This window comes from Curtobacterium sp. DN_7.5, assembly GCF_022655355.1.
GTDB classification, from domain to species: domain Bacteria; phylum Actinomycetota; class Actinomycetes; order Actinomycetales; family Microbacteriaceae; genus Curtobacterium; species Curtobacterium luteum.
On record NZ_CP093378.1, the window covers coordinates 2576302 to 2803364 of the forward strand.

Here is a 227063-nt window from a genome sequence, read left to right on the forward strand (position 1 = left end):
GCGCGATGCCCTTCACGGCCGTGTTCGCCCCTTCCGTCCCGCCGGTGGTGAACACGACCTCCGCCGGGCGGCACCCGAGCACCCGGGCGGCCGCGGCGCGGGCGTCGGCGAGACCCCGCGCAGCGGCGTCGCCGACCCCGTGCGTCGACGAGGGGTTCCCGAACGTCCCCGTCAGGTACGGCCACATCGCTTCGAGGACCTCGCGGCGGACGGGCGTCGTGGCGGCGCGGTCGAGGTAGAACACGTCAGGCCGAGACGGCGACGTCGAGCCCGAGGTCGAGGGCCCGCGCCGAGTGCGTGAGGGCGCCGACGGAGATGACGTCGACCCCGGTGGCGGCGATCGCGGCGACCGTGTCGAGGTTCACGCCGCCCGATGCCTCGACCAGCGCGCGCCCGCCGACGACCGCGATGCCCTCCCGGAGCGCGTCCGGCCCGAAGTTGTCGAGCATGATCGTGTCGACGCCGGCCGCGACGACGGGCTCGATCTGGTCGACCCGGTCCACCTCGACCTCGAGGTGCACCGTGTGACCGAGCCGCTGGCGGGCGGACCGGACGGCGTCGCCGATGTCGATGCCGTCGGCGAGGAGCACCGCGAGGTGGTTGTCCTTCGCCATCACCGCATCGGACAGCGACGTGCGGTGGTTCCGCCCGCCGCCGCAGCGCACCGCGTAGCGCTCGAGTGCGCGGAGGCCCGGCGTCGTCTTGCGGGTGTCGACGATCCGCGCCTGCGTCCCCGCGACGGCCGCGACGTAGGCCGCGGTGAGGGTCGCGACGCCGGACATCCGCTGCACGAGGTTGAGGGCCACGCGCTCGGCCCGGAGCACGGACCGCGCCGGGCCGGACACCGTCACGAGGGTGTCCCCAGCGTCGAACCGGGACCCGTCCGACACGTGCACCTCGGCCGTGATCAACGGGTCGACGGCGTGCATCACGCTGACGAACACGCCGCCGCCGCTCAGCACGCCGGGCTCGCGGGCGGCCAGGGTCGCGGTGGCCGTCGCCGTCGCGGGGATGAGCGTCTCGCTCGTGACGTCGCCCCAGGGTGCGTCCTCCTCGAGCGCGGTCTCGACCACCCGGCGGAGCGCGTGCGACGGGATCGTGCCCGGATCGGTGACGGCGAGGCGGTCGGTCGTCGGTGCGGTCACGTCGGTCATGCGGGTACCTCCTGCGGGACGGCGGCAGGTCGGGAGACCCAGCCGTGCGACCGCGTGGCTCGGGGATCGGTGTCGGGGTGGTCGGTCCGGGCGTGCGCGCCGCGGGACTCGGTGCGGGCCTCGGCGGCGAGCGCGGTCAGGCGGGCGAGGTCGAGCAGGCCGCGGTCCTCGTGCTCGCGGACGCCGGCGGGCGCCGGCACGCGCAGGTGGTCGAGGTCGCGACGGGCGCTCGCGAGTCCGGTCGCGTCGCGGAGGAGCCCCACGCGGTCCGTCATGACGGACTGCACCGCCCGGCGGACGTCCGCCACGTCGGTGCGGTGGTCCGGGCCTCCCGTCCGGTCCTGCCGGGAGGTACGGCGCGCGTCCGCCGCGTCGCCGACGGTCACGACGTCCAGCGCCGCGTCGCCGCGCAGGCGGAGTCGGCCGGGTCGCGGCGCGCCGAGCGCGTCCGCTGCGCGGACGGCGAAGACGAGGCCCTCGAGGAGCGAGTTCGACGCGAGCCGGTTGGCGCCGTGGACGCCCGTGCAGGCGACCTCCCCGATCGCGAGGAGCCCGGGCAGGCTGGTGCGGCCCTCGGCGTCGGTGGCGATGCCGCCCATCGCGTAGTGGGCGGCGGGTGCGACGGGCACGCCCTCGCGCGTCCAGTCGAACCCGGCGGCACGGGTCGCCCGGGTGAGTCCGGGGAACCGACGGACGAGGAACGCGGGGTCGAGCGCCGTGGCGTCGAGGAGCACGGGCTCACCGCCCTGGTCGCGGACGGCGGCGGCGATCCCCCGTGCCACGACGTCCCGCGGGGCGAGCTCGGCGTCGGGGTGGACGTCGGTCATGAACCGGCGTCCGTGCACGTCCCGGAGGACCGCGCCCTCGCCGCGCACGGCCTCGGAGACCAGGCCGCCGTCCGGCACGGCGAGGCGTGTCGGGTGGAACTGGACGAACTCGAGGTCGGCGAGGACCGCACCGGCGCGCCACGCAGCCGCCTGCCCGTCGCCCGTCGCGACGAGCGGGTTCGTCGTCTCGCGGTAGAGGTGCCCGGCACCGCCGGAGGCGAGCACGACGGCGTCGGCGTCGATCCGGCGCGGCTCGCCGAGGAGGTCGAGGACGTCCAACCCGACGACGGCGCCCTCCCGGACCACCAGGTCGACGAGGCAGGTGCGCTCGAGGATGGTGACGTGGCGGCGGTGCAGCGCGTCGACGAGGGTCCGCTCGATCGCGGCCCCCGTCGCGTCGCCGTCGGCGTGGACGACACGCCAGCGGCCGTGCGCTGCCTCGCGCCCGCGGGCGAGGTCGTCGCCGTACCGGTCGAGACTGGCGGGGTCGGTGGTGCGGTCGAACGGCACACCGAGGGCGAGCAGGTCGCGGACGCGGGCCGGCCCGTCGGTGCAGAGGACCTCGACCGCGCGGACGTCGGCGCTGCCCGCCGCCGCGACGTGCGTGTCCGCCTGGTGCAGTGCGGCGGAGTCGTCCGCGCCGAGCGCCACGGCGACCCCGCCCTGGGCGTACGCGGTCGCGCCGTCGGTCAGCGACCCCTTCGTCACCAGGGTGACGTCGTGGCGGCTGCTCGCGCGGATCGCTGCGGTGAGCCCGGCGATCCCGGACCCGACGATGACGACGTGCACGGTGTGTTCCTCCCGTCCCGGCGGCTCGGGCGTCAGCCGCGGGGCTTGGCCGCGAGCATGCGCTCGAGGGCGACCTTGGCGTCGGCCTGCACGTCGGCGGGCACGACGATCTCGTTGAGGACCTCGCCGCGGACGAGCGCCTCGAGCACCCAGGCCAGGTAGCCCGGGTGGATCCGGTACATCGTCGAGCACGGGCAGACCACCGGGTCGAGGCAGAAGATCGTGTGCTGCGGGTACTCCGCGGCGAGCCGGTTCACCATGTTGATCTCGGTGCCGATCGCGAAGGTCGTCGGCTCGGTCGCCGCGGCCACGGTCTTCCGGATGAGGTCGGTGCTGCCCGCGTGGTCCGCCGCGTCGACCACGGCCATCGGGCACTCCGGGTGGACGATGACCTGCACGCCGGGGTGGTCGCGCCGAGCCTGCTCGATCTGGTCGACGGTGAACCGGCGGTGCACCGAGCAGAAGCCGTGCCAGAGGACCACCCGGGCGTCGAGCAGGGTCTGCTCGTCGTTGCCCCCGAGCGCCTTCCGCGGGTTCCACATCGGCATGAGGTCGGTGCTGATGCCCATCGCCTTGGCGGTGTTGCGGCCGAGGTGCTGGTCGGGGAAGAACAGGACCCGCTGCCCGCGCTCGAACGCCCACTCGAGGACGGTGGCTGCGTTCGAGCTCGTGCAGACGATGCCGCCGTGCCGACCGCAGAACGCCTTGAGGTCCGCCGCGGAGTTCATGTAGGTGACGGGGATGACCGGGACGCGGCCGTCGGCGTCCGGCTCCGTGCCGTAGACCTGCTCGAGCTCGGCCCAGGCCTGCTCGACGCTGTCGATGTCGGCCATGTCGGCCATCGAGCACCCCGCGGCGAGGTTCGGCAGGATGACCCGCTGGTCGTCCCGGGCGAGGATGTCGGCGGTCTCGGCCATGAAGTGCACACCGCAGAACACGATCGCCTCGGCGTCGGGCTTGGTCAGCGCGGCGTTGGCGAGCTGGAACGAGTCGCCGAGGAAGTCCGCGTGCCGGACGACCTCGTCGCGCTGGTAGAAGTGCCCGAGGACGACCACCCGGTCGCCGAGGGTGGCCTTCGCCCGCTCGATGCGCTCGTGCAGCTCCTCGTCGCTCGCGGTCTTGTACTCGTCCGGGATGCCGCCCTGCCGCGGGGCACCGGTCGGGATGACGTCGGACATCGACGAACCCGGACCGTACCCGGGCCGGGAGTCGAAGGTCCAGGTCGGCATCGCGAGGTCCGGCGTGCACGTGGCGCCGTCGGCCTTGCCGTTGGAGATGCGTTCGATGGTGGTGGCGATGGACACGTCGGTTCCTATCGGTGCTTCGGTGTGGTGGCCGGCTGCAACGGACCGTTGTCCGCGTACGCCAGGTCGGGGTTCGAGCGGTAGAGCCGGGCGGGTCGGTGCCGCCCTCCGCTCGTGGTCTCGTCCGTCGGCAGGACTGCGTCGGTCTTCTCGACCTGCCGCCGGAAGTTCGCGGGGTCGAGCGCTCGCCCGAGCACCGCCTCGTAGACGCCGCGGAGCTCGGCGAGCGTGAACCGGTCGCCGAGGAACGCCTGCGCGATGCGGGAGTACGACATCTTGTTCCGCAGGCGCCAGAGGGCGTACGCCACGATGCGGTCGTGGTCGAACGCGAGCGGCGGGTGCTCGTCGGCGAGGAACCACCGGACGTTCCAGTCGTCGGGCACGACGTTCGCCTCGTCCGGGTGCACCAGGGCCCAGTACACGATGGACACCACCCGGTTCGGCGAGCGGTCCACGTCGCCGAACGCGTACAGCTGCTCGAGGTACCGCGGCTGCACGTTGGTGGTCTCGCGCAGGCGTGCGGCCGCCGAGTCCTCGAGGCCCTCGTCCGGCTGCACCCAGCCGCCCGGGAGCGCCCACGACCCCTCGAACGGTTCGGCGACGCGGCGCACGAGCGGCATCCACAGCGCCGGTGCGCCGGTGTCGGGGTGCGGGCGCAGCGCGACGATCACGGTGGACACCGCGACGCGGATGTGGGCTTCAGGGGATAGTGTCATTGTGACTCGAAGTGTTCGGGTTGCGATGACTCTATCACCGGGTTTCACGAGTCGGTAACACCGCCGAAAACTCGTCCGGAGAGCGCACGCCTACGGTGAGGGCATGACGACGGTGACGAGGATGCACGCGGTGGTTTCGGGCACGGTGCAGGGGGTCGGTTTCCGGTACTGGACGGCACGGAAGGCCGACGGGCTCGAGCTCGTCGGGTACGCCCGGAACCTGTTCGACGGGACGGTCGAGGTCGAGGCGGAGGGGCCGTCGCCGGCCGTCGACCGTCTCATGGAGCTGCTGCAGAGCGGACCCCCCTCCGCCGAGGTGACCGAGGTCGCGCTGCGCCCGGTCGTCCCGCACGGCGACACCGAGGGGTTCTCGATCCTCCACTGAACGCGGTGCACGGCGGAACGGCGGGGTCGCGTCCGTGCGGACCTGCCGCGTGTCGGGCGGAAGCGGAATAATCGAATCCGTTCAGGCGGTTGCCCTGTCTGCGCTCCGGCGCCCCCTCGTCCCGCACGTCGCGATCCTCCCAGGAGCCCCGCATGACCCAGGCCGTCGATTCCGCACCCCGGACCGGGAGCGTGACGCAGCCGTCGCCCGGCGAGACCCGACTCGTGATCGGACTCCTGCTCGTCTCGGCCTTCGTGGTCATCCTCAACGAGACGATCATGGGCGTGGCGCTGCCCCGGCTCATGGACGACCTCGGGATCAGCGCCGCCACCGGGCAGTGGCTCACGACCGGCTTCCTGCTCACCATGGCCGTCGTGATCCCGGTCACCGGCTTCCTGCTGCAGCGCTTCGACACGCGTCCGGTGTTCGTGTGGGCGATGAGCCTGTTCTCCGCCGGGACCCTGATCGCACTCCTCGCACCCGGGTTCTCGATGCTGCTCGTCGGACGCATCGTCCAGGCCAGCGGGACGGCGATCATGATGCCGCTCCTGATGACCACCGTGCTCACCCTGGTCGAGCCCGCGCACCGCGGTCGCGTCATGGGCAACATCTCGATCGTCATCTCCGTCGCACCGGCCGTCGGCCCGACGATCTCCGGGCTGATCCTCAACGCGTTCTCGTGGCGGTGGCTCTTCGGCTTCGTGCTGCCGATCGCGATCGCCGCGCTCGTCCTCGGCATGGTGAAGGTCCGGAACGTCTCGACGCCGCGGAAGGCCCCGATCGACGTCCTGTCGGTGGTCGTCTCCGCCGTCGCGTTCGGCGGCATCGTCTACGGCCTGTCGAGCATCGGCGAAGCGGGATCGACCGGGCCGCTGGTGCCGGTCCTGTCGCTCGTGGTCGGGTTCGTGGCGCTCGCGCTCTTCGTGTTCCGCCAGACCCGTCTCCAGCGCACCGACTCCGCCCTGCTCGACCTGCGCACCTTCCGGACGCGCGGGTTCACGGTCCCGATCGTCGCGATGGTGATCAGCTTCATGGCGATGTTCGGCACGCTCATCCTGCTGCCGATCTACCTCGAGCGCGTCCTCGGGCTCGAGGTCCTGCAGGTCGGGCTCCTCCTGCTCCCCGGCGGCCTCATCATGGGCCTGCTCTCCCCGGTCGTCGGTCGCGTCTACGACCGCCGTGGCCCGCGGGTGCTCCTCGTCCCGGGGGCGATCATCGTCAGTGCCGTCCTCTGGGCGCTCTCGACCGTCGGTGTCGAGACCAGCGTGTGGTTCGTGCTCGGCGCACACGTCGTGCTGAGCATCGGACTCGCCCTGACCTTCACGCCGCTGTTCACCGCGGCGCTCGGCGGACTCCCGCCGACGCTGTACTCGCACGGCAGCGCGGTCCTCGGCACCGCCCAGCAGCTCGCCGGTGCTGCCGGCACCGCGCTCTTCGTGACGCTGCTGACGATCGGGGCGGCCGGCGCGGCGAGCTCGGGCGCGGACGACGTCGCGGCGGCCACCGCGGTGGGCGTCCGGACGGCGTTCCTCGTCGGGGCGGTCATCTCGCTGGTGGGCATCGCGACCGCCTCGATGGTCCGCCGCCCGGCGACCCCGGAAGGCGCGCCCGCTCCCGCGGTGCACTGAGCCCGGGCACGTCGGCGCGCCGCCGCGTCGCCGGGGCCCGCTGCGGCCGTCGTTCCCTCGGGGCAGGTCGGCACGCACCCGACCCCGGCTGTCGGCGGCGCGTGGCATCGTGGGCGCCATGCGGTCGACAGCGAGCGAGCTCAACTGGTCCGGCACGGTCACCTACACAGCCGAGCGCATCCTCCGCCCGACCTCCGTCGCCGAGGCCGCGGAGATCGTCGCCCGCTCCCCGCGGGTGCACGGCCTCGGCACCCGGCACTCCTTCAACGACGTCGCCGACTCCCCCGGCGTGCTGCTCGACCTCACCGACATCCCGACCGACCTCCAGGTCGACGCCGAGCGGCGGACCGCGACGATGGGCGCCGGCACGCGCTACGGCCTCGTCGCCCCGGACCTCGACCGCGCCGGGTTCGCCCTGCACAACACGGGGTCGCTGCCGCACATCTCGATCGGCGGCGCGATCGCCACCGGCACGCACGGCTCCGGCACGACCCTCGGATCGCTGAGCACCGCGGTCCGTTCCCTCGAGCTGATCGGTCCGGACGGGGGTCTCCGTACCGTCCACCGCGGCGACCCCGGCTTCGACGGCACCGTCCTGCACCTCGGCCTGTTCGGCATCGTCACCCGCGTGACCCTCGACGTCGAACCCTCGTACCGCATGCGGCAGGACGCCTACGGTCCGGTCCCGTGGGACGTCTTCACCGCGAACGTGGCAGGCATCCACACCGCCGGCTACTCGGTCTGCTCGTACACGGTCTTCGGCGACGAGATCAGCGAGGTCCTGGTGAAGTCGCGCGTGCCCGACGGGGCGAACGACGTCACCGTCACGGACAGCCTCCTCGGCGCCCCGAAGCGCCCGGGGACCCCCGGCGACGGCCACCACACGGCCCGCGACGGCTCGGTCGGCCCGTGGTGGGACCGCCTCCCGCACTTCCCCATCGAGTCGGTGCCGAGCGTCGGGTCCGAGGTGCAGAGCGAGCACTTCGTGCCCCTCCAGCACGCGGCGGCCGCGCTCGACGCCGTTCGCACGATGGCCGACCGGATCCACCCGCACCTGCACGTCTGCGAACTCCGCACGATGGCCGCGGACCCGTTCTGGCTGAGCCCGACCCAGGGCGAGGACGTCCTCTGCATCGCGTTCACCTGGCGGAAGCACCCCGCCGAGGTGGCAGCGCTGCTGCCGGACCTCGAGGCGCTGCTCGCCCCGTACGACGGGCGCCCGCACTGGGGGAAGATGAGTTCCCTGGACGGCGAGGCGATCGCCGGGCTGTACCCGCGCCTCCCGGCCGTCCGCGACCTCGTCCGCGCAGCGGACCCGGACCGGGTCTTCGGCTCCGCCTTCGCGGAGCGTGTGCTCGGAGTCTGACGACGGGCGTCGGATCGCGCGCAGCGTCGCCCGCGCGGTCGACGACCGGCCAGGAGGCCCGTCCCGTGTCCGCCCCATCGCTCACCCGAGCGGCGTCACCGTCTTCGTGTCCCCGTCCCAGAACCGGACGCCGCCCACCTCGAGCACGTCGGGCAACGGCGCCCGGCGGAGCGCGGCGACCGCGCGCGGCAGGTCGACGTCGCGCACGCGGCGTGCGAGCGTGAGGTGCGGCGACCACGCTCCCGGCAGCACGGTGTCGACCCCGCCGGGTGCGGCTCGGTGCACCGCGGCGTGGAACGCGGTGAGCGCCTGTTCCACCACCACGGCCCGGACGAGCACCGACCGCTCGGTCCCGGCCGGGAAGAGCAGCACGCCGCCGACCCGGAGCTCCGTCGGCACCGGTGCGTCGAACCCGGCCGGGACGGCGAGGTCCGGGCCGGCCGTCAGCGTCACGTGCGGAGCGTTCGACGCGGACACGTGCCGGCCGAGGCTCGGCAGGTCGTCGGCGATCAGCGCGTCCCACACCGCTCGCACGGCAGCGTCCGCCGCGGGGGTCAGGACGAGTTCGATGCTCCGCACGCGTCCGAGTGAACCGGACGGCGCTGTCACACGGCTGTAACACGGCGGAACGCAACTCGCGGCACCCACCGGTCACCGGTCACACTCGTCGGACGCCGCGGACCGCCGATGCTCCGTGTGCCGTCGAAGACCCCGCACAGCCCAGCCCACGAGGAGCACCATGTCCGCACCTGCACTGCCCCAGAAGCCGAAGGGCAAGCGTCCGATCGGCTGGATCGTCGCCGCGGCCGTCGTCGTCGTCGCGATCGTCGTCGCCCTGATCGTCGGTGCCGTCCGCTCCGGTGGGGACGGCGGCGCCGGGGCTGCCGGCGACAGCGCGGCGAAGACCGTGAAGATCGGTGTCGCCGACAAGGCGCTGCCGTACTGGAAGACGTACACGAAGCTCGCGAAGGACAAGCTGAACGTCACCGTGCAGCTGGTCAACTTCTCCGACTACTCGCTGCCGAACCCGGCGTTGAAGGACCAGCAGGTCGACATCAACCAGTTCCAGCACATCCAGTACCTCGCGGACTACAACGTCACCTCGAAGGACGACATCCAGCCGATCGGCTCGACCGCCGTCTACCCGCTGCCCCTGTACGCGACGAAGTACGACAGCGCCTCGGCCCTGCCGGCGAACGCGAAGGTCGCGATCCCGAACGATGCGATCAACCAGGCGCGTGCGCTCCTCGTGCTGCAGGACGCGAAGCTCCTGACGCTGAAGGACGGTGGCACCGCGTTCTCGACGACCGCGGACATCGAGACCCACAAGGTCGACGTGCAGACGCTCGACGCCTCGCAGACCGCGAACGCACTCCAGCAGGGCTCCGTCGCGGCCGCCGTCGTGAACAACAACTTCGCGACCGCCGCCGGCCTGCCGGTGAAGGACGTCATCTCGAAGGACGACCCGTCGAGCGCCAGCGCTGCTCCGTACGTCAACGTGTTCGCCGTCCGTGACGCCGACAAGGACAACTCGACCTACCTGGCGCTCGCCAAGCTGTTCCAGGACAGCTCCGTGCAGCAGGCGTTCAAGGAGGACTACCCGCAGGCCGTCGCGCGCAACGTGAGCGCGGCCGACCTGCAGAGCGAGCTCGCGACCGTCGAGCAGGACGCGAAGGCGGCCAAGCAGTAGTGCCCGCGCTCGTCGAACTCCGCGGCGTCTCGAAGCACTACCGCCGCGCCGACACCGGCGAGTCCGTCACCGCGGTCGACGACGTCGACCTGGACGTGCACCAGGGCGAGGTCCTCGGGGTGATCGGGTACTCCGGTGCCGGCAAGTCGACGCTCGTCCGGCTCGTCAACGCCCTGGAGCTGCCGAGCTCCGGGTCGGTGACGGTCGCCGGACAGGAGCTGACGGCGATCCCCGAGCGGGATCGCCGTCAGGCGCGTCGGCGGATCGGGATGATCTTCCAGCAGTTCAACCTGTTCCGCTCGCGGACGATCGCGGGCAACGTCGCGTACCCGCTCAAGGTCGCCGGCGTCGCGAAGCCGGAACGCGACCGCCGGGTGGCGGAGCTGCTCGACTTCGTCGGGTTGCTCGACCGTGCGTACGCCTACCCCGAGCAGCTCTCCGGCGGGCAGAAGCAGCGCGTCGGCATCGCCCGGGCGCTCGCGTCGAACCCCGAGCTGCTCCTCGCCGACGAGGCCACCAGTGCCCTCGACCCGGACACCACGTCGGAGGTGCTCGGGCTGCTCCGCCGGGTGAACCGGGAGCTCGGCGTCACCATCATCGTCATCACGCACGAGATGGACGCCGTGCGGCAGATCGCCGACCGCGTCGCCGTCATGGAGCACGGCCGCGTGGTCGAGGTCGGCGACGTGTACGACGTGTTCTCGGCGCCGAAGACCCCGGCGGCCCAGCGCTTCGTCCGGACCGCCCTGCACGACCGGCCCTCGGCCGAGCAACTCGCACGGCTCCGCACGCACCATCCGGGACGGCTGGTCACGGTGCAGATCTCGGACGAGGTCGGCCTGCAGAACCGCATCGACGCGGCCTGGCGGTCGCACGGTGTCACGGCCGAGCTCGTGTTCGGCGGCGTCGGTGAGATCCGTGAGCGCCGCATCGGTTCGCTCACCTACGAGCTGACGAGCGACGATCCGTCCGCCGTCGACGAGGCCGTCGCCGCGCTCCGTGCGACCGGTACCACCGTGGACGAGGAGGCGGCAGCGTGAACAACACCTTCCAGAGCGTGATCGACTCGTTCGACGTCCTCGTCGGGGCGGTGCGCGACACGATCGTCATGTCGATCATCTCGCTCGTCATCGCGGGCGTCATCGGCCTGGCGCTCGGCCTCGCGTTGTACGCGACGCGGCCCGGCAACCTGCTCGGCAGCCGGACGGCGTACACGATCCTCAACGTGGTCGTGAACCTCGTCCGACCGATCCCGTTCGTGATCTTCCTCGCCGCGATCGCCCCGCTGTCCCGCGTCGTCGTCCAGACCACGATCGGGGTGCCGGCCGTGACGTTCGCCATCTCGCTCGCAGCGTCGTTCGCGGTGTCCCGGATCGTCGAGCAGAACCTGCTCGCGGTGGACCCGGGCGTCGTCGAGGCGGCTCGGGCCTCGGGCGCGCACCCGCTGTCGATCCTGCTGACCGTGCTCATCCCGGAGGGCCTCGGCCCGCTCATCCTCGGCTACACGTTCATCTACATCGGCATCGTCGACATGACGGCGCAGGGGGCGCTCGTCGGCGGGGGCGGCCTCGGCGAGTACGCGATCCAGTACGGGTCGCAGCGCTACGACTGGTGGGTCGTCTACGTGTCGGTGGCGCTGATCGTCGTCATCGTCCAGCTCGGCCAGTTCCTCGGGAACCGCCTGGCCCGCGCGACGCTGCGACGCTGACGCAGCGCGGGTCGCGGACGCGACCACGTCACGGACGGGAGGCACGGTGCTGGTGACGCACCGTGCCTCCCGTCCGTCGTATGGTCACGACGCCCCGCTCACGCTCCCCGCGCGGTCACGAAGCGTCGCCACGGACGCAGGATGACGACACTTCGTGACCACCCGCCGCACGACAGACGGAGAGTCCCGACCAGCGCCGGCGGAGGCCGCGGGCGCGGCGACGATCGGCACCGCGCGGGTCGCGCGCACGGCGCGGTCGGGACGGGAGGCACGGTGCGGGTCGGCACCGTGCCTCCCGTCCGTCGTGTGGTCACGACGCCCCGCACACACTCCCCGCGCGGTCACGAAGCGTCACTCCAGCCGCCCGGAACCGACGATTCGTGACCACCCGCCGCACGACAGACGACACGTCGCGACCGGCGGCGGAGGCGTCAGGCCACGGAGGCGTCAGGCGACGGAGGCGTTGACCGTCGGGTAGCCCGCCGTGTCACCCGGGTGCTCGTAGTGCGCCCGGACGAGGATCGGCCGGTGGTCGGACACGCCGGCCGGCAGCGTCTCGACGCCCGCGATGTGCAGGCCGACACTCGTGGCGAAGTCGAAGTGTCCGGTGAACTTGCGGTAGCGCAGGTACGTCGGCTGGTCGGAGAGCGACAGGGCGAAGCCGTGCTCCTCGATCTTGCGGCGGAGGTTCGTCTGGAACCACGGGTAGTTGAAGTCGCCGACCATGATCGCGGGGGCCTCGCTCGAGAGATCGCGGACGAACTGGTGCGCCGCCTCGATCTGCTTCCGGCGAAGCGAGTTCGTGGCCGTCAGCGGCGACGCGTGGAAGGACGCCACGATGACCTCGGTGTCGGCCTCCCGGTCGCGGAGGTGCATGGCGATGAGCCGCTCGTGGGCGGGTGCGAGGACCCGGTCGTGCAGCGACTTCTGCAGCGAGTGGATGCTGAAGTCCTGCAGGTCGAAGCGGTCGTCGCGCTTGTAGATCGCGAGGCCGAGCCGGTTCGCCTTGGTCGACGCCGCGAGCGTGAGGCCGCCGACGGACCGGGCGAGGTCGTTCGAGTCGCACTCCTGCACGCACAGGACGTCGGCCTGCGAGGCCTCGGCCAGGGACGCGAGTTCGCCGTTCGCGGTGTGCTCACGGAGGTTGTAGCTGACGACACGCAGTGCGGTCGGCTGCACGTCGGCGTCGGGGTCGATCGTCCCGTGCTGCTGTGGAGCGGCCATGCTGCCTTCCTGTTCCGGGTGGCGTCGTGTCCGGGGTACCGGGTCACCCTGCCGGAGCGAAACTACTCGGCCTCCGCGGCAGGTTGCTGAGACTGTAGCGCGGGACGGGTTTCCGGCGTGTGACCGTGTCGCGAACGGACAGCGGCGGCACGCCGGCGGCGCGTCAGACCCGCACGCGGCGCGCCGGCGGCGCGTGTGAGCCCCGCGCGCAGCGCGCTGGTGGCGCGTCAGACCCGCACGCGGCGCGCCGGCCGCACGGTCTCCCCCGCCGTCCGGCTCATCAGGACGCCCTCGACGCAGGCCACGACGAGCAGCAGGGCGATCACCCAGAACGCGACGACGTAGGGCCCCGACCCGCCGAGCCCCGCAGCCGCCCGGATCACGACGGCGGCCACCGCGACCCCGAACCCCGCCGCGGTCTGCTGGAGCGTCGACGACAGGGTGTTCGCCGGTGTCATGTCCGCCTGCTCGACGTCGGCGAACGCGATCGTGTTGTACGCGGTGAAGCCGACCGACCGCGCGGCACCGCTCACCACGAGGAGCACGGCGAGCAGCCAGAACGGCGTCTGCGGAGTCGTGAAGGCCATCGCGACGACGCTCAGCGCGGCGACCGCGGAGGACACGATGATGACCGGCCGGTACCCGAACCAGCGGAGCAACGGCGTCGTCATCGGCTTGATGCCGAGGTTGCCGACGAAGACCCAGAGCACGGCGGACCCGGCGAGCACCGCGCTCCACCCCCAGGCGTCCTGGAACAGCAGGGGGAGCACGAAGGGCACCGCCGAGACGGCGAGCCGGAAGAGGCTGCCTCCGGCGTGCGACACCCGGAAGGTCTCGAGCCGGAACGACCCGAGCCCCATGATCGGGTGCGGCGCCCGTCGGAAGTGCCGGACCGCGAGCCAGCAGCCGGCCGCTCCGACGACGCCGGACACCACGACGGCCACCACGGGGACCTCGTCGAGGGCGAGCAACGACGCCATGACGACGAGCGCACCGAGCCCGAAGCACGCCAACACCGACCCGAGCCAGTCGAACGGCACCCGCTCGGGCGCACGCTCCTGCGGCACGAGCACGAGCGCCGCGACGAACGCGACGATCCCGAGCGGGATGTTGATGAGGAAGATCCAGTGCCAGGTCAGGGTGTCCACGAGCACCCCGCCGACGAACGGGGCGATGATCGGGGCCGCGAGCGCCGGCCAGGTCAGGATCGCGATCGCGGTGACGAGGTGGTCACGGCCGGCGCTCCGCAGCACGACGAGCCGACCGACGGGCACCATCATCGCGCCGCCGAGGCCCTGCAGGATCCGCCACAGCGTCAGGTCGACCAGGCCGGTGGACATCGCGCACAGAGCCGAGGCGACCGTGAAGAGCGCGATCGCCGCCGCGAAGACGGTGCGGGAGCCGACGCGGTCGGTCACCCAGCCGCTCACCGGGATGAACACCGCCAGCGTGACGAGGTAGGCGGTGATCGCGACGCCGACCGCGGCCGAGTCGACGCCGAGGTCGCGCCCCATCGCGGGAGCAGCCGTCGCGAGGATCGTGCCGTCGAGCAGCTCCATGAAGAACGTGCCCGCGACCAGGACGGCGACCGCCGTGCTGCCTGCCCGCCGGGCGCTCGGTGTCGGTGTCGTCGTCGTCATCTCGAACGGAATGCTATGCCCGCTCGGGTTCCGGACCCGGGCCGAGCCGCCCCGCTGCGACCCACCGTTCTGCTGTGCACAATGGTCGGAGCGACGGTGTTGTCCGGACCGCGCCCAGCGGACGAGCCTGGCAGCGCGTGACGCCGTGTCACCACTCGACGAGGAGGTCCGATTGCCGAAGCACGTGCTCGACGACGTCCTGCTGCCCGTCATGACGCTCCGCGAGTCGGCCCTGGAGTCGAACGCCGCGGTGATGCAGGCCTACGTCGAGCGGCACGGGCTCCTGTTCGCGCCGCACATGAAGACGCACATGGCACCGGCGCTCGCCCGCCGTCAGACCGACCTCGGCGCGTGGGGCGTGACCGTCGCCTCGGTCCAGCAGGCCGTCGCGGCGTGGGACCACGGGTTCCACCGGATCCTCGTCGCGAACGAGGTCCTCGACCCTGCGGGACTCGCGTGGATCGCCCGCCGACGCGAGCTGGACGCCGGTGCGGACGTGCTCTTCCAGGTCGACTCCGCCGCCGGCGTCGCGGCCGCCGCCGACCACGGACCGCTCCCGGTGCTCGTCGAGATCGGCTTCCCGGGCGGCCGGACCGGGGTCCGCTCCCCCGCCGACGGGGTCGCGCTCGCGCGTGCTGCGCGGAGCGCCGGGCTCGAGGTCCGCGGCGTGACCGGGTACGAGGGCGGCCTGCCCGGCCCGGACGAGGCCCGGGAGTACGTCCGAGGGGTGCTCGCCGCCACGGCGGCGGTCCGTCCGCTCGTCACGGCGACGCGCACCCTGCTCAGCATGGGCGGCAGCGCCTGGTTCGACGCGGTCGTCGACGCGGTCGCGGACCGCCCGGACGACGTCGACGTCCTCCTCCGGTCCGGGGCGTCGCTGACGCACGACGACGGCTTCTACGCCGAGCGGACGCCCTTCGCGCGGCACCCCGAGGAGGGCCGCCTCGAAGCCGCGATCCGCGTCTGGGGCCGCGTGACGTCGGCGCCGGAACCGGGGCTCGCCCTCGTCGCCGTCGGCAAGCGGGACATCAGCTTCGACGAGGGCCTCCCGGTCGTGCGCGAGGTCCGGCCTGGAGGCACGGCTCGGGCCCGCCCCGTCACCCCGGTCCCCGGGTCGGTCACCGTCACCCGCCTCGACGACCAGCACTGCTACCTGCGGACCACCCCGGACGCGCCGGCGGTCGCTCCGGGGGACGTCGTCGTGTTCGGTGTCTCCCACCCGTGCACGGTGTTCGACAAGTGGCGGGAGGTCCTCGTGCTCGCCGACGACGACACCGTCCTCGACACGATCGAGACGGTGTTCCGGTGACCGCTCCGCACGACGTCCCCGCCCGCAACGCCGCCCTGTCGCTCCGGCGGGGCCTGCGTCTGCTCGACATCGTCGCTGACCGCACCCGGACCGGCGAGACCTCGGTCAGCCTCGGCACGCTCGCCGCCGAACTCGGCACGTCCAAGTCGACGGTGCTCCGGCTGACGGCGCCGATGGTGGAGACCGACCTCCTCCGCCGGACGGCCGACGCCGGCTTCACGCTCGGGCTCGGAGCGCTGCTCCTCGGGCAGAGCTACCTCGAGGGCATCGACCTCCGTGCCGCCGCTGCACCGTTCCTCCGCCGCACCGCCGAGCAGACCGGGCTGACGTGCCACCTCGTCGTCCCCGACGGCACCGACATCGTCTACGTCGACAAGGTGGAGACCCGCGGGACGGTCCGGATGGGCTCCCGCATCGGCAACCGGCTGCCGATGCGCAACACCGCGTCCGGCAAGGCGATCGTCGCGTTCGGCGACCCGGACCTCCTCGGCCGGGTGCTCGCACAGCCGGTGCACGCCCTGACGGCGCACACCATCACCGACGACGTCCGCTGGCGCCACGAGGTCGACCGCACCCGCGGGCGCGGCTACGGCATCGACGACCGGGAGAACGAGCCGGACATCCGGTGCGTGGCGGCGCCGGTGCTCGACCACACCAACCAGGTCGTCGGCGCGATGAGCATCTCGGGCCTGGCCTCCCGGTTCCCCGCGGCCGCCGTGCGCGAGCTCGGAGCGGGTGTGGTGCGCACCGCACAGGAGATCTCCGTCGCGCTCGGCTCGTCGTCCGCGCAGCTCGCGTTGCACCGGACCGCGCCGTCCCGGAGCGCGCGGTGAGCGGGCACGTCGTCACCATGGGCGAGACCATGCTCCTCCTGAGCGGGCGGTCGGTCGGCTCGGTGCGCGACCTCGACGCCGTGGACCTGGACACCGGCGGGGCCGAGAGCAACGTCGCGATCGGGCTCGTCCGTGCCGGCGTGCCGACGACCTGGGTGGGTCGTGTCGGGACGGACCCGGCGGGCGAGCGGGTGCTCGCGGACGTCCGCCGCACCGGCGTGGACGTCGTCGCGGTCCTCGACCCGGACCGCTCGACCGGCCTCATGATGAAGGAGCGGCTCCCCGACGGCCGGACCCGGGTGACCTACCACCGTGCGGGGTCGGCCGGGTCCGCGGTCCGGCCGGAGGACGTCCCCGACGGGCTCGTCGAACGGGCCGGACTCGTGCACCTCACCGGCATCACGACCGCGCTCTCGGACAGCGCCCGAGCCGCCGTGGACGCCGTGCTCGCCCGTGCCGACACGGCGCGCGTGCCGGTCTCCTTCGACGTCAACCACCGGCCGAAGCTCGTCGACCCCGACACCGCCCGGCAGCGCTACCGGGCCGTCGCGGAGCGGTCGAGCGTGGTGTTCGCGAGCGACGACGAGGCCCGACTCGTCCTCGGACGCCAGGAGCAGCCGGACGACGAGGAGTCCCTCGCGCACGACCTCGCGGCGATGGCCGACGGCACCGCGGTGGTGAAGCTCGGCTCCCGCGGCGCGGTGGCCTCGGTCGACGGCGTCCTGCTCCGACGGCCCGCGACACCCGTCCGCGTGGTCGACCCGGTCGGCGCCGGCGACGCGTTCGTGGCGGGGTGGCTCGCCGCGGTGCTCACCGGCGCCGGCCCGGCCGAGGCACTCGACCGGGCCGCCGACGCGGGGGCGCTCGCCTGCACGGTGCCGGGCGACTGGCAGCTCCCCGACCCCGACGCCGCGGCCCGCCCGGTCGACGGCCCGGAGGTCGACCACACCGTGCACGACCGGGTCGACCGATGACGGCCGCGCCCACGACAGGAGGACCACGATGACCGACACCGCGACCACCGGCACGGGGACGCGCCACCGCCACGAGGCCGGTCCCGCCGTCGCGATCCTCCGGGGCGGGACCGGCGAGCACGTCGAGGACGTCGTCCGCGTACTCGTCGAGTCCGGCGTGCGTGCGATCGAGCTCACCACGAACACACCACGCTGGCAGGAGGGCATGGCGTGGGCCGTCGAACGGTACGGCCGGGCCGCCGCGATCGGCGTCGGGACGGTGCTCGAACCGCGGCAGGTCGACGAGGCGGCGGCGCTCGGCGCGACCTTCGCGGTCAGCCCCCACACCGACCCCGCGATCGGCGAACGGGCGCACGAGCGCGGGCTCGGCTGGTACCCGGGAGCGGCGACGCCGACCGAGATCGTCACCGCCTGGCGGCACGGGGCCCGGGCGGTCAAGGTGTTCCCGGCCGCCCAGCTCGGCGGACCCGCCTTCCTGAAGCAGGTCCTCGCCCCGCTCGACTTCGTCGACGTGGTCCCGACCGGGGGCATCGGCATCGACGACGCGGCCGACTACCTCGCGGCCGGGGCGGTCGCGGTCGGGCTCGGCTCCCCCCTCGTGGGCGACGCGCTCCGGGACGGCGACCTCGATGCCCTCCGGCTCCGGGCCGAGCGGCTCGTCGCGGCACTGGGCCGGTGACGGCGGTGCCCGAGCCGGTGCTCCTCGCCGGTGGATCGGTCGTCGGGGCCGATGCACGCTTCCACCCGCGGGACGTCCTCGTCGTGGACGGGCGGGTCGCGGATATCGGCCGTCGGCTCAGGACCCCGTTCGACGCCGTGGTCGTGGACTGCACGGACCGGGTCGTCATGCCGGGCTTCGTCGACGCACACTCCCACGCGGGCTCGCTCGTGTTCGACGAGCGCGTGCAGCTCGCGCTCCTCCGCCAGGGCGTCACGTCGATCGTGACCGGGCAGGACGGCGTCGGGCCGGCACCGGGCGACGGCTCCTGGGCAGCGCGGTACTTCGCCGCGATCGACGGCCCCCACCCGACGTACCGCGGCGACGGGATCGCCGGCCTGCTGGCCACCTACGACGGCACGACACCGCTCAACGTCGCGACGCTCGTCCCGGCCGGCACCGTCCGGCACGAGGTGATGGGCGACGACGACGGGCCCGCGGACGCCGCGCAGCTCGACGCGATGCGGGCCCTGGTCCGCCAGGGGATGGCTGACGGAGCGGTCGGCCTCGCGACCGGGCTGGACTACGTCCCGGGCCTCCACGCTTCGACAGAGGAGATCGCCGCGCTGGCGACCGAGTCCGCCGCGGTGCGCGGCCGCTACGTCACGCACATGCGCGGCGGGTACGAGACGAACGTGGGCGCGGGCATCGACGAGATCGTCCGCATCTGCCGCGCCGGCGGCGGGTCGGCGCACGTGTCGCACCTGCACGCCCCCGTCGGCCTCGCGCTCGCGGAGCTCGAACGGGCCGCGGCACGGTGGGCGCCGCTGTCCTTCGACGCGTACCCGTACTCGCGCGGCTGCACGATCCTGTCGATGCTGCTCCTGCCGGCCGGGCTCGCCCGCCCCGGCACCGACGACCTGGCCCGCGCGCTCGACGTCGAGGGCGGCCGCGAACGGCTCCGGCGCGTGGTGCTCGAGCGAGTGCTCGGTCGGGCGGACCTCGGCGCCGGCTGGGCGGAGCAGATCACGCTCTCGCACGTCCCCGCCGCCGAGTTCCACGCGCTGCAGGGGCGGACGCTCGCCGAGGCAGCGGACGCGACCGGCACCGATCCCGTCGACCTCGCGCTCGACCTGCTCGTCGACTCGGACCTGCAGGTGACCGTCGTCATGCGCGTCCCCCATCCGCGGACCCCGCTCGAACTCGCGGAGCTGTACCGGTACGGCGGGCACACCGGCGGCTCGGACGGCATCTTCGTCGGGACGCACCCGCACCCGCGCGCGTACGGCACCTTCGCGCGGTACCTCGGGGACTACGCCCGCACGGGGTTGCTGACGTGGCGGGAGGCCCAGGAACACCTGTCGGCCCTCCCGGCGAGCCTGTTCCAGCTCGACCACCGCGGTGCCGTCGCGCCCGGCTGGACGGCGGACCTGATCGTCGTCGACCCCGAGCGGGTCGCTGCGCGGTCGACCTACGCGGACCCGATGCGGCTGGCCGAGGGCATCGACGACGTCCTCGTCGCGGGCGTGCCTGTGCTCCGGGACGGCGCACGCACCGGTGCGACCCCGGGGGCCGGACTCCGTCGCACAGCGTTCCGCCACCGGGCGCGTTCCGCGGGCTGACCTGCCCGGCGGGCCGGACCCGTCGGCGCCGGACCACCGAGCGTGAGGACCCGTTCAGGCGGCCGGCAGCACGGCGACGACGTCGATCTCGACGAGGATGCCCGCGAGGTGCGACTGGACCGTCGTCCGGACCGGGTACGGCTGCGAGAAGTGCTTGGCGTACTCCTCGTTGAACGCTGCGAAGTCCCGGTCCGAGTGCTCGAGGTGCACGGTCGACTTCACGACGTCGTCGAGCGTCGCGCCGTGCTCGGCGAGGACCGCTGCCACGTTCGCCAGGACCTGTGCGGTCTGCCCGGCGACGTCGTCGGCCATCGCCCCCGTCACGGGGTCCTGCGGGCCGAAGCCGGCGGTGTAGAGGAAGCCGTTCGCGACGATGCCCTGGCTGTAGGGTCCGGCGGGCTTCGGTGCGTGGTCGGTGACGACGGCGGTCTTCGGCATGGTTGCTCCTGTCGATCGGCTCTCCCGGTCCACCGTAGGGGGCACCGCAGTGCGCCCACCGGCCACCTGACGGCCCGTTTCCGTCCTGCAGAACGCGAACCGCGCCTCCAGGCAGGGTCTTCCCGGAACGGGCGACTACCCTCGAGCCGTGCCGCCCGAATCGACGCTCCCCGGATCGCTCGCGACCGGCCGACGGCGGCTCCTCGACCTGGCGACCAGCCTGCCGGCCTGGTCCGCCGTGCTCCTCGTCTGGGCGGGCGGGCGCGCGCTGTCGACGTTCTGGTTGGCGCTCGCGTACCCGCTGACCGGACGGGCGCTCCCGGCGAACGCGATCTGGGGCAACGACCACGGGTTCCTGTCGTTCCTGACCGCGTGGGACGGGCAGTACTACCAGCAGATCTCGCTGCAGGGCTACCCGACCACGCTGCCGACCGACGCCGCCGGCCACGTCACGCAGAACGCGTGGGCGTTCCTCCCGGCGTTCCCCTTCCTCATCCGGATGCTGACGGCGTCCACCGGGATCACGTTCGAGGTCGGCGCACCGGCCATCGCGATCATCGCCGGCCTCGTGGCCACGTACCTGCTCTACCGGCTCGTCAGCGACCACACCGGGCACCGGGCGGGCATGTGGGCGGTCTTCTTCTTCACGTGCGGCCCGCTCTCGTTCCTCCTGCAGGTCGGCTACGCGGAGAGCACGTTCCTCGCGCTGACGTTCGGCGCACTCCTCGCCCTCGAACGGCGGCGGTACGCCCTGCTCACCCTGCTCGGCGTCGCAGCGGCGTTCACCCGGCCGGGCGCGCTCGCGATCCCGCTCGTGCTCGGCGTCGTCGTCCTCGTGCGGTGGCTGCGTGCGCGCCGTGACGGTGGCCGGACCCTCGACCGGTTCCCCGTGCGGGAGCGGGTCGCCGCGGTGCTGTCCGGTCTCGCGATGGCCGCGGCCGGCGTGGCGTGGCCGGTCATCGCGACGCACGTGACCGGGACGCCGAACGCCTACCTCGAGACCGAGATGTCGTGGTGGGTCAACTTCATCGGGCGGGTCGACTTCGCACCCCTGACGCCGTGGTTCCTGATCGCGTCACGCTGGCTCGGTGTCGGCGGGGTCCTCATCGTGGTGTTCCTGCTCGTCGCGTACCCAGTGTGGCTGCTGCGCCGCTCGACACGGAAGCTCGGCACGACGACCGTGCTGTACTCCGCCGCGTACGCGCTCTACGTCTTCGCGGTGTCGCTGCCGATGGCGTCGACGCCCCGGCTGCTCATGCCGTTGGCGCCGCTGTTCGGGTCGCCGGAGCTCGTGGCCAAGCCGTGGATGCGGTGGACGTTCGTCACGTGCGCGCTGCTCGGGCAGCCGGTGCTCGTCGCGGTGCTCTGGCTGCTCGGCCCGCCGTAGGGGGCTGTGCCGCGGCTGGTCGCTGGGCCGCGATCGCGCACCGCTGTGGAACGACGAAGCCGCTGTCGGGCGACAGCGGCTTCGTCGTTCCGGGTCGGAGCCTCAGAGCTCGACCGTGCCGTGGTCGCCGGTGTCCGGCTGGCTCTGCTTGCCGAGCGCGGCCTTGAGCGTCTGTACGAGGCTGCCGACCGGGCCGGTGTCCTGGGTCCAGTACTCGACGGAGTCGCCCTCGACCGTGAGGAGCCGGATCGACGGGTCCTGCCGGCCCTGGGGGAACCAGGCCTCCGCGAACGGCGACCAGAGCTCGTCGATGACCGTCTCGTCTGTCGTCACCGTGGCGGTGCCGGCGATCGACAGGTAACCGCCCTGCGACTCGATCGCGACGTTCACGTGCGGGTTCCGGGCGATGTCCTCGACCTTCTCGCTCCCGTCCTGCACGAGGAACCGCAGGGTCCCGTTGAACGCCTTGTCCTGCACCGCGAGGGGGCGTGCGTGGAGTCCGCCGTCCTCGCTCACGGTCGTCAGCAGTGCCGTACGGGCTCCGTGGACGATGTCCGAGATGGCTGCGCGCTGGTCTGCCTCTGTGTCGGTCATGGTGCTCCTCTCGCGTCGTGCGCCCCGTTGTGCTCGACGTTCGGCCGGCCCTCGGGCGCTGTCCGTTCCGACCAGTCTGCCCGCCGACGCTGAGCGCGTCCGGCGGACAGGGCTGCGGAGCCGTGCGGAGGCGGTCGCGTGCGGGAGTGTGCGACAACACCGATGTCGTACGACCTCGACGATGTCGCCGCCGCGCGCGCGCAACTGTCGCTCCCGCAAGGAGCGACTTCGCGGACGTCGTACGACAGCGACGATGTCGTTCCGGGTCGCCCCGCCCGCCCGGAGCCCCTCAGGCAGCGGGCTCGCGGATCGTCGTCTCGACGTCGACGACCTGCGGGATGCGCGGCATCGACGCGAAGCCGAACGCGACGGGCGGGTCCAGCGGCGCGATCGACCCGAGGGACTCCCCCGCCCAGGTGCCCCGGACCCCCGTGACGTCGTGCGCCCCGGTCACGCCGTAGTACTCGCGGCGGCCGTTCCCGGCGGACCCGGCGGTTCCGGCCCCGGGTGCGACGAGCCGTGCGACCGGGTCGATCGCGGTCAGCCACCGCCAGTCGCGGGCGATCGGCTTCGGGACGATGCGGAGCACCCGGCCGAGCGGCGAGATGCCGCCGACGTCGATCGAGGCCTGCAGGGGTCCGGCGTCGAGATCGAGCCCGCGGGCGGTGCGTCTGGCACGCAGGTCGACGACGGAGACGGTGTCGAAGCGGTAGGTCCCGGAGACGTACGCCGCGACGAGCTCGTCGGGCGCGAGGAGCACCGAGCTGCCGTCGGCCTGCTCGAGGAACACGTCCGTGAACGGTCCGAAGGGCGATCGCTCCCACATGCCGACGACGATCCGGACGCCGGAGGTGGTGCCGACGCCGAGGATCTTGCCGCGGAAGCGTCGTTCGGTGGACTCGGGGTTCCGGGACATGTGCCGGACGCTACCCGTGCACGCCGAGAGCGGCGTGACGGTGGCGGACCGCGCCTCCAGGCCGGGCCCGGTCGCGACGCGCCGGACGAGCCCGGACCCGACGCGCCGGACGAGCCCGACCCGGGCCACCCCGGTCAGGGAACCGGTACCGGCTCCGCGAGGAGCTCGCGCACCCGCGGCGCGACCTGCGTGCCGTAGAGCTCGATCGACCGCATCATGTCCTCGTGCGGCAGGCGACCGGTCGCGTACCGCATGTCGAAGCGCGAGGCCCCGAGGATCCGCATGTTGCGCGCGATCTTCCGCGCCACGGTCTCGGGCGACCCGACGTAGAGCGAGCCTCCGGCCGAGAGCCCGGCCCGGTAACCGGCGACGTCGAGGGGCGGCCACCCGCGCTCGCGTCCGAGCTGATCGGTGACGGCCTTGTGGTACGGCCAGTAGCGCTCGGCGGCCTCCTCGTCGGTGGCGGCGACGAACCCGGGCGAGTGCATGGCGATCGGCTGCTGCGGCAGCTCGAGCTGGGTGAGCGCTTGGCGGTAGAGCCGCGAGAACGGCGCGAACTGTGCGGGCTGCCCGCCGATGATCGCGAGGAAGAGCGGCATGCCGTAGGAGGCGGCGCGGATGACGGACTGCGGCGAGCCACCGACACCGATCCAGGTCGGGATGGGGCCGTGCTCGAGCTTCGGGAAGACGTCCTGGTCGACGAGCGGGGCGCGCTTGGTGCCCGACCAGGTGACCTTGTCGCCGCCGCGCAGGGCGGACCAGAGCTGCAGCTTCTCCTCGAAGAGCACCTCGTAGTCGGAGAGCTCGTAGCCGAAGAGCGGGAACGACTCGGTGAAGGAGCCGCGGCCGAGGATGACCTCGGCGCGACCGTCCGAGATGGCGTCGACGGTGGCGAAGCGCTCGTACACCCGCACCGGGTCGTCGGAGGACAGCACGGTCACCGCGGAGCCGAGCCGGATCGTCGACGTCGAGGCGGCGATCGCAGCGAGGACGACCTCGGGTGCGCTGACGATGAAGTCGGCACGGTGGTGCTCGCCGACGCCGATGAAGTCGATGCCGAGCTGGTCGGCGAGGACGGCCTGCTCGACGACGTCGCGGATGCTCTGCGCGTCGGACTTGACGCTGCCGTCGGGCAGCTCGGTGACGTCGCCGAAGGTGTCGAGGCCGAGCTGCACCGGACCGACGCGGTCGGGTGCGGGCGGCGGCACGTCCGAGGGACGGTCGGTGCCGAATGCGTTGCTCATGGTGTCCTCCTGCGCGGAACGCTGGTGTTCGATGCGTTTGCATGAATCTACCACGGATCGCGGCCGCGCGCAGCCCCGTGCAGCGCCCGGCACGCAGCCAGCCCGCACACCCGCCGAGTACCGTCGCACCCATGCCGAAGATCCCCGACCAGACCGGCCGCCGCATCGTCGTCACGGGCGCGAACAGCGGAACCGGCAAGGAGACCGCCACCCGGCTCGCCGCCGCCGGCGCGTCCGTCGTCCTCGCCGTCCGCACCCTGTCGAAGGGCGAGGACGCCGCCTCCGGTATCCGCGCGGCACACCCCGCCGCCGACGTCGAGGTCCGCGAGCTCGACCTGGCGGACCTCGCCAGCGTCCGCCGGTTCGCCGACGGGATCGCCCAGGACGACCGCCCCCTCGACGTCCTGGTGAACAACGCCGGGGTGATGGCGCCGCCGGAGCGGTTCGAGACCGTCGACGGCTTCGAGCTCCAGTTCGGCACGAACTTCCTCGGGCCGTTCGCACTGACGAACCTGCTGCTCCCCCAGCTGCTCCGGACGGACGCGGCGCGGACCCGGCCGGCCCGGGTGGCGACGATGTCGAGTCTGGCGGCCGTCTTCGGCAGCATCCGCTTCGCCGACCTGCAGTGGGAGCGCGGCTACAACGGCTGGCGTGCCTACGGCCAGTCGAAGCTCGCCGATCTGCTCCTCGCACTGCACCTGCACCGGCTCACCGTGGAGCGGGACTGGCCGCTCGTCAGCACCGCCGCGCACCCCGGCTACACGCGCACCAACCTGCAGTCCGCGGGGCGCTCGCTCGGACGGTCGAAGCCGGTGCGGTCGAGTGATCGTGCACTGCCGTTCACACAGGACGTCGAGCACGGCTCGGAGCCGCTGCTCTACGCGGCCGTCGGCCCCGACGCGGTCGGCGGCGCCTACTACGGCCCCGCCGGGTTCGCCGGCCTCACCGGCCCGACCACGACGGCGTCGGTCCCGCGGTCCGCCAGGAGCGCGGACCTCGCCCGCTCGCTGTGGGCGGTCGCCGAGGACCTCACGGGCACCACGCCGCCCGCCTGAGCGACGGACCGGCCGGCCCCGCCCGTCTGAACGACGGCCAGGACGCACGGCCGGCCCCCGCAGCGCCGGTCCGTTCCGCACACTCCCGTTCCGCAGCGTCGGCCTGGAGGCACGACTCGCCCCCGCAGCCCTGCCTCACCACCGCAGGTGGTCGCGTCGCAGCGCCCCGGTCACCGCCGCGAGCAGCGCACGCTGGCCGCGGGCCGTCGGGTGCACGTCGTCGGACTGCATCCAGGCGGGGTGTCCTCGGAGCGGCTGGCCGAGGTCGAGCCAGGCACCGCCGATCCCCGTCACGGCGGTCCGCAGCACCGTGGAGATCGTGCCGAGCTGGGCGGGCGGGGCGTCCTGGTCCCAGACGGCGCTGATGCCGACGATCCGGGCGCGGGGCAGGAGCCGGTGGACCTCCGCGACGAGCTGCTCGGACGCCCCGGCGAGCTCGTCGTCGTCCTGTCCGAGGTCGTTCGAGCTGGCCTGGAGCACCACGACGTCCGGGTGCAGCGCCGCCGCCTGCTCCGCGAGTTCCTCGTCGGTCGCGGAGCACTCGTCGCTGCCCTCGGCGAGGACCCCGGCCCCGTCGCAGCCGAGGTCGGTGAGCCGGAGCCGGTCCGCCGCCGCGAGGAGCTCCGGCCACGCCTGGTCGCGCCGGAGCCCGTGCCCGATCGTGATCGAGTCGCCGATGACGACGACCCGGGGCCCGGCGACGCGGGCTGCACCGGCTCGTGTCCCCGGCGGGAGCACCGCCCCGACGTCGGACGAGCACCCGGTCACCCCACTCGCGAGCGCGGCGAGCACGAGTCCGACGAGCACGATGCGGACCGGTCGTGGCACGGGGCGCCCGTCAGAACTGCACGTCGTCGCGGCGGAACGCAGCGGTGACCGCCGCCGCGATCGCCCGTTGTCCACGGGCCGTCGGGTGCACGTCGTCGCCCTGCATCCAGTCGGCGTGCCCGCGGAGTGGTTCGCCGATGTCGACGTAGGTGCCGCCCTCGCGTGCAAGGGCCTTCCGCATCGCCTTCGAGATCGCCGCGAGCTGGGCGGGCGGGGCGTCCTGGTTCCAGATCGCGCTGAGCCCGATCACCCGCGCGCGGGGCATCCGGCGGTGCACGTCGTCGACCACCTGGTACGTGGCGCTCCGGATCTCCGCGGTGTCGAGCCCGAGGTCGTTCGAGCTGGCCTGCAGGACGACGACCTGTGGACGCAGTGCGACGGCGCGCTTGACGAGGGTGGCGTACGCGCTCGCGCAGTCGTCGTCGTCCCCGAGCGCGGCCACGCCGGCGCCGTCGCAGGACAGGTTCGTGAGCGACCAGCCGTTCGCGTCGGCCATGAGCGCCGGCCACGCCTGCGCCGTGGTGAGTCCGTGCCCGGCGGTGATCGAGTCGCCGACCGTCACGACGGCCACGTCGTCCGCGCGGTCCCACGGCACGGCGGGGTCCGGCGTCGGGGTGGGTCGGGTCGTCGTCCGCGGGGTCGACTCCGAGCCGACGGCTGCCGACGGCTGCTCGCTGCAGGCGCCGAGTGCGGCCACGGCGAGCGCCGCGACGACGACGGCGAGCACGCTCCGGGTCCGGGTGGTCACGAGGCGCGAAGCTACGCCGGCACGCCATGGCCGGCCCGTGCGTCGCGCTGCGGGTGCACTCAGGCGGCCAGGGGCGGCGGGACCGCTCAGGCGTGGTGGAGTTCGACCGACCCGTCGAGTCGTCCGGGCTCGGTCAACCGCGCGTGCTGGAGCACCGTCCGCTCACGGCCGACCGCGGCGGCGACGATCGAGAGCGTCGTCATGTGTCCCTCGGCTTCGTGCACGTCGCGGAGGATCGCGTCCGGGTGGTCGGTGGGCAGGCTCGCGGACCCGGCGAGCACCCCGAACCAGCCGCTCCAGCCGTCCCCGGCGTCGGCGCCGGCGTCCGCGGCGCGCAGCTCGTCGAACGGTCCGAGCACGGGAGGCCCGGCCGGGGCGTCCACCGAGCGGAAGGCGTCGAGCCACCGCCCGACCCGGGGTGCGGCGGGGTCGTCCGGCTCGCCGTGGGTGACCATGTGCACGCCGGGGCCGAGCGCGGTCGTCCGGACCTCGGTGCCGTCCCACGTGACGACCTCGGCGCCGTCGGCCGTGGCGCGGACGAGGTTGAACGCGCGCGCGGTCGGGACGGTCCCGTCGTGCCCGGGCAGCACGCCCCCGACCGCGTCGAGCGGCACCACGCCGCGGGTGGTCCAGGTGCCGTCCGCGCTCGCGACCGGTTCGCCGCGGTTGAGCACGACCGCGAGGCCGGCCTCGTCCGAGGCGGCGAGCCAGGCGCCGCCCGCCGAACGGTCGCGGACACCGCGCACCCCCGGGTCACGGTCCGGCCACCAGGCGGCCGGCGGGTCCCACGGACGCTCGGGCGACTCGTCGCGGAGGGCGAGCATCGTCACCGGCCACTCGGAGCCGGGCGCGACGCGGACGACGACGGTGCACATGGCGTCGATCCTCGCACGCTGCGCCGGGTACCGTGACCGGTGTGAGCGCAGCAGCAGGACACCGCCGCACGGTCGTCGTCGGCATCACCGGGGGCATCGCCGCGTACAAGGCCGTGGGGGTCGTCCGCGACCTCGTCAAGCGTGGCCACGAGGTGCACGTCGTCCCGACCGAGGGCGCCCTGCGCTTCGTCGGGCTGCCGACGCTCGAGGCCCTGAGCCGCAACCCGGTGACCACGAGCGTCTGGGACGACGTCGCCGAGGTCCGGCACGTCGCGCTCGGCCGTCGGGCGGACCTCGTGGTCGTCGCCCCGGCCACGGCCGACGCCCTGGCGCGGATGGCCGCGGGCCTCGCGGGCGACCTCCTCGGCACCACCCTCCTCGCGACCGAGGCGCCCGTCGTCGTCGCGCCCGCGATGCACCCGCAGATGTGGGAGCACCCCGCGACCCGCGCGAACCTCGACACGCTCCGCGCCCGCGGAGTGCACGTCGTCGGACCCGTCGTCGGTGCGCTCACCGGGGACGACGCCGGCATCGGTCGGATGTCCGAACCCGAGGACATCGTCGCGGCGGCACTCGCGGTGCTGGACCACGAGGGTCGGCCGGACCGGACCGCCGGACCGGCACCGTCCCTCCCGTCCGGCGACCTGCGCGGGGTCCGCGTCCTGGTGACGGCGGGCGGGACCCGGGAGCCGTTCGACCCGGTCCGCTTCGTCGGCAACCGTTCGAGCGGACGGCAGGGCATCGCGATCGCGGCGGACGCCGCCGCTCGCGGCGCGGCCGTCACCCTGGTGACGGCCAACGTCGACGCCGGGCTGACCGAGGGCCTCGACGTCGACGTGCGCCCGGTGGGGTCCGCCCTCGAACTCGCCGACGAGGTCCGGGCGGCAGCGGCCGAGGCGGACGTCGTGGTGATGACCGCCGCGGTCGCCGACTACCGACCGGCCGAGGTGCACGCGGAGAAGCTCAAGAAGGACGCGCAGGGCGACACCCTGACCCTCGAGCTCGTCCGCAACCCCGACGTGCTCGCCGAACTCGTGGCGAACCGTCGGACCGGACAGATCATCGTGGGCTTCGCGGCCGAGACGGAGCCGGACCGTGCGGCGCGGATCGAGCTGGGGCGGGCGAAGATCGCGCGGAAGCCCGCAGACCTCCTCGTGGTGAACCACGTCGGGTGGTCGTCGGGCTTCGAGCGGGAGGAGAACGCCATCGAGGTGCTGACGCCAGGCGGCGAGGTCGTCCGTGAGACGTCGGGCACCAAGGCCGAGGTCGCGGCGGCGGTCCTCGACCTGGTGGCGACCGCCCTCGCCTGACGGGACCGGGGGCACAGCTCGCTGCCCGGTGCCCGCTGCTCGCTGCCCGCTGCTCGCTGCTCGCTGCTCGCTGCTCGCTCCGAGCAACCGCGTGCACGATGGGGGCATGCGACGACGTGAGCGCACGAAGCGCGCCAACCGCACTGCCGCCGTCCTCGCCGTCGTGCTCGGCGGCGCGGGCGTCACCCACCTCCTCCGTCCCCGGACCTACGACCGGATCGTGCCGGAGGCCCTGCCGCCGCGCCTGACGACCCTCGTGTCCGGGGTCGCCGAGCTCGGCATCGCGGCCGCGCTCGCCCTCCCGGGGACGCGTCGTGCCGCCGGTTGGGCGGCGGCGGCGCTGTTCCTGGCGGTGTTCCCCGCGAACGTCAAGATGGCACGCGACCTCCTCGACTCGCCGCGGTCGACCCGGACGATGCGCCTCGCCTCCGTGCTCCGACTGCCGCTGCAGGCACCGCTGGTGGTGTGGGCGGCCCGCGTGGGTCGGCACGGCGGATGAGCGACACGGCGGACGCCCGGGCGGCCGTCCCGCTCCTGCACCGCCCGGTGACGGTGCACGCGTGGGAGGACATCGTCTTCGCGCACTGGCGGCGCGACCCGCAGGCCCTCGCCCGGATGGTCCCGCGCGGCACGCGGCCGGACGTGGTCGACGGCAGTGCGTGGGTGGGGTTGTCGGCGTACGTCTTCCGTGAGACCCGGGTGCCGCCCTTCCCGCCGTCCGGCCGTCTCGGCACGATGACGGAGGTCACGCTCGAGGTCCTGACGGTCGACGACCACGGCCGCCACGGCGTCGCGTACCGCACGATCGACACCGCCAACGTGCCGGCGATCGTGGCGGCGCACGCGCTGCTCGGCGTCCCGTACACGTTCGCGCACGCCGGGTCGCGTCGCCGCGGCGACACCATCGCCCACCGGTCCGTCCGGCACCCGAACCGCGCGCTCCACCCGCTCCGCGCCGCGCGTGCGATCCGGCTGACGCCGACGAGCGGGCCGGGAGGCACGCCACGCCCCCGGCACGCGGCGGCCGTCCGCGTCGTGGCCGGCCCGGTCACGACCGCACCGCTCGCGGCCGAGCTCACCACCCGTGCGGGGATCCACGCCCGGCACCTGGCGCAGACGGTGTTCTGGCAGCGGCAGCACCCGCCGCTCGAGGTCCGCACCGCCCGCATCGAGCAGCTGCGGGGTGACCTGCCCTCGGCCGTCGGGCTGCCCGGACTGTTCGACCGCGAGCCCGACTCGGTGCTCGCCGTGGACGCGACGACCGTCCGCTACGCCTGGGGGGACGTCCTCCGGTGACCGACCAGGACCTCGAACGCTTCGTCAGCGCCCAGGAGGGCGTGCACGAGCGGGCGCTGGGCGAGCTGCGGGCCGGCCGGAAGGACACCCACTGGATGTGGTTCGTGTTCCCGCAGGTCGCCGGACTCGGGCGCAGTCCGACGGCGCAGCACTACGCGCTCTCGGGGCTGGAGCACGCCCGGCGCTACCTCGCCGACCCGGTGCTCGGACCCCGCCTGCTCGACGCGGTCGCCGTCGTGACCGAGGCCCCGGCGCGCTCTGCCGAGGTCCTGCTCGGTGCCACGGACGCGCTGAAGCTGCGGTCCTCGCTGACCCTGTTCGCGCACGCCGCCGACGACCCGGCACCGTTCCGCCGTGCGCTGGACCGCTGGTACGACGGGCACGAGGACCCGGCGACGCTGCGGCTGCTCGGCGTCGACGGCTGACCCGCTCCGCGGGCACTCGCGCACCGTATATCAGGTACGGTGATCCGTACGGCCGCACCCGGAGTGCCGGTCGGTCAGCACGACCTCCAGGAGGCACCCATGCCGGTCCCCACCAGCGCACCGACGGAGCACCAGCTGCTCCGCGACACCGTCCGGACGAAGATCCACGACGCGATCATGGACGGCACCCTGGAGCCCGGGGAGCGGCTGAACGACGACGAGCTGATCGCCTGGCTCGGCGTCTCCCGGACCCCGATCCGCGAGGCCCTGAGCCAGCTCGCCCGCGCCGGGCTCATCGAGATGGCGCCGAACCGCTACACCCGGGTGACGACCCCGAGGCCCGATGAGGTGGTCGAGGCGCTCCAGACCCTCGGCGTGCTCTTCGGCGGCGTGGTCCGGCTCGCCGTGCCGCGGCTCGGTGCGGGCGCGCGGAAGCGGATCCTCGCGGCGCTCGACGCGACCATCGCCGACTTCGAGACGCACGACGTCGCCGCGGTGAACCACGACGCGCTCGACGTGTTCGCGCTCTACGTCGCCGAGTGCGGCAACGCGGACCTCCAGCGCGTGTGCCGCGACACCACGGACGGCCTCGGCTTCCGACTGCGTCTGCCGAACCTCGACGAACTCGTCGACTGGGAGCGCATGACCGAGGACTTCCGGCGTCTCCGCACCGCGACCGAAGCCGGCGACAACATCGGCGCGGAGCTCGCGACCGAGGCGATCCACCAACTCCCCGGCGAGAAACGCTGAGCACACCTGTACGGTCGGACAGGAAGCGCCCGTACCGGTGCCGCCACGATCGGGCGGTAGCATCACGCACGACCCCTGATCACCGAACCGGAGGCCACCCATGAGCGCTCGCGAGACCGACCGTACGGCCATCGCCGCGCGGCTCGCCGCGGCCGTCGGACGCATCAACCGACGCGCACGGACCGACTCCGCCTCGCTGGGCTACGGCATCGTCTCGGCGCTCGCCACGATCGAGCGCGAGGGTCCCCTGCGTCCGGGTGACCTCTCCCGCCTCGAAGTGGTGACGAAGCCCACCATGACGCGGATCCTGACCGAACTCGAGCAGCGCGGGTTCATTGAGCGGGAGGCCGACCCGAGGGACGGCCGGGCGTTCATGGTGAGCGCCACCGAGGCCGGGGTCGCCGCGGTCGAGGCTGCACGGTCGCAACGCACCGGCATCGTGGCCGAACTCATCCACGACCTCCCCGAGGACGACGTCGCGGCGATCGCCGGGGCCCTCGACGCGCTCGAACGGATCGCACAGGGCGACCGCGCCCAGGAACCTCACACCTCCTGACCCCGACGCGGGTCGTTACCGAACCGTTACCGAAGGGTGGACGGACGGTTCTGCCAGTGTTCCTGGACGCTGCGCCCAGCGTGACGCGTCATCGTGACCGCTCCGCCTCGACGTGACCACCCCACGGTCACCGGACGGCGGACGGACGGGCCCCACACCACCGTCCGGGCCTCCCCCGGCTCGCGGACCGCACGACGGCCACGCCGCACCCCGATCGACACGCCTCCCCCACCCCGGCGTGCCCGGGCGCGGTCCGCACACGAGCCGGCCGACCACCGGAACCGATGACTCGACGCACCACTGCTCTGCCCAGCACCACCGCTCCGACCACCGCCTCGACCCGACGCGAGGCCCTCGACTCCCCCGCCCGCCGCGTCCGCCGGGCCCTGCGCAACCGGACGACCGTCGTCGCCTCCGGCGCAGCCGTCCTGGCCATCGCCGTCGGCGGCATCGCGGTCGGCTCCCAGCCGGCCCTCGGCGAGGCACTCGGCGTCCCGAGCGCCACCCCCACGAGCGCCCCCGCGCTCGACGGCACCGCGCTCGACCGCGCGCAGGCGCAGGCGACCCTGTCGAGTGCCCGGACCGTGCTCGACGACGCCAACCGCAAGACCGACACGACGGCGCTCCGCCAGCGGGTCGAGGCACTCGACGACTACTCGAAGCTGTCCGGGGCCGCCCTGACGAACCGCATCGCCACCACGGTCGCCGCCAGCCAGGCGGTCGCCGAGGCGAGCGCCGAACAGGACCGGTCGGACGCCGACGCGAAGCGCGCTGCCGCTGCGAAGGCCGCGGCCGCGAAGGCAGCGGCCGCCAAGGCAGCGGCCGAGGCCGCCGAGCAGGCACGGAAGCTCGCCGAGGGCAACACCGTCGCGGGCGCGAAGGCCACGGCGTCGGCGCTGGCGTCGTCCCGCTACGGCTGGGGCTCGGACCAGTTCCAGTGCCTCGACAACCTCTGGACCAAGGAGTCCGGCTGGGACTACCGCGCCGTGAACAGCAACGGCGGCGCGACCGGCATCCCGCAGGCGCTCCCGGGCTCGAAGATGGCGACGGCCGGCTCCGACTGGCAGACCAACGCGACCACGCAGATCACCTGGGGCCTGCAGTACATCTCCGCCGCCTACGGCACCCCGTGCGCGGCGTGGGCGCACTCACAGGCGTCGAACTTCTACTGATCCGCGCGAGACGGAGGCCGGGAGGACCTTCCCGGTGTCCGCCGGCGTGCGGTAGGCATGCTCCGTGAGCACCACCGGACTGCGCCGCATGGCTCCACGCGACCCCGCCGAGGCGCACCGTGCGGCCAGCCCGCTCGAGCTCCTGTTCGACCTCGTCTTCGTCGTCGCGGTCGGGTTCGCGGCGACGAACCTCCACGAGATCGAGACCGAGGGGCGCGTCAGCTCGGCGATCGTCTCCTACGCCTTCGTCTTCTTCGCGATCTGGTGGGCGTGGATCAACTTCACCTGGTTCGCCACGTCGTTCGACACCGACGACTGGCTCTACCGCGTCACCACGTTCGTGCAGATGGGCGGTGTGCTCGTCCTCGCCGCCGGGGTCCGACCGCTCATGGTCGACGGCGACCCCGCGATCGTCGTCGTCGGGTACGTCGTGATGCGCCTGGCCCTGGTCGGGCAGTGGCTGCGCGCGGCCGCGTCGGCGCCGGGGTACCGCCGCACCGCGCTCCGCTACGCCGTCGGGATCGTCGTCGTCCAGGCGCTCTGGGTGCTCGCACTCGTACTCCCCGAGGCCGCGCTGCGCGGAGCGATCCCGGTACTGATCCTGCTCGAGGTGCTCGTGCCGCCCGTCGCCGAGCGGGGGTCGCGCACGACGCCGTGGCACACGCGGCACATCGCCGAGCGGTACTCCCTGTTCACGCTCATCGTCCTCGGCGAGGGGCTCGTGGCATCCGCGAGCGCGGTCATCGACGGCCTCGAGCACACCGACCACCTCGGCTCGCTCCTCGTGCTCGCGGCGGCCGGGCTCGTGATCGTCGCCGGGCTCTGGTGGATCTACTTCGCACGCGAGCAGCACGCCCGCATCCGGTCCCTGCCGAGCGCCCTGGTGTTCGGCAACGGCCACTACGTCGTGTTCGCGGCTGCCGGAGCGCTGCCGGCGGGCATCGAGGTCGCGGTGAGCGCCGACGCTGGCGAGGCCGACCTGTCGCACGTGACGGTGGCCGCGACGATCGCGGTGCCGGTGGCGCTCTTCGTCCTCGCGGTCTGGGCCCTCGCACTCCGTCCGTCGCTGTCGCTCGGCTGGAACGCCGTCGTCGTGGTGCTGGCCGCCGCCGTCGCCGCCTCGGTGGTCGTCCCCGCGGTGTCGCTCGTCGCCACGGCGGTGCTCGTGGCCGCGATCGTCGTCGTGCTCGAGGTCGCCGACCGCCGGTGACGGCTCCGGACCCGTGCTGGGTCCGGCCGGGCGGTCAGCCGACGCGCGCGACCCGGACGTCGACCCGGCTGAGCACGAGTCCGTGCTCCGTCGCCACGGCGAGCGCGGCGACGTGGGCCTCGTGTGCGGTGGTGGGAGCCGGGCGGGAACCGTCGGTGCCGATGACGACGCGAAGGACGTCACCGTCCAGGACGACCCGGCTCGGTGCGGTCCGGGCGGCCAGGCTCTTGACGGCGGACACGGTGCTGCCGAGGGTCGGCCGTGCGCGGTAGAGCTCGGCGACCCCGGGGACGGCGAGCACCGCGGTCTCGACGGCGGTCAGGGTCTCGTCCGGGGTGCTCATGCGCCTGCCTCCTCGTCGTCGCTGCCGTGGCTGGTTCCGTCATCAGCGGGACGGTCGTCCGCGGGCTCGTCGTCGGTGCGCGGCACGAGGTCGCGCACGACGACGTCGACCGAGTCGACCACGAGGTCGGTCTGGTCAGCGAGCACCGCTGCCACGGTCTCCCGGACCTCCGACGCCACGGTCCGGATCGTCGCTCCGGCGCGGACGGCGATCTCGACGACGACCCGCACGGGCGCCCCGAGCTCGGTGACGTCGCCCTCGAGCGTGCACCGGGCGATGAGGGCGTCGGACACGCCGTCGCCGGCACTCCGGACGAGCGACCGGATCGCACCCTCGGTCATCACCGGTCGTTCGGTCGGCGCGGCCGGACGCAGGGGGACGTCCCGCCCCGCCCGCGCCTCGAGCGAGATGTTGGCGAGCACACCGCTCACCCACGACTCGTCCGCCGGGGCCTCCTGCTCGGCTGCGGCCTCGAGCGAGCCGAGGGACGACTGCCGGAGCCGGACGATCGCCGCGAGCGCGTTCTGGCACGCCGGTGAGTCGTCGATGGACGGGTCCGCGGGCTGCATGCCCGCGTCGAGGTAGTCGGCCAGCTCGTCGATCGAGTGGCCGTCGAGGTCGTCGGGTTCGAGGGAGTCGAGCCGGACGTGCTCGGGATCGGTCATCGCCATCCCTCCATGAGACGGATCATGTTCTTGCGGGCGCGCGAGAGGAGCCCGCGGACGGTCGAGACGGGGAGGTCGAGCTCCTCGGCGATCTGGTCGTAGGAGTACTCGAGCACCTCCTTCATCACCCAGCACCGGCGCTGCGCCTCGGGGAGTTCGCCGAGCGCGGTCTCGACGGCTTCCTCGCGCGAGCGGGCCTCGGCGACACGCTCCGGAGCATCGTCGGACGGGGCCTCGACCTCGATCTCGGTGACGTCGTCGTGGAAGCGACGGGCCCGGATGCGGTCGATGCACTTCCGACTGAGGATGCGCATGAGCCACGACTTGACCTTGCTCTGGTCCTCGAGCCGGTCGAGCCGGTCCCAGGCGGTGATGAAGGTCTCCTGCACGACGTCGTCGAGCTCGTCGGTCGAGCCGAGCGTCCGGCGCGCGTAGGCGCGCAGCAGCGGGGTGTACCGGCGGATGAGGACCTCGAACGCCCGGACGTCGCCGTCCGACGACCGGCCGGCGAGGACGGCGTCGTCGAGGTCGGTGAGGAGCTGGTGGGGCACGTGTTCCTTCTACCGGGACCGGGTGGGGTCTTCCTGAGCACGGGAGCGACGACCGGTCACCGTGCACCCGCGCGGCGTGCGTGGGCAGTGGTCACCCGGAACGGTCCGACGGGTCGTGCGGCGAGCGCGCGGACCCGGGCCTGCGCGAGCAGGTGCTGCCGGACCGGGTGGCGCTGCGAGCCGGGTCGGTCGTTCGTGGTGTCGGTCATGGTCGTTCCTCCTCGGCCGCGGTGACGGCCTCCACCGATGGGACGGGCCGGGACGCCGGTTCGTCACACCCGGATCCGGACTCCGCACGGAGGGCATCCGTGCGGCATGCTGGTGCGGTGCCCCTCGTGACCGCCGTCTGCCGCGTGGCGCGGCTCCTGCCCGACTCCGGCACGATCGGGGTCACCGCCATCGACAAGCGTCCGGTCGACGGCCCGGTGCGGGTCCGGCCCCTCGGACTCCGCGCCGACGTGCAGGCCGACCGGAAGCACCACGGCGGCGAGGACCAGGCCGTGTACGCCTACGCCGACGAGGACGCCACGCACTTCGCCGGGCTGCTGGACCGCGAGGTGCCGCCGGGGCTGTTCGGCGAGAACCTCCGGACGAGCGGGATCGACGTCACCGGGGCTGTGACCGGGGAGCGCTGGCGGATCGGTGCCGAGCTCGTGCTCGAGGTCACGATCCCCCGGATCCCCTGCGGGACCTTCGCCCGTCGGATGCGCGAGGACAAGTGGGTCCGACGGTTCACCGAGGAGGGGCGTCCCGGTGCCTACCTGCGGGTGGTGAAGTCCGGCTCGGTGGCGAGCGGTGACGCGGTCGAGGTGATCGACCGCCCGGCCCACGGGGTGACGATCGGCGAACTGTTCGCCGGCGTCACGGCCGAGCGCGCGCAGGCGGTCGTGGACGCTGGACGACCCGTGCCGCCGAAGGTGCAGGTCCTGCTCGGGAAGGCCCTCGCGCGCGGCTGAGCCGTGGGCCGTGCGGGCCCCGGCGGTCGGTCAGTCCGGCAGCGTCCGCCGGACCGGGTCGATCGGCCGCTTCGCACGGGGCAGCCCCGCGACGACCAGGTCGTAGGCGTTCGCCACGAGGTCCTCGACGAGGGTCTCGTCGAGGCCGTCGCCGGGCGACAGCGTGATCCAGTGCCGCTTGTCCATGTGCCAGCCCGGTGTCACCTCCGCCAGGTCGCGGACGAGCGCGGCCCCGTGCGGTGGAGCGCACTTGAGGTTGACGATCGGGACCCCGCGGAGCTCGGACGTCATGACGAACATCTTGCCGACGACCTTGTAGACGAACGTGCCCTCGCCGAAGGGCTGGGTCTCCTGGACCGCGGGCAGGCCCATCGCGGTCCGCGCGGCGATCTCGTGCAGGGCAGCTCCGTCCATGCCACCAGCATGCCCGAACCGGCACCCCGATCGGGGGCATGAGAGATCCTCGCAGTGGGCCTAGGCTGAGCGGGTGCACATCACCCGAACCCTCAGCATCGCCGCAGCGAGCGTCGTCCTCGCTGCCACCGCCGTCGTCGGCGGCGCCTCGACCGCCCAGGCAGCCCCCACCGTCTACAAGAACTGCGACGCCGTGCACCGCGTGTACTCCGGCGGCATCGCGAAGAAGTCCGTCACCAGGAACAAGGTGATCTCCGGCGGCAAGGTGACCTACCGAGCGCTCAAGGGCACCGTCAAGAAGGACGACAAGCTCTACGCGGCGAACAAGAAGCTCGACCGCGACGCCGACGGCATCGCCTGCGAGAAGAGCTGACCCGACCACACGCCGGAGGGGGCCGGCGCGCACGGAGCGCGCCGTGCCTCCCGTCCGGAACCGCGACCGGAGGTCGCCGTGGGGACGGCGGGACGTCAGAGCGGCGGGACGCCCTCGTGGCCCGAGCGCGGACGGGCCGTACCGGCGACGCCGGTGACCACCGACCGCGGCGGCACGTCCTTCGTGACGACCGTGTTCGCGCCGACGACGGAGTCGGCGCCGATCGTGATCGCGCCGATCAGGGACGACCCCGCACCGAGCACCACGCGGTCCCCCACCCGCGGGTGCCGCCGAGCGCCGGGGCCGTGCTCGCCGCCGCGCCCGCCGAGGGTCACGCCGTGGAACACCACCACGTCGTCACCGACCACCGCGGTCTCGCCGATCACGACGCCCATGCCGTGGTCGATGAAGAACCGGCGGCCGATCCGCGCGCCGGGGTGGATCTCGATCCCCGTGACCGAGCGCGCGACCTGCCCGATCACCCGTGCCGCGAACCGCGACCCGGGCAGGCCACGGGCGAGCCACAGACGGTGGGTCAGCCGGTAGGTCCAGATCGCGTGCAGGCCGGAGTACACGATCGCGTTCTCGAGGTCGCCCCGTGCTGCGGGGTCCCCGCGGCGTGCTGCGGCCAGGTCCTCCCGGACGGTCCGCAGCACACCGCGACGTGGAGCTGGGCTCACGCAGTGAGTCCCTCGAAGAGCACGGTCGACAGGTAGCGCTCTCCGGTGTCGCAGACGATCGCGACGATGCGCTTGCCGGCGTTCTCCGGGCGTGCGGCGACCTCGATCGCGGCGTGGATGATCGCGCCGGAGGAGATGCCCGACAGGATGCCCTCCTGCGTCCCGAGGTCGCGGGCCACGCGCAGGGCGTCCTCGAGCTCGACGTCGAAGACCTCGTCGATGACGCTCTGGTCGAGGACCTCGGGCACGAAGTTCGCGCCGATGCCCTGGATCTTGTGCGGCCCGGCCTTGCCCTCGGTGAGCAGCGGCGAGTCCTTCGGCTCGACGGCGATGACCTGCACGCCGGGCACGCGCTCCTTGAGCACCTGGCCGACGCCGGTGATCGTGCCGCCGGTGCCGACGCCCGCGATGAACACGTCGACGTGGCCCTCGGTGTCGCGCAGGATCTCCTCGGCGGTGGTCTTCCGGTGGATCGCAGCGTTCGCGGGGGTCTCGAACTGGTGCGCGAGGATCGCACCCGGGGTCTCCGCGACGATCTGCTCGGCCCGGGACACCGCGCCCTTCATGCCCTCGGGGCCCGGGGTCAGGACGACCTCGGCACCGTAGGCGCGGATCAGCGCACGCCGCTCGACGCTCATCGTCTCGGGCATCGTGATGACGACCCGGTAGCCGCGGGCCGCGCCGACCAGGGCGAGCGCGATGCCGGTGTTGCCGGACGAGCCCTCGACGATGGTCCCGCCGGCCTGGAGCTCGCCGGACTCCTCGGCCGCGTCGACGATCGCGACGCCGAGGCGGTCCTTGACGCTGGCGCCGGGGTTGTAGAACTCGAGCTTCGCGAGGATCTCGGCGCTGCCCTCGCGCGGCAGCCGGTTGAGCCGGACGAGCGGGGTGTTCCCGAACGCCTGGGAGATGTTGTCGTGGATGGTGCCGCTCATCTGGTCCGTTCCTTCGGGTCAGGTCGCGCCGCCTGCACTGGAGGCGCGGGTCGCTGCGGGTGCGCTGCGATCCTACCGAGCGGGGCCGGGCGTCCTCCGTTCCGTGACGGGCGGGGCCGGGCGTCCTCCGTTCCGTGACGGGCGGGCAGCGCACGGCCGTCCTCCGTCCCGTGGCGGGCGGTCAGCGCACGAGCGTCCGCTCGAACGCGTCGTCCGTCGCCTCGAGCACCCGCAGCACGTTCCCGCCCGCCAGTGCCGCGAGCTCGTGGTCCTGCCAGCCGCGGCGACCGAGCTCGGCGGCGAGCACCGGGTAGCGGGAGACGTCCCGCAGGTCCGGCGGCAGCACCGGCGTGCCGTCGTAGTCCCCGCCGATCCCGACGTGCGCCACCCCGGCGACCTCGCGGGCGTGCTCGACGTGGTCCGCGACCTCGGCGACCGTGACGAGCGGCGCCTCCCCCGCCGACCCGGCGGCCTCCCACTCGGCGTACGCCCGCGACACGAACGCCGGCACGAAGGTGATCATCACGACGCCGCCGTTGCCGGGCAGCCGCTCGAGCACGTCGTCCGGCACGTTCCGCGGGTGGTCGTTGACGGCGGTGGTCGACGAGTGGCTGAAGACGACGGGTCGCGTCGCGACGTCGAGCGTGTCCCGCATCGTCGTCGGGGCCGTGTGCGACAGGTCCACCAGCATCCCGATCCGTTCCATCTCCGCCACGACCTCCCGACCGCGGTCGGTGAGGCCGCCGTGCGGGTGCGACCCGGTCGCGGAGTCGGCCCACGGGGTGTCGTCGTTGTGCGTGAGGGTCATGTACCGCACGCCGAGCCGGGCGAAGGTGCGCAGGACGGCGAGGTCGTCGCCGATCGAGTGCCCGCCCTCGGCGCCGAGGAGCGACGCGATGCGCCCGTCGTCGACCGCTGCGCGCACGTCGGCGGCGGTGCGGGCGATCCGGAAGGTCTCCGGGTACCGCTCGACGATCCGCAGGGCGACGTCGATCTGCTGCAGCGTGGTCCGGACCGGGTCCGGGTCGGAGCACGGCACGAACACCGACCAGAACTGCCCGACGACCCCGCCCGCGCGGAGCTTCGGGACGTCGGTGTGGAGCGACCCCTGCTCCGAGTCGATGCCCTCCACCCCGGAGCCGTGGGAGTCGCGGCGCTCCCAGGGCAGGTCGTTGTGGCCGTCGATCACGCCGAACGCAGTCATGCGGCGACGCTAGCGCACCCGCCCGGCCTCCCCGGGCGGCGTGCTCCGCCGTCGCTAGGCTCGTGACGTGGATCCCGTGACGCTCTCGACCGACCGGCTCGTGCTCTCCGCCCCGGCGACGTCCGACGCCGAGGACGTCATCGCCTACGCGACCGACCCGGATGTCATCGCCTACACGCCCGTCCCGGTGCCGTACGGCCACGCCGAGGCCGTCGAGTGGCTGGGACGGTGCCGGACCGGCTGGGAGTCCGGGACCCGCCTCGCCTGGGCGATCCGTCGACGCGAGGACCCTCGTCTGCTCGGGACCGTCGAGCTCTTCCAGATCGCCGACGGCGCCGCCGAGGTCGGCTACGCCACGCACCCCGACGCCCGCGGCCACGGCTACGTCACCGAGGCGGTCTCCGCGATCGTCGACTGGGCCTTCGCCACCCCGCCGCACGGCCTCGGCCTCGTCCGCGTGCAGTGGCGGGCGATCGCCACGAACCACGCGTCCCTCGCCGTCGCCCGACGCGTCGGCATGTCGTACGAGGGCCTCCGCCGTTCGGGGGTGCTCCACCGCGGACAGCGGCACGACGAGGCGCTCGCGGCGGTGCTGCGGGACGACGACCGATCGACGCCGCTCGGCTGGCCGGCGCCGACCGGTCGGCCCGACGCGTGACCGTCCGCTTCCGGCTCGACACGCACCTCGCCTGTGCGCCCGAGCGGGCCTTCGCGCTGTCGCTCGACATCGGTGCGCACGAGCGGTCGCTCGCCTCGACGGGGGAACGGGCCGTCGGCGGCGTCACGGCCGGCACGATCGGCCTCGGCGAGTCCGTGACGTTCCGCGCCCGCCACCTCGGGGTCGTCTGGCGGTTGACGAGTCGGATCGTCGTCCTGGAGGCACCGCACCGGTTCGTCGACGAACAGGTGCGCGGTCCGTTCGCGCGTTTCCGGCACGAGCACCGCTTCGAGCGCGCCGGCACCGGCACCCGGATGCTCGACGACGTCGTGGTCACCGCGCCGTTCGGACCGCTCGGACGGCTGGCGGAGGTGGTCGTCCTCGGCCGCTACCTGCAGCGGCTGCTGACCGCGCGGAACACCGCGCTCGCTGCTGAGGCCGCCGCCGTCTCCGGCGCCGACGAGTGACCGCGGTGGTCCGGTCGGGTGCGCGCCGGTACGAGCGGGCCCGTCGCCGTCAGATCGCGTGCGCGCCCAGGATCGCTCCGGCTGCGTAGGTCGCGGCGAGCGCCAGGGCCCCGCCGACCACCACGCGCACGGTCGCCCGGCCGCGCGGTGCACCGCCGAGCGTGGCCCCGGTGGCCCCGGTGGCCGCGAGTGCCACGAGCACGGCGACGACCGTCACGAGGACGCGCACCGACTCGGGGGCGAGCAGCATGGCCAGGAACGGCAGCGCCGCCCCGGTGGTGAACGTCGCCGCGGACACCCAGGCCGCGCGCCACGGGCTGACGACCTCGTCCTCGGCGTCGCGCAGGGCGGCCTCGGCCCGGCGTGCCCGGACCTCCGGCCGCACGAGCTCGGCCGCGACGGAGGACGCGACGTCCGGCGCGACCCCGAGCCCGCGGTAGTGCGCCGCGATGGTGTCGGCGTCCTCGGACTCGGCCTCGAGCTGCGCCTGCTGCGCGGCCTGCCCGGTGCGCTGGGCGTCGCGGGCGCCGCTGACCGAGACGTACTCGCCGAGCGCCATCGAGACCGCTCCCCCGACGAGGGCGGCGGTACCGGCGGCGATGACCGGCCCGGTCCCCGCGCCCGCCCCGGCGACCCCGACGAGGACCGCGGCGACCGACACGATACCGTCGTTCGCGCCGAGGAGTCCGGCACGGAGCCAGTTGAGCTTCGCGGCGCTCGTCGTGTCGTGATCGGTGGCGGGGAGCACGAGGTCGGTTGCGGTCGACATGCGATGAGCATGCCACCGTCCGGAACGGTCCGCCAGCAAGGTGAGGCTGCCCTGACCTGGGGTTTTGTGGTGAGGGCAGCCTTACCTGAGCGGACCGACAGCGAGTGCGGCAAACCGCACCACATCCCGCACCGGGTCCTGCACGCCCGGGCACCCGGTGGCCCCGGTGAGAGCATCCAAGGATGAGCAGGGGAATCAGGATCGACCACGTGGGCGTCACGGTGCCGGACATCGACGCTGCCACGGCCTTCTTCGCGGCGGCGCTCGACGCCGTCGTCCTCTACGACGTCCGGTGCCGCAGCGAGGAGCCCCGCGGCTCCGCGGAAGTGCACCGGTACCTCGGGATCCCGTCGACGATGGCCCAGGGAGCCATCCGGATGCTCGCACTCCCCGAGGGGCCGGGGCTGGAGTTGTTCGAGTACCTCGGCCCGGACCAGCGGTTCGCCGCGGCACCGTCGGACCTCGGGTGGCAGCACCTCGCGCTGTACGTCGACGACCTCGACGCCGCCCTGGACAAGGTCGAGCGGGCCGGGGGCCTGCGGAACTCCGATCCGCGGGAGCTCCGCGGCGTCGAGGCCGGCGAGGGCAACCGGTTCGTGTACACCCGCACGCCGTGGGGTTCGACCCTCGAGCTCGTGAGCTACCCGACGCCGCAGCCGTACCTCCTCACGGCGCCGCGGGCGAAGTGGGCCCCGTGGCCGACCCCGGCCGATGCGCTCCCGGAGCCCGTGGCGGCACCGATCCCCGGGTGACCGGGCAGCGTTCGGGCCCCGGTCAGTCGCCGACGGTCACCCAGGCCCGCGTCGGCCGGCCGGACAACGGGTGTGCGAACGGCTCGCCCCAGGGCCGGAACCCGGCACTGCGGTAGAGGCCGAGCGCCGGGGCATTGTCCTCGAGTGCGTGCAGCACGCACCGGGCGTGCCCGGACCGTGATGCGGCGTCGACCGCGGCGCGCAGGAGGTCCCGTCCGAGGCCGTGTCCCTGCGCACGCGGGTGGACCGCCAGCAGCGACAGGTAGGCGGCGTCCTCCGGGTCCTCCGGTCCCCCGGTCCCCGGCGCCGTCACGAGGGCGAAGCCCGCGACCCCCGCGGCCCCCGGGAGGGCGGAGCCCGCGGCCCCCGCTGCCCCCGCGCGGGCGAAGCCCGCGACCTCCGCGACCCCCGCGACCCCCGCGGCCCCAGCGGCGCCCGGCGCGTCCCCCGGACCTCCCGGCTCCGCCGCGACGACGAGCGCCACCCGCGGCTCCGCGAACTTCGCGAGCGCCCGGGCGCGGACCGCGTCGGACTCCGGCACGGCGTCCCGCACGCTGACCGCGGCGACCCAGAGGTCGACGCAGGCAGCGGCCTCGTCCTCCGACGCGGCACGCACGACGAAGGACGATCCGATCACGCCGTCAGCCTACGACCGCCTGCTGACCGATACGGTAGCCGGCACCGCGGTGCTCCCCGGGCAGCCGGTCCCCGCGGCCGTGCAGCTTGTGCCGCAGCGATCCCGGCGCGTACTCCGTCGGGTAGACACCGCGCGCCCGCAGCTCGGGGACGACGAACTCGATGACGTCCTCCCAGGTCCCGGGCGTCACGGCGTAGGCGAGGTTGAAGCCGTCGACGTCGGTCTGCTCCTGGATCTCCTGGAGGCGGTCCGCGATGGTCGCACCCGAACCGACCTCGACCGGCCCGAGTCCGCCGATCGCCGTGTGCCGGGCGAGGTCGCGGATCGTCCACTTCGATCCGTCGGACCCGGTGGCCGCGGAGATGTTCGCCGCCGCGGACTGGATCGCGTTCGACTCGACGTCGCCGAGCGGCTCGTCGAGGTCCCACTGCGACAGGTCGACGCCCATCCACCCGGAGTTCAGCACGAGGGCGCCCTCCTCCGAGGCGTAGGACAGGTAGTCCTCGTACTTCGCGCGCGCGGCCTCGTCGGTGGCGTCCGTGATCACCGTGAGCAGCGAGTAGACGCGAGCGGCGTACCGGTCGCGACCAGCTGCCTCCAGGGCGTCCCGGATCTTCGTGACGGTCGCTGCCAACTGCGGCAGGGTCGGGGCGCCGACGAAGACGGCCTCGGCGTTCTCGGCCGCGAAGCGGACACCGCGCGGCGATGCCCCGGCCTGGTAGATGACGGGCGTGCGCTGCACGGACGGCTCGGACAGGTGGATGCCCGGGACGTCGAAGTGGCGCCCGTGGTGCTCGATGGGGTGCACCTTGGTCGGGTCGGTGAAGACCCCGGTCTCGCGGTCCTCGACGACCGCGTCGTCCTCCCAGGAGCCCTCCCAGAGCTTGTAGAGGACCTCGAGGTACTCGTCGGCGACGTCGTAGCGGTCGTCGTGCGACAGCTGGTCCGTCTGCCCCATGTTGCGCGCGGCGCTCGGCAGGTACCCGGTGACGACGTTCCAGCCGACGCGCCCCTTGGTGAGGTGGTCGAGCGTCGACATGCGCCGGGCGAACGGGTACGGGTGCTCGTAGGCGGTCCCGGCGGTGATGCCGAACCCGAGGTGCTCCGTGACGGCGGCCATCGCGGACACGAGCAGGATCGGGTCGTTCACGGGCACCTGGGACCCGGTCCGGAGCGCCGACTCGTTCGAGCCACCGTAGACGTCGTACGTCCCGAGGACGTCGGCGATGAAGATGCCGTCGAAGGCACCGCCCTCGAGCGTCTGCGCCAGGGAGGTCCAGTACGACAGGTCGTTGTAGCGCCGCGAGCGGTCGCGGGGGTGGCGCCACAGCCCGGAGGACTGGTGCGCGACGCAGTTCATGTCGAACGCGTTGAAGCGGATCTGCCGGGGAGCGTCGTCGGTCGTCACGGACGCGACGCTACGGGCGCCGAGCGGCGACCGCCACGCGCGTTGCGTCGTGTGACGTCCGGCCGGGAGGCCCGGGGCGCGGTCCGCTGTGCGGCCTGCGGTCGGACTGCGCTCGCCACGGGCGCGGGGCGCCGGTCCGCGCACGGCGCGCTTCCTGAGCGCGACGACGCCATCCACGGCAGGATGCAAGGGTGTCCCAGTCCATGCAGCGCACCCGGTGGTCCGCGACGACCCGCGACCCGACGCAGGCGGCCGAGCAGCTGCTCGGGCTGCCCGACCTGCGACGGGCGGACGTCGACACGGGTGCCGAGGAGTTCACGTTCGACGTGCGCCGCCGTGGCACGGACCTGCTCTCGCTCTGGTCGTCCGCCTCGACGGGCGACGTGCGCGGCGAGGTCGTCGCGGACACCGCGATGGTCCTGTTCTGGTTGAAGTCCGGCAGCGGCTCGGTGGACGACGACCACGACGTCCCCACCGGACGGCCGTCGCTCTTCCGGCACGACCCGCAGCACGTGCGGTGGACGGGCTACGAGCTCGACCTCATCCGCATCGACCGCCGCACCGTCGAGGAGGTCGCGGCGGAGCGCGGCGCGTGGCGTCCCGGTCCGCTCGAGTTCCAACCGCACCACATCCCGGAGGGGCCGGAACTGGCGGCGTTCTGGCTGATGGTGCGCGCCGTCGCCGCCGAGGTGCTCCGCGGGCCGACCGTCGTGCCCGAGTCCCGGGAGCGCGAGCTCACCCGGTTCGCCGCCGGTGGGCTGCTGACCGCGATCCCGCACTGGCCGATCGGCGAGCACGGACCGCCCCCGACCGCCGCCGCGGCCCGCTTCGCCCGCGCCGAGGGCTTCCTGCTCGAGCACGCGACGGAGCCGATCTCGGTGGAGGACGTGGCCGAGGCCGCCGGACTGAGCATCCGGGGCCTGCAGGAGGCGTTCCGGCGACATCACGGCGTCACACCGACGACGTACCTCCGTCGCATCCGCCTGCTGCTCGCCCGGGAGCAGCTCGAGTCGGGCGAGGCGGCGAGCGTCGGGGACGTCGCCCGCGCCGTCGGGTTCGGCCACCTCGGTCGCTTCGCGAGCAGCTACCGCGCGGAGTTCGGCGAGCTGCCGCGCGAGACGTGGTCGGCCTCGCGGCGCGGTCGCTGACCGGTCGGGTCAGGCGGCGGCTTCGCGGACCGCTGCCTCGGCGGCGACCCACGCGAGCATGCCGCACTTCACCCGCATGACGAACCTCGAGACGCCGTGGAACGCCACGAGGTCCTCGAGGACGTCCTCGTCGGGCTCGCCCACCCCGCGGGAGCGCATCATCTCGCGGAACGTCTCGGTGAGGGCGAGCAGCTCGGGGACGGTGCGGCCGGTCGCCATGTCGGTCAGCACGGAGGCGGACGCCATCGAGATGGAGCAGCCGTCGCCCTGCCAGGCGATCTCGGCGATCCGGTCGGTGCCCGACTCGAGCCTGACCCGCACGGTGATCTCGTCGCCGCACGTCGGGTTCCGCTCGAAGTGCTCGGCGTCGGCGTGGTCGAGCGGACCGTCGCCGTGCCGGGCCTTCGCGTGGTCGAGGATGACCTGCTGGTAGAGGGAGTCGAGGGCGTTCACCGGGCACCGGCCCCCTCGGCCCCTTCGGCCCCTTCGGCCCCGAAGTACCCGCGGATCTCCCCCACCGCCTGCACGAAGCGGTCGACGTCGGACTCCGTCGTGTAGACGTACGTGCTCGCCCGGGTCGACGCGACGAGCCCGAGACGCCGGTGCAGCGGCTGCGCGCAGTGGTGGCCCGAGCGGACCGCGATGCCCTCGGCGTCGAGGTACTGCGCCACGTCGTGGGCGTGCACCCCGTCGACGTCGAACGCGACGAGACCCGACCGGGGCACGCCGGCCGGTGGCCCGACGACGCGGACGCCCGGGACGTCGGCGAGCCCGTCGAGCATCCGCTGTGCGAGGTGCTCCTCGTGCGCGCGGACCTGCTCCATCCCGAGCCGCTGCAGGTACCGCACGGCCTCGGCGAGCGCGACGGCCTGCGAGACCGGCTGCGTGCCCGCCTCGAAGCGTTCGGGCGCGGGCATGTACTCGCTCGACTCCATCGTCACGGTGGTGATCATCGACCCACCGGTCCGGAACGGCGGGAGCGCGTCGAGCAGGTCGGCTCGGCCCCACAGGACACCGATGCCGTTCGGCCCGAGCATCTTGTGCCCCGAGAACGCGGCGAAGTCCACGCCGAGCGTTCCGACGTCGACTGGCCGGTGCGGGGCCGACTGGCAGGCGTCCAGGACGACGAGGGCGCCCTTCGCGTGGGCGAGCGCCACGACCTCGGCGACCGGGGCGACCATGCCCGTGACGTTCGAGACGTGCGCGAACGCGACGACCTTCGTGCGGTCGGAGATGACGGCGGCCGCGTCGGCGGCGGTCCAGGTGCCGTCGTCGGCGACGGGCACCCAGCGGAGCGTCGCCCCGGTGGTGGCCGCGACCTCCTGCCACGGCACGAGGTTCGCGTGGTGTTCGGCCTCCGTCACGACGATCTCGTCCCCTGGCGCGAGCCGGAAGCGGCCGGCGGCGGCACCACCACGGCCGCGGCTGGCGTTCGCGAACCCGTACGCCACGAGGTTGAGGGCGTCGGTCGCGTTGCTCGTCCAGACGACCTCCCGCGGGCTGGCGGCCCCGATGAAGCCGGCGACCGTGGCTCGGGCGTCCTCGTAGGCGTCCGTGCTCAGCGCGGCGAGCGTGTGGGCCCCGCGGTGGACCGCAGCGTTGTCGTGCTCGAGGAACCGGCGTTCGGCGTCGAGCACCTGCACCGGTCGTTCGGCGGTCGCGCCGGAGTCGAGGTACGCGAGCGGCCGGCCGTTCACCTCCTGCTGCAGGATCGGGAAGTCCGCGCGGATGCGGGCCACCTCGTCCTCGGTGAGCGGTGTGCTCGGTCCCACGATCGTCACGGGTCGGTCCTCCTGGTGTCGCCGGTCACGGACAACCCGTCAATCGTGGTCGTTGTTCCCGTCGGCGTCCAGTCGGACCCCCGTGGACGCCGCTACTCGTTGCCGATGTGCTTGTCCACGTTGTCCCGGGCGCCGTCGATCTTGTCGTCGAACTTGCCCCCGGTGGCCTTCTTGACCGCGTCGGCCACGCCGTCGAGCACCTTGTCGCTGACGTTCTCGGCCTGCTCGCTCTTCAGGGCGTCCTGCACCTTGCCGTCCTGCAGGAACTGCTGTGCCTTCTTGGTGATGTCGTCGAACCCGGCCATGAACGGCTCCTCCCTCGGGCGGGACCGGTCTGCCCCGCGTGCCGCCGATGGTAGGCCCGGAGGCGGTCCGGTGTCCGCGCCCCGGGACCGGTCAGGCCATCTGGGCGCTGCGACGACGGGCGAGCACGTACGACACGGCGACGGACCCGGCGATGGCGAGCAGCGCGGGGACGAGGATGTCCGTGCCCTGCTGGGTGAACTCGAGCACGAGCACGAGGGCGGTGAAGGGGGCGCGCATCGTCGTCGCGAGGAACGCCGCGGCACCGACGAACGCGAAGGCGGCGAGGGACGACGAGCCGACGGGCCAGAGCAGCAGCCAGAGACCACCGAGTCCGCCGCCGACGGCCGACCCGATCGCGATGGACGGCGTGAGCGTGCCGCCGACCGCGCCGGCGCCGATCGTGACGGCGGTGGTCGCGGTCTTCGCGATCCCGAGTACCAGCAGGAGCAGGATCGGCGCGAGTCCGACCACGGCGGCGTCGTCGAGCGAGGCGTTCATCGCCACCACGCCGAGCGCCCGGCCGTTGCCGAGGACCTCGGGGAACCACACCGCGACGAGCCCCACGAGCGCGAACGCCACGGGGAGCACGACGAGGAGGTGCCAGCCCTTCGGCGCGATGGCCTGCAGCCGGTTCGTGAGCTTGACGAAGCCGATCCCTGCGAAGCCGAGCACCGGCCCGACGATCACCGACCAGACGAGCAGCGACTCGGACATCGGCATCGACGGCACGTGGTAGAGCACCTCGTCGGGGATCACGAGCCGAGCGGTGAACGCGGCGATCGCACTCGTGGCGAACGCCGGCACCGCCGTGGCGAACGTGAGCTCCCCGAGCAGGACCTCGACGGCGAACAGGGCACCCCCGAGCGGCACGTCGTACACCGCTGCGAGACCGGCCGCCGCGCCGCACGCGACGAGGATGCGCGTCTCGCGGGGCGAGAGCCCGGCGCGCACGGTGACGACCTGGGCGAGCCAGGCCCCGATCTCGCGCGGCGCGACCTCCTTGCCGATCGAGCCGCCGAGGCCGACCGCCAGGATCTGCACGCCGGCGTTCGCCACGGTCGAGACCGCGGGCATCCGCTTGCCGGCGACCGCCGCGGTCACCGCCACCGTCGGCTTCGCCCACCGCCGGAGCGCCCACCACGCGACGGCGGTGAGCACGCCCGCCGCGGCGACCGCCAGGAACCGCGCCCACCCGGACTCGGCGTCGGCCGCCTCGAGGTGGCCGCCGTAGGGGAACCCGAACGCGACGAACTGGATGAGCTGCAGCGCGAGCCACACCGCGGTGCCGGCGACGCCGCCCGCCACGCCGACGAGGGCGGTGACGACGGCGATGCGGATCGCGCGTCCGGAGGTCAGGTGGCCGGTGGGGGCGGCCCGGCCGGGGGCGACCGCATGACCGGTGGGCGTGGCGGGACCGGTGCGCGGCATGGCGTCGAGCCTACCGAGCACCGGTCGCGCGTCAGACCGCCGTGACGCGGAACGGCACCACGGCGTCGGCCGGCAGGTGTGGCGGCTGCACCCCCACGGTCGTCAGCACGCGGCCGCTGAACTCGCGCTGCCCGTCCCACCACGACGGCGCCTTCAGTCCGTGCAGCTCGCCGACGACGACCGGCTCGACCCGGTAGCGCGTGTCCGGGTCGAGGTCGCGGAAGCGGACCCGACCGGTGTTCGACACGTCCGCCCAGCCGGTGCTCGCGAGGAAGAACACGGCGCTGCGCTTGTCCGGGGACACGGTGCCGTACACCAGGCGCGTCGGCTCGACCTCGTCGACGCGGACGAGGTCGCCACCGTGCAGCAGTGGCCGCAGCTCCTTGTACAGGGCGGTCCACGCGGCGAGGTCGCGCAGTTCCCCCTCGGTGGCACGAGCGAGGTCCCACTCGATCCCGAGGTGGCCGACGACCGCGGTGCCGGCCCGGAACGCGAGGTCGTGGTAGCGGCCGGTCGTGTGGTTCGTGCCGCTCGCGATGTGGGCTCCGAGCAGCTCCGGCGGTAGCAGCTGCTGCGTCCACCGGTGCATGCGCTGCCGCTCGGACGGGTCGATGCAGTCGGAGACCCACACGCGGTCGGTGTGCTCGATCACCCCGAGGTCGACGCGGGCGCCGCCGGACGAGCACGACTCGATCTCGAGCGCCGGGAACCGGTCCTTGAGGGTGGCCATCAGCCGGTACGTCGCGAGCGTCTGCTCGTGCACCGCCGCACCACCACCGGGGAAGCCGGCGTCCACGAGGTCCCGGTTGTGGTCCCACTTGACGTAGTCGACCTCGTACTCGCCGATGATCGCGGTCATGCGCTCCAGGACGTACGCGAACGCCTCCGGGATGGCGAGGTCGAGCACCTGCTGGTCGCGCGAGCGGACCGGGAGCCGACCGTCGGCCTGCATGATCCACTCCGGGTGCGCACGTGCGAGGTCGCTGTCCTCGTTCACCATCTCCGGCTCGAACCAGAGCCCGAACTGCATGCCGAGGCCCCGGACGCGGTCGACGATCGGCCCGAGGCCGTCCGGCCAGACCCCCTCGTCGACGTACCAGTCGCCGAGGCCCGCGTGGTCGTCCCGCCGGTTCCGGAACCACCCGTCGTCGAGGACGTACCGCTCCACGCCGAGGGCCGCGGCGCGTTCGGCGAGGTCGGTGAGCCGGGCGAGGTCGTGGTCGAAGTAGACGGCCTCCCAGACGTTGATCGTCATCGGCCGCGGGGTCGACGGGTGCTGCGGACGGCGGCGGAGCCAGCGGTGGAAGCGGCGGGCCTGGTCGTCGAGGCCGTCCCCGTACGCGAACCACACCCACGGCGTCCGGTACGACTCCCCCGTCGCCAGCTGGACCTCGCCCGGGAGCAGGAGTTCCCCGCCGCCGACGACCTGGCGTCCGGTCGACAGCCGCTCGGCGAGGTGCCGGTGGTTGCCGCTCCAGCCGGTGTGCACGCCCCAGACCTCGCCGTGGCCGAACCCGAACCCGGGCTCGCCGACCGACAGCACGGTGGCGGCGTCCGGGCCGGTGCGGCCGCGGCGGTTGTCGCGCTCGTGGGTCCCGACGTGCAGCACGCTCCGCTGCGGGGTCCGCTCGCCGCCCCAGCGGCCGGCGAGGTCGAGCACCTCGCGGGCGCGGTCCGGGACCGGCAGCGCGAGGTGCACGTCGTCGAGGGTGTACGCACCCTCCCCGGTGTTCGTCACCTCGGCGCGGGTGCGGACCAGGCCGGACGAGGTCAGCTCGATCTCCAGGACGACCGCGAGGCCGGCGGTCTCGTCGGCCCCGTGGGCGACCACCGACGACGCGGTCACGTCGAGCGAGGACACCGTGAACGCGGGCGCCCAGTCGCGGCCGTCGCGGTGCCCGGCGATGCCCGGTCGGCCGGCCCAGCCACGGTGGGGCTCCGGCAGGACCGCGAGTCGGACCGGCACGTCGGCCTCGTTCGGCGCGACGACCGAGACGTCCGCCGCGGCCAGGGCGGACAGGTCCTCCGCGGTCGCGTCCCCCAGGGCGGGGCCCCAGTGGACGACGGCTGGGAGCGCTCCCGGAGAACAGTCGAGGACGAGGGAGACACCCTCGGCGGTGAGGTGGACGACGTCGGTCATGCAACGACCTTGGCACACGACCGAGGGCGACACGCGCGCGCGACGCGCGAGCAGCAGACGGCCTGGAGGCGCGTGGCGGCGCCGCCACGGGCCTCCAGGCCGTCGCCACGTGCGTCCGGTGCCGTCAGAACCAGCGTTTGACCTTGAAGACCACGAAGAGGACCGCCGCGAACAGGATCATCGCGAGGATCGACAGCGGGTAGCCCCAGGTCCACTGCAGCTCCGGCATGTGCGTGAAGTTCATCCCGTAGATCGCCGCGATGAGGGTCGGGGCGAAGAGGATCGCCGCCCACCCCGAGATCCGCTTCGTGTCGTCGTTCTGCTTCTGGGCCGCGAGCGTCGAGTCGACCGTCAGCGCGTTCTGCAGCAGCTGGCGGAAGGTGTCGAGGCGCTCGACCGTCCGGATGGCGTGGTCGAGGACGTCCCGGAAGCGCCGCTGCATCTCGACGGGCAGGTGGTACTTCTCGGCACCGCGGTGCAGGTTCTCGATCATGTACACGAGGGGCCGGGCGGCCCGCTGGAACGCGACGACCTCGCCGAAGAGCTCGTAGATGCGGCGCGAGACCCCGGCGACGCCGGCGAAGAGTTGGTCCTCGATCTGGTTGATGTCCTCCTCGAGCCCGTCGATCACCGGGAGGTAGCCGTCGACGATCGAGTCCATGAGCGCCCAGAGCTGCGCCTGCGGCCCCACGGTGACGAGGCCCGGCTTGCCGCTCATCCGCTGCAGGGCACGCGGGACGGCCTGCGGGCCGCGGGGGTCGGCCGGGACGACGGCGAGGAAGAAGTCCTCGCCGACGAAGGCGTGCACCTCGCCGAACTCGACCTCCTCCGTGGCGTCGTGGTAGACCGCGGGCTTCAGGACGACGAAGAGCGTCGTGCCGTACCGCTCGAGCTTCGGCCGCTGGTGCCCCTCTGCGGAGTCCTCGACCGCGAGCTCGTGCAGGCCGAGTGCCACGGCGACGTCCCCGAGTTCCTCGGCGTCGGGCTGGTGCAGCACGATGCACGCGCTGGCGCCCTGGTCCTCGATCATCCGGAAGGTGTCCGGGAGCGACGGGCACGCGATCGGCGCGATCTTGTCGACGTACACGGTGTTCAGCTCCACGCTCACGTCCCCCACCGTACGCACCGCGCGCAGGCCGGGCGCGTAGCGTGCCGGTCATCAGCATGCTGACGAAGGGAGCGGAGATGTCCGGAGCAACGAGCGGCAGGTCCTGGCGGATCGTCGTCGTGGTGAGCGCGGTGGTCGCGGTAGTCGGGTCCTTCATCGGGTCCGGTGCCGCCGGGGGCACGCCCATCCAGAACGCCTCGGGCGGGGCGCTGTCGGCCTCGTCGACGTCGATCGCGCCGGACGGGCCGGCGTTCGGCATCTGGTCGGTGATCTACCTCGGCTTGATCGTGTACGCGGTGCGGCAGCTGTTCCGGACCGCGGACGACGAGCGGCACGCGCGGCTCGCCCTCCCCGCGACGCTCTCGCTGCTCCTCAACGCGGCGTGGATCCTGGCGGTGCAGTTCGGCTTCCTCTGGGCGAGCGAGCCGATCATCGTGGCGCTCCTCGCCGTGCTGGTCTGGACGTTCGTCGTCCTGCGGCGCACCCGGCCCTCCGGCGTCGTCGAGGCGATCGTCACGGACGGCACGTTCGGCCTCTACCTCGGGTGGGTCTGCGTGGCGACGGCAGCGAACACGGCGGCGGTGCTGACGGCGGCGGGCTTCCGGGGCTTCGGGCTCGGCCAGGACGTCTGGGGCGTGCTCGTGGCGGCGGTGGCCGGGCTCGTCGGGGTGCTGCTCGCGGTCTGGGACCGGGGGCGGCTCGCGCCGACGGCCGCGCTGTGCTGGGGACTGGCGTGGGTCGCGGTCGGGCGGCTCGACGGGCCGCTCGTGTCGGTGCCGACGGCGGTGACCGCGGTGGTGGCCGTCGTCGTGGTGGTGCTCGTGACGGTGCTCGTCCGGACCCGGGCGGGCTGGGCCGGGCGGCGGCGGTCGTTGGCGGCCGCCTGACCGCCGCGGCCGCGCCGCGCGGCCGCGCGGCCGCGCGGACACAAGACTCGGCGGCACGGCCTCGAGACTCGGCGTGGGCGACACCGCTCGCGCTCGGGAGCGCGAGCCATGTCGCCCAGCGCGAGACTCGGCCCGCGGGTGCAGAGCAGGCGGGACGGGCGCACACCGCGCCTCCCGGCCGGTTCGACGCGCCACGAGACTCGGCGGCGCCCCCACGAGACTCGGCGTGGGCGACATCGCTCGCGCTCAGGAGCGCGAACCATGTCGCCCAGCGCGAGACTCGGCCCGCCGGTGCTGAGCCGGCGGGACGGGCGCACACCGCGCCTCCCGGCCGGTTCGACGCGCCACGAGACTCGGCGGCGCGGCCACGAGACTCGGCGTGGGCGACACCGCTCGCGCTCGGGAGCGCGAACCATGTCGCCCAGCGCGAGACTCGGCCCGCCGAGGCCCGCCGAGGCCCGCCGAGGCCCGCCCTCGGCCCGCCGAGGCCGCGCCGACAGCGCGCAGCGCCCGCCGCGTCAGCGCGCGGCGGCCGCCAGACCGTGCGCGGCCGCGACGGCCTCGTTCGTGACCTGCCCCGCGTGCACGTTCAGACCGAGCGCGAGCGCCGGGTCGTCGGCGAGCGCCTGCTCCCAGCCGCGGTTCGCGATCGCCACCGCGTACGGCAGGGTCGCATTCGTGAGCGAGATGGTCGAGGTGCGCGGCACCGCTCCGGGCATGTTCGCCACGCAGTAGTACACGGCGTCGTGCACGCGGAACGTCGGGTCGTCGTGCGTCGTCGGCCGCGAGCCCTCGAAGCAGCCGCCCTGGTCGATCGCGATGTCGACGAGCACCGACCCCGGCTGCATGTCCGCGACCATGGCGTCGGTCACGAGCTTCGGCGCCGAGGCCCCGGGGATGAGGACCGAGCCGATCACGAGGTCGGCCGACGCCAGGGCCGAGGCGATCGCGTGCGAGGAGGACCGCAGGGTCGTGATGCGCCCGTCGAACCGGGCGTCGAGCGCACGCAGGCGCGGCAGGCTGATGTCGAACACGGTGACCTCGGCGCCGAGGCCGAGCGCCATCGTCGCCGCGTGCTCCCCCGCGACACCGCCACCGATGACGACGACACGGCCCTTCGGGGTCCCGGGCACGCCGCCGAGCAGCAGTCCGCGGCCGCCGTTCGTGCGCATGAGGTGGTACGCGCCGACCTGGGCGGAGAGTCGGCCGGCGATCTCCGACATCGGCGACAGGAGCGGCAGCGAACGGTCCGGCAGCTGGACGGTCTCGTAGGCGATGGCCGTCGCACCGGACTCCATGAGCGCCGTCGTCAGCGGGCGGTCGGCGGCGAGGTGGAGGTACGTGAAGAGGACCTGCCCCGGTCGGATCGACGCGTACTCGGACGCGACGGGCTCCTTGACCTTGAGGATCATCTCGGCGCGCGCCCAGACCTCGTCCGCGGTGCCGACGATGGTCGCGCCCGCCGCGGTGTACTCGTCGTCCGGGAATGCCGAGCCGACTCCGGCTCCGGCTTGCACGAGGACCTCGTGGCCGTGCAGGGTCAGCTCCGCGACGCCCGCCGGGGTGGCCGCGACGCGGTACTCGTTGTTCTTGACTTCGGTGGGGACGCCGATCAGCATCACGGACTCCTTCGTGGGCGGTGCTCGTTCGACACCACGATGCGCCGGAGTTCGTTACGGACTCGTTTCGGCCGAACATCTGCGCGACGAAGAGCGCTTCCGTTCGACGAGATTCGGGAATCAGTCCACCTTGCCCGGATTCAGGATCCCCTGCGGGTCGAACACCCGACGGATGCCGCGCTGCAGTCCGAGCACGTCGTCGCCGAGCTCGTCACCGAGGTGGTGCCGCTTCAGCACTCCGACCCCGTGCTCACCCGTGAGCGTCCCGCCGAGTTCGATCGCCGCCCGGAACAGTGCGTCCGCCGCGTCCCACACCCGCTGCGGCACGACGTCGCCGTCGAACACGAAGTTCGGGTGCAGGTTGCCGTCGCCCGCGTGCGCCACGGTCGGGATCGCGACGCCGTGGTCGCGACTGATCGCCGCGACCCGGTCGAACATCTCGGCGAGGCGGCTCCGCGGCACGGCGACGTCCTCGATCAGCACGCGTCCCCGGGCCGTCATCGCCGCGTGGAACGACCGGCGGATCGTGAGCAGGCGGTCGCGTTCCGCCGCCGACCCCGCCAGGCGGACGGTGCCGCCCTCGGCCTGGAGGCGCGGTGCGGCACCCAGCGCGGCCTCCGTCGCACCCGGGCCGTCGTACTCCACGAGGAGGAACACCCCGCCCTCCTGGCCGCTCCCCACTGTCTCCGCCATGACGGCGGGCCCGAGGTGGTCGGCGATGCCCGCGAGCGCCGCCTCGTCGAGCAGTTCCACGGTGGACGGGCGCGGGGCACCCTCGGTCGCCGCGGTGACGACGGCCGCCGCGGCCGCCGCCGCGTGGTGCACGGTCCGGAACACCGCGCCGAGTGTGGCCGGCTCCCCCGGCGGGACGGGCACGAGCCGGACGGTCGCGCCGACGATGACCCCGAGGGTGCCCTCGGAACCGACCATCAGGGCCGTCAGGTCGAGGCCGGTGACGCCCTTCACCGTGCGATGCCCGGTCGAGACGAGTCGCCCGTCCGCGAGGACGACGTCGAGGCCGAGCACCGCCTCCCGGGTGACGCCGTACTTGACGCAGCGCAGGCCGCCGGCGTTCGTGGCGATGTTGCCGCCGATGCTCGAGATCGCGGCACTCGCGGGGTCCGGGGCGAAGCGGAGCCCGTGCCGGGCCACGGTCTCGTTCAGCTTGGCGTTCAGGACACCGGGTTCGACGACCGCGAGTTCGTCCGCCACGGAGACCTCGAGGATCCGGTCCATGCGGGCGACGCTCAGCACGACCGATCCGTCGGTGCCGTTCGCACCCCCGGCGAGTCCGGTCCCGGCGCCGCGCGGGACGACGGGGACGCCCAGCGCCGAGCACGTGCGGAGGGTCGCCTGCACGTGCGCGACCGTCCGCGCATCGACCACGGCGGCCGGTGCGCCGTCGGCCACCCAGCCGGACTGGTCGGTGCGGGCGGCGTCGAGCACCGGCACGTCGGTCCGGACGACCACCCCGTCGGGGTCGTCGAGGGCGGATCGGAGGGCGACGACGATGTCCATGCCAGCACGCTACCGGCGGATCCCGTCCGGCAGCGGCTGCGCGTCAGCCGGTGCGGAGCGACTCGCTGGGCAGCTCCCCGAACCGCGCCCGGTACGACGCCGAGAACCGTCCGAGGTGACCGAAGCCCCACGTCCGCGCGACCTGCGCGACCGTCGTGCCGTCCGGAGCGCCGCGGAGCAGGTCCGTGCGGGCGCCGTCGAGCCGGGCGGCGCGGAGGACGTCCCCGGGGGTCTGACCGAGGTTCCGGCGCAGCGACTGCTGGAGTCCGCGCGGACTGAGGCCGGCCGCCGCCGCGATCTCGGGCGTGCCGATCGGCTCGCGGGCGTGGTCGTGCACGAACTCGAGCGCCTTCCGGAGCCGTTCGTGCTCGGGGCCCGTACCCGTGACCACCGCGCGCCAGCGGCTCCGCTCCGGGAACGCGGCGATCGCGGCACGGACGAAGGCCTCGGCGATGTCGCGTTGCTCGAGCGGGCCGAGGTCGTTCGAGACGTCCAGCCAGCGCGGCGAGTGCAGGCGCACCGTATCCTGCCAGGTGCGGAGGCCCTCGGCCGTCGGTCGGCGGAGGGCCTCGAACGCGAACTCGTCGTCGCCGACGACGGCCCGGACGTGGTCGCGGTCGAGGTGCACGAGGTTCAGCGCGATGTCGTGGTGGTGCAGCTGGTAGACGTCCGCGAACGGCAGCACGACCGGGACGCCGGCGCGCAGTTCGACCTCGTCGCCGCCGTACGTGATCGTGCTCGCGCCCGAGCTCATCCACGCGACGAGGAAGGCGTCGTCGACACGGCTCTTGCTCCGCAGGTCGACCCCGAACCGGGACGACACGAGGGACAGACGGCCGTCGCCGACGCCGCCGAAGGTCCACGGGGTGGTGGGGCGTACCCGACGGACCCGCGGGGCGCGGAGGTCGTAGCCGTCGCCGAAGAAGGTCAGGGCTTCGTCGAGGTCCTGACCGACGACCCGTCGGGAGGCACGGGGCGGCACCCCGGTCGGGAGGGTGGGTCCGGTGGCTCCGGACGCTGTCGACGACAGGTCGGTCTCGTTGCGGGACACCATGCACAGGAATGTACGGGGTACCACCGACATCGCTCCGCGCAGATCGGACGATCCCCAGGTCGCAGCGGCTCCGTCACGGCTGCAGGATGGCCTGCCCGATGCTCTCGTCGAGGATGAGGTCGGTCACGAGCCCCGCCGCCAGCGCCCCGCGGAGCGACGCCGCCTTGGACCGACCGGCCACCACGCAGACCCGGCGCGGCGCGCGCTTGATCGTGTCGAGGTCCGGTCCGCCGGCCCGGGCGTTGACGCCGATGTCCTTCCACGAGCCGTCCGCGCGGTAGAACACCGTCGAGACGTCGCCCACGACCTTCGCACGCACGAGCTCCTGCTGGTCGGCAGGGTCGAGGTAGCCGCCCGAGTAGACGTGTGACGGGACCGGGGCCTGCGGCGCACCGACCCCGAACACGACGAGGTCCATCCGCTCGTGGAGGTCGAGCACGCGGCGGATCGACCGCTCCTTGAAGAGCATCTCCTTCGTCGCGGGGTCGTCGAAGAACGCCGGCACGGGGAACTGCTGCACGAAGGCGCCGTACGCCTCGCCGAACCGCCGCAGGATCTCGGACGCGTAGACGATGCCCGTCGTGCGGGTGTTCGCGGCACCGTTCACCTGCACGATCGTCGACCCGTGCGTGGTCTTCGGCACGAGGTACCGACTGACGGCGCTGACCGTGGAACCCCACGAGATCCCGATGACCATGTTCGAGTCGATGTACTGCGTGAGGATCCGGGCCGCCGACAGCGCGACCCGCTCGAGCCGGTCGACGTCGCTCGTGTGGTCCGGCACCGGGACGACGTGCGCGTGCACCCCGAAGCGCGACCGGATCGAGCGGCTGAGCGCGGCCGCCTGGTCGAGGGGCGAGCGGATCTGGATGTCCACGAGACCGGTGTCACGGGCGTACTTCAGCAGCCGGGAGACCGACGACCGCGAGGTCCCCAGCTCGTCGGCGATGGCGTCCATCGTCAGGTCCTGCAGGTAGTACAGGTGCGCGGCGCGCAGCGCCTGCTGGGTGCGCACGGGCTGGGCGGCATCGCTCATGGTGCTCCGATCTCTTGCCATCGCAACCATGCACGGACGTGCACGGCCTCTGCAACCCCTGTCGCGCCTCCCGGCCCGGTCGGGAGGGTCTCCGACAGGTGTGCTGCACGTTCGTGCACGCGAGTTGCCCGGCCTCTCACCCAGGAGCACGATCGAGATCGAACCAACCGATCGAGCAAGGAAGCGACACATGTCGAAGAAGACGCAGCCCCGGAACACGGTGTCGGCGCTCACCGAGCGCCCGAACGCCAAGGTCCTCATCGTCGGTGGTGGCATCAACGGCATCGCCACCTTCCGCGACCTCGCCCTGCAGGGCGTGGACGTCGCACTCGTCGAGCGCGGCGACTACGCGAGCGGCGCCTCGGCGGCGTCGAGCCACATGATCCACGGCGGCATCCGCTACCTCGAGAACGGCGAGTTCCGCCTCGTCCGCGAGAGCGTGCAGGAGCGCAACGGTCTCATCCGTATCGCCCCGCACTACGTCAAGCCGCTGCAGACGACCATGCCGATCTTCTCGACGTTCTCCGGCATCATGAACGCCCCGCTCCGCATGCTCACGCACAAGCAGCGCTCCACGAAGGAGCGCGGCGCGGCGCTCATCAAGATCGGCATGACGATCTACGACTCCTTCTCGCGCGACGGCGGCTCGGTGCCGAAGCACCGCTTCCTGACGAAGAAGGCCGCGCTCGCGGACATGCCGGCGCTCAACAAGGACCTCAAGTACACGGGGACCTACTACGACGCCTCCGTGCACGAGCCGGAGCGCCTCGCGCTCGACGTGCTCAAGGACGGCCTCGCCGCCGGCTCCGGCACCGGCTCGGCGTCCACCGCCCGCGCCGTCAACTACGTCGAGGCCGCCGGCACCCGTGACGGTGGCGTCGTGCTCCGCGACCGCGAGACGGGTTCGGAGTTCGTCTTCACCGCCGACGTCGTGATCAACGCCTCCGGCCCCTGGACCGACCTGACGAACCAGGCGTTCGGCGGCGAGACGAAGTTCATGGGCGGCACGAAGGGCTCCCACATCGTCGTGCACAACGACGAGCTGCTCGAGGCGACCAAGGGCCGCGAGCTGTTCTTCGAGAACAACGACGGTCGCATCGTGCTCATCTACCCGCTCAAGGGCCGGGTGCTCATCGGCACGACCGACATCGACGCCGACCCGTCGCAGCCGGTGACCACGACCGAGGAGGAGATCGACTACTTCTTCGGACTCGTGAAGCACGTGTTCCCGCAGATCGAGGTCACGCGCGACCACATCGTCTACAGCTACTCCGGCATCCGTCCGCTCCCCCGCCACGAGGACACCGCCCCCGGCTTCGTGTCCCGCGACTACCGGATCGTCGACACCCCGATCGCCGGCCTGCCGGACTCGACGGTGCTGTCGCTCGTCGGCGGCAAGTGGACCACCTTCCGCGCCCTCGCCGCACACCTCTCCACCGAGGCGACGACCAAGCTCGGGGTCGCCCGCAAGGTCGACACGACCGGCATGCCGATCGGCGGCGGCAAGGACTTCCCGGCCACTGACGCCCAGCGTGCGCTGTGGGTCAAGTCGCACCGCGACGGCCTCGACGCCGATCTCGTCGAGGGGCTGCTCGAGCGCTACGGCACCCGTGCCGCCGAGGTCGTGGACGTCCTCACCGACGGCCCGGTCGAGCCGCTCGAGTCCGACCCGAAGCTCACCCGTGCCGAGGTCGCGTACTTCGCCGAGCACGAGCAGGCCGTGCACCTGGTCGACGTGGTGCTGCGTCGTACGAACCTCGCGTTCGTCGGCGGCGTGACGATCGACCTGCTCGACGAGCTCGCCGACGTGATGGCGGGAGCGCTCGGTTGGACGACCGAGGAGCGGGCCGACGAGGTCCAGCGCACGCTCGACGTCCTGCGCGAGTCGCACGGTGTGATCGTGCCGCTGCACACGGCGGCGCAGCCCGCGTAGTCCGCGCAGGTCGCGTCCCGACGCGAGCGGACGACGGACTGGAGGCCCGGTACCAGCTGGTACCGGGCCTCCGGTCCGTCACGGGGTCGCGACGCGCGACCCGCCGTCAGAAGCGCTCGCCCGTCGGGTCCTGCGCGGTCCGGTCGATGAGGTCCTCGCCGCCGACGGGCTCCCCCTCCCAGTCGACGAGCCGCCAGCCGTCCTCGGACGAGCCCTCCAGCTCGACGATCCCGGTGTTCTCCAGGTGCCGCTCCGTCCCGAACTCGTCCGGTGTGTTCTGCGCCGCCGCACTCGCCCACGTCCGGATCGCGGCACCGTGGCTCACGGCGGCCGCGACCGACACCCCGGTCGACTCGATCTGCCGGACCGCGTCGTCGTACCGCTCGAAGAACTCGGTGCCGCTCTCGGCCCCGGGCATCCGCGTCGTGCGGTCCCCCTGCGACCACCCGTGCACGGTGGCGATGTACGTCTGCACCGAGACCTTGTCGCTCTTGCCCTGGGTGTCGCCGGCCTCGATCTCCCGGAGACCGGGCAGCACGACGGGCTCGAGACCGAGCGCGGCCGCGAGTGGGGCCGCGGTCAGCTGCGTGCGGACCATCGAAGAGACGAAGAGCCGCTCGATGCCGCGCGCCGCGAGGGCGGTGGGGAGCGCCTCGGCCTGCTGCTGCCCGAGCTCGGTCAGGCCGGGTCCGGGCACCTCGGCGTCGAGGATGCCGTGCACGTTCGCGGGGGTCTGGCCGTGGCGGATGAGCAGCAGTCGCATGCTGCCACCCTACGGAAGGGCGTCGGTGTCAGCCCTGGCGGGTGTTCCACCGCGGGTTCTGCTTGTTGATGACGTAGACCCGGCCCCGACGGCGGACGACCTGCGACCCGGGGATCTTCTTCAGCGCCTTGAGCGAGTTGCGGACCTGCATGGTGGACCTCCTAGTTGATAACGGTTCTCATGTAGAGTACCGCACATGCGATCCGCCGCCATCACCCTCGTCTCCGCCCTGCACGACGCCGACGCCCACGGTCTCGCGGAACGGCTGCTCGGGAACGGCCCGTCACGCGACCACGCGATGCGGGTCCGCGGCAGTGCCGTCACCGTCGCCCGTGCCGTCGCCGAACGGGCGGACCGACTCGACCGCTCGTGCGGTCCCGAGGCCGACCACGGTCTGGTGGTCTCGCTCGCGGCCGGCACCGACGTCCGGGCGGTGGGCATGATGCTCGCGAACGCCGCCCGCTCCGAGACCGGTGACGACCGCGTCCTGCGTCACGTCGTGAGCGTCCTCCGCGCGGACGACGTCGCACACCTGCTCTGGAGCGACGTGGACGACGCGTTCGTCGCCGCCGAACGGATCAGCGCCCTCGTCGAGTACGCGACCGTCATCGTGCTGGACCGGATCGAGCCGCTGTCCGGTCGCCGCCGACGTGCGCTCGTGGCACTGCTGCACCGGATGGCGCCGCACGCGCTCGTGGTCAGCGGACGGTCGGTGCGCGGTCCCCTCGACCTCCCCGCGTCGAACGGCGGCGCGGCGCGGCTCCTGACGGGCGGCGCCGGGTGGATGCGGGCGCTCTCGAGCGGTGCCGACCTCGACTTCCCACCGCGCAGCGACCGGGACTCCCTCGTGACGCTGCGCTACCGCGAACCGCTGCCGTTCCACCCCGGACGGCTCGCGCGCGTCATCGAGCACGACCTCGCGGCGGGCGTGAACGGGCGGGTGCTGCGGTCGAAGGGATTCTTCCGGCTGGCGTCGCGGCCGGACCACGTCGGCGCGTGGTCGAGCTTCGGGGCGATGCTCGCGCTCGACCCCACCGCGAACCGGTCGTGGGACGCGGACGCACCCGTGGGGCAGGCGCTGTGGTTCGTCGGCGAGCGGCTCGACGTGCACGGGATCGAACGGGCGCTCGACTCGGCGCTCCTCACGGCCGAGGAGCTGCTGGCCGGCCCGGACGTGTGGCGCACGTGGGCCGATCCGTTCCCGGTGTGGCCGACGTTGGACCCGTCGCACGGGCGCCGGGGTGAGTGAGGCGGAGCGTACGCGGGCGGAGCGGGTCCGCGGCTGAGCGGGTCCGCGGTGGGTGCGGCTCGTCGCTCGCTGTCGGACGACGAGGCCGTCGTCGTCCGACAACGGCCTCGTCGCCGTGCCGCGTCCGCAACGGTTCGCGCGTGCAACGGACGACGGCGCTGTTGTCGTACGACGACGGCGCCGTCGTTCCGCAGCGGCAGCCGGCGGCCGACGCCGACCCGCGCGCCAGACGCCGGCACCGGAACGCGTCAGTGGGCGACCGACTCCGGCGTCCCCTGGGCCTCGCGGACGGCGTCGGCCGCGGCGAACGGCAGGTCCCCGAGGTCGAGGTTCGGGTTCGTGTCCTGCGTCAGCACGAGCTCGCGGGCCTCGGCCTCCGTCTCGACCGCGGGCATCGAGCCGGGCAACGGCCGCTGCGACGACTCCCGCATGCAGAACACCCCGACGGCCCCGAGCGCGCTCATGGCCATGAGGAAGTACGCCGGCGCGAGCTCGTCACCCGTCCACGTCAGCAGCGCCTGGACGATGAGCGGGGTCGTCCCACCGAACACGGCGATCGCGATGTTGTACGCGAAGCCCATCGCCCCGTAGCGGGTCGAGGTCGGGAACAGCGCCGGGAGCGACGCGGCCTGGTTCGACACCCAGAGCGCCGTCATCAGGGCGAGCAGGCCGAGCCCGAGCAGCGTCGACCACTGTGCCCCGTGCGCGATGAGCAGGAACGCCGGCACGACGAGCACCACGGTCGTCGCGGCGCCGATCCACATCACGACCCGGCGACCGAGGCGGTCCGACAGCCGACCGGTGAGCGGCAGCACCACCGCGAGGAGCACCAGCACGGGGATGGTCAGCAGCGTGCCGTCGAGCGCGGAGTAGCCGAGCGAGTCGGTGAGGTAGGTCGGCATGTACGAGGTCAGGGCGTACCCGACGGTGTTCGACGCTGCGACGAGCATCACGGCGATGAGGATCGGACGCCAGTGCTCGCGGACCATCGCGACGACACTGGTCGGGCGCTGGCCGGTGGCCTCGGAGCGTGCTTCCGCGGAGGCCTCCTGCGCGGCCTGGGTCGCCTGGAAGACCGGCGACTCCTCGATCCGGAGTCGGAAGTAGATCGCGACGACGCCGATCAGGCCCGCGAGCAGGAACGGCACCCGCCATCCCCACGCGGTCATGGTGGCATCGCCGAGCGTGAGCTGCAGCGCCGTGACCACCGCGGCGCCGAGCGCGAAGCCCATGTAGCTGCCGAAGTCGAGGATGCTCGCGAAGAACCCGCGACGGCGGTCGGGCGCGTACTCCGTCACGAACGTGGTCGCACCCGCGTACTCACCGCCCGTCGAGAAGCCCTGCAGGAGCTTGAGGACCACCAGCACCACCGGCGCGAGCGCACCGATCGTGGCGTAGGCGGGCAGCACGCCGATGAGGAAGGTCGACGACGCCATCAGCACCAGGGTCGTGGCGAGCACCCGCTGCCGTCCGAGCCGGTCCCCGAGCCGTCCGAACACGATGCCGCCGAGCGGACGCGCGATGTACGTCGCCGCGAACACGCCGAGGCTGAAGAGGACCTGCACCGCCGGCTCGGCCGTCGGAAGGAACACCTTCCCCATCGTGACGGCGAGGTACCCGTAGACCCCGACGTCGTACCACTCCATGGTGTTGCCGACGACCATGCCGCCGACCGCTCGGCGCATCATGCTCTTGTCGACGACGGTGACGTCGCTCACGCGGAGGCGTCGTCGCTGCTGGGTACTGCTGGGGTCGGATCCCATCGGTTCCTCTCTGGGGGACGGCTCGGCCGAGGTGATTCTGGTCGGACCGATCGGCCGGTCGGACAGCCGACGACGATACCGACCAACCGACATGTCATTGTGTGGGCATTCACAGGCAACGGCGTGTCCCCCGGACGGGGGTGGTGCCGCTTCCGCGCGGGCATGCGGGATCGCGGAACCTGAACGTCGACCGGTACCGTTCGGCCATGGCGATCGAACCCGAGACGAAGAACTGGACCTGGGTCATCGAGGCGACGTGCCCCGAGTGCGGCTTCGACGGACGGTCCGTGTCCGTGCGCGACGTCCCCGCGGTCATCGAGGAGAACACCGCCGCGTGGCCGGCGGTCCTCGAACGCGACGACGTCCGCGTGCGTCCCGACGACCACACGTGGTCCCCGCTCGAGTACGCCGCGCACGTCCGCGACGTGCACCGGAAGATGACGGAGCGGCTCGCGCTGATGCTCGAGCACGACGAGCCGACCTTCGCGAACTGGGACCAGGACGCCACCGCGGTCGAGGACGACTACGCCGGGCAGGACCCGGCGGTGGTCGGGCGCGAGCTGGTCGACGCCGGGCAGCGCGCCGCTCGCGCGTTCGCGGCGGTCGCCGACGCGGACCTCGGCCGGACGGGCCTCCGGTCCGACGGCAGCGTGTTCACGGTCGCGACGCTCGCGACGTACTACGCGCACGACCCGGTGCACCATCTCTGGGACGTGCGGCGCGCGCGGTAGGCGGGTCGTGCCTCCCGGCCTGGAGGCACGAGTCGCGTCACCGGCGACGGCCGCGTCGACCGGCCGGTCAGCACCCGGCACCAGTCGCCGGACGAGCGCGCCGGTCACGCGAGCGCGCCGGTCAGGCGAGCGCGCCGGTCAGGCGAGCGCGCCGGTCAGGCGAGCGCGCCGGTCAGGCGAGGGCGCCGGTCAGGCGAGGGCGTCGAGGAGGGCGCGCGCCGTCGGCGCGTCCGTCACGAGTTCGTTGACGAGGCGCCCGCGGACGGCACCGATGATGCTCGTGACCTTCGCCTCGCCGACCGCGACGCCGACGGCGTGCGGAACGGCCGCCAGCACCTCGCGCGAGGTCCGGACCATGCGATCGCTGCCGGGGAACTCGATCGCGGACCCGTCCGCGGCGAAGAAGTTCAGGCACACGTCACCCGCGGCGAGGTCGAACGCCGCGTCCTCGACGGGGATGCCCCTGGCGATCGCGTCCCGGGTGGCCGTCGGAGCGCCGATCCCGAGCACCGCACCCTTCGCACTCCCCCAGAGACCGACGACGTGCTGGAACGCCGGGTCCTCGTCGAGGGTGGCGCGCATCGCGGGTGACGGGATCGCCTGGGCGAACAGGAACGCGGGGATCGCCCCGGAGTGCTCGGCCGCGGTCCGCGTGATCTCGTTCGTCTGGAACCACGGCATCGGGTCCGCCTGACCTCCGACCGTGGGGACGAGCTGGACGCCGGACAGCCGTGGCATCCCCGCCTGGGCGACGTCGTACACGGTCCGCCCGGACGACATGAGCACGGCGTCCCCGGGAGCGAGCCCCATGCCCTCGAAGGCCGTGGCGATCGGTCCGGCGAGGTCGACGCCGAGTGTCGCGGGGTGCGTGACCGCGGCGAGGTGCACGGCCTGCAGCCCGAGCACGACCTGCAGGCGCTCCGCGAGGGCGACGGTCTCGTCCTGGAAGGGGTCGACGACCTCGATGCGGACGAGGCCCGCTCGGCGGGCCTCGGCGACGAGCCGACTGACGGTCGGGCGGGAGACCCCGAGCCGTGCCGCGATCTCGACCTGTGTGGCGTCCTCGAGGTAGTACATCCGCGCCGCCTGGTACACGGTGTCGAGTGGGAACCGCGAGCGCCCGGCCTCCGTCGGTGCGGCGGGGGTGTCGGAGGACATGTGGCATCGCCTTTCGGAGCGTCGCCGACACCGGTCGACGAGCGATCGGTTCGCGCGGACATCGCGATCGTATCCCCGCTGCGGTCGGTGACACCGGCGGAGCGCGGCGCGCCGTGCGAATTGGGGAAATTATGTTCTGAGCAAACGTTCCACGGGTGTAGGGTCGGATCCGATCGCAGACCACCAGGACACAGGAGTCGAGGATGTCGACGACGACACAGCGTGCGACGAGCGCGCGAGCAGCACGCCGGACCGAGGGGCGGTTGGACCGGATGGGGATCCCGAGGCCGCTCGCGCTCGGCTTCGTCGCGGTCCTCGTCTTCATGACGGGCAACGGCGTCGAGTCGAACTTCATCACGCCGCACATGGTGGCCGTGCTCGGCAGTCCCGAGACGACGGTCGCGACCATCGTGACGTTCTACAGCCTCGCGGCGCTCATCGGGTCCTACGTGTCCGGTGCCCTGTCCGACCTCGTCGGGCCGCGCCGCGTGATGGTGCTCGGGTTCGCCGTCTGGGTGGTCTTCGAGGTGCTGTTCCTCATCGCGCTCGCGATCGGGAGCGTCCCCTTCGCAGCGGTGGCGTACGCCCTCCGCGGGTTCGGCTACCCGCTGTTCGCGTTCGCGTTCCTCGTTTGGGTGAACATCACGACGCCCGTCGAGCGGAACGGCTCCGCGGTCGGCTGGTTCTACGTCGCGTTCACCGGCGGCCTCCCCACGCTCGGGTCGCTCTTCGCCATCGGCGCGATCCCGCTGTTCGGCGGTGGCACGGGCGGGGAGACCGGCGCGATGATCGCCTCCGTCGGGCTCGTCCTGATCGGCTTCCTCGTCATGCTGTTCGGCGTCCGGCTGCCGAACGGGTTCAGCCGGATCGCCCCGGAGGGCGAGAGTACCTGGCGTGTCCTGACGAGTGGCGTGCGCCTCACCGTCACCCGGCCGAAGGTCCTCATGGGCTTCCTCGTCCGTCTGATCAACACCGCCCCGGAGTTCGGGATGTTCGTCGTCCTGCCCGCCGTGATCGCCCAGGACCGCGGCTGGGGCCAGGGTCGCTGGCTCCTCATGACCGTCTGCGTCTACGCCACCAACATCCTCGTGAACGCCCTGTTCGGGTGGGTCGGCGACCGCATCGGCTGGCAGCGTACCGTCAAGTGGTTCGGCATCGTCGGCTCCGCGACGGGCCTCGTCGCGTGGTGGTACGTACCGCAGCTTGTGCCCGCCGGGTCGGACTGGGGCTACGTGCTCTCCGTCGTCGCCGGCTGCGTGTTCGGCTGCCTCCTCGCCGGGTTCGTGCCGATGGGCGCGATCATGCCCGCCCTCGCGCCGGACCACAAGGGCGCCGCGATGGCGATGTACACGACGGCGGCCGGCGGCGCCGCGTTCCTCGGCACCGGCGTCGTCGCGGCGGTGTTCGCACTCGGCGGCGGCGGCCAGGCGGTCACCTGGACCTTCGTCGGCCTCTACGCCTGCGCGTTCGTGATGGTCCACTTCCTGCGCGTCCCGCAGGGCGACCGGACGCACTGACCCCGGGCGGTGGCGGCCGTCCCGCCGCCGTCCGGTCCCTCATCCACCACCACCGACAGGACCCCACCACGATGACGACCATCCACGACGACCCCGAGGACTTCGCCGAGGACCAGCTGGCAGGCTGGACCGCGCTCTACGCCGACCGCGTGCGCGCGGTCCACGGCGGGGTCGTGACGCTCCCCACCGCCGACGCCGACCCGCAGGTCGCGGTCGTCGTCGGCGGCGGGTCCGGCCACTACCCGGCGTTCTGCGGCGTCGTCGGCCCGGGCTTCGCCACCGGCGCGGTCGTCGGCAACGTCTTCACGTCGCCCTCGACCGCACAGGTGTACGCGGTCGCGAAGGCCGCCGACCAGGGCCGGGGCGTCGTGCTCACGTTCGGGAACTACGCCGGTGACGTGATGAACTTCGGGATCGCGGCCGAGCGCCTCAACGCCGAGGGCATCCCGACGCGCGTCGTGGTCGTGACCGACGACGTCGCCAGCGCCGACGAACCGTCGCAGCGCCGCGGCATCGCAGGCGACTTCTCGGTCTTCAAGGCGATGGGGGCCGCCGCGGCGGCAGGAGCGTCGTTGGACGAGGTCGAGCGCGTCGGCAACGCCGCCAACGCCGCCACGCGGACCATCGGCGTCGCGTTCTCCGGCTGCACGATGCCGGGCGGTGGCGAACCGCTCTTCACGGTCCCCGAGGGCCACCTCGGGCTCGGACTCGGCATCCACGGCGAGCCGGGCATCGAGGACGTCCCCCTGCTGCCGGCGCGCGAGCTCGCAACGCTGCTCGTCGAGCGGCTGCTGACCGAGCGGCCCGGGTCCACGACCCGCGTCGCCCCGATCCTGAACGGGCTCGGCGACACCAAGTACGAGGAGCTCTTCCTGCTCTGGGGGCGGGTGCTCCCGCTGCTGACCGAGGCCGGCCTCGAGGTGGTCGAGCCCGAGGTCGGCGAGCTCGTCACCAGCCTCGACATGGGCGGCTGCTCGCTGACCCTGCAGTGGCTCGACGACGAACTCGAGCGGTACTGGCGCGCTGACGCGTACACGCCCGCGTACCGCAAGGTGGCGGCGCCGGTCGCGGCGCTCGTCGCCGCCGACGCGGTGGAGGACGCCGCGGCCGAGGCGACCGAGGTGCCGGACGCGACCACCGCCTCCCGGCAGGCCGCTGCGACGGCGCGCGCCGCGTTCGACGCGGTCGACGCGCTGCTCCGCGAGCACGAGGAGGAGCTCGGCCGCATCGACGCCGTCGCGGGCGACGGCGACCACGGCCGCGGCATGGTCAAGGGATCGGGGGCGGCCCGCCGGGCCGCCGAACGGCTCGACCGGGAGGCAGGGGTCGCCTTCGTCCTCGGACGCGCCGGTGACGCGTGGGCCGAGTTCGCGGGCGGCACCTCCGGTGTCCTCTGGGGCGCAGCGCTCGAGGCGTTCGGTCGGTCGCTGCGCGACGACCGCGACGAGTACCGCGCCGTCGACGTCGTCGATGCCGCGCAGGCCTTCGCCGACGCGATCGTGCACCTCGGCCGCGCCGCGCGTGGCGACAAGACGCTCCTCGACGCTCTCCTCCCCTTCGTCGACGCACTCCGCGAGGGCGTCGACGCCGGCCAGGACACCGCGACCGCGTGGCGTGCCGCCGCAGCGGTCGCCGTCGCCGAGGCAGCTGCCACCGCCGACCTGCGTCCCCGCGTCGGACGGGCGCGGCCGCTCGCGGAGAAGAGCATCGGTACGCCCGACGCCGGCGCGACGTCCATGGGCTTGATCCTCACCCGCGTCGGCGAGGTCCTCGCCGAGCGTGCAGACCGACAGGAAGGAACACACCCATGACCCACCGGATCGTGATCGGCTCGGACGATGCCGGGTACGACTACAAGGAGATCATCAAGCGCGACCTGCTCGCCGACGACCGTGTGGCGTCCGTCGAGGACGTCGGCGTCGACGCGGACGGGCACACCGCGTACCCGCACGTGGCCGTGGACGCGGCGAGGATGGTCGCGGACGGCCGTGCGGACCGGGCGGTCCTGGTGTGCGGCACCGGGCTCGGGGTCGCGATCAGCGCGAACAAGGTGCCGGGGATCCGTGCGGTGACGGCGCACGACTCGTTCAGCGTCGAGCGCTCGGTGCTCTCCAACGACGCGCAGGTGCTGTGTCTGGGCCAGCGCGTGATCGGCGTCGAGCTCGCCCGACGCCTCGTCCGGGAGTGGCTCGGCTACGAGTTCGACCCGGCCTCGGCGAGCGCGGAGAAGGTGGCCGCGATCTGCGGGTACGACGGCTCGTCGCCCTCGGGCATCGACGCGGGGGCGCCCGCCGCCGACTGAGACCGACCACGGGATGACCGACCGACCAGGACCGGCCGCAGCGACAGGGATCGCTGCGGCCGGTCCTTCGTGGTGCCCGCGGTGGGCGGACCGCCCGTCGCGTGCCGTCCGTCGCGGGCCGTGCTCCCGCTGACGGCCCCGTCCCCGGCACGCGCGCGTCGGCCCCGGGCCTGCACCGATGGGTGCAGGCCCGGGGCCGACGTCCGAGGTCAGGGACGTGTCACTCGGAGAGGGTGAACGGCGAGGTCACCTTGTCCGCGTTCTCCTTGGTGATGAGCACACAGTCGAACGCCTGCTTCTCCTGCGCCGCGCCGGTCTTTCCCGTGCGGAGGTACTCGTCGGCCTCCTGCACGGCCTTCTTGGCGAACGTCGCAACCGGCTGGAGCACGGTGTACTGCAGCTCGCCCGCCTTCACGGCGTCGACCGCGTCCGGCGAACCGTCGAAGCCGCCGACCTTGACCTGGTCGAGCTTCCCGGACTCCTTGAGGGCGGCGATCGCACCGAGCGCCATCTCGTCGTTGCCGGAGATGATGCCCTTGATGTCGGGGTCGGCCTGGAGGATCGACTGGGTCTTGTCGTGGCCCTGCGTCCGGTCCCAGTTCGCGACCTGCTTGGCGACCTCCTTGAGGTCCGGGTACTGGCTGAGGACGGTCTTGTAGCCGTTCGACCGGGTCTGGGCGTTGTTGTCGGACGGGGCGCCGAACAGTTCCGCGTAGTTGCCGGAGTCACCGACCGACTTCACCCACTGCTGCGCGCCGATCGCCGCACCCTGCGCGTTGTTCGACACGAGCTGGGCCTTCGCGAGTCCGGCCTGGTTGATCTCCGCGTTCACGAGGAACACCGGGATGCCGGCGGCGTCCGCCTTCTTCACGGCGCCGATCGACCCGCTCGCGTTGGCCGGGTCGAGGATGATGGCGACCGACTTGTTCGTGATGGCGGTGTCGACGAGGTTGCTCTCGGTGTTGGTGTCACCCTTCGACGCCGAGACGTTCGACTTGTAGCCGAGCGACTTCGCCTCGGCCGACGCGACGTCGCCCTCCGTCTTCCAGTACGGGTTCGACGGATCGTTCACGATGATCGAGATGAGGCCGCCCTTCTTGGACGAGCCGTCGCCGCCGGACGCGGCACCGCCGGCGGAGCAGCCCGTCAGGACCAGGCTCAGTCCGACTCCCGCTGCGAGCACCGTTGCGAGCTTGCGGTTCATGGTGGGTTTCCTTTCGCTGTGGACCGTGTGACGGGAGGGTCAGACGGCTGTCTTCTCGCCGACGACCGCCGGGGGCTGGGTGTCGGTGGGAGAGGTCTGTCGGGGGCCCGCTGCACCGCCGGCACGTGCCGGACGACGCTTGTACTGGACCGCGTTGAGGAGGACGGCGAACACGATGACGGCGCCGGTGAAGACGGTCTGCCAGTAGGCGGAGACGCCGATGATGACGAGTCCGTCGGACAGGAAGCCGATGACGAACGCACCGAGCAGCGTGCCGCGGACGTTGCCGACACCGCCGGACAGCGCCGCGCCGCCGATGACGACCGCTGCGATCGCGGTCAGTTCGTACGAGCTGCCGGCCGTGGGGCTGGCGCTCGTGAGCTCGGACGACAGGATGAGGCCGGCGATCGCGGCGCACAGGCCCGAGAGGACGTACACGCGGATCTTCACGCGCTTCACCGGCACACCGGACAGCTCCGCGGCGCGCTCGTTGCCACCCGAGGCGTACAGCCAGCGGCCGAAGACGGTGCGGTTGAGGAGCAGCGATCCGACCACGGCGGCGACGATCATCACGATCACACCGATCGGGAGCCCGAGCAGCCGGTTGAAGCCGAGCCAGTCGAACCCGGTGTTGCCGAGCGCGGCGTTCCCCTCGAGGTTGTTGTAGGTCAGCCCGTTCGTCATCAGCAGGCCGATGCCGCGGACGACGTACAGCATGCCGAGGGTCGCCACGAACGGTGCGACCTTGAACCGTGCGACGAGCACGCCGTTGACGAGGCCGATGAGCGCTCCGGAGGCGCACGCGAGCACGACCACGACCCAGACCTTCGGGTAGAGCGTGACCCCGCCGATGGCCACCCCCTTCATGAGGAACCCGGCGATCACGCCCGAGAACCCCAGGGTCGATCCGACGGACAGGTCGATGCCGCCGTTGAGGATGACCAGGAGCATGCCCAGCGCGAGGATGGCGTACACGGCGACGTGCGACGACATCGTGAGGAGGTTGCTCACCGTGAAGTAGTTCGGCGACAGGATCGAGAAGACGACGATGATGACGACGAGCGCGAAGTAGGCCCGTCCCTGCAGCAGCAGACGTCCTACGCTGAACCCGTCGGGGAAGAGGGCGGGGCGCCGCTGACCGGCGGTCGTGGTGGTCATGGTTGTTCCGTTCCTGGCGGTCATGCGACCACGGCTTCGCCCGAGGCGGCCATGATCGCTTCCTTGGTCACGTCCGAACCGAACTCGGCGGCGATGCGCCCGCGGCTCATGACGACGATGCGGTGGGCGATGCTCAGGCACTCGCCCACCTCTGAGGTGGTGTAGACGACGGCGAGGCCCTGTCGGGCGCGCTCGGCGAGCAGCCGGAAGACCTCGGCCTTGGCACCGATGTCGATGCCCCGGCTCGGTTCGTCGAGCAGGATGACGTCCGGGTCGGTCGCGAGCATCTTGCCGATGACGACCTTCTGCTGGTTCCCGCCGCTGAGCGAGCCGATCATGGCGCCGCCCCCGGCCGTCTTCACGTGGACGGTCTGGATCGAGTCGGTGACCAGGTCGACCTCGCGGCGACCGGACAGGAAGAGACCGCGCACGAACGCGCCGATGGACGCCAGGGACATGTTCGACCCGACGGTCATCGTCTGCACGAGGCCATCCCGCTGCCGGTCCTCCGGCACGAGACCGAGCCCGGCGTCGATCCGCTCGGCGATGGACAGCCCGGCGAGGTCGCGGTCGCCCTTGCGGATCGCACCGCCGTCGACGGGCGTGCGTCCGGCGACGGCCTCGAGCAGCTCGGTCCGACCAGCACCCATGAGGCCGTAGATGCAGACGATCTCACCCTTCCGGACCGACAGCGACACGTGGTCGACGACGTTCCGCCCCGGGACGTCCGGGTCGGCGACCACGACGTCCTCGATCGCGAGCGCGGGTGCGCCGAACTCGTACCCGGTGGGGGGCGAACCGAGGTCGAACCCCTCGCCGACCATCGCGCGGACGACCCATTCGAGGTCGATGTCCGCGCGCCGGGCCGTCGCGGTGACCGACCCGTCCCGGAGCACCACGGCGTGGTCGGTGATCTCGAGGGCCTCCTCGAGGTGGTGCGAGATGTAGACGATCGACACCCCACGGGCCTTGAGGTCGCGGACGACCGTGAAGAGCACCTCGACCTCGGACGCCGAGAGCGCGCTCGTCGGCTCGTCCATGATGAGGATCCGCGCATCGACCGAGAGTGCCCGGGCGATCTCGACGAGCTGCTGCTGCCCGAGGCGCAGGTCGGACACCAGGGCGAGCGGGTCGATGTCCTCGCCCAGCTCCGCGAGCACCGCCGCGGCCTGTCGGGCCTCCTCGGCGTAGTCGACCCCGGTGGGCCCACGCAGCTCACGCCCCATGAAGATGTTGTCGCGGACCGTGAGGTTCGGCGCCAGGCTCAGCTCCTGGTGGATGATCGAGATGCCGTGCTCGCGGGCGTCCACGGTGTCCGCGAACGACACCGGCTCGCCGCGCAGCGTGAGCGTGCCGGAGGTGGGCTGCTCGACGCCGGACAGGATCTTCATGAGCGTCGACTTGCCCGCGCCGTTCTCCCCGAACAGCGTGGTGACCTGCCCGCGGTGCACCGCGAACGCCACCCCCTTGAGCGCCCGGGTCGCACCGTACGTCTTCACGATGTCGGTCGCCTCGAGGACGACCGTGCCGATCGCGTCGTCGCCGCTCATCCGTTCACCTCCAGTGCGGACGGCGTCACGAGCCAGCCCTTCGGGTTGATCAGCTGGAACGCGCCGGTGACGGTGACCTTCTTGCCCTGCAGCGAACCGGTGTCGACCTCGGCGAGCACCTGCTTCTTCAGCTGGTCGTTGAGTGCCGCGCCCGCGTTCTGGTAGTCGATCTGGTTGGTGAACTGGCCGAACTCGATCGTCCCCGGAGCGTCGCGGAGGTCGGTGCCGTTGATGGCGGGCCCGGTCTGGATGCGGACCAGCAGCCCGCTCGGGAGACCGGACACCGTGACCGGGTAGATGCCGTCCTGCGGGGCGCCGACAGTGCCGGTGAAGGTGGTCGCGAACTCCGGCCCGGTGCCGGCGTCGACGCCGTACTTCTTCGCCGCGGCGGCGGGGTCGGCGATGATCGCCGGCGCGAGCTCGGTCGCGGGCACCGCGCGCTTCGCGATCGCCGCCTGGACCTTCGGGAAGTTGGTCTTCCCCCATGTCGATGCGGAGAAGGCGGCAGGACCGGCACCAACCGTCGAGCCCTTGCCGACCACCTTGACCGACAGCGCCATGGCGACGACGACGACCAGGACGGCCGCGACGAGGACGACCCGTTTGACGGCCCGACGGTTCCGCACGGTCGGGACCGCGCCGGTGGCGGTCATCGGACGCCCCCGCTGCGGACGGCTCGGGCCGTTCGGCAGCCCGGGAGGCTGGTGGCAGCCCGCGTCGCGTCGGGACGCCGGGTCCTGTGGTCGGCTCGCGTCATCGCGTGCTCCTCGTGGTTCGCTCCGTTGCGTCGGTCCGTCGGGAGGCGGACCGGCACCACTCAGCGTGGTGCAAGGCAGAAATTATGTGCGTGACGAAATTTCTGCAAGTGGACGCGCCGAAATCGTTGCGTTCGGACACGGTGACCCGTCGGCAGAAATCTTGTTCTTGACTTTTGTTCCGTGTCGCGTAGTGTCGCCCTCGCCGCGATGACGCGGCGAGACCACGACCCCTGGAGATCCTCATGTCCACGACGACCGAGACCCCCACGAGCAGCGGCTCCGCGATCATCCCGGCGACCATGCGCGCCGTCGTGGTCCACGGCCCCGGTGACTACCGGCTCGAGGAGCGCCCCGTCCCGACGCCCGGACCCGGCGAACTGCTCCTCCGTACCGACGCGGTCGGGATCTGTGCGTCGGACCTGAAGTGCTACCACGGCGCAGCGAAGTTCTGGGGTGACGAGAACCGACCGGCGTGGGCCGAGACCGACCGGATCCCCGGGCACGAGTTCGTCGGCACGATCGTCGCCGGTGACGAGGACGCCCTCGCCAAGCGCAAGGTGTCGCTCGGTGACCGCATCGCCTGTGAGCAGATCGTGCCGTGCTGGGAGTGCCGCTACTGCCTCGAGGGCATCTACTGGATGTGCAACGTCCACGACATGTTCGGCTTCAAGGGCTACGACGGCGCGATGGCCGAGTACGTCCTCGTCCCGACCAAGGCCCTCACGCACCCGGTGTCGAGCGACCTGCCCGGCCAGGTCGCCGCGTTCGCCGAGCCGCTGTCCTGCGCCTTCCACGCGGTCGAGCGAGGCGACATCAAGTTCGGTGACACGGTCGTCATCGCCGGCGCGGGCCCGATCGGCCTCTCCGCGATCGCCGGCACCCGCCAGAAGAACCCCCTCCGGATCATCGCCCTCGACGTGGTGCCGGAGAAGCTCGAGCTCGCCCGCAAGGTCGGCGCGGACATCGTGATCAACATCGCCGAGGAGGACGCCGTCGCCCGCGTCAAGGAACTCACCGACGGGTACGGCGCCGACGTCTACATCGAGGCGACCGGACACCCGTCGGCGGTGCCGCAGGGCCTCAACCTCCTCCGCAAGCTCGGCACGTTCGTCGAGTACTCGGTCTTCAAGGACAACGTGTCCGTGGACTGGTCGATCATCTCGGACGACAAGGAGCTCGACGTCCGCGGGGCGCACCTCGGGCCGCACACCTGGCCGGCAGCGATCAAGCTCCTGGAGTCGGAGACCCTGCCGATGTCGGAGATCTGCACGCACCAGTTCGCGCTGGAGGACTTCCAGCAGGCGCTCGACCTGGTCGGCGACTCGGCCGGTGCGAGCGTCAAGGTCTCGATCATCCCGTCCCGGCGCTCCTGAGCGTCGCCGGTGGACGGCTCCGTCAGCGGTGCGGAGCCGTCCGCCGGGCCAGTCGGTGCACGATCGCGGCCGTGGCATCGTAGAGGTCGCGGAAGTCGCGGTACCCGGCCTCGTAGCCGCGGTGCGCCTCCGGGTCTGGGTGGATGACCCGGTCGGCCGGGTTCCACGTCGCGATGTCGACGTCGGCGACGAGCCCCGCCGCGAGGAACGCCGATCCGAAGCACGCCCCCACCGTCACGCTCGGGACGGTCTGCGGCAGTCCGGTGACGTCGGACACGATGGTCGGCCAGAGCGACCCACGGAGGCCGCCGCCCGCTCCCACGAGCTCCCGGACCTCGACGCCGGCCGCCGCGAGTGTCTCGAGGTTGTGACGGACCGCGTACGCCGTCGCCTCGAGCGCTGCCCGGTAGAGGTCGCCCCGGGTGTGTCGGACCGTCAGCCCGGCCACCACGCCGCGCGCGTGCGGATCCGCGATCGGTGTCCGCTCCCCCGCGAAGTAGGGCAGCATGAGCAGTCCGTTCGCGCCCGGGCCCGAGGCCTCGGCCTCCTCGAGCATCGTCGACCAGTCGCCGTGGAAGAGCCGTCGCAGCCACTCGGTGATCGCCCCGGAGGTCGCCGTGCCACCCGCCACGCAGGCCTGTCCCGGTCGGGTCCCGACCGTCGTCCACATCCCCGGCACCGCGATCGCTCCGGTCGTCGGCGCGATCATGAACATCGTCGTCCCGTACTGCAGGAACATGCGCCCCGGCACGGCCTCGCCGACGCTCACGCCCTCGGCCCAGGCGTCGATCGCGCCGGCGGTCACCGGGATGCCGACCGGGAGGCCCGTGGCCGCTGCCGCCGCTGCGGTCACCGCCCCCGCCCGCTCGCCCGACCACACCAACCGCGGCATGAGCAGACCCGGCGCGAGCGCGTCGCACCACTCGGGGATCCAGCGGTGCTCGTGCACGTCGTAGAGCGGGGTCGTCTGGCTCGCCGAGTGGTGGTCGAGGACGTACTCGCCGGTCAGCAGCCCGACGACCCGGGACGACGGCATCGTGAACCGCGCCGCCCGCGCCCAGGTGTCCGGCTCGTTCCGTGCGAGCCAGGCGAGCTTCACGCCCGCTGCCTGCGTGGTCAGCGCGCTGCCGCAGCGGGCCCGGACCGGATCGAGGCCACCGAGCTCGGCCGTCACCTCGTCGAGCATGTCCGCCGTACGGGTGTCCACGCCGTAGAGCACGGCAGGTCGCAACGGTCGGTCGTCGGCGTCGGTCAGCAGCACGCAGGGTCCGATCCCGCTGACCCCGACGGCCGCGACGTCGGCGTCCGGTACGGAGCGCAGCAGCTCGCGGGTGAGCTCGGCGAACTCGGCCCACCACGAGTCGCCGTCCATCTCGACGAGCCCTTGCTCCGGCCGGTCGACGTCGTGCTGTCGGCTCGACTCGGCGAGGACGGTCCCGTCGAGCCGGGCGAGCAGCGCCTTGGTGCTCGACGTGCCGATGTCCACTCCGAGCACCGCCCGCATGCCGTCTCCTTCGAGGTCGCGCGCGGACCGCGTCCGCGCTCCGAGTCTAGGGAGGTCGGCGATGCCCAGCGTTCTGTCGGTTGCCGGACGTACGGTGCCCCCGTCCCGCACGCACCATCCAGCTCGTACCGCCGAGCACGCACCGCTCACACCTCTCAGGAGGGATCCCGATGAAGAAGTCAGCCTGGTTGCCCGCCGTCATCGCACCGGTCGTCGTCGCCGGCGCCGTCGCGGCGCCGATGATCGCGAACGCGGCGTCCACGCCGATCGCCGGGTCCGACCCGAGCGCCGCGGACGTGATCGCGAGCGTCGCGCAGTCGTCCGACGCGCAGTACTCCGGCAAGGTCGAGCAGACGAGCGACCTCGGCTTGCCCGAGCTCCCGTCCGGTTCCGGTGGTTCGTCGTTGCAGGGTGACGCGTCGGATGCGCTCAGCATGCTCACGATGTCGCACACCGCTCGGCTCTACGTCGACGGAGCCGACAAGCAGCGCGTGCAGGTCACGACGCAGCTGGCCGAGCAGGACCTCGTGCGCAACGGCTCGGACGTCTGGACGTGGGACTCGAAGCAGCGCGAGGCGACGCACGTGACCTTGCCCGCGAAGGCGTCGACGCAGCAGGACGGCACCGCGACACCGGCCGACCTCGCCCGGCGTGCCATCGACGCGATCACCCCGAGCACGACGGTGTCCAAGCCGACGAGCACCTCGGTCGCCGGGCACGACGCCTGGTCGATCACCCTCTCGCCGAAGTCGTCCGACACCCTCGTCGGGTCGGTTCAGCTCGCGGTCGACCAGCAGACCGGACTCCCGCTGCGGGTCACCGTCGCCGCGAAGGGGCAGTCGACGCCCGCGTTCCAGGTCGGCTTCACGAGCCTCGACTACGGCGCTCCGGCCGCCCGCCTGTTCGACTTCACGCCGCCGAGCGGTGCCGAGGTGCAGACGAAGGACCTGTCCGGAACGGCACGTGGCGACGGCGACCACCGCGGACACGACGGCGCCGGTGCGGGTGTCGTGACGACGGGTTCCGGGTGGGACACCGTCGCCGAGCTCCCCGCGGGCACGGCGGACACGTCCTCGCTCGGTGCTGACGCGGACGGGCTGCTCGACCAGCTCACCCGCCCGGTCGACGGCGGTCGCGCGGTGCAGACGTCCCTGGTGTCGGTGTACCTGACCGCCGACGGACGGGTGCTCGCCGGGGCCGTGCCGGTCTCCGCCCTCGTGGCCGCGGCCAAGTGACGGACGCTGCTGCTCCGGACGGGTACGCGATCCGCACCGATGGCCTGCGGAAGGTGTTCCGGAAGCAGCACGCGGTGAAGGGGATCGACCTCGAGGTCCCCCGCGGCTCGGTGTACGGGTTCCTCGGCCCGAACGGCTCGGGCAAGACGACGACGATCCGGATGCTGCTCGGGCTCTCCAGCGCGACCAGCGGCACGATCGAGCTCCTCGGTCGCCGGATGCCGGACGCCCTGCACGATGTCCTGCCCAGGGTCGGCGCCCTCGTCGAGGGGCCCGCGTCGTACCCGTACCTGTCCGGCCGCGCGAACCTCGCGCGGTTCGACGCCGCCGACCCCTCGACGGACCCACGCACCCGGAAGGCCCGCGTGTCCGCGGCGCTCGACCGGGTCGGGTTGTCCCACGCGGCCGACAAGAAGGCGCACGCGTACTCGCTCGGCATGAAGCAGCGCCTCGGCCTAGCGAACGCCCTGCTCAGCCCGCGCGACCTGCTCGTGCTCGACGAGCCGACGAACGGCCTCGACCCGCAGGGCACGCGCGAGGTCCGGAACCTCATCCGCTCCCTCGCCGACGACGGGACGACGGTCTTCGTTTCGAGCCACCTGCTCGCTGAGATCGAACAGGTGTGCACGCACGCCGGGGTCATGCGCGCCGGGGAGCTCGTCGCGCAGGGGTCCCTCGACGAGCTGCGCTCGGCCGGCGTCCGCACGCTGACGGTCCGGACGCCCGACGTCGGCCAGGCCGGCTCCGTCCTCACCCGGCTCGGCCTGACACCGCGCCACGAGGGCGGCGCGGACGTCCTCGTGGCGGAGCTGCCCTCGGCCGTGCTCGCCGAGGACGTCACCGCGGAGCTCGTCCGGGCCGACGTCCGCGTCCGCGGCATCACCGTCGGCGGCGGCACCCTCGAGGACCGCTTCGTCGCGCTCACCGGGGAGGGCTTCGATGTCGCTGCCTGACGTCTCGTCCGGCCCGGACGTCGAGCGGGCGGGCACCGGCCGTTCAGCGGCCACCCGTCGTCGCCCGTTCGCCCTGCTCGGCTCCGAACTCGGACTGCTGTTCCGCCGCCGTCGCACCTGGGCGATGCTCGGCGCGCTCGCGCTCGTCCCGATCCTCATCGCGATCGCCGTCCGGGCCACGACGGGCCCTGACCGCGGCGGGCCGGCGTTCCTCGGTGACATCACGAACAACGGCCTCTTCGTGGCGTTCACCGCGCTGACCGTCTCGATCCCCCTGTTCTTGCCGCTGACGATCGGGGTGGTGTCGGGCGACACGGTCGCCGGCGAGGCGAGCCACGGGACGATCCGCTACCTGCTCGTCGCTCCGACCGGCCGCCTGCGGTTCGTCCTCGTGAAGTACGTCGGCACGGTGGCGTTCGCCCTCGCCGCGACGCTCCTCATCGTCCTCGTCGGAGCGGCGATCGGGGCGCTGCTGTTCCCGATCGGCCCGGTGACCCTGCTGTCGGGCACCCAGGTCGGCGGGTGGTCGTACGCGGGCCGGGCGCTGTTGCTCGCGCTGTACGTCGCGATGTCGATGCTCGGGCTGTCGGCGATCGGGCTGTTCACCTCGACGCTGACGAACGTCCCGGTCGGGGCGATGGCCGCGACGGTCGTGCTCGCCGGGGCGTCTCAGGTGCTCGACCAGCTCCCGCAGCTCGACTGGCTGCACCCGTACCTGTTCTCGCACCAGTGGCTCGGCTTCGGCGACCTGCTGCGGGACCCGATCTCGTTCGACTCGTTCGGCGCGAACGCGCTGCTGCAGCTCGGGTACGTCGTCGTGTTCGGCGCGCTGGCGTACAGCCGGTTCGCGACGAAGGACGTGCTCAGCTAGTCGCCGAGCACGTCCTCCGCGAAGGGGTTCAGCCGGCGTCGGCGGTCTGGGGCCGGCGGACCGGATCGCGCAGGTCACGGTTCTTCTCGGACCGGTACCAGTCCATCCGCGCACCCGTCTCGACGGTCTGCATCCCGATGACGACCTTGCCCCGGGACTGCATCTGCGCGAGGTCCTCGTACGCGTCCACGATGTACTCGAACGGGTAGAAGCCGGAGATGAGCACCTGCACCCGACGGTCCTGTACGGCCTTCGTGAGCATTGTGAGCAGTTCGCGGGCCTCGTCGTCCTCGGCGGGGGCGCGGAGGAACCGGAGTTCGACGTCGCGACGTTCTTCCGACGACACGAACCGCTCGGCGGGAATGCCCAGGCGTTCGGAGAGGTGCTCGGCATCGGACTCGCCGTGGTTGTCGATGAACGCGGTGATCTCCCGACCGTCCGCGATCTCGCGGATGCGCTGTTCCTCGCCCTCGCCGTACACGACCGGCAGCGTGCCGATCTGGCGGAGGTAGTCGTGGTTCCGGGCGCTGCCGAGGGCGATCACCGTGGCTCCCGCGTCGTGGGCGAGCTGGCACTGGATGTGCCCGACCCCGCCCGCTGCGGCGCTGATCACCACCGTGTCCTGCGGGCCGAGCCGCAGTCCGCGCACGATCGTCGCCGCGGTGCAGCCAGCGAGGTAGAGCCCTCCGGCGACCTCCCACCCGACGAGCTCCGGCTTCTTGATCACCGCACCGCGAGGGACCCTGACCCAGTTCGCGTGCGCGCCGCCGGTCGGGGCGTGGCCGAGGACCTCGTCGCCCACGCGGAGGTCCTTGACGCCCTCACCCCGGGCACGGACGATGCCAGCGAAGTCGACGCCCTGGTGGGCGGGGAAGTCGAGGTCGATGAACTCACGCAACTTGCCTTCACGGAGGAACCGCTCGATGTGGTTCAGCCCGGCGGCCACCACCTCGACGACGATCTCGCCGGGACCGGCGTCCGGTCGTTCCTGCGGGACCAGTTGGACCACGTCGAACCCGCCGTAGCGGTCGTACTGCACTGCGTTGCCGTGTCGCATGGCGCGCTCCTTCGAAGACGTTCTGCCTCTCGTCTACTCGTGCGGGCCGGGTGGTGTCCGCACGACTGGGGGACTTCCCACCCGCGGACGGGAGGCGCGTGGCGGCGCCGCCACGCGCCTCCCGTCAGGTCCGGGACGCACCGGTCAACCGGCCGCGTCGATGATCCGCGTCACTGTGTCGGCACCGAGGTGGAACGCGAGCGGATCGGTGTCCGGCCGCGGGACCCGCACCGGCGACGACCACACCGACCCGTCCGCCGCGAGGTCGACCACGAGGTACCCCGCATCGATGTGCGCCGACTCCTCGTCGTACGCACCGACCACGTCGGTGTCGTTCGCCACCCCCGGGGCCACGAGCACCGGTACCCCGGCGATGGAGCCGGCCGAATGGTGGTGGTGGTGGCCGCCGAGGACCAAGCGGACGTCCGTCCCGCGGATCGCGTCCGCGAACGCCTCGGCGTTCCGGAGCCGCAGGGCCTCGTGCAGTGCGGTCGGGGCCGGCAGCGGCGGGTGGTGCAGCACGACCACGGAGCCGCCGTCCGACGGCTCCCCGTCGGACAGGGCACGCCGCAGCCGGTCGAGGGCCTCGTCCGCGATCAGCCCGTACCCGGAGCCGGGGACGCTCGTGTCGACCGTCACGACCCGACGCCCGGCGACGACGGACTGCCCGGACACCGGGACCGAGGGCGGGAGGTACTCGAGGGTGTGCGCGAGTGGACGACCGCCCTCGCCGAGGACGTGCCCGTTCGCGAGCACCTGCCGGAAGCCTTCCCGCAGGTCGTGGTTGCCCGGGACGGTGACGAGCGCGGCAGCGTGCCGCTCGGCCCACCCGCCGACGCGCTCGCGCAGGCGCGTGTACGAGGCCGGGGTGCCGTCCTCGGAGACGTCGCCCGACACCACGACGAGCCCGACGTCCGGCACGCCCTCGGCGGACGCGAGCACGGCGTCGAGGGCCGCGGTCGTGTCGGTCGAGCCCTGGTGGAGGGCGCCGTCACCGGTGAGGTGGGTGTCGGACAGGTGGAGGATGCGGAGCGATCCGGGCGCGAGCGGCTGCATGGCGGTCACGCTAGTCGGCGGGTCGATCACCCTGCTGGGCGTTCGGCACGACGCCGGAGACGCCCGTGGTCCGCGTCACGGTGCGGCCCGGCCCCGGAGGACCGCCGCGTGCTGGGGTCGTTGCGTCGGCGACCTCCGCGGGACGGTTGATGACGTTCGACATCGTCGCGATCCACACACCGGCGGGGCAGACATCCGACATCTGAGGCAGGATGGGCCCGTGATCATCGACGCTCACCACCACCTCTGGGACCCCGCCGACCGGCCGTACCCGTGGATGGCGGACGACGGGGTCGCCGCCCTCCGCCGACGGTTCGACGTGGACGACCTGCGCACCGCGACGGCGGACTCCGACGTCACCGCGACCATCGTCGTGCAGGCGGCGCACGACCCGGGCGAGACGGCCTTCCTCCTCGCGCAGCCCGCGCCCGTCACCGGGGTCGTCGGTTGGGTGGACCTGACGACACCGGACGTCGCCGACCGGCTCGCCGCCCTCGTCGACGACGGGCGAGCGGGCCCGGCGCTCGTCGGCATCCGCCACCAGGCACACGACGAGCCCGACCCGGGATGGCTCGCCCGACCCGATGTCGTGCGGGGCGTCCGCGCGGTCGCGGCAGCAGGCCTCGCGTTCGACATGCTCGTCCGCGCCCGGGAGCACACTGCGGCACTCGCCCTGGTGGACGCCGTACCCGAAGCCCGGTTCGTCCTCGACCACGCCGGCAAGCCCGACATCGCAGCCAGTGACGCCGGGTGGCAGCAGCGGATGGCGGACTACGCCGCCAGACCGAACGTCGTGTGCAAGCTCTCCGGTCTGCTCACCGAGGCAGGACCCGACTGGCGTGAGCGTCCGGTCGCCCGGTACGCCCGCGAGGTCGTCGAGGTCTTCGGCCCCGACCGGACGGCGTTCGGATCGGACTGGCCGGTGTCCACGCTCGCAGCCCGGTACTCGGCGGTGCTCGGGACGACCCGGGACGCGCTCGCCGACCTGACGGACGACGAGCGCGACGCCGTGTTCCGACGGACGGCCGAGGCGACGTACCTGGCACCTCGGGGCATACAGACATAGGATGTCTGTGTGGCGCAGCGTAGCGCCGTTCGACGAGAGCGAGGAACGATGCAGTTCGCACGACTTGGCCCAGCCGGTTCGGAGATCCCGGTCGTCATCGACCCCGACGGCACCGTGGTCGATCTCCGCCCCCTCACCTCGGACATCTCGGGGGCGTTCCTCGCATCGGAGCCCGGCCCCGACGAGCTGGTCCGCCGAGCCAGGGCAGCCGGCGACCTCCCGACGATCCCCTCGGACGACGCCGCTGCCCTCCGCCGAGGTGCTCCTGTCGCCCGCCCGGGGAAGGTCGTCTGCATCGGTCTGAACTACCGCGACCACGCGGCCGAGACGGGCGCCGAGATCCCGACCGAGCCGATCGTGTTCATGAAGGACCCGTCGACCGTGGTCGGACCGGACGACGAGGTCCTGGTCCCCCGTGGCAGCACGAAGACCGACTGGGAGGTCGAGCTCGCCGTCGTGATCGGCCGGACCGCGCGGTACTGCGCGTCGGCGGACGAAGCCGCCGCGTGCATCGCCGGCTACACGATCGCCCACGACGTCTCGGAGCGCGAGTTCCAGCTCGAACGCGGCGGGCAGTGGGACAAGGGCAAGTCGTGCGAGACCTTCAACCCGCTCGGCCCGTGGCTCGTCACGCCCGCCGGGCTCGCGGACGCAGGCCTCGACCCCGAAGGCCTCGGTCTGCGACTCTCCGTCAACGGCGAGGTCCGGCAGGACGGCACCACCGCGGACATGATCTTCCGCCCGACCGAGGTCGTGCGGTACCTGTCGCAGTTCATGGTGCTGCACGCCGGGGACGTCATCAACACCGGCACCCCGGCGGGCGTCGCGCTCGGCAGCGGGGCGCCCTACCTCCGGGCCGGCGACGTCGTCGAGCTCAGCGCGGACGGCCTCGGGACCCAGCGGCAGACGGTCGGTGCCGCATGAGCGCCACGGCGAGCCACGAGGGCATCCGGGCGATCGTCACGGGTGGCGCGTCGGGCATCGGTGCCGCGATCGCCGAGGCCCTGCGGGAGCGCGGCGCGACCGTCGCCGTGCTCGACCTGCAGGCGGACGGTTCCGACCTGTCCTTCCCGTGCGACGTGTCGTCGGACGAGAGCGTCCGGGCCGCGGTCGCCGCCGCCGCGGAACGGCTCGGCGGGCTCGAGGTCGTCGTCAACAACGCGGGCATCGGCGCACAGGGCACGGTCGAGGACAACCCGGACGACGAGTGGCGTCGCGTGTACGAGGTGAACGTGCTCGGCGCCGTGCGGGTGTCCCGTGCAGCACTCCCCCACCTCCGGGCGTCCGGGAGCGCGAGCATCGTGAACACCTGCTCGATCGCCGCCACGGCCGGCCTGCCGCAGCGAGCGCTCTACTCCGCGACCAAGGGCGCCATCGCCGCGCTCACCCGCGCGATGGCTGCCGACCACCTGCGCGAGGGCATCCGCGTCAACGCCGTCAACCCCGGCACCGCGGACACCCCGTGGGTCGGGCGCCTGCTGGCGTCGGCCCCGGACCCCGACGCAGAGCGGGTCGCACTGGAGGCCCGGCAACCGCACGGTCGACTCGTCGCACCGGAGGAGGTCGCCGAGGCGGTCTGCTACCTCACCAGCCCGTCGGCCCGGTCGACCACCGGCGTCGACCTCGCGGTCGACGGCGGGATGCAGGCGTTGCGGCTGCGCCCCGCGTGACCGGCCGGGAGGCGCGGCTATCGTCGTCCTGTCGGGTCGCGTCCGCGACCCGGTCGAGCAGGAGGTGGTGACGTGGCGTCGCTGACCGACGATGCGATCGCACGCATCCAGCAGATGATCGTGAGCGGCGAGCTCCAACCGGGCCAACGCCTCCCGCCGGAGAAGGAACTCAGCGAGTCACTGGGCCTCTCACGGAACAGCCTCCGCGAGGCCGTGAAGGCACTCGAACTCATCCGCGTGCTCGACGTCCGACGTGGCGACGGCACCTACGTCACCTCACTCGAACCGACCGTGCTGCTGGAGGCGGTCTCGTTCGTCGTCGACATGCACCACGACCGCTCCCTCGTGGACCTGCTCGAGGTCCGGCGCATCCTCGAGCCCGCCTCCGCCGTGCTCGCCACCGCCCGGGCGTCCGAGCAGCAGATCGACGAGCTCGCGACGCTGATGGAGGCCGTCGACGACTCGACCGGCGTCGAGGACCTCGTGTCCCACGACCTGCTCTTCCACTCCACGATCGCCACCATCGGCGGGAACCAGTACCTGTCCGGGCTGCTGGACGCCCTGTCGAGCAAGACCGTCCGGGTGCGGGTCTGGCGTGGTCTCACCCAGAACGGTTCCGTGCAGCGCACCCTCGACGAGCACGCCGCGATCGTCGACGCGATCCGCCGCCGGGACCCGCAGCTCGTGCAGTCGCTCGTCGTCGCCCACGTCGAGGGCGTGGAGCGGTGGCTGCGCCGCTCGCTCGAATGACCGAGACGACCGGGCTGCCGCCGTTCAGGCGCTGAGGAGGCCCGCCGTCCGCAGGTCGTCCCAGAGCTCCTCGGGCACGACCGCGGCCGCGCGCTCGGCGTTCGACCGCACCTGCTCGGCGTTCTGCGCTCCGAGGGCGATCGCGCGGACCGCAGCAGCGCGGCGGGGGAAGGCGACGGCGGCCTCGGGCAGCGAGACCCCGTGCCGTTCGCACACCTCCGCAACCGCGGTCGCCCGCTCCACGAGGTGCGCGGGCGCCGTGGCGTAGTCGTAGGTGGCCCCCGGCGCCGGGCGCGGCGAGCTCAACAGGCCGGAGTTGTACACGCCCACCGCGACGACGTCGACGCCGAGCTCCGCGCACCGCTCGACCAGCGCGGCCGCCGGCTGCTCGAGCAGCGTGAACCGGCCGGCGAGCATGACGACGTCGCACAGCCCGGTCTCGACCGCGGCAGCCAGGGCCTCGACGGAGTTCGACCCGACCCCGACCGCTCGCACGACACCCTCGTCGCGGAGGTCGGCGAGCGTCGGCAGCGCCTGGGTCAGGCCGTCGGTGAGCGAGTACACGTCCGGGTCGTGCAGGTAGGCGATGTCGACGTGGTCGAGGCCGAGCCGACCGCGCGACTCGTCGAGCGACCGCCGGACACCGGACGGCGACGGGTCCCACTGCCGCACGGTGTCGTCCGGCACCGCGAACCCGCCGGAGGCCAGGTCGTCCCCGCCGCCGCGACCGGGCACGAGCAGCCGGCCCACCTTGGTCGACACGAGGTACTCGTCGCGGGGACGACCGGCGAGCGCCGCACCGAGCCGGCGTTCGGACAGCCCGAGGCCGTAGTGCGGCGCGGTGTCGAACCCGCGGACCCCGACCTCCCACGCCGCATCGACGGCGGCCCGGGCGTCCTCGTCGGTGACCTCGCGCAGCAGGTTGCCGATGCCGGCGCCGCCGAACCAGAACGGCCCGCGGTCCGACTCGACCGCGCTCACCGGTCGGCCTCGTCCCTCGCGGCGACCGCCGCGACCGCCGCGACCGCTCCGTCCACCTGCGCGGCGAGCGACCAGACCCGCGGCACGCCGTCGTCGCTGCCGGAGTAGTCGTCGGCGGCCTCGAGCAGCGGGTTGACGACCGCTTGCCACTCGGCGTTCACGGGGTCGTCGGCGAGTGACCGACGCATCGCCCGGTAGTCCTCGACCTCGATGAGGTGCACCAGGTCGAGGCCGTCCCGCCAGATCGTCCAGTCGTGCACGCCCGCCTCGCGGAGCCGTGCCGCGAGCGCGGGCGGGACCGTGGCGTGCACGCTGTCGTACGCCGCCTCGCTGCCGGGCCGCAGCCGCGTGCGCGAGAGGATCCGCTGCACTAGTCCTCCTGCAGGAAGAGTTCGACGACCGGCACTGCGACGTCCGGACGGACGATCGGGAGCGTGAGGGTGAGGGTGCCGGCGGGCTGCCCACCGAGGCCGGTGTTCTGCGCACGTGTGCCCGGTGGGATCTCGCGGTAGCGCACCTCGGACGCATCGTTCAGGAGCTGCGCGTACACGACCTTGCCGGCGAGGTCGGGCAGGTGCACGTGTTCGAAGGGCCACGTGAACAGGTGCAGGTAGAGCCGGTTCCCGCGTTGCGTGTAGACCGTGCCCGCCGGGGCCCGGAAGGACGACGGTCCGGCGCCGTACACGGAGCGCGCGTGCTGGTGCATCCACTCCCCGATGCCGGCGAGCGCGCGCCGTGCGACCGGGTCGAACTCCCCGCGGCCGGTCGGTCCGACGTTGAGGAGCATGTTGCCGTTGTTCGAGACCCCGTCGACGAGCATCCGGACGAGCAGGTCGACGCTCTTGACGTCCTGGTTGTCGCGGTCGTAGCCCCACGAGCCGTTGAAGGTCTGGCACGCCTCCCACGGCACCGGGACGCCGTCGACCTCCATCGGCTTGTCCGGCTGGTACTGCTCGGGCGTGACGATGTCGCCCGGGATGTCGAGGCGGTCGTTGACGATGATGCCCGGCTGCAGCCGCTTCGTCAGCGCCATCAGCTCCTCGGACCCCCAGTCGTCGCGGCCCTTCCCGCCCCAGCGGTCCTCGTGGTCGTTGTCCCGGTACGAGAAGTCGTAGAAGAGGTAGTCGATCCGGCCGTACCCGGTCAGCAGCTCCTCGACCTGCCCGTGCAGGTACTCCCGGTACCGGGCCATGTCCCGGCCCTCCTGCAGCCGGGCGATCTCCTCGGGGCTGTCGTCGCGGCGGGGGTGGACGCCGTCGATCGTGAAATCCGGGTGGTGCCAGTCGATGAGCGAGTGGTAGAACCCGATCCGGATGCCCTCGGCCCGGAACGCGTCGACGAACTCGCGGACGATGTCACGGCCGAAGCGGGTGTTCGTCGCCTTGTACTCGGTGAGCTGCGAGTCCCACAGCGCGAAGCCCTCGTGGTGCTTCGTCGTGAGGACGGCGTACTTCATGCCGGCCTCGCGTGCCCGACGCGCCCAGTCGGTGGGGTCGAACAGGTCCGGGTCGAAGTGGTCGAAGTACTTCTGGTAGTCGTCGTCGGTGATGCGCTCGCGGTTCTTCACCCACTCGTGCCGGGCCGGGAGCGCGTAGAGCCCCCAGTGGATGAACAAGCCGAACCGATCGTGCGTGAACCACGCGGGCAGACCGCCCGCGTCGGTCTCGGTCTGCGGTGCAGCAGGTGCGGTGATGGTCATGAGGGCCAGTTTCCTTCCAGGGGGACGAACCAGGGACGAACGAGGACGGACGGGAGGCGCGGCGCGCCTCGACGGGGTCGGCTACCTGCCGCCGAGGCCGGAGGTGACGATCCCCCTGACCAGGTGCTTCTGCAGCAGGACCAGCAGGATCACGGTGGGCAGCATCGAGATCACCGAGGCGGCCATCACGAGGTTCCACTCCGAGCCCTGCTGGCCGAAGAACTGCTGCAGGCCGAGCGGGATCGTGCCGTGCGCTTCGACGTCGTTGACGACGACGAGCGGCCAGAGGAACGAGTTCCAGTAGGAGATGAACGAGAACACCGCGAGCACGGCCATCGTCGGTCGCGCGAGCGGCAGCATCACCGACACGAAGGTCCGGATGGCCCCGGCGCCGTCGACGCGGGCCGCGTCGTCGAGCTCCTGCGGCACGGTGAGGAAGAACTGTCGGATCAGGAACGCGCCGAGTGCGGTGAACGCCCACGGGACGATGAGCGCCTGGAACGTGTCGACCCATCCGAAACCCTGCATCATCACGTACATCGGGATGACGAGCACGTCCTGCGGGATCATCAGCGTGACGAGGAACAGCATGAACACCGTGTTGCGTCCCCGCCAGCGGAGCCGGGAGAACGCGTAGCCGGACAGCACGGCGACGGCGACGTTGATCGCGGTGCCCGCTGCCGCGACGAGCACCCCGTTGAGGATGAAGCGTGCGAACGGCAGGTAGGTGAACGCCTGCACGTAGTTGTCCCACTCGAGCGATCGGCCCCAGAGCGTCGGCGGCGTGGTGAACACCTGGTCGGCCGGCTTGAGGCTCGTCGCCACCATGTAGACGAGCGGCGAGACGAACAGCAGGGCCACGAGGCACAGCAGCGCGTAGCCGATCGCGTGCCGGACCCGCCCGGGTCGCGGCGCGGCAGCGGTGCGCGGGATCGCTCGCGGGTTGACCGTCCGGTTCGACGTCGTGAACCCGCGTGTGCGGGTCCGGGTCAGTTCACTCATAGTGCACCCACCGCTTCTGTCCGAGGAACTGGACGGCCGTGATCCCGAGGATGATGACGAACAGCACCCAGGCGCCGGCGGAGGCGAGGCCGAGCTGCTGGTTCTGGAAGCCCGTGTTGTAGATGTACTGCACGAGGGTCTCCGTGGCCGTCCCGGGTCCGCCCTTCGTCAGCACGAACGGCTGGACGAACACTTGGAACGAGGTGATGAGGGTCATCATCGTGGCGAAGAACACGGACGGCGAGATGAGCGGGAACTTGATCGCCCAGAAGGTCTGCCACGCGTTCGCGCCGTCGAGCTGCGAGGCCTCGATCTGGTTCTCCGGCACTGCGTCGAGCGCGGCGGAGAAGATCAGCATGTTGTAGCCGAAGCCCTGCCAGACGCTCATCGCGACGATCGCGAGCATCGCCCAGTGCTCGTCGGCGAGGAAGTTCGGCGCGTGCACGCCGACGGTCGACTGCAGCGACGCGTCGATCGCGCCCCCTGGCTGGTAGAGCATGCGCCAGACGACGACGTTCGCGACGATCGGGGTGATCGTCGGGATGAAGAACAGCACGCGGAACACGTGCCGCCCGGCGATGCGCGGCGTCAGCCACGCGGCGAGCCCGAGCGAGACGACGAGGTTGAGCGGTACGTAGAGCACAACGAACAGGGCCGTGTTGAGCGTCACCGTCCGGAACACCGGGTCCTGGAACAGCCGCGCGTAGTTCTCGACGCCCGCCCAGCTGCGTTCGCCGAGCATCGGCCAGTTCATGAAGCTGACGACGAGCGACGCGATGATCGGGAACGCCGTGAAGACGACGAGGCCGATCGAGTGCGGCGCGGCGAACGCCGCGCCCCACCAGGAGCGTCGGCCGACGGCGCCGGCGACGTCGCCCTTCCGGCGTGGGGTCGTCCTGCCGGTCGCGACGGCGGTCGCGACGGCCGGTACGGCCGGTGGGTCCTGGATGGTGGTCATGCGACGACCTCCTCGTCGTTCACGCGGTCCTGATCCGGTGGATGGGGCGGACGGGAGGCGGTGCTTGCGACGCGAGCACCGCCTCCAGTCCGGCGGTCGGAGCGCTGGCTACTGGGTGCCGAGCTGACCCGCGATGGAGGACATGGTCTCCTTGCCGGAGGTCTGCCCGTTCACCGCCTGGAGCGCGTACTGCGTGAACAGCTGCGAGAGCTGGTCGCTCTGCTTGTTCCCGAGGAGCGGCGAGGACTTCGCGAGGGCAGCCTTCAGCGCCGGTTCGGCACCGTCGATGCCGGCGCTCGAGTACCAGGCGCTCTGCGCGGCTGTCCGCCCCGGGAACGCGCGTCCTTCCTTCGCGAGTTCGGTGAGGACCTTCTCGCTCGTCATCGTCTGGACGGCCTTGAACGCCTGCTCGGGGTACTTGCACTGCTTCGACACGCCGAAGCCGGAGCCGGCCGCGAAGGTCGACGGGCCCGACGTCCCGGACGGCAGCGTCGTCACGCCGAGGTCGAACTCGACCTTCGCCTTCTGGCTGATGAGCGACCACGGACCGTCCGTGTACATCGCGACCTTGCCGGCCGCGAAGTCGTTGCTCGACTGCGAGCCGTCGGACGACGCCTGCGAGGCGTAGCCCTGCTTCACCAGGCTCGCGAGCCAGTCGAGACCGTCGGCGAACTTGCTGTCCGTGGCATCGATCTTCCCCGAGCTCGTGATCACGCGACCGCCGTTGTAGCCGTAGATCATCGATTCGAGGTTGAGGTCGGTGACGGTCGACCCGAACATCGTGACGCCCTTGGCCTTGAGTGCGGCGCCGGCCTTCTCGAACTCGTCGACGGTCCAGCCCGGTTCCGGTTCGGCGACCCCGGCCTTCTCGAAGACGTCCTTGTTGTAGAACATCATGATGGGGCCGGTGTCGTACGGGAGCCCGTAGAGCTTGCCGTCGACCTTCATCCCGTCGAGCGCGGTCTGGTCGAAGGCGGAGAGGTCGACCCCGTCCTGCTTCGCCAGGTCGTCGAGGGGCAGGAGTGACGACGTGTAGTTCGCCGTCCGGAGCGACTGCATGCTCACGACGCACTGGGCACCGCCGGTGGTCAACTGCGTGCTGAGCTTCGTGAAGTAGTTCTCGAACGGTGCGCCCTGGATCGTCAGGGTGATGCCGTCCTCGGACTTCACCGTGTCAGCGACCTTCTGCCACGCGGCCTTGTCCTCCTTCCCGGCGATCCACATGGACCAGGTCAGGGCGTCCTTCGACTGGCTGCCGCCGGCACTGCTGCCCGCGGAACACCCGGTCAGGACGAGGGCTGCTGCGGCCGCGGCCGCCACCCCCGCGATGAGTCGTCGTCGTTGCATCGGTCTCTCCACTCCGTCGTGGTGATGGTGTTCGGTGGCGTCGATCAGGCGACCCGGGCGGCGTCGCGGACCGGCATCGCCGGCGCTTCCATCGCCCAGATCGGTCCGTCGGGGTAGGTGTACGCGTCGAGGGACTCGGCGAGCATCTCGGTGCCCGCGCCCGGTGCGGACGGCGGCCAGTAGCGGCCGTCGTGGACGTCGACCGGTGTCACGAAGTGCTCGTGCAGGTGGTCGACGAACTCGATGCACCTCGTGTCCAGGTCCCCGGTCAGGGCGACCGCGTCGAACATCGACAGGTGCTGGACGGCCTCGCACAGTCCGACGCCCCCGGCGTGGGGGCAGACCCGGACACTGTGCTTCGCCGCGAGGAGCAGGATCGCGAGGTTCTCGTTGACGCCGGCGACCCGGGTCGCGTCGATCTGCAGGACCGACATCGCCTCGGCCTGGATGAGCTGCTTCGCGATGACCCGGTTCGCCATGTGCTCGCCGGTGGCGACCGGGATGGGCGCGATGCGACGGGCGATGGCGGCATGGGCGAGGACGTCGTCGGGGCTCGTCGGTTCCTCGACCCAGGCGATGTCGAAGGGGCGGAGCCGTTCGATCCACGCGACCGCCTCGTCGACGTCCCACCGCTGGTTCGCATCGATCGCGATGCGGATGTCGGGACCGACGACCTGCCGAGCGATCCGCATCCGTCGGACGTCTTCCTCGACGTCCGCACCGACCTTGAGCTTCACCTGCGCGAACCCCTCGTCGACGGCCTCACGGCAGAGCCGGGCGAGCTTCTCGTCGTCGTAGCCGAGCCACCCCGGGGTCGTGGTGTAGGCCGGGTACCCCTCCCGCTCGAGCCGACGCCTCCGCTCGGCCCGGAGCGGCTCGGCCTCGCGGAGGAGCGCCAGCGCATCGGACGGGGTGATCGCGTCGGTGAGGTAGCGGAAGTCGACGAGGTCGACGAGTTCCTCGGGGGTCATGTCGGCGAGCAGCGCCCAGAGGGGCTGTCCCGCCCGCTTCGCCTTGAGGTCCCACAGTGCGTTCACGACCGCGCCGATGGCCATGTGCATGACGCCCTTCTCCGGGCCGAGCCAGCGCAGCTGCGAGTCGTGCACGAGGTCCCGCCACGTCCCGCCCATGTCGGCGAGGAGCGCTTCGGCGTCGCGTCCGACCACGTGCGTCCGCAGGGCCGCGATCGCCGCCTCCTGGACCTCGTTGCCGCGACCGATCGTGAAGACGAACCCGGTGCCGACGTGTCCGTCGTGCTCGTCGGTGCTGAGTTCGACGTAGGCGGCGGAGTAGTCCGGCGCGGGGTTCATCGCGTCGGACCCGTCGTGCTCCCGCGAGGTCGGGAACCGGACGTCCCGGACGTGCAACCCGGTGATGCGGCTCATCGTGTCTCCTACCCGTTCGATCGCCGTCGACCGAACGAGGTCATCAAAACATCGGATGTCTTTCTCGTCAAGCCTCGTTATGTGGAGTCGCTTGCCGTTTGCGTCCGCCATTCATAGGATGACTCCATCGCGCACCGCAGCGCGGTCGAACGGAGACGACCATGGACCGAACGCGCCCGCAGATCGAACGGCGGCTGCCGAGGGTTCGGGACTTGGCGCCGTTGCTGCAGTTCAAGAAGCCCACGCTGCCGGGCCGGCGGCAGCGGCTGGACTCCGCGCTGACGATCTGGGACCTCCGAGCGATCGCTGCCCGGCGCACCCCTCGTGCGGCGTTCGACTACACCGAGGGCGCCGCGGAGGCCGAGATCAGCCTCGCCCGGGCACGGCAGGCGTTCGAGGACATCGAGTTCACCCCCGCGATCCTCCGCGACGTGTCCCACGTCGACACGTCCCGGGACGTCCTCGGGGCGCCGACCGCGCTGCCGTTCGGGATCGCCCCCACCGGCTTCACCCGCATGATGCAGACCGAGGGCGAACGCGCCGGCGCACGCGCCGCCGGACGCGCCGGCATCCCGTTCTCGCTGTCGACGATGGGCACCACCGCCATCGAGGACGTCAAGGCCGCGAATCCGCATGGCCGGAACTGGTTCCAGCTCTACATGTGGAAGGACCGCGACAAGAGCATGGCGCTCGTCGACCGGGCAGCGAAAGCCGGGTTCGACACGCTGCTGGTCACCGTCGACGTCCCCGTCGCCGGCGCCCGACTCCGCGACAAGCGCAACGGCTTCTCGATCCCGCCGCAGCTGAGCGCCCGCACCGTGCTGAACGCGATCCCCCGGCCGTGGTGGTGGTTCGACTTCCTCACCACCGAACCCCTCGCGTTCGCGTCCCTCGACCGCTGGTCCGGCACCGTCGGGGAGCTCCTCGACCACATGTTCGACCCCACCGTCACCTACGAGGACCTGGCCTGGATCCGGGACCAATGGCCCGGCAAGGTCGTCGTCAAGGGCGTCCAGTCCCTCGACGACGCCAAACGGTTGACGGCGATGGGCGTCGACGGGATCACCCTGTCCAACCACGGCGGCCGGCAGCTGGACCGCGCACCCGTGCCGTTCCACCTGTTGCCGTCCGTGGTGAAGGAAGTCGGCGCGGACACGGAGGTGCACCTCGACACCGGCATCATGTCCGGCGCGGACATCGTCGCCGCCGTCGCGCTCGGTGCGAAGTTCACGATGGTCGGCCGCGCCTACCTCTACGGGCTCATGGCCGGCGGCGAAGCCGGCGTCGACCGCATGATCCAGATCCTGTCCGAACAGATCGAACGCACCATGCGCCTGCTCGGCGTCGCCACCCTCGACGAACTCCGACCCGGACACGTCACCCAACTCCAACGCCTCACACCCATCCCACGCTGACCCGGTGGCCCGGTGACCCGGGGGCCCGGTGACCCGGTGACCCGGTGCCCCGGTGAACCGGCGCCCCGGTGACCGGATCGTGACCCGTACCGCCGGCTGACCGTGGTGTCATGGGGCGCATGGGGTGGAGAACGACGCGGACGGTGACGGTGGCGGCACTCGTCGTGGCGCTCGGGGTGTCGAGCGCGGGGTGCTCCGCGGTCAGCAGCAGCGCGGGGTCGTGCGCCGGAACGGAGATCCGTCTCGGTGACTCGGACCTCCGCCCCGGCGGGCAGGTCACGCTCAGCGTCGACTGGATGTGGCAGACGTGCGAGGACACCGGCGGGACGCCTCGCGCCTCGGATGACGTCGCGGTGACGATCACGCCGGCCTCGACGGGGCGGGCGGTCGTGCTCGGGCGTCCGACGCCGGAGGGGTCGCGCTTCCGGGTGGCGGGTCGGTTCGAGCTGCCCGACGACCTGCCGTCGGGAGACGCCGTGCTCGGGGTGCACAGCACGGTCGGGGACCGCGCGGGCGCGGACGTTCCGGTGACGATCGCCGCAACGGGCTGAACCGGTGCGGGACCGGACGTCAGCGGTACACGTCGTGTCGGTGTCCGATGGTCAGGACGAGCACGACCAACCGATCATCAAGGACCTCGTAGACGATCCGGTGGTCCCCCACGCGGACACGCAGTTCTCCGGGTCTGCCGACGAGTGCGGTCATGCCGGGCGGACGTGGGTTGGTCTGCAGGAGGACGAGCGCGGCGAGGATCCGGCGCTGCACCGGTCGATCGAGCTTGCCGAGGGTCTTCGCGGCACGTTTCGTCAACTCGACGGCGTACCGAGGTGGTGCAGCCTCAGTCAAGCTCGATCCCGAGCTCCCGCGCGACGTCCGCGAGCGGCAGCGTCTCCGGGTCGTCCTCGAGCTCGGCGCGGACAGCGTCGACCGCGGCTCGGTCGATCGCGTCGTCCAGCGCGGCGAGCGCCCGGTGCGCCAGGTCGGCATCGAGGACGACGACCTGTTCACGACCGCGGATCGTGATGCCGACGGGCTCGCGGTGTGCATGGTCGAGGAGGTCGGACCACCGCTGTCGAGCCTCACTGGCCGGGAAGGAGTACATGTACGGATCGTACGATCCGTACGTTTCGTACGTCAAGGTGTGGCATCAGGCGTCGAGGAGGTCCTTGCTCCGGACCACGGTGGCGAAACTGCCGTCGAGCGCGGCCAGGAACGCCGCGTGGACCGACGCGCCGGGGACGGTCGTGTCGCCGAGCGTGAGGTCGGGGGCGGCGCAGGCGTCGGCCACCACCGTGCACGCGAAGCCGAGCTCCGAGGCGGCGCGGGCGGTCGAGTCCACACACATGCTGGTCATCATCCCGACGACGACCAGGTCGGTGACGCCCCGGTCACGGAGAAGCCGCTCGAGGCCGGTGCCGATGAAGCTGTTCGGCTCGTGCTTCTCGACGACGGTCTCGCCTGCCCGCGGTTCGACATCGGGGTGGAAGGCCACGCCGGGCGTCCCGGGCACGAAGAACCCGGCATCGGGATCGGTGGCGGTGTGGAAGACGTGCACGACGTCCTCGCCGGTCTCGCGGAAGTGGCGCAGCACGGCGCCGGCGGCATCGGCGGCTGCCTCCGGCTCGACGAGCGGGAACGCTCCACCGGGGAAGTAGTCGAGCTGGACGTCGATGAGGAGCAGCGCACGGGTCATGCCCCGATCATGCCCGTCGGGCGCCCGGTCCGTGCCGGGTGCCCGACGGGTCGGCGAACCGCGATCAGCCGACCGTGAACGGGGCGCGACGACCCGCACCCCACGCCCAGTGCAGGAGCGCGACGCCGGACTGGTTCGTCACCGCGAGCGACAGGTGTTTCCCGGACCCCTGGATGGTGGTCAGACTGTAGGTGTCGTCGGTCCGCAGCCCTGGCCAGTACACGGCGCCGAGGTGCCGCTCCCGGGCGATCGTCGTCACCGTCTGCAGGAACGCGACCGAGTTGTCGGCGTCGGCGTTGCCGGTCGTCGCGGACCCGCGGTAGTCGATGCCGGTCGTCATCGGGACGCCGAACTCGTCGAGCACGGTGCGGGCCGAGCAGGCCTGGTCGCCCAGGCGCGACTCGAAGTCGGCGGCCCACCCGGCGGCGTCGTGCGTGCCCCAGAAGCCGTAGTAGTGCTGCGAGACGTAGGTACCGGCGAACGCCGGCGCAGCACAGACCGCGTCGACGTGGTCGTTGTAGCCGACCCCGCTGACGAACACACGGTCACGCGGGATGCCGCGGGCGGTGTACCGGTCGACCCAGTCCGTCGCGACCTGGATCCACTGGTCGGCGGTGTACCCGAAGGGCTCGTTCATCGGCTCGAAGTACACGCCGCGGTCATGGGCGTAGGTCGTGGTGAGCGTGTCCCACATGGCGGTCCAGGCAGCCGGGTCGTCCACGCGCCCGTCCTTACTCGCGCCGTCCCCTTCCCAGTAGCCGAGGACGACGCGGAAGCCCTCGTGCCGGGCGGCGTCGATCGCGCCCTTGTACGAACGCCACCAGGCGGTGCCGACCGAGGAGGGGTTGACCGGTATCCGGACGGTGTTCGCGCCGAGGTCCTTCCGGAAGCCACGGATGATCCGCTCCGATGTCCGGTAGACGGTGCGGTAGTCGTCGCTCGTGGCGAGTCCGGACAGCACGACCGGGCCGTTCGCGTAGTTGTCGCGAGGGTCGGCCCAGTTGACGCCGTGGAACTGCGTCGGGTCGAGTGCGGGTGCGGGCTTCCCGTGTGCGGCGGTCGCGGCCGCCGGGGCGGGTGCCCCGGTCGCGACGGCGGGGCTCGCGAGCGCGAGGGCGGTGGCGCCGGCGAGTGCGGCGAGCGATGCGGTGAGGAGTCGTCCCCGCCGGGTGGTCGGTGCGTGCATGTGTGCGTGCTCCCTGTCTGCTCCGTTGCAGCGGCACGGCGTCGTCGCCGAGCCGGAGTCGATCGTCACCCGCGGGTCCCTTCCGCCATGGCAACGTCAACATGCACGAGCGTTCCACCGCTTCGTCGAGGTGTCAACGCTCCTGCGGGCCCGTTCAGTCGACGGATGCGCTGCGTCGACGACGGGACGTCGCGGAGCGCGGCGGCACGCTGCGCAGGTGGTCACGCACGACGCCGAGCACCCGCCCGAGGTCCTCGACGTCGTGCGGGCCGATCGCGTCGAACACCAACTCACGGAGGAGCGCGACGTGTCCGGGGAAGACTGCGCCGAGCTTCGATCGCCCGGCGTCGGTGAGGGTGACCATGACACCCCGTTCGTCGTCCGCCGCCTGCCCGCGGGCGAGGAGCCCGGATCGCTCGAGCAGGCCCACCTGGTAGGTCAGACCGCTGCGGCTGATCACCACGCCGTCGGCGAGTTCGGTCATCCGCCGACTCCCACCGGGGGCGTCACCGAGGGTGGCGAGCAGCTGGAACTGCACGTGACTGAGGTCCCCGGCGTCGCGGAGCTGCTGCTCGACCGCGTGCCGGACGAGGTTCCCGACCTCGATCAGGGCGAAGTACGCCGCGAGCTCACTGGCGTCGAGGGTCGTGCTCGGTTCGGATCCGGACATGACTGCATCCTACCTGTTGCTTCGAATTCGAAGCAGTGGTACCGTCCTCGCCAGATGCTTCAAATTCGAAGCAGATGACGCTCCACCAACGAAAGGGCAAGATCATGCGAGCAGCGCGTTTCCACGAGGTCGGCGGTCCGGAGGTCCTGCGGATCGAGGACGTCGATCGTCCGACGCCGGGTGCCGGTGAGGTCCTGGTGCGGGTCGCCGCGTCGGCCTACAACGCGGCGGACAACGGCATGCGGGGCGGCTTCCTCCCGATCCCCGTCGTGCTCCCGCACGTCCCCGGGTACGACGTGTCGGGCACGGTCGAGCAGGTCGGGGACGGCGTCACGGACCTCCGGCTCGGTGACGCCGTGATCGGGTTCCTCCCCATGGAGCGGGACGGCGGCGCCGCGGAGTTCGTGGTCGCCCCGGCCGAGTCGCTCGTCCCGGCACCGTCGGGCATCTCGCTCGCGGACGGGGCGGCACTGCCCTCCGTGGCGCTCACCGCATGGCAGGCGGTCTTCGACGAGGGCCGGCTGACCGCCGGGCAGCGACTGCTGGTCGTCGGAGCCGGCGGGGTCGTCGGGAAGTACGCCGTCCGGCTCGCGGAGCGCGCGGGCATCGAGGTCGTCGCGACGGCGAGCCCGCGCAGCGCCGACGCAGTGCGCGCGGCCGGTGCGGACGTCGTCGTCGACCACACCACCGAGGACCTCCTGACCGCGGTCGACGGGCAGGTCGACGTGCTGCTCAACCTCGCCCCCCTCGAGCCGGAGCGGTTCGCTTCCCTGGTCGCCCTGGCCCGCGACGGTGGCACGGTCGTGAGCACGACGGCGTTCATCGCCACCCCCGGCGACGAGGACCGCGGGGTCCGGGCGGTCACGGTGTTCGTGCAGCCGGACCGGCAGCGCCTGACCGAACTCGTGCGCCTGGTGGACACCGGCGAGCTGGACGTCGAGGTGACGCGGCGCATCCCGCTCGCGGACCTGCCGGCACTGCACGCCGAGGGCGCCGCCGGTCGCATCGCCGGCAAGGTCATCGTGCTGGCCGACGGCGACGGCTCCGCAGCGCCGTCCGCCTAGGGTGGGGACGTGAGCGACGAGCAGGCACGGGCAGCGCTGGCGACGGTCGGTCGGGAGACCACCGCGCCGCTCGTGCCGACGCTCCCGACCCTCCGCTCACCCCGGCGCGCCGCCGTCCTCATGCTCTTCGGCGTCCTGGACGACCACCCGAGCGACCGCCGCGCGTCGGCGCCGAGGGTCTCCGACGACCTCGACGTCCTGCTCCTCCGGCGCGCGGACACGCTCCGCGCCCACCCGAGCCAGGTGGCCTTCCCCGGGGGTCGGATCGACGCAGGCGACGCCGACGCCGCGGACACCGCTCTCCGCGAAGCGCACGAGGAGACCGGGCTCGACCGGACCGGCGTCGACGTCCTCGGGGTCCTCCCAGCGGTACCGCTCGCCCACTCGAACCACCTCGTCGAGCCGGTGGTCGCATGGTGGCGCGCACCGTCGCCCGTCCGGGCCGTCGACGAAGGCGAGTCGGCCACGGTCTTCCGGGCCCCGGTCGCCGACCTGCTCGACCCGGCACACCGTGGTGTGACCGTGATCCGGCGGGAGGGTCAGGAGTGGCGCGGTCCGGCGTTCACCCTCGACACGGCACACGGGACGGAGACCGTGTGGGGCTTCACGGCGATGCTGCTCGACGCACTGTTCGACCGACTGGGGTGGACGGAACCGTGGGACGACCGGGCCGTCATCCCGCTGCCAGCGGAACGCTGACCACGGGAGGGACGGGGAGCGACAGCGCGAGCGGCTCCGACCGGACCTCGTCGAGCGCCCGGGCGACGGCACCGAGCACGACGACGTCGGCTCCGAGCCTCGAGGCGACGAGCTCCGGGACGGGGTCGTAGTCCCAGCCGGCGAGGTGCACGCGAGCCCGTTCGAGCACGGGCCCGACGGCATCCGCGATCGCGCCCGCGACGACGACGCGGTCGATGTCGAGCAGGCTCGCGAGGACGACGCTCACCCGGGCCAGACGGTCTCCGAGCCGGTCGACGACCTCGACCGCGACGGGGTCACCGAGCGCTGCGGCCTCGAACAGCCGCTCCGAACCGTTCCGCCCGGCGAGCAGCGACCCCGCCGGGACCCGCTCGGCGGCCTCCGCGACGAGCAGGCGCGCCGTCGCGCCGATGCCCTCGGGCGATCCCACCCCGTCCACCAGGTCGAGCACGCGCATCTCCCCCGCGCCGCCACGGGGACCCCGCAGCAGGAAGCCGTCGACGACGATGCCGGCACCGAAGCGCTCGCCCGACAGCAGCGCGGCGAACGAGGCGTCCCCCGACGACGGTCGCTCCGCGAGTGCGGCGAGGTTCGCGTCGTTCTCGACCACGACCCGGCCGGACCCGGCGAGCGAGGCGAACCCGGGGTTCATCCGGTCCCAGTAGCCACCGTCCCGGGGCGAGACCCCCCGCCCGTCGACCGGTGCCGGGATCCCCACGACCACCACGAGCACCCGGTCGGGATCCACGCCGGCGTCCGCGACCGCCGAGGCGACGGCGTCACGGACGGCGCCGAGCCGGACGTCGACGTCGAGCCCGGTCTCGCCGAGCGAGGCTACTGCGCGACCGACGACGGTGCCGCGGAGGTCCGCCACGGCGACGGACACCCGGTGCTGCCCGGCATCGACGCCGACGACGACCCCGGCGCGGTCGTCCAGGGCGTAGCGCCGTGCAGGTCGACCCTTGTGGTACTCCCCCGCCGCCCGGGCGTCGTCGAGCGCCCGGAGCCAGCCGAGTTGCACGAGTTCACCGCACGCCGCGAGCACCGTGGACCGCGTGAGCCCCGTCGCACCGATGGCCTCGGTCGCCGTGAACGCCGACGAGTCGAACGCGTACGCGAGGACGACCTCGGCACTCGATCGACGGGACGGCTGCATGCCCGCACCCTACCGCGACACGAGTTGCTTGCGCGATTAGATTTTGTCGCTAGATTTAGTCCTGCGAGTCGGCACCGGAGCCGGCCCGCGGCGCGGAACGGCAGGGACGCCGGGTCCGCGCGGACGGAGACGACGTGCAACCACACGCCACGAAGGGGACGGCCGCCGCGGTCAGTCGCAGGTCCTTCCTGCTCGGTGCCGGCGGCATCGGTGCGGGCCTCGCGCTCGCCGGGTGCGCCCCGCTCGGGTCCTCGAGCTCACGCCCCGAGACCATCACGTTCTACGTGTCGAAGCCCGAGGTCATCGGCTACTTCGACGACGTCATCGCCAAGTTCCACGACAGCCAGTCGAAGATCCGCGTCATCCGCGACTCGACGTCGAACATGTCCGCGAACTTCGTCCGGAACCGGCCGCCGGACCTCGGGTGCCTGAACTACAACTACGCGATGGTGTCGTTCGTCGAGCACGGTGCGCTGACCGACCTGGGCGACCTGCCCGAGAAGGACACGATCAACCCGGACCTCTGGCCGCTCATGCGGCAGACCGCCGACCACCCGGGTCGGACGAGCGTGCTGCCGTACTCGGTGACCGCCGCCTCGGTGATCTACAACAAGCGGATCTTCGCCGATCAGGGCATCGAGGTCCCGACCACCTGGAGCGAGTTCCGCTCCGTGTGCGAACGCCTCACGAAGGCCGGCATCACCCCGATGTACGGCACGTACAAGGACAACTGGACCATCGCCCAGGGCATGTTCGACTACTCCGTCGGCGGCATGCTCGATCTGCAGGAGACGTTCGCGGCGCTCGACCGCGAGGGCACCCAGGTCGGGAAGGGCTCCCGCGTCTCGTTCGAGAAGGACTTCGCCGCTCCCGTCGACCGCATGGTGGACCTGCTGCAGTGGCACCAGGAGGGTGCCGCCAGCCGCGGGTACGGCGACGGCAACCTCGCGTTCGCGCAGGGCAAGGCCGCGATGTACCTGCAGGGGCCGTGGGCGCTCGGCGAGATCGCGAAGTCGAGCAAGGACATCGAGCTCGGCACGTTCCCGTTCCCCGCGACCGACGACGCCGGCGACAACAAGGTGCGCGTGAACGTCGACCTCGGGCTCTGGATCCCGGAGGCGTCCCGGAAGCAGGAGGCGGCGCGCGAGTTCCTGTCGTTCCTCATGAGCCCGGCGGTGAACGACCAGTACAACGCCGACAACAACGGCTTCGGCGTCCGGAAGGACTCGCCGCCGGCGTCGAACCCGGCGCTCCGCGGCATGCAGGACTCGTACGACCAGGCGAACTTCTACCTGGGTGCCTCGCAGCTGATCCCCGCAGAGATCCCGGTGGCGAACTACCTGCAGTCCATCGCCTTCGGCGGTGCCCCCGCTCCCCAACTCCGCACCCTCGACGGCGACTGGGCGCGTCTCGCGCTCCGCACGGCCGCGTAAGGAGACGACCTTGGCCACCACGACCACAGAATCCGTCACGACGGCGGGCAGCCGCCGACGGGGCGGAGCCGCACCGCGCCTCCAGTCCCGACGAGGCGCCGGGCGCACCGGACTGCGCACCGGGCGCAACCGCGTCGACCCGCTCTTCCTCGTCTTCCTGGTCCCCACCCTCCTGCTCTTCACGCTGGCGATCACGCTCCCCGCCGTGATGGGCATCGTGCTGAGCTTCACCGACTCCGTCGGGTTCGGTGACTTCCGGTTCATCGGCCTGACGAACTACGTCGCCGTGTTCTCCGACCCGGCGATCCTGCAGGCGTACCTCTTCACGACCGGCTTCTCGCTCGTGACGGTCCTCGTCGTCAACGCGCTCGCGTTCCTCCTCGCGATCGCCCTGACCTCGAAGATCCGCGGCAAGATCGCGCTCCGCGCCGTGTTCGTCCTGCCCATGGTGATCTCGGGCATCGTCATCGCCTACGTGTTCTCGTTCCTGTTCGCGAACAGCCTGCCGGCGCTCGCGACCACGCTCGGCTTCGCCCCGCTCGAACAGAGCATCCTCGCGAACCCGGACCTGGCCTGGGTCGCGGTCGTCGTCGTGACCGCGTGGCAGGCGATCCCGTCGACGCTCCTCATCTACATCGCCGGGGTGCTCTCGATCCCGGCCGAGGTGTACGAGGCGTCTGCCCTCGACGGCGCGAGCGCCTGGCGGCAGCTCGTGTCGATCACGGCGCCGCTCACCGCGGGCTACATCCTCATCAACCTCATCATCGGGTTCAAGAACTTCCTGAACTCGTACGACATCATCGTCGGCCTCACCGACGGCGGCCCCGGCACCTCGACCACCAGCGTCGCGATGTCGATCTTCAAGGGCTTCAACGGCGGCGACTACGCCTACCAGATGGCGAACGCGACGATCTTCTTCGTCATCGCGGTGGTCATCGCCGTGATCCAGCTGCGGGCGACCCGCGGGAAGGCAGCGCTCTGATGACCATCCAGGCACCCCTCCAGCCGGGGACCACCGCGACCGGTACGATCCGCTCCGTCGACGCCGACCGCAACGCCGGACGCCGTGGCGAGCGCGCCAACTGGCCCGTCACGATCGTCCTGGTCCTGTGCGCGCTCTCCGTGCTCGTGCCGCTGTACGTCACGATCACGATGGCGTTCAAGACCACGTCCCAGGCGGTCGACGGCAACGCGTTCTCGCTGCCGGCGCCGTTCAGCGTCGACGGGTTCGTGCAGGCGTGGCAGCTGACCGACTTCCCGCGGGCGTTCGGCGTCTCCGTGCTCGTCGCGGCGATCACCGTCGTCGGCACGATCCTCCTCGCCTCCTTCACGGCGTTCGCGATCGCACGGAACTGGGAGCGCCGGCTGTTCCGCTGGTCGTTCTTCTACCTGCTCGCCGCGATGTTCCTGCCGTTCCCGGTGCTCGCGCTCTCGCAGGTGAAGCTCACCGGCCTCGCGCACCTCGACAACCCGATCGGCGTCGCGATCCTGCACGTCATGTTCCAGCTGTCGTTCAGCGTGCTGCTCTTCACCGCGTTCCTCCGGTCGATCCCGGCCGAGCTCGAGGAGAGCGCGCGCATCGACGGCGCGAGCACGGGCCAGGTGTTCTGGCGGCTGGTGTTCCCGCTGCTCGCGCCGATGAGCGCCACGGTCGGGATCTTCGCGTTCCTCGCGTCGTGGAACGACTTCGTGATGCCGTCGCTCATCACGTCCGACCCGGCGCTGCAGACGCTGCCGGTGCTGCAGCAGATGTTCCAGACGCAGTTCAGCAACAACTACAACGTGTCGTTCGCCTCGTACCTGATGGCGATGGCACCGGCGATCATCGTCTACCTGTTCACGCAGCGCTGGGTGATGGCCGGGGTCACGCAGGGCGCGATCAAGTGACCGGCTCCGCCGACACGACCCACCCCGAACCCGATACCGAAAGGCCCCTCGTGACCGACGTGCTCGACCCCGAAGTCCAGCCCGCAGCATCCACCGCCGACGCGACCTGGTGGCGCCAGGCGAGCGTCTACCAGATCTACCCGCGCTCCTTCGCGGACGCGGACGGCGACGGCATCGGCGACCTGCCCGGCGTGACCGAGCGGGTGCCCTACCTGGCGTCGCTCGGCGTCGAGGCGGTCTGGCTCAGCCCGTTCTACCCGTCCGCCCTCGCCGACGGCGGCTACGACGTCGACGACTACCGCGACGTCGACCCGCGCCTCGGCACGCTCGACGACTTCGACGCGATGGTCGCAGCGCTGCACGGCGCAGGCATCCGCGTCATCGTCGACGTCGTGCCGAACCACACGAGCGACCGGCACGCGTGGTTCCGTGAGGCGCTGGCCGCTCCGGCGGGCTCCCCCGCCCGTGACCGCTACGTGTTCCGTGACGGCACCGGGCCTTCCGGTGAACAGCCCCCTGCCGACTGGGTGTCGATCTTCGGTGGCCCGGCCTGGACCGCGGTCGGCGACGGTCAGTGGTACCTGCACAACTTCGCGAAGGAGCAGCCCGACCTCAACTGGGCGAACCGCGAGGTCCGCGACGACTTCCTGCACACGCTGCGGTTCTGGTCGGACCGCGGGGTCGACGGCTTCCGCATCGACGTCGCGCACGGCCTGGCGAAGGACCTGCCCGAGGGGCCGCTGCCCACCTGGGCCGAGGTGCTCGCGAGCCCGAAGGACGGGCAGCACATCCTGTGGGACCGCGACGACGTGCACGAGATCTACGCCGAGTGGCGGAAGGTCTTCGACGAGTACACGCCGGCACGGACCGCGGTCGCCGAGGCGTGGGTCGCCGCCGACCGCCGCGCCCGCTACGCCAGCGCCGAGGGGCTCGGGCAGGCGTTCAACTTCGACCTGCTCGAGGCCGACTTCGACGCCGCGCAGTTCCGCACGATCATCGAGTTCAACCTCGGTCTCGCGGAGCAGTCCGGATCGTCGACGACGTGGGTGTTCTCGAACCACGACGTCGTCCGGCACGCCACCCGCTACGCGCTCCCGGCCCGGAACGGCGCCGAGGAGAAGCAGGGTTCGGCGTGGCTGCTCGCCGGCGGCTCCCAGGACGACCTCGACCGGGACCTCGGTCTCCGCCGTGCCCGGGCCGCGACGCTGCTCGAACTCGCGCTCCCAGGGTCCGCCTACCTGTACCAGGGCGAGGAGCTCGGCCTGCACGAGGTCGGCGACATCCCCGACGCCGAACGACAGGACCCCGCGTTCTTCCGGAACCCGGGCGTCGACGTCGGCCGTGACGGCTGCCGCGTGCCGATCCCGTGGACCCGACAGGGGTCGTCCTTCGGCTTCGGCGCGGGCGGCTCGCACCTGCCGCAGCCGGCCTGGTTCGCGGATTCCTCGGTCGAGGCCGAGGACGCCGACCCCGACTCGACGCTGAACCTCTACCGGAAGGCCCTCGGGCTCCGCGGCCAGCTGCAGTCCGAGGAACACCTCGAGTGGCTCGAGACCGGCCGCGACGACGTGCTCGCGTTCCGCCGTCCGAACGGGTGGACGAGTGTGACCGTGTTCGGCGACGAGCCGTACGACCTCCCCTCCGGCGAGCTCCTGCTCGCCTCCGCGCCGGTGGCAGACGGCGCACTGTCGGGTGTGGGGACGGCCTGGTTGCGGTCCTGACGGAACCAGGTGACGGACTGGAGGCGCGGTGCGGTCAGGCACCGTCCTCCCTCGCAGGCTCGGTCGGCGCGCCCGGCGCAACGCTTCGCGTTGCCGCTGAGCCGGGCGCGCCAGTCCGTCAGGCGGTCGCGTCAGCGGTCCGCGTCCGGCGGGCCCGCGATCTCCCGCAGCGCCGCGAGGTGCGCGCGCCATGCCGCCCGCCCCGCTCTCGTGAGCGTCAGCGACGTGCGCGGTGTCTTCCCCACGAAACCCTTCGACACCGCGACGTAGCCGGCGGCCTCGAGTGCGCTCACCTGCTTGCTGAGCGCCGAGTCGGTGACCTCGACGGCGTCCCGGACCTCGCGGAAGCCGAGCGTGCCGGCGCGGTCGAGCGCGGCGACGACCGAGAACCGCACCGGGTTGTGCAGGAGGTCGTCGAGCCGGTGTCGCGGGTGCGCCCCGTCGGTGGTGGTCACGATCGCGACTCCCACGCCGCGCAGGCGATCGCGACGACGAGGACGGCACCTGAGGTGACGGCGGACCACAGCACGGAGCCGTGGACCCACGCGACGACGGCGATCGCGGCGCAGTACGTGACCGCCCAGGCCGCGATGTACGCCGTCCACCGGCGCCCGCGGGCGAAGGCCGAACGGCCGCGGATGGCGATCGTGAACCAGAGCACGAGCGCCGTGACGACCGTGATGGTGCCGAAGTACGCGGCCCCGAAGGCACGCCCGGTGCCGAGGCCCATCGCGAAGGTGCCGAGCGACGTCGTGGCGCCCAGCGCCACGATGAACGCCACGTAGGGCCACCGCACGGCATCGTGTGCGCGGCGGGAGAGTCGGTCGGCCTGCGTCAGCAGTGCGCGGGCCTCGGACGGCTGGATCTCGGTCATGGGTTCCCCTCTCTGTTCTCCATCCTCGCAAGTACTTTCCACATTGGCAAGTACCGGTCGTCGAGCGAGCGCCGGTAGGGTCACGTGCATGAGTGGGGCGAGCATCGAGGTACACGACTTCGTCATGCGGTTCGGGGACCGCACGGTCGTGGACGGGCTGTCCTTCGACGTCTCCCCCGGCGAGACCTTCGGCCTCCTCGGCAGCAACGGCTCCGGCAAGACCACGACGATCCGGGCACTGCTCGGCATCACGACGCCGTCGTCCGGCTCGCTCACCATCGACGGACACCCCTACAGGCCGGCGACCGGCGGCATCGGCTACCTGCCCGAGGAGCGCGGCCTCTACCGCAAGGAGTCCGTCATCGACGTGATGACCTACTTCGGGCAGCTCCGTGGTCTCGGGCGCGCCGAGGCCGCCGCGTGGAGCACCGAGTACCTGGCACGGGTCGGGCTCGCCGACCGCGCGAAGCTCCGCGTCGACAAGCTCTCCGGCGGCCAGCAGCAGAAGGTGCAGCTCGGCATCACGATCATGGACCGGCCGCGCCTGCTCATCCTCGACGAGCCGACGAAGGGCCTCGACCCGGTGAACCGTCGCCTGCTGCTCGACCTGGTCGACGAGCGGAAGGCCGACGGCGCGACGGTGGTCCTCGTCACGCACCACATGGACGAGGTCGAGCGGCTCTGCGACCGGATCCTCCTGCTCAAGGACGGCACGGCGGCCGCGTACGGGTCCATCCCGGACGTGCAGGACGCCTTCGGCGGCGCCGTCGCGAAGGTCGGCCTCGACGGCCCGGTGCCCCCGTCCCCGCTCTACCGTCTCGCCCGGCACGAGGGTCACGTCGCCTACCTCGTCCCGACGCGTGCCGCCGCCGCGGACGGGTCGGACATCCTCGCCTCGTTGGTCGGTGCCGGGGTCCACGTGACCGGCTTCGAGATGCGGCGGATCCCCCTCGACGAGATCTTCGTGCAGGTCTACGGGCACGACGCCGGCGAAGACCTGGTCGCCGACGAGCCGCGGCAGGGAGCAGCAGCGTGAGCCGGCTCGGGACGGTCGTGCGGTTCGAGTTCGTCCGCGCCGTCAAGAAGCCCGCGTTCTGGATCGGCACCCTGGCGCTGCCCGTGGTGATCGTGCTCGTGACGCTGCTCGTCGGCCTCGGGCAGTCGGCCGGCGCGGACTCGGTCGTGTCGAACAGCTCCGCGACGAAGACCCCGTTCCGCTACGTCGACCACTCCGGACTCGTGTCCGAGCAGGTCGCCGCGAAGTGGGGTGGGACCCGCTCCACCGACGCCGCGGCGGACCGCGCGGCAGTCCGTGCCGGCCGGCTCGACGCCTTCATCGAGTTCCCCGAGTCACCCGCGACCGCACCGATCCGGGTGGAGGCCGCCGACCGCGGACTCTTCGGCAACGGGCGGTACTCGTCGCTCGCGGAGCGGGTGGTCGAGCAGAGCGTCGCGGCCGCGGTGGACGACCCGCAGGCCGTGCAGCTCCTCCGCGACCCGCCGGACACCACGGTGACGACCTACGCCGACGGCGCGGTCGCCCCGGGGTGGTTGTCGGTGCTGCCGCCGGCGCTGTTCGCGGCGGCGTTCTTCGGGCTCGTGATCCTGCTCGCGGCACGCATGGTCACCGTGGTCGTCGAGGAGAAGGAGAACCGGATCTCCGAGATGATCCTCACGACGGTGACCGCCGGGGACCTCATCCGCGGCAAGGTCATCGCCATGCTGCTGGTCGGGCTCGTCCAGATCGGGGTGTTCCTGCTGCCCGGGCTCGTGACCTTCGCGGTCGCGCTCCCCCTGTTCGCGTCGCGACTCGGCGGGATCGTCGTCGACCCCTGGCGGATGCTCGTGGGTGCACTCTTGCTCGTCGGCGGGGTGCTGCTCGCCTCCGGGCTGTTCGTCAGCGTCGGTGCCGCGGTCCCGTCGATCAAGGACGCCTCGTCGCTGCAGTCGGCCGCGATCTTCGCCCTGATCATCCCGGTCTACGCGGTGTTCTTCGTGGCCACGAACCCGACGTCGCCGGTCGCCGCGTTCTTCACGTACTTCCCGACGTTCACCCCGGTGACCGCCATGGTGCGGAACGCGGTGGGATCGCTCAGCGTCACCGAGTCGATCGTCTGCATCGTGATCGTCTACGTGGTCGCTGCGGCGCTGCTGTGGTTCGCGCAGTACCTGTTCCGGCACTCGGTCGCGCAGTACGGGTCGAAGGTGACCCTCAAGCAGATCGCGTCGTGGCGTCGCGGACGGCCGACCGCTCGGTGACGCTCGGCGGCGAGACCGGAGCGTCACCCTGCGCCGGAGCGGGCGCCGCCGACCCGGCTTGCTGCGCGGGCGCGTCGTCGAGGTCCCACGCCGGCACCTCGCGCTGCCGCCAGCCCTGCCGCAGCGTGCGGACCGCCCGGTCGTACTCGACGAGGACGTCGACGTGCGGGCGCACGAGCATCTGGATCTGCAGGCCCTCGTAGACGGCGAGGAGCTGGGTCGCGGCGACGTCGGCCGGGACCACCGCCTGCTCGACGTCGGCGTCGAAGTCGCGCTGCAGGCCTCGCGTCAGGTTGCCGACGTACTCCTCGAACCGCTTGCGGAACAGCTCCGCGAACCCGGTCTCCGCGGCGGCGATGTTGATCACGCCCGCGAGCACCCGGACGAGCCCGGGGTCGGCGACGTCCTCGGCGAGGGTCATCCGGAGGTGCTCGATGGTGCAGCTCGGTTGCACGGTGCGTCGCGTTCCCCGGAGCTGGGTCCAACGGTCGTAGGTGACGAGCAGCAGCGCGTCCCAGGTCGGGAAGACGCGGGCGACGGCGTCGAGGGGCACCCCGGCCACCTCGGCGACGACGGCGGCGTCGACCTGGTCGAACGGGTGCAGCCGGTAGGCGCGGATGGCGCCCCGGACGATCCGCTCCGCGAGCGACTGTTCGTCCTCGAGCGCGGCCGCGTGGTTCTCGGTCATCCGCCCATTGCACCCGAAGAGTGAGCAGATGTCTGCAACCCGACCGGGGGTGTCGCGGTGACCGGTGGGGAACGCGCGGTCCGTGGCGGATCCGAGCCGTGCCTCCCGGCCGTCAGCCGACCGTCACCGGCGCCGCTGACGGCCGGGTGCGCTGCCGCATCCAGACGAAGAATCCGGTCAGCGTGAAGACGCCGTAGAAGACGTACATCAGCCCGGACGCGTAGTAGCCGGCCGAGAACAGCAGCGGGACGCCGACGAGGTCGACGGCGACCCAGATGAGCCAGAACTCCACCCACCCCTTCGCCATGCCGTAGGTCGCGAGGAGCGACCCGACGAAGATCCACGCGTCGCTCCAGACCGGCTCGTACGAGCCGAGGGCGCGGAACAGGGGGGTCAGGAGCGCGGTGCCGCCCACCATGCCCAGGACGAGCAGTCCGCGGGTCCGCCAGGAGGCCCAGCTCGGGTCGATCACGGTCGTCGCCTCCGCAGGACGGTGCGTCCAGCGGTACCAGCCGTACACGCTCACGACGATGAACATCACCTGGCGGCCTGCCTGGCCGAGCAGGTTCACCGGGTTCGGGGTGTCGAAGAGCGACCCCATGAAGACGGTGAAGAGGAGTGCGTTGCCGAGGATGCCGACCGGCCACGCCCAGACCTTGCGGCGCATGCCCCCGAGGGCGCTGAGCAGGCCGAACACGTTGCCGATCACCTCGCGCCAGAGCACGGTCTGGTCGCCGATGACGATCTGCGCGTCGAACAACCACCGCACGATGCCCATGGGCCCTCCTCGTCTCCGGTCGGTGCAACGGTAGGGGGTGCGGGCGCATTCCAGCGGCCGTGCTGCTGGTGTGACGGCCGCGTGCGGCGTCGCACGGCACCCGGCGCCCGGCCCGCGGGGCTACGCTCGGGAGCCGTGACGGACGGAGTTGCTCGGGCGAAGGCGCTGCTCGCAGAGGCGACACGGGCGCTCGACGGAGCCGACGCTCGTGACGAGGCCCTCGGTGAGTACGTCGAACCGAGGGCGCTCCTCGGCATCAGGCGCGATCCCACGATCCGCTCGCTCGGCCGGGTGTGGCGGGTCGGCGCGCTGCTGCTCGGCTCCTCCCCCGAGACGGCCGGGCAGGTCTGGGCGACCGGCCGCATCACCCGCGTCACCGAACCGGGCCGGTCGCAGTTCGTGTCGGTGTCGGCCGAGGTGCGCCGGGCCTACCGGGCGGCAGCGCAGAAGGGGCACTTCGCCCCGGGTGACACCGTGAACCACAGCGCGGCACCGATACCGCTCGACGAGACGCTGATCGGGTCGGACGGGGTGCTCTTCGTCGAGGGCGATGAGCCGTTCGTCCGGTGGTCCCCCACGGCGGGCGACGCGGTGCCGCTCGAGGGGTACCTCGCGGACCGGGTGGCGTTGCTCGTCGACCCGCCGAAGGGCGCCACGGACTGAGCGCCGCGGGCACGGGCGACGAACCGCGGGGACTACAGCGAGAAGCCGCCGTCGGACGTCAGTACCTGCCCCACCACCCAGCTGCCGGACGACGTCGCCAGCCACGCGATGAGCTCGGCCGGGTCCTGCGGCCTCCCGACCCGGCCGAACGGCGTGCTCGCGAGGTACTCGTCGAGCCCGTCGAGCGACCGGTCGGTCGTCTCCGGGTCCATGTAGCCCGTGTTGACCGGCCCGGGGTTGACCGTGTTGAGCACGATGCCGAGCTCGAGCAACTCCTTGGCGACGGTGGCGGTGACCCCGGCGAGCGCGGCCTTGCTCGCGGCGTAGGCGACCTCGCCGATCATCGCCCCGTGGATCTGTCCCGAGGTCATCCAGAAGACGTGTCCCTGCGCCTCGGCGTACGGTCCCGACCCCGCGATGCGGTCGCCGGGGCGCCGCTGCGTCTCGGTCCGCGGTGCCCGGCGTCGGGCGAACTCGGCGGTGAGCAGGAGCGTCGCCCGGGTGTTGACCTCCCAGAACGCGCTGAGCCGCTCGGGGGTCATGTCGAGGATGCTGCCGTCGTCGCCGCTCTTGGCGTGGTTGCAGACGAGCACGTCGAGGTCGCCGGTGAGCGCAGCTGCCGTGTCGATCAGCGCCGGGATCGTGGACGGGTCCGACAGGTCACCCGGGAGGTCCGCGAACCGGGCGCCGTCGGTCAGGTGCTCGCGGAGGCCGGCACGGACGGCGTCGAGGTCGTCACCGCCCCACGGCAGGTCGAGGTCGTGGGGGCGGTGGTGGTGCACGACGATGCTCGCGCCGAGGTCGGCGAGCTTCGCGGCGACGGCGAACCCGATGCCGCGGCGGCGCGAGACACCGGTGACGAGGGCGGTCTTGCCGGCCAGGGGCAGAGACGGGTGCCGGGGCGGGAGGGTGGAGGGCACGCTGAACCTTTCGACGGCGCCGAGCGGCGCACGGGTGGGAGTCGGGGAACGGTTCAGCGGCACTGCATGTCCGTCACCCTACACAGCGCGCGCCACCCGCGGAGTCGCCGTGGAGTCGGGGGACGCCCCGCGCCGGGCTCCGGGCGCTCGCGTACCGTCCGGCGCATGACCGACCAGCGCCGCCGCCTGATCCTCCCCGGCCAGTACGGCCCGGACTTCGACGACGGCGGCCCGCTCCTCGTGGTCGAGGCCCGCGAGTTCTTCACCGCGCGGCCGATGCACCGCGCGAAGGCGCACCTCTGGTTGAGCGCGCTCCGGCACCGTGTGCAGGCGCTCCGGGACGCCGGCGAGGGCGACCGGGTCGAGCACGTCCAGGTCGAGACGCTGAAGGAGGCCCTCGTCGGTCGCAGCGACCTCGAGGTCGTCGACCCGCCGTCGCGGACGCTCCGCGCACAGGTGCGGCACTGGGGCAAGGGCACCGAGGTGCTGCCGAGCCGCGGGTTCGTCACCGACGAGGACGAGTTCGCGGAGTGGGCCGCGCAGGGCACCGGCCGCTTCCGGATGGAGGCGTTCTACGAGCGGGTGCGCAAGCGCGAGGGCTGGCTCATGCGCTCGGACGAGCCGGTCGGCGGGAAGTTCAGTCTCGACGACCAGAACCGCGAGTCGCCGCCGAAGGGCGCCACGACGCTCGGCCTCCCCGAGCCGTGGTGGCCCGGGGAGGACGAGGTCGACGAGGAGGTCCGGCGGGACCTCGACCGGTGGGAGCACGACGGGCTCGCCCGGTTCGTCGGGGCGGACGACCGACGCCGCTTCGCCGTGACCCCTGAGGAGGCACACCACGCCCTCGACGACTTCGTGCGCACCCGACTGAACGACTTCGGGCCGTTCGAGGACGCCACGCTCACGAACGACTGGACGATGGCGCACTCGCTGCTGAGCGTGCCGATGAACCTCGGCGTGTTGGACCCGCGCGACGCGGTCGAGGCTGCGCTCGTGGCACACCGCGACGACGACGCACCACTCTCGAGCGTCGAGGGGTTCGTCCGCCAGATCGCCGGGTGGCGCGACTACGTGTGGCACCTCTACTGGTGGTTCGGCGACGACTACGGTGCGTCCGAGAACGCCCTCGACGCACACGAGCGGCTCCCCCGCTGGTGGCAGGAGCTCGACGCATCCGACATCGACGCCGCCTGCCTCCGCACGGCGATCGAGGGGCTGCACGACCACGGCTGGCTGCACCACATCCAGCGGCTCATGGTGCTCGGGAACTTCGCCCTCCAGCGCGGCTACGACCCGGTCCACCTGACCGAGTGGTTCACCGACGTCTTCGTCGACGGCACCGACTGGGTGATGCCGGCGAACATCATCGGGATGTCCCAGCATGCGGACGGCGGGATGGTCGCCACCAAGCCGTACGCCTCCGGAGGGCGCTACATCGACCGGATGTCCGACCACTGCGGCGGCTGCCGCTACGACCCGACGAAGCGGGTCGGCGAGGACGCCTGCCCCTTCACCGCCGGGTACTGGGCGTTCCTGGCGCGGACCGAGCCCGCCCTGCGCCACAACAACCGGATGGCGCGTCCGCTGCAGCAGATGCGGAAGCTCTCGGACCTCGACGAGGTCATCGCCCAGGAGGCGCGGCGCGGCACCCCCTGACGGCCCACCTCGACCAGGCGCGCCGTCGCGGCGGGGCCGACCCGCGCCTCCAGGCAGGAGCCCTGCCGCACCCGGAGCGCTGTCGCGCTGTCGCGGGCTCCCGATAGTGTCGGGGACGTGAGCAACGAGGCATTCGACGAACGGTACGAGCTGCGGACGATCGCGCCCGCACTCGACGAGCAGGGGACGCCCACGGACGAGACGGACGCGTGGATGCGCGCCGTCGGCCTCGGCTTCCACGAGACGCACCCGAAGCCGGAGCACGCCGCCACGGCGGTCGCCGAGTACGCCGCAGACGACCAGACCTGGCTCGGTGCGTACGTGCGCCGTCCGCTGCCCGGCTCCGTCGACGAGACGTGGCCCGCCGGAACCTTCGCCTGGTTCCGCAAGGCCCTGAGCTGGGGCGACGGCTCGACGGTCGACACGCAGGCGATCTCCGCCGTGACCGTCCGGCCGACCGAGCGGCGCCGGGGCATCCTCCGGGCGATGATGACGCACGCGCTCGAGCAGGGCGTCTCCGAGGGGTACCCGATGGCGTCCCTCACCGCTTCGGAGGGCACGATCTACCGGCGCTTCGGCTTCGGCTGCGCGATCCGCGAGCGGGCCGTCCACGTCCATCGTGCCCGGGCGCTGCCGCTGCTCGCGCCGACCTCCGGTGTCGTCACCGTCGTCACGCCCGAGTGGCTCGAGGCGGGTCCCGCGCGGGACGTCTTCGCCCGCTTCGACGCCCGCACCCCGGGCTCGATGGTGCGCAACACCGGCACGTGGCCGGTCGCCCTCGGCCTGCGCGGGTACGACGGCGAGCCCGCGCGCGACGTCCGGGCAGCGGTGCACCGGCCCGAGGCGTCCGGGGACGTCGACGGCTACGTGACCTGGCGGGTCACGGAGGGCCACGGCCGCGACGACGACACCGTGCTCGAGGTCGTCGACCTCGTCTACGCGACCGACGAGGCGTACCTGTCCCTCTGGGAGTTCCTGCTGTCGATCGACCTCAACGACGTGGTGCGGTACCGCCGCTCCCGCCTCGACGACCCGATCGTCGCGGCGCTCGGCGACAACCGCGCCCACGACGTCGACCACGAGGAGGACCACGTCTGGCTGCGCGTCCTCGACGTCCCGGCCGTGCTCGGGTCGCGGCCGTACGCCGTCGACGGGTCGCTGACGCTGGCGGTCGACGACGCCCTCGGCCACGCCACCGGCACCTACCGGCTCGACGTGGTCGACGGTCGCGGAACCGTCACGCGCACGGACGACTCCCCCGTCGACGACGCGGACGTCCGACTCGACGTCGCCGACCTCGGTGCGCTGCTCATCGGGTCGGTGTCGCCCGTGACGCTCGCCGCCGCCGGACTCGTGCGCGCCGCCGACCCCGCCGCGGTCACCCTGCTCCGCGCGATGCTCCTGCCCGCCCGGACGCCGCACGGCATCACGTACTTCTGATGGCCGGCGGAGCGTCTCCGGCCAGGCCCTCCGATGGGCGGGCGGCCGGGCTGTCCGACGGGCGGGCGGCCGGGCCCTCCGACGGGCGGGCGGCCGGGCCATCCGACGGGCGGGCGGCCGGGCCCTCCGACGTCGCTCGGGCGGTGGCGCGGGCGCGGCAGGCGGTGGCCGTGCTCGCGAGTCCGACGCTCCGCTCCGCGGTCGTCGGCGACGGCGTGCTCGACGACCGGACCCGAACCGCGGTCGACGCCTTCGACTGGGTCGACGAGGACGGCCCCGACCGCGCGCTGCTCGGTTCGACCGCGCGGACGCTGCAGCTGCTGCAGGCACCCGCGGCCGCGCTCGAGTTCGACCGCATCGGACGCATGCCGCACGCCGAGGCCGAACGGGTCCCGCTGTCGCTGCGGATCGTCGGGATCGTGGGTGACCGCCTCGGGCGGGACCGCCCGGTCAGCGAACCGGTGCTGAACGCCGCCATCGCGATGTTCGCCGAGGACGTCGCGGTCGTCCGGCGTGACGCGGTCGACCACGGGCTGCTCGAGCGGACGGACGACGGGGCGGCGTACCGGTTCGCGCGCTAGGCGTCATCGTGCAGGGCGAACGGTGGCCGCCGCGTCCGGTTGCGCTGCGCAGCTTGAACCGTTTCACCGGATCCGCAACGACCCTGCAGAGACGAGGTCGGAAGGCCAGAACGGATGCGCACGATCGTGTTCACCAGCACCCACGCCCGAGCACACGCGCAGCAGCCCGCGCTCGTGGACCTGCTCTCGGCAGGACTCGCGGCGGCCGCGGGGCCGGCACGGGATGGAGCGCCCGACTCCCGATCGACCTACCGACGATTCATGCCCGTGGAGAGCCTCCGACCGTCAGTCGGCGGCGGCAAGCACAGTGCTCGACCCGCCGAGCGCTCGCCCAGCGGGGGGTCGGCAGGCCCGCGCCCGTCGTCACGCGCCCCTCGTGCCGGAACCCAGGCCGCCGGAACAGCCGTGCTGCCGCCTCGTTGCGGGCGTCGGTCATCGCGATGACCCGGTGCGCCGTCTGCTGACGGAACAGGGCGTCGACGAGGTGACCCAGTGCCTCCAGGCGGGTGACCACGACTGGAACCGCACGACGGCCGGATCACGGCGGTACGCCGTGAAGGCCGTCCGGTCGGCGGCGCCGAGCGGGGCGAGGACGAAACGGTCCGTCAGCAGCGGGAGGTCGAGCACGGTCGGCACGCTCCTGGACCATACTGCTCGGATGGGAAGAGCGAGGGGGACGCAGGAGCAGGACGGGCTCCGCTCCGAGCGGCTGCGGCTCCGGCCGTGGACCGTCGCGGACGCCGTGTTCCGCCGTCGGCTCTGGGCGGAACGCGACCCTCGTGTGCCGGCGGGTCGGCGTCTGACAGCGGACGGCAGCCCCTCGCTCGCGGACATGGAGGCCTGGATCCTCGGCTACGAGCCGGAGCCGACGCCGGGCCTCCTCGTCGTGGAACTGGTCGAGGACGAGGCCCCGATCGGGTACTGCGGCCTGGTGCGGGACAGCGTCGCCCGGTCCGGGGAGCCCGAGCTGGCGTTCGAGTTCCTCCGGACGTCCTGGGGCCACGGGTACGCGACCGAGGCCGCCCGAGCGGTCGTCGCTCGGGCCGCGGAGGTCGGCCACGAACACCTGGTCGCGACGGTGCGTGAGTGGAACACTGCGTCGCTCGCCGTGCTCGGCAAGCTGGGGTTCGTCGACACCGGCGAACGCGAGCACGACCCCGTGCACGGCAACTCCCACCTGCTCCGGGCGCGGCTCCGCTGAGCCGACGGGCGCGGCTCCGCTGAGGCGACGATCGACGCGGAACGCGGGACGCTGGGCTACCTGTTCGCGGTCTCGATCATCGCGATGACGTGCGGCGCAGTCCACCGCAGCAGGGCTCCGGACGGTGGAGCCGCCAGGTCCTCGCCCCAGACCGCCACGGCGGCACCCGACATCGGCCCGGCGAGGCGCGCACCGGAGTCGCCGTCCCAGGACCGCAGCGACCACTTCGCGCGGAGGTCGGCCACCGTGTAGGCGCTGTCGGCCTCGTCGAGGTCGGTCGGCACTTCGTAGAGGTAGTACGAGTCGTAGTTGAGGAGGTCGGTGCCCGCGGCGTACAGGTCGCTCGCCTTCGCGCGGCGCTGTCGGCGTTCCCGGCGTTCGGCGGGGTCCTCGGTGTCGCCGTCGAAGCTCCAGTAGGTGACGCGGATGCGCGGGTCGAGGCGCGCGATCGCGGCGCGGTCGATGCCGTCGTTCCACGCCCAGACCTCGCGGTCGCCCAGGTCCGCCGCCACGGCGTTCATCCACGCGACACGGCCGTTCGCGCTGACGTCCCCGCCCCACTCGTCGCCGCCGATGTGCACGGCCGTGCTCGACGGGAAGGTCTGCTCGACCTCCGCGTACAGGCTCGCGGCCAGCGCTGCGGCGTCCGGCGCGGTGGTGTCGAGTTCGCTCTCGCCCGCACGGATCCGATCGACCCACTGCGCACCGTGCCGCGCCTCGAGCAGGGCGAACGCGGCGGCCATGTGGCCGGGGGTGTCGACCTCCGGCACGATCGCGATGCCGCGCTGGTTCGCGTGGTCGGCGACGGTCCGCGCCTGGGCGACGCTGAGGAACGGGCGTCCGGTCACCCGGCTCGTCCAGACGCCGTCGTGGAGGTCGGCGTCCGCGAGCGTCTGACCGAGCACGTCGCTCTCGATGCCGACGTTCTGGTCGTCGGTGAGGTGCAGGTGGAGGAACCGCCCGCCGTGGTCCGCGAGGAGGTCCACGTACTGCTCGAGGAGCGGCACCGGGTAGTAGGCGCGCGCGACGTCGAGCATCAGCCCGGTCTCGGGACGGGCCCGGGGAGTGCGGGCGGTCGGGACGGTCGCGATCGACGAGCGGCACCCGGTCGCGGTGTACGCACCGGTGCAGGCGAGGACGGTGTACTTCCCGGCGGGGGCGCGGGAGGGCGCCGTGCGCGTCGACCGGACCGTCGTGCTGGCCCCGGGCGCGAGCGAACGCACCGCGACGCGACCGAGCGTGTACTTCCCGGAGCCGGCGGCGAGGTACAGCCAGGCGTCGAGTGCCGGCTTCCGCACGGAGGACGTGTTCTTCACCGTGAGCGCTGTGGTGACCCGAGTGCGGGTCGAGGTCACGGTGCTGTGCGCGGTGACCTTGGTGACCGCGAGCCTCGGGGCGGTGGACGTGCCGGCGGTCGCGGCAGCGCGGGCCGACGACGCAGCGACCGTGGCGCCCGCGGTACCGGCAGCGCGGACTGACGACGCAGCGACCGTGCCGCTCGAGGTCCCGGTCGCGCTGGCGGGCGACCCGGCGGCCGCACCGGCCACGACCACGCCGCCGACCCACACCGCGACCACGAGCCCGATGGCGACGGAACGCCGCACCCGGCGCCGCACCCGCGACCCGGCAGGTCCGGCCGACCCGTCCTGTTCGTCCACTCCCAGTCCCACGGCACTCCCCCGATCAGCCTCGATCGTACCGGCAGCGACGGCACCCCTGTGGCGCGGGCTCGCCGCGGGGTAGCGTGACGCCATGGCCAACGACGACGGACCGCCTCGCCGCGGCATCCCGGTCGTCCCGGTCGTCACCTTCGTCCTCGGCACCCTCGTCGTCGTCGCTGCGGGCCTCGGCGCGCGACCGGTCCTGACGGGTGCCCGGTGGTCCCCCGCCGTCGGCGTGGCCACCGTGGCCCCGGAGCAGCCGCCCGCGTCGGTGCCCGCCACCGACGAGCCGCAACGGTTCGGCGCACAGGCAACGCAGCACGTCGACGTCACGTGGCTCCTCCCCGTCCTGGCGCTGGTCGTCCTCGTCGTCGCGGTCCTCGTGGTGCTCCACTTCCTCCGGAACCGGAACCGCCGCGACCGCCTCGGCCCGATCGACGTCGGCACGCTCGCAGCGGACGTGCTGTCCGAGCCCTCCACCGCGGTCGGACTGCAGCGGATCCGGCGCGGGATCGACCGCGCGCTCGCGGTGCTCGCCGAACCCCGCGACCCCTCGGACGCCGTCACCGCGGCGTGGCTCGGACTGCAGGAGTCCGCGGACGACGCCGGCTTCCGTCGGGGGCCGGCGGAGACCCCGACGGAGTTCACCACGCGGATCTTCCGGCAGCTCGACGTCGACGAGACCGCCCTCGGCACCCTGCGCCGGTGCTACCTCGCGGTGCGGTTCGGTGGCGTCCCCGCCACCGCCGCCGACGTCGACGCGGTGCGTGCCGCGCTCCGGACGCTGCAGCGGCAGTGGGCCGCCGTCCCGACGGGTCGGCCGTGAACCCCCGCGCCACCGTCGGCGTGGTCGTGTCCGCCGCGGTCGCGGCGGCCGTCGTGTGGTTCTTCGGGGTCGGCGTCGTGCAGTCCCTCGCCGTGGGCGGCGTCGTCGCCGCCGTCGGCCTGACCTGGACCGCGATCCGTGACGGTGTCCCCGCGACCTGGCCCGTGCCTCCCGTCCGGTCCGCACCCGGCGCCCGACGGGAGCTGTCCGAGACCGCGTGGGCGCTGCGGTCGCGCGGCGGTGTGCCGGAGCGGGCGCTGGCCCGCGCCCGCGCGGTCGCCCGGCACCGACTCCGGACGCTGCACCGTCTCGACCTCGACGAGCCGCACGACCGGGACGCGGCCGAAGCGCTCATGCCGGCCGCGGTCGTCACGGTCCTGCTGCGTGAACGGGGGCCCGAGCTCGACCTCGCGACGTTCGCGAACGTCCTCGGGGCAGTCGAAGCACTCGACGACACGGACAGCCGGACCCCCGGACGCGCCGCGGCCGAGACCGGCGACGACGCGAGCGTCCGGCCCCCCGGACGCGCCGCGGCCGAGACCGGCGACGACTCGAGTGTCCGGACCCCCAGCCGTCCCACCGACCCGAGCGTCCGGACCAGCAGCTGTCCCACCGACCCGACCGCGACCGAGAGGCAGCCGTGACCGCGACACCACCCGAGGCCCTGCCCCCGCTGACCGTCACCGACGTCGCCGCCCGGGCGCAGGAGGTCCTCGACACCGTCGGTGCCGTCGTCGTCGGGATGCGGGAGCCGCTCGCCCTGGCCTTCGCGAGCATCCTCGCCGGGGGCCACGTCCTGTTCGAGGACGTCCCCGGGCTCGGCAAGACCCTCGCGGCCCGGAGCCTCGCCGCCGCCTGCGGCCTCGACTTCCGGCGACTCCAGTGCACCCCCGACCTGCTCCCCGCCGACATCACCGGCTCGTTCGTCTACGCGCCGGCCACCGCCGAGTTCGTCTTCCGACCGGGCCCCGTCTTCACCGGGATGTTCCTCGCCGACGAGATCAACCGCACGTCTCCGAAGACGCAGTCGGCGCTGCTCGAGGCGATGGCGGAGGGGCAGGTCACCGTCGAGGGCGAGGGCTTCCCGCTCCCCCGCCCGTTCCACGTCGTCGCGACCTCCAACCCGATCGAGTACGAGGGCACGTACGCGCTCCCGGAAGCCCAGCTCGACCGCTTCATGGTCCGGCTGTCGGTCGGGTACCCGTCGCGCGAGAGCGAGCAGCGCGTGCTCCTCAACCGCGTCGGCCGGCGGCACGAGGTCGCCGAGGTCCCGGCGGTCATCGACGGCTCCGACCTGCTGCGGATGCAGGCGAACGTCGAGGGCGTGCACGTCGACGAGGACATCGCGCTGTACTGCGTCGACCTCGCGAGCGCGACACGGGCGCACCGCGACGTCCAGGTCGGCGCGTCGCCGCGCGGCGCGCAGGCGCTCATGCTCGTCGGTCGGGCGCGGGCGGTGATGGACGGACGCGACTTCGTCACGCCGGAGGACGTCAAGACCGCGGCGGTGGCGGTGCTCGCGCACCGGGTCTCGTTGACGCCGCAGGCGTGGGCGAACGGGGTGGACCCTGCGCAGATCGTGCGGGGCATCGTGGCGCAGGTGGCGGGACCGCCGGTGGTGGGCGTGGGCGGCGGGCGCGGTGGGTCGCCCGCGTCCGGCGGTCGCGGTGCGTCGGGCGCGGGCGGCGGGCGCGGTGGCTCGCCCGCGTCCGGCGGTCGCGGACTTCCCGGCGTTCCCGGCGTTCCCGGCCTGGAGGCGCGGTGAGCGTCCCCGACACGTCTCACGCCCGGCCCGGGGCCGGCTCCGACACCACGCCGGTCTGGGTCCGCAACCCCGCCCTCGTGTTCGGGCTCGCCGCGGGGGTGTTCCTCGCCGGCCTCGGCCTCGTCGCGGGGCGGCCGGAGCTCGCGGTCGTCGCGCTCCCCGCCCTCGTGACGGCCGGCTTCGGCGCACGTGGCCGCCGTTCCGGGCTGGGGATCGGCGGCGGAGCGCCCGTGCGGACGACGACCGAGCTCGCGCCGTCCGACTCGGGCCGCGGGGTCGGGTACCGGACCGAGGTCGCGGCGACGGACCCCGCCGAGGCGGTCGCCGTCGAGTTCCGGGTCGCGGGCGACCGACGCCACGTCGTCGTGGTGGACGCGCGGACGGCCACGCGGCTCTCCGGCACCGTACCGGTGACCCACTCCGGCCCGCAGGAGATCCTCCGCACGCACGTCTCGCTCCTCGGTCCGGGGGGCACCGCGCTCAGCGCCCCAGCTGCCGGCCCGGTGGCGTCGGCGGTGGTCCCGCCACCACACCTGCCGGTGCAGCACCTGCCGATGCCGCACCGGGTGACCGGCATCTCCGGCGCGCACGACTCCGCTCGTCCCGGTGACGGCGGCGAGTTCCGGGACGTCGCCGCCTTCACTCCCGGGGACCGACTCCGCAGGATCGACTGGCGACGCACCGCACGACGTGCCGAACGCCCCGGGGACCTCTACGTCCGGCGCACTTTCGCCACCGCGGACACACTGGTGGTGCTCGTCGTCGACGGACGTGACGACCTCGGCCCAGACGTCACCCGGTGGAGCGGTGCCCGGCACGGAGCGCACGAGACGACCTCGCTCGACCTCGCCCGCGAGGCCGCCCTCTCCCTGGCGACCGCGTACATCGGAGCCGGGGACCGGGTCGGCTTCCGTGCCCTGGGCGGTGCCGCGCGATCGGTCGAGCCGGGCGGCGGAACGCGTTACCTCGAACGGCTCCGGTCGACGATCGCCACGGTGACGCCCACCGGCGACGCAGACGGCCCCGCGCGGATGCCGCTCGTGCCGGCCGCATCGCTCGTGGTCGTCCTGTCCACGTTCCTCGACGACCAGCCGGCGACGATGGCGACGACCTGGGCGGCCACCGGACACCGGGTCGTCGCAGTGGACGTGCTCCCGACCCCGGACCTGCGCCGGGCCAGCAAACACGAGCGCCTCGCGTTCCGGTTGCTCGCACTCGAACGCGAGGACCGGCTCGCCGAGATGACCGCCACCGGTGTCGAGCGCATCAGCTGGCAGCGCGACGACGGCAGCTCCCCGGCCGTGCAGCTCCGGCTCCTCAGCCGTCCGCGGCGGGCCGGGTGAGCCTGCGTCCCCGAGCCGAGCGGACCGGCGCGCCCGCGATCGGCCGCGCGGTCCCGGCGTGGACGATCGGTGCGCTCGGCCTGGTCACGGGGATCCTCGGATCGGTCGTGGTCGTCGGGGCGAGCGGCTGGCTCGTCGTCGCGGTCCTCCTGGCCGTGGCCGCCGCGGTCCTGCCCCGCGGGCCGTTCGCCGCCCTGTTGGTCGTGCAGCTCGCGATCGCCGGGCTCGACCGGGCCGACGTCGCCGTGCTCGTCCTGGCGACGCACCTCGTCCTCGCGACGAGCCTGCTCTGGGCGTGGACGCCGCGCACCGCCCGGGTGCAGCTCCGGGCCCTGCTGCCCGCAGCGATCCGGTTCGTCGCCGTGCAGGTCGCCGTGCAGGCGGTCGCGTTCGTCGTGGTCGCCCTGTTCGGCGACGCCGGGCCGGTCGGTGGCGTCTGGCTGGCGGTCGCGGGGGCGGTGGCCCTGCTCGGGCTCGCGCTCGGCCTGGTCGTGCCGATGCTGCTCCGGACCGGGGAGGACACGGGGCGCTGAGCGCCCGGCACCGCACCAGCGGGGCGCTGAGCGCCCGGCACCGCACCAGCGCCGCGCTGAGCGCCCTACGCCCGGCGCCGCACCCGCGGGTCCACGAACGCGTACACGACGTCGACGATCACGTTCGCGACGACGATGAGCAGCGCCGAGAACAGCGTGAAGCCGACGACCACCTGCAGGTCGAGCGTGTGCACCGCGTCGATGAGCAGCGCACCGAGGCCCTGCATCGAGAACACCTTCTCGGTGATGACCGCGCCGCCGAGGAGCGACCCGAGGTCGAGCCCGAACAGCGTCACAACGGGCAGGATCGCCGTGCGGAGCCCGTGCCGCACCACGACCTGGCGTTCGGCCAGCCCCTTCGCGCGGGCGGTCCTGACGAAGTCCTGCGACATCGACTCGAGCATCTCGCCCCGGGTGAGCCGGGCGTAGATCGCCGCGCTGATGAAGGCGAGGACGCACCACGGCAGGATCAGGTGCGTGAACCAGCCGACCGGGTCGTCGGTGAACGCCACGTAGCCGCTCGTCGGCAGGATCCCCAGCACGAAGCCGAACAGCAGGATCGCCAGGAGGCCGACGAGGTACGACGGCGAGGAGACGCCGGCGACGGCCACGGTCATGACCGCACGGTCCACGAACGTACCGCGACGGAGGGCCGAGACCGTGCCGCCGACGACTCCGGCGACCAGCCACAGCAGGGCGGCACCGACGGCGATCGACGCCGTCACGGGCAGGCGCGACACGATGAGGTTCGTGACGCTGTCGTGCAGCTGGAACGAGTAGCCGAAGCACGGGGCGGCGCAGTGGATCACCGAGGCGCCGCTGCCGAACGTCCGGCCGGTGAAGATGCCCGCGAGGTACGCGCCGAACTGCGCGAACCAGGGCTTGTCGGTGCCGAGGAACGCCTGCACCTCGCGGAGGCGGTCCGGCGTGCAGGGCTTGTCGCAGATCGCCCGCGCGGGGTTCGTCGGCAGGAGCACGAACAGGGCGTAGGTGATCGCCGCGACGACGAGCAGCACGACGACGGCGCCGAGGACACGGATCGCGATGAAGCGCAGGGTGGTCACCGGGCACCTCCACGGGGGTCGAGGGCGTCGCGGAGCGCATCGCCGAGCACGTTGAACGCGAGGGTGATGAGGAACAGCGCGGCGCCGGGGAAGACGAGGTACATCGGGTCGGTCTGCACCCACCCGACCGCGTCGCCGATGCTGCGACCCCACGACGGCGTCGGCGGCGTGACGCCGACGGCGAGGAAGGAGAGCGCGGCCTCGGCGCCGATCATCGAGGGGATCGAGATCGTCGCGTAGACGGTGATCGTCGCGGCGAGGTTCGGCAGCAGCTGCGTCCGGATGACGTGCCACCGTCCGGCACCCATGGCCGTGGAGGCCACGACGTAGTTCCGGGTCACCAGCGAGAGCGTCTGGCCGCGGACGACCCGCGCGACGCTCGGCCAACCGAAGAACCCGATGACGAGGACGACGAGAACCGGCTTCGGGAACGACGTCGGCACGATCGCGGTCAGGGCGATCATGAACACGAGCGACGGGAACCCGAAGATGACGTCGACGATCCGGGACAGCACACGGTCGTACCAGCCGCCGAAGAACCCGGTGGTCACGCCGACGAGCACGCCGATGACGATCGACAGTGCGGTCGCGGCGAGCCCGATGCCGAGCGAGGTCCGCGCGCCGTAGGTCACGATCGCGAAGAGGTCGCGGCCGGTGAGCGGTTCGACGCCGAACCAGTGCGTCCCGCTCACGCCGCCGAGGGCACCGCGGGGCGCTCCGAAGTCGTTGAGCGCGTCGATGTGGTACTTGTACGGGTCCTGTCCGCTGACGGACGCGATGAGCGGCGCCGCGATCGCGACCACCACGAACACGGCGATGACGACGGCGGCGGCGACGGCCCAGCGGTCCTCCCGGACGCGGCGGACGACGGCACGGAACCCGGTGGTCCGACCGGCAGCCGCCGCGACGGGACGGTCGACGACGTTGGCGGTCACGAGGCCACCCCTTCCCACGCACGCCACGCCTCGCGCCGTTCGGCCTGTCGCACGGGGTCGGCGACGGGCGCGGCCGCGAGGAGCATGCGCGTGTAGTCCTGCTGCGGGTCGTCGAGCACGGCCTCGGTGCGGCCGCGCTCGACGATGCGGCCGTCGTTGAGCACGACGACCTCGTCGGCGAGCTGGCGGACGACGGCGAGGTCGTGGCTGACGAGCAGCATCCCGAACCCGAACTCGTCCTGCAGCGTGGCGAGCAGCTCGAGCACGGCCGCCTGCACCGTCACGTCGAGCGCGCTCGTCGGTTCGTCGGCGATCAGGACCGCGGGGCGCAGCGCGAGCGCCCGGGCGACCGCGACGCGCTGCCGCTGACCGCCGGACAGCTGGTGCGGGAAGCGTTCGGCCCACGACGGGTCGAGCTGCACGGCGCGGAGGAGTTCCTCGACACGTGCGCGTCGGTCCTCGGCGGACCGCGGGTCGTGCACGAGGAGCGGCTCCGCGATGCTCCACCCGATGGTCTGCCTCGGGTTGAGCGAGGACGCCGGGTCCTGGAAGACGATGCCGACGCGGCTCCGGAGCTCCCGCAGGCGCCTCCCCCGGGCGGTCCGGAGGTCGCTGCCGTCCACCTCGACGCTGCCCGCGACCACCGGGACGAGGCCGGCCAGGGCGCGACCGATGGTCGACTTGCCGGAGCCGGACTCCCCGACGAGGCCGAGGGTGCTGCCGGCGTGCAGTTCGAGGTCGATGCCGGCGACCGTCGGGTCGCCGCGTCGCGCGTAGCGCACGGCGACGTCGCGCAGCTGCGCGACCAGCGGACGGGAGGCGCGACTCGTCTCGGCGAGACTCGCTTCCGCCGGCCTGAGACTCGCGTCTGACGACACGGCTCGGGTCCCGGGGGCCGCGTCCTGTCGTCCAGGCCGAGTCTCGGGGTCCGCAGCCGGCGTGGCGGACGCGGGGCGGGCCTCCAGGGCGGGAACCGCGGCGAGGAGCTCGCGCGTGTAGTCCGCCTGCGGGTGCGCGAACACGTCGGCGACGCTCCCGCGTTCGACGGGGTCACCGCGGCGCATGACGAGGACCTCGTCCGCGACGTCCGCGACCACGCCCATGTCGTGCGTGATGAGCAGGACGGCGAGGGACCGCTCGCGGCCGAGCGTCCGGAGCAGGTCGAGGATGCCGGCCTGCACGGTGACGTCGAGCGCCGTGGTGGGTTCGTCCGCGATGAGCGCCACCGGGTCGCCTGCCAGCGACATCGCGATCATGGCGCGCTGCAGCTGACCGCCGGAGAGCTCGTGCGGGTAGGCCTTCCGGATCCGCTCCGGGTCGCGCAGGCCCGCGGACCGCAGCAGGTCGTCGATGCGTGCCGAGACGCCGGCGCGGTCGAGACCGGCGGGGTGCGCCCGCACCGCCTCGGCGATCTGGGTGCCGATCGTCAGGACGGGCGTGAAGGAGTTCATCGGCTCCTGGAACACCACGCCGATGCCGGCGCCGCGGACCGCACGGAGCCGCTCGGCGTCCGCACCGATCAGTTGCTCGCCGCGGAAGCGGGCACTCCCGGAGACGCGGGCCTCGGGAGGGAGCAGGCCGAGCAGGCTCATGGCCGACACCGACTTGCCCGACCCGGACTCCCCCACGAGGGCGAGCACCCGGCCGGGCGTCAGCGAGAACGAGACGTCACGGACGACGGGCTCCGCGTCGCCGAACGCGACGTGGAGCCCCTCGACCTCGAGCAGCGGTTCGGTCACTGCTTGAGCGAGACCTTGAGGTAGTTCGGGTACGCCGGGAAGTCCGCGATGCGGAAGTTCTCGACGTTCGAGCCGGCCAGGAAGGACTGCTTCGCGTAGATCAGGGGGACGACGGGCGCGTCCTCCATGATCTTCTCGTCGGCCTGGGCCCAGAGCTTCTCGGCGTCGGACCGGTTGATCGTCCCGGTGGCCTGCTCGATGAGCGAGTCGACCTCCGCGTTCTTGTAGTGCGACACGTTGTAGCCGCCGCCACCGATCTGCGAGGAGTCGTAGAGCGGCTGGATGTTCGCGTTCGCGCTCGGGAAGTCCGGCTGCCAGCTGAACAGCACCAGGTCGTAGTCGTTGCCGTTGGTGGCGTCGGTGTAGAACGAGTCGGAGTCCTCGGGCTTCAGGGTGACCGTGATCCCGGCACGCTTCAGCCCGGCCTGCAGGGCCTGGGACTCGGCGAGCGACGACGAGTCGTTCTGGGTGAGGAGGGTCAGCTTGAGGTCCTCCGCTCCGGCGGCCTCGAGCATCGACTTCGCCTTGTCGACGTCGCCCGAGGCGGACGTCTCGTAGAGGTCGTAGTCCTTTCGGCCCTCGATGCCGGGCGTGATGAGCGTCGAGGCGTAGGTGCCGGCGAGGGCACCGCCCGCCGCGATCCGGTACGACTTCTTGTCGACGGCGTACTGCAGGGCCTGACGGACCTGCTTGTCGGCGAGCTTGCCCTTCTGGGTGTTGATCGCCATGTACTGGATCGGGCCGGCCTTCGACGTCGCGAGACGGTCCTGCGCCGACGGGTTCGAGCGCACCTGGTTCAGTTCCGCCGCGCCGAGGTAGGTGGCGCCGAAGGAGTCCTTCGCGTCACCGTTGTCGGCGATGAGGGTCTGCGTGACGGTCGACGGGTCCTGGCTCTCCTTGAAGACGACCTTCGACGGGCCGGCGGTGCGGACCGAGTCGGTCTTCGCGCTCCAGTACTCGTTGCGGACGAGCGTGATCTGCGAGCCCTGGGTGTTCGACTGCACCTGGTACGGGCCGCTCGCGACGGGCTTCGCGTCGTACTCGCCCGTGTTCGTGCCCTTGCCGTCCGGCACCGGGGCGAACGCGGGCATCGACACGAGCCACGGCCAGTCGCCGTAGGCCGCGTTGAGCTTGAAGACGATGGTCTTGTCGTCCGGCGTCTCGATGCTGTCGAGCGTCTTGCCGTCGAACGGACCCTTGTACGAGTCGCCGCCGACCAGGAGCGACTTGTGGTAGCTCAGGCCACCGGTGAGCGTCGGCGCGAACGAGCGCTCGATCCCCCACTTGATGTCCTTCGTGGTGATCGGGGTGCCGTCCTGGAACTTCAGCCCGTCCTTGAGGTGGTACGTCCACGTCTTGCCGCCGTCGCTCGAGTCGCCGGTGTTCGTGGCGAGGTCCGGGACGACCTTCGCGACCTTGCCGGGCTCGACGTCCCATGCGGTCAGTCGGCGGAGGACGAGGCCGAGCGTGGTGATGTTGAGGTTCTGGCTCGTCGCCGGGTCGAGGTGGACCGCGGTCGACGTCGTCAGGATGTTGAGCGTGCCGCCCTTGGAGGTGCCGCTGGCGTCGTCCGACGAACCGCCGCCCGAGCACGCGCTGAGCGCGAGTGCTGCTGCGACGGCGACCGCCGCGGTGGTGATCAGGCGCGTGGGGCGTCTCATGACGGTGGTGCTCCTCGTGGGGTGTGGGATGGCGGACGACTGCGGGGGCAGACGTGTCGCGGACGGCGCCCGGGGCACCGGCGGCGTCCATCCTGGCACCGCGGGGCACGCCCGGCCCAATCTCGTCGCGCGGCGGACGTCGCACGACGTAACGGTCCAATCGTCGTGCTACGCCCGGGCATTCCCGATGCGCGCACATCGATCCGGATCCCTTGCTGGTGCGCAGCGCGGCGCGGAGAGCGGCGCCGGGTCTCGGCTCGCCGGTCAGCGGTCGAACAACCCCCCGAGGAAGTCGCCGCCCAGGTTCGACGCCTGCTCGCCGAGCCCGGACACCTGCTCCCCCAGCCCGCTCGCCTGCTCCCCCAGCCCGCTCGCCTGCTCGCCCAGCCCCGAGGCCTGCTCCCCGAAGCCGCCGAGCAGCTGCTCCCCCTCGCCCACGAGCCCCTCGGCACCCTCGGCCAGCCCGAGGTCACCGAACCCCGCGGCGATCCCCTCGAAGTCCACCCCGGAGCCGACGGCCTCCGCCAACACCGGCCCGGCCGCGGCACTCATGACCGCCGCACCCGCGACGGCGACCCCGAGCCCACCGATCGCCATCGCCCCGGCGCCGACCGCGGCACCGCCGGCGAACGCCCCGCCGCGACCGCCGAGGACCCGTCGGAGGAGTCCGGGCCGAGCGACCTCGCCACGGGTGGCCGCACGCGCCAGCCCGGCCGCGGAGTCGTCACGCAGGTGCTCGTTCGGCGGGAGCTCGGAGTTCAGCCGGTTGCGGACCTCCTGACGCTGCGCCGGGGTGAGCCGGGCGAACGCGTCGTGGTGGACCTGCTCGAGGCGCTCGGGCGGGGCGGTGCGCAGCAGGTAGTCGTACTTCGCGATGGCCACCCGGTCGGCGTCGACCGGACCGCGCTGCGCCGGAGACCCGCCGTCCGGCCGGCCCGGGTCGTGCTGCGGGTGGGTCTGCCGCGCAGGGGGCTGCTGACCCTGCCGGGTGCGGTCGTCCCCGGTGAGCTTGTCCGCCGCGGTCCGGACGACGTCGCGCCAGTCGGTCCCGCCCGCGGACGAGCCGCCGCTGGCAGCCCCGGACTGCCCGCGCTTCTGGAGCTGCTTGTCGATGACCTTCGAGGCCATCCCGAGGATGCGGTTGAGGTTCGCCATGACCCAACCTTTGTGATCCCACATGTGAGCACTCAGCATCGCCCCGGTGTGCCGGCCGCTGAACCCGTGCGAGACCCCTGTGAGCGCCCGACTCCGTCCGCCGCCCCGCCCCGCGAACCCGCTCCCGACACCGGGGCCGACCCGCCGCTGGGAGCCGGAGCCCTCAGCTCAGGATGCGCGCGAGGAAGGCGTTCCGGAAGCGCCCGGTCGGGTCGAGGTCACGAGCGAGCGCCGCGAAGTCGCCGAGGCGGGGGTACGCCTCGTGCAGTCGCTCGGCGGTCGCCACCGACACCTTGCCCCAGTGCGGCCGCGGGTCGAAGGGGGCCAGGGTCTCCTCGATGCGGTGCACCGCCGCCTCGACCGCCTCGGGTTCGCGGCGGAAGGTGAAGTGGATGCCGACCGACTGCCGCTCGGACGACGGGGCGAGCCAGGCGGAGTCGGCGGCGACCGTCCGGACCTCGGCCGCGATGAGCAGGGGCGCGAACACGGATGCGAGGGGACGCAGCGCCTCGAGCGCGGCGATCGCGTGCGACGCGGGGATCAGGTACTCGGCCTGGATCTCGGCACCGGTGGAGGGAGTGAACGACGACCGGAAGTGCGGCAGCCGCTCGGACCAGGGCCCGGGGACCCCGCCCTGCTCGGTGACGCCCGCGGTGTCGTTCTCGCCCGGGTGCACGGGGCCGTCGGCCGGCCGGGCGCCGAGCGCGACGAGGTCGACCTTCGGCGCGGGCTCGTCCGTGCGGTGCTTGACCCACACCTGACGGGCTCCTCGGTCGTCGAACGACGTGAAGAGCGACACCGAGTACGCGTCCGACACCACCGCGTCGAAGTGCCCCAGCACGGCGTCCCACGGCAGGTCGAGGTGGACCGTGGTGGCGACCTCGAACGACGGCTCGATCGCGAGCTCCACCGTGGTCACGATGCCGAGCGCGCCGAGTGCCACGCGGTGTGCGTCGAGGGCGCCGTCCGGCGTCGAGGCGTCGACCCGCGCCGTGTCCCCGGACGCCCGGACGACCTCGAGGCCGACCACGGCCTGCGCGAGCGACGGGTTGCGGACGCCGGAGCCGTGCGTACCGGTGGCGACCGCCCCGGCCGTGGAGATGTGCGGCAGGGACGCGAGGTTCGCGAGTGCCCAGCCACGGGCCTCCAGGCCGGCCGCGACCTGTGCGTGCGTCATGCCGGCCGCGACCCGGACCACCCGCCGGTCGGTGTCGACGTCGAGCACGGGCGGCAGCCCGGCGAGCGTCAGCTGCGCCCCGTCGGTGTCGGCGATCCGGTTGAAGGAGTGCTTCGAGCCGAGCGCCGTCAGGCGCGGCGTCGCCGCGACGATGCGCTGGACCTCGTCGACGGAGGTCGGCGTCAGCAGTTCGGTCGCCCCGTAGGTGACGTTCCCTGCCCAGTTGGTGCGCATCGTCGCGGTCACGGTCACGAGCCTAGAACCCCCGGTCGAGTCGGTGCCAGGTCTGCTGCAGGCGCAGCTCGTCGCGGAACCCGCGGGCCGTGGTGTGCTCGTCGATGACGAGGAACTCGGTACCGACCATCGTCGCGAAGTCCTCGACGACCTGCAGGCCGACAGCCGTCGTCATGACGGTGTGGTGGGCGGCGCCGGCAGTGAGCCAGGCCTCGGCCGCGACCGGGAACGAGGGGCGCGGCTCCCAGACCGCGCGGCCGACCGGCAAGTTGGGCAGCGCCGCCGTCGGCGGGACCACGTCGACGACGTTCGCGGTGAGGCGGAAGCCGTCACGGGTGTCGGACAGCGCGACCACGACGGCCTCGCCGGCGTCGGCGGTGAAGACCAGGCGCACCGGGTCGTCCTTGCCGCCGATCCCGAGCGGGTGGATCTCGAGCGTCGGCGTCGTGGTGGTGAGCGTCGGCGAGACCTCGAGCATGTGCGCGCCGAGGATCTTCTCGGCACCCGGGGTGAGGTCGTACGTGTAGTCCTCCATCAGCGATGCGCCACCGGGCAGCCCGGCGCCGGCGACGTTCATCGCGCGGACGAGGACGGCGGTCTTCCAGTCCCCCTCGGCGCCGAAGCCGTACCCGTCGGCCATGAGGCGCTGGACCGCGAGGCCGGGCAGCTGCTTGAGCGTCCCGAGGTCCTCGAAGTTCGTGGTGAACGCGGCGGACCCGTTCTGCGCGAGGAGGGCGCGGAGGCCGAGTTCGATGGCGGCGCCGTCGCGGAGCGCGGCGTGGCGGTCACCGCCGTCGCTGCGGAGCGACGGGTCCACGTCGTAGTCGCGCTCGTACGTCGCCACGAGCGCGTCGACCGCCGCCGTGTCCGCCGCTGCGGCGTCCACCGCCGCTGCCAGCTCGTTCACCGCCCAGGTGTTCACCTGCACGCCGAGCTCGATCTCCGCCTCGGTCTTGTCGCCCTCGGTGACGGCGACGTAGCGCATGTTGTCGCCGAAGCGGGTGAGCTTGAGCTCGCGGACGGCCGCGGCGCCCGCCGCGGCACGGGTCCAGTTCTGGATGCGAGCGACGACCCGCTCGTCGGACACGTGCCCGACCGCCGTGGCGTGGCGGACGCCGAGGCGGGCGAGGGCGTAGCCGAACTCGCGGTCGCCGTGCGCGGCCTGGTTGAGGTTCATGAAGTCGAAGTCGATGTCGCCCCAGGGCAGCGCGACGTTCGCCTGGGTGTGCAGGTGCAGCAGCGGCTTCGTGAGTGCCTGGAGCCCGCCGATCCACATCTTCGCGGGGCTGAACGTGTGCATCCAGGTCGTGACGCCGATGACCTTGTCGTCGGCGCTCGCCTCGATGAGGGCCCGGCGGATGCCGTCGGCGTCCTTGAGGACGGGCTTCCACACGAGCTTCACCGGCACGTGCGGCGCCAGCGTCTCGTGGACGGCCTTGCTCTGCTGCTCGACCTGACGCAGCGTCTCCTCGCCGTACAGCCCCTGGCTCCCCGTCAGGAACCAGACCTCGTAGCCCGCCAGTGTCTCAGCGGGGTCGACGACGTGCGTCGGTGTGTCGTGGGTCACTGGAGTGCTCCTTCGGGGGTCTGTCCGTAGACGTTCTGGTAGCGATCGAAGAGTCGATCGATGTTCTCCTGGGCGATCGGGACGAGCTCCCCGCCCTGCTTCGCGATGTGCACGGTGCGTGCGACGTCCTCGCACATCACCGCGGCCTTCACGGCGTCCTTCGCGTCGCGCCCGATCGTGAACACGCCGTGGTTCTGCATGAGGACGGCGCGCGAGCGGTGACCGCTCAGCGTCTCGACGATGCCGTGGCCGATCGAGTCGTCGCCGATGATCGCGAACGGCCCGACCGGGATCGGCCCGCCGAACTCGTCCGCCATCGCCGTGATGACGCACGGGATCGCCTCGGCGCGGGCCGCCCAGGCCGTCGCGTAGGTCGAGTGGGTGTGCACGACACCGCCGACCTCGGGCATGTTCCGGTAGACGTAGGCGTGCGCCGCGGTGTCGGAGGACGGGCCGTGCGCGTTGTCCCAGCCGTCGGCCGGCACGCCGTCCAGCGTGCAGACCACCTGGTTCTCGGGTCGGAGCTCGTCGCTCGACACCCCGCTCGGCTTGATCACGAAGAGGTCCGTGCCCGGCACCCGCTCGGAGACGTTGCCGCCGGTCCAGATGACGAGGCCGTAGCGGACGAGTTCGCCGTGCAGGGCGGCGACGCGGGCGCGGGTCGCCGCGACGGCGGCCCTCGTCTCGTCGGTGGTCTGGTCCGTCATGCGGTCGGCTCCTTCTCGGTGCGTGCGTCGTTCGCGGGGTCGGTCGGGTCGGCCGCGTCGGTCGGGTCGGCCGCGTCGGTCGGGTCGGCCGCGTCGGTCGGGTCGGCCGCGTCGATCGGGTCGGCCGCGTCGGTCGGGTCGGCCGCGCCGGTCGGGTCGGCCGCGTCGGTCGGGTCGGCCTGGAGGCGCGGCTCGGCTTGGTCGGTCGGGTCGGCCTGGTCGGTGGGTGCGGTGGTGCGGGTCGCCGATGCCGCCACGTCCTGCACGGGCAGGGCCGCGCGGAACCGGTCGAGGTAGCTCTGGAAGCCGGTGACGTCGTCCGGCTCCGGCTCGGCGACCTGGACGGCGTCCCCGCGGAAGACGGTGTCGGCGAGGAAGTCCTCGAGCGCCTGGTCGGTGTGCTCGAGGTAGGCCGCGAGGACCGCGATGCCCCACGCCCCGCCCTCGCCCGCGGTCTCCTCGAGGGCCACGGGGACCCGGAGCGCCGCCGCGAGGAGGCGCTGCGGCGTGCCGGGCGTGCGGAAGAGCCCACCGTGCGCCGTCATCCGGTCGACCCGGACGTGCTCACCGTGCAGGACGTCCATGCCGATCGCGAGGGTCGCGAAGGCACCGTGGACCTCGGAGCGGACGAGGTTGCCCAGGGTGAACCGGGCGCCGGGTGTGCGGAGCAGCAGGGGTCGGCCGTCCTCGACGTGGGTGACCGGCTCTCCGGCGAGGTAGTTGAAGGACAGCAGCCCGCCGGCGTCCGCATCGGCGGCGGCGGCCTCGTCGAGCAGGACCGCGTACACGTCGTCGACGTCGACGGTGGTGCCGCCGGTCCGGGTGCTCGCGGCGTCGGCGAACCGGCCGAACACCCGCGCCCAGGCGGCGATCTCGCTCGCGCCGTTGTTGCAGTGCACCATCGCCACGGCGTCACCGGCGGGGGTCGTGACGACGTCGAGTTCCTCGTGCGCGGTGGCCAGCGGCTGCTCGAGGACGACCATCGCGAAGATGCTCGTGCCGACGCTGACGTTGCCGGTGCGCGGTGCGACCGCGTTCGTGGCGACCATGCCCGTGCCCGCGTCGCCCTCCGGCGGGCAGAACGGGACGCCGGCGACGAGCGTGCCGGTCGGGTCGAGCCAAGCGGCGCCCTCGGGCGTGAGGGTGCCAGCGTCCTCGCCGGCGACGAGGACCTCGGGCAGGAGGGCGCGGAGGTCCGGCACGCGGTGGGCCACGAGGCCCTGCGCGGTCGCGAGCATCGCCTGGTCGTAGTCGCGGCGGCCCGGCTCGCCGGGGGCGCTCGGCGTCGGGGTGCTGTCGATCGGGAAGAGGCCGCTCGCGTCGCCGACCCCGAGGACGTCCCGGCCGGTGAGTCGGCGGTGCACGTGGCCCGCGAGGGTCGTGATGCCGGCGAGGTCGGCCACGTGCGGCTCGTCGTCGAGGACCGCCTGGTACAGGTGTGCGATCGACCAGCGGAGCGGGACGTTGAAGTCGAGTGCTGCGCTGAGTCGCTCGGCGGCCGGGCCGGTCGAGGTGTTCCGCCACGTCCGGAAGGGTACGAGCAACTCGCCGTCCGCGTCGAACGCGAGGTAGCCGTGCATCATCGCGGACACCCCGGCGGCGCGGAAGCTCGTCGGGCGGACGCCGTACTGCCGCTCGACGTCGGCGACGAGGTCGGCGTAGGCGGCGCGGACCCCGGTCTCGACGGCGTCGAGGGAGTACGTCCAGCGACCGTCGACGTACGCGTTCTCCCACTCGTGGGAGCCGCTCGCGACCGGGCGGAGGTCCTCGTCGACGAGGACGGCCTTGATGCGGGTCGAACCGAGCTCGATCCCGAGGGTGGTGCGGCCGTCCGCGACCTGCCGTGCGGCGTCGTCACCCATGTCGTCCTCCCAGACGTCGTCGTCTCGCGTGAGCGCTCACATCCTGGCACGTGAGCGCTCACTCGCGCAACGCGGCGCGCCCCGGGAGCGCGGGAGCCGGGGGTCGCGGGGCCGCGGGGGCCGGGTGCCGGGGGCGCGAGAGTCGGGTGTCGGGGACGCGGGGGCCGCGGTCGCACGACATGCCGCACGCCAGCGTCACGACCCGACACGTTTCGCAGCCAACCGCGACCACGCCCGACCCGCCCACACCCGCTGCCGGTCGGTCACGACACCCGCGCGAACCGCGCGAACCGCGCCGACGGTCACGACCCGTCGCTCGACCACGCCGAGAACGACACGACGTGACCGACCGCCGAACCCGAGCGGGCAGTCGTGACCCCTCCCGCACCCACACCGCACCGGACGGTCACGACCCGACACGGTCCGCGACCAAGCCCGTCAGCCCGACCCGCCCACACCCGCTGCCGGTCGGTCACGACACCCCGTGCGAACCGCGCCGGACGGTCACGATCCGTCGCTCGACCACGCCGAGAACGACACGACGTGACCGACCGCCGAACCCGAGCGGGCAGTCGTGACCCCTCCCGCACCCGCACCGCGCCGGACGGTCACGACCCGTCACACCGCACCACCCCGCCACCCGACCCCACCCCCGAGGAGCGCGCTCGCCGACCCGACCCCTTGCGGCCGCCGCCACCGCGCCCTAGCCTGCTCCCGGATAAGCGCTTTCCTGGACGGGAGCGCCGTCAGTTCGCAAGGAGGCGACATGACCACCACGCTCGCGACCGACAGCCGTGCGCAGACCGCGACCCCGGTCCTCCCGACCGACGCAGCCCACCTGGCGTACCGCCCCCTGTCGGCCGGCGCCGCCCGGATCACCGGCGGGTTCTGGGCCCTCCGGCAGGAACGCAACGGCCGTGACGCCGTCCGGAGCGGCTACCACCAGCTCGAGGCGGCCGGGAACTTCCGCAACCTCCGGATCGCAGCCGGTGATGAGGAGGGCGAGGCCGTCGGACCGATCTTCATGGACTCCGACGTGACGAAGTGGCTCGAAGCGGTGGCGTGGGAGTACGGACGCGCCCCCGCTGACGACCTCCTGGAACTCCAGCGCGAGGTCACCGCGCTGTACGCCCGGGCCCAGGCGGACGACGGCTACCTCGACTCCGTGCAGCAGGTACGCGGGAACGGCGAGCGCTACACGGACCTCAAGTGGAGCCACGAGCTGTACTGCGCCGGGCACCTGTACCAGGCCGCGGTCGCCCAGCACCGTGCGACCGGTGACACCGGCTTGCTCGACGTCGCGACGAAGAACGCCGACCACCTCGTCGCCACCTTCGGCGAGGGCCCCGGCAGGACCGCCGACATCGACGGCCACCCGGTCGTCGAGATGGGTCTCGTCGAGCTGTACCGGGAGACCGGCACGCGCGCGTACCTCGACCTCGCGCACTGGTTCGTCGACGCCCGCGGCCACGGGATCATCGAGCGCGCCGGCGGCGAGCCGACGTACTTCTCGGACCGGGTCACCGCACGTGCGGCGACGACCGTGGAGGGTCACGCCGTCCGCGCGGTGTACCTCGCCGCCGGCGCCGTCGACGTCGCGATCGAGGCCGGCGACACCGAGCTCCTCGCCGCGAGCGAGCGCCAGTTCGCCGACATGATGGCGACGAAGGCGTTCATCACGGGCGGTCTCGGCGCCCGGTGGGACTGGGAGGCGTTCGGCGACCCGTACGAGCTCCCCACCGACCGCGGCTACGCCGAGACCTGCGCCGCCATCGGCGGGGTCCAGTGGGCGTGGCGGCTGCTGCTGGCGACCGGGAAGCCCGTCTACGCCGACGCGATCGAGCGCCTCCTGTACAACGCCTTCCTCGCCGGGGTGAGCCTCGCCGGCACCGAGTACTTCTACGTCAACCCGCTGCAGCACCGCGACCACGCGCACCAGGACGAGAACCGCTCCCCCGCGCACGGCCGCCGCGGCTGGTTCGACTGCGCCTGCTGCCCGCCGAACATCATGCGGACCTTCGCGAGCCTGGACGGCTACCTCGCGACCCAGGCCGACGGCGGCCTGCAGGTACACCAGTACGCGACAGCCGACCTCGGGCGGGTCCGCATCGAGACCGGGTACCCGCACGACGGCCGCGTGGTCGTCACCGTGACCGAGGACGGCCCGCTCGCACTCGGCCTCCGCATCCCGGCATGGTCGGACACGACCGCCGTGACGACGCCGGACGGGGTCGCGCACCCGACGCCCGGCACCCTGCACGTCGTCGACCGGCACTGGACCGCGGGCGACACCGTGGAGGTCGCGTTCGACACGACCGCGCACCGCTTCGTCGCCGACGACCGCATCGACGCCGCCCGTGGACAGGTCGCGATCGAGCGCGGTCCGCTCGTCTACGCGGTCGAGCAGGCCGACCAGGAGGGCTTCACGGTCGACGACCTGACGGTCGACGTGGACGCGCCGCTGACCGAGGAGCGTCGCGACGACCTCCTCGACGGCGTCGTCGCCCTGCGGGTGCCGGGCCACGCGCCCGCCTCTCGCGAGCAGCCGGCATGGCCGTACCGCAGGATCGACGGGACCCGGCCGGGAGGCGCGGAGCGGGCCGACGAGGCGACCAGCGTCGACGACGCAGGCCGTGGCGCCGGGGGCGAGCCGGGCCTCCAGGCCGACGCGGCGGGCGCCGCGCGCCCCGTGAGCGCGGTCGCGATCCCGTACTACGCGTGGGCGAACCGCGGTGCGGCCCCGATGCGGGTCTGGCTGCCGATCGCCCGCTGAGCCGGTCCGCGTGCCCCACGTGCCCCCGCACCGTGCGAGGGGCAGTCACACGGTGCGAGGTTCCACGCACGGTGCGGGGCCGATCACCTCGCACGGTGAGCGAAACCTCGCACCGTGAGCCGCGCCGCGCCGCGCAGGCCCCCGCAGGCCCTCGCACCGTGCGAGGGAGCCCCACCCGCGCGCCCTACGCGCTCCGGCGCACCACCAGCGCGGGCGCGATGAGCCCGTCGTCGTGGGACTGCCCCTCGACGAGCGCCTTCACCGACGCGAGCACCCGCTCCCCCATCGCCATGAAGTCCTGCCGCACGGTGGTGAGCGGAGGCGTGAAGTGCGCGGCCTCCGGGATGTCGTCGAACCCCACGACGGCGACGTCGTCCGGGACGCGGAGCCCCTCCTCGGCGAAGGCGTGGAGCACTCCGAGCGCCATCTGGTCGTTCCCGGCGAAGACCGCGTCCACCGTGTGCACGTCGATCGTCCGTGCCGCCGCGAAGCCGCTCGCCGGGGTCCAGTCCCCCTCGAGCACGACCGGTTCGAGTCCGCGCTCCCGCATCGCGCGCTCGTAGGTGGCGCGGCGGACCTCGGACTCCTGCGACACCGACGGCCCGGCGATGTGCACGATGCGGCGGTGTCCCCTCGCGAACAGGTGCTCGAGTGCGAGCATCGCCCCCGCGGCCTGGTCGATCGCGACCGCGGCGACGTTCGGCGCCGCCCCGGTGTACGCGGCGTCGCGCTGCACGGCGTTCGCGACCACGACCGGCACCGTGACGGGGACGGTCAGCGACGCGAGGGCGTCGAGCACCCGGTTGTCGGCCGCGACGAGCACGACGGCGGCGACGTCCTGGGCGAGCAGGGACGCGAGGGCTCCGGACAGGTCTTCCGGGACCGGGTCCTCCGGCAGGGTCGACAGCAGGACGTGGTAGCCCGCGGCGCGCGCTGCCCGCTCGAAGCCGATCGCGGTGCTCGACGGACCGTAGAGGGCGTCGCCCGTGCTGACCAGGCCGAGCGCGCGGGAGCGGCCGCCGGCGAGTGCCCGGGCGGCGGCGCGCGGCCGGTACCCGAGCTCGGCGACGGCGGCGGCGACCTGGTCGCGGAACTGCTCGCGGACGGTGGGGTCGCCGTTGATGACGCGGGAGACGGTCTGGTGCGACACCCCGGCGCGCTCGGCGACGTCGAAGATCGTCGGCGCCTTCCGGCGCTTGCCCTCGTGGGCCGTCGTGGTCGTCACGTGGGCAACCGTACCCCCGGAAGTGGGCACCGAGGAAAGGTCGCGAAACGATCACGACGAGTTGACACCCCGTGAAACAACCCACATGATGTGAGCGCTCACTTTGAGCAGCACCCCAGGGGCACAGCAGCCCGAACCCAGCGCGTCGAGGACGACGTGAGAGGAACAAGAGGTACTTCGATGATGAAGCGCAAGATCGCAGCGGGGATCGTCGCCGTCGGACTGGCAGTCAGCCTGGCCGCGTGCTCCGCCGGGGGTCGTGGCGCCACCGGCAGCGGTGGCGGCAGCGGCGACAACAAGGGCGCCCTCGTCGGCGTCGCGATGCCGACCAAGGTCTCCGAGCGGTGGATCAAGGACGGCGACGCGGTCAAGAGCGACCTCGAGAAGGCCGGCTACAAGGTCGACCTCGAGTACGGCGACAACAAGGTCCAGCAGCAGGCCCAGCAGGTCAGCAACATGATCACCAAGGGCGCGAAGGTCCTGATCATCGCGTCGATCGACGGCGGCGCCCTGTCCGACCAGCTCGACGCCGCCGCCAAGGCAGGCATCAAGGTGATCTCGTACGACCGCCTGCTCACCGGCAACAAGAACGTCGACTACTACGTGTCGTTCGACAACTACAAGGTCGGTGTCGACCAGGCCACGAGCCTCCTCACCGGCCTCGGGATCCTCGACGACAAGGGCGAGAAGACCGGCAAGAAGGGCCCGTTCAACATCGAGGTCTTCGCCGGCTCGCTCGACGACAACAACGCCGGGTTCTTCTTCAACGGCGCGATGGACACCCTCAAGCCGTACCTCGAGGACGGCACGCTGAAGATCCAGTCCGGCCAGGACCAGCTCTCCCAGGCCGCGACGCAGCAGTGGGACCCGGCGACCGCCAAGGCCCGCATGCAGAACCTGATCGCGAAGTCGTACTCCGGCGGCACCACGCTCGACGGCGTGCTCTCGCCCTACGACGGCATCTCGATCGGCATCATCTCGGCCCTGCAGGGCGCCGGCTACGGCACCTCGGACCGTCCGCTCCCGGTCGTGACCGGTCAGGACGCCGAGCAGGCGAGCGTCAAGTCGATCATCGCCGGTCAGCAGTACTCGACCATCTACAAGGACACGCGCAAGCTCGCCAAGCAGTCGGTCACCATGGCCGAGGACCTGCTCTCCGGCAAGACGCCCGAGGTGAACGACACCAAGAGCTACGACAACAAGGAGAAGGTCGTCCCGACCTACCTCTTCCAGCCGACCGTGGTCACGAAGGACAACTACAAGTCCGTCCTCGTCGACAGCGGCTACTACACCGAGGCCGACCTGAAGTAGGCGCGACCCATCTCACGGACGGGAGGCGCGGTGCACGCCCGCACCGCGCCTCCCGTCCGTCTCCACCAGCGCGCGCACGCGCGCACGACGGAAAGGCGGTCCACATGGCGGACACCATCCTCGAGATGCGGGACATCACCAAGACCTTCCCAGGCGTGAAGGCCCTGCAGGGGGTCTCGATCGCGGTCGAACGCGGTCAGGTCCACGCGATCTGCGGCGAGAACGGCGCCGGCAAGTCGACCCTGATGAAGGTGCTGTCGGGGGTCTACCCGCACGGCTCCTTCGACGGCGAGATCCTCCTCGACGGGCAGCCGGTGAAGTTCGGCTCGATCAACGACTCCGAGGCCGCTGGCGTGGTCATCATCCACCAGGAGCTCGCCCTCAGCCCGTTCCTGTCGATCGCCGAGAACATCTTCCTCGGCAACGAGCGCGTCAAGGGCGGGCTCATCGACTGGAACCAGACCAACCTCGAGGCGGCGTCGCTCCTGCAGCGCGTCGGGCTCAAGGACAACCCCGTCACGAAGATCGTCGACATCGGCGTCGGGAAGCAGCAACTCGTCGAGATCGCGAAGGCGCTCTCGAAGGACGTCAAGCTGCTCATCCTCGACGAGCCGACGGCGGCGCTGAACGACGACGACTCCGCGCACCTGCTCGACCTCATCCGGTCGCTGCAGGCCGAGGGCATGACGGCGATCATCATCAGCCACAAGCTCAACGAGATCAAGGCGATCGCGGACAAGGTCACGATCATCCGCGACGGCAAGACCATCGAGACACTCGACATGCACGGCGACGACGTCTCCGAGGACCGCATCATCCGCGGCATGGTCGGCCGTGACCTGTCGAGTCGCTACCCGGAGCGTGAGCCGAAGATCGGTGAGGAGCTCCTGCGCATCGAGGACTGGACCGTCCACCACCCGCTCGACGGCTCCCGCGAGATCATCCACCAGGCGAACCTCACCGTCCGGGCCGGCGAGGTCGTCGGCATCGCGGGACTCATGGGCGCCGGCCGCACCGAACTCGCGATGAGCGTCTTCGGGCACTCGTACGGCACCGGCATCAGCGGCACCGTGTACAAGCGCGGCGTCCCGATCAAGACGAACACGGTGACGCGCGCGATCGACAACGGCATCGCGTACGCGACCGAGGACCGGAAGCGCTACGGCCTCAACCTGATCGACGACATCAAGCGGAACATCTCCGGGTCGGCGCTCGGCAAGCTCGCCAACTGGGGGTTCGTGAACAGCTCGCAGGAGACCACGGTCGCGTCGCAGTTCCTGAAGAGCATGAACATCAAGGCCCCCTCGGTGAACGCCGTCACGGGCAAGCTCTCCGGCGGCAACCAGCAGAAGGTCGTCCTGTCGAAGTGGATGTACGCCGACCCCGACGTGCTCATCCTCGACGAGCCGACCCGGGGCATCGACGTCGGTGCGAAGTACGAGATCTACACGCTCATCAACAGCCTGGCGGACCAGGGCAAGGGGATCATCGTGATCTCCTCCGAGCTCCCGGAGCTCCTCGGCATCTGCGACCGCATCTACACACTCTCCGAGGGCACGATCACCGCCGACGTGCCCCGCTCCGAGGCCACCCCAGAGGTCCTCATGCAGTACATGACCCAGGAACGGGAGACCCCTGTCAATGAACGCGCTTAAGTCCGCAGCGAGCTACCTCACCGGGCAGCTCCGACAGATCGGCCTGTTCATCGCGCTGATCGTCATCGTGATCTTCTTCCAGGTGGCGACGAGCGGCATCACCCTGGCACCGATCAACGTGTCGAACATCATCGTCCAGAACAGCTACATCCTGATCCTGGCGATCGGCATGGTGATGGTCATCATCGCCGGCCACATCGACCTGTCCGTCGGGTCGGTCGTCGCGTTCAGCGGCGCGATGGCCGGTGTGATGATCACCCAGTGGGGTCTCCCCTGGCCGGTCGCAGTCGTCCTCTGCCTGGTGATCGGCGCGCTCGTCGGCGCCTGGCAGGGCTTCTGGATCGCCTACTTCGGGATCCCGGCGTTCATCGTGACGCTGGCCGGCATGCTCGCCTTCCGCGGCGCGGCGCAGATCGTCCTGCAGAACCAGCAGATCTCGCCGTTCCCGGCCGGCTTCCGGTCGCTCGGCTCCGGGTTCCTGCCGTCGTTCGGCACCACCGGCTACGAGCCGCTCACGATGGTCCTCGGCATCGCCGCGGCCGCGATCATGGTCATCACGGCGTTCCGGGGCCGTGCGACCCGCCGCAAGTACCAGCTCGAGAGCGAGCCGTTCGCCTGGTTCATCGTGAAGACGGCGTTCGGCGCGGCGCTCGTGATCTACGTCGCCCTGCTGCTCGCGAGCTACAACGGCACGCCGATCGTGCTCGTCGTCCTCGGCGCGCTCGTGGTGATCTACTCGGTCGTCATGCGGAGCGCGGTGTTCGGTCGGCACGTCTACGCGATCGGCGGCAACGCCCTCGCCGCGCAGCTGTCCGGCGTCAAGACGAAGCGCGTCACGTTCCTGCTGTTCGTCAACATGGGCGTGATCGCGGCCCTGGCGGGCGTGGTCTTCACCGGCCAGCTCAACCTCGCGGCGCCCGGTGCGGGCAACGGCTTCGAGCTCGACGCCATCGCGGCCGTGTTCATCGGTGGCGCAGCCGTCACGGGCGGCATCGGGACGGTGCCGGGCGCCATCGTCGGTGGTCTCATCATCGGCATCCTGAACAACGGCATGTCGATCCTCGGCGTCGGCACGGAGTTCCAGTCGCTCATCAAGGGCCTGGTGCTGCTCGCCGCCGTCGCGTTCGACGTGTTCAACAAGCGTCGGGCGGCTGCCGCGCGCAAGTAGGTTCGCTCTTCGCGCTCCCCCGAGACTCGGGCTGAGCGACACTTCTCGCGGTTCGGTGCGCGAGGACTGTCGCTCAGCCCGAGTCTCGTTGCGTGCGGGCCGAGTCTCGGGGTCGGCTCACGCCGTCAGGACGGCCCACCCAGCGGCCGGGAGGCGCACGGTCCCGTCCCGCAGGTCGCCGCCGCCCGCCTCGACGTGCGTCGCACCCGCCGCGGGCAGCTCCACCGGCTCGTCCGCGAGGTTCAGCGTCGTCACCACGGCCGCGTCCGCGGTCGCGGTCCGCAGCACGAGCCCGGTGTTCGTCAGGTGCACGACGTCGGTGTGGGCACGGTGCAACCAGGGGTTCCGGCGTCGGAGCGCCACGAGGGCCTCGTACGTGCGGGTCAGCTCCACCGGTGCCGGCGGGGTGTCCGGGAACGTCGGACGGACCGCGTCGTCGCCGCCCTCGCGTTCCTCCTTCACGCCGGTCCAGCCGTACTCGTCCCCCGCGTACACGACCGGCGTCCCCGCCACGGTGAAGAGGACGGCCGCCGCGTGCCCGGCGAACCGCTCCCCCACGGCACTCGCGATCCGGGTGACGTCGTGGTTGCCGACGAACGTGGTCGGCGCCTGCGTCGCCAGCAGCGCATCGTGCCGCTCGACCGCGTGCGCGAGCTCGAACAGGTTCCGGTCCGCGATGCCGTGCCAGATCCCCTGCCACAGCTCGTACTGCGTGGTGGAGTCCATCGTCGACGCGCGGACGATCGCTGCCGTGTCGCCGTGGATGACCTCGCCGCTGAACCAGGCGTCCGGGAACCGCTCGCGCACCCGTGGCAGGACCCGGGCCCAGAAGGCCGGTGGCACCGCGTAGGCCGCGTCGAGCCGCCACCCGTCGATCCCGCGGTCGAGCCAGTGCATCATGACCTCGACGACGAGGTCCTCCGTGGCCGCGCTGTCGTGGTCGAGGGCGACGAGGATGTCGTGCCCCTCGAAGTCCCCCACCGGCACACGCTGCCCCGGGGTCCAGCCCGACCAGTCCACGGCGAACAGGTCCGCGGTCGGGGCGTCCGGCCCCTGTCCCTCGAGCGCGCGGAACGCCGGGTGCTCGCGGCCCACGTGGTTGAAGACACCGTCGAGCAGGACCCGCACGCCACGCTCGTGCGCCGCTGCGACGAGTCGGTCGAGGTCGTCGACGTCCCCGAGGCGCGGGTCGATGCGGAAGTGGTCGACCGTGTCGTAGCCGTGCGTCGAACTCGCGAAGACCGGTCCGAGCAACAGCCCGTTCAGTCCGAGGTCCACGACGTGGTCGAGCCACGGGGTGATGCGGTCGAGGCGGTGCTCGAGGACCCGGTCCGCGACGGGGGTGGCGGGCCGGACCTCCGCGCCGACGAACCCCAGCGGATAGACGTGCCACCACACGGCGTGCTCGACCCACGCGGGTTCGGCGGGGCGGTCCGGTCCTTCGTGGCTGCTCACCGCTCCGATGGTGCCAGGCGCTCCCCGCGCGGGTGCGGATGTCCTGTGTGCGCGCTGGTGGCCCAGGGAGAGGATGGGTCCATGGGACGCGCGATCAGGACCGAGGCCGACGCCGCCGCGAACGAGGCCGAGCACGCCGAACGGACCTGCGCCTCGTGCGGTCGTCGGATGCCCTCGTCCGCTGCCCCGGACGCGAAGTACTGCTCGTCCGCCTGCCGGAAGCACGGCCTCGACGCCACCGACCTGGCGCTCGAGCAGCGGATCGACGAGCTGCTCGCGGCTCGTGCCCGGTCGTCGAGCATCTGCCCGTCCGACGCCGCACGCGCCCTCGACCCGGACGGGTGGCGCGACCTGATGGAGCCCGCTCGCCGGGCAGCGCGGCGCATGGTCGCGCGCGGCGAGGTCGAGATCACCCAGCACGGCAGTGTCGTCGACCCGTCGACCGCGAAGGGGCCCATCCGGATCCGCCGCCCCCGGTAGGGAACACCTGTCGCCCGCCTGCGTTGCACCCGGGGATGACTCTCGACACCACACCGACCGCGACCGCCACGACGCCCGTCCGACACGAAGCCCTCGTCGTGGGTGCCAGCGGCATCACCGGGTCCGCACTGGTGGACCACCTGCTCGACCTCGGCTGGGAGGTCACAGCCCTGTCCCGGCGGCCGCACCCCCGCGACGGCGTCCGCACCGTCGCCGCCGACCTCCGCGACCCGGAGTCCCTGCGCACCGCGCTGGCGGGCGAGCAGCCGACGCACGTGTTCTTCACCGCGTGGCAGCGGCAGGACACCGAGGCCGAGAACATCCGCGTCAACGGCGGCATGGTGCGGGACCTCCTCGCGGCCCTCTCGCACGCACCGCTCGCCCACGTCGCCCTCGTCACCGGACTGAAGCACTACCTCGGCCCGTTCGAGGCGTACGCCGCGGGCGAGATGCCGGACACGCCCTTCCACGAGGAGGAGCCCCGGCTCGACACCCCGAACTTCTACTACGCGCAGGAGGACGAGCTCTTCGCAGCGGCCGAGCGCCAGGGCTTCACCTGGTCCGTGCACCGGTCGCACACGGTGATCGGGCACGCCGTCGGCAACGCCATGAACATGGGCCTGACGATCGCCGTCCAGGCGACGCTGGCGAAGGAGCTCGGCCTCGACTTCGTGTTCCCGGGCAGCGAGGCGCAGTGGAACGGGCTCACGGACATGACCGATGCCGGCATCCTCGCCGAGCACATGGTGTGGGCGGCCACCTCGCCCGAGGGCGCTGACGAGGCCTTCAACGTGGTGAACGGCGACGTCTTCCGCTGGCGGTGGATGTGGCCGAGACTCGCCGCGCACCTCGGGGTGGACCCGGCGCGTGTGGTCGGCTTCGACGGCACCGCACGCCCGCTCGAGGAGCAGATGGCCCGGTACGAGTCTGCATGGGCGGGGATCGCCGAGCGGTACGGCCTCGCCGAGCACGACATCACCCGCTTGGCGTCCTGGTGGCACACGGACGCCGACCTCGGTCGCACGATGGAGGTCGTCACCGACATGGGCAAGAGCCGGGAGGCCGGGTTCACCGCGTTCCGCCGCACCGAGCGTGCGTTCGCCGACCTGTTCGACCGCTACCGCGCGGACCGCCTCATCCCCTGATCCGTACCCCGTTCGAACCAACCGGGGGACACGAACCTGCGGCCCGGCCGCGAGTCACGCGTTCCGTGCTGGTTGTGTTCAGGGCACAGGCGCCGGGGACCCTCGGCGGTTCCCGGAGGAAGGAAGACACCATGTCGCTCGGAGACAAGGCGAAGGACGTCACCCAGAAGCTCGTCGGCAAGGTCGAGGAAGCGGTCGGCAAGCACACCGACGACGACGAGCTGAAGCACCAGGGCCAGAAGGACCAGGTCATGGGCGAGGGTCGTCTCGAGACCGAGAAGGCCAAGGACAAGCTGACGGGCAACTGATCCGTCCGTCCCGCTGACGCCCGCGCCGTTCGACGGCGCGGGCGTTCGCTGTGTCGGACGCGCGCTGCACCGGGGTCAGAACGCGTAGCGGATGCGGCAGCTCGGCAGGTGTTCCGCCACGAGTTCCCGGAAGCGCTCGACGAGCTGCCCCTTCATCCCCGACCGGTACCGCACGTTCACGGCGCCGTTCTGCGAGACCTTCTGTTCCTGCAGGTCGGGGCGCCAGAGCAGGTCCTCGGCCCTCGGGTGCCAGCCGAGGTTGACCTCGTGCAACTGCTCGTTGTGCGTGAGGAAGATGACCTCGGCCGCGAGCCGCGCCTTCGCCGCCGGGGAGAGCACGTCGTCGACCTGGTCGAGCAGTCCGGCCCAGTCGGACTCCCACGTGGGCGTGAGGATGACCGGCGAGAAGTTGAGGTGCACCTCGTACCCGGCGTCGACGAAGTCGTTCACGGCGGCGATCCGCTCGGCGATCGGGCTCGTCCGGATGTCCGTCACCTTCGCGGTCTCGTGCGGCATGAGCGAGAACCGGATGCGGGTGCGGCCCATCGGGTCCCAGTCGAGCAGGTCGCGGTTGACGTACTTCGTCGCGAAGGATGCCTTGGCCGTGGGGCTCATCCGGAACAGGTCGCAGAGGTCGCGAACGTTGTCGCTGAGCATCGCGTCGACCGAGCAGTCGCTGTTCTCCCCGATGTCGTAGACCCAGGAGTCCGTGTCGCACTGGTTCGGCTCGGTCTTCGGCCCCTGCTTCGCGATGTTCCGGGCGACGTGCTTGGTGATCTGCTCGATGTTCGCGAACACCGTCACCGGGTTCGAGTACCCCTTGCGGCGCGGCACGTAGCAGTACGCGCACGCCATCGCGCACCCGTTCGCCGTGGACGGTGCGATGAAGTCCGCGGAGCGCCCGTTCGGCCGGGTGACCAGCGACTTCTTCACCCCGAGGACGAGCGCCTCGGTCTTGATGCGGACCCACCGCCGCACGTTCCGCTCGTCGCCGTGGACCTCGGGGATGTTCCAGTGCGAGGCGACCGGGACGATCTCGGCGTCCGGCCAGCGCCCCAGTACCTCCTGCCCGCGGGGCAGCGCGAGTGCGGCGTCCTCGGCGTAGATGCGTCGGACGTCGAGCACCGGACGCGTGCGTGCTTCGCTCATCGCCACCTGTCTACCGGTGACCACCGACGGTGCAGACTCGGGAGCATGCCCGCCGAGCCCGACGACCACTTCTTCGTCGTGGACGGTCGACGGTGGCGTCGGACGGACCCGTCGATCCCCGACGACGTGGCCGCCGCGCTGCGATCGCACCTCGGGCGCGGGCGGAACGCGGTCAAGCGGGCGAAGCGCGACGGCGACGAGGCTGCCCTTGCCGAGGCCCGGCACCGCAACGGGCTCGCGAAGCACGGTCTGGGTGAACGCGGTCCGGAGTGGTGGACGCGGCCGGAGGACGAGCGCGTGGACGATGCCCGCCGTGCGCTCTGCGAGCTCGACGCCCTCGACGAGGACCCTACGTGACCGGCTAGGGCCGGTACTCCTCACGCTCCGAGGGCGGCGGGGTCGGCATCGAGGCGGGGCCGACACTGCCGTGGGACCCGGGACCGTCCGTCGCGCGGACGAACACCTGCACCACCCGCATGACGATGCGGCCGGCTGCCAGCACCACGTTCCACATCAGGTCCCCCTCCGACGAAGTACCGGTCCGGCCAGGCTACCCGGACGCTCAGCCCTCGGTGTGGCCGAGGTCCGGCTCGGCGAGCAGGCACACCGTGCGCGACGCGGCGGCGTGGAGCTCGAACACCAGGACGTCGTTGCGGCCCTCCCGGAGCACCGGCCCCGGCACGGCGAGCGTCTTCTGGGGACCGCGTGACCAGTACCGCCCGAGGCAGAACCCGTTCACCCAGGCAACCCCCTTCCGGAAGCCGTCGAGGCACAGGTACCGGTCGTCGACGGACGCGAGCTCGAACGACCCGGACGCGAACACCGGTCCGGCGAGCACGTCGCCGGCGGAGGGAGTCGCGTCCCCCAGGACCGAGAGCGCGGCCGGGGCGATCGGGTCGAGCGCGAGCGGCGCGGCCGTCCACCGGGACAGCAGCTCGCCGTCGACGCGGACGTCCCCGATGAGCCCCTTCGGCTCGCCGATGCGCGGACCGTAGTCGACCCGGCCCTGGTCCTCGACGAGGAGCTCCAGCGTGCCGGTGACGGGCGGGAGCGCGATCGCGCGGTCGTGGTGCTCGCGCTCGAGGACCCCGACGACGACCCCGTCGACGGAGACGATCGCGCGGTCACGGACCTCGGTGCCGACGGTGAGGACGCCCCCGGTGGGCAGGGCGACCTCGGTGCGTTGCAGCACGAAGCCGGACGCCGCGCCGAGTGCGTCGAACGTGGGCGGCACGTCGTGCGCCGTCCACGACGTGAGGGTCGGCAGGAGCGTCGCCAGGGGTGCGACGCGGTCGAGCCGGACGGCGACGTCCGTGGCGGGCGCGCGCCGTGCCTCCAGGCCGACACCGCCGGAACCGACAGCGGAACCAGAACCGACAGCGGAACCGGCACGGACACCCGGACCGGCCACGGGTTCGAGCCGACCCGACCCGCCCGGCTGCATCGACGTCGGCAGCGGCGGGACGGGCGCGTAGCGCTCGATCACCGCACGGAACGCGTGGAACTTCTCGGTCGGCCGACCGGCCTCGTCGAGCGGGGCGTCGTAGTCGTACGACGTCGCGATCGGCCGGTACACGCCCTTGTCGTTCGCCCCGTTGGTGAAGCCGAAGTTCGTGCCGCCGTGGAACATGTAGATGTTGACGGAGCCCCCGGCGGCGAGCAGGTCCTCCAGGTCCGAGGCCGACGCGGCGGCCGGCGTCGTGTGGTGGTGCTCGCCCCAGCTGTCGAACCAGCCGTCCCAGAACTCGGAGCACATGAGCGGCCCGGTCGGCTGCGCCTGGCGGAGCCGCGCCAACCGTGCGGTCGCGCGCGACCCGAACGAGCCGGTCTTGTGGAGCGACGGCAGCGAGCCGTCCTCGAGCATCGTGCCCATCGGCTGGTCGACGCTGGTGAACGGGACCGTCAGGCCGATGTCGCGGTGCATCTGTTCCAGCGCCCGGAGGTACGACGCGTCCGACCCGTAGGCGCCGTACTCGTTCTCGACCTGCACGAGCACGATCGGCCCGCCGTCGTCGATCTGCCGCGGGACCAGCACCGGCGCCAACGCCTGCAGGTACGACGAGACGGCGGCGAGGAATCCGGGCTCGTTCCGCCGGACCCCGACGGTCCCGTCCGCGAAGAGCCAGTACGGCAGCCCGCCGTTCGACCACTCGGCGCAGATGTACGGGCCGGGGCGGACGATGGCGTGCATGCCCTCGGCGGCGACGAGGTCGAGGAAGCGGCCGAGGTCGAGCCCACCGGTGAGGTCGAACACGCCGGGCTGCGGCGCGTGCGCGTTCCAGGCGACGTACGTCTCGATGGTGTTGAGGCCCATGAGCTTGGCCTTGCGGATCCGGTCCTGCCACAGGTCGGGGTGGACACGGAAGTAGTGGATCGCGCCGGAGAGGACGCGGTGGGGCTCGCCGTCGAGCAGGAAGTCGGTGTCGCCGATGGCGAAGCGCATGGGAGGGGCCTTTCAGGGGTCGGGGCCGCGCGGACGGTGTCCGCGCGGCCCCGGTTCGGTGAGGACGGGAGGGACAGGACTACTTCGAGGTGACCTTGAAGCCCTGCTCGTTGCCGTACTTCACGATCGCCTTCTGCCAGGCCTCGAGGCCGGCGTTCAGGTCGGACTTGTTCTGGTACGCCTGGCCGACGGTGTCCGCGTAGACGCTGTTCGCGTAGACCTGGAACGGCAGGTACTGCCAGCCCTCGGCAACGGTCGACGACGCCTTCGACAGGGTCTCGTTGATCGCCTCGCCGCCGAAGTACTCCGGCTTCTCGGCGGTGAAGGAGGACGAGGTCAGCTCGGCCTTGGTCGACGGGAAGCCGCCCGACTTGAGGAAGACGTCGATCGAGTCCTGCGAGGAGTTCAGCCACTTGAGGAAGCCGGCGGCGAGGGCCGGGTTCTTCGACTGCTTCATGACGACCTCGGCGGAGCCACCGTTGTTCGCGGTGACGTCGGAGGAGCCGTCGTAGGTCGGGATCGGGGCGACGCGCCAGTTGCCGCTGCCGTCCTTCACGCTCGACTCGAGGACACCGGGCATCCAGGCACCGGTGACCATCGTGGCGATCTCACCGTTGCCGAGCTGCTTGTACCAGTCGTCGGTCCAGCCGGGAGTCTGCGAGAGCAGACCCTTCTCGACGAGCTGGTTCCAGGTCGAGGTCCACTTCTTGGTGCCGGAGTCCTGCAGGTTGACCGTGACGTCGGTGCCCTTGACCTCGAACGGACGGCCGCCGGCCTGCCAGATCATCGAGGTGGTGAAGCCGGCGTCGCCCGAGTCCGCGGCGATGTAGGCGTTCGGGTTCGACTCGTGGATCTTCTCGGCGTCCGCGACGTACTCGTCCCAGGTCTTCGGCGGGGTGGAGATGCCGGCTTCCTTGAACGTCTTCTCGTTGTAGAACATGGCCATGGGGCCGGAGTCCTGCGGCAGGCCGTAGACCTTGCCGTCGAGGTCGACCGACTGCCAGGTGCCCGCACCGTACTTGTCGGCGAGCTTGTCGAAGCCGTACGACTTGAGGTCGACGAGCGAGTCGCTCAGGGCGAACTGGGGCAGGGCGAAGTACTCGATCTGCGCGACGTCGGGAGCACCCGAGCCGGCCTTGATCGTGTTCTGGAGCTTCGTGTACTGGTCGTTGCCGGTACCGGCGTTGACGAGCTTGACCTTCACCTTGGGGTAGGCCTTCTCGAACGCGGCGACCTGGGCCTCGGCCGACGGGGTCCACGACCAGTAGGTGAGCGTGCCGCCCTTCTCGAGGGCCTTGGTGATGTCGTCGGACGACCCGCCGGAGCCGGAACCGCCGGAGGCGCAGGCCGTCATGGCGATGGCCGCGGTGACGCCGATCGCGAGGGCGCTGAGCCCGCGCCGGAGACGCTTGTGCATGGGATTGCCTTTCACTTCTTCGTGGAGAGGGGTGGTGCTGCTGCGTGCCGGGTCGGGAGGCGCGGGGCGGGGTCGCCCCGTCCCTCCCGTCCGGCTGGTCGTGCTGACGGGAGGCGCGTGGCGGGGTCGCCCCGTCCCTCCCGTCCGACGGATCACGCCTTGACGGACCCGGCCGCGAGGCCGGACTGCCAGGAGCGCTGGAGGAAGAGGAACGCGACGACGATCGGGACGATCGTGAGGAGCGATCCGGTGATGACGAGGTTGTAGATCGGGTGCGCGGAGACGCCCTGCGCCTGCGCGCTCCACTGGTTGAGGCCGACCGTGAGCGGGTAGAGGTTCGGGTCGCTCAGCATGATCAGGGGCAGGAAGTAGTTGTTCCAGGTCGCGACGACCGCGAAGAGCAGGACCGTCACGACGCCGGGGGCGAGGAGTCGCAGCGCGATCGTGAAGAAGATCCGGAACTCCCCCGCGCCGTCCATGCGGGCCGCCTCGATGACCTCCGTCGGGACCGCGTCGATCGCGTACGTCCAGATGAGGTACATGCCGAAGGGGCTGATGAGCGAGGGCAGGATGATCGCCCACGGGGTGTTCGTCAGGCCGACGGACGAGAACAGCAGGAAGGTCGGGACGGCGAGCGCGGTGCCGGGGATGGCGATCGCGCCGAGCACGACGGCGAAGACCCCACGACGACCGGGGAACCGGAACTTCGCCATGCCGTAGCCGGCGATGGTCGCGAGCAGGGTGGCTCCGCCGGCGCCGACGACGACGTACAGGACGGTGTTCGCGAGCCAGCGGAGGTAGATGCCGCCGTCGTAGGTCAGCGTCTCACCGATGTTCTGGAACAGCTGGAACCCGCCGCCGAACCAGAGACCGAAGGTGCTGAGCAGGTCGGCCTGCGACTTCGTCGCGTTCACGACGAGGTAGAACAGCGGCAGCAGCGAGTAGACGGTGATGACGATCATCACGACGAGCAGGAGCGGCGACTTGCGGGCGCGGGGACCGCGGCCCTTCGGTCCGTTCGCTCGGTTCGTGCCGTTCGTGCCGTTCGGACGGGCGGCACGGGCACGGCCGCGGGTGGTCACCGCCTCGGTCACGGTCGCGGCCGGGGTGTGGGTCTCGACGGCGCTCATCGGTTCTCCGCTCGGGTCCCGCGCACCTGGACGACGTAGGCGATCACGGCGGTGATGACACCCATCACGATCGCGACGGTGGCGGAGTAGTTGAACTGCTGGCCGCTGAAGGACAGCGAGTAGGCGTACATGTTCGGGGTGAAGGCGCTGCCGATGACGTTCGGAGCGAGGGTCTTCAGCAGGTTCGGCTCGTTGAAGAGCTGGAAGCTGCCGATGATCGAGAAGATCGTGGCGATGACGATCGAGCCGCGGAGGGCCGGGATCTTGATCGACCAGACCGTGCGGAGCGGACCGGCGCCGTCGATCTCGGCGGCCTCGTACAGCTCGGTGGGGACGACGCGGAGGGCTGCGTAGAAGATCAGCATGTTGTAGCCGACGAACTCCCACGTGACGATGTTGCCGATCGACGCGAGGACCCAGTCGGGGCTGAACGGCTGGAGCAGGTCGATGCCGAGCGCGGAGTTGATCGAGCCCGTGAGACCGAACTGGTTGCCGTAGATGAAGCCCCAGATGAGCGCCGCGACGACGCCGGGGACCGCGTACGGCAGGAAGATCGCGATCCGGAAGAAGGACGATGCCCAGAGCCGCGCGGAGTCGAGGGCCAGCGCGGCGATGAGCGCCACGACCAGCATGATCGGCACCTGCACGACGAGGAAGAGCGCGACGCGGCCGAAGCCCTGCCAGAACTTGGCGTCCTGGAACAGCTGGACGTAGTTGGCGAACCAGACGAACTGGTTGCCGCCGATGAGTTGGTCGCGGAACAGGCTGAGCCAGAGTGCGTACCCGATCGGGACGACGAGCATCGCGACGAGGACGACGACGAACGGCCCGACGAACATCCAGCCGGTCCAGCGGCCGCGCTGCGAGGTGCGGCGCCGCGGCGGCGTGGCCGGGGCTGCTGCTCCTGGCGCACGCGCTTCGAGCGTGGTCATGTGACTCCCTTGTCGTGCTGCGTTCGGGTGCGTCGATGTTGACGTCAACATCGAACGCCGCGACGATAGCATGGCAACGTCAACATGCGCTACCGTCACCGGAGTCGGGCTCGATCACGATCCGATGTCGAGCTTCGAGGGAGGCCCCGTGACCACGGAACTCAGCGGTGTGCGCCGTGCCCCGTCGATGGCCGCGGTCGCCGAGGCCGCCGGCGTGTCGATGCAGACCGTGTCGCGCGTCGCCCGTGGCTTCGACAACGTCTCCCCGGACACCCGCGACCGCGTGCAGCGGGCGATGGACGAGCTCGGATACCGGCCGAACCGCGCCGCCCGCGCGCTCCGCTCGGGACGCTTCCGCACGATCGGCGTGATCATGTTCACGCTCGCGTCGTTCGGCAACATGCGCACGCTCGAGGCGATCGCCGACGCCGCCGGGGCCGCGGACTTCACGATCACCCTGCTGCCGATGGCCTCCCGGACCGAGGAGGGCGTCCGCTCGGCGTTCTCGCGGTTGCACGAGCAGGCCGTCGACGGCGTGGTGATCATCATCGAGTCGCACATCATCGACACCGCCGAGGTGGCGCTGCCGGACGGCGTCCCGATGGTCGTCGTGGATTCCACGGGCACGACCCAGCACCCGTCGATCGACACCGACCAGGCCGAGGGTGCACGGTTGGCGACGCAGCACCTCCTCGACCTCGGGCACGACACCGTCTGGCACGTCGCCGGACCGGTGTCGTCGTACTCCGCCGCACGCCGTCTCGCCGCGTGGCAGGACACCCTCGAACGTGCGGGTCGGGTGGTGCCCCCGGTGTTCCACGGCGGCTGGACCACGTCGCACGGGTACGAGGCCGGGCTCGCGATCGCCGCGAGACCGGACATCACCGCCGTGTTCGCCGCGAACGACCAGACCGCGCTGGGGGTGCTCCGCGCCGCGCACGAGTCCGGCCGGGACGTCCCCGGGTCGCTCAGCGTCGTCGGCTTCGACGACTCGCCCGAGGCCGACTCGTTCTGGCCTCCGCTCACCACCGTGCACCAGTCGTTCGACGAGGTCGGCCGACGAGCGGTCCGGAACCTCCTCGGGCAGATCGAGGGCAACCCCGAGCCGGCGTCGACCGTCGCCGACCTCGTCCCGACGCGGCTCGTGGTCCGGGCGAGCACGGCCGTCCCGCCCGCCGGCTGACCCCTGGGCCGCGGCCGCGGGCGGGGTGCGCGCTCGGGGTCGGCGGTGGTCGGTGCGAGGTCGTCGGTGCTCGGTGCGAGTCGCTCGGTGCGAGGTTCCCCACACCGTGCGAGGCGAAATGCCTCGCACCGTGCGTGAAACCCCGCACCGTGTCGAGCGCCCTCGCACGGTGCGACGCGGGGCAGCTACTCGGCCGGTACCCCTCCACGCCCAGGGGCCGACGGCGCTCGGTGCGAGGTTCCCCACACCGTGCGAGGCGAAATGCCTCGCACCGTGCGTGGAACCTCGCACCGTATCGGTGCACCTCGCACGGTGCGAGGTGCACGACGACCCCGACCGGTTCTGGGGGCAGCGCCGCACGACCCGCGTCTGGGAGCATCGTCGCGTGCGCACACGTTGGAAGGTCCTCCTCGGAGCGGTCGCGGCGGTCGCCGTCACCGCCACGGTCGTCACCGTCCACTCGGAAGCGCTCGACGCCGCCGCGCACGCCCGGGCTCTCGCCGAGGCACCGCCACGCAGCGCGACCCCGCGCGAGGACACGCTCGCGTACCTCCGCGCGGCGAAGGCCCACGACTGCGCCCTGCTCGACCTCCTCGAGGCCAGCGGCACGACCGACTGGTGCCCGAAGGCGCCGACCGCGTGGTCCGACGGGGAGTCCGAACTCCTGGCCTACCGCGACGTCGGGAAGCCCTACGCGGTCTCCGCCGAGCAGGCCGCCCAAGCCGAGGTGTGCGTGCCGTCGGTCATCACCCAGCGTTGGATGACCGGAGCGGACCCGGGCACGATGCAGTGGAGCTGGTGCTGGGCGCGGACCGCCGACGGCTGGCGACTGGTCGACGAGGGCCAGGGCTGACCGGCACGCTCACCCGCGCGGAGGCGCAGGCGCACCGACGAGAGCAGCGACCCCGCCCGCCACAGTGCCCCGCAGCGCCTCAGTGCAGCCGCAGCGACGTCACCATCGGGCACGCGAACGGGTCTCGCGCCGCGAGCCCGACCCGGTTGAGGTACGCGACGACGATCCCGTAGGAACGCAACAGCGTCGTCTCGGTGTACGGGATGCCGAGCGCGCGGCAGTGCGCCTGCACGAGCGGCTTGGCGCGGCGGAGGTTCGGTCGCGCCATGCTCGGGAACAGGTGGTGCTCCGCCTGGTGGTTGAGGCCACCGAGCAGGTGGTCCACCCACCGGCCGCCGACGATGTTCCGAGAGGTCCGCACCTGTCGGGAGAAGAAGTCGATCCGGGCGTTCTCGGCGATGACCGGCATCCCCTTGTGGTTCGGCGCGAACGAGGCGCCCATCATCACGCCGAACACCGCGACCTGCACGCCGATGAACGCGAAACCGATGCCGATCGGCAGGAACGCGAACACGGCCCAGAAGTACAGCCCGAAGCGCGCGAGCAGCAGGACACCCTCGACGGCCCGCCCGCGGGAGGTTCCCTTGACGTGCTCCCCCGTGAGGACGGCCCGGATGGACAGCCAGTGCAGGTTGATCCCCTCCATGGTGAGCAGCGGGAAGAACGCCCAGCCCTGCACCCGCGTGAGCAGGCGGAGGATCCCCGTGCGCTTCGCTGCGTCCTCCTCGATGAACGACACCGTGTCCTGCGCGATGTCCGGGTCCTTGCCGATGGTGTTCGGGTTGCCGTGGTGCCGGGTGTGCTTGTTCATCCACCACGAGTAGGACATACCGACGAGGAACACGCCGACGAAGCGTCCGGCGTGGTCGTTCCACCGGTTCGACGCGAAGATCTGCCGGTGCGCTGCCTCGTGGGACAGGAACGCGAACTGGGTGAACACGACCCCCAGGACCCCGGCGGGGATGAGCGCGAACCAGCTGTGTCCGAGGAACGCCGTGACGGTGAACGCGATCGCGCCGACGGCGACGAGGACAGCGAAGACCGTCCAGTAGAAGCCGGTCCGACGCCGGAGGAGTCCGGCGTCCTTCACCTGCTGCAGGAGGTCCTTGTAGGTGGAGGTCCCGGAGCGTGCCCCCGCCGGTCGCGGTGAGGTCGGGCGGTACAGGGTGGACGAAGTGGCCATGCGGGCTGCTTCCGTCAGGAACAGCCCTTCGGCCGAACAGTGGGTTCCCGCGTGTGCGGTTGTGGCAACCGTAGGGCCTCTCCCCGAACGTCCGCAGTGAACTGCGCGTACTGTCCGGACCGAGTCGGCTCCGCTGTACCGGCTCCGGATGGGCGCCGCCTCCCTCTGTCCGGAACACTCGCCCGCGCGTGCTCACCCCACCACCGCAGCCCGGACCATGAAGCACATCGTGTACGGACTCACCGCCGTCCTCACCACGGACGAGGCCGCCGACGCCGTCCTCGACTACGCCGCGGCGTTGGCACACGCCGGGCTGACCGACGTCGTGGCCGTGCCCACCGTCGACACGTTCGGCACCGAGACCACCACGGCGTTCCTGCTCGCACCCGCGCTCGGCGTGCTCGTCGAGGACGCCCCGGACGATCCGCTCGGACCGGACACCGCCGCGTTCGTCTCGGAGATCACGTGGCGGACGCACGCGGTGCGCTCCGCACCGCCGCACCGGCCACCGGCCTGACGCGTCGATCACCGCGCGGCGCACGCCGCGTCGTGGTCGCGACCACCGCCGGACGGGAGGCACGGTGCGGGTCCGCCCCGTGCCTCCCGTCAGGTGGTCGGCGCGTCAGCGCGCGGACGCGTCGGCCAGCACCACCGCGGCGATGCGGTCGGCCGCTTCGGACGGCCCGATCGCGGTGGTGTCGACCACCTCGGCCTCGGCGTGCAGCCAGGCCCGCGCCGCCTCCGCGTACCGGTCGACGTACTCGAGCCGGAAGGTCGACGGCCCGAGGACCGAGTCGTGCAGGATGCGGTGCCGGAGCGTCTCGGGGTCCGCGTGCAGCACGAAGTGACGCACCGGGATGCCGTACGCCGCGAGCCCACCGCTGATCTCGCGCCAGTACGGCTCGACGAGCACGGTCATCGGCATGACGAGCGTGCCGCCCGCGAAGTCGAGCACCCGGCGCGCGGTCTCGACGACGAGGGGCCGCCAGGGGTCCCAGTCCTGGAAGTTGCCCGTCCACGGCAGGGACGGCGACACGTCCATGAGGGTCTCCCCCACCTTCTCCGCGTCGAGCAGGTGCGAGCCGGGCAGCCGTTCCTGCACGAGGCGGCTCGTCGTCGTCTTCCCCACACCGTGCGTCCCGTTCACCCAGACGATCATGGCGGGACTGTAGCGTGTGGCCATCGACGATCGAGGGGGAACGATGCTCGCAGGGGACGTCGCGGCCAAGCGGTTCGCACCGACGAAGTGGCGTGAGGGGTACGACCAGGGGCAGGTCGACGACTTCCTCGACCGGGTCCGGGCCACGCTGGCGGCGTACGAGCGCGGCCGACCGGCCGAACCGCTGACCGCGGAGGACGTGACGATGTCGCGGTTCCGGCCGACACGGTTCCGGGACGGCTACGACCAGGACGAGGTCGACGACTTCCTCGACCAGGTGGTGGTGGAGCTGCGGCAGCACGAAGCCCGGTGGAGCAGCGGGGCCTGACGCGTGGTCCGCGCGCAGGCCACCGCTGCCTGCGCGCACGCCGAGCTGCGCGACCCGGACGACGGAACGGGAGGCACGGTGCGTCGCCACACCGAGCCTCCCGTCGTGTCAGGTCGTCAGCCCGTCAGGGCTGGACCGTCACTCGGTCGTCGACACCCAGTCGATGAGCAGGTTGCCGCTCGCGCCCCAGTTGCCGGTCTGGAACATGAACCGGTGCGGCGTGGTCGGGACGTCGTGCGTGACCGTCCCGATGACCTTGCCGTCGACCTTGTAGGTGACCGACTTCCCCGGGTCCCAGTCGACCGTGTAGGTGTGCCAGTCACGCCACGAGACGCCCGTGGGGATCTGCACGCGCTCGGCTTCCCGGCCCGGGGTCATCGAGTGGTGGAACGCCATCGGCTCCGACTCGAAGTTGCCCTCGGGGAAGTCGATCTCGCCGTCGGCCCACCGGTTCGAGGTCGGCCACAGCATGAACGCCGCACCGTTGCCGTCGCCGCCCGTCGCCTTCGCGCGGACCGAGAACGAGCCGCCGACGTGGTCGTAGGCGCCGGCCTTCGTGCCGAACGTACCGGCCGTACCCGCACCGCCGAGCCGGGCGTCGAGGACACCGTCGTGCACGGTCACGGTCTGGCTCGGTGCGTAGATGCCCGACGTGCCGTCCGGGTACGGCTGCCAGGCCTGCGGGTACCGGCTCGCGACGGCTCCGAGGCCGGCAGCGAGGTCGAAGTCCTCGACGAAGGAGGCGGCCGGCGGCTGGGCGCCGCTCGGGTCGGCGGCGGCGGACGACGCGGCCTGGGTCGGCTCGTCGGCCGGGGCAGCCGTCTCGGCCGGGGCCGGGCTCGTCGTCGGGGTCGGGGTCGGGGTCGACTCCTGGATCGGTGCGCCCGTCGGCGTGGCGTCGGGCGTCGCCGTCGAGTCGTCCGACGGCGCCTCGTCGGCGGGGTCGGGCGTCGGCGTGCTGTCGGCGGTCGGGTCGTCCGAGGGCGTCGGCGACGCGGTCGGCGCGGGTGCCGGACGCCAGTGGTGGTGCCAGCCCCACCAAGGGGCGGCGGTGGCTGCGGTGGGGATGCCGATGATCAACGCGGCGGCAGCGGAAGCCGCGATGACGACGTTGCGGCGCTTCACCGGGTGGTCCGATCAGCGGTGGACAGGGGTGTGCTGGTCGCGCAGGGACGCGCGGTCGAGACAGAGATGTCGAGCTCCTCGGAGGGGGTCGGGTTCGGGGGCGCAGGACGCGGTGTCGGACGCCCGAGCGGAGGTGCAGGGTGCGTGCTGTGGGGGTGCTGTGGTGCTGCACTCGGTGATGCGTCCTCGACCATTGTGCCTCATGTGTGCCCCGTTCGGGGGGCGTCGACGACTGTTCACCTCCGCGTGCGTGTTCCGGCGAGTACGACCGGGCGCATGACCGGGCCCCACCGGGCGGCGCCCGACCGTCAGTCGTAGCCGAGGACCACCGGGTCGTCGTCGGACGGGTCGGGCGTGCTGCCGACCGCCCCCGGCCCGGCGTTCATGCGCGACCCCGTCGGGGCGTCTCGGGCAGGGAACTCCAGACGTCCGCCCAGAGGAGCTCGAACTCCACCGCGCTGATCGTCCCGGCGAGCGCCGCTCGTTCGTACACCACGAGTGCGTCGAGCGACCCGGCGAGCAAGCGTGCGTCCCCGTGCCCGCGCGGTCGACCGCCGCCGTGGAAGGTGGTCACGGTCAGGGTGCGCACCGAGGGCCGCGTCCGACGGGTCGCGCGCCGCAGGACGAGGAACCCGGAGCCGTACAGCGCGGCGGCCGCCAGGGTACCCCCGAGCGCGGAGCCGTTCAGGGCCGCCATCACGCCGAGGGCGGGGAGCGCGCCGGCCACGCCCCACGCGTGCAGCGCCCGGAGGAGGATCCGCTCGCGGGTGTTCGTGCCCGGTGGGAACACCACGAGCGTGCGGGAGCTCCAGAGGGTCCTGCCGGCGGGGTGGACGATCTCGCGCCCCCAGACGTGGAGGTGGCGGTCCCGGGGTCCGGCGTGCGGGAGGAGCGGCTTCGTGGGCGAGTGCACCGGATCACCGTGCACCCGCGCAGCACGTCGGAGCACCGCCCCTGACGGACTCCTCACGGCCGTCACGGCGATCCTCACGCGTCGCTGATCTCGTGAGCCGGACGTCAGGGGTTGCGGGCGGAACGCGGAGCAGGTATACCTAAACCGGTTCAATGAAACCGGTTCAAACGATCTGGACCAGCACCGCGGCGAGGAGGCCCCCGATGGAACGACGACCCACCATCGTCGACGTCGCGCGGCAGGCCGGGGTGTCCAAGGGCCTCGTGTCCCTCGCGCTGAACGACCGCCCGGGCGTCAACCAGGCCACCAAGGAACGGATCCAGGCCGCCGCCGCCGAGATCGGCTGGCGACCGAACCCGGCCGCCCGCAGCCTGACCAGCCGGCGCGCGTACGCCCTCGGCCTCGTCGTGAAGCGCGACCCGCGGATCATCGAGACGGACCCGTTCTTCGCCGCGTTCATCGCCGGCCTCGAGACGGTCCTGTCCGACCGCGGGCAGGTCCTCGTGCTCAGCGTCGTGCCGGACGCGGGCGCCGAAGAGCGCTCGTACCGCTCCCTCGCCGCCGACGGGCGCGTGGACGGCTTCATCCTCACCGACCTCCTCCGGCACGACCGACGGATCGCACTGCTCGCCGAGCTCGGGGTCCGCGGCGTCACGCTCGGCGAGCCCGACGTCCCGACGACGTTGCCGGCCGTGCGGCGCGAGTACGAGGACGGCATCGACGACCTCGTCCGGTACCTCGCGGGCCTCGGGCACGAGCGGATCGCGCACGTCGCGGGCAACGAGGACATGCTGCACGGCCGTGCCCGACGCGAGCAGTTCGAACGCGTCGCCGCGGCCCTCGGCATCGAGGCGCGGGTGGTCCCGACGGACTTCTCCCCCGAGCAGGGCGCCGACGCCACGCGGACGCTCCTCGCGCTCGACCCGGGCGTCCGTCCGACCGCGATCGTGTACGGCAACGACCCGATGGCGGTCGCGGGCATGGCGGTCGCACAGGGCGCGGGCCTCCGCATCCCGGACGACCTCTCGGTCACCGGGCTCGACGGGTCCCAGATCGGGCAGTACGTCTACCCGGCCCTGACGACCCTCGACAACGACCCGGTCGAGTGGGGGCGCGTCGTCGCGTCCACCCTGCTCGACCTCGTCGACGGGCACGAGCCCGTCGACCGCTCCCTCACCCCCGCGCGGCTCATCGTCCGCGGGTCGACGGGCGCGCCGACACCCCGGCACTGACGCCGGACAGACGAGGACGGCCGAGCGGAGCGCCAGCGCTCCCACCCGTCCAGCACAGCACAGCACAGCACAGCACACCGACCACCGACGAAGGAGTCACCATGCAACGGCGCATGCTCGCCATCGGGACCGCGATCGCCGCGGCCACCGCGCTCGCCCTGACCGGATGCTCCGGCGGGGGCGCCGCGTCGAACAGCGACGCGATGAAGGCCAAGGGCCCGATCACCATCTGGTACTCGAACAACGAGCAGGAGGTCCAGTGGGGCAAGGCCGCCGTCGCCTCGTGGAACAAGGACCACCCCGACCAGCAGGTGAAGGGCCAGGAGGTCCCCGCCGGCAAGAGCACCGAAGAGGTCATCGGCGCGGCGATCACGGCAGGCACCACGCCCTGCCTCGTGTTCAACAACCTGCCCGCCGCGACCGGCCAGTTCCAGAAGCAGGGCGGCCTCGTCGACCTGTCGAAGTTCAGCGGCGCTGACGCCTACATCGAGGCCCGCTCCGGCGACACGGCCGACCAGTACAAGTCGTCCGACGGCGACTTCTACCAGATGCCGTGGAAGTCGAACCCCGTGATGATCTTCTACAACAAGGCGATCTTCGAGAAGGCCGGGCTCGACACCGAGGACCCGAAGCTCAGCACCTACGACGACTTCCTGGCGGCGGCCGCGAAGATCAAGGCCTCGGGCGCCGCGCCGTACGCGATCTACCCGACGCCGACGAGCGAGTTCTTCCAGCCGAACTTCGACTACCTGCCGCTCTACGCCGCCGCGACCGGTGGCAAGGGCATGGCGACGAAGGACGGCACGGCGACGTTCGACACCCAGGCCGGCCGCGACGTCGCCGAGTTCTGGAAGGCCGTCTACGAGAAGGGCTACGCGGGCACCGAGCAGCTGCAGGGCGACGCCTTCGCGACCGGCAAGGCCGCGATGGCGATCGTCGGCCCGTGGGCGATCGCGTCCTACAAGGGCAAGGTCGACTGGGGCAGCGTGCCCGTCCCCACCAAGGACGGCATCTCGGCCGACCAGACCTGGACCTTCCCGGACGCCAAGAACGTCGGCATGTACTCGTCCTGCAAGAACCAGGGCACCGCGTGGGACTTCCTGAAGTACGCCACGAGCAAGGACCAGGACCAGCAGCTTCTCGAGACGACCGGCCAGATGCCGATCCGGAAGGACCTCGCCACGACGTACGCCGACTACTTCAAGGCCAACCCGTCGTACCAGGAGTTCGGTTCGCAGGCGGCCCGCACGGTCGACGACCCGGCCGGCGCGAACACGATCGCCGCGCTCCAGGGCTTCCGTGACTTCTACACGAAGGCCGTCATCTCCGGGCAGGGGGACCTCGACTCGCAGCTGGGGGCCGCGGCGTCGAAGTTCACCCAGCAGATGCAGCAGCAGTAGGACGGGAGGCCCGGCTTGACCACGCAGACCGCGTCACCGACGCGCGGGGTCACGCCGGGCAGCCCGACGGGCGGCGGCCGGAAGCCGCTGCACGTCCGACTGCTCGGCAAGAACCCCCTGGGGTGGCTGTTCAGCGCCCCCTACCTGGTGTTCGTCATCGCGATCTTCGCCTACCCGGTGTGCTTCGCGGTGTACATGTCCTTCAAGGACTACTTCTTCGCCGCCCCCGGCGTGAACGTCGACCGGCCGTGGGTCGGACTGCAGAACTACGTGCAGGTCTTCCAGGACCCGCAGGTGCTGCAGTCGTTCCGGAACGTCGGCGTCTTCCTCGTCATCAACGTGCCCCTGACCGTCGTGCTCGCCCTCGTGCTCGCCTCGGCGCTCAACGGCGCCGTGCGCTGGGGGACGTTCTTCCGGGTGAGCTACTACGTGCCCTACGTCACCGCGAGCGTCGCGGTCGTCGGAGTCTGGCTGTTCCTGTTCAGCCAGGGCGGGGTCGTGAACAGCGTCCTCGGACCGCTCGCGCCGAGCCCGTCGTGGCTCAGCAACCCGGCCCTCGCGATGCCGATGATCGCGGTGTTCGTGACGTGGAAGCAGCTCGGGTTCTACATCCTGCTGTACCTCGCGGCGCTGCAGAACGTACCGAAGGAGCTCTACGAGTCGGCGTCCACCGACGGCGCGGGCAAGATCCGGCAGTTCTTCTCGGTGACCGTCCCCGGCGTCCGGCCCGCGACGGTGCTCGTGCTGCTGCTCAGCACCGTGACGGGCGCGAACCTCTTCACCGAGCCCTACCTGCTCACCGGCGGCGGCGGCCCGAACGGCGCCTCCACCAGCCCCGTGCTGCTCATCTACCAGCAGGGCATCCAGCAGGGCCACCCCGGCTACGCGGCGGCCATCGGCATCGTCCTGATGATCGGCGTCCTGATCATCGCGTTCCTGCAGAACAAGTTCGCAGGTGGGAGGGAATCATGACCCAGGCGACCACCCCCCGGGCCGCAGCCGACCTGACGGCGGCGAGCCGCGCCTCCCGGCAGGACACCCCGAGGCGGCGGCGACCCCGCCGCCTGGACGGACAGCAGCTGAGCCGGGGCCAGGCGGCCCTGCGGTTCGTCGTGCTGCTCGCCGGCGCGCTGCTCTTCCTGTTCCCGTTCTGGTACATGGTGATCGGCTCGCTCCAGCGCGAGCCGGACACCTCCGTCGCCGGGGCGTTCCCGAACCCGGCGAACATCGACCTGCACAACTACGCGCAGATCGACTCCCGGGTCGACCTGCTGCAGGGGCTCGTGAACTCCGGCGTCTTCACCGCCGGGGTCGTGCTCTGCACCGTCGTGTTCGGCGTCCTCGCCGGGTACGCGCTGTCCGTGCTCCAGTGGAAGGGGCGTGGGACGACGTTCGCGCTCGCCCTGCTCGTGCAGGTCGTGCCGTTCCAGCTGCTCATGATCCCGCTGTACGTCCTCATCGCCCGCGACTACGGCCTGAGCGACAACTACCTCGGCATGATCCTGCCGTTCGCGATCAACTCCGCCGCGGTGGTGATCTTCCGGCAGTACTTCCTGCAGGTGCCGCAGGAGATCTTCGACGCCGCCCGCATCGACGGCGCCGGGGAGCTCCGTGTGCTCTGGAGCGTCGCGCTCCCCCTCATCCGACCGGCGCTCGTCACCGTCGTGCTGGTCACGTTCATCGGGCCGTGGAACGAGTTCCTCTGGCCGTTCCTCATCACGAAGGAAGCCTCCATGCAACCGCTCGCCGTCTCCCTGGCGAACTACATCTCGAACGTCGCGTCCTCGACCGCGAACCCGTACGGCGCGATCCTCGCCGGCGCGGTCGTGCTCGCGGCCCCCGTCGTCGTGCTGTTCATCGTGTTCCAGCGGTGGTTCATCGCGACCGACATCGGATCGGGGGTGAAGGGCTGATGCCGGCACTCACCACCGACCTCCTCGCCGACGAGTACCAGCGCGCCCTGCAGCACACGAACGCGCTGACCGACCGCATCTCGACCGACGACTTCTCGGCACACTACGACGACCCACCCGCGTGGATGGTCGGCCCGTTCCGCCGGGACCCGTCGCTCACCTTCACGGCACCCGGGTGGACCGACCCGACGGGCATCGGCTGGACCGCGTCCTCGGTCTTCAACCCCACCCTCGCGGTCGCGCCCGACGAGCGTGGCACGGTGGTCGCGGTGGACCCCGCGACCGGCCTGGAGGCACGACACGCCCTCCACCTCGTCTACCGGGCGTCCCCGGTGAAGGAGTCGACGTCGTCCCGGGTCGGGCACGCGGTCCTGACCGCGGACGGCTGGGTCGACGACGGCGCGCCGATCCTCTGGCCGACGGAGTCGAACGAGGGCCTCGGCGTCGAGGACCCGAAGCTCTACCGCGCCGAAGGGCGCTGGTGGTGCTACTACAACGCGATCTGGGACACGCGGGGCAGCGACCTCCGCGAGACGTACCCGGACGCGGGCGACGTCGGGTGCGACATCGCCCTGGCGGTCTCCGACGACCTCGTGCACTGGGAGAAGACCGGCATCGTCGTGCCGTACGAGGTCTCGCACCTGTGGGCGAAGGGCGCGGTGATCCCGCGGGACGACGCCGGCAACGCGGTCCGGATCGGCGGCGAGTACCTCATGTACGTGTCCGAGGGGTGCGGCGGGAAGCTCACCGTCGGGCACTCGGACGACATGCTGCACTGGACCTTCACGCACGAGGACTACCTCGACGTCAGCACCCTCGGGCAGCACGTGCACGAGGTCGCCTGCGCCGTGGTCGACGGCGACCGGCTCGTCCTCGACTTCTTCCTCGCCGACCACGACGGGGCGTTCGCAGCCGGGCAGGCGCTCTACGCGGTCGACGCCCCCTTCACGCAGCGCGACGTGCACGCCGGCGGGTCGCTCGCGTGGGGTGGGCTCCTGCGCTGGCCGACGCCGGACGGTCCACGGGTCTTCGCGCAGGGGTGGGACGCCCCGCGCGGCAGTCGCGAGCTGTACCTGTACCAGGAGGTGCCGGCATGACCAGGGTCGTGCCCGCGGCGGAGTTCCCGTACCTGCTCGAACGGGTCGGCCTCGTCATGGAGCCGCTGGCCGACGGGCCGCTCGAGGCCGAGGGCGTCCTCAACCCGGGCAGCGGACGCGGCCCGGACGGGGAGCTCTACCTCCTCCCACGGCTCGTGGCCGACGGCAACGTCTCGCGGATCGGCATCGCCCGGGTCCTCGTCGAGGACGGGGTCCCGACCGGCGTCGAACGACAGGGTGTCGTGCTCGAGCCCGAGCGCTCGTGGGAGATCGGCGCGGTGAACGCCGGCGTCGAGGACCCCCGGACGACCTGGATCCCCGCGCTCGGCCTCCACGTGATGACCTACGTGGCCTACGGGCCGCTCGGCCCGCACACCGCGGTCGCCGTGTCGGATGACCTCCGCTCGTGGCGGCGGCTCGGGCCCGTGCGGTTCGCCTACGACGACGCGCTCGACGTCGACCTGGCGATGTACTTCAACAAGGACTGCGTGTTCCTGCCGGAGCCCGTCACGGCGCCGGACGGGACCGAGAGCCTGGCGGTGCTCCACCGGCCGGGCTGGGACCTGTCCGAGATCCGGCCGTCCGAGGGGCTCCACGCGCCGGGCTGGGTCGAGGACACCCGGCCGTCGATCTGGATCTCCTTCGTGCCGCTCGACCGGGTGCGCGAGGACGTCGGGGCACTCGCCGAGTGGCGCGGGCACCGGGTCCTCGCCGCCCCTGCCGCCCCGTGGGAGGAGCTGAAGATCGGCGCCGGCCCGGCGCCGATCCGGGTGCCCGAGGGCTGGCTGCTCCTGCACCACGGCGTCACCGGCGAACTCGTCGGGTCGCTCGCACAGCAGCAGAACGTGAACTACGCCGCCGGGGGCATGCTCCTCGACGCCGACCGTCCGTGGGAGGTGCTCGTCCGGACGGGCGAGCCCCTGATGACCGCGGACACCGACGACGAGCGCTCAGGCATCGTGCCGAACGTCGTGTTCCCCACCGCCGTCGAGGAGATCGACGGCGTCCACCACGTCTTCTACGGCATGGCGGACTCCAAGATCGGCGTCGCACGACTCGTGCGGCGCTGATCGCCCAACCCCTGTGACGAACCCACTCATCCCGAGAACGAGGAGATGCAATGGTGCATCGCACCCTCCTGGCCGCGCTCGTCGCGGCCACCACCGCCGCGACGACCCTCGTCGCCGCCCCGGCCCAGGCGACCACGTCGACCACCGCAGCCGGCACGTCGGGCGCGAGCAGTGCCTCCCGGCCGGTCACGAACCTCGACCACCTCGACTTCCTGCTCGACGACGTCCCACTGCCGGAGGTCCCCGGACACAGCACGTACCAGCAGGCGAGCGACCCGACGGCCACCGCACCCTGGGTCTACGCCGACCGGAACGCGGACGGGACCTACCGCCGGGTCGGCGGTGGCACGCTCGATCCCGCGACCGGCCACTGGGGTCAGGGGGCGTTCGACGCGGACGACATCAGCCGCGCGGCCGTCGTCTACGTCCGCGACTGGCAGCAGAACGGGACCGCGTCGAGTCGCGAGCACGCGCGGGAGCTCCTGCGCTCGCTCACCTACCTGCAGACGGACAGCGGGCCGGACGCCGGCAACGTCGTCCTCTGGCAGCAGACCGACGGCACCCTCAACACCAGCCCGACACCGCCGGACTCCCCGGACCCGTCGGACTCCGCCGACTCGTTCTGGGTCGGCCGCACCGTCTGGGCCCTCGGTGAGGCGTACCCGGCGTTCCGCCACGCCGACCCCGGCTTCGCACGGTTCCTGCAGGGCCGTCTGCGCCTGTCGCTCGACGCCCTCGAACGGCAGTCACTCGCGTCGTACGGCCGCTACGACACCGTGAACGGGTCGCGCGTGCCGTCGTGGCTCATCGCCGACTCGACGAGCGCCACCGCGGAGGCCGTGCTCGGGCTGAGCGCCTACGTGCGCGCCGTGCCCGGCGACCGGCAGGCACGGACCGTGCTCGAGCGGGAGACGACCGGCATCGCGGCGATGCAGCGCGGTGACACGACCACGTGGCCGTTCGGGGCCGTCCTGCCGTCCGCGACGTCGCAGTCGACCTGGAACGCCTGGGGCGGGATGGCACCGGCGGCGCTGGCCTCGGCCGGTTCCGTGCTCCACCGCGGGGACTGGCAGCGGGACGCCCGCCGCGAGACCGCGCAGTTCGCCGCCGAGGTGCTCGCCTCGGGCGGCCCCGACAACGGGTGGACGCCGACGCCGTTCGACCGCACGCAGATCGCGTACGGCGCGGACTCGCTCGTGCAGTCGTTCCTCGCGGTCGGCGGAGCGGGGCAGGACCGCCTCGCCGCGATCGCCGCGGGCTGGTACTTCGGCGCGAACCCGGCGGGCGTCCCCGTGTACGACCGGACGACCGGCGCGTGCGTCGACGGGATCGCGGCGGACGGCACGGTGAACCGGGGCTGCGGCGCGGAGTCGTCGATCCACACCGCGCTGTCGATGCTCGCGCTCGACGCCCACCCGGCGGTCCGCACCTCGGCCGAGACCACGACGTCCCGGACCGACGTCGACGGCATCACGACCGTCGAGGCCGAGGGTGGGGCGCTGACCGGAGACGCTGCGGTCGTGCGGCCCGACGCCGCGTGGACCGGCTCGGCGAACTGGTCGGGCTCGGCGTACGTGCACGCTCCGGCGGGGTCGTCCGTGACGATCACGATCCCGGCGCTGCGTCAGGACACGCTGCTGTACCCGGTGGTGTCCGAGGCCTCCGGTCCGGCGGGCCGCACGGACTGGACCGTGCGGGGAGCGGACGGCCGGACCCGGTCGCTCGGCTCCACCCCGAACGGCGGCGCAGGGGCGCAGGGCACCGCGCCGACCCCGTCGTTCCTGCACCCGCTCACGCTCGCGCGCACCGCTCCCGCGGGCACGACGACGATCACGGCGACCGTCCGCGGCGGGACGGCCGACCTCGACGCGGTGCTCCTCCGCCCGGTGGTGTCACACCTGGGGCTGGGGTCGGGTGCCGACAGCGCGGCCGGTGCGTCGCCGTCGGACCTCTTCGTGAACGGGACGACGTCGGTGCGCTCGACGACGGCGACGTTCGCGCAGCGCACCACGGTGTCGGTGTACGACCGCACCGGGCGGCTCATGCGGACCGTGCACGTCGGGTCCGGGGTCCAGCGGGTGCCGCTCGCTCCGGGTGGCTCCACCGTGGCCGCTCCGCGCTGAACCGTCCCGCTCCTCGTGCCGTGCGCGCGTGTCCCGCTACCGTTGGGGCATGCGCGCACGGCTCCGTCACCACGCACCCGCCCTCGTGCTGCTGCTGCTCGCCGGCGTCGCGGTCGTGGTCGCGGTGCTCGCGGAGGCGCTGGCGTGGCCCGTCGCTCCGGCCTTCCCCGCCCTGCACAGCGGCGACTACTCGTACGTCGTCGGGCGGGGCGGCTTCCGGACCGCCCTCGCCGCACGGGCGATCGCGTGGGCGGCCGCCGCGCTCGTCGTCCCGTTGCTCGTCGCGGCACTGCTGGCCGTGGTCGTCCGCGGGCGACGCTCCGGAGGACGGGCCGCGCGGCCGTGATCGTCCTCCGCCCGTGGCTCCCCGGGGACGCGGACGCCCTGGTCGCCGCACGCGCCGGCTCCGACGACCTGGCGACGCAGTTCGAGCCGCTGCCCCACACCGCCGCCGCACGACGGTTCATCACATCGGCGCTGACGTCCGAGCCCGGACGACGACACTGGGCGGTCGTCCTGGACGGCACCGCCGTGGGCAACGTCGGGCTCACCGCCGTCGACCGCCGCCACGACTCGGCGTGGGTGTCGTACTGGCTCGCTCGTGACGCGCGCGGGCGCGGTCTCGCGACGCGAGCGGTCGCCACCGTCGCCGAGCGGGCCTTCGCCGACGGACTGTTCCGGCTCGAGCTCGGGCACCGGGTGAACAACCCCGCCTCCTGCCGGGTGGCGACGACAGCGGGGTTCCGGGCCGAGGGGGTCGAGCGGGCGAAGCTGCGCTACGGGTCCGAGCGGTTCGACGTCGAGACGCACGCCCGGCTGGCGACGGACCCGACGCCCGAGGTCGAGCTGCTCAGGCGAACCGCGCCCCGGTCAGCCGGAGCGACTCGTCCCAGACCCGTGCCGCCTCGTCGCGGTCGGACATCGTCGGCCACGGATCGACCCACCCCGCGGGGCCGCCGACGCCGAGTCGCCAGGTCGGCGCGGCGAAGCGACCAGCCGCCGCCGGGTCGGTCGCGGCGAGGAGCGCCGGGTACGCCGCGGTCTCGGGTGTGCCGACGACCCAGCCCCGGGCGGAGAGCCAGCGGATGAGCCGGACCGATGCGGTGTCGGTGCTCCGCCCCATCTCCGGGCGCGCTGCGAGCAGGCTCGTCGGGGCGACGCCCGGATGGCTGACGGCCGTGGTGATCCCCCACCCCGCGGCCGCGCTCCGACGTCCGAGTTCGGCCGCGAAGAGCGCCGGTGCGATCTTCGACTGCCCGTACGCCCGCATCCCGTCGTAGGAGCGCTCGGACTGCAGGTCGTCCCAGAGCATCCGAGCTCGGCGCGCGGCGATGCTCGTCTGCACCACGACGCGAGCGCCCACGTCGCGGCCGCCCGCGCCGCGGCCGCCCGCGCCGTTGCCGCCCGCGCCGTTGCCGCCCGCATCCCGGTCACCGCCGGCGCGCAGCAGGGGCAACAGCGACGCGACGAGTGCCACGTGGCCGAGGTGGTTCGTCCCGAACTGCAGCTCGAAGCCGTCGGCCGTGGTCTGCCGTTCGGGCGGGGTCATCACGCCGGCGTTCGCCACGAGGACGTCGATCGGACGGCCGTCCCGCGTCAGCCGCTCGCCCAGCGCGGCGACGGACTCGAGCGAGGACAGGTCGAGTGACTCGGCCTCGAGCCGTGCTCCCGGGTGCTCGGCCCGGATGCGGTCCTGCACCGCCGCGACCTTCCCCGCGTTCCGGGCCGGCATGACGACCTCGGCGCCGGCCGCGGCGAGGTGCGCGGCGATCCGGACGCCGATGCCGTCGCTCGCGCCGGTGACGAGGGCTCGGCGCCCGGTCAGGTCCGGGATGGTCGGTGGATCGATGGTGCGTGGCATGGTGTGTCCTCCGTGGTCGGTGGCCCCAGCCTGGTCGGGTGCCCGTCGCGCATCCACGGCCTGACGATCCGTGGCTGGGAGGTGCGCGGTGCGAGAGGATCGGCGCATGATCGACCGAGCCGGACTGGCGGACTTCCTCCGCGGCCGCCGTGCCGCACTCCAGCCGGAGGACGTCGGGCTCCCCCGGGGTGTCCGTCGACGGACCACCGGACTCCGCCGCGAGGAGGCGGCGCTCCTCAGCAACATGTCGGCCGACTACTACGCACGGCTGGAGCGCGAGCGCGGCCCGCAGCCGTCCGACCAGATGCTGGCGTCGATCGCGCAGGGCCTCCGGCTGTCGCTCGACGAACGCGACCACCTCTTCCGCCTCGCCGGACACGAGCCGCCGACGCGGGGCGCCGGCTCCGACCACGTCGGGCCGGGCATCATGCGGATCCTCGACCGGCTCGTGGACACCCCGGCCGAGATCGTCACGGAACTCGGTGAGACGCTCCGGCAGACCCCGCTCGCCGCTGCACTGGTCGGCGACGCGTCGGTGCGCACGGGGCACGCGCGGAGCATCGGGTACCGCTGGTTCACGGACCCGGCCGCCCGGGCGCTGCACCCCGTGGAGGAGCACGCGTTCCTCTCGCGGATGTACACGTCGGGCCTCCGCCACGTCCTCGCGTTGCGCGGCCCCGGGTCCCGGGCTGCCGTCCTCGCCGAGGACCTGCTCGCCCGCAGCGAGGAGTTCCGCGAGCTGTGGGCACGGCACGAGGTCGGAGTCCGTCCCGCCGAGGAGAAGCACTACGTCCACCCCGAGGTCGGGCCGCTCACCCTGCAGTGCCAGGTGTTGCAGGACACCGACCGCGCGCAGCACCTGCTCGTCTACACGGCCGAGCCCGGCAGCGAGAGCGCCGACCGGCTCCGACTCCTGGCGGTGATCGGGACGACCGCAGCGCCGCCCGCCTGAGACGTCAGCGTCGGAGGAACGCCCCGGCGACGAGGCGGAGCAGCAGCGCGACCCCGCCGAGCACACCGACGCCGGTCGCCACGACGACCAGGACCACGAAGCGAGCCAGCGCCTGCACCTCGGTCTCGTCCGCGCCCGCCGTGACCTGGGCCGCGAACGCGTACACGACGAGCGCGACGACGAGCAGGACCACCCCGGTCCACGTCGCGAACCGGACCGCGATCGGCTGCCGCAGCGCGTCGCTCGGCACGGCCGCTCGTGCGGTCGCCCCCTCGGTCTCCCAGTCGGCCGGACTCGTCATGGCTCCCCCTCCGTCGTCACGATCCTAGGGGTCGTCAGCGCGGGCCGGGAGGCACGGCTCGCGACCGCCGGGACCCCGCGGCCCGGGCAGGTGGTCACCGCAGGTGGTCACTCCGGACCGTCACGCCGGCCGGGGCTCGCCCCAGGTCACCGCGACGACCGTCACGTCGTCCGCGCGGTCACCGGCCTCGGCGAGCGCCGTGACGTCCGCGACGATCCGGTCGATGTCGTCCCGTTCGTCGACGAACGCCTGCCACCGGTCGAGGGAGGCGAGGTCGCCGCCGAACAGGTCGAGGACGCCGTCACTGACGCTGACCACGCTGTCACCGGGTTGCAGGTCGGACTCGACGCTCGTCCAGCCCGTCCCGACGCCGAGGGGCAGGTACCCGGAGCGGAGGAACTCGCTCCCGCCGGCGACACGGCGCACGAGGGTCAGTCCGTGACCGGCGTCGACCCAGCGCAGCGTCCCGTCCACGCTGATCCGGCCGTGGAAGCACGTGGTGAACTGCGCGCTCACCATGTCGACCGAACCGGTGCTGAGGCCCGCGGAGGTCAACCGGAACGCCAGCGCGGGATCCGGCTCCTCCAGGCTGCTGCGGATGACGGCGCGGACGGCTGCGGCGATCATGCCGGCGCCGACGCCCTTGCCCATCACGTCGCCGAGCGTGAAGCCGACGCCGCCGTCCGGCGTCGGGTACCAGTCGTAGAAGTCGCCGCCGACCGTGCGGGCGGGGACGCACGTGCCCGCGACGCGGACCGCGGGCGGGAGGCCGCGGCCGTCGACCGGCTGGAGCGACCGCTGGACGATCGCGGCCTGGGTGACCTCGGCCTCGGCGACCCGGCGCGAGCGCTGCGCGACGGTGAGCTGCTGCAGGGACCGGCGTGAGAGCTCGTTGACGACGGCCGCGGCCGCGCCGAAGGTGACGACCACGATCACGAGTCGCACGGCCTCGCTCGCGGGGAACACCCGCCCCGGGGCGAGGAGCAGGGGCAGGAGGAGCGTGAGGACCGTGCCCGCCAGTGGGACGAGCACGCGCCAGCGCCCGTGACCGGCAGCGATCCAGATCACCGGGAGGATGATGATCGCCAGGAACACCGACCGCGACTCGCCGGTGCCGAATCGCAGGAGCCCGACCGCCACGAAGTCGAGCAGCGGGATGACGATCTCGGCGCGGACCAGCCGGCTCGTCCTCACCATCAGGGCGGCGAACGCGAGCAGCACGACCGCGAGGCCGGCACCGGTCCACATCGCCACCGCGTCGGTGATCGTCAGCCAGACGGGGAGGAGGCTGCTGGCAGCGGCGGCGCCGACGATCAGGGCGGCGACCAGGGCCTGCTTCGCGAGCGGCTCCCATCCAGCACGGAGGCCGGACAGCACGATCGGGCCGGTGTCCGTGGCCCGGACGGTCCGACGGGGTGGTGCCTGCGTCAATCCCGCTCCTGTCCACGGCCGCCCCGGTGACGAGCGGCGATCCCTCGGACCACCGTACCCAACCCACACGTGTCGGGCGCGCGCGTCGCCTGCGGAGGTCCCGTGACCGCGGTGGACGCCCGCCGCACCGGGCCGCCGCCGGTCCGACGGAGCCGCACCGTGCCTCCAGGCCGGCTGCACCGAGCGCGGACCTGCGCCCTCCGCACAGCGCAGCGGGTGCCGGGTCGCTCTCGCGATCCGGCACCCGCTGTGCTCACTCGACGCCCGCCGTGACGTGCGCCGAGGCGTCCTCAGCCGATCGAGACGGCCGTCCAGGAGACGGGCGGCAGCTCGATCGTGACCGTGTCGCCCTCGCGGCGGACGGTCTCGTTGGTGCGGAGTCCGACGCGCTCGGTGTCCGAGAGGTCGTTGACGAGGTGGACGTCGTCCTCCCAGATGCCCTCGGCCCGGACCTCGCCGTCCGCGCCGATGCCGGCGAGGTCGATCGTGACGGTGGTCGACTCGGTCTGGTGCCGGTTCACGAGGAAGACCGCGGCCGTGCCGTCCCCGATCGTCGCGGCGGAGTCCACGACGGGGACCTCGCCGTACTTGCCGCCGTCGACGGTGTCGCCCGAGGCCTTGACCTGCAGCGACGTGCCGTTCGCGAGCTTCGAGGTCAGCGAGAACGGGAAGAACGTCGTCTGGCGCCAGGCGGGTCCGCCCGGCTCGGTCATGATCGGGCCGATCACGTTGACGAGCTGCGCGAGCGACGCCGAGGCGACGCGGTCCGCGTGGCGGAGCAGCGAGATGAGCAGACCGCCCACGACCACGGCGTCGGCGACGGTGTAGACGTCCTCGAGCAGGCGCGGCGCGACGGGCCAGTCCTGCAGCTCGAACGTCTTCTGCTGCTCGTTCCACTTGCTGATCGACCACACGTTCCACTCGTCGAACGAGATGTCGATGCGCTTGTCGGACTTCTTCTGCGCCTGGACGTGGTCGGCCGCGGTGGTGACCGTCTTGATGAAGTGGTCCATGTTCACGCCGGACGCGAGGAACGACGCCATGTCGCCGTCCTCCTCGTAGTACGCGTGCGCCGAGATGTAGTCGACGTCGTCGTACGCGTGCTCGAGGACGGTCCGCTCCCACTCGCCGAACGTCGGCATCGACGCACCGGACGAGCCGCAGGCCACGAGCTCCAGGTCGGGCTGGATCTGCCGCATGGCCTTGGCGGTCATCGCCGCGAGCTTGCCGTAGTCCTCGGCGTTCTTGTGGCCGAGCTGCCACGGGCCGTCCATCTCGTTGCCGAGGCACCACATCGTGATGGCGAAGGGCTCCTGGCGGCCGTTCGAGCGGCGGTACTCGCTGAGCGCGGTCCCGGCGTCGATGTTCGCGTACTCGAGGAGCTCGATGGCCTCCTGCGTGCCCCGCGTGCCGAGGTTCACGGCGAGCATGAGCTCGGAGTCGACCTGGTCGAGCCAGTGCTGGAACTCGTGGAGGCCGACCTCGTTCGTCTCGGTGGAGTGCCACGCGAGGTCGAGTCGGCGGGGGCGCTGGTCGACGGGGCCGACGCCGTCCTCCCACTTGTAGCCGGAGACGAAGTTGCCGCCCGGGTAGCGGATCGCGGACACGCCCAGCTCCTTGACGAGCTCGATGACGTCCTTCCGGAAGCCGTGCTCGTCGGCGGTCTCGTGCGCGGGCTCGTGGATGCCGTCGTAGACGTGTCGTCCGAGGTGCTCGACGAAGCCGCCGAAGAGGCGACGGCGCACCGGCCCCACGGTGAACGCGGCGTCGAGGACGAGGTGTGTGCGGGGCATGGATCTCCTTCGATCTGCGTGCGTCGGGGTGCAACGAAAGTGAGCGCTCACCCGTCCACAACGCTAGCCGGTTCGCGGCACCGGCGAAAGGGGTGGTGCTCCGGCGTGTCCAGCGATAATGTGAGCGCTCACGGAGCGATGATGCCCCTACGGCACATCGCCCCGACCGGAGTTGCGAAGGAGCCTCACCCCGGGGCTGCGACGCCGCACCAGTACGGAACACCGACCCTGTTCCGTTCGGCCCGTCCCGATGGAGTGATGCCATGCCGATCCGACCAACCCCGCCCGTGCAGCCGCGCGGAGGGTCCTTCACCCGGCGGACCCTGCTCGCCGCAGGCGCCGCGGCCGCCACCGTGCTGCCGCTCGCCGCCTGCTCGAGCCCGCTCGCCGCGGGCATCGCCGGTGCCCCGCTCAACCCGGAGACCCTCGTCTTCTGGAACCTGTTCGGCGGCGGTGACGGCGCCCGCATGCAGCAGATGGAGGCGGGCTACGCCAAGCAGCACGGCGGCCCGTCCTCGATCCAGGCGACGACGTTCGCGTGGGGCAACCCGTACTACTCGAAGGTGACACTCGCCACCGTCGGCAACAAGCCGCCGGACGTCGCGATCGCCCACCTGACCCGCGCGAAGCCGCTGTGGGACGGCGACCTCCTCGACCCGATCACCTCGGACGACCTGGCGAGCGTCGGCCTGAGTGCCAGCGACTTCAACCAGAAGGCGTGGACGGCGCAGAAGACCGACGGGAAGAACATCTGCATCCCGCTCGACACGCACCCGTTCGTCCTGTTTTACAACGTTGACGTGTGCCAGAAGGCCGGGCTGATCGACAGCGACGGCAAGCTCAAGGACCTGTCCGGGCTCGACGCGTTCGAGAAGGCCCTCGCGGCGGTGTCGAAGGTCACCGGCGGCGTCGCGCTCAACGTGGCGAACGTCAGCGAGATCGCCACCCCGTGGCGCTTCTTCTGGACCATGTACAACCAGATCAACGGTTCGACGCCCTTCATCAGCGACGGGGGCTCCGAGCTGACCGTCAACGAGGACAACTACACGAAGGTCACCTCGATGACCGAGAAGTGGGTGAAGAACGGCTGGCTCAACAAGGGCCTCGACTACGCCACCGCCGAGACGCTGATGTTCACGGGCAAGGCCGGGTTCTTCATGCAGGGCGAGTGGGAGATCAGCACCGCGCAGTCGATCAAGGGCCTGAAGTTCGGCATGGCGCCGATCTCGCAGCTCTTCGACAAGCCGGCCACCCAGGCCGACTCGCACACGTTCATCCTGCCGCGGAAGGACCGCACGCCGGAGCAGCGCAAGGCGCACATGCTGTTCATCAAGCAGATGCTCGAGCAGAGCATGACCTGGGCCGAGGGCGGGCACGTGCCGGCCTACATGCCCACGTTCGACAGCACGGCCTACAAGAAGCTCGAGCCGCAGTCCGACTACGCGTCCGCTGCCGAGAGCGCCGTCTTCGACGACCCGGCCTGGTACGGCGGCTCCGGATCGACGTTCGAGAACACGGTCGGGGCGCAGCTCGCCCTCGTGCAGCAGGGCGCCTCGAGCCCCGCGGCGGCCCTCTCGGCGATCAAGAGCCAGCTCAGCACGTACCTCAACACCCCCAGCCCGCTGTAAGCCCCGCGCGAAAGGCACGACGACGTGACCGCAGCACCAGTCCTGACCCGCCCGACGGAGGCCGCAACCGTCCCGCGGCGACTCCGCACGCGCGTGAACAGCACCACCCGTGGCCAAGGCCGCAGCGGATGGCTGTTCCTCGCCCCGTTCGGCCTGTTCTACCTGGCCTTCCTGCTCGGCCCGACGATCTGGATGATCGTCTCGAGCTTCTTCAACACCTCGACCGTCCGCACCGGGCTCGGCAGCTTCGCCGGGTTCGCGAACTACGCGGAGATGCTCGGACGCGCCGACTTCTGGTCGTCGCTCTGGCACACCCTGCAGTTCACGCTCTACACGACCCCGCCGCTGGTCATCCTGGCGTTCGTGTTCGCGGTGCTGACGAACCGGATGAACCGCGGCCAGTGGTTCTTCCGGCTGGCGTTCTTCCTGCCGTTCATCCTGCCGTCCGCGACGATCTCGCTGATCTGGGTGTTCATCTTCACGCCCGCGACCGGTCTGTTCGCGTCCGTCCAGCAGGCCCTCGGCATCACGCCGGGTGCCGGTGTGCTGGCGAGCCCGAACACCGCGATGATCGGCGTCGCGATCGCCACGGTCTGGTGGACCCTCGGGTTCAACTTCGTGCTCTACCTGGCGGGTCTGCAGGAGATCCCCCGCGAGCTGTACGAGGCCGCGGCGGTCGACGGCGCCTCGAGCTGGCAGCAGATCAAGTCGATCACGCTGCCGCTGCTCGGGCGCACCACGACGCTGGTCATCCTGCTGCAGATCATCGCGAGCCTGAAGATCTTCGACCAGGTGTACCTGATGACGAACGGCGGCCCGGGCATCTCCACCCAGGTCTCCCTGCAGCTCATCACGGGCGTCGGCTTCACCGACAACCGGCTCGGTGCCGCATCGGCGGCCTCCGTGCTCCTGTTCATCGTGATCGTCGCGATCGCGGTCATCCGGCAGGTCGCCGAGCGCGCCGCCGCCAAGCGAGAGATCGGTGCCTGACGTGACCACCACCGAGAGCCTCACCACCGCCCGTCCGAAGCTCCGTTCCGGAGTGTCGGCCGCAGCCCCCGCCAACGCCGCGAGGATCGGCGTCTCCGGCAAGGGCTTCAACATCGTGGCCGGGATCATCCTCGGCGTGTTCGCGATCATCTGGCTCATCCCGAGTCTGTTCGCCCTGAAGACGTCGCTGTCCGACAACGGCGTCGCCGCCCTCGGGGCGAACGCGATCCTGTCGAACTGGAACCCGACGCTGCACTCCTACGCGGCGCTGTTCCAGGCCGGCGACATCTGGAACTGGTACCTCGCCTCGGGCATCACGAGCCTCGTGACGACGGCCCTCACGGTGCTGTTCGCCTCGATGGCGGCGTTCGCGCTGTCCCGGCTGGTGTTCCGCGGCCGCAACGTCGCGTTCCTGCTCATCATCCTGGGCATCATGATCCCGACGCAGGTCCTGATCATCCCGATCTTCCAGGAGCTCAACTCCGTCGGCCTGCTCAACACCTACTGGTCGGTGATCTTCCCGCAGGTGCCCGCCGTGATCGCGGTGTTCATCTTCAAGCAGTTCTTCGACGGCATCCCCCGGGAGCTCGAGGAGGCCGCGCGCATCGACGGCGCGGGCATGTGGAAGATCTACTGGTCGGTCATCCTGCCGCTGTCGCGTCCGGTCATCGCTGCGGTGGCGATCCTGACGTTCGTCGGCGTCTGGAACAACCTGCTGCTGCCGCTGTTCGTGCTGTCGAACCCGGACCTCATGACGATCCCGGTCGGGCTCGCCACGGTCCAGGGCAGCTTCGGTCAGCGCTACGCCGACATCCAGGCCGGCGCGATCCTCGCGGCGCTGCCGCTGATCATCCTCTACCTGATCTTCCAGCGGCAGATCGTGGAGGGCGTGACGGGGTCCGGTCTCAAGGGCTGACGCCACCAGAGGTCGGACGGGAGGCGCGGTGCCAGCTGGCACCGCGCCTCCAGTCCGTCGTCCGGTCCCGCATCCCATCGCGCGCGCTGTGGGAAAGAACGCGCACCCGCGTCACCGCCCGCCAGCGACCGCACGGCACCCCCGGCTAGCCTTGCTCGTCGTGACGCTCCCCCGCCGGCCCCTGCGCACCGTGCTCGCCACGGTCGCCGTGGCATGCGCGCTCGTCCTGGCGGGCTGCACGGGCGGGTCCGACTCCCCCACGCAACCCGACGGCGATGGCGGTGGTGGCGGCGCCTCGGGCTGGTCGTACCGTGACGCCACCGGCAGCACCGTCCGGCTCGACCGTGCCCCGGAGCGGATCGTCGCACTGGACGACGTCGCGATCTCCCTCGTCCGGTACGGCCTGCACCCCGTCGGCACCTTCGGTCGTCTCCCGATCGAGCAGGACGACCGGTGGTCCGGCCTCGACACGACGGGCATCACCGACGTCGGCTCGACCCCGGCCGGCGCCACGGCCGGGGACGGGTCCGACGGCATCGACGTCGACCGGGTCGCCGCGCTGCACCCGGACCTGATCCTCACCACGGTCGCCCCGGTGGACGCCGCCGGCACCCTCCCGGAGGATGCGCCCGGGACGGGGATCGCAGACGCCGAGCAGCACGACGCGCTGGCAGACCTGGCACCGATCGCCGAGGTCCGGTGGGGTGGCGACGGCGTCGACGTCCTCCGCGACGTGGCCGGGCTGGCGACGTCCCTCGGTGCCGAGCAGTCGGTGGTGGACGCCGCGGAGACGGACTTCGACCGTGCGGCGAAGGCCCTGGAGTCCGAGACCCGCGACCACGACGTCCGGCTCACGGCGATGTACGCGGACCACGACGGCGTGTACGTCGCCCGCCCCGACGACGACCCGGCGCTCCAGCTCTGGGCGTCGCACGGCGCGGACCTCACCGTCCCCGGGCCGAAGGGCCACTACTGGGGCGTCTACTCGTGGCCGAACGCCGGCAAGGTGGGCGGTGACGTCCTGCTGCTGTCCGACGAGGGCTACCAGGTCGACGACCTCGAGCGGCAGGCGACCTTCGCGGGCCAGCTCGCGCTCGTGGCCGGTCAGGTGCACCCGTGGGTGCGGCCGGTGTTCGACTACGCCTCGCAGGCGGCCGCGATGGAGCAGCTGACCGGCTGGATCGCGGCGAGCGAGCGCCTGGAGCGGTAGCGCCCGGCGGCAGCGAAGCGGAGACCCGGGTGAGCCCGTGCGCCGTACGCACGCCACGGCCTACCCCGCCGGGTACGCCGCGTTCACCGCCTCCTGGGCCTGCTTCCACACCGCAGCACGCGCCCCCGCGTAGGTCCCGCCCTGCCCGTTGCCGACGTACCGGAGGTTGGTTGTGCCGCCGTCGGTGTTGCCCTGCCAGTAGGCCGTCACGACCCGACTGGTCCCGCCGACGAGCCACACCTGGTCGGCGACGTCGGTCGTGCCGGTCTTCCCGAACAGCGTCATCCCGTCCGCGGTCTGGCCGCCGGTCGCGGTGCCGCCCCGGAACGCACCCTGCATCACCTGGAAGGCCGTCGCCGCGACCGTGGGCGAGAGCACCTGGCGACAGGTCCGCGGCTGACCGCCGAGGTCCTCGCCCGACCGGTCGGTGACCTGGTCGACCACCACCGTGTCGCAGCGGACCCCGCCGTTCGCCACCGCGGTGTACGCCGACGCCATGGTGAGCGGGGCGATGCTCTCGGTGCCGAGGATCGACGCCGGGTTCGCGGGCACCTTCCCGCCGGTGGCCAGGTGCACGCCGAGCCGCGCGGCCACGTCGCGGATGTCGCACAGGTCGAGCTGCGCCGCCATGGACACGTACGCCCCGTTCACCGACTGCGCCGTGGCCTCCCGCACGGAGTACGGACCCGTCTGCGCGGGCGAGTCGTTCCGGGGGTTCCAGGCGGCGTCGATCGTCCGTCCGCACTGGGTCCACGTGCGCTGCTCGTGCCGGGTCCCGTCGACGACGGTGTCGGGGCTCCGCCTGGCCTCGAGCCACGCGAGCAGGGTGAACAGCTTGTACGTCGACCCGGGTTGGAAGCCGCGGGCGTCACCGAGCGCCTCGTCGACCGCGTAGTTCAGCGACGTCGACCCGCGCGGCGCCCCCGCGGAGCGGTCGTACGCGGTGTTCTGCGCCATCGTGAGGACCCGTCCGGTGCTCGCCTCGACGGAGTCGAACGTCGCCCCGAGTGCGAGGGCGGGGTCGGTCGCGGGGTCGTACCGGTCGAGGAGCGCCTTCTGCTCGGCGTTCCGGTCGAGGTCGATCGTGGTCTGGACGCGGTAGCCGCCGGTCCGCCACGCGGCGTCCCGCTCCGCCTGGGTCGCGCCGAGCTGCGGCAGCGCACGGGCCACGCGGACCGCGTGCTCGCAGGCGTACTCGGCTCCGGGCGGAGCGGTCCCGCACCCCTGCTTCGGCGCGGTGCGGTGCACGTACTCGGAGGGCTTCGACGCCAGCGCGGCGCGCAGTGCGGCATGCGACAGGTGTCCCTGCTCGTGCATGGCCCGGAGGACCACGTCGCGCCGCGCCTGGTTCGCCGCGAAGTGCGCCGGGGTCGAGAGGTCGCGCCGCTCAGGCCACTGCACGATGGCGATGAGCGACGCGGCCTCGGCCGGGCTGAGGTCCGTGGCGTCCTTGTCGTAGTAGTGCTGCGCGGCGGCCTGGACGCCGTAGGTCTGGTCGCCGAAGTAGGCGATGTTGAGGTACGAGGTCAGGATGTCCCGCTTCGAGTACTGCTTCGCGAGCCCGATCGCGAGCTTGATCTCCTCGAGCTTCCGCTGCGGAGTCCGCGCGGTGGCCTCGGCGATCGCTGCATCGGCCTCGGCGGCGGGCAGCTGCGACGCCTGCTCGATCTTGATGTTCCGCACGAGCTGCATGGTGAGGGTCGATCCGCCGGACCCGCCCTTGCCGTGCGCGGCCGCCACGCTGACCAGGCTCCGCACGAGCGATGTGGCGTCCACCCCGCCGTGGTCCCAGAAGCGCTTGTCCTCACCGTCGACGGCGGCGTGGCGCAGGGTCTCGCTGATCCGGTCGTACGACAGCTGCTCGCGGTTCCGGTCGAAGACGTCCGCCAGGTGCACGGGCTTCCCGCCCCGGTACGCCCACACCTCGTTGCGGCTCGACAACTCGCCGACCTCGATGTACTCCGGCAACGACGAGAACGTGTCGATGGCGATGGTCGCCCCGAACCCGGCCAGCGCGACGGCCGGCGTCACGCCGACCCCGACCAACAGACCGGCGAGCACGCTGCCCCCGACGAAGCCGCCCACGGCCCCGATCGCTCGTCCGAACGTCATGTGTCCCCCTCGTGCACCGCGGATCGGTGCGTCCGCACCGCAACCTGACCCCGCCGCCCGGACGACCGCCGGGATTCCCCGGGGGAATCCCGGCACGTGACCTGGGAGAGTCCCGGATCGGCACGGATCGTTACCACGGCACGGCCTGGAGGCCCGTGGCGGCGCCGCCACGGGCCTCCAGGCCGTCGAACGGTCACGATCCGGCAACGGGCGGCGCCGCCCCGCCGCGCCCACCCTCCGCGGAGCGGGCGGGGCGCCGCGAGTAGCCTCGACGGATGGCGGGGAACGGATGGCGCGAGGACGTCCTGGGGGCGCCGTTCGAACGACTCGAACTGCCCCTCGGCGAGGACCGCGAGGGTCCCGTGGTGGCCACGCTCGTGCGTCGGCGACACAGCCCCACGGACACCCTGCTCCAACCGCGCGGACCCCTGCACGGCGTCGACGTCCTGTACGTGCACGGCTGGTCCGACTACTTCTTCCAGGTCGAGCTCGCCGAGCGCCTCGAACGGCTCGGGGCCCGGTTCCACGCGCTCGACCTCCGCAAGTACGGGCGGAGCCTCCGGCCGCACCAGACCCCGGGTGACGTCGGTGACCTCGCCACCTACGACGAGGACATCGCCGCCGCCCTCGACGCGATCTCGACCGAGCACCGGGGCGGACCGCGACGGCGCCTCGTGCCGATGGGGCACTCGACCGGCGGGCTCACGCTGTCCCTCTGGGCAGCGCGGCACCCGGAGCTCGTCGACGGCCTCCTGCTGAACAGTCCGTGGCTCGAGTTCCAGGGCGCCGCGATCGGACGGGCGCTCATCGCCCCGGTGCTGAAGCTCGGCGCCCGCCGGAACCCGCTCGCACCGATGCCCGCCGTCGACCCGGGCTTCTCCACCCGCACCGTGTCGGCCGCGGGCGAGGGCTCGTGGACCTACGACCAGCGCTGGCGTCCGGAACGCGGGTTCCCACTGCACCCCGGGTGGCTGTCCGCGGTCTTCGACGGCCAGGCCCGCGTCGAAGCCGGGCTGGGGATGACCGTCCCGACGCTGGTGCTCCTCAGCGACAAGAGCATGCTGCAGCCGCGGTGGGACGAGGGCATGGCGCACGCCGACGTCGCGCTGAACGTGGACGTCGTGGCGCACCGGGCGCTCTCGCTCGGCGACGAGGTCACCGTGCGGCGGCTCCGGGGCGCTCTGCACGACGTCGTGCTCTCGGAGCCCGCCGTCCGCGAGCAGGCGTACGACGCGATCGGGCGGTGGGCGCACGCGCTGCCGCGCTGAGCGACCGCACTGGCCAGCCGCGCCCCGTCTCAGGGCTGGATCGACACCCAGTCGATGAGCACGTGCCCTGCCTTGCCCCGGTTGCCGATCTGGAACGTGTAGCGGTGCGGCGTGGTCGGGACCGACTCGGTCACGGTGTCGAGCAGGACCCCGTCGAGGAAGTAGCTCACCGACTTCCCCGGCACCCAGACCGTCGTGTAGGTGTGCCAGTCCTCCCAGGAGGCGTCGGTGCGGATCCGGTAGGCCTTGTCGGCGTGCCCGGGGACCATCGAGTGGTGGAAGACGTCGGGCTTCCCGGAGAAGCCGCCCTCGGGGTAGTCGAGCTCCCCTTCCGCGGCGTCGTTCGAGGTCGGCCAGAGCATGACCGCCGTCCCGTTGCCACGGCCACCCTCGACCTTCATCCGGATGCTGAAGGTGCCGCCGGTCTGCGCCCACGCGGTCGCGGGCGGCCCGAAGACCCCGGCGGCGCCCTGCGTGCCGTTCATGGCGACGTCCATCACGCCGTCGTGGGCACTGGTGAGGGCGCCCGAGTAGTACTTGTCGCTCGTGCCCTCGTCGTACGCCTGCCAGGCCCCGGCGTAGGTGGCCGCGAACTGCCCGCCGCTCGCCGCCGGGGTGTCGAAGTCCTCGAAGAACGACGCCTGCGGCCCCAGCACCGGGTCGGGCACGCTCGGGGTCGGCGTCGCCGTGGGCTGGTCCGAGGACGGAGCACGGGCGCTCGACGTCGCGCCGTCGGCCGGGTCGCTGCTCGGCTCGGCGCCGCCGGTCGGGGTGCTGCCGGACGCGTCCCGGCCGTGCTCCGTGCTGCCGGCGGTCCCCCGGCTCGACGTGGACGCGCCGGGCGACGACGCGAGCTCGCTGCCCTGGACCGGCGGGGTCAGGAAGGCGAGCATGACCGAGACGGTGACCGCGGCGACGACGACCACGACGGCGCCCCGGACGAGCCCTCCGCGTGTCGAGGTGCTGCGCTCGCGCCGTTGCGAGTTCCGTTGCCGTGTCACGAGTGTTCTCCTGTACGTCCCTGCCACCGACAGGTTCGCGCGCGGAACGATCTCGCGCGCCCCCTCGGGGCGTCGACGGCGGCATCCCGCAGGGGCGTGCGGGAAACCCCGCGCCGGTAGCGTGGCCCGCATGGCCGTCCAGCTCACCCGACTCGACCCGACCGGCGCCGACCGGGAGGCCCTGCTCGCCTTCCTGACGACCGAGGACTTCCCCTTCCACGTGCGTCCGCGCACCAGCACGGGGGACGCAGAGCGGGCGATCGATGCCGGAGCGTGGGACGACGACGAGCACCGGTCGTACTGGCTCGACGACGACGAGCACGGCCGCGTCGGCGTGCTGCGGCTCGAGGACCTCGCGGACCCGGTGCCGCTGTTCGACCTCCGGATCGCCGGCGAGCACCGCGGCCGGGGACTCGGCGTCCCGGCGCTCCGGGCGGCGACGGACCACGTGTTCACCTCGATGCCCGAGGTCACGCGGTTCGAAGGGCAGACCCGGGAGGACAACACCGCCATGCGCCGCGTGTTCCTGCGCGCCGGCTGGGTGAAGGAGGCGCACTACCGGGACGGTTGGCCGGTCGAGGGCGGCGCTCCGCTCGCGTCGGTCGCCTACGGGGTGCTGCGCCGCGACTGGGAGTCCGGCACCACGACGCCGGTCCCCTGGGACGACGACCCACGCTGACCGCGACACGCGGCCCGCGTCCCGCGGCGAGCGCGCGGGGGGTGACCCGAGGAGGGTCGAGACGACCCGGTGACGGCCGGGAGGCCCGTGGCGGCGCCGCCACGGGCCTCCCGGCCGTCACGTGGTCGCGATCAGCGACCGGGGGACGAACCTGAACGTGCACCCCGAGTCGTTGCACCGAGTGCATCGATGCACCTAGTGTCTACGTACGTGACCCTCGCTCCCGACCGCCGTGCCGCGCTCAAGGCGCGGCACCGTGCCGCGCTGCTGCAGGCCGCTCGCGACCTCATCCACGAGCGCGGCGGCCGGGAGTTCAGCGTCGACGACCTCGCGGCGCGGGCCGACGTCGCACGCCGCACCGTGTTCAACCACTTCGCGTCACTGGACGAGGTCCTGCTCACCGTCTGCGAGGAGGAGCTCTCGGTCATCATCGACCGGTTCCTCTCGGACATCGCGAACACCCCCGTCGGTGACGGCAGCCGGGCGTCGATGTTCGAGGAGATCGGGTCCGCCGCCCGCGGAGCCGACCTCGCCCCGGCGATCGCCGGCATGTACCGGACGCTCGGCGAACCCGGCAAGTCCGACCCGAAGGCGGCCGTACTCACCCAGACGGCCTTCGCGCGGGTGACCGAGCGCCTCCGCGACGAGGTCCGCCGTCGGTACCCGGCCGCGGACGCCCTCGACGCGGCGCTGCTCGTCGAGTCGCTCATGAGCGGCATCGTCGTGATCGCCGACCACTGGCTGCAGGAGCACGCCGGCGAGATCGACGGCTCACCGCTCGACCAGGACGCACTCGATGCCTGGGACGCCCTGCTGAGCAGGCTGATCCACAGCGTCCGCAGCGGCTACATGCCGACCGACTGAGGCTCGTCCTCCTCCTGACCACCCGCGGGGTCCACCGGCGCACCCCGACCGCACAACCGCAGCACCACGAAAGGAACGGGGCTCTCCGCATGGCCGGTCTCCTCTACCGACTCGGGCGATTCTCCGCCCGCAGGCACTGGCTCGTGATCATCGCGTGGGTCGTGATCATGGGCATCGCCGGGCTCACCTACAGCCTGTTCGCCGGCTCGATCTCGTCGTCGATCTCGATCCCGAACACCAAGACCAGCCAGGTGCAGGACGAGCTCGCGGACAAGTTCCCCTCGGCGAACGGCGGCACCGGCACCCTGGTGTTCGCCACGACGGACGGCAAGGCGTTCACGAGCGCGCAGAAGTCGGAGGTCAAGGACTTCCTCGACGGGCTCACGGACGAGAGCGGCGTCAAGAGCGTCTCCGACGGCTTCACCCTGCAGCAGCGCCTCGACGACCAGCGGCAGAAGATCGTCGACGGCCGGAAGCAGATCAGCGACGGGCGCGAGCAGATCGCCGACGGCCGGAAGCAGATCAGCGACGGGCAGGACCAGCTCGACGCGCAGAAGGCGCAGCTCGAGTCCGGCCAGGCGAAGATCGACCAGGCGCAGCAGCAGCTCGACGCGCAGAAGGCGCAGGCCCAGGCAGCGGGAGCCGCTGCGTCCGCGGCCGCGCAGGCACAGTTGCAGCAGGCGCAGGCGCAGATCGACGCCCAGCAGCAGCAGCTCACCGCCGGCGAGCAGCAGATCGCCGCGGCGCAGAAGACCATCGACGCCAACACGGAGAAGCTCGACGCGAACGAGCAGAAGCTCGACGACAGCGAGCAGGAGCTCGAGCAGGGCTCGAAGCTGCTCGACCTGTCGAAGGACATCCGGTTCGTGTCGTCGAACGACGCCGCTGCGATCGGCACCGTGCAGTTCACGAAGTCGACCTACGAGGTCCCGCAGACCACGAAGCAGGCCATCTCGGACAAGGCCGACGCGGCGAAGATCAGCGGCGTGGACGTCTACGTCTCCAACGACATCGCGCAGGGCGTGCCGTCGATCCTCGGTCCCGGGGAGATCATCGGCGTCATCATCGCCGCGATCGTGCTGTTCCTGATGCTCCGGACGGTCATCGGTGCGGCGATCCCGCTGGTTTCCGCGGTGCTCGGCGTCGGCGTCGCGACCCTCGCCTCGCTGTCGTTCTCGAGCCTCGTGGAGTTCATCTCCGTCACGCCCGTGCTCGGGGTGATGCTGGGGCTGGCGGTCGGCATCGACTACTCGCTGTTCATCCTGAACCGGCACCGGACGCAGCTGAAGGCCGGCATGGACGTGCACGAGTCGATCGGGCTCGCGAACGGCACCTCCGGGAACGCCGTGGTGTTCGCCGGGACCACCGTCATCGTCGCCCTGCTCGCGCTCAACATCACCGGCATCCCGTTCCTCGGCCTCATGGGCACGGTCGGCGCGGTCGCGGTGTTCTTCGCGATCCTCATCGCCACGTCGTTCACCCCGGCGCTCCTCTCGCTGCTCGGCATGCGGATCCTGCGCCGGAAGGAGCAGGAGCGCATCGGCAACACCGACTCGATCCGGGTGCCGAACGCGCCGATGTCGACCTGGCGCGCGGTCATCACGCTCGTCGCCGGCATCGCCGTCCTCGGCACGATCGCCCTGCCTGCCACGCAGATGCGACTCGGCCTGCCCACGGGCGCGTCGGAGGCCGTCGACTCGTCGCAGTACAAGGCGTACAAGACCCTGTCCGACGAGTTCGGCGCCGGACAGAACGGGCCGTTGCTCGTCGTGGCCGACCTGCCGAAGGCGATCAGCAAGGACGACGTGACCGCGACCGAGGTCACGATCGGCCAGGCGCTCGCGAAGAACGACGACGTCAAGGCCGTGCTGCCCATCGGCGCGTCGGAGGACCGGGACATCATCGCCTTCCAGGTCAAGCCGGCCGGAGGCCCGGACAGCGTCTCGACGGAGCGGCTCGTGCAGGACCTCCGCACGCAGCAGGTCAACGTCGACGACGGCACGGCCACGCTCGGCGTCGCGGGCAACGCGTCCGCGAACATCGACGTGTCCGAGAAGCTCTCGAACGTGCTGCCGCTCTACCTCGCGGTCGTCGTCGGGCTGTCGCTCATCATCCTGATCATCGTGTTCCGGTCGTTCCTCGTGCCGATCACCGCGACGGCCGGGTTCATCCTGTCCGTGCTCGCGTCGTTCGGTGGTCTGACCGCGATCTACCAGTTCGGCTGGCTCGGATCGGTGTTCGGCGTGCACGACCCGGCACCCATCCTGAGCTTCCTGCCCATCATCGAGATCGGCATCCTGTTCGGGCTCGCGATGGACTACCAGCTGTTCCTGGTGTCCGGCATGCGGGAGGCGTACGCCCACGGAGCCTCGGCCAAGGTCGCGGTCCAGCGGGGCCTGCACGCCGGTCGGGCAGTGGTCACGGCGGCGGCGATCATCATGATCTCGGTGTTCGCGGGCTTCATCTTCTCGGACTCGTCGACGATCAAGCCGATCGGCTTCGGGCTCGCGTTCGGTGTCCTCCTCGACGCGTTCGTGGTCCGCATGCTGCTGATCCCGGCGATCATGCACCTGCTCGGTCGGAGCGCGTGGTGGATCCCGAAGTGGCTCGACCGGATCCTGCCGGACGTCGACGTCGAGGGCGCGAAGCTCGAGCGGGCGCACCCGGCCGGCGGGCGTGGGCCGGATGCGGGTGCGGAGCACCACGGGGCGCACGCCGCGCCGCTGGAGCCGGACGCGAACCCGCACGAGGGTCACACGCCGACGCACCGCGCGTAGCGCGCCGCACCGACGCGACCGCCTGGAGGCGCGGAGCCGGTCCACGAGACCGGCACCGCGCCTCCAGTGCGTGGCCCGTGGGGCGTGCCTGGCCGGACCGGGCGTCCTTGGTCCTTCCCCCTGCCGAGTACGGCCGGTCCCACCGTCGTTCGCCGACCGTTCGTGCACGAAGGGTAAGGTGGCCGCATGACCGCGATCGACGCCGACCCCCTCGCCCTCGACCGGCAGCTCTGCTTCGCCCTCGCCGCGACGAGCCGGAGCGTCATCGGCCTGTACCGGGACCTGCTCGAGCCGATGGGCCTGACGCACCCCCAGTACCTCGTGATGCTCGCACTCTGGGAACACCATCCGAGGTCCGTGCGCGAGATCGCCGGCGAGCTCCGGCTCGACTCGGCGACGCTCAGTCCACTGCTCAAGCGCCTCGAGGCCTCCGGCTACGTCCGACGGACTCGGAGCGCGGCGGATGAACGGCAGCTCGAGGTGTCCCTGACCACCGCCGGACGGACGCTGCGGGACCGAGCCGAGGCCGTCCCGCTCGCGGTGGCCGACCGACTCGGCTGGCCGCTCGCACGACTCGAGGCCCTCAAGGACGAACTGACCGAACTGCTGGAGCGCGTCGACGTCGTCTGACCCTGGCCCGAGCGGACACTTCGTGCCACAATGGTTCGTGTACGAATGAAAGGACCGGTGATGGGACGCTTCGCCCGCTGGTACGAGAAGTGGAACACCACGCTCATCGAGAAGATGGGGCCGTCGCAGATCGGCGCCGGACACCCCGAGGGCGTCGACGACCGGACGGTCGACCGCGCATGCCCGATCTGCGGTCAGCCGTTGTCGCTGCACCAGGTGATCCGGCCCGAGGGACAGGTACGTTCGTCGACGCTGGTGTGCCCCGCTCGCTGACGATCCCCTCCGAGAAGGAATTGCACCCGACAACACGTGGTTGAACGGACACGTGAAGCTCTTCGAACCCGCCGACTTCGGCGCACTGCACCTCCGCAACCGGATCGTCATGGCCCCGCTCACCCGCACGCGCGCGGGCGCCCAGGGCATCCCGAACGACCTGCTCGTCGAGCACTACCGCCAGCGTGCCGGCATGGGCATGATCATCACCGAGGGCACCTGGCCCGTCCAGGAGGGCCGCTCGTACCCCGGCCAGCCCGGCATCGAGACCGACGAGCAGGTCGCCGGCTGGCGCCGCGTCACCGACGCCGTGCACGCCGAGGGCGGCACGATCGTCATGCAGCTCATGCACGGTGGCCGCGTCTCCCACACGTCGATCTCCGAGACGCCGCGCATCGTCGGCCCGAGCGCGATCGCCGCCCCCGGCCAGACGCACCTCGCCGACGGCAGCAAGGCGGACATGCCCGTGCCGCACGAGCTGACCACCGCCGAGGTCCGCGAGGCCGTCCAGGGCTTCGTCCAGGCCGCTCGCAACGCGATCGCCGCCGGACTCGACGGTGTCGAGGTCCACGGTGCCAACGGCTACCTCGTGCACGAGTTCCTCTCCCCCGTCTCGAACACCCGCACCGACGAGTACGGCGGCTCCCCCGAGAACCGCGCCCGCTTCGCCGTCGAGGTCACCACGGCCATCGCCGAGGCCATCGGCGCGGACCGGGTCGGCATCCGCCTCTCGCCGCAGCACAACATCCAGGGCGTGCTCGAGGAGGACGACGCCGACGTCCTCGCCACCTACACGGCGGTCGCCGAGGGCCTCGCACCCCTCGGACTCGCGTTCGTCGACGTGCTGCAGGCCGACGTCACGTCGGAGCTCGTGCAGACCATCCGCCGCACCGCCGGCGCACCGTTCATCGCGAACTCCGGCTTCTCGTCGGTGACCACGCGCGACGAGGCCATCGCGCTGCTCGACTCCGAGCACGTGGACGCCGTCGCCGTCGGTCGTCCCGCGATCGCGAACCCGGACCTCGCGCTCCGCTGGGAGCAGGACGAGGAGCTCAACGAGCCGCGTCCGGAGCTGTTCTACGGGGCCAGCGCCGAGGGCTACACGGACTACCCGACGCTCGCCGAGCTGCGCACGCCGGTCGCGTGATCGACGGAGCCGCCTGACGGACGGGAGGCGCGGTGCCGGCTGGCACCGCGCCTCCCGTCTGTTCCGGGGGTGCGTCGGCGCTCGCGCGGGCGTCGCTGCGGGACGACGGGACCGCTGTCGTGCGACGACGACGGCGTCGTTCCGTGCACGCGCCGGCAAGTAGCGGACGCAACGAACGACATCGCCGTCGTCGTGCGACGACGACAGCGTCGTTCGACGACGGCGCACCGACGGCAGCGGGAGCCACGAAACCCGGGAACACGACACCCGGGAAACAGAAGACGCCCCCGGTCCCAGTGGAACCGAGGGCGTCATCCCTGCTGTCTCAAACAGTGTGCGCTCGAAGGGACTCGAACCCCCAACCTTCTGATCCGTAGTCAGATGCTCTATCCATTGAGCTACGAGCGCGTGGCGTTTGCGGCCGTGGAAGACTCTACAACAGGTGCAGCCACTCGCGCCAATCGAGCCCCTCCCGCGCGGCCGCTCGGCGTGTCGCGCCGACGCCGGGCTGGCTCAGGCCTCCTCGTCGAACACCTCGCCGAGGAACGTCTGGAGCGCCTGCCACGACCGACGGTCCGCGGTCGCCTGGTACTGCGCGCCGTGGTCCGGGGCGTCCGTGCCCGGGACGGCGAACGCGTGCATCGCGCCGGAGTAGGTGACGACCTGCCAGTCGACCTCCGGCGCCGAGCGCATCTCGTCCTGCCACTCGTGGACCTTCCCGTCGGGGACCATCGGGTCCGCTCCACCGGTGAGCACGAGGAGCTTCGCCCGGATCTGGTGCGCGTCGGAGGGGTCGTGGGCGATGAGCCCGCCGTGGAACGACACCGCCCCGACGAGGTCCGCCCCGGTCCGCGCGAGCTCGAGGGCGGTCGACCCGCCGAAGCAGTACCCCATGACGACGATCCGGGTGTGGTCGACGTCCGGGTCCTGTCGGAGTTGCTCGAACCCGGCGAGCGCGCGGGCGCGGAGCAGCGGGAGGTCCTGGTAGAACGAGCCGGCGACCTGCCCGGCGGTGTCGTCGCCCGGACGGATGCCGGCGCCGTAGATGTCGGCGCCGAACGCGACGTACCCGAGTCGGGCGAGCATCGTGACGCGGGCGTGGACGTGCTCGTTGACGCCGTGCCAGTCGTGGACGACGAGCACCGCGGGGCGCGGGCCGGCGATGGCGTGGTCCTTCGCGAGCACGCCCTCGAGGGCGGTCCCGTCGTGGTCGTACCGCACGGTCTCGACGCGCACGTCGGCGCCGGCGGGGTCGGGAACGGTCTGCAGGATGTCGTCGATGGTGGTCACGCTGCGACGCTACGCCGCCGGACCGGGTGCCGGCCCGTCACCGGGCCGGATGCCGGCCTGCCTCGGCTTCGGCACCGGCACCGGCACCGGCACCGGCACCGGCACCGGCACCGACCCTCCCGGACCCGGGACGGGCCTTCCCCCGGACCCGGACCCGGACCCGGCCGGCCTCCGCCGCGTGGTGACCGGATGACGGACGGGAGGCCCGTGGCGGACCCGCCACGTGCCTCCCGTCCGGTGGTCCGCCGGTCAGGCGTCGATGTTGTCCCAGCCCTCGGGCCCCTCGGTCCCGGCGGCGTAGTCGTCCAGGGGCACGCGGCCGTCCCGCCAGGCCTGCAGGAACGGCTCGACGACCTTCCACCCCTGCACGGCGCTGTCGCCACGGACCGACAGGGTGGCGTCGCCCTCGAGGACCCCGGCGAGCACCTCGCCGTAGGCACTCAGCCGACCGGGGTTGAAGGTCACCGACAGCGCCGTGTGGTCGATCGTGTACGGGTCGCCGGGGCCGTTCACGTTGAGCTCGAGCTGGAATTCGTCCGGGGCGATCCAGATGCGGAGCCGGTCGGGCAGTTCGGCCCCGGTCAGCCCGTTCGGCACGTGCGGGGAGTCCTTGAACGTGATGATGATCTCGCGACGCTGCTTCCCGAGCGCCTTGCCGGAGCGGAGCGTGATCGGGACGCCGGCCCACCGCCAGTTCGCGACCTCGAGGGTGAGCTGGGCGAGGGTCTCGGTGCCGAGCGAGGGGTCCACGCCCTCCTCGTCCACGTAGCTCGGCAGCTGACGATCACCGATGGTCCCCGCGGTGTAGCGGGCACGCTTGCCCGCGGCCGCCGCGTCACCGCCCCAGGGCCGGACGGCGCGGAGGACGAGCTCCTTCTGCGTGCGGAGGTCGTCGGCGTCGATCGACGCGGGGGCCTCCATCGCGACGACGGCCATCACCTGGAGCAGGTGGCTCTGGATCATGTCGACGAGGGCGCCCGCCTTGTCGTAGTAGCGGGCGCGGCCCTCGAGCCCGAGGGTCTCGTCGTAGACGATGTCGATGCGCTCGACGTGCTGCGACGAGAGCAGCGGCTCGATGATGCGGTTCGCGAACCGGAGCCCGAGCAGGTTGAGCACGGTGGACCGACCGAGGAAGTGGTCGACGCGGTGGATGCGCTCCTCGGGCAGGAACCCGTGCAGGACGTCGTTGAGGTGCTCGGCGCTCCGGGCGTCGGTGCCGAACGGCTTCTCGAGCGCGAAGCGGGTGCCGTGCGGGAGGTCGAGCCCGGCCAGCACCTCGCAGCTCTTCTCGGTGACGGCGGGCGGGAGCGCGAAGTAGACCGCCGGGTCGTGCTGGCAGTCGGCGAGCAGGGCCTTCAGGTCGTCCGCGCTGGTGACGTCCGACTTGCGGTAGCTCGACGCCTCGACGACGGCGCGGAGTCGGGCGCTCAGCCGCTCGGACCCGTCGTGCGCGCCCTCGTCCTCCTCGTTCTTCGACGCCTGTGCGTTCTCGAACGCGTCGTGCACGAGACGCTTCCAGTCGTCGTCCGACAGGTCCTCCGTGCCGGCGCCGACGAGCTGCACGTCCCAGTCCTCCTTCACCTCCAGGAGGGTCGCGAGGCCGGGGAGCAGCAGCCGCTTCGACAGGTCGCCGCTGGCACCGAGGATGAGCAGGGTGGTCTGGAGGCTCGACATGCCCCAGACCGTACTCACGAGTCCTGCAGGTGGCCGGGTCCGGGGCCGTGCCGTCGGGTCGCGTGCACCGGCGCCCGCTCCGGGCGTGCCTCCGGTCTCGCCGATACGGTGGGGGCAGTCCGGCGCGAGGGAGCACGATGAGCAGTGAGCACGACGGGCGGCGCCTCCGCGTCGCAGTGATCGGGACGGGCATGATCGCGGGCGTCCACGTCCGGGCCGCCGCCGCCTCGGGCGCGGAGGTGCTCGGCGTCCTCGGTCGCACGCCGGCGCGCTCGGAGCAGGTCGCCGCGCAGCTCGGCCTCCCGCGGGGTTACGCCTCGCTCGACGAGGTGATCGCGGACGCCCCGGACGTCGTGCACGTCTGCACCCCGAACGGGCAGCACCACCCCCAGTCGCTCGCGGCCATCCGTGCCGGCATCCACGTGGTGTGCGAGAAGCCGCTGGCGCTCGACCCGGCCCAGGCGGACGAGCTCGTCGCCGCGGCCGCCGAGGCCGGCGTCGTCGCGACGGTCCCGTTCGTGTACCGCTACCACCCGATCGTGCGCGAGATCCGGGCCCGGGTCGCGGACGGCGAGCTCGGTCGGCTGCTCGCCGTGCACGGGCACTACCTCCAGGACTGGATGCTCGACGAGGACGCGTCGTCGTGGCGGGTGGACCCGTCGTCGAGCGGCGTCTCGCGCGCCTTCGCGGACATCGGTTCGCACTGGTGCGACCTCGTGGAGTTCGTCACGGGGCAGCGGTTCGTCGAGGTGTCGGCAGCGACCGACGTCGTGTACCCGACCCGACCGGCGGCGTCCGGTCCGTCCTTCTCCGGCTCCCCCGACCCCGACCCGGTCGCGGACGCCAGCGAGCGCGCCGAGGTCACGACGGAGGACACCGCCGTCGCCACCTTCCGGACCGAGGCCGGGCGCATCGGCAACGTCGTCATCTCGCAGGTCTCCGCCGGGCGCAAGAACCGGCTCTGGTTCGAGGTGGACGGCACGCTCGGCTCCGCGGCCTTCGACCAGGAGCAGCCCGAGTCCGCCTGGTTCGGCACCGACCGCGGGGCGCAGATCGTGGTCCGGGACCCGTCGCAGGGCGTGCCCGACCAGCGACGCCTGGCGATGGTGCCGGCCGGGCACCCGCAGGGGTACCTCGACGCGTTCACCGCGTTCGTCTCGGACACGTACGAGGCCGTCCGGGGCGGGTCGCCCGAGGGGCTGCCCACGTTCGCGGACGGCGCCCGGGCCGCGGCGATCATCGAGGCCGTGGTCCGGAGCGCGGCCGCACGCGACTGGCGGACGATCGGCTGAGCACTCGCGTCCGGCCGGGGGTCGTACCGGACCGACTGGAGGCCCGGATCACGTGACCGACGTCGGTCACGTGATCCGGGCCTCCAGTCTGAGCGCGCACAGCAAGCGGGATGCACGCTGGAGCCATGAGCACGACCGTGAGCGACTTCGTCATCGACCGCATCAAGTCCTGGGGCGTGACCCGGGTCTTCGGCTACCCGGGTGACGGGATCGGCGCGTTCGACGGCGCCCTCGGCAAGGCCGACGGCAGCGAGCGCGCCCTCGAGTACGTGCGGCCGACCCACGAGGAGATCGCGGCGCTCATGGCCACCGCGCACGCGAAGTTCACCGGCGAGGTCGGGGTCTGCGTCGCCACCTCGAGCCCCGGTGCGTTCCACATGCTCAACGGGCTGTACGACGCGCAGATGGACAACCAGCCGGTGGTCGCGATCGTCGGGCAGCAGGGACTCGCGTCGATCGGGTCGTTCACCCAGCAGGAGTCGAACCTCGAGCGCGTGTTCGCCGACGTGGCCTGCTACGTCGAGACCGTGGCGTCCCCGGACGCCGCCGGGGTGGTGATCGACACGGCGTTCCGCACCGCGATGCTGCGGAAGCAGCCCGCCGTGGTGGTGCTCCCCCACGACGTGCAGGCGATGGCGTGGGAGGAGCCCGCGGCCGAGCACTGGGTCTCCCGGTCGAGCGACGTGCCGGCCTCGACGCGGATCACGCCGTCGGCCGACGACGTCCGGAGGTTCGCGGAGATCCTGAACTCCGGGAAGAAGATCACCTTCCTGGTCGGAGCCGGCGCCCGCGGCGCCACGGACCAGGTGCTCGCGGCGGCGGAGCGGACCGGCGCCGGGATCATCACCGCGCTCCGCGGCAAGGACGTCGTGCCGTCGGACGTGCCGTACCACACGCAGCAGGTCGGGCTGCTCGGCTCCCGGCCCTCCCTGACGCAGATCAAGGAGTGCGACACGATCGTGCTCCTCGGGACGAACTACCCCTACGGTGAGTACCTGCCGAAGTCGGGGCAGGCGCGGGGCGTGCAGGTCGACATCAAGCCCGAGCATCTCGGCCTGCGGTACCCGACCGAGCTCAACCTCTGGGGCGACGTCGGTGCGACACTCGACGCGGTCCTGCCGCTCCTGGAGCAGACCACCGACCACTCGTGGCAGGAGCAGCTCGCCGACGAGATGCGCGAGTGGGAGGCCGAGATGGCCCGCCAGGCCGAAGTCTCCTACAGCGACGGGGTCAACCCGCGCCGGGTCATCCGCGCGGTGAACGAACGGCTGCCCGAGCGCGTCACCGTGACATGCGACGCGGGCACCACGGCGGACTGGTACGGCCACCACATCCGGCTCCGTCGGGGCATGCACGGCGACATGTCCGGCCGGCTCGCGACCATGCTCGCGGCGATGCCGTACGCCGTCGCGGCGAAGTTCGCGTTCCCGGACGCGCCGGCGGTCTGCACGATCGGCGACGGCGCGTTCCAGATGCTCGGGATGAACGAGCTCATCACCGTGAAGAAGTACATGGCGAACTGGCCGAACCAGCAGCTCGTCATCGTGATCATGCACAACGACGACCTCGGCCAGGTCTCGTGGGAGATGCGGACCGAGGACGGCAACCCGATGTGGCGCGGCTCGCAGGACGTCGAGACGATGGACTACGCCGGGTACGCCGAGCTCCTCGGGTTCACCGGCATCGCGGTGCACGACGACAGCGAGGTCGACGCGGCCGTCGAGCGGGCGTTCGCGAACCCCGGGGTGACCGTGATCGACGCGTACGTCAGCCGCAGCGTGCCGCCGCTCCCTCCGCACATCACGGCGGAGTACGCGATCAACACCGCGAAGAGCCTGCTCAAGGGCGACCCGGTCGAGCTCGACGTCGTGAAGGACTCGGCGAAGGCGATGGCCGCGGAGGCCGTCGAGCGGGTGAAGGGCGCCCTCGGCCGCGACTGACCACCGCATGGTGCCCGTGTGAACATCGTGTGACGCGTTCGGGGGTCAGCTGGCGTGTCGCCTGTGCGTTCTCCTAGGTTCGTCGCCGATGAACACTTCCCACCACTCCCGAACGCGTCGTGGGCGCGTCGTCGCGGGCGCAGCGCTCGCCACGGCGGGCGTCCTCGTCGCGCTGTCCGTCCCGTCCGTCGCCAGCGCTGCCGACGGTGACACCACGATCGACATCGTCGACATCAACGACTTCCACGGTCGGATCGAGTCCGAGGGCACGACCGCCGACAAGGCCGCCGGTGCCGCTCGGCTCGCGACCGTGGTGCAGTCCTGGCGTGAGGCGAACCCGAACACGATCTTCACGAGCGCGGGCGACAACGTCGGCGCATCGACCTTCACGTCGCTCATCCAGCAGGACACCCCGACCATCGAGGCCCTGAACGCGATGCGGCTCGACGTCAGCGCGATCGGCAACCACGAGCTCGACAAGGGTCAGGACGACTTCACCGACCGCATCGAGGCGGCCGCGGACTGGCAGTACGTCTCGGCGAACATCGTCGAGGAGGGCACGACCACGCCGGCCTTCACGCCGTACCAGATCGTCGAGAAGGGCGGGGTCGAGGTCGGCTTCATCGGCGCGACGACCGAGGACCTCATCCCCGGACTCGTCAGCCCCGGCGGGGTCGAGGGGCTCGAGATGGCCCCGGTGGTGAGCCAGGTCAACAAGTACGCCGATGAGCTGACCGACGGCGACCCGGACAACGGCGAGGCCGACGTGCTCGTGCTCCTCGTGCACGAGGGGGCGGCGTCGAGCAACATCGCCGACGCGACCGGGTCGAGCACCTTCGCGAAGATCGCCGCCGGCGTCGACGAGCGGGTCTCGGCGATCGTCTCGGCGCACACCCACTTCTCGTACGACCACGAGATCGCCGGGCCGACGGGCGAGCTCCGCCCCGTCATCCAGACCGGTTCCTACGGCGTCAACTACGGGCACCTGCAGCTGACGGTGGACGCGGACAAGCAGCTCACCGACATCTCGGCCGAGGTCACGCCGGTCAACACCGACCCGCGCACCGCGACCGACACCTCGTCGGTCACCGAGGTCGCGGGGATCGTCGCCGACGCGAAGGCCGTCGCCGAGGTCGAGGGCGCGAAGCCGCTCGGGAAGGTCACCGGCGACCTCCGGCGCGCCGTCCAGTCGGACCGGACGAGCGAGAACCGCGGCGGGGAGTCCGTGCTCGGCAACAACATCGCCGAGGTGCAGCGAGCCGCCACCGCCCGGAACGGCTCGCAGGTCGCCTTCATGAACCCCGGCGGCCTGCGCACCGACATCCTGTACAGGTCGAGCGGCGCGAACGATCCGGACGGCACCGTGACCTACAAGGAGGCGGCGCTCGTCCAACCGTTCGCGAACACCCTCGTCACCGAGGACATGACCGGTCAGCAGATCAAGGACGCGCTCGAGCAGCAGTGGCAGCCGGACGGCTCGGACCGCCCCTTCCTGAAGCTCGGCGTCTCCGACGGCTTCGCCTACACCTACGACCCCGCGAAGGGTCGTGGGGAGCGCATCACCACGATGACGCTCGACGGCGAGCCGATCGCCCTCACCGACACGCTCAAGGTCACGGTCAACTCGTTCCTCTCGACCGGCGGCGACAAGTTCTCCGCGTTCACGACCGGGAAGAACATCGCCGACTCGGGCCAGGTCGACCTCCAGGCACAGGTCGACTACTTCGCGGCGAACCCCGTCGTGACGCCGCCGAAGGACCAGCGTGCGGTCGGGGTCACGGTCTCCCCCACGCCGGACGGCGGCTTCCGACCCGGTGACGACGTCACGGTGCGCCTGTCGTCGCTCGTGTTCTCGAGCGAGGACCCGTCCGCAGCAGGATCGGTGTCGATCGGTGCCGGGGACGAGGAGCTCGCCAGCGCCCCGATCGACCCGACCATCGTGGACAAGACGGACGAGCAGGGCACGGCGACGCTGACGTTCACGGTCCCCGGCGCAACGGCCTCCGACGACGGGGTGGCACGTGCCGCTGCCTCGACCCGCGCGGTCGCCGCAGCCGAGACGGCTGAGCAGCCCCTCGTCGTGACGCTGCCCGGCGGCCAGACGATCACCCTCGCGGTGACGATCCCGGTCGAGACGGCAGCCGAGCCGGAGCCCGAGCCCGGGACGGACCCGACCGACCCCGCCGACCCCACCGACCCGGGCACGCTCCCGGGCGTCGAGGACGGCGGTGACGTCGACAGCGGCGCCGGGACCGGCGTGCCGATCGACACGGACGGCGACGGTGACGTCGACGCGATCGTGCCGACGGACGAGCTCGCCTTCACGGGCGCCGAGCTGACCGGGCCCGCGATCGCGGCCGGTCTGCTCCTCCTCGCCGGCGTCGCAGGCCTGGTGGTCGCTCGACGCGGGCGCGCGCAGCGTGCAGCAGCGGGCACGGCTGACTGATGCGGCCGTCTGACGCGACCGTCTGACGGACTGGAGGCGCGGTGCCAGCGGGCACCGCGCCTCCAGTCCGTCCGGTGTCCCGTCTGGGACGTCCCTGTCCATGCGGGCCGGTGCGGCGTATCCTCGGCACTGTCGCATCGCGACGCGTCGCGCCGGGTCACCTCTCATCCGCCGGCGGTGGTTCCGCTCGGTGCGGACTCCGCGGCGCGGGTGCTCTCCGTCTCCAGGGAAACGACGGAGGGCACCCACCACCTGACCCGTCGGCGCTGGTCAGCGCGAGCGGCCGGTCCGCGCGAGCCTCTGGTCAGCGCCCGCGCAGGTCAGCGCCCGCCGCAGGTCAGCGGAAGAGCTGCTCGGCGATGTACGACCCCTTGCGCGGGGCCGGTGGGACCGCGAAGACCGCCGAGCCGATGTGCGAGACGTACTCGTTCAGCCGGTCCGAGGCCCCGAGCTTCCGCTGGAGCCGCTCGAAGTGCTCCGGGTCGTTCATGTACGCGGCGAACAGCAGCCCGGCGTCGAGCTGGCCGTACTGGTTCAGGCCGTCCGTGTAGTTGTACCCGCGGCGGAGGATCTTCACGCCGCCGTTGGCTTCGTGCGCCGCGAGGGCGATGTGCGACCGGGCGTCGATCTTCGTCGTCCCGTCACCGTGCGCCGCGTGGAAGTCCGGCGTCGTGTGCTCCGATCCGCCGGAGAGCGGTGCCCCGTCGATCTTGGTCCGACCGAACACCCGCTGCTGGTCGCTGACCACGTCGGCGTCCCACGTCTCGAGGTTCATCCGGATCTTCCGGACGACCTGGTAGGTACCGCCGCGCATCCACGCCGCGCCGTCCCCGGGCTGGTCGACCCACACGAAGCGGTCGAACTCGTCGTCCGTGGTGACGTTCCGGGTGCCGTCCTTGAACCCCATCAGGTTCCGCGGGGTCGACTGCGACGGGCCGGCGGAGGCACGGCCGAACCCGAGCACCGTCCAGCGCACGGTCGCGGTGCCGCGGGCCATGCGGGCGAGGTCCCGGACCGCGTGGTAGGCCACCTGGGGGTCGTCCGCGCAGGCCTGCAGGGAGAGGTCTCCGCCGGTCAGTTGCTCGTCGAGGTTGTCGCTCGGCAGGGTCGGGATCGCGGCGAGGTGCGCCGGACGCTTGTCGGCCAACCCGAAGCGCTCGTCGAACACGCCCGGTCCGAGGCCGACCGTGACGGTGAGCGACGCCGGCCCGAGGTCGAGGGCCTCGCCGGTGTCGGCGCCGACGCCGTTGCCGTGCGCCGGCTCGACGCTGCCGACGGTCTTGCCCGCCTGCAGCTGGGCGATCGCGGCCGACCACCGGGCGAGCAGCACCTGCAGGTCCGTCGCGACCGACGTCGACAGGTCGAAGGTCATGAAGACGCAGTGGCGCTGCGGGACGGTCCGGATGCCGCCCTGCGGCTGGCCGGCGGCCGTCGCGTAGAAGGGGTGCTGCTGCGAGAGGTCGAGCGACTCGTCGCCGTTCGTGGCGGCGACGAGGGGGTTCACCCCGGTCGCGGCGGCCGCGCCGGCGATGCCGACGGCCGCGCCGACCCCGGCTCCAGCGGCGGCCAGGCCGGCGCCGAGGAGACCGCGGCGCGAGAACCCCGACGGGTGCTGCGCCGTCGCCCGGTCGGGGTCCGCCGGGTGCTGCGCCGTCGCCCGGTCGGGGTCCGCCGGGTGCTGCTCGTGCTCGGTCGTCACGCGGTGGCGACCTTCTCCGCGAGGCGCGACAGCGGGTCCTGCAGCGCCTGGACCTGCTGCGAGATCGCGTTGGCGTCGGAGCGCCGCAGGGACTCGTCCCAGGGCTTGAACCCGCCGAGGCCGTCCGCGTCGCGGTAGCTGTCCATGAGCGAGTTGGTGGCGTCGAACTGCTTCGCGATCTGCTGCGTCAGCGTCGGGTCGGTCTTCGTCAGCCCCGGCTTGAGGTACGCGAAGGCCTGACGGGCGCCCTCGACGTTCGCGGCGAGGTCGACGAGGTCGATGTGGCTGTACGCCTCCTCCTCACCCGTGATCTTGTTCGACTGGACCTCCTCGAGCAGGCCTGCGGCGCCGTTGGCGAGGTCCTCGGGCTTGTAGTCGAGCGTCGGCACGAGCTTCGCGAGGAGCCGGACGTTCTCGGTCAGCGCTGCCGCGGTCTTCTTCGTCGAGGCGGTGATCTCGCCCGCCTGGAAGAGGTCCTTCTCGACGGCGTGGAAGCCGCTCCAGCCCACGGCGTCGTCGAGGTTCGAGGCGCGCATGTCGATGAGGTAGTCGAGGTTGCCGGCGTTGTCGGTCGCCTTGTAGCCCTTCTTGACGAAGCCGTCGACGTCGCTCTCGATGTGCTCGTAGTACGGGCGGGCGTTCGCGTAGTCGGTCTTCGCCGCGTCGACGTCACCCTTGTCGACGTCGGCCTGCAGCTGCTCGACCGCGGTGACCATGTCCGTCACCTGGCCGTCGACGTAGGTCGCGTAGCCCTTGGTGCCGTCGGCGAGGAGCGTCGCCGCACTGCTGTTCGCGGTGTCCGCGACCTTGCCGGTGACGGTGAAGTCGGTGAGTTCGGTCGCCGCGCCGGGGCAGTACACCTGGTACTTCCCGCCGCTGAGCGTCGCCGTGAAGTGCACGGGGTCGAGCCCGGGTGCCAGGTTCTCCTTCTCACCGAGGATCCGCTGGTCCTGCAGCAGCTCGACCTCGGTGATCGCGGTCGACGACTCGTTCTTCACCGTGAAGGTGACCGGGCCAGCGGGGACCTTCGTCGAGGACACGGCGCAGGCGTCGGACCCGTCGTTCGTCAGCGTGATGGTCACCCGTGCGACCTTGCCGGAGGCGCTCGCGTCGCCCGCTGCGGACGACGATCCGGAGGCGCAGCCGGTCAGGGCGAGCGCGGTCACGGCACCGAGCGCGCCGAGGGTGATCAGGGGACGGACGGTGGTCTTACCGAGCGGCATACGCGGGGCTCCTCGTGGGGTCAGCGGCGGGCGGGCCGCTGGGCAGGGTCGTGTCGGGGTCGGGCGCAGGGGTGGTGGTGCGACGGCGGTCGCGGAGGGCGAGCAGCAGCTGCACGACGGCGGCGCTGCCGAGCGCGAGGGGCAGCCACGCCGCCCAGAGCTGCAGTTCCGCACCCCGGGTCGCGGCGGCGGCCGCGGTCGCGGCGGCGCGCTGGGCGACGGCGTCCGGGACGCCCCACACGTCGCGGTCCAGGGTGGTGGTCCGGGCGGACGGGAGGCCCCCACCGCGCAGCGTGAGCACGTCGCGTTCCGAGCTGGTCGCGTCCAGCACGCCACCGGCGACGGTCCAGACGGTGGTCGTCCGCGTGGTCGACCACGAGGCCGTGAACGGTCCGGGGTTGGTCGACGGGGAGATGCCCACCGGGATGCGGCCGAAGAGCCCGACGAGGTCGTCGAGCGTCAGGCTGCTCGGCTGGTCGGCTCCCGTGCCGGCACCGGTGATCCGCCAGCGGTCGGCGGTGACGCCGGCGCGGGTGACCCGGCGGTGTGCGGAGGCCGGGAGTGCCGTCTCGGACTGCGCGCCGTTCCCCGACGTCCGGAGCACCCCGGACGTCCCGTGGACGTCGGCGGTCAGGCTCGTCTGGTCACCGTCGAGCCGGACGGTGTCGGGCAGGCGCGGCGTCGCGACGGTGGCCGGAACCCCGATCGCGAGGACGACCGCGGCGAGCGCGAGCCCACCGGCGACCACGGTCCGGACGAGGGGCACGCGTGCCGGCGTCGGGCGCCAGGAGCGTGGCCAGAGCGACAGGGCGAGCACCGGCACGAGGTAGAGCGCCCAGCCGAGCAGCTCGATGACCCGCGGGTCCGGCGGGACACCGAGCACGCCGGTGACGAGCGCGCCCTGGACGGACCCGTTCGGCGCGAGCCAGGACAGGTCCACGGTGCGCTGCTGTCCGATGACGATCCAGCCGGCCTCGTGCGCGTGGCGGATCGCGGTGAGGACGAGCCCGGCCGCGACGAAGACGAGGAAGACGCCGGTGCCGGTGAAGAACTTCGCGAGGTTCAACCGGACGCCGCCGGTGTAGATGCCGTACCCGATGACGACCGCGGCCGCCACGCCGAGGACCGCACCGAGTGCCGCCGAGCCGGTGTCGCGCGAGGCCTGGAAGGTGGCCAGCAGGAAGACCGACGTCTCGAAGCCCTCCTTGAGGACGGCGAGGAACGCCATGCCCGCGAGTGCCCATGCGGTTCCGCGCCCGAGGGCCGCCGTCGCACTGGCTTCGATCTCGGTGCTCAGGTTCCGCGCGTGCGACCGCATCCAGACGATCATGCCGGTGACGAAGACGACGGCGACGATGCCGATGACGGTCTCCATGCCCTCCTGCTCGGCCTGGGGCAGCGCCTGCTCGACGAGCTGGAGTCCGAAGCCGACGGCGACGCTGAGCAGGACGGCGGTCCCGACGCCGAACCACATCGGCGCGAGGGGCACGCGGTTGCGACGCAGGAAGGCGGCGATGATGCCGACGATGAGCGTGGCTTCGAGACCTTCGCGGAGGCCGATGACGAGTGTGGCGAGCATGGCGTAGGTGAGGCTAACCTAACCCGACCTCGGCTCGCCAGTCCTGCGGGGTGGGGTTTGATGGTTCTCATGAACCTGCTGACCCCCGAGGGCCTGGCATCGGTCACGAACGTGCTCGACCTCGCCGGCGTGTTCGCGTCCGCTCTCCTGGGCGGTTCGATCGCCCGGACGATGGACTTCGACCTGTTCGGGTTCCTCGTCGTGGGCTTCGTCTCCGGACTCGGCGGGGGCATCCTGCGGGACACCCTGCTGCAGAACGGACCGCCCGTCGCGCTCGTCGACCCGCTGTACGTGCCGGTGGCGATCGCCGGCGCACTCGTGGCGTTCTTCGTGTCGTTCTCCGAGGTGACCTGGGACCGTCTGTTCACCATCCTCGACGCCGCGGTCATCGGGATCTGGTCCGTGGTCGGGGTGCAACGCACGTTCGACGCCGGCCTCGGCTGGCCGGCAGCGATCATCATGGGCACGATCACGGCGGTCGGCGGCGGCGCGATGCGCGATCTGCTCCTCCGTCGGGTGCCCGCGGTGTTCGGCGGCAACGCCCTCTACGCCACCGTCGCCGTCGCCGCGTCGGCCGTGATGGTGGCCGCGTCCTTCCTCGGGTCCCCCTCGGTGGGGATCATCGCCGCGATCGTGCTGTCACTCGCCCTGCGGTGGGGCGCCGTCCGCCGCGGATGGGGCCTGCCGAACGGCCGCGACTGGCAGCCGCAGTCCGCCCTCGGGTCGCTCCTGCGCCGGGGACGAGGTCTGCGGGTCGTCCGCCCGGACGCCCTGCGGCTGCTCCGGCGGCCGGGCCGACGGTCGGGCGTCGGCAGCGTGCACGAACGGCACGACGAGGCTCCGGAGAGCCAGGACACGTAACCGACTACCGTCGCGTCGGCGGCCGGGCGTACGATCGAGACCGCCGGGTATCGAACCCGGCGCACGCGGCCCAGAGCACCGAGGCGACCCGAACGCGGCGGTGCACGGATCACGTGCCGAGGGGGCTTCGCTGATGCCGCGCGGGGATCAGACGCGCGGCGCGGCAGGTCTCCGCGGATCGGGGACGTCCGCACGGCGAGTGCTGTCGGAGGGTGTCGTCGTTCCCGCCAGAATGGTGGGGAACCACCACCCACGCTCCGCGTACGTCGACCCGACGGCGAGCGACGGGCACTGTCGAACCAGGATCAGATGAGCGACGACGCTGCACCAACATCGCGCACACCCCGGGCCGAGGTCCGCGAACGCCTCCTGACCGCCGGCGGCGAGGTCTTCGCCGAGCAGGGCGTGCACGAGGCCCGGCTCGACGACGTCGCCGCGCGGGCCGGCTTCAGCAAGGGCGCGGTGTACTCGAACTTCACCTCGAAGGAAGACCTCGTCGCGCAGGTCATGCAGCGCGCGACGAACGTGGTGCTCGGGTCGTTGCAGGAGCTCGTGCACGCCGAGATCGCCTCCGTGCACCTCGGCGACGTCGTCCGGCAGGCCTTCGGACGGCACGACCAGAGCACGCAGTTCGCGCTGCTGTCCGAGTTCCGGGGCTACGTGCTCCGTCACCCCGAGCTCCTGCCGGAGTTCGTCCGGCAGCGGCAGGTGCTGCAGGACGGCGTCCAGGAGCTCGTGGACCTGTGGTTCGGCGCGCACCCGGAGGTCGACCCCGGGTTGCCGCTCGACGTCTTCGCGACCGCGCTCATCGCCGCGAACGTCGGGCTGGTGTTCGACGCGCAGGCACTCCCGGGCGTCGACCCGGGCGACGTCATCGCCGCCCTCGTCGAGGCGGTCGTGCGCCCACGCTGATCGCGGGTCGGGGTCGGCGTCGGCGTGCGCGTCGTCGTCGGGCTCGCCGGCCTCGCACCGTGCGAGACCAACCCCGCGCCCGCCGCACGGTGCGAGGGCGCACGCATGGTGCGAGGGCGCAGGCCCCGCACCGTGCGTGCAACCTCGCACGCTGCAGCGTCGCCGCGGCCGAGCCCGCCGGCCTCGCACCGTGCGAGGCCAACCCCGCGCCCGCCGCACGGTGCGAGGACACGCACACGGTGCGAGGGCGCAGGCCCCGCACCGTGCGTGCAACCTCGCACGCTGCAGCGTCGCCGCGGCCGAGCCCGCCGGCCTCGCACCGTGCGAAGCGGCCGCAGCGCTTGCCAAGCGGGCGGGACGCGCCGGAGCGCGCGCTACGCGGGGCTCCGCCGCGAGCGACGACCCTCGTGCGACCACGCCGACGACGGCACGAGGCTCGGCGGGAGCACCCGCGACCGCACCCGACGTCCGGCGGACACCGACGCGTCGAGCGCACCACGGGCCTCCCGGACGGCACGCTCGAGGGCTTCGCTGTCCGACGCCGCGGCGCCGGCGGCACCGAAGCGCTCGCGGTCGACGGCGTCGACCACCTGTTCGAGCACCGGGACCACCGCGGCCGGCAGACCGGCGCGCAGGCGACCGAGGACGGCGCGGGCGGTCCTCGCGGCCGCGGCGGCGTCGCCGGGCGGGGCGAGCCCCGGTGCGTACCCGTGGTCGGCGACGTCGTCGAGGACCTCGCGCCAGGCGTTGACGGCAGGGGACCGGCCGGACCGCACGGCCGCGAGCCGGGCCCGGCGGCGGAGCGCACGCACCACCCCGGGGGCGATGAGCAGCGCCAGCGCGAGGACGACACCGGCGGCGAGACCCAGGCCACCCTGCCCGCCGCCGGTCGACGACCCCGGTGCCGCTCCGGCCTCGGCCGAAGCCGACGGCGTGGACGACGGCTGCGAGTCGGCCGGGGTCGACCGCTCCGGCGCCGGCAACGGGGTGTCCGGTGTCCCGGGCGTCGCGGACGTGGACGGTTCGGTCGAGGGCTGCGCGGCTTCGTCGGAGTCCGGAGTCGGCTCGAACGCGACCCAGCCGGCGCCCTGGATGTACAGCTCGGGCCACGAGTGCAGCTGCCGGTTCGAGACGGTGTACTCGCCGTCGCTCTGGTCCGTGCCGGCGCGGTAGCCGACGGCGATGCGGGAGGGGATGCCGAGCGTGCGGGCCATCACCGCCATGGCGGACGAGAAGTGCACGCAGTAACCCGAACGGACCTTGAGGAACGTGTCGATGACGTCCATGCTGTCGCCGTCGTACCCCTGCTCGACGGGCGCGGTCTCGGAGTACGTGAAGAGGTCACTGCGGAACCAGCCCTCGAGGGCGCGGGCTTCCTCGTAGTCGTTGCCGGCCCCCGCGGAGACCCGCGCCGCGGTCGTGGCGATGTCGCCCGGCAGGTCCTTCGGCAGCGTCAGGTCGGTCCGGAGCTGCGCGTCCGAGGGCCGGGCGAACCCGCGGCCGTCGGCGCGTGCCAGCATCCCCGACTGGGCGTACGCGTCGAGGTAGGCGTTCGCGAACGTCGACGCGCCGTACACCTCGTACGTCGCACCACGGGGTGTCGCCGGGCCGGTCGACCGGAGCGTGTTCGACTGCCCCATCCAGCGCCACTGCTGCAGGTCGAGGTTGGTCGACCGCGCCTGCACGGACACCGCGCCGGAGGGGACCGGGAGGTAGTTGCTCGACAGCCCGGTGATCCGGACCGTCACGTCGCCCCGCGTCGAGAGCCGCGGGTTCACCCCGACGGCCCACTGCTGCTGGTCGGCGGTCTCGGACTTGCTCGCGTCCGTGACCGTCGGCACCCAGTCGCCGGTGCCGAACTCGTCGAGGTCGGCGAGCTTGAGGTACTCCGGCTGCCCGTCGGACGACCGGTAGCGGAACACCTCGAGGGAGTTCGGGCGGCGGAGGTCTTGGCCGAGGTTGAGCAGCGTGCCCGGACGACCGGGCTGGATCGGCGACTGGATCGCACCGGTGACGCCGGACAGCCAGCTCGCGTTGAGCGGGATCACCGAGGGCAGCCCGATCGCCACCACGAGCCCGACCGCACCCACGACCGCGGCGGGGAACGCTCGTTGCACGGGCCGGACCGACAGCCAGAGGATGGCGAGGAACGCGATCGCGGTGAGGACGACGAGCACGGGGCTGGCGGGCGTCCCGGTGATGATGCCCGGGACGATGAGGATCACGAGCGCCGGGGTGGCCACGAGCGCCGCGGTCGGGGCGACGGCGGCGAGGAACAGGGACGCCGCCGCGACCCACGCGATCGCGACGATGACGACGAGCCGGATCGCGTCGGTCTGCGGCAGGGGCGCGGGGTTCAGGCGGATCGCCGCGATGGTCTCGCCCAACGCACCGTCCTTGTCGAGCCACCCCAGTGGCTGCACGTCGTTCACGAGCGCTGCCGCGCAGGAGGTCGCGATCACGGCGGCGACGAGGGCGACGAAGCGGATCCCCGGCGGTCTCCGACGCACGGCGAGCAGGACGGCGACGAGCACCGCGGCCACGAGCACGCCCCCGACCCACCAGGAGATGCCCTGCACGAGCGGCCGCAGTGCGAGCGATGCGATCAGGACGGGCACCGGCGCGAGGACCGTGATCCACGCGCTCGGGGTGTCCCGCGGGTCCTCCGGGCGGTCCAGGATCTCGTGGACGTCGACCCCGCGCCGACGGCTCGGCGCCTGCGTGCCGGTCACCGGAGGCTCCCCTGCGGCGAGGCACCCGCGACCGGCACGACGAGGGTGCGCCACCCGCCACGGTCGAGGATGCCGCGGACGACGGGCTCGGGCGGGACGATGGTGGCGAGGATGCCGCGGCTCGACCCGATGGTGGCGGAGACGAGCTCGGCCGCCTGCTCCGCCGTGCACCGGCCCGTGACCACCGCGGTCATCCCGTGGACGTCGCGCCCGCGGACGTCGGGCAGGACCTCGGTGACGTCGCGAGCGTCCGAGCGGACCCGCACGTCGGCGAGCCCGACCAGGACGTCGGTCAGTCCTCCGGCGTCCCCCGCGTGCCGGGTGATCCCGTCGGGGTCGTCGCTGACCAGGACGACACGTGAGGTCCGCGCGGCGAGGGCCCGGGCGACGCTCGCGGCCACGACCACGGCGTGCTCGAACGCCGCGTCGCCGCCCAGGTCGGACAGCTCGGCGAGGTCGTCGCGGCCGAGGCGTTGGTAGGACTCGCGTCGGACGTCGAGCGCGATGACGGCCTCCGGCGGCTGGGCCTGCGTGGTCTGGCGGACGTGGAGTTCACCGCGGCGCGCGCTCTGCCCCCAGTGCACCCGACGGATCGGGTCCCCGGGTCGGTACGGGCGCAGTTCGCTGTCGTCCGCCGAACCGCCCTGGCCGACCCGGCCCTCGTCCGCCGACACCGCTCCGGCGAGCGCGCCCGTGTCGAGGGCGGCGAGCGGCACCGATGCGGGCACGACCACGACCTCCTCCGCGCGGACCACCGGACGGTCGACGCGCAGCAGGCCGAAGGGGTCCTCGACGCGGATCGTCACCGGGCCGACGAGGCCACGGCCCCGGTGCATCGCCAGGGCCTCGACATCGAGGACGGCGGGGGGCGTCCTCGGCCCGACGGTCGCGTAGGTCTCAGCGTCCGTCACGCTCGCGAAGACGTCGTCCAGCTGTTCCCGGACGAGGAGCGTCGAGCGCGGCCCGAACCGCAGGCCCGTGCCGCGGAGGGTGACGCGTTCGCGGTAGACCTCGCCCACCTGGACGACCGCGCGCGCGGCGGTCCGGCTCCCCCGCAGCGGTGCGGCGACGACGAACGCCAGCACGGTGCCGAGCACGAGCAGGACGAGCAGCAGCAGTCCGGCGGACACCGCGACGCTGGTGCTGCCGACGAGGCCGCCCCCGACGAGGCCGATGCCGACCGCGAGCAGGGTCCAACCACGGACCGTCGGCCGCGGGAACGGGGTCCGCCGGGCGAACGAGAGGCCCCGGCGGGTGGAGCGCACGAGGACGGAGCGCGCCGCACCCGCTCGTCGGGCGAGCGACGAGGGGGCCGCGGACGAGGACATCAGGACCGGACGGGGGTGGCGGTGAAGGGCACGGCCGTGTCGGAGACGATCCGCACCACGATGTCGCGCACGGTGTCGTCCCCGGACCCGCCCAGGCCCCTGGCGACGGGCACCAGGCGGTGCGCGAGGACGATGGGCGCGAGCGCGGCGACGTCGTCGGGTGTGACGAACGGGCGTCCGAGGAGGGCTGCGTGCGCCCGGGCCGCCTGGGCGAGGTGGAGCGTGGCACGGGGGCTCGCGCCGAGGACGAGGTCGGGGTGGTGCCGCGTCGCGCGGACGATCGCGACGATGTACGCCTCGACGTCGGGCGAGACGTGGACCGCGCGGACGGCGGCGATCATGCCGCGGAGGGTCGTGACGTCGACGATGGGCCGGAGCTCCGACAGCGGGTCGCGGACACCGCGGTTCGCCAGCATCTGCCGTTCGGCGTCGAGGCTCGGGTACCCCATCGCGATGCGCGCGGTGAATCGGTCGCGCTGGGCCTCGGGCAGCGGGTACGTGCCCTCCATGTCGATCGGGTTCTGGGTCGCCACGATCATGAACGGCGACTCGAGCTCGCGCGTGACGCCGTCCACGGTGACCTGCGCCTCGGCCATGGCCTCGAGCAGCGCCGACTGCGTCTTCGGGCTGGTGCGGTTGATCTCGTCACCGATGACGACGTTCGCGAACACCGGCCCCGGTGAGAACCGGAACGTGCCCGAGGACTGGTCGAAGACGTTCACGCCGGTGACGTCGGACGGCAGCATGTCCGACGTGAACTGGATGCGGTTCACGGAACCGCCGACGGACGCGCCGAGCGCCTTCGCGAGCACGGTCTTCCCGACGCCCGGGACGTCCTCGACGAGCAGGTGGCCCTCGGCGAGCATGACGGTCAGCGCCGTCCGGATCGCGTCGACCTTGCCGTCGACGACGGTCGAGACGGCCGCGACGATGGCGGCTCCCGCGTCTCGGACGTGCTCGAGCGGGACGGCGGGGGCGGTCGGTTCCGGCACGCAGGCCTCCTCGGCTCGGGACAGGTGTCGTGCATGCTACAACGGCCCGGTGACAAGGACCGGAGGATGCGTCACCCGGCCGACTCCCGTCCCGGACGCCACCGGATGACGGCCTGGAGGCACGGGTCGGGACGGTGCCGCCCCTCCCGGCCCGGTGGGTGGTCCGGTCAGTCGCGCGGGAGCGCCTGCAGGTTCAGCGACCAGAGCGCGACGCCGTGCAGCCGGAGCTCCGTGGCGAGCACCGTCCGCGCACGGTACGACCGCGCACCGGACCAGTGCAGGCGCGTGCCGTCGCGGAGCCGCGCGGACCACTCGCCGTCCCGCGCCGACCACCTCGCGTGCTCCCCCGCGAGCTTCGCCGCCTGCGCCGGCGTGACCTGCTCGCCGTCGTGCGCACCGCCCCAGACGTACCCGTAGCCGGCGATCCCGAGGTCGATCCGGCCGCGCGGGACACCCTGCGCCTCGGCGGCACGGACGACGCGCTCCGCCCAGGGCAGGGACCCGATCGTGCCGGCGCCGCTCCACGGGCCGTGCTCGTCGTACGTCATGAGCACGACGCGGTCGACGTACCGGGTCAGCCGACGGAGGTCGTAGCCGGTGTCGAGGAAGCCCGCCGCGGACGTGGACGCCATGACGGCGATCGACACCCCGGCGCCCCGGCCGAGTCGGCGGTGCACGGCGTCGGTGAGGGTCCTCGCGAACGCGGTCAGTCCCGCACGGTCCCTGGCGCGGAGCGACTCGAGGTCGATCTGGACGCCGCGCATGCCGAGGGCGCGGGCCCGCCGGGCCAGTTCTTCGGCCACCGCGGTCCGGTGGTCCGCGCTCGACAGCAGGGCCGTGCCGATCTCCGGGGAGAAGTCGCCGAGGTCGGACGAGTAGTTGCTCAGGAGGAGCTCCGGCGTGCTGCCGACCCGGGTCGCGGTCCGTGCGAGCGCCGCGGTGCCCTCGGGCGGGTCGAGGAGCGACGCGCCGTCCTCGGCCAGGGTCACGCCGTCGATCCCGATGGTCGACGCTCGTCCCCCCGCGGCCGTGACACGGGTCTCGGCGTGCGTGCCCGGTTCGACGTAGGCCTCGACGGCGAGCCGACCGGCCGCGGCGCTCGGGTCTGCGGAGCACCCCGCGAGCAGCGCAGCCGCCAGCACCGTCGCGACCACGGACACTCCCCCACGCACCATGCGATCACCGTAGCCTGCTGGGCGGGGGCGCACCGTGCCTCCAGGCCGGCGCTCCCGGAGGGCCGACGTCGTCAGACGCGTGCGCCCTCGAGCCGGTCCACGGACACCGCGAGCTCCTCGAGCTCGGGCACCTCACGCGCCTCGGCGAGCGCGTCCTCGAGCGCCGCGGCGTGGAGCGGCGTGGCCTCGTCGAGGAGCGCCTGACCCGCGTGGGTGAGCTCCGTGTAGAGGCCGCGCCGGTCGTCGGCGCAGAGCACGCGGGTGAGGAGCGCGCGGTCCTCGAGCCGGTTCACGAGGCGCGTCGTGGCACTCGGGCTGAGGGCTGCGGCGCGGGCGAGCTGCTGCATCCGCATGTGGAACCCGTCCTGCCGGCGGAGCGCGTCGAGCACCGTGTACTCGACGACCGAGAGGTCGACGGCCTTCAGCGCGCGCTCGAGTCGCGTCTCGATCAGGCCGTGCAGGGCGGCGAGGGTCCGCCAGCCGTGCGCGCGGACCGCGGTGGACGTGTCGTCGACACTCATGGGGACCTCCGGGCACACATCGTTGCTTGCGCGGGTACCTAGCGTGTGCAACTATCGATACCCCGCGTCTGCAACAACCAGCGTACGCGGGTGGACGACACGGCACAACGGAAGGACCACCATGCCCGCGGGACTCATCGCCCTCGCCCTCGGCGGCTTCGGGATCGGACTCACGGAGTTCGTCATCACCGGCCTGCTCCCCGAGGTCGCCGCCGACTACGGCGTCACCGAGACCACGGCCGGCTGGCTCGTGACCGGCTACGCCCTCGCGGTCGTCGTCGGCGCGCTCGGCCTCACCGCCGCCACCACCCGACTGCCCCGGAAGCAGGTGCTCGTCGGGCTGCTCGTCCTGTTCGTCATCGGCAACACGCTCTCCGCGGCTGCGCCGACGTACGGCGTGATGATGCTCGGCCGGGTGGTCGCGGCACTGTGCCACGGCGCGTTCTTCGGCATCGGCTCCGTCGTGGCGTCGAACATGGTCGCTCGGGAGCGCCGTGCCTCGGCCGTGGCCCTGATGTTCACCGGCCTCACCGCCTCGAACGTCCTCGGCGTGCCGTTCGGGACCTTCCTCGGGCAGGCGCTCGGATGGCGCGCGGCCTTCTGGGCGATCGCGGTCATCGGCGTCGTCGCCCTCGTCGGCGTGCTCGTCCTGGTGCCCGCGGTCCGGCATGCCGAGACCCCGTCGCTGGTCCGCGAGCTCGGCGCCTTCCGCTCGGGGCAGGTGTGGCTGTCGCTCGGCATCACGGTCCTCGGCTACGGCGGGATGTTCGGCGCGTTCACCTACATCGCCTACACACTCACGTCCGTCAGCGGGTTCGCGTCGTCGGCCGTCCCGTGGCTGCTCGTGGTGTTCGGGATCGGGCTGTTCGTCGGCAACGTCGTCGGCGGGAAGGCGGCGGCACGGTCCATCGACGGCACCCTCCTGGTGGTCCTGTCGGTGCTGACCGTGGTGCTCGCGGTCTTCGCGGTCGTCGCCACCTCGCCCGTGCTCACCGTGGTCGCACTCGTGCTCATGGGTGCGTTCGGCTTCGCCACCGTCCCGGCACTGCAGACCCGCGTGATGCTGCACGCCGACCACGCGCCGACGCTCGCCAGCGGTGCGAACATCGCGGCGTTCAACCTCGGGAACGCCCTCGGTGCCTGGATCGGCGGGCTGACCATCGCCGCCGGCCTCGGCTACACCTCGCCGATCTGGGCCGGAGCGGGCATCACGGTGGCGTCGGTCGCCCTGACCGCGGTCGCCGCAGCCGCTGCTCGCCGTCATCCCGCGCGGACCACCACGACGGGGTCGATCGTCACGGTGTGAGCACTCGGGTCCGCGTCACACCCCGGGGGACGCGTGGGCCGGACGACGACAGCCCCGGACGACGACAGCCCCGGTCCGATCGGACCGGGGCTGCGGCGTTGTGCGGAGACGGAGGGATTTGAACCCTCGGTCCCCTCAAAGGGGACTCCACCTTAGCAGGGTGGTGCACTCGGCCTGACTATGCGACGTCTCCATGCGCCCTCACGAGCGCTGGCCCCACCATACAGGAGGACGAGCACGCTCTCGACCTCCGGTGACCACCCGCGCGCGGCGGCTCGATCCGGCCGGTCCCCCGAAGTGGGGACATGCAGGGGTTGTCGCCGCGTACCCCGCTGCATAGCATCATCGGGACGCGGCGATCACGTTCCGGGGTCCTCCCCGTAGTCGCGACACAGCACCCGGCGTCGCCCCGCCGACGTCAGCAGGACCCGCGCGCCCGATCGCGACGTGTCCAGCCGGCGGGGCGACTCGACGGGGGCGCGGCCCACCACCGCGCCCCCGTCCAGGGCGGGGCTCACGCCGACGCCTTCATGCGGAACCGTTCGGGCATCCCGATCAGTGCGTCCACGAGCTCCACGAGCGCCTTCGCACACCCGTCGACGGCGTCACCGTCCGCCGCGGCGCACGCCCGTTCGACCAGGGCCACCCGCCGCCGTCGGTCGACCGCGGCGTCGATCCCGTTCGCAGCGCACACGTCGTCGGTGAAGAACACGTCCAGCACGGCGAACTGGGACTCGACCCAGTCCGCGGACACCGACGCCCCCGACCGCCGGAGCACCCACGCGGCGAGCTCGACGAAGCACCCGGCTTCGGACCGGCAGTCCGCGATCGCCCGCCGGTCGAAGCGCTCCGACGTCCCCGTGCCGTCACCGGGCGGCTCGACGAGCATCGTCCGGGCGATCCGCAGCCGCTCGCACATCTGCTCGACCGACCAGTGCGCGATGACCACCCCGACGTACCGCTGCACCGACACCAGCCGGAGCGACTCGAGCGGGGCCAGGGCTTCGCGGACCGGGGTGCGCGAGACCCGGAGGTCCTCGGCGAGCTGCTCGAGCCGGAGCCGTTCGCCCCGCCGGTACACGCCGAGCAGCACGTTCTCGAGCACGATGGCGAACACCGCGTCACGCAGCAGACTGCGTCGCACGGCGAGTTGGTCGGGCCGTCGGGGCCGGCGTCGTTCAGGTCTGCGTTCCACACCGCCAGCGTCACGCACGACGGCCACCGTCCGGGTCGGGACGGTGACCGTCGTGGATCGTCAGCGCGTCGAGCGTCTTGTGGAGGAGTGCCATGCGGGTGAGCGTGGCACGCGCCGCGCACGTGCGCTAAACACTCTGCATCCAGAATGTCACCGCTGTTTCGCGGGCTCCTCCTCGCCCGTGAGGACGGAGAGCGGCTGGGTGATGTCCTCGAGCCCCTTCCGGGCGGAGTCCACCCCGAAGACCAAGGCGATCACGCCGCCGATGATCATCACCGCCGAGCCGAGCAGGTACCCCCAGAACAGCGGTTCACGCGACGAGCCGTCCCCGATGAACGCGCCGTAGATCGCCGGGGCGATCGCACCGAAGATCTGTGCCAGGGCGAAGAAGTAGGAGATCGCCTGCGACCGCAGCTCGAGCGGGAAGATCTCCGACACCGTCAGGTAGGCGCTCGACGCACCCGCCGACGCGAAGAAGAACGAGACGCACCAGAAGACGACCTGCACGGTGGCGCTGATGGCGTCGACGCGGAACAGGAACGCCGACGTCGCGAGCACGAGCCCCGACACGAGGTACGTCAGGAAGATCATCTGCCGACGGCCCCACGTGTCGAAGAACCGACCGAGGATGAGCGGTCCGAGCAGGTTGCCGATCGCGAACGGGAAGAAGTAGACCGACGTCTGCGAGGTCTTCAGCCCGAAGAAGTTCGTGAGCACGAGCGCGTAGCTGAAGAAGATCGCGTTGTAGAGGAACGCCTGCGTGATCATCATCGTCGCGCCGACGAGCGTGCGCTTCGGGTACTGCTTGAACAGCACCTTGACGATGGTGCGGAAGCGCACGTTGTCCAACGGCGTCACCGTCATGGCCTTCGACGGGTCGACGTCCGGCAGCCGCTCACCGGTCGAGCGCTCCACGGACGCCTCGATCTCCGAGACCGTCCGCTCGGCTTCCTCCTCCTTGCCGTGGGTCATCATCCAGCGAGGACTCTCCGGGATGTGCCGCCGCAGGAAGATGATCGCGATGCCGAGCACCGGCCCGAGGAAGAACCCGATGCGCCACCCGATGTTCTCCGCGAAGATCGACGGGTCGAGCAGGTAGATGTTGGCGAACGCGCCCAGGGCCGCGCCGCCCCAGTACGTGCCGTTGATCGCGATGTCGACGTGCCCGCGGTACTTCGACGGGATGAGCTCGTCGATCGCGGAGTTGATCGCCGCGTACTCGCCGCCGATGCCGAGACCGGCGACGAACCGGAACGCCGCGAGGAACCAGAAGTCCTGCGCGAGACCGGCGATGCCCGACCCGATGAGGTAGATCGCGAGCGTCAGGATGAACAGCTTCCGGCGCCCGAGCTTGTCGGACAGACGGCCGAAGACGATCGCGCCGACCACCTGCCCCACGAGGTAGATCGTCCCCAGGTTGAGGACCGCCTGCGCTGTCAGGTCGAGGTCCTTCTGGAACCCCGCGTTCGAGACGATCTGGATCTCGAGGCCGTCGAGGACCCACGAGACACCGAGGCCCACGACGACGCTCCAGTGGAACCTGGTCCACGGCAGCCGGTCCATCCGGGCCGGTACGAGACTCTTGACTGTGCTGCTCACGGATGGAGAACCTACGCCGGGAACGCGCAGGTGGTTCGCAGGTGCGGTCCGAGCGGTTCCGACGCGGAGCCGGATCCCCCTACTCGAACCCGGCTCCGGTGTCGAAGTAACAATCATCGCAAGTGCGATGGCAACCCACAAGCGGACTGGAGGCTCGGTGCGGCGCCGCCACGCGCCTCTCCCCACCGGCACGGCCGGTCCGCCGCTGGCGCGTCGCCCCGGAACCGGCGGCGTGGGCCCAGACCGTCCCTCGTCACCTCGTCCGTCCACTGGTGTGTGTCGGAGGCGAGGCGTACCGTCGGCGACGTGACCCGACCTGACATCCGTACGGTCGGCGAGCTCCGCGCTTCTGGTCACGTCCAGAAGTCGGTCCGCGCCGAGATCCGCGACAACCTCCTCCAGGCCCTCCGCGAGGGCCGCGACCCGTGGCCCGGCCTGCACGGCTTCGAGACCACCGTGATCCCGCAGCTCGAACGCGCCCTCATCGCCGGGCACGACGTCGTCCTGCTCGGCGAGCGCGGCCAGGGCAAGACCCGACTGCTCCGCACCCTGCAGGGGTTGCTCGACGAGTGGACGCCCGTCATCGCCGGCTCCGAGCTCGGTGAGCACCCGTTCGAACCGATCACGACCGCCAGCGTCCAGCGGGCGGCCGACCTCGGCGACGCGATGCCGATCGAGTGGCGGCACCGCGACGACCGCTACGTCGAGAAGCTCGCGACGCCCGACACGAGCGTCGCGGACCTCATCGGCGACGTCGACCCGATGAAGGTCGCGGAGGGCCGCAGCCTCGGCGACCCCGAGACGATCCACTTCGGCCTGGTCCCGCGCGGACACCGGGGCATCGTCGCGATCAACGAGCTCCCGGACCTCGCCGAGCGCATCCAGGTCGCCATGCTCAACGTGATGGAAGAGCGGGACGTGCAGATCCGCGGCTACGTGCTGCGACTGCCGCTCGACGTCCTCGTCGTGGCGAGTGCGAACCCGGAGGACTACACGAACCGCGGCCGGATCATCACCCCGTTGAAGGACCGCTTCGGCGCCGAGATCCGCACCCACTACCCGATCCAGCTGGCTGACGAGATCGCCGTCATCAAGCAGGAGGCCGCACTCACCGCGGACGTGCCCGACGCCCTCGTCGAGATCCTCGCCCGGTTCACGCGGGCGCTCCGGCAGTCGAGCGCCGTCGACCAGCGCAGCGGTGTGAGCGCCCGCTTCGCGATCGCCGGCGCCGAGACGGTGTCCGCTGCGGCCGTGCACCGCGCAGCCCGCCAGGGCGAGGAGCACGCCGTCGCCCGGCCGATCGACCTCGAGACCGCCGTCGACGTCCTCGGCGGCAAGATCGAGTTCGAGAACGGCGAAGAAGACCGTGCGGACGAGGTGCTCGAGCACCTGCTCCGCACGGCGACCGCCGAGACCGTCCGGGAGCGCTTCCGCGGCATCGACTTCGGCGTCCTGGTCGAGGCGCTCGACGGCGGCACGATGGTCACGACGGGCGAGCAGGTCAGCGCCCGCGACTTCCTCGCGGGCCTGCCCCCGATCGGTGAGTCGGACGTGTACGACCAGGTGTGCGAGCGCCTCGGGGCGAACGACGACGGCGAACGGGCCGGGGCGATCGAGCTCGCCCTCGAGGGCCTGTTCCTCGCGCGCAAGATCAGCAAGGAGTCCGGAGGGGGCGAGGCCGTCTATGGCTAGCCGCCAGAACCGGCGCCTCACCCGCGACGCCCGCTACGGAAGGTACGAGGGCGGGCCGGACCCCCTCGCGCCCCCGGTCGACCTGTCCGAGGCGCTCGACGCCATCGGCGAGGACGTCATGGGCGGCACGTCGCCCGAGCGCGCGCTGCGGGAGTTCCTCCGCCGGGGCGGGCGGACGCAGCGCGGGCTCGACGACCTCATGCGCCGCGTGGCCGAGCGCCGGCGCGACCTCACGAGCCGGAACAACCTCGACGGGACGCTGCAGCAGGTCAAGCAGCTCCTCGACGAGGCGGTGCTCGCCGAGCGGGGCGAACTCGCGCGGAACATCGACCTCGAAGACGGTGACCGCGCACTCGCCGAGATGCAGCTCGACAGCCTGCCGCCGTCCCCCGCGGCCGCGGTGCAGGAGCTCGGCGGCTACGACTGGAAGAGCCCTACCGCCCGGCAGAAGTACGAGGAGATCAAGGACCTGCTCGGTCGTGAGGTCCTCGACCAGCGCTTCGCCGGCATGAAGCAGGCGCTCGAGAACGCCACCGACGAGGACCGCGCCGCCGTCTCGGAGATGATGCGCGACCTCAACGAGCTGCTCGAGGCCCACCGCGCGGGGACGGACACGCCGGAGCAGTTCGACGACTTCATGGCGAAGCACGGGCAGTACTTCCCGTCGGACCCGAAGGACGTCGACGAACTGCTCGACGACCTCGCTGCACGTGCGGCCGCGGCCCAGCGCATGCGCAACTCGATGACCCAGGAGCAGCGGGACGAGCTCGACGCGCTCGCCCAGCAGGCGTTCGGATCGCCGGACCTGATGGGCCAGCTCGGGCAGCTCGACGGCAACCTCCGCGCACTCCGTCCCGGCGAGGACTGGGGCGGATCGGAACGGATGGACGGCGACCAGGGGCTCGGTCTCGGCGACGGGACCGGGGTGTTCCAAGACATCGCGGATCTCGACGCCCTGGCGGAGCAGCTCGCCCAGACCGGACCGGGTTCGGACCTCGACGACCTCGACCTCGACGCGCTGTCCCGGCAGCTCGGTGACGAGGCCGCGGTGGACGCCCGGACCCTGCAGCAGCTCGAGAAGGCGCTCCGGAACTCGGGCACCGTCCGCCGCGGATCGGACGGGCAGCTCCAGCTCACCCCGAAGGCGATGCGGCAGCTCGGGAAGAGCCTGCTCAAGGACGTCGCCGAGCGGATGTCCGGCCGTCAGGGCGCGCGCGACCTCCGTCGGTCCGGCGCCTCGGGCGAGCCGTCCGGTGCGACCCGGGCGTGGGAGTACGGCGACACCGAGCCGTGGGACGTCACCCGGTCGATCACGAACGCCCTCACCCGCACCGCGGCCGAGGGTCGGACCGGCCCCGGCGTCCGGCTCACGATCGACGACGTCGAGGTGCAGGAGACCGAGGCCCGGACGCAGGCCTGCGTGGCGCTCCTCGTCGACACCTCGTTCTCCATGGCGATGGAGGACCGCTGGGTCCCGATGAAGCGCACCGCCCTCGCCCTGCACACCCTCGTGTCGACCCGGTTCCGCGGCGACGACCTGCAGATGATCGCGTTCGGCCGCGAGGCCGAGGTCATGGACATCGAACACCTCGTCGGACTCGACGCGATGTGGGACAAGGGCACGAACCTGCACCACGCGCTCCTGCTCGCGAACCGGCACTTCCGGAAGCACCCGACAGCGCAACCGGTGCTGCTCATCGTCACGGACGGCGAGCCGACCTCGCACCTCGAACCGAACGGGCAGGTCTGGTTCAACTACCCGCCCGACCCGATCACGATCGCGCTGTCCGTCCGGGAGCTCGAGAACGCCGGTCGACTGGGCGCGCAGACCACGTTCTTCCGTCTCGGCGACGACCCGGGACTGGCGCGGTTCATCGATGCGATGGCGAAGCGCGTCGACGGCACGGTCGTGGCACCGGAGAACGACGACCTCGGCGTGGCCGTGGTCGGCTCCTACCTCGGTTCGCGCCGAGGCGGTGGCGCGTTCAGCGGCGGCCTCTTCGGGGGCTCCGGGCGCGACGACTGGTCGTTCTGAGCCGGCGGGTGACGGCCTGGAGGAACGTGGCGGGCCCGCCACGTGCCTCCAGGCCGTCACCCGGTCGCGCCGAGTCTCGGCGGGGGCGGGCCGAGACTCGGCGTGGGCGACATCGCTCGCGGCCCCGCACGCGAGTCATGTCGCTCACGCCGAGACTCGCGCTGGCGGCGGCAGCGCGCGACGCCGCGCCGCGGCGCGGTCGCGTCAGAACAGCGGCCAGGGCACGGCGGGGCCGTGTCCCGGTGGGGGCGGGAAGATGCCGACAGCGCGGAGGGCTGCGCACCGTGCGCGGAGCGTGTCGATCTCCGAGACGGTGAGGTGTTCCTCGAGCGCCTGCCCCAGGTCGCCCCGGAGCGCCTCGGTGACCCGGTCGATGCCCTCCAGCTCGTCCGCGCTGAGCGGCTCGCCGATCCACCCCCACAGCACCGTGCGGAGCTTGTGCTCGACGTGGAAGGTCAGCCCGTGGTCGACGCCGTACCGGTGCCCGTCGGGCATCGCGAGCACGTGCCCGCCCTTGCGGTCGGCGTTGTTCACGACGACGTCGAAGACCGCCATCCGCCGGAGTTGCTCGGAGTCCTCGTGCACGAGCGTCACGGGCTGCTCGTGCTCGTCGATCGCCTCGAGCACCGGCAGCCAGGTCGAGTCGGGGGCCTCGGCATCCGCCGGGGGTACGAGGTCGACGGCGTCCTGTGCGGGGTCGATCTCCTGCCAGCGCTGCAGCATGCCCGGCCCGAACGGCCCGTCGCCGAGCCAGGTCGGCGGCACGATCCCCCAGCCGAACGCCTCGGACACGAGGTGCGCGGCGACCTCCCGCCCGGCGAGGGTGCCGTCGGGGAAGTCCCACAGCGGGCGCTCGCCCTCGATCGGCTTGTAGACCACGGGCGTGCCGTCGAAGTCGGCGAGGAAGGTCGCGTTCGACGCCTCGCGGATCCGCGCCCGGATCGAGACCTCGCTCATGCCACCCCGGGCGGGCGTCCGGCCGCGACGACCTCGCGGGTGCGTTCGACGAAGGCCCGGGCGGTCCCGACGGGGATCTTCACCTGGAACAGCTCCGCGGGCTCGGGGATCTCGACGACCGCTTCGAGTTCGCCGTCCTCGCCCCGCTCCTCGGCGACGATCTCGACCTCGTCCTCGATCGGGTAGGCCTCGATGACGACCTGCGCGGTCGCGGGGTCGAAGCCGAGGCTGAGGGCGCCGGCACGGAACTCCGGCTCGACGGGCTGGTCGAGCGGGTCGGCGTCGAAGAGCTCCTTCGGCGCGGTGTCCGGCACGCTGAAGCGGTTGTCGTCGACCGTGGCGACCTCGTCGAGCAGCTCGTCGACCTTCTCGGCGAGCACCGCCGACTGTTCCTTCTCGAGGGCGACGCTCGTGACGCGCTTGCCGTCCCGCGCCTGCAGGTAGAACGCGCGCTCGCCTGGGCGTCCGATCGTGCCGACGACGATGCGGTCCGGCCAGTCGAAGCCGTGGACGATGGTGGGCATACCGCGATTGTAGGAGCGCCGGGCTCCGACCGTTCAGGGTCGCGCGGTGTTCGGCCGATCGTCCGTCGACGCGTGTCCGGCGCCCCCGCCGACCGCGGCGTCGCCGCTCGGTGCGGGAGCTGCGGCGAGCCACGACAGGTCCCCCGACTCGGTGTTCGTCGCCACGACCTCGGGTCGGTGCTCGCCGTAACGGACGATCGACACCGAGGCCGGGCCGACCGCGATCCGTTGGAACAGGTCGAGGTGCATGCCGAACGCGTCGGCGAGCACGGACTTCACGATGTCGCCGTGGCTCACCGCGACCCACACCGCGCCGGGCCCGTGCTGCCGCTCGACCTCGGCGTCGAGCCGCCGCACGGCCGTCACCGCGCGGGACTGCATGGTCCGCATCGACTCGCCGCCCGGGAACACCACCGCGCTCGGGTTCGCCTGGACGGTGCGCCACAGCGGCTCCTTCGCCAGGTCGGCGAGCGCGCGGCCCTGCCACTCCCCGTAGTCGGCCTCGGTGATCGCGCGCTCGACGACGGTCTCCGGGACGGACCCGTGCGCGGCGCGCTGGGCGTCGGCGATCGCTCGGGACGTCTGACGGCATCGTTCGAGCGGGCTCGTGACGAGGGCCGCGAGCGGGACCGCTGCGATGCGCTCGGCGGTCCGCTGGGCCTGCCGCCGCCCGACGTCGTCGAGCCGGACCCCGGCCGTGCGCCCGGCGAGCAGTCCGGTCGCGTTCGCGGTGGTGCGTCCGTGCCGGACGAGGAGGACGGTCGCCATGCCCCGATCCTAGGCTGCGTGCACGGCGGCGTCGGCGGCCTCCGGGACGAGCTGCCCGTCGAGCACCGTGACGAGCCGGTCGAGCGTGTGCCGGTGCACGAGGTCGTGCGTGACGAGCAGGGTCGCGGTCCCGCGCTCGTGCGTCAGCTGCGCGATGAGGTCCATGACGGCCCCGCCCCGTTCCTGGTCGAGTGCGCTCGTCGGCTCGTCGACCAGCAGCACGTCCGGCTCGTTGACGAGTGCCCGGGCGATCGCGACCCGCTGCCGCTGTCCGCCGGACAGCTGCGCCGGACGCTTGTCTGCGTGCTCCGACAGTCCGACGGCGTCGAGCAGATCGAAGACCCGGCCCCGGTCGACCCGGCGCCGACCCCCGCCGAGGTGGCCCATCACGAGCAGCTGCTCGGTGGCGGTGAGCGAGGGCAGGAGGTTCGACTGCTGGAACACGATGCCGATCCGATCCCGTCGGAGTTCGGCGGCCTCGCGGCGGGACAGGCGGGCGGCGTCCACCCCCGAGCCGTCGGCCCCGCTGACGAGCACCCGCCCGGAGTCCGGCCGGATGAGCGTGGCGGCGACCGCCAGCAGCGAGGACTTGCCCGAGCCGGACGGCCCGGTGATGCCCGTCACCACGCCTGCGGGTGCGGTGAGGGACACGTGGTCGACGGCGGTGACGCGGCGGTCGCCGTCGGGGAAGGTCAGGGTGACGTCGTCGAGGGTGATCATCGGTTGCTCCCGAGTGCGGTGAGGGGGTCGGCTGCGGTGACGGTGCGGAGGGCGACGGCAGCACCGGCGAGACCGAGGAGCGCCATCACCACCCCGGGGACGAGCGTGGTGAGCGGGCTGAGGAGGAAGGGCAGGGCGCCGCCGGCGAGCGTCCCGAGCCCGACGACGACGGCTGTGCCGACCCCGATGCCGACGACGAGCACGACGAGCGCCTGCCCGAGGGCGTCGCGGACGAGTGACCGCGTGCTCGCACCGAGGGCCTTGAGCACGGCGACGTCCCCGGAGCGCTGCATCGTCCACACCGTGAAGAACGCACCGACGACGAGTGCGGAGACCCCGAACAGCATCGCGATCATGAGCCCGAGCGACCCGACCTCCGACTTGAAGGTCTCGAGTGCGGTCAGCGAGGCCAGCGGCGTCGCTGCTGAGGTGTGGGTCCGGGCGGAGACGGCCGCCCAGTCGGGGTGACCGCTGACGGCGAGCAGGGTGGGGTCGCCGTCCCCGCCGAGGCGCCGATCGGCCGCGGACCACGCGTCCGGCGTCATCGCGACGACGGGGGTGTGGCTGTACCAGGCATCGCCGCCGACGATCGCGACCCGGAAGGTCGTCCCCGCGATCGTGACGCGGTCGCCGGCACGGACACCGAGGTCGTGCGCGGCCCCGGCGGACAGACCGACCTCGTCGACCGAGCGGGGTGCGAGCGCTGCGACACCGTCACGACCCGCGGACGCCGGCAGGCCGAAGAGCGCGACGCCCACGGCGGTGCCGTCCCCGGCCGACCCGGCGGCGGAACCGGCCGATCCGGCACCGGAACCGGACGTCGCGCCGGCCGCGGCCCGCGCGGCACGACCCTGGACGATGCCCACCGGCACCACCTCGTCGACGCCGGCCGACGCTCGCCACCCGACCAGGGCCTCCCGGCCGATGCGCGACTCCGAGAACGACGGCTGTCCGTCGGACGGTTGCTGCAGGACGAGCCGGTCGCCCGGCAGGGCGAGCACGGCGGAGACGTTCTGCGCTGCGAGTCCGCCGGTGAGTCCGGCGAGGAACCCGACGAGCAGGGTGATGAGCGCCACGACGGAGCCGATGAGCACGAAGCGTCCGCGGGCGAACCGGAGATCGCGCCAGGCGACGAACACGGTGGTCCTTCCTGCGGTCACGGACCGTCCGCGACCACGCCGTCCAGCCTCACCGGGCCCACGCGGTCCGTCATCAGCGGTCGGGTCGGTCCTGCGCTCCACCTTTCGGTTGATCCGTCGGGACAACGGCGTCCGTAGGCTGACGGACACATGGTCCACAGCACGCTCACCCCGGTCTTCGTCGGTCTCCGCACCGGCCTGCACGTGCTGTTCGCCACACTGCTCGCGCTCGTCGTCGTGCGGGTCGCGGTCGTCGGCGGCCCCTGGGCCCTGCCGTCGCTCGTGCTCGCGGCGGCGTTCGGCGCGGTGTACCTGCTCGGCGCTCGCATCGCCCGTGCCGCCGAGGGTCGCCGGTCGCGCGCCGGAGTGCTCTGGCTGGTCGGGCTGACGGTGCTGTGGACGGCGCTCCTCGTCCTCGTGCCGGAAGCCGCCTACCTCGTCTTCCCGTTGTTCTTCCTCTACCTGCACGTCCTCCCGCGCGTGGTGGGACCCGTCGCCGTCGTCGTGGCCACCGCCGTGGCGATCTCGGCGATCGGGGTGCACGGCGGCTTCACCGTCGGTGGCGTGGTCGGACCGGTCGTCGGAGCGGGTGTCGCCCTCCTCATCGGGCTCGGCTACCGTGCGCTCGCCCGCGAGGCCGCGGAACGCGAGGAGCTGGTCGCCGAGCTGCTCGCCACCCGTGACCGACTCGCCGCGACCGAACGGGAGCAGGGCGTCCTCGCCGAGCGCGCACGGCTCGCCCGGGAGATCCACGACACCGTGGCGCAGGGCTTGTCGAGCATCCAGA

215 protein-coding genes, 2 tRNA genes and 3 pseudogenes (2 of these 220 only partly in view) are annotated in these 227063 nt (G+C 72.3%); 106 read left to right on the top strand and 114 right to left on the bottom strand.

Annotation, left to right across the window (positions count from 1 at the left end; all coding sequences use genetic code 11):
* The 5 genes in view from MON03_RS11845 to MON03_RS11865 are tightly spaced (at most 32 nt apart) and all read right to left on the bottom strand, a layout consistent with a single transcriptional unit that may run on beyond the window.
* Positions 1–244, bottom strand: the start of a protein-coding gene (locus tag MON03_RS11845; protein WP_242088549.1) for a cysteine desulfurase family protein. Its footprint begins 896 nt before the window's first position; 244 of the gene's 1140 nt are visible here — the first part of the coding sequence; the start codon lies at positions 242–244; the stop codon falls past the left edge of the window.
* Between the two features lies 1 nt (position 245).
* Positions 246–1154, bottom strand: coding sequence for a carboxylating nicotinate-nucleotide diphosphorylase (gene nadC / locus MON03_RS11850; protein WP_242088551.1), 909 nt, complete (start codon positions 1152–1154; stop codon positions 246–248).
* Positions 1151–2770, bottom strand: coding sequence for an L-aspartate oxidase (gene nadB, locus MON03_RS11855; protein WP_242088553.1), 1620 nt, complete (start codon positions 2768–2770; stop codon positions 1151–1153). Before nadB ends, nadC begins: the two co-directional genes overlap by 4 nt.
* A gap of 32 nt (positions 2771–2802) precedes the next feature.
* Positions 2803–4074 (bottom strand): quinolinate synthase NadA, encoded by a 1272-nt coding sequence (gene nadA, locus MON03_RS11860; protein WP_175329512.1) that lies wholly within the window; start codon positions 4072–4074, stop codon positions 2803–2805.
* A gap of 8 nt (positions 4075–4082) precedes the next feature.
* Positions 4083–4790: an NUDIX hydrolase gene (locus MON03_RS11865; protein WP_242088554.1), complete on the bottom strand. Its 708-nt coding sequence runs from the start codon at positions 4788–4790 to the stop codon at positions 4083–4085.
* Between the two features lie 103 nt (positions 4791–4893).
* Between MON03_RS11865 and MON03_RS11870 the strand changes: the two genes are divergently transcribed.
* The 3 genes from MON03_RS11870 (at position 4894) to MON03_RS11880 (ending at position 8169) form a co-directional block, all read left to right on the top strand.
* Positions 4894–5175 carry an acylphosphatase gene (locus MON03_RS11870; protein ID WP_022903371.1) on the top strand — a complete coding sequence of 94 codons (282 nt, stop codon included), beginning with the start codon at positions 4894–4896 and terminating at the stop codon, positions 5173–5175.
* A 152-nt stretch (positions 5176–5327) separates the two neighbouring features.
* Positions 5328–6803: an MDR family MFS transporter gene (locus MON03_RS11875; protein WP_242088555.1), complete on the top strand. Its 1476-nt coding sequence runs from the start codon at positions 5328–5330 to the stop codon at positions 6801–6803.
* Positions 6804–6921: 118 nt separating this feature from the next.
* On the top strand, positions 6922–8169 hold the full coding sequence (locus MON03_RS11880) for an FAD-binding protein (RefSeq protein WP_242088556.1): 1248 nt from the start codon (positions 6922–6924) through the stop codon (positions 8167–8169).
* A gap of 81 nt (positions 8170–8250) precedes the next feature.
* Here the strand turns inward: MON03_RS11880 and MON03_RS11885 are convergent, their stop codons facing one another.
* Entirely contained in the window at positions 8251–8748 is a 498-nt protein-coding gene (locus tag MON03_RS11885; protein ID WP_242088557.1) for a 2'-5' RNA ligase family protein, read from the bottom strand.
* Positions 8749–8908: 160 nt separating this feature from the next.
* On the opposite strand from MON03_RS11885, the gene MON03_RS11890 reads away from it, so the two are divergent.
* Genes MON03_RS11890 through MON03_RS11900 form a run of 3 tightly spaced genes read left to right on the top strand, consistent with a single transcriptional unit; the run spans position 8909 to position 11567 of the window.
* Positions 8909–9859: a MetQ/NlpA family ABC transporter substrate-binding protein gene (locus tag MON03_RS11890; protein WP_242088558.1), complete on the top strand. Its 951-nt coding sequence runs from the start codon at positions 8909–8911 to the stop codon at positions 9857–9859.
* Positions 9859–10899, top strand: coding sequence for a methionine ABC transporter ATP-binding protein (locus tag MON03_RS11895; protein WP_022903376.1), 1041 nt, complete (start codon positions 9859–9861; stop codon positions 10897–10899). The genes MON03_RS11890 and MON03_RS11895 overlap by 1 nt, the downstream gene beginning before the upstream one ends.
* Positions 10896–11567 (top strand): methionine ABC transporter permease, encoded by a 672-nt coding sequence (locus MON03_RS11900; protein ID WP_022903377.1) that lies wholly within the window; start codon positions 10896–10898, stop codon positions 11565–11567. Before MON03_RS11895 ends, MON03_RS11900 begins: the two co-directional genes overlap by 4 nt.
* Positions 11568–12014: 447 nt before the next feature.
* Here the strand turns inward: MON03_RS11900 and MON03_RS11905 are convergent, their stop codons facing one another.
* Both MON03_RS11905 and MON03_RS11910 read right to left on the bottom strand, forming a co-directional pair.
* Positions 12015–12791: an endonuclease/exonuclease/phosphatase family protein gene (locus tag MON03_RS11905; protein WP_175329517.1), complete on the bottom strand. Its 777-nt coding sequence runs from the start codon at positions 12789–12791 to the stop codon at positions 12015–12017.
* Between the two features lie 227 nt (positions 12792–13018).
* Positions 13019–14431, bottom strand: a complete 1413-nt coding sequence (locus MON03_RS11910; RefSeq protein ID WP_242088559.1) for an MFS transporter — start codon at positions 14429–14431, stop codon at positions 13019–13021.
* Positions 14432–14603: 172 nt separating this feature from the next.
* On the opposite strand from MON03_RS11910, the gene MON03_RS11915 reads away from it, so the two are divergent.
* From MON03_RS11915 to MON03_RS11935, 5 genes are read left to right on the top strand one after another with little or no spacing between them, the layout of a single operon-like run.
* Positions 14604–15740, top strand: coding sequence for an alanine racemase (locus tag MON03_RS11915; protein WP_175329519.1), 1137 nt, complete (start codon positions 14604–14606; stop codon positions 15738–15740).
* Positions 15737–16573: an IclR family transcriptional regulator gene (locus MON03_RS11920; protein ID WP_242088561.1), complete on the top strand. Its 837-nt coding sequence runs from the start codon at positions 15737–15739 to the stop codon at positions 16571–16573. Before MON03_RS11915 ends, MON03_RS11920 begins: the two co-directional genes overlap by 4 nt.
* Complete coding sequence (locus tag MON03_RS11925) at positions 16570–17547, top strand: sugar kinase (RefSeq protein ID WP_242088563.1); 978 nt, start codon at positions 16570–16572, stop codon at positions 17545–17547. The genes MON03_RS11920 and MON03_RS11925 overlap by 4 nt, the downstream gene beginning before the upstream one ends.
* 28 nt (positions 17548–17575) lie before the next feature.
* Complete coding sequence (locus MON03_RS11930) at positions 17576–18226, top strand: bifunctional 4-hydroxy-2-oxoglutarate aldolase/2-dehydro-3-deoxy-phosphogluconate aldolase (RefSeq protein ID WP_242088565.1); 651 nt, start codon at positions 17576–17578, stop codon at positions 18224–18226.
* Complete coding sequence (locus MON03_RS11935) at positions 18223–19827, top strand: N-acyl-D-amino-acid deacylase family protein (protein WP_242088567.1); 1605 nt, start codon at positions 18223–18225, stop codon at positions 19825–19827. Before MON03_RS11930 ends, MON03_RS11935 begins: the two co-directional genes overlap by 4 nt.
* Before the next feature lie 54 nt (positions 19828–19881).
* Here MON03_RS11935 and MON03_RS11940 read toward each other — a convergent pair whose 3' ends face one another.
* Positions 19882–20265 carry a RidA family protein gene (locus MON03_RS11940; protein ID WP_022903135.1) on the bottom strand — a complete coding sequence of 128 codons (384 nt, stop codon included), beginning with the start codon at positions 20263–20265 and terminating at the stop codon, positions 19882–19884.
* A gap of 148 nt (positions 20266–20413) precedes the next feature.
* Here MON03_RS11940 and MON03_RS11945 point away from each other — a divergent pair, with 148 nt between their 5' ends.
* Positions 20414–21652 (top strand): hypothetical protein, encoded by a 1239-nt coding sequence (locus MON03_RS11945; protein WP_022903136.1) that lies wholly within the window; start codon positions 20414–20416, stop codon positions 21650–21652.
* Positions 21653–21754: 102 nt separating this feature from the next.
* On the opposite strand, the gene MON03_RS11950 is transcribed toward MON03_RS11945, so the two are convergent.
* The 3 genes from MON03_RS11950 to MON03_RS11960 form a co-directional block, all read right to left on the bottom strand.
* Complete coding sequence (locus tag MON03_RS11950; RefSeq protein ID WP_175329524.1) at positions 21755–22246, bottom strand: pyridoxamine 5'-phosphate oxidase family protein; 492 nt, start codon at positions 22244–22246, stop codon at positions 21755–21757.
* A gap of 289 nt (positions 22247–22535) precedes the next feature.
* Positions 22536–23162 carry a hypothetical protein gene (locus tag MON03_RS11955; protein WP_031273272.1) on the bottom strand — a complete coding sequence of 209 codons (627 nt, stop codon included), beginning with the start codon at positions 23160–23162 and terminating at the stop codon, positions 22536–22538.
* Between the two features lie 134 nt (positions 23163–23296).
* Entirely contained in the window at positions 23297–24406 is a 1110-nt protein-coding gene (locus MON03_RS11960; protein WP_242088569.1) for an LLM class flavin-dependent oxidoreductase, read from the bottom strand.
* Positions 24407–24537: 131 nt separating this feature from the next.
* Between MON03_RS11960 and MON03_RS11965 the strand changes: the two genes are divergently transcribed.
* Positions 24538–25461 (top strand): SDR family oxidoreductase, encoded by a 924-nt coding sequence (locus MON03_RS11965; RefSeq protein WP_242088571.1) that lies wholly within the window; start codon positions 24538–24540, stop codon positions 25459–25461.
* Positions 25462–25596: 135 nt separating this feature from the next.
* Here the strand turns inward: MON03_RS11965 and MON03_RS11970 are convergent, their stop codons facing one another.
* The 3 genes from MON03_RS11970 to MON03_RS11980 form a co-directional block, all read right to left on the bottom strand.
* Positions 25597–26289: an SGNH/GDSL hydrolase family protein gene (locus tag MON03_RS11970; protein ID WP_022903322.1), complete on the bottom strand. Its 693-nt coding sequence runs from the start codon at positions 26287–26289 to the stop codon at positions 25597–25599.
* A gap of 10 nt (positions 26290–26299) precedes the next feature.
* A complete protein-coding gene (locus MON03_RS11975; RefSeq protein WP_242088573.1) occupies positions 26300–27037 on the bottom strand; it encodes an SGNH/GDSL hydrolase family protein in 738 nt (245 codons plus the stop codon).
* Between the two features lie 86 nt (positions 27038–27123).
* Positions 27124–27912 carry an NRDE family protein gene (locus tag MON03_RS11980; RefSeq protein ID WP_175329529.1) on the bottom strand — a complete coding sequence of 263 codons (789 nt, stop codon included), beginning with the start codon at positions 27910–27912 and terminating at the stop codon, positions 27124–27126.
* 41 nt (positions 27913–27953) lie between these two features.
* Here MON03_RS11980 and coaBC point away from each other — a divergent pair, with 41 nt between their 5' ends.
* The 8 genes from coaBC (at position 27954) to MON03_RS12020 (ending at position 34631) form a co-directional block, all read left to right on the top strand.
* Complete coding sequence (gene coaBC / locus MON03_RS11985) at positions 27954–29222, top strand: bifunctional phosphopantothenoylcysteine decarboxylase/phosphopantothenate--cysteine ligase CoaBC (protein ID WP_175329530.1); 1269 nt, start codon at positions 27954–27956, stop codon at positions 29220–29222.
* Between the two features lie 106 nt (positions 29223–29328).
* The gene (locus MON03_RS11990) at positions 29329–29721 is read left to right on the top strand and encodes a DoxX family protein (RefSeq protein ID WP_242088574.1); all 393 of its coding nucleotides are present in this window, start codon (positions 29329–29331) and stop codon (positions 29719–29721) included.
* Positions 29718–30518, top strand: a complete 801-nt coding sequence (locus MON03_RS11995; protein WP_175329532.1) for a YqjF family protein — start codon at positions 29718–29720, stop codon at positions 30516–30518. The genes MON03_RS11990 and MON03_RS11995 overlap by 4 nt, the downstream gene beginning before the upstream one ends.
* Positions 30515–30943 carry a DUF1810 domain-containing protein gene (locus MON03_RS12000; RefSeq protein ID WP_175329533.1) on the top strand — a complete coding sequence of 143 codons (429 nt, stop codon included), beginning with the start codon at positions 30515–30517 and terminating at the stop codon, positions 30941–30943. Before MON03_RS11995 ends, MON03_RS12000 begins: the two co-directional genes overlap by 4 nt.
* A 99-nt stretch (positions 30944–31042) precedes the next feature.
* Positions 31043–31693, top strand: a complete 651-nt coding sequence (locus MON03_RS12005) for a GntR family transcriptional regulator (protein WP_175329534.1) — start codon at positions 31043–31045, stop codon at positions 31691–31693.
* 100 nt (positions 31694–31793) lie between these two features.
* Positions 31794–32249 carry a MarR family winged helix-turn-helix transcriptional regulator gene (locus MON03_RS12010; protein WP_242088576.1) on the top strand — a complete coding sequence of 152 codons (456 nt, stop codon included), beginning with the start codon at positions 31794–31796 and terminating at the stop codon, positions 32247–32249.
* Between the two features lie 284 nt (positions 32250–32533).
* Positions 32534–33421 (top strand): aggregation-promoting factor C-terminal-like domain-containing protein, encoded by an 888-nt coding sequence (locus tag MON03_RS12015; RefSeq protein WP_242088578.1) that lies wholly within the window; start codon positions 32534–32536, stop codon positions 33419–33421.
* A 64-nt stretch (positions 33422–33485) separates the two neighbouring features.
* A complete protein-coding gene (locus tag MON03_RS12020) occupies positions 33486–34631 on the top strand; it encodes a low temperature requirement protein A (RefSeq protein WP_242088580.1) in 1146 nt (381 codons plus the stop codon).
* Between the two features lie 34 nt (positions 34632–34665).
* Here MON03_RS12020 and MON03_RS12025 read toward each other — a convergent pair whose 3' ends face one another.
* Genes MON03_RS12025 through MON03_RS12040 form a run of 4 tightly spaced genes read right to left on the bottom strand, consistent with a single transcriptional unit; the run spans position 34666 to position 36399 of the window.
* Entirely contained in the window at positions 34666–34974 is a 309-nt protein-coding gene (locus MON03_RS12025; protein ID WP_022902932.1) for a hypothetical protein, read from the bottom strand.
* Positions 34971–35639, bottom strand: a complete 669-nt coding sequence (locus tag MON03_RS12030; protein WP_042726483.1) for a hypothetical protein — start codon at positions 35637–35639, stop codon at positions 34971–34973. Before MON03_RS12030 ends, MON03_RS12025 begins: the two co-directional genes overlap by 4 nt.
* Positions 35636–36190 carry an RNA polymerase sigma factor gene (locus tag MON03_RS12035; RefSeq protein WP_022902934.1) on the bottom strand — a complete coding sequence of 185 codons (555 nt, stop codon included), beginning with the start codon at positions 36188–36190 and terminating at the stop codon, positions 35636–35638. The genes MON03_RS12030 and MON03_RS12035 overlap by 4 nt, the downstream gene beginning before the upstream one ends.
* Positions 36191–36246: 56 nt before the next feature.
* Positions 36247–36399, bottom strand: a complete 153-nt coding sequence (locus MON03_RS12040; protein WP_022902935.1) for a hypothetical protein — start codon at positions 36397–36399, stop codon at positions 36247–36249.
* Between the two features lie 117 nt (positions 36400–36516).
* Here MON03_RS12040 and MON03_RS12045 point away from each other — a divergent pair, with 117 nt between their 5' ends.
* Positions 36517–37146 (top strand): MOSC domain-containing protein, encoded by a 630-nt coding sequence (locus MON03_RS12045; RefSeq protein WP_022902936.1) that lies wholly within the window; start codon positions 36517–36519, stop codon positions 37144–37146.
* 30 nt (positions 37147–37176) lie between these two features.
* Here MON03_RS12045 and MON03_RS12050 read toward each other — a convergent pair whose 3' ends face one another.
* Positions 37177–37560 carry an MmcQ/YjbR family DNA-binding protein gene (locus MON03_RS12050; RefSeq protein WP_242088582.1) on the bottom strand — a complete coding sequence of 128 codons (384 nt, stop codon included), beginning with the start codon at positions 37558–37560 and terminating at the stop codon, positions 37177–37179.
* A 73-nt stretch (positions 37561–37633) separates the two neighbouring features.
* On the opposite strand from MON03_RS12050, the gene MON03_RS12055 reads away from it, so the two are divergent.
* Entirely contained in the window at positions 37634–37933 is a 300-nt protein-coding gene (locus tag MON03_RS12055) for an excalibur calcium-binding domain-containing protein (protein WP_022902938.1), read from the top strand.
* Between the two features lie 95 nt (positions 37934–38028).
* Here MON03_RS12055 and epsC read toward each other — a convergent pair whose 3' ends face one another.
* The 3 genes from epsC to MON03_RS12070 form a co-directional block, all read right to left on the bottom strand.
* On the bottom strand, positions 38029–38613 hold the full coding sequence (epsC, locus tag MON03_RS12060; RefSeq protein WP_502798670.1) for a serine O-acetyltransferase EpsC: 585 nt from the start codon (positions 38611–38613) through the stop codon (positions 38029–38031).
* On the bottom strand, positions 38610–39548 hold the full coding sequence (cysK, locus tag MON03_RS12065) for a cysteine synthase A (protein ID WP_022902940.1): 939 nt from the start codon (positions 39546–39548) through the stop codon (positions 38610–38612). Before cysK ends, epsC begins: the two co-directional genes overlap by 4 nt.
* A gap of 181 nt (positions 39549–39729) precedes the next feature.
* Positions 39730–40752 carry a dipeptidase gene (locus MON03_RS12070; RefSeq protein ID WP_242088584.1) on the bottom strand — a complete coding sequence of 341 codons (1023 nt, stop codon included), beginning with the start codon at positions 40750–40752 and terminating at the stop codon, positions 39730–39732.
* 67 nt (positions 40753–40819) lie between these two features.
* Between MON03_RS12070 and MON03_RS12075 the strand changes: the two genes are divergently transcribed.
* Positions 40820–41410 (top strand): GNAT family N-acetyltransferase, encoded by a 591-nt coding sequence (locus MON03_RS12075; protein ID WP_242088586.1) that lies wholly within the window; start codon positions 40820–40822, stop codon positions 41408–41410.
* Positions 41407–41877, top strand: a complete 471-nt coding sequence (locus MON03_RS12080) for an SRPBCC family protein (RefSeq protein WP_242088588.1) — start codon at positions 41407–41409, stop codon at positions 41875–41877. The genes MON03_RS12075 and MON03_RS12080 overlap by 4 nt, the downstream gene beginning before the upstream one ends.
* Positions 41878–41926: 49 nt before the next feature.
* Here the strand turns inward: MON03_RS12080 and MON03_RS12085 are convergent, their stop codons facing one another.
* Positions 41927–42646, bottom strand: coding sequence for a VIT1/CCC1 transporter family protein (locus tag MON03_RS12085; RefSeq protein WP_022902944.1), 720 nt, complete (start codon positions 42644–42646; stop codon positions 41927–41929).
* A gap of 182 nt (positions 42647–42828) precedes the next feature.
* Here MON03_RS12085 and MON03_RS12090 point away from each other — a divergent pair, with 182 nt between their 5' ends.
* Positions 42829–43398, top strand: coding sequence for a VOC family protein (locus tag MON03_RS12090; RefSeq protein WP_022902945.1), 570 nt, complete (start codon positions 42829–42831; stop codon positions 43396–43398).
* Positions 43399–43420: 22 nt separating this feature from the next.
* Here the strand turns inward: MON03_RS12090 and MON03_RS12095 are convergent, their stop codons facing one another.
* Entirely contained in the window at positions 43421–44035 is a 615-nt protein-coding gene (locus MON03_RS12095) for a GNAT family N-acetyltransferase (RefSeq protein WP_242088590.1), read from the bottom strand.
* A gap of 4 nt (positions 44036–44039) precedes the next feature.
* Complete coding sequence (locus MON03_RS12100) at positions 44040–45443, bottom strand: LLM class flavin-dependent oxidoreductase (RefSeq protein WP_277927234.1); 1404 nt, start codon at positions 45441–45443, stop codon at positions 44040–44042.
* A 191-nt stretch (positions 45444–45634) separates the two neighbouring features.
* Between MON03_RS12100 and MON03_RS12105 the strand changes: the two genes are divergently transcribed.
* A complete protein-coding gene (locus MON03_RS12105) occupies positions 45635–46591 on the top strand; it encodes a helix-turn-helix transcriptional regulator (RefSeq protein ID WP_175329540.1) in 957 nt (318 codons plus the stop codon).
* A gap of 9 nt (positions 46592–46600) precedes the next feature.
* On the opposite strand, the gene sufU is transcribed toward MON03_RS12105, so the two are convergent.
* From sufU to MON03_RS12135, 6 genes are all read right to left on the bottom strand, one after another.
* Positions 46601–47044: a Fe-S cluster assembly sulfur transfer protein SufU gene (gene sufU / locus MON03_RS12110; RefSeq protein WP_242088592.1), complete on the bottom strand. Its 444-nt coding sequence runs from the start codon at positions 47042–47044 to the stop codon at positions 46601–46603.
* Positions 47041–48363, bottom strand: a complete 1323-nt coding sequence (locus MON03_RS12115) for an aminotransferase class V-fold PLP-dependent enzyme (RefSeq protein ID WP_242091466.1) — start codon at positions 48361–48363, stop codon at positions 47041–47043. Before MON03_RS12115 ends, sufU begins: the two co-directional genes overlap by 4 nt.
* A gap of 101 nt (positions 48364–48464) precedes the next feature.
* A complete protein-coding gene (locus MON03_RS12120; RefSeq protein ID WP_022904554.1) occupies positions 48465–48677 on the bottom strand; it encodes an antitoxin in 213 nt (70 codons plus the stop codon).
* 91 nt (positions 48678–48768) lie between these two features.
* Entirely contained in the window at positions 48769–50106 is a 1338-nt protein-coding gene (locus MON03_RS12125; protein ID WP_242088594.1) for a chloride channel protein, read from the bottom strand.
* A 31-nt stretch (positions 50107–50137) separates the two neighbouring features.
* Positions 50138–52246 (bottom strand): alpha-galactosidase, encoded by a 2109-nt coding sequence (locus MON03_RS12130; protein ID WP_242088595.1) that lies wholly within the window; start codon positions 52244–52246, stop codon positions 50138–50140.
* 124 nt (positions 52247–52370) lie between these two features.
* On the bottom strand, positions 52371–53354 hold the full coding sequence (locus MON03_RS12135) for a magnesium and cobalt transport protein CorA (RefSeq protein ID WP_242088596.1): 984 nt from the start codon (positions 53352–53354) through the stop codon (positions 52371–52373).
* Positions 53355–53431: 77 nt separating this feature from the next.
* Here MON03_RS12135 and MON03_RS12140 point away from each other — a divergent pair, with 77 nt between their 5' ends.
* The gene (locus MON03_RS12140) at positions 53432–54241 is read left to right on the top strand and encodes a TspO-related membrane protein (RefSeq protein ID WP_242088597.1); all 810 of its coding nucleotides are present in this window, start codon (positions 53432–53434) and stop codon (positions 54239–54241) included.
* A 518-nt stretch (positions 54242–54759) separates the two neighbouring features.
* Here MON03_RS12140 and ald read toward each other — a convergent pair.
* The 4 genes from ald to MON03_RS12160 form a co-directional block, all read right to left on the bottom strand.
* Complete coding sequence (ald, locus tag MON03_RS12145) at positions 54760–55860, bottom strand: alanine dehydrogenase (protein ID WP_242088598.1); 1101 nt, start codon at positions 55858–55860, stop codon at positions 54760–54762.
* Positions 55861–55980: 120 nt separating this feature from the next.
* Complete coding sequence (locus MON03_RS12150) at positions 55981–57378, bottom strand: FAD-binding oxidoreductase (protein WP_242088599.1); 1398 nt, start codon at positions 57376–57378, stop codon at positions 55981–55983.
* 43 nt (positions 57379–57421) lie between these two features.
* Complete coding sequence (locus MON03_RS12155; protein ID WP_242088601.1) at positions 57422–58432, bottom strand: AraC family transcriptional regulator; 1011 nt, start codon at positions 58430–58432, stop codon at positions 57422–57424.
* A gap of 73 nt (positions 58433–58505) precedes the next feature.
* Entirely contained in the window at positions 58506–59468 is a 963-nt protein-coding gene (locus MON03_RS12160) for a sugar-binding transcriptional regulator (RefSeq protein WP_175328184.1), read from the bottom strand.
* A gap of 190 nt (positions 59469–59658) precedes the next feature.
* On the opposite strand from MON03_RS12160, the gene MON03_RS12165 reads away from it, so the two are divergent.
* Positions 59659–61401 carry a glycerol-3-phosphate dehydrogenase/oxidase gene (locus tag MON03_RS12165; RefSeq protein ID WP_175328183.1) on the top strand — a complete coding sequence of 581 codons (1743 nt, stop codon included), beginning with the start codon at positions 59659–59661 and terminating at the stop codon, positions 61399–61401.
* Between the two features lie 106 nt (positions 61402–61507).
* On the opposite strand, the gene MON03_RS12170 is transcribed toward MON03_RS12165, so the two are convergent.
* Both MON03_RS12170 and ykgO read right to left on the bottom strand, forming a co-directional pair.
* On the bottom strand, positions 61508–62164 hold the full coding sequence (locus tag MON03_RS12170) for a histidine phosphatase family protein (RefSeq protein ID WP_175328182.1): 657 nt from the start codon (positions 62162–62164) through the stop codon (positions 61508–61510).
* A 28-nt stretch (positions 62165–62192) separates the two neighbouring features.
* Complete coding sequence (ykgO, locus tag MON03_RS12175) at positions 62193–62315, bottom strand: type B 50S ribosomal protein L36 (protein WP_242088603.1); 123 nt, start codon at positions 62313–62315, stop codon at positions 62193–62195.
* Positions 62316–62360: 45 nt separating this feature from the next.
* On the opposite strand from ykgO, the gene MON03_RS12180 reads away from it, so the two are divergent.
* Positions 62361–63413, top strand: a complete 1053-nt coding sequence (locus tag MON03_RS12180; RefSeq protein ID WP_242088606.1) for a GTP-binding protein — start codon at positions 62361–62363, stop codon at positions 63411–63413.
* 248 nt (positions 63414–63661) lie between these two features.
* Here MON03_RS12180 and MON03_RS12185 read toward each other — a convergent pair whose 3' ends face one another.
* The gene (locus tag MON03_RS12185; protein WP_242088607.1) at positions 63662–65176 is read right to left on the bottom strand and encodes an MFS transporter; all 1515 of its coding nucleotides are present in this window, start codon (positions 65174–65176) and stop codon (positions 63662–63664) included.
* A 206-nt stretch (positions 65177–65382) separates the two neighbouring features.
* On the opposite strand from MON03_RS12185, the gene MON03_RS12190 reads away from it, so the two are divergent.
* Positions 65383–65907 carry a DinB family protein gene (locus tag MON03_RS12190; RefSeq protein ID WP_242088610.1) on the top strand — a complete coding sequence of 175 codons (525 nt, stop codon included), beginning with the start codon at positions 65383–65385 and terminating at the stop codon, positions 65905–65907.
* Between the two features lie 189 nt (positions 65908–66096).
* Here MON03_RS12190 and MON03_RS12195 read toward each other — a convergent pair whose 3' ends face one another.
* A complete protein-coding gene (locus tag MON03_RS12195) occupies positions 66097–67065 on the bottom strand; it encodes a sugar-binding transcriptional regulator (protein ID WP_175328177.1) in 969 nt (322 codons plus the stop codon).
* A 203-nt stretch (positions 67066–67268) separates the two neighbouring features.
* On the opposite strand from MON03_RS12195, the gene MON03_RS12200 reads away from it, so the two are divergent.
* The 3 genes from MON03_RS12200 (at position 67269) to MON03_RS12210 (ending at position 70884) form a co-directional block, all read left to right on the top strand.
* Positions 67269–68582 (top strand): RbtT/DalT/CsbX family MFS transporter, encoded by a 1314-nt coding sequence (locus MON03_RS12200; protein ID WP_242088612.1) that lies wholly within the window; start codon positions 67269–67271, stop codon positions 68580–68582.
* Positions 68583–68653: 71 nt separating this feature from the next.
* A complete protein-coding gene (locus MON03_RS12205; RefSeq protein WP_242088615.1) occupies positions 68654–70393 on the top strand; it encodes a dihydroxyacetone kinase family protein in 1740 nt (579 codons plus the stop codon).
* Entirely contained in the window at positions 70390–70884 is a 495-nt protein-coding gene (locus tag MON03_RS12210; protein WP_022903658.1) for a ribose-5-phosphate isomerase, read from the top strand. Before MON03_RS12205 ends, MON03_RS12210 begins: the two co-directional genes overlap by 4 nt.
* 220 nt (positions 70885–71104) lie before the next feature.
* Here the strand turns inward: MON03_RS12210 and MON03_RS12215 are convergent, their stop codons facing one another.
* The 4 genes from MON03_RS12215 to MON03_RS12230 are packed head-to-tail and all read right to left on the bottom strand — an operon-like array spanning position 71105 to position 75449.
* Complete coding sequence (locus MON03_RS12215; protein WP_175328174.1) at positions 71105–72088, bottom strand: D-ribose ABC transporter substrate-binding protein; 984 nt, start codon at positions 72086–72088, stop codon at positions 71105–71107.
* Positions 72089–72127: 39 nt separating this feature from the next.
* On the bottom strand, positions 72128–73246 hold the full coding sequence (locus MON03_RS12220; RefSeq protein ID WP_022903660.1) for an ABC transporter permease: 1119 nt from the start codon (positions 73244–73246) through the stop codon (positions 72128–72130).
* Between the two features lie 20 nt (positions 73247–73266).
* Positions 73267–74796 carry a sugar ABC transporter ATP-binding protein gene (locus MON03_RS12225; RefSeq protein ID WP_242088618.1) on the bottom strand — a complete coding sequence of 510 codons (1530 nt, stop codon included), beginning with the start codon at positions 74794–74796 and terminating at the stop codon, positions 73267–73269.
* Positions 74793–75449, bottom strand: a complete 657-nt coding sequence (locus tag MON03_RS12230) for a DUF2291 domain-containing protein (RefSeq protein WP_022903662.1) — start codon at positions 75447–75449, stop codon at positions 74793–74795. Before MON03_RS12230 ends, MON03_RS12225 begins: the two co-directional genes overlap by 4 nt.
* Before the next feature lie 347 nt (positions 75450–75796).
* Here MON03_RS12230 and MON03_RS12235 point away from each other — a divergent pair, with 347 nt between their 5' ends.
* Positions 75797–76927 carry a zinc-binding dehydrogenase gene (locus tag MON03_RS12235; protein ID WP_242088620.1) on the top strand — a complete coding sequence of 377 codons (1131 nt, stop codon included), beginning with the start codon at positions 75797–75799 and terminating at the stop codon, positions 76925–76927.
* Positions 76928–76949: 22 nt separating this feature from the next.
* On the opposite strand, the gene MON03_RS12240 is transcribed toward MON03_RS12235, so the two are convergent.
* A complete protein-coding gene (locus MON03_RS12240) occupies positions 76950–78431 on the bottom strand; it encodes an FGGY-family carbohydrate kinase (RefSeq protein ID WP_175328171.1) in 1482 nt (493 codons plus the stop codon).
* A 170-nt stretch (positions 78432–78601) separates the two neighbouring features.
* Between MON03_RS12240 and MON03_RS12245 the strand changes: the two genes are divergently transcribed.
* From MON03_RS12245 to MON03_RS12255, 3 genes are read left to right on the top strand one after another with little or no spacing between them, the layout of a single operon-like run.
* A complete protein-coding gene (locus MON03_RS12245) occupies positions 78602–79666 on the top strand; it encodes a LolA family protein (RefSeq protein ID WP_242088622.1) in 1065 nt (354 codons plus the stop codon).
* Complete coding sequence (locus MON03_RS12250; protein ID WP_242088624.1) at positions 79663–80619, top strand: ABC transporter ATP-binding protein; 957 nt, start codon at positions 79663–79665, stop codon at positions 80617–80619. Before MON03_RS12245 ends, MON03_RS12250 begins: the two co-directional genes overlap by 4 nt.
* Complete coding sequence (locus MON03_RS12255; RefSeq protein WP_242088626.1) at positions 80606–81490, top strand: ABC transporter permease; 885 nt, start codon at positions 80606–80608, stop codon at positions 81488–81490. Before MON03_RS12250 ends, MON03_RS12255 begins: the two co-directional genes overlap by 14 nt.
* Positions 81491–81518: 28 nt before the next feature.
* On the opposite strand, the gene MON03_RS12260 is transcribed toward MON03_RS12255, so the two are convergent.
* From MON03_RS12260 to MON03_RS12270, 3 genes are all read right to left on the bottom strand, one after another.
* Positions 81519–82547 carry an NADP-dependent oxidoreductase gene (locus MON03_RS12260; protein WP_242088628.1) on the bottom strand — a complete coding sequence of 343 codons (1029 nt, stop codon included), beginning with the start codon at positions 82545–82547 and terminating at the stop codon, positions 81519–81521.
* 144 nt (positions 82548–82691) lie between these two features.
* Complete coding sequence (locus MON03_RS12265) at positions 82692–83603, bottom strand: metallophosphoesterase (protein ID WP_242088629.1); 912 nt, start codon at positions 83601–83603, stop codon at positions 82692–82694.
* Between the two features lie 10 nt (positions 83604–83613).
* A complete protein-coding gene (locus tag MON03_RS12270) occupies positions 83614–83766 on the bottom strand; it encodes a hypothetical protein (protein WP_242088631.1) in 153 nt (50 codons plus the stop codon).
* A 57-nt stretch (positions 83767–83823) separates the two neighbouring features.
* Here MON03_RS12270 and MON03_RS12275 point away from each other — a divergent pair, with 57 nt between their 5' ends.
* From MON03_RS12275 to MON03_RS12290, 4 genes are all read left to right on the top strand, one after another.
* Positions 83824–84669, top strand: coding sequence for an amidohydrolase family protein (locus MON03_RS12275; protein WP_242088633.1), 846 nt, complete (start codon positions 83824–83826; stop codon positions 84667–84669).
* A gap of 48 nt (positions 84670–84717) precedes the next feature.
* Positions 84718–85593 carry a fumarylacetoacetate hydrolase family protein gene (locus MON03_RS12280; protein ID WP_242088635.1) on the top strand — a complete coding sequence of 292 codons (876 nt, stop codon included), beginning with the start codon at positions 84718–84720 and terminating at the stop codon, positions 85591–85593.
* Positions 85590–86339: an SDR family NAD(P)-dependent oxidoreductase gene (locus MON03_RS12285; RefSeq protein WP_242088637.1), complete on the top strand. Its 750-nt coding sequence runs from the start codon at positions 85590–85592 to the stop codon at positions 86337–86339. The genes MON03_RS12280 and MON03_RS12285 overlap by 4 nt, the downstream gene beginning before the upstream one ends.
* A 72-nt stretch (positions 86340–86411) precedes the next feature.
* Positions 86412–87089, top strand: a complete 678-nt coding sequence (locus MON03_RS12290; protein ID WP_242088639.1) for a FadR/GntR family transcriptional regulator — start codon at positions 86412–86414, stop codon at positions 87087–87089.
* A gap of 24 nt (positions 87090–87113) precedes the next feature.
* Here the strand turns inward: MON03_RS12290 and MON03_RS12295 are convergent, their stop codons facing one another.
* The 7 genes from MON03_RS12295 to MON03_RS12325 all read right to left on the bottom strand — a co-directional run bounded on the left by MON03_RS12295 (position 87114) and on the right by MON03_RS12325 (position 94461).
* Complete coding sequence (locus tag MON03_RS12295) at positions 87114–88070, bottom strand: aldo/keto reductase (RefSeq protein ID WP_242088641.1); 957 nt, start codon at positions 88068–88070, stop codon at positions 87114–87116.
* Positions 88067–88441 (bottom strand): L-rhamnose mutarotase, encoded by a 375-nt coding sequence (locus MON03_RS12300; protein WP_242088644.1) that lies wholly within the window; start codon positions 88439–88441, stop codon positions 88067–88069. Before MON03_RS12300 ends, MON03_RS12295 begins: the two co-directional genes overlap by 4 nt.
* Positions 88441–89769, bottom strand: a complete 1329-nt coding sequence (locus MON03_RS12305) for an alpha-L-fucosidase (RefSeq protein ID WP_242088645.1) — start codon at positions 89767–89769, stop codon at positions 88441–88443. The genes MON03_RS12300 and MON03_RS12305 overlap by 1 nt, the downstream gene beginning before the upstream one ends.
* 81 nt (positions 89770–89850) lie before the next feature.
* Positions 89851–90771 carry a carbohydrate ABC transporter permease gene (locus MON03_RS12310; RefSeq protein ID WP_242088646.1) on the bottom strand — a complete coding sequence of 307 codons (921 nt, stop codon included), beginning with the start codon at positions 90769–90771 and terminating at the stop codon, positions 89851–89853.
* Positions 90764–91729 carry a carbohydrate ABC transporter permease gene (locus MON03_RS12315; protein ID WP_242088647.1) on the bottom strand — a complete coding sequence of 322 codons (966 nt, stop codon included), beginning with the start codon at positions 91727–91729 and terminating at the stop codon, positions 90764–90766. The genes MON03_RS12310 and MON03_RS12315 overlap by 8 nt, the downstream gene beginning before the upstream one ends.
* Positions 91730–91837: 108 nt before the next feature.
* The gene (locus MON03_RS12320; protein WP_242088648.1) at positions 91838–93076 is read right to left on the bottom strand and encodes an ABC transporter substrate-binding protein; all 1239 of its coding nucleotides are present in this window, start codon (positions 93074–93076) and stop codon (positions 91838–91840) included.
* Positions 93077–93120: 44 nt separating this feature from the next.
* Positions 93121–94461, bottom strand: a complete 1341-nt coding sequence (locus MON03_RS12325) for an enolase C-terminal domain-like protein (RefSeq protein ID WP_242088649.1) — start codon at positions 94459–94461, stop codon at positions 93121–93123.
* Between the two features lie 161 nt (positions 94462–94622).
* Between MON03_RS12325 and MON03_RS12330 the strand changes: the two genes are divergently transcribed.
* Together MON03_RS12330 and MON03_RS12335 are read left to right on the top strand one after the other, a co-directional pair.
* A complete protein-coding gene (locus MON03_RS12330; protein ID WP_242088651.1) occupies positions 94623–95876 on the top strand; it encodes an alpha-hydroxy acid oxidase in 1254 nt (417 codons plus the stop codon).
* 119 nt (positions 95877–95995) lie between these two features.
* Positions 95996–96427, top strand: coding sequence for a hypothetical protein (locus tag MON03_RS12335; protein WP_242088653.1), 432 nt, complete (start codon positions 95996–95998; stop codon positions 96425–96427).
* 19 nt (positions 96428–96446) lie between these two features.
* Here MON03_RS12335 and MON03_RS12340 read toward each other — a convergent pair whose 3' ends face one another.
* The 5 genes from MON03_RS12340 to MON03_RS12360 form a co-directional block, all read right to left on the bottom strand.
* Entirely contained in the window at positions 96447–96686 is a 240-nt protein-coding gene (locus tag MON03_RS12340) for a type II toxin-antitoxin system RelE family toxin (RefSeq protein ID WP_022904135.1), read from the bottom strand.
* A gap of 28 nt (positions 96687–96714) precedes the next feature.
* Positions 96715–96978: a type II toxin-antitoxin system prevent-host-death family antitoxin gene (locus tag MON03_RS12345; protein WP_242088655.1), complete on the bottom strand. Its 264-nt coding sequence runs from the start codon at positions 96976–96978 to the stop codon at positions 96715–96717.
* Between the two features lie 45 nt (positions 96979–97023).
* Positions 97024–97569, bottom strand: a complete 546-nt coding sequence (locus MON03_RS12350; protein WP_022904137.1) for a cysteine hydrolase family protein — start codon at positions 97567–97569, stop codon at positions 97024–97026.
* A 64-nt stretch (positions 97570–97633) separates the two neighbouring features.
* Positions 97634–98755, bottom strand: coding sequence for a glycoside hydrolase family 5 protein (locus tag MON03_RS12355; protein WP_242088657.1), 1122 nt, complete (start codon positions 98753–98755; stop codon positions 97634–97636).
* Positions 98756–98909: 154 nt separating this feature from the next.
* Positions 98910–99425 carry a MarR family winged helix-turn-helix transcriptional regulator gene (locus MON03_RS12360; RefSeq protein ID WP_175328154.1) on the bottom strand — a complete coding sequence of 172 codons (516 nt, stop codon included), beginning with the start codon at positions 99423–99425 and terminating at the stop codon, positions 98910–98912.
* Positions 99426–99529: 104 nt separating this feature from the next.
* Between MON03_RS12360 and MON03_RS12365 the strand changes: the two genes are divergently transcribed.
* A complete protein-coding gene (locus MON03_RS12365) occupies positions 99530–100489 on the top strand; it encodes an NADP-dependent oxidoreductase (RefSeq protein ID WP_242088659.1) in 960 nt (319 codons plus the stop codon).
* 9 nt (positions 100490–100498) lie between these two features.
* Positions 100499–101188 (top strand): NUDIX hydrolase, encoded by a 690-nt coding sequence (locus MON03_RS12370; RefSeq protein ID WP_502798671.1) that lies wholly within the window; start codon positions 100499–100501, stop codon positions 101186–101188.
* Here the strand turns inward: MON03_RS12370 and MON03_RS12375 are convergent.
* Positions 101163–102344, bottom strand: coding sequence for an ROK family protein (locus MON03_RS12375; protein WP_242088661.1), 1182 nt, complete (start codon positions 102342–102344; stop codon positions 101163–101165). The genes MON03_RS12370 and MON03_RS12375 overlap by 26 nt on opposite strands.
* A 134-nt stretch (positions 102345–102478) precedes the next feature.
* Here MON03_RS12375 and MON03_RS12380 point away from each other — a divergent pair, with 134 nt between their 5' ends.
* Genes MON03_RS12380 through MON03_RS12395 form a run of 4 tightly spaced genes read left to right on the top strand, consistent with a single transcriptional unit; the run spans position 102479 to position 107385 of the window.
* Positions 102479–103777: an ABC transporter substrate-binding protein gene (locus MON03_RS12380; protein WP_242088663.1), complete on the top strand. Its 1299-nt coding sequence runs from the start codon at positions 102479–102481 to the stop codon at positions 103775–103777.
* 10 nt (positions 103778–103787) lie between these two features.
* Positions 103788–104759 (top strand): carbohydrate ABC transporter permease, encoded by a 972-nt coding sequence (locus tag MON03_RS12385; protein WP_502798672.1) that lies wholly within the window; start codon positions 103788–103790, stop codon positions 104757–104759.
* Positions 104759–105664, top strand: coding sequence for a carbohydrate ABC transporter permease (locus MON03_RS12390; RefSeq protein ID WP_242088665.1), 906 nt, complete (start codon positions 104759–104761; stop codon positions 105662–105664). Before MON03_RS12385 ends, MON03_RS12390 begins: the two co-directional genes overlap by 1 nt.
* A gap of 50 nt (positions 105665–105714) precedes the next feature.
* Positions 105715–107385 (top strand): glycoside hydrolase family 13 protein, encoded by a 1671-nt coding sequence (locus MON03_RS12395; protein WP_242088667.1) that lies wholly within the window; start codon positions 105715–105717, stop codon positions 107383–107385.
* A 131-nt stretch (positions 107386–107516) separates the two neighbouring features.
* Here the strand turns inward: MON03_RS12395 and MON03_RS12400 are convergent, their stop codons facing one another.
* Together MON03_RS12400 and MON03_RS12405 are read right to left on the bottom strand one after the other, a co-directional pair.
* A complete protein-coding gene (locus MON03_RS12400; RefSeq protein WP_242088669.1) occupies positions 107517–107840 on the bottom strand; it encodes a winged helix-turn-helix domain-containing protein in 324 nt (107 codons plus the stop codon).
* The gene (locus MON03_RS12405) at positions 107837–108259 is read right to left on the bottom strand and encodes a chemotaxis protein CheY (protein ID WP_175328147.1); all 423 of its coding nucleotides are present in this window, start codon (positions 108257–108259) and stop codon (positions 107837–107839) included. Before MON03_RS12405 ends, MON03_RS12400 begins: the two co-directional genes overlap by 4 nt.
* Positions 108260–108347: 88 nt before the next feature.
* Here MON03_RS12405 and MON03_RS12410 point away from each other — a divergent pair, with 88 nt between their 5' ends.
* Both MON03_RS12410 and MON03_RS12415 read left to right on the top strand, forming a co-directional pair.
* Positions 108348–109295: an ABC transporter ATP-binding protein gene (locus MON03_RS12410; protein WP_031272557.1), complete on the top strand. Its 948-nt coding sequence runs from the start codon at positions 108348–108350 to the stop codon at positions 109293–109295.
* Entirely contained in the window at positions 109292–110518 is a 1227-nt protein-coding gene (locus MON03_RS12415; protein ID WP_022902547.1) for an ABC transporter permease, read from the top strand. Before MON03_RS12410 ends, MON03_RS12415 begins: the two co-directional genes overlap by 4 nt.
* On the opposite strand, the gene MON03_RS12420 is transcribed toward MON03_RS12415, so the two are convergent.
* Both MON03_RS12420 and pnuC read right to left on the bottom strand, forming a co-directional pair.
* On the bottom strand, positions 110472–111206 hold the full coding sequence (locus MON03_RS12420) for a hypothetical protein (protein WP_242088671.1): 735 nt from the start codon (positions 111204–111206) through the stop codon (positions 110472–110474). The two genes, MON03_RS12415 and MON03_RS12420, sit on opposite strands and share 47 nt — an antisense overlap.
* Positions 111207–111318: 112 nt before the next feature.
* The gene (pnuC, locus tag MON03_RS12425; RefSeq protein ID WP_175328143.1) at positions 111319–111984 is read right to left on the bottom strand and encodes a nicotinamide riboside transporter PnuC; all 666 of its coding nucleotides are present in this window, start codon (positions 111982–111984) and stop codon (positions 111319–111321) included.
* A 135-nt stretch (positions 111985–112119) separates the two neighbouring features.
* On the opposite strand from pnuC, the gene MON03_RS12430 reads away from it, so the two are divergent.
* Positions 112120–112647, top strand: a complete 528-nt coding sequence (locus tag MON03_RS12430) for a hypothetical protein (RefSeq protein ID WP_242088673.1) — start codon at positions 112120–112122, stop codon at positions 112645–112647.
* A 32-nt stretch (positions 112648–112679) separates the two neighbouring features.
* Here MON03_RS12430 and MON03_RS12435 read toward each other — a convergent pair whose 3' ends face one another.
* Positions 112680–113567 (bottom strand): SDR family oxidoreductase, encoded by an 888-nt coding sequence (locus MON03_RS12435; protein WP_242088676.1) that lies wholly within the window; start codon positions 113565–113567, stop codon positions 112680–112682.
* A 165-nt stretch (positions 113568–113732) separates the two neighbouring features.
* Between MON03_RS12435 and MON03_RS12440 the strand changes: the two genes are divergently transcribed.
* The 3 genes from MON03_RS12440 to MON03_RS12450 all read left to right on the top strand — a co-directional run bounded on the left by MON03_RS12440 (position 113733) and on the right by MON03_RS12450 (position 117244).
* Complete coding sequence (locus MON03_RS12440) at positions 113733–115223, top strand: cryptochrome/photolyase family protein (RefSeq protein ID WP_242088678.1); 1491 nt, start codon at positions 113733–113735, stop codon at positions 115221–115223.
* A gap of 117 nt (positions 115224–115340) precedes the next feature.
* On the top strand, positions 115341–116663 hold the full coding sequence (locus tag MON03_RS12445; protein WP_242088680.1) for a GNAT family N-acetyltransferase: 1323 nt from the start codon (positions 115341–115343) through the stop codon (positions 116661–116663).
* Between the two features lie 170 nt (positions 116664–116833).
* Positions 116834–117244, top strand: a complete 411-nt coding sequence (locus MON03_RS12450; protein WP_148286050.1) for a DUF2087 domain-containing protein — start codon at positions 116834–116836, stop codon at positions 117242–117244.
* A gap of 259 nt (positions 117245–117503) precedes the next feature.
* Here MON03_RS12450 and MON03_RS12455 read toward each other — a convergent pair whose 3' ends face one another.
* Positions 117504–117758 carry a GNAT family N-acetyltransferase gene (locus MON03_RS12455; protein WP_242088682.1) on the bottom strand — a complete coding sequence of 85 codons (255 nt, stop codon included), beginning with the start codon at positions 117756–117758 and terminating at the stop codon, positions 117504–117506.
* Between the two features lie 144 nt (positions 117759–117902).
* Here MON03_RS12455 and MON03_RS12460 point away from each other — a divergent pair, with 144 nt between their 5' ends.
* On the top strand, positions 117903–118445 hold the full coding sequence (locus MON03_RS12460) for a GNAT family N-acetyltransferase (RefSeq protein ID WP_242088684.1): 543 nt from the start codon (positions 117903–117905) through the stop codon (positions 118443–118445).
* A 56-nt stretch (positions 118446–118501) separates the two neighbouring features.
* On the opposite strand, the gene MON03_RS12465 is transcribed toward MON03_RS12460, so the two are convergent.
* Positions 118502–120115, bottom strand: a complete 1614-nt coding sequence (locus tag MON03_RS12465; protein ID WP_242088686.1) for a family 20 glycosylhydrolase — start codon at positions 120113–120115, stop codon at positions 118502–118504.
* An 82-nt stretch (positions 120116–120197) separates the two neighbouring features.
* Between MON03_RS12465 and MON03_RS12470 the strand changes: the two genes are divergently transcribed.
* Genes MON03_RS12470 through MON03_RS12490 form a run of 5 tightly spaced genes read left to right on the top strand, consistent with a single transcriptional unit; the run spans position 120198 to position 124573 of the window.
* Complete coding sequence (locus tag MON03_RS12470; RefSeq protein ID WP_242088689.1) at positions 120198–120932, top strand: DUF4129 domain-containing protein; 735 nt, start codon at positions 120198–120200, stop codon at positions 120930–120932.
* Entirely contained in the window at positions 120929–121576 is a 648-nt protein-coding gene (locus tag MON03_RS12475; protein WP_242088691.1) for a hypothetical protein, read from the top strand. Before MON03_RS12470 ends, MON03_RS12475 begins: the two co-directional genes overlap by 4 nt.
* Positions 121573–122697, top strand: a complete 1125-nt coding sequence (locus MON03_RS12480; protein WP_242088693.1) for an AAA family ATPase — start codon at positions 121573–121575, stop codon at positions 122695–122697. Before MON03_RS12475 ends, MON03_RS12480 begins: the two co-directional genes overlap by 4 nt.
* The gene (locus tag MON03_RS12485) at positions 122694–124040 is read left to right on the top strand and encodes a DUF58 domain-containing protein (RefSeq protein WP_242088695.1); all 1347 of its coding nucleotides are present in this window, start codon (positions 122694–122696) and stop codon (positions 124038–124040) included. Before MON03_RS12480 ends, MON03_RS12485 begins: the two co-directional genes overlap by 4 nt.
* The gene (locus tag MON03_RS12490) at positions 124037–124573 is read left to right on the top strand and encodes a hypothetical protein (protein WP_242088698.1); all 537 of its coding nucleotides are present in this window, start codon (positions 124037–124039) and stop codon (positions 124571–124573) included. The genes MON03_RS12485 and MON03_RS12490 overlap by 4 nt, the downstream gene beginning before the upstream one ends.
* A gap of 65 nt (positions 124574–124638) precedes the next feature.
* Here the strand turns inward: MON03_RS12490 and MON03_RS12495 are convergent, their stop codons facing one another.
* From MON03_RS12495 to MON03_RS12535, 9 genes are all read right to left on the bottom strand, one after another.
* A complete protein-coding gene (locus MON03_RS12495) occupies positions 124639–125637 on the bottom strand; it encodes an ABC transporter permease (protein WP_242088700.1) in 999 nt (332 codons plus the stop codon).
* Entirely contained in the window at positions 125634–126572 is a 939-nt protein-coding gene (locus MON03_RS12500) for an ABC transporter permease (protein WP_175328131.1), read from the bottom strand. Before MON03_RS12500 ends, MON03_RS12495 begins: the two co-directional genes overlap by 4 nt.
* Positions 126569–128311: a dipeptide ABC transporter ATP-binding protein gene (locus MON03_RS12505; RefSeq protein ID WP_242088702.1), complete on the bottom strand. Its 1743-nt coding sequence runs from the start codon at positions 128309–128311 to the stop codon at positions 126569–126571. The genes MON03_RS12500 and MON03_RS12505 overlap by 4 nt, the downstream gene beginning before the upstream one ends.
* Positions 128308–129972: an ABC transporter substrate-binding protein gene (locus MON03_RS12510; RefSeq protein WP_242088704.1), complete on the bottom strand. Its 1665-nt coding sequence runs from the start codon at positions 129970–129972 to the stop codon at positions 128308–128310. The genes MON03_RS12505 and MON03_RS12510 overlap by 4 nt, the downstream gene beginning before the upstream one ends.
* Positions 129973–130236: 264 nt before the next feature.
* The gene (locus tag MON03_RS12515) at positions 130237–131127 is read right to left on the bottom strand and encodes a cation-transporting ATPase (protein WP_242088706.1); all 891 of its coding nucleotides are present in this window, start codon (positions 131125–131127) and stop codon (positions 130237–130239) included.
* Between the two features lie 163 nt (positions 131128–131290).
* Positions 131291–132550 carry a D-arabinono-1,4-lactone oxidase gene (locus MON03_RS12520; RefSeq protein ID WP_242088708.1) on the bottom strand — a complete coding sequence of 420 codons (1260 nt, stop codon included), beginning with the start codon at positions 132548–132550 and terminating at the stop codon, positions 131291–131293.
* Positions 132551–132560: 10 nt separating this feature from the next.
* Positions 132561–134105, bottom strand: a complete 1545-nt coding sequence (gene araA, locus MON03_RS12525) for an L-arabinose isomerase (RefSeq protein WP_242088709.1) — start codon at positions 134103–134105, stop codon at positions 132561–132563.
* Entirely contained in the window at positions 134102–134812 is a 711-nt protein-coding gene (locus MON03_RS12530; protein ID WP_175328127.1) for an L-ribulose-5-phosphate 4-epimerase, read from the bottom strand. The genes araA and MON03_RS12530 overlap by 4 nt, the downstream gene beginning before the upstream one ends.
* The gene (locus MON03_RS12535; protein ID WP_242088710.1) at positions 134809–136674 is read right to left on the bottom strand and encodes an FGGY-family carbohydrate kinase; all 1866 of its coding nucleotides are present in this window, start codon (positions 136672–136674) and stop codon (positions 134809–134811) included. The genes MON03_RS12530 and MON03_RS12535 overlap by 4 nt, the downstream gene beginning before the upstream one ends.
* Before the next feature lie 766 nt (positions 136675–137440).
* Between MON03_RS12535 and MON03_RS12540 the strand changes: the two genes are divergently transcribed.
* The gene (locus MON03_RS12540) at positions 137441–139447 is read left to right on the top strand and encodes a glycoside hydrolase family 127 protein (RefSeq protein WP_242088713.1); all 2007 of its coding nucleotides are present in this window, start codon (positions 137441–137443) and stop codon (positions 139445–139447) included.
* Between the two features lie 184 nt (positions 139448–139631).
* On the opposite strand, the gene MON03_RS12545 is transcribed toward MON03_RS12540, so the two are convergent.
* Positions 139632–140672, bottom strand: coding sequence for a LacI family DNA-binding transcriptional regulator (locus MON03_RS12545; RefSeq protein WP_242088715.1), 1041 nt, complete (start codon positions 140670–140672; stop codon positions 139632–139634).
* A gap of 180 nt (positions 140673–140852) precedes the next feature.
* Between MON03_RS12545 and chvE the strand changes: the two genes are divergently transcribed.
* From chvE to mmsB, 3 genes are all read left to right on the top strand, one after another.
* Entirely contained in the window at positions 140853–141983 is a 1131-nt protein-coding gene (chvE, locus tag MON03_RS12550; protein ID WP_022903573.1) for a multiple monosaccharide ABC transporter substrate-binding protein, read from the top strand.
* 104 nt (positions 141984–142087) lie between these two features.
* Complete coding sequence (mmsA, locus tag MON03_RS12555) at positions 142088–143638, top strand: multiple monosaccharide ABC transporter ATP-binding protein (protein WP_022903572.1); 1551 nt, start codon at positions 142088–142090, stop codon at positions 143636–143638.
* Positions 143625–144806 (top strand): multiple monosaccharide ABC transporter permease, encoded by a 1182-nt coding sequence (mmsB, locus tag MON03_RS12560; protein ID WP_022903571.1) that lies wholly within the window; start codon positions 143625–143627, stop codon positions 144804–144806. The genes mmsA and mmsB overlap by 14 nt, the downstream gene beginning before the upstream one ends.
* Positions 144807–144923: 117 nt before the next feature.
* On the opposite strand, the gene MON03_RS12565 is transcribed toward mmsB, so the two are convergent.
* Positions 144924–146261, bottom strand: coding sequence for an alpha-amylase family glycosyl hydrolase (locus MON03_RS12565; protein WP_242088717.1), 1338 nt, complete (start codon positions 146259–146261; stop codon positions 144924–144926).
* A gap of 81 nt (positions 146262–146342) precedes the next feature.
* On the opposite strand from MON03_RS12565, the gene MON03_RS12570 reads away from it, so the two are divergent.
* The 3 genes from MON03_RS12570 to MON03_RS12580 all read left to right on the top strand — a co-directional run bounded on the left by MON03_RS12570 (position 146343) and on the right by MON03_RS12580 (position 148194).
* A complete protein-coding gene (locus tag MON03_RS12570; protein WP_022903569.1) occupies positions 146343–146741 on the top strand; it encodes a DUF3253 domain-containing protein in 399 nt (132 codons plus the stop codon).
* A gap of 35 nt (positions 146742–146776) precedes the next feature.
* On the top strand, positions 146777–147886 hold the full coding sequence (locus tag MON03_RS12575) for an SDR family oxidoreductase (protein ID WP_242088719.1): 1110 nt from the start codon (positions 146777–146779) through the stop codon (positions 147884–147886).
* Between the two features lie 131 nt (positions 147887–148017).
* On the top strand, positions 148018–148194 hold the full coding sequence (locus MON03_RS12580) for a CsbD family protein (protein ID WP_022903567.1): 177 nt from the start codon (positions 148018–148020) through the stop codon (positions 148192–148194).
* 75 nt (positions 148195–148269) lie between these two features.
* Here MON03_RS12580 and MON03_RS12585 read toward each other — a convergent pair whose 3' ends face one another.
* A complete protein-coding gene (locus MON03_RS12585) occupies positions 148270–149343 on the bottom strand; it encodes a spore photoproduct lyase family protein (RefSeq protein ID WP_242088721.1) in 1074 nt (357 codons plus the stop codon).
* 45 nt (positions 149344–149388) lie between these two features.
* Between MON03_RS12585 and MON03_RS12590 the strand changes: the two genes are divergently transcribed.
* Positions 149389–149700, top strand: coding sequence for a biopolymer transporter Tol (locus tag MON03_RS12590; protein WP_242088723.1), 312 nt, complete (start codon positions 149389–149391; stop codon positions 149698–149700).
* A gap of 4 nt (positions 149701–149704) precedes the next feature.
* Here the strand turns inward: MON03_RS12590 and MON03_RS12595 are convergent, their stop codons facing one another.
* The 5 genes from MON03_RS12595 to MON03_RS12615 all read right to left on the bottom strand — a co-directional run bounded on the left by MON03_RS12595 (position 149705) and on the right by MON03_RS12615 (position 155265).
* Positions 149705–149857: a hypothetical protein gene (locus MON03_RS12595; RefSeq protein ID WP_242088724.1), complete on the bottom strand. Its 153-nt coding sequence runs from the start codon at positions 149855–149857 to the stop codon at positions 149705–149707.
* A 48-nt stretch (positions 149858–149905) separates the two neighbouring features.
* Positions 149906–151786, bottom strand: a complete 1881-nt coding sequence (locus tag MON03_RS12600; RefSeq protein WP_242088727.1) for a glycoside hydrolase family 35 protein — start codon at positions 151784–151786, stop codon at positions 149906–149908.
* 79 nt (positions 151787–151865) lie between these two features.
* Positions 151866–153203, bottom strand: coding sequence for an ABC transporter substrate-binding protein (locus MON03_RS12605; protein WP_022903562.1), 1338 nt, complete (start codon positions 153201–153203; stop codon positions 151866–151868).
* Between the two features lie 152 nt (positions 153204–153355).
* Positions 153356–154165: a carbohydrate ABC transporter permease gene (locus MON03_RS12610; protein WP_242091469.1), complete on the bottom strand. Its 810-nt coding sequence runs from the start codon at positions 154163–154165 to the stop codon at positions 153356–153358.
* A 164-nt stretch (positions 154166–154329) separates the two neighbouring features.
* A complete protein-coding gene (locus MON03_RS12615) occupies positions 154330–155265 on the bottom strand; it encodes a carbohydrate ABC transporter permease (protein ID WP_022903560.1) in 936 nt (311 codons plus the stop codon).
* Between the two features lie 187 nt (positions 155266–155452).
* On the opposite strand from MON03_RS12615, the gene MON03_RS12620 reads away from it, so the two are divergent.
* Positions 155453–156448: a LacI family DNA-binding transcriptional regulator gene (locus MON03_RS12620; protein ID WP_175328190.1), complete on the top strand. Its 996-nt coding sequence runs from the start codon at positions 155453–155455 to the stop codon at positions 156446–156448.
* A gap of 385 nt (positions 156449–156833) precedes the next feature.
* Positions 156834–157301: a hypothetical protein gene (locus MON03_RS12625; RefSeq protein WP_148286146.1), complete on the top strand. Its 468-nt coding sequence runs from the start codon at positions 156834–156836 to the stop codon at positions 157299–157301.
* Positions 157302–157380: 79 nt separating this feature from the next.
* Here MON03_RS12625 and MON03_RS12630 read toward each other — a convergent pair whose 3' ends face one another.
* On the bottom strand, positions 157381–158484 hold the full coding sequence (locus tag MON03_RS12630; protein ID WP_022903557.1) for a fatty acid desaturase family protein: 1104 nt from the start codon (positions 158482–158484) through the stop codon (positions 157381–157383).
* Positions 158485–158701: 217 nt separating this feature from the next.
* Between MON03_RS12630 and MON03_RS12635 the strand changes: the two genes are divergently transcribed.
* The gene (locus MON03_RS12635) at positions 158702–159001 is read left to right on the top strand and encodes a hypothetical protein (protein ID WP_022903556.1); all 300 of its coding nucleotides are present in this window, start codon (positions 158702–158704) and stop codon (positions 158999–159001) included.
* Positions 159002–159106: 105 nt separating this feature from the next.
* Here MON03_RS12635 and MON03_RS12640 read toward each other — a convergent pair whose 3' ends face one another.
* Entirely contained in the window at positions 159107–159643 is a 537-nt protein-coding gene (locus MON03_RS12640; RefSeq protein WP_175328114.1) for a P-loop nucleotide/nucleoside kinase family protein, read from the bottom strand.
* Positions 159644–159686: 43 nt separating this feature from the next.
* Here MON03_RS12640 and MON03_RS17480 point away from each other — a divergent pair.
* Positions 159687–159782 (top strand): annotated as a pseudogene (locus tag MON03_RS17480) (DivIVA domain-containing protein); the annotation flags it as partial.
* Between the two features lie 45 nt (positions 159783–159827).
* Positions 159828–159941, top strand: a pseudogene (locus tag MON03_RS17485) (DivIVA domain-containing protein); the annotation flags it as partial.
* Positions 159942–160109: 168 nt separating this feature from the next.
* Here the strand turns inward: MON03_RS17485 and MON03_RS12650 are convergent.
* Positions 160110–161096, bottom strand: a complete 987-nt coding sequence (locus MON03_RS12650) for a glycoside hydrolase family 16 protein (protein WP_242088729.1) — start codon at positions 161094–161096, stop codon at positions 160110–160112.
* A 382-nt stretch (positions 161097–161478) separates the two neighbouring features.
* Positions 161479–162009, bottom strand: a complete 531-nt coding sequence (locus MON03_RS12655; RefSeq protein ID WP_148286045.1) for a DUF6611 family protein — start codon at positions 162007–162009, stop codon at positions 161479–161481.
* Between the two features lie 203 nt (positions 162010–162212).
* Between MON03_RS12655 and MON03_RS12660 the strand changes: the two genes are divergently transcribed.
* The 9 genes and pseudogenes from MON03_RS12660 to MON03_RS12700 form a co-directional block, all read left to right on the top strand.
* Positions 162213–163241, top strand: coding sequence for a LacI family DNA-binding transcriptional regulator (locus MON03_RS12660; RefSeq protein WP_242088730.1), 1029 nt, complete (start codon positions 162213–162215; stop codon positions 163239–163241).
* Between the two features lie 101 nt (positions 163242–163342).
* A complete protein-coding gene (locus MON03_RS12665; protein WP_242088732.1) occupies positions 163343–164641 on the top strand; it encodes an ABC transporter substrate-binding protein in 1299 nt (432 codons plus the stop codon).
* A 15-nt stretch (positions 164642–164656) separates the two neighbouring features.
* The gene (locus MON03_RS12670) at positions 164657–165613 is read left to right on the top strand and encodes a carbohydrate ABC transporter permease (protein ID WP_022902465.1); all 957 of its coding nucleotides are present in this window, start codon (positions 164657–164659) and stop codon (positions 165611–165613) included.
* Positions 165610–166554 carry a carbohydrate ABC transporter permease gene (locus tag MON03_RS12675; protein ID WP_242088734.1) on the top strand — a complete coding sequence of 315 codons (945 nt, stop codon included), beginning with the start codon at positions 165610–165612 and terminating at the stop codon, positions 166552–166554. The genes MON03_RS12670 and MON03_RS12675 overlap by 4 nt, the downstream gene beginning before the upstream one ends.
* Positions 166554–167651 carry a glycoside hydrolase family protein gene (locus MON03_RS12680; RefSeq protein ID WP_175328110.1) on the top strand — a complete coding sequence of 366 codons (1098 nt, stop codon included), beginning with the start codon at positions 166554–166556 and terminating at the stop codon, positions 167649–167651. Before MON03_RS12675 ends, MON03_RS12680 begins: the two co-directional genes overlap by 1 nt.
* Complete coding sequence (locus MON03_RS12685; RefSeq protein ID WP_242088736.1) at positions 167648–168721, top strand: glycoside hydrolase family 130 protein; 1074 nt, start codon at positions 167648–167650, stop codon at positions 168719–168721. Before MON03_RS12680 ends, MON03_RS12685 begins: the two co-directional genes overlap by 4 nt.
* Positions 168722–168771: 50 nt before the next feature.
* Positions 168772–170844 carry a hypothetical protein gene (locus MON03_RS12690; RefSeq protein ID WP_242088738.1) on the top strand — a complete coding sequence of 691 codons (2073 nt, stop codon included), beginning with the start codon at positions 168772–168774 and terminating at the stop codon, positions 170842–170844.
* A gap of 49 nt (positions 170845–170893) precedes the next feature.
* Positions 170894–171190: a hypothetical protein gene (locus MON03_RS12695; RefSeq protein ID WP_022902513.1), complete on the top strand. Its 297-nt coding sequence runs from the start codon at positions 170894–170896 to the stop codon at positions 171188–171190.
* Positions 171187–171579, top strand: a pseudogene (locus tag MON03_RS12700) (GNAT family N-acetyltransferase); the annotation flags it as partial. The gene MON03_RS12695 and the pseudogene MON03_RS12700, both read left to right, overlap by 4 nt.
* Positions 171580–171694: 115 nt before the next feature.
* On the opposite strand, the gene MON03_RS12705 reads toward MON03_RS12700, so the two are convergent.
* Positions 171695–172705, bottom strand: a complete 1011-nt coding sequence (locus tag MON03_RS12705; RefSeq protein WP_022902516.1) for an SDR family NAD(P)-dependent oxidoreductase — start codon at positions 172703–172705, stop codon at positions 171695–171697.
* Between the two features lie 106 nt (positions 172706–172811).
* On the opposite strand from MON03_RS12705, the gene MON03_RS12710 reads away from it, so the two are divergent.
* Complete coding sequence (locus MON03_RS12710) at positions 172812–173657, top strand: helix-turn-helix transcriptional regulator (RefSeq protein ID WP_175328105.1); 846 nt, start codon at positions 172812–172814, stop codon at positions 173655–173657.
* Between the two features lie 4 nt (positions 173658–173661).
* Here MON03_RS12710 and MON03_RS12715 read toward each other — a convergent pair whose 3' ends face one another.
* The 3 genes from MON03_RS12715 to arfA form a co-directional block, all read right to left on the bottom strand.
* Complete coding sequence (locus MON03_RS12715) at positions 173662–173958, bottom strand: hypothetical protein (protein WP_242088740.1); 297 nt, start codon at positions 173956–173958, stop codon at positions 173662–173664.
* A gap of 120 nt (positions 173959–174078) precedes the next feature.
* A complete protein-coding gene (locus MON03_RS12720; RefSeq protein WP_242088742.1) occupies positions 174079–175389 on the bottom strand; it encodes a PP2C family protein-serine/threonine phosphatase in 1311 nt (436 codons plus the stop codon).
* 290 nt (positions 175390–175679) lie between these two features.
* Entirely contained in the window at positions 175680–177182 is a 1503-nt protein-coding gene (gene arfA / locus MON03_RS12725; protein WP_175328102.1) for an arabinosylfuranosidase ArfA, read from the bottom strand.
* A 263-nt stretch (positions 177183–177445) separates the two neighbouring features.
* On the opposite strand from arfA, the gene MON03_RS12730 reads away from it, so the two are divergent.
* The 4 genes from MON03_RS12730 to MON03_RS12745 all read left to right on the top strand — a co-directional run bounded on the left by MON03_RS12730 (position 177446) and on the right by MON03_RS12745 (position 181926).
* Complete coding sequence (locus tag MON03_RS12730) at positions 177446–178810, top strand: extracellular solute-binding protein (RefSeq protein WP_242088743.1); 1365 nt, start codon at positions 177446–177448, stop codon at positions 178808–178810.
* A gap of 24 nt (positions 178811–178834) precedes the next feature.
* Positions 178835–179800, top strand: a complete 966-nt coding sequence (locus tag MON03_RS12735; RefSeq protein WP_175328100.1) for a carbohydrate ABC transporter permease — start codon at positions 178835–178837, stop codon at positions 179798–179800.
* 1 nt (position 179801) lies between these two features.
* The gene (locus MON03_RS12740; protein WP_242088746.1) at positions 179802–180716 is read left to right on the top strand and encodes a carbohydrate ABC transporter permease; all 915 of its coding nucleotides are present in this window, start codon (positions 179802–179804) and stop codon (positions 180714–180716) included.
* A gap of 160 nt (positions 180717–180876) precedes the next feature.
* On the top strand, positions 180877–181926 hold the full coding sequence (locus MON03_RS12745; protein ID WP_242088747.1) for an ABC transporter substrate-binding protein: 1050 nt from the start codon (positions 180877–180879) through the stop codon (positions 181924–181926).
* A gap of 60 nt (positions 181927–181986) precedes the next feature.
* Here the strand turns inward: MON03_RS12745 and MON03_RS12750 are convergent, their stop codons facing one another.
* The gene (locus tag MON03_RS12750) at positions 181987–184038 is read right to left on the bottom strand and encodes a transglycosylase domain-containing protein (RefSeq protein WP_242088749.1); all 2052 of its coding nucleotides are present in this window, start codon (positions 184036–184038) and stop codon (positions 181987–181989) included.
* Positions 184039–184313: 275 nt separating this feature from the next.
* Here MON03_RS12750 and MON03_RS12755 point away from each other — a divergent pair, with 275 nt between their 5' ends.
* Positions 184314–185306 carry an alpha/beta hydrolase gene (locus tag MON03_RS12755; RefSeq protein WP_022904090.1) on the top strand — a complete coding sequence of 331 codons (993 nt, stop codon included), beginning with the start codon at positions 184314–184316 and terminating at the stop codon, positions 185304–185306.
* A gap of 29 nt (positions 185307–185335) precedes the next feature.
* Here the strand turns inward: MON03_RS12755 and MON03_RS12760 are convergent, their stop codons facing one another.
* Positions 185336–186307 carry a glycoside hydrolase family 16 protein gene (locus MON03_RS12760; protein WP_242088751.1) on the bottom strand — a complete coding sequence of 324 codons (972 nt, stop codon included), beginning with the start codon at positions 186305–186307 and terminating at the stop codon, positions 185336–185338.
* Positions 186308–186437: 130 nt separating this feature from the next.
* Here MON03_RS12760 and MON03_RS12765 point away from each other — a divergent pair, with 130 nt between their 5' ends.
* The 6 genes from MON03_RS12765 (at position 186438) to MON03_RS12790 (ending at position 192677) form a co-directional block, all read left to right on the top strand.
* Positions 186438–186986, top strand: a complete 549-nt coding sequence (locus tag MON03_RS12765; RefSeq protein ID WP_175328095.1) for a GNAT family N-acetyltransferase — start codon at positions 186438–186440, stop codon at positions 186984–186986.
* A 210-nt stretch (positions 186987–187196) separates the two neighbouring features.
* Positions 187197–187850, top strand: coding sequence for a TetR/AcrR family transcriptional regulator (locus MON03_RS12770; protein WP_175328094.1), 654 nt, complete (start codon positions 187197–187199; stop codon positions 187848–187850).
* 89 nt (positions 187851–187939) lie between these two features.
* On the top strand, positions 187940–190627 hold the full coding sequence (locus MON03_RS12775; RefSeq protein WP_242088753.1) for an MMPL family transporter: 2688 nt from the start codon (positions 187940–187942) through the stop codon (positions 190625–190627).
* Positions 190628–190813: 186 nt separating this feature from the next.
* Positions 190814–191257: a MarR family winged helix-turn-helix transcriptional regulator gene (locus tag MON03_RS12780; protein WP_242088755.1), complete on the top strand. Its 444-nt coding sequence runs from the start codon at positions 190814–190816 to the stop codon at positions 191255–191257.
* Between the two features lie 60 nt (positions 191258–191317).
* A complete protein-coding gene (locus tag MON03_RS12785; RefSeq protein ID WP_022904449.1) occupies positions 191318–191530 on the top strand; it encodes a hypothetical protein in 213 nt (70 codons plus the stop codon).
* A 52-nt stretch (positions 191531–191582) separates the two neighbouring features.
* Positions 191583–192677: an alkene reductase gene (locus tag MON03_RS12790; RefSeq protein ID WP_242088757.1), complete on the top strand. Its 1095-nt coding sequence runs from the start codon at positions 191583–191585 to the stop codon at positions 192675–192677.
* A gap of 335 nt (positions 192678–193012) precedes the next feature.
* Here the strand turns inward: MON03_RS12790 and MON03_RS12795 are convergent.
* Positions 193013–193085 (bottom strand) — tRNA-Arg (locus MON03_RS12795).
* 105 nt (positions 193086–193190) lie between these two features.
* A complete protein-coding gene (locus MON03_RS12800) occupies positions 193191–193967 on the bottom strand; it encodes a dienelactone hydrolase family protein (protein ID WP_242088759.1) in 777 nt (258 codons plus the stop codon).
* Between MON03_RS12800 and MON03_RS12805 the strand changes: the two genes are divergently transcribed.
* Positions 193957–194160, top strand: a complete 204-nt coding sequence (locus tag MON03_RS12805; RefSeq protein ID WP_242088761.1) for a hypothetical protein — start codon at positions 193957–193959, stop codon at positions 194158–194160. The genes MON03_RS12800 and MON03_RS12805 overlap by 11 nt on opposite strands.
* Positions 194161–194216: 56 nt before the next feature.
* On the opposite strand, the gene MON03_RS12810 is transcribed toward MON03_RS12805, so the two are convergent.
* Positions 194217–195641 carry a glucose-6-phosphate dehydrogenase gene (locus MON03_RS12810; protein ID WP_242088763.1) on the bottom strand — a complete coding sequence of 475 codons (1425 nt, stop codon included), beginning with the start codon at positions 195639–195641 and terminating at the stop codon, positions 194217–194219.
* A 137-nt stretch (positions 195642–195778) separates the two neighbouring features.
* Between MON03_RS12810 and MON03_RS12815 the strand changes: the two genes are divergently transcribed.
* The 3 genes from MON03_RS12815 (at position 195779) to MON03_RS12825 (ending at position 201319) form a co-directional block, all read left to right on the top strand.
* The gene (locus tag MON03_RS12815; RefSeq protein WP_031273869.1) at positions 195779–196933 is read left to right on the top strand and encodes a Gfo/Idh/MocA family protein; all 1155 of its coding nucleotides are present in this window, start codon (positions 195779–195781) and stop codon (positions 196931–196933) included.
* A gap of 125 nt (positions 196934–197058) precedes the next feature.
* Positions 197059–198873: a thiamine pyrophosphate-requiring protein gene (locus MON03_RS12820; protein WP_242088764.1), complete on the top strand. Its 1815-nt coding sequence runs from the start codon at positions 197059–197061 to the stop codon at positions 198871–198873.
* Between the two features lie 88 nt (positions 198874–198961).
* The gene (locus tag MON03_RS12825; RefSeq protein WP_242088766.1) at positions 198962–201319 is read left to right on the top strand and encodes a bifunctional metallophosphatase/5'-nucleotidase; all 2358 of its coding nucleotides are present in this window, start codon (positions 198962–198964) and stop codon (positions 201317–201319) included.
* Positions 201320–201656: 337 nt separating this feature from the next.
* Here the strand turns inward: MON03_RS12825 and efeB are convergent, their stop codons facing one another.
* Genes efeB through efeU form a run of 3 tightly spaced genes read right to left on the bottom strand, consistent with a single transcriptional unit; the run spans position 201657 to position 205820 of the window.
* Positions 201657–203018: an iron uptake transporter deferrochelatase/peroxidase subunit gene (gene efeB / locus MON03_RS12830; protein WP_242088769.1), complete on the bottom strand. Its 1362-nt coding sequence runs from the start codon at positions 203016–203018 to the stop codon at positions 201657–201659.
* On the bottom strand, positions 203015–204241 hold the full coding sequence (gene efeO, locus MON03_RS12835; protein ID WP_242088771.1) for an iron uptake system protein EfeO: 1227 nt from the start codon (positions 204239–204241) through the stop codon (positions 203015–203017). The genes efeB and efeO overlap by 4 nt, the downstream gene beginning before the upstream one ends.
* Positions 204228–205820, bottom strand: coding sequence for an iron uptake transporter permease EfeU (gene efeU, locus MON03_RS12840; protein ID WP_242088773.1), 1593 nt, complete (start codon positions 205818–205820; stop codon positions 204228–204230). The genes efeO and efeU overlap by 14 nt, the downstream gene beginning before the upstream one ends.
* Positions 205821–205889: 69 nt before the next feature.
* Between efeU and MON03_RS12845 the strand changes: the two genes are divergently transcribed.
* Both MON03_RS12845 and MON03_RS12850 read left to right on the top strand, forming a co-directional pair.
* Positions 205890–206681, top strand: coding sequence for a trimeric intracellular cation channel family protein (locus tag MON03_RS12845; RefSeq protein ID WP_175328084.1), 792 nt, complete (start codon positions 205890–205892; stop codon positions 206679–206681).
* Positions 206682–206990: 309 nt separating this feature from the next.
* Positions 206991–207593 carry a TetR/AcrR family transcriptional regulator gene (locus MON03_RS12850; RefSeq protein WP_175328083.1) on the top strand — a complete coding sequence of 201 codons (603 nt, stop codon included), beginning with the start codon at positions 206991–206993 and terminating at the stop codon, positions 207591–207593.
* Between the two features lie 374 nt (positions 207594–207967).
* On the opposite strand, the gene MON03_RS12855 is transcribed toward MON03_RS12850, so the two are convergent.
* The 5 genes from MON03_RS12855 to MON03_RS12875 all read right to left on the bottom strand — a co-directional run bounded on the left by MON03_RS12855 (position 207968) and on the right by MON03_RS12875 (position 214341).
* On the bottom strand, positions 207968–210325 hold the full coding sequence (locus tag MON03_RS12855) for a transglutaminase TgpA family protein (protein WP_242088775.1): 2358 nt from the start codon (positions 210323–210325) through the stop codon (positions 207968–207970).
* Complete coding sequence (locus tag MON03_RS12860; RefSeq protein ID WP_242088778.1) at positions 210322–211653, bottom strand: DUF58 domain-containing protein; 1332 nt, start codon at positions 211651–211653, stop codon at positions 210322–210324. The genes MON03_RS12855 and MON03_RS12860 overlap by 4 nt, the downstream gene beginning before the upstream one ends.
* On the bottom strand, positions 211653–212645 hold the full coding sequence (locus MON03_RS12865; RefSeq protein WP_242088779.1) for an AAA family ATPase: 993 nt from the start codon (positions 212643–212645) through the stop codon (positions 211653–211655). The genes MON03_RS12860 and MON03_RS12865 overlap by 1 nt, the downstream gene beginning before the upstream one ends.
* Positions 212646–212812: 167 nt before the next feature.
* On the bottom strand, positions 212813–213820 hold the full coding sequence (locus MON03_RS12870) for a glycosyl hydrolase family 18 protein (protein WP_242088781.1): 1008 nt from the start codon (positions 213818–213820) through the stop codon (positions 212813–212815).
* 71 nt (positions 213821–213891) lie between these two features.
* Positions 213892–214341 carry a MarR family winged helix-turn-helix transcriptional regulator gene (locus MON03_RS12875; RefSeq protein WP_022903155.1) on the bottom strand — a complete coding sequence of 150 codons (450 nt, stop codon included), beginning with the start codon at positions 214339–214341 and terminating at the stop codon, positions 213892–213894.
* 121 nt (positions 214342–214462) lie between these two features.
* Between MON03_RS12875 and MON03_RS12880 the strand changes: the two genes are divergently transcribed.
* Complete coding sequence (locus MON03_RS12880; protein WP_242088784.1) at positions 214463–215647, top strand: MFS transporter; 1185 nt, start codon at positions 214463–214465, stop codon at positions 215645–215647.
* Between the two features lie 103 nt (positions 215648–215750).
* Here MON03_RS12880 and MON03_RS12885 read toward each other — a convergent pair.
* The 3 genes from MON03_RS12885 to MON03_RS12895 form a co-directional block, all read right to left on the bottom strand.
* A tRNA-Ser gene (locus tag MON03_RS12885) sits at positions 215751–215840 on the bottom strand.
* A gap of 321 nt (positions 215841–216161) precedes the next feature.
* The gene (locus MON03_RS12890; RefSeq protein ID WP_188889224.1) at positions 216162–216791 is read right to left on the bottom strand and encodes a GntR family transcriptional regulator; all 630 of its coding nucleotides are present in this window, start codon (positions 216789–216791) and stop codon (positions 216162–216164) included.
* 201 nt (positions 216792–216992) lie between these two features.
* Positions 216993–218441 (bottom strand): MFS transporter, encoded by a 1449-nt coding sequence (locus MON03_RS12895; RefSeq protein WP_022902368.1) that lies wholly within the window; start codon positions 218439–218441, stop codon positions 216993–216995.
* A 306-nt stretch (positions 218442–218747) separates the two neighbouring features.
* Between MON03_RS12895 and MON03_RS12900 the strand changes: the two genes are divergently transcribed.
* Together MON03_RS12900 and MON03_RS12905 are read left to right on the top strand one after the other, a co-directional pair.
* On the top strand, positions 218748–220133 hold the full coding sequence (locus tag MON03_RS12900; protein WP_031272378.1) for a MoxR family ATPase: 1386 nt from the start codon (positions 218748–218750) through the stop codon (positions 220131–220133).
* Complete coding sequence (locus MON03_RS12905; protein ID WP_242088786.1) at positions 220126–222168, top strand: vWA domain-containing protein; 2043 nt, start codon at positions 220126–220128, stop codon at positions 222166–222168. Before MON03_RS12900 ends, MON03_RS12905 begins: the two co-directional genes overlap by 8 nt.
* A 204-nt stretch (positions 222169–222372) precedes the next feature.
* Here MON03_RS12905 and MON03_RS12910 read toward each other — a convergent pair whose 3' ends face one another.
* From MON03_RS12910 to MON03_RS12930, 5 genes are read right to left on the bottom strand one after another with little or no spacing between them, the layout of a single operon-like run.
* A complete protein-coding gene (locus MON03_RS12910) occupies positions 222373–223125 on the bottom strand; it encodes an SCO1664 family protein (protein WP_242088788.1) in 753 nt (250 codons plus the stop codon).
* Complete coding sequence (locus MON03_RS12915; RefSeq protein ID WP_242088790.1) at positions 223122–223649, bottom strand: DUF3090 domain-containing protein; 528 nt, start codon at positions 223647–223649, stop codon at positions 223122–223124. Before MON03_RS12915 ends, MON03_RS12910 begins: the two co-directional genes overlap by 4 nt.
* Before the next feature lie 33 nt (positions 223650–223682).
* Positions 223683–224417 carry a histidine phosphatase family protein gene (locus tag MON03_RS12920; RefSeq protein WP_022902373.1) on the bottom strand — a complete coding sequence of 245 codons (735 nt, stop codon included), beginning with the start codon at positions 224415–224417 and terminating at the stop codon, positions 223683–223685.
* Positions 224418–224426: 9 nt separating this feature from the next.
* A complete protein-coding gene (locus MON03_RS12925; protein ID WP_242088792.1) occupies positions 224427–225137 on the bottom strand; it encodes an ABC transporter ATP-binding protein in 711 nt (236 codons plus the stop codon).
* Complete coding sequence (locus tag MON03_RS12930; RefSeq protein ID WP_242091470.1) at positions 225134–226276, bottom strand: ABC transporter permease; 1143 nt, start codon at positions 226274–226276, stop codon at positions 225134–225136. The genes MON03_RS12925 and MON03_RS12930 overlap by 4 nt, the downstream gene beginning before the upstream one ends.
* Before the next feature lie 150 nt (positions 226277–226426).
* Between MON03_RS12930 and MON03_RS12935 the strand changes: the two genes are divergently transcribed.
* A protein-coding gene (locus MON03_RS12935) for a sensor histidine kinase (protein ID WP_242088794.1) crosses the window boundary here: on the top strand, positions 226427–227063 show its 5' portion. Its footprint extends 536 nt past the window's final position; the window shows 637 of its 1173 coding nt (coding positions 1–637); its start codon is at positions 226427–226429; the stop codon falls past the right edge of the window.

Excerpts from the sequence above, each read along its gene's own strand:
- nadC (WP_242088551.1), bottom strand. The coding sequence starts at position 1,154 with ATGACCGACGTGACCGCACCGACGACCGACCGCCTCGCCGTCACCGAT.
- MON03_RS11865 (WP_242088554.1), bottom strand. The coding sequence starts at position 4,790 with ATGACACTATCCCCTGAAGCCCACATCCGCGTCGCGGTGTCCACCGTG.
- MON03_RS11870 (WP_022903371.1), top strand. The coding sequence starts at position 4,894 with ATGACGACGGTGACGAGGATGCACGCGGTGGTTTCGGGCACGGTGCAG.
- MON03_RS11875 (WP_242088555.1), top strand. The coding sequence starts at position 5,328 with ATGACCCAGGCCGTCGATTCCGCACCCCGGACCGGGAGCGTGACGCAG.
- MON03_RS11880 (WP_242088556.1), top strand. The coding sequence starts at position 6,922 with ATGCGGTCGACAGCGAGCGAGCTCAACTGGTCCGGCACGGTCACCTAC.
- MON03_RS11890 (WP_242088558.1), top strand. The coding sequence starts at position 8,909 with ATGTCCGCACCTGCACTGCCCCAGAAGCCGAAGGGCAAGCGTCCGATC.
- MON03_RS11905 (WP_175329517.1), bottom strand. The coding sequence starts at position 12,791 with ATGGCCGCTCCACAGCAGCACGGGACGATCGACCCCGACGCCGACGTG.
- MON03_RS11910 (WP_242088559.1), bottom strand. The coding sequence starts at position 14,431 with ATGACGACGACGACACCGACACCGAGCGCCCGGCGGGCAGGCAGCACG.
- MON03_RS11930 (WP_242088565.1), top strand. The coding sequence starts at position 17,576 with ATGACCGACACCGCGACCACCGGCACGGGGACGCGCCACCGCCACGAG.
- MON03_RS11940 (WP_022903135.1), bottom strand. The coding sequence starts at position 20,265 with ATGCCGAAGACCGCCGTCGTCACCGACCACGCACCGAAGCCCGCCGGA.
- MON03_RS11950 (WP_175329524.1), bottom strand. The coding sequence starts at position 22,246 with ATGACCGACACAGAGGCAGACCAGCGCGCAGCCATCTCGGACATCGTC.
- MON03_RS11955 (WP_031273272.1), bottom strand. The coding sequence starts at position 23,162 with ATGTCCCGGAACCCCGAGTCCACCGAACGACGCTTCCGCGGCAAGATC.
- MON03_RS11960 (WP_242088569.1), bottom strand. The coding sequence starts at position 24,406 with ATGAGCAACGCATTCGGCACCGACCGTCCCTCGGACGTGCCGCCGCCC.
- MON03_RS11965 (WP_242088571.1), top strand. The coding sequence starts at position 24,538 with ATGCCGAAGATCCCCGACCAGACCGGCCGCCGCATCGTCGTCACGGGC.
- MON03_RS11980 (WP_175329529.1), bottom strand. The coding sequence starts at position 27,912 with ATGTGCACCGTCGTCGTCCGCGTCGCGCCCGGCTCCGAGTGGCCGGTG.
- MON03_RS11990 (WP_242088574.1), top strand. The coding sequence starts at position 29,329 with ATGCGACGACGTGAGCGCACGAAGCGCGCCAACCGCACTGCCGCCGTC.
- MON03_RS11995 (WP_175329532.1), top strand. The coding sequence starts at position 29,718 with ATGAGCGACACGGCGGACGCCCGGGCGGCCGTCCCGCTCCTGCACCGC.
- MON03_RS12005 (WP_175329534.1), top strand. The coding sequence starts at position 31,043 with ATGCCGGTCCCCACCAGCGCACCGACGGAGCACCAGCTGCTCCGCGAC.
- MON03_RS12010 (WP_242088576.1), top strand. The coding sequence starts at position 31,794 with ATGAGCGCTCGCGAGACCGACCGTACGGCCATCGCCGCGCGGCTCGCC.
- MON03_RS12015 (WP_242088578.1), top strand. The coding sequence starts at position 32,534 with ATGACTCGACGCACCACTGCTCTGCCCAGCACCACCGCTCCGACCACC.
- MON03_RS12025 (WP_022902932.1), bottom strand. The coding sequence starts at position 34,974 with ATGAGCACCCCGGACGAGACCCTGACCGCCGTCGAGACCGCGGTGCTC.
- MON03_RS12030 (WP_042726483.1), bottom strand. The coding sequence starts at position 35,639 with ATGACCGATCCCGAGCACGTCCGGCTCGACTCCCTCGAACCCGACGAC.
- MON03_RS12040 (WP_022902935.1), bottom strand. The coding sequence starts at position 36,399 with ATGACCGACACCACGAACGACCGACCCGGCTCGCAGCGCCACCCGGTC.
- MON03_RS12050 (WP_242088582.1), bottom strand. The coding sequence starts at position 37,560 with ATGGACGGAGCTGCCCTGCACGAGATCGCCGCGCGGACCGCGATGGGC.
- cysK (WP_022902940.1), bottom strand. The coding sequence starts at position 39,548 with ATGAGCGGCACCATCCACGACAACATCTCCCAGGCGTTCGGGAACACC.
- MON03_RS12070 (WP_242088584.1), bottom strand. The coding sequence starts at position 40,752 with ATGACTGCGTTCGGCGTGATCGACGGCCACAACGACCTGCCCTGGGAG.
- MON03_RS12085 (WP_022902944.1), bottom strand. The coding sequence starts at position 42,646 with ATGTCGACCGCAACCGACCTCGTGCTCCCCGCCACCGATCACGACACG.
- MON03_RS12090 (WP_022902945.1), top strand. The coding sequence starts at position 42,829 with ATGAGCAGGGGAATCAGGATCGACCACGTGGGCGTCACGGTGCCGGAC.
- MON03_RS12120 (WP_022904554.1), bottom strand. The coding sequence starts at position 48,677 with ATGGCCGGGTTCGACGACATCACCAAGAAGGCACAGCAGTTCCTGCAG.
- MON03_RS12125 (WP_242088594.1), bottom strand. The coding sequence starts at position 50,106 with ATGCCGCGCACCGGTCCCGCCACGCCCACCGGTCATGCGGTCGCCCCC.
- MON03_RS12130 (WP_242088595.1), bottom strand. The coding sequence starts at position 52,246 with ATGACCGACGTCGTCCACCTCACCGCCGAGGGTGTCTCCCTCGTCCTC.
- MON03_RS12140 (WP_242088597.1), top strand. The coding sequence starts at position 53,432 with ATGTCCGGAGCAACGAGCGGCAGGTCCTGGCGGATCGTCGTCGTGGTG.
- ald (WP_242088598.1), bottom strand. The coding sequence starts at position 55,860 with ATGCTGATCGGCGTCCCCACCGAAGTCAAGAACAACGAGTACCGCGTC.
- MON03_RS12150 (WP_242088599.1), bottom strand. The coding sequence starts at position 57,378 with ATGGACATCGTCGTCGCCCTCCGATCCGCCCTCGACGACCCCGACGGG.
- MON03_RS12155 (WP_242088601.1), bottom strand. The coding sequence starts at position 58,432 with ATGGTGTCCCGCAACGAGACCGACCTGTCGTCGACAGCGTCCGGAGCC.
- MON03_RS12160 (WP_175328184.1), bottom strand. The coding sequence starts at position 59,468 with ATGAGCGATGCCGCCCAGCCCGTGCGCACCCAGCAGGCGCTGCGCGCC.
- MON03_RS12165 (WP_175328183.1), top strand. The coding sequence starts at position 59,659 with ATGTCGAAGAAGACGCAGCCCCGGAACACGGTGTCGGCGCTCACCGAG.
- MON03_RS12170 (WP_175328182.1), bottom strand. The coding sequence starts at position 62,164 with ATGCGACTGCTGCTCATCCGCCACGGCCAGACCCCCGCGAACGTGCAC.
- ykgO (WP_242088603.1), bottom strand. The coding sequence starts at position 62,315 with ATGCAGGTCCGCAACTCGCTCAAGGCGCTGAAGAAGATCCCCGGGTCG.
- MON03_RS12180 (WP_242088606.1), top strand. The coding sequence starts at position 62,361 with ATGCGATCCGCCGCCATCACCCTCGTCTCCGCCCTGCACGACGCCGAC.
- MON03_RS12185 (WP_242088607.1), bottom strand. The coding sequence starts at position 65,176 with ATGGGATCCGACCCCAGCAGTACCCAGCAGCGACGACGCCTCCGCGTG.
- MON03_RS12190 (WP_242088610.1), top strand. The coding sequence starts at position 65,383 with ATGGCGATCGAACCCGAGACGAAGAACTGGACCTGGGTCATCGAGGCG.
- MON03_RS12195 (WP_175328177.1), bottom strand. The coding sequence starts at position 67,065 with ATGTCCTCCGACACCCCCGCCGCACCGACGGAGGCCGGGCGCTCGCGG.
- MON03_RS12200 (WP_242088612.1), top strand. The coding sequence starts at position 67,269 with ATGTCGACGACGACACAGCGTGCGACGAGCGCGCGAGCAGCACGCCGG.
- MON03_RS12205 (WP_242088615.1), top strand. The coding sequence starts at position 68,654 with ATGACGACCATCCACGACGACCCCGAGGACTTCGCCGAGGACCAGCTG.
- MON03_RS12210 (WP_022903658.1), top strand. The coding sequence starts at position 70,390 with ATGACCCACCGGATCGTGATCGGCTCGGACGATGCCGGGTACGACTAC.
- MON03_RS12215 (WP_175328174.1), bottom strand. The coding sequence starts at position 72,088 with ATGAACCGCAAGCTCGCAACGGTGCTCGCAGCGGGAGTCGGACTGAGC.
- MON03_RS12220 (WP_022903660.1), bottom strand. The coding sequence starts at position 73,246 with ATGACCACCACGACCGCCGGTCAGCGGCGCCCCGCCCTCTTCCCCGAC.
- MON03_RS12225 (WP_242088618.1), bottom strand. The coding sequence starts at position 74,796 with ATGAGCGGCGACGACGCGATCGGCACGGTCGTCCTCGAGGCGACCGAC.
- MON03_RS12230 (WP_022903662.1), bottom strand. The coding sequence starts at position 75,449 with ATGACCGCCACCGGCGCGGTCCCGACCGTGCGGAACCGTCGGGCCGTC.
- MON03_RS12235 (WP_242088620.1), top strand. The coding sequence starts at position 75,797 with ATGTCCACGACGACCGAGACCCCCACGAGCAGCGGCTCCGCGATCATC.
- MON03_RS12240 (WP_175328171.1), bottom strand. The coding sequence starts at position 78,431 with ATGCGGGCGGTGCTCGGAGTGGACATCGGCACGTCGAGCACCAAGGCG.
- MON03_RS12245 (WP_242088622.1), top strand. The coding sequence starts at position 78,602 with ATGAAGAAGTCAGCCTGGTTGCCCGCCGTCATCGCACCGGTCGTCGTC.
- MON03_RS12255 (WP_242088626.1), top strand. The coding sequence starts at position 80,606 with ATGTCGCTGCCTGACGTCTCGTCCGGCCCGGACGTCGAGCGGGCGGGC.
- MON03_RS12260 (WP_242088628.1), bottom strand. The coding sequence starts at position 82,547 with ATGCGACACGGCAACGCAGTGCAGTACGACCGCTACGGCGGGTTCGAC.
- MON03_RS12265 (WP_242088629.1), bottom strand. The coding sequence starts at position 83,603 with ATGCAGCCGCTCGCGCCCGGATCGCTCCGCATCCTCCACCTGTCCGAC.
- MON03_RS12270 (WP_242088631.1), bottom strand. The coding sequence starts at position 83,766 with ATGTCGAACGTCATCAACCGTCCCGCGGAGGTCGCCGACGCAACGACC.
- MON03_RS12280 (WP_242088635.1), top strand. The coding sequence starts at position 84,718 with ATGCAGTTCGCACGACTTGGCCCAGCCGGTTCGGAGATCCCGGTCGTC.
- MON03_RS12285 (WP_242088637.1), top strand. The coding sequence starts at position 85,590 with ATGAGCGCCACGGCGAGCCACGAGGGCATCCGGGCGATCGTCACGGGT.
- MON03_RS12305 (WP_242088645.1), bottom strand. The coding sequence starts at position 89,769 with ATGACCATCACCGCACCTGCTGCACCGCAGACCGAGACCGACGCGGGC.
- MON03_RS12310 (WP_242088646.1), bottom strand. The coding sequence starts at position 90,771 with ATGAGTGAACTGACCCGGACCCGCACACGCGGGTTCACGACGTCGAAC.
- MON03_RS12315 (WP_242088647.1), bottom strand. The coding sequence starts at position 91,729 with ATGACCACCATCCAGGACCCACCGGCCGTACCGGCCGTCGCGACCGCC.
- MON03_RS12320 (WP_242088648.1), bottom strand. The coding sequence starts at position 93,076 with ATGCAACGACGACGACTCATCGCGGGGGTGGCGGCCGCGGCCGCAGCA.
- MON03_RS12325 (WP_242088649.1), bottom strand. The coding sequence starts at position 94,461 with ATGAGCCGCATCACCGGGTTGCACGTCCGGGACGTCCGGTTCCCGACC.
- MON03_RS12330 (WP_242088651.1), top strand. The coding sequence starts at position 94,623 with ATGGACCGAACGCGCCCGCAGATCGAACGGCGGCTGCCGAGGGTTCGG.
- MON03_RS12335 (WP_242088653.1), top strand. The coding sequence starts at position 95,996 with ATGGGGTGGAGAACGACGCGGACGGTGACGGTGGCGGCACTCGTCGTG.
- MON03_RS12345 (WP_242088655.1), bottom strand. The coding sequence starts at position 96,978 with ATGTACTCCTTCCCGGCCAGTGAGGCTCGACAGCGGTGGTCCGACCTC.
- MON03_RS12350 (WP_022904137.1), bottom strand. The coding sequence starts at position 97,569 with ATGACCCGTGCGCTGCTCCTCATCGACGTCCAGCTCGACTACTTCCCC.
- MON03_RS12355 (WP_242088657.1), bottom strand. The coding sequence starts at position 98,755 with ATGCACGCACCGACCACCCGGCGGGGACGACTCCTCACCGCATCGCTC.
- MON03_RS12360 (WP_175328154.1), bottom strand. The coding sequence starts at position 99,425 with ATGTCCGGATCCGAACCGAGCACGACCCTCGACGCCAGTGAGCTCGCG.
- MON03_RS12365 (WP_242088659.1), top strand. The coding sequence starts at position 99,530 with ATGCGAGCAGCGCGTTTCCACGAGGTCGGCGGTCCGGAGGTCCTGCGG.
- MON03_RS12375 (WP_242088661.1), bottom strand. The coding sequence starts at position 102,344 with ATGCAGCCGTCCCGTCGATCGAGTGCCGAGGTCGTCCTCGCGTACGCG.
- MON03_RS12390 (WP_242088665.1), top strand. The coding sequence starts at position 104,759 with ATGACCATCCAGGCACCCCTCCAGCCGGGGACCACCGCGACCGGTACG.
- MON03_RS12405 (WP_175328147.1), bottom strand. The coding sequence starts at position 108,259 with ATGACCGAGATCCAGCCGTCCGAGGCCCGCGCACTGCTGACGCAGGCC.
- MON03_RS12410 (WP_031272557.1), top strand. The coding sequence starts at position 108,348 with ATGAGTGGGGCGAGCATCGAGGTACACGACTTCGTCATGCGGTTCGGG.
- MON03_RS12420 (WP_242088671.1), bottom strand. The coding sequence starts at position 111,206 with ATGACCGAGAACCACGCGGCCGCGCTCGAGGACGAACAGTCGCTCGCG.
- pnuC (WP_175328143.1), bottom strand. The coding sequence starts at position 111,984 with ATGGGCATCGTGCGGTGGTTGTTCGACGCGCAGATCGTCATCGGCGAC.
- MON03_RS12440 (WP_242088678.1), top strand. The coding sequence starts at position 113,733 with ATGACCGACCAGCGCCGCCGCCTGATCCTCCCCGGCCAGTACGGCCCG.
- MON03_RS12460 (WP_242088684.1), top strand. The coding sequence starts at position 117,903 with ATGGGAAGAGCGAGGGGGACGCAGGAGCAGGACGGGCTCCGCTCCGAG.
- MON03_RS12470 (WP_242088689.1), top strand. The coding sequence starts at position 120,198 with ATGGCCAACGACGACGGACCGCCTCGCCGCGGCATCCCGGTCGTCCCG.
- MON03_RS12510 (WP_242088704.1), bottom strand. The coding sequence starts at position 129,972 with ATGAGACGCCCCACGCGCCTGATCACCACCGCGGCGGTCGCCGTCGCA.
- MON03_RS12515 (WP_242088706.1), bottom strand. The coding sequence starts at position 131,127 with ATGGCGAACCTCAACCGCATCCTCGGGATGGCCTCGAAGGTCATCGAC.
- MON03_RS12530 (WP_175328127.1), bottom strand. The coding sequence starts at position 134,812 with ATGACGGACCAGACCACCGACGAGACGAGGGCCGCCGTCGCGGCGACC.
- MON03_RS12535 (WP_242088710.1), bottom strand. The coding sequence starts at position 136,674 with ATGGGTGACGACGCCGCACGGCAGGTCGCGGACGGCCGCACCACCCTC.
- MON03_RS12540 (WP_242088713.1), top strand. The coding sequence starts at position 137,441 with ATGACCACCACGCTCGCGACCGACAGCCGTGCGCAGACCGCGACCCCG.
- chvE (WP_022903573.1), top strand. The coding sequence starts at position 140,853 with ATGATGAAGCGCAAGATCGCAGCGGGGATCGTCGCCGTCGGACTGGCA.
- mmsA (WP_022903572.1), top strand. The coding sequence starts at position 142,088 with ATGGCGGACACCATCCTCGAGATGCGGGACATCACCAAGACCTTCCCA.
- mmsB (WP_022903571.1), top strand. The coding sequence starts at position 143,625 with ATGAACGCGCTTAAGTCCGCAGCGAGCTACCTCACCGGGCAGCTCCGA.
- MON03_RS12570 (WP_022903569.1), top strand. The coding sequence starts at position 146,343 with ATGGGACGCGCGATCAGGACCGAGGCCGACGCCGCCGCGAACGAGGCC.
- MON03_RS12575 (WP_242088719.1), top strand. The coding sequence starts at position 146,777 with ATGACTCTCGACACCACACCGACCGCGACCGCCACGACGCCCGTCCGA.
- MON03_RS12580 (WP_022903567.1), top strand. The coding sequence starts at position 148,018 with ATGTCGCTCGGAGACAAGGCGAAGGACGTCACCCAGAAGCTCGTCGGC.
- MON03_RS12585 (WP_242088721.1), bottom strand. The coding sequence starts at position 149,343 with ATGAGCGAAGCACGCACGCGTCCGGTGCTCGACGTCCGACGCATCTAC.
- MON03_RS12590 (WP_242088723.1), top strand. The coding sequence starts at position 149,389 with ATGCCCGCCGAGCCCGACGACCACTTCTTCGTCGTGGACGGTCGACGG.
- MON03_RS12595 (WP_242088724.1), bottom strand. The coding sequence starts at position 149,857 with ATGTGGAACGTGGTGCTGGCAGCCGGCCGCATCGTCATGCGGGTGGTG.
- MON03_RS12600 (WP_242088727.1), bottom strand. The coding sequence starts at position 151,786 with ATGCGCTTCGCCATCGGCGACACCGACTTCCTGCTCGACGGCGAGCCC.
- MON03_RS12605 (WP_022903562.1), bottom strand. The coding sequence starts at position 153,203 with ATGCACAAGCGTCTCCGGCGCGGGCTCAGCGCCCTCGCGATCGGCGTC.
- MON03_RS12610 (WP_242091469.1), bottom strand. The coding sequence starts at position 154,165 with ATGATCGTCATCACCGTCTACTCGCTGCTGCCGCTGTTCTACCTCGTC.
- MON03_RS12615 (WP_022903560.1), bottom strand. The coding sequence starts at position 155,265 with ATGACCACGCTCGAAGCGCGTGCGCCAGGAGCAGCAGCCCCGGCCACG.
- MON03_RS12620 (WP_175328190.1), top strand. The coding sequence starts at position 155,453 with ATGGCCGCGGTCGCCGAGGCCGCCGGCGTGTCGATGCAGACCGTGTCG.
- MON03_RS12630 (WP_022903557.1), bottom strand. The coding sequence starts at position 158,484 with ATGGCCACTTCGTCCACCCTGTACCGCCCGACCTCACCGCGACCGGCG.
- MON03_RS12635 (WP_022903556.1), top strand. The coding sequence starts at position 158,702 with ATGAAGCACATCGTGTACGGACTCACCGCCGTCCTCACCACGGACGAG.
- MON03_RS12640 (WP_175328114.1), bottom strand. The coding sequence starts at position 159,643 with ATGATCGTCTGGGTGAACGGGACGCACGGTGTGGGGAAGACGACGACG.
- MON03_RS12660 (WP_242088730.1), top strand. The coding sequence starts at position 162,213 with ATGGAACGACGACCCACCATCGTCGACGTCGCGCGGCAGGCCGGGGTG.
- MON03_RS12665 (WP_242088732.1), top strand. The coding sequence starts at position 163,343 with ATGCAACGGCGCATGCTCGCCATCGGGACCGCGATCGCCGCGGCCACC.
- MON03_RS12675 (WP_242088734.1), top strand. The coding sequence starts at position 165,610 with ATGACCCAGGCGACCACCCCCCGGGCCGCAGCCGACCTGACGGCGGCG.
- MON03_RS12680 (WP_175328110.1), top strand. The coding sequence starts at position 166,554 with ATGCCGGCACTCACCACCGACCTCCTCGCCGACGAGTACCAGCGCGCC.
- MON03_RS12685 (WP_242088736.1), top strand. The coding sequence starts at position 167,648 with ATGACCAGGGTCGTGCCCGCGGCGGAGTTCCCGTACCTGCTCGAACGG.
- MON03_RS12690 (WP_242088738.1), top strand. The coding sequence starts at position 168,772 with ATGGTGCATCGCACCCTCCTGGCCGCGCTCGTCGCGGCCACCACCGCC.
- MON03_RS12695 (WP_022902513.1), top strand. The coding sequence starts at position 170,894 with ATGCGCGCACGGCTCCGTCACCACGCACCCGCCCTCGTGCTGCTGCTG.
- MON03_RS12705 (WP_022902516.1), bottom strand. The coding sequence starts at position 172,705 with ATGCCACGCACCATCGATCCACCGACCATCCCGGACCTGACCGGGCGC.
- MON03_RS12710 (WP_175328105.1), top strand. The coding sequence starts at position 172,812 with ATGATCGACCGAGCCGGACTGGCGGACTTCCTCCGCGGCCGCCGTGCC.
- MON03_RS12715 (WP_242088740.1), bottom strand. The coding sequence starts at position 173,958 with ATGACGAGTCCGGCCGACTGGGAGACCGAGGGGGCGACCGCACGAGCG.
- arfA (WP_175328102.1), bottom strand. The coding sequence starts at position 177,182 with ATGCCCCGCACACACCTCGTCCTCGACGCCGCGTTCACCGTGGGGCCG.
- MON03_RS12730 (WP_242088743.1), top strand. The coding sequence starts at position 177,446 with ATGCCGATCCGACCAACCCCGCCCGTGCAGCCGCGCGGAGGGTCCTTC.
- MON03_RS12750 (WP_242088749.1), bottom strand. The coding sequence starts at position 184,038 with ATGACGTTCGGACGAGCGATCGGGGCCGTGGGCGGCTTCGTCGGGGGC.
- MON03_RS12755 (WP_022904090.1), top strand. The coding sequence starts at position 184,314 with ATGGCGGGGAACGGATGGCGCGAGGACGTCCTGGGGGCGCCGTTCGAA.
- MON03_RS12765 (WP_175328095.1), top strand. The coding sequence starts at position 186,438 with ATGGCCGTCCAGCTCACCCGACTCGACCCGACCGGCGCCGACCGGGAG.
- MON03_RS12775 (WP_242088753.1), top strand. The coding sequence starts at position 187,940 with ATGGCCGGTCTCCTCTACCGACTCGGGCGATTCTCCGCCCGCAGGCAC.
- MON03_RS12780 (WP_242088755.1), top strand. The coding sequence starts at position 190,814 with ATGACCGCGATCGACGCCGACCCCCTCGCCCTCGACCGGCAGCTCTGC.
- MON03_RS12785 (WP_022904449.1), top strand. The coding sequence starts at position 191,318 with ATGGGACGCTTCGCCCGCTGGTACGAGAAGTGGAACACCACGCTCATC.
- MON03_RS12805 (WP_242088761.1), top strand. The coding sequence starts at position 193,957 with ATGGTGGTCACGCTGCGACGCTACGCCGCCGGACCGGGTGCCGGCCCG.
- MON03_RS12810 (WP_242088763.1), bottom strand. The coding sequence starts at position 195,641 with ATGTCGAGCCTCCAGACCACCCTGCTCATCCTCGGTGCCAGCGGCGAC.
- MON03_RS12815 (WP_031273869.1), top strand. The coding sequence starts at position 195,779 with ATGAGCAGTGAGCACGACGGGCGGCGCCTCCGCGTCGCAGTGATCGGG.
- MON03_RS12820 (WP_242088764.1), top strand. The coding sequence starts at position 197,059 with ATGAGCACGACCGTGAGCGACTTCGTCATCGACCGCATCAAGTCCTGG.
- MON03_RS12825 (WP_242088766.1), top strand. The coding sequence starts at position 198,962 with ATGAACACTTCCCACCACTCCCGAACGCGTCGTGGGCGCGTCGTCGCG.
- efeO (WP_242088771.1), bottom strand. The coding sequence starts at position 204,241 with ATGCCGCTCGGTAAGACCACCGTCCGTCCCCTGATCACCCTCGGCGCG.
- efeU (WP_242088773.1), bottom strand. The coding sequence starts at position 205,820 with ATGCTCGCCACACTCGTCATCGGCCTCCGCGAAGGTCTCGAAGCCACG.
- MON03_RS12845 (WP_175328084.1), top strand. The coding sequence starts at position 205,890 with ATGAACCTGCTGACCCCCGAGGGCCTGGCATCGGTCACGAACGTGCTC.
- MON03_RS12850 (WP_175328083.1), top strand. The coding sequence starts at position 206,991 with ATGAGCGACGACGCTGCACCAACATCGCGCACACCCCGGGCCGAGGTC.
- MON03_RS12860 (WP_242088778.1), bottom strand. The coding sequence starts at position 211,653 with ATGTCCTCGTCCGCGGCCCCCTCGTCGCTCGCCCGACGAGCGGGTGCG.
- MON03_RS12870 (WP_242088781.1), bottom strand. The coding sequence starts at position 213,820 with ATGGTGCGTGGGGGAGTGTCCGTGGTCGCGACGGTGCTGGCGGCTGCG.
- MON03_RS12875 (WP_022903155.1), bottom strand. The coding sequence starts at position 214,341 with ATGAGTGTCGACGACACGTCCACCGCGGTCCGCGCGCACGGCTGGCGG.
- MON03_RS12880 (WP_242088784.1), top strand. The coding sequence starts at position 214,463 with ATGCCCGCGGGACTCATCGCCCTCGCCCTCGGCGGCTTCGGGATCGGA.
- MON03_RS12905 (WP_242088786.1), top strand. The coding sequence starts at position 220,126 with ATGGCTAGCCGCCAGAACCGGCGCCTCACCCGCGACGCCCGCTACGGA.
- MON03_RS12910 (WP_242088788.1), bottom strand. The coding sequence starts at position 223,125 with ATGAGCGAGGTCTCGATCCGGGCGCGGATCCGCGAGGCGTCGAACGCG.
- MON03_RS12915 (WP_242088790.1), bottom strand. The coding sequence starts at position 223,649 with ATGCCCACCATCGTCCACGGCTTCGACTGGCCGGACCGCATCGTCGTC.
- MON03_RS12920 (WP_022902373.1), bottom strand. The coding sequence starts at position 224,417 with ATGGCGACCGTCCTCCTCGTCCGGCACGGACGCACCACCGCGAACGCG.
- MON03_RS12925 (WP_242088792.1), bottom strand. The coding sequence starts at position 225,137 with ATGATCACCCTCGACGACGTCACCCTGACCTTCCCCGACGGCGACCGC.